Origin of the sequence: Klebsiella sp. Shm-1, assembly GCF_040804525.1 — a bacterium.
Taxonomy (GTDB): Bacteria; Pseudomonadota; Gammaproteobacteria; order Enterobacterales; family Enterobacteriaceae; genus Klebsiella; species Klebsiella pneumoniae.
The window spans coordinates 4204634-4435319 of record NZ_CP161823.1 but is presented as its reverse complement, the minus strand read 5'-3'; the positions used below and the strand labels follow the sequence as shown (position 1 = coordinate 4435319).

The window sequence follows — 230686 nt, the reverse complement described above, 5'->3', positions numbered from 1 at the left end:
TGTCTGGCTCACCCTGCGCGGCCAGTACGGCGCGCGCAGTACGCGCAGCGATCCGCATGATGAAGCCAGCTCGGTGATGTATATCGCCGCGCCGGTGATGGATAAGGGGCGGATTATCGGCGTACTGAGCGTCGGTAAACCCAACCTGGCGATGACGCCGGTCATTAAGCGCAGCGAGCGGCGGATCCTCTGGGCCGGCGGCGCCCTGCTGGGCATTGCGCTGTTGATTGGCGGCGGCGTCGTCTGGTGGATCAATTTCTCTATCGGCAAGCTGGTGCGCTATGCGGACTCGGTGACCGCTGAGCGCCCGCTGCCGCTGCCGGAGGTTGGCAGCAGCGAATTGCGCAAGCTGGCCCAGGCTCTGGAGAGCATGCGGGTAAAGCTCGAAGGTAAGAATGCCATCGAAAACTATGTCTATGACCTGACCCATGAACTGAAAAGCCCGCTGGCGGCCATCCGCGGCGCGGCGGAGATCCTGCGCGAAGGGCCGCCGCCTGAGGTGGCGGCGCGGTTTACTGATAATATCCTCGCGCAAAACACCCGGATGCAACTGCTGGTGGAGCGGCTGCTCCAGCAGGCGAGACTGGAAAGCCGGCTGGAGATAAAGCAGCATCCGGTGTCGATAGATGCGCTATACCAACGGCTGACGGAGGAGCGCAACATCGCTCTGGCGGCGAAAGCTATCACCCTGCGCTGGCGGGAGAGTGGGATGCTGGTCAATGGCGATGGCGAGCTGCTGGCCCAGGCGCTGGGTAATCTGCTCGACAACGCGATTGACTTTACCCCCCAGGGCGGTGAGATCGCCCTGGCTGCGGAGAAGCGAAATGAAGAGGTGCAATTGAGCGTTATCGACAACGGGTGCGGTATTCCGGACTATGCCCTGGAACGAATCTTTGAGCGATTCTATTCGCTGCCGCGCGAAGACGGCCATAAGAGCAGCGGCCTTGGGCTGGCGTTCGTTCGTGAAGTCGCGCGCCTGCATCACGGCGATATCAATCTGCACAATCGGCCCGAAGGCGGCGTGGTCGCCACGCTGCGACTTCACCGTCCCTTCACATAGCTTCAAATTCTCCCCACACAGCCGTCCTATTGTGAGGCCATCACGATAGGGAGAAAGGCTATGTTGAAATCACCGTTATTCTGGAAAATCACCACGTTAATAGGCTGTATTGTGCTGCTATCTTTGCCGTTAATGATGGTCAGGGAGCTTATTAATGAGCGAGCGGATTATCGTAGCGAAGTGGTGGACGCCATTGAGCAAAGCACCAGCGGCTCGCAAAAACTCGCCGGACCGCTGATCGCTATTCCGATAACCGAGACCCTGACCCGCATGGAGAACCAAAAAGAGGTCAACTATCAGCGGAGCTGGGTGTATTACTGGCTGCCGGAGTCGCTGGCGGTCGCCGGCAAACAGACCGTGGAGTCGAGGAGGGTGGGTATCTACAGCGGCCAGGTCTGGCATAACGCCTTGCAGATTAAGGCCTCGTTTGATCCGCTGCGTCTGGCGGCGCTGAGAAAAACGAATATCGTCTTAGGCCAGCCGCGGCTGGTGGTGAGCGTCGGCGATGCCCGCGGCATTGGCGCCATCCATGCCCCGGAGGTCAACGGTAACGTATTAAGCGTGGAGCCGGGGCTGGGGATAAGCGGCGATGGCGCAGGTATTCATATGCCAATGCCTGCGCTGGCGGAGGACAACAAGCCGCTTGAGATTGCCTTTTCACTCGATCTGAACGGGACGGGTGAGTTTTCACTGGTGCCGCTCGGGCGTAACAGCGAGCTGCAGCTGACCAGTAACTGGCCGCATCCCGGTTTTCTCGGCAGCTTCCTGCCAACGCAACGGGAAGTGAGTGCTGCCGGCTATCGCGCCCACTGGCAAAGCAGCTGGTTCGCCAACGATATGGGGAGCTATTTCAAGGATGATATGGAGATCCCGTGGTCGCGACTGCCGGCGTTCAGTGCCGATGTGATGTCCCTTGCCGACCAGTACCAGCTAACCGATCGGGCGACAAAATATGCCATCCTGTTAATCGGGCTGACCTTTATGGCTTTTTTCGTGTTCGAGAGCCTGACCCGTCGTCCCCTGCATCCGATGCAATATCTGCTGGTGGGCTTATCGCTGGTGCTGTTTTACCTGGTGCTGCTGGCGCTCTCAGAGCACATTGGTTTTACCGCCGCCTGGCTGGCGGCCAGCCTGTCTGGCGCGGTGATGAATGGGATCTACCTTCAGGCGGTGCTCAGAGGATGGCGTAACAGCCTGCTGTTTGTCGCCGCGCTACTGCTGCTGGATGGCGTGATGTGGTTTCTGTTGCATTCTGAGGATAGCGCGCTGCTGCTGGGTACCGGGGTGCTGGCGTTGGCGCTGAGCGTCCTGATGTTTTTGACCCGTCGCGTGGACTGGTATGCGTTATCGCTGCCGAAAGGCACAGTGCCTCCGACACCGGCTGCCGATGACGATAAGCTGCGTCTCTGGAAAGAGTGACGGCATAAAAAACGGCGCCCCTGGGGCGCCGTTTTCGCATCATGGCTGCGGAATAAATCGTATTATTCCTGCAGATCGCCACAGAAACGGTAGCCTTCACCGTGAATGGTAGCGATGATTTCCGGAGTATCCGGAGTGGATTCGAAGTGTTTACGAATCCGACGAATGGTCACGTCAACGGTACGGTCATGCGGCTTCAGCTCGCGACCGGTCATTTTCTTCAGCAGCTCGGCACGAGACTGAATTTTGCCCGGGTTTTCGCAGAAATGCAGCATCGCGCGGAATTCACTGCGCGGCAGCTTGTACTGTTCGCCGTTCGGGCTAACCAGGGAACGGCTGTTGATATCGAGTTCCCAGCCGTTGAACTTGTAGCTTTCCACGCTGCGACGCTCTTCGCTCACGGTACCGAGGTTCATGGTACGGGAGAGCAGGTTGCGCGCGCGGATAGTCAGTTCACGCGGGTTAAACGGTTTAGTGATATAGTCGTCAGCGCCGATTTCGAGGCCAAGGATCTTATCCACTTCGTTGTCGCGGCCGGTTAAGAACATCAGCGCGACGTCAGCCTGCTCGCGCAGCTCGCGCGCCAGCAGAAGACCATTTTTACCAGGCAGGTTGATATCCATGATCACCAGGTTGATATCATTTTCAGACAGGATCTGATGCATTTCCGCGCCATCGGTCGCTTCGAATACATCGTAACCTTCTGCTTCGAAAATACTTTTTAACGTGTTGCGTGTTACCAACTCGTCTTCAACGATAAGAATGTGCGGGGTCTGCATGTTTGCTACCTAAATTGCCAACTAAATCGAAACAGGAAGTACCAAAGTCCCTGACCTGCCTGCTGCATGTCGCAAATTAACATGCGCGGCGTAACATGACTAAAGTACGTAATTGCGTTCTTGATGCACTTTCCATCAACGTCAACAACATCATTAGCTTGGTCGTGGGTACTTTCCCTCTGGACCCGACGGTGTCAAAAACGGCTGACATCCTAACCATTTTAACAGCAACATAACAGGCTAAGAGAGGCCGAACACCCAATAAAACTACGCTTCGTTGACATATATCAAGTTCAATTGTAGCACGTTAACAGTCTTGTGAAATCATTGCATCGCCATGCTCTTTATAGTCACAATCTTTACCCGGCTCAACTAGTTGCGTGGATAAATTAATAAATACAGTGAATCCAAAGCCTGAAACGATGCATCAGATGAAATTGCATTGCCCATCATATGGATAAATGGGTTCTGTTAACATACTCCTTGTCACGGCCTCCTGAGAACAGTTTAGATTTTTTTATGGGTAAGAAAACGCAATTTTAGTGATTTTTGTTGCAAATTTGTAAATTTTCACCGCGTAAAATGGGGGGCGCTGCGCCTCGATAACGCCTGAGAGAGAGAAAGAAACCGCAATGCGTTTAACGATTATTTTAGTCGGTCCTGCCCGGGCCGAGAACGTCGGCGCTGCCGCCAGGGCGATGAAAACCATGGGATTTCGCGAACTACGGATCGTCGATAGCGAAGCCCACCTGGCGCCGCCGGCACGCTGGGTGGCGCATGGCTCAGGCGACATCCTCGATGGTATCACCACCTATCCCACCCTTGCCGAGGCGCTGCATGACGTTGATTTTACCGTCGCCACCACCGCCCGCAGCCGCGCGCGTTTTCACTATTACGCCACGCCGCAGCAGCTGTTGCCGCTGCTGGAGGAGAAGGCGCAGTGGATGAACCATACTGCCCTGGTATTTGGTCGTGAGGACGCCGGATTGACCAATGAGGAGCTGGCGTTGGCTGATGTGTTGACCGGTGTGCCGATGGCTGCGGATTATCCGTCGCTGAATCTCGGCCAGTCGGTGATGGTCTACTGTTATCAATTAGCATCGCTAATGCAACAAACGGCGCCCGCCGCCGCTGCGGCAGACCATCATCAGCTGCAGGCCTTACGTACTCGTACCCTGGCGTTACTTTCGCGTTTGGGCGTGGAGGATGATGCCAAACTGGCCGACTGGTTGTCGCAACGGCTGGGCCTGCTGCAGCAGCGCGACACGGCAATGTTGCATCGTTTGCTGCATGATATTGAAAAAAACCTGCCAGAATAAAACTCTGTCATATTTTTTATTTATGGATGTGTATGCTGTTCTATGGGCTGGTTTTCCGCCGATCTGGATGTTTTTTCTCACGGAAGCGGGAAAATACGTAAGCCTGCTGAAATGGGGCAAATTGAGAAATTCATTGACTTAAGACGGCAGATACTTTAACCAATATAGGCAGGACGTACAGACAGATAAAAATACAGAGTACACAACATCCATGAATCGCATCGGCATGATTACCACCATTATCACCACCACCATTACCACAGGTAACGGTGCGGGCTGACGCGTACAGGAAACACAGAAAAAAGCCCGCACCTGAACAGTGCGGGCTTTTTTTTTGACAAGAGATCAAGGGGTAAGAACCATGCGAGTGTTGAAGTTCGGCGGTACATCAGTGGCAAATGCGGAACGGTTTCTGCGGGTTGCCGATATTCTGGAGAGTAATGCCAGGCAGGGGCAGGTAGCGACGGTCCTGTCTGCCCCGGCGAAGATCACTAACCACCTGGTAGCGATGATTGAAAAGACCATTGGCGGCCAGGATGCCCTCCCCAATATTGCCGACGCCGAACGCATTTTTGCCGAACTTCTTCATGGCCTTGCCGACGCCCAGCCCGCTTTCCCGCTTGCCCAGTTAAAAGCCTTCGTGGAGCAGGAATTTGCTCAGATTAAGCATGTTCTGCACGGCATCAGCCTGCTGGGTCAGTGCCCGGACAGCGTCAATGCCGCGCTGATCTGCCGCGGCGAAAAGCTCTCCATCGCCATCATGGCGGGTCTGCTGGAAGCCCGTGGACATAAAGTCAGTGTCATTAACCCGGTCGAAAAACTGCTCGCCGTGGGTCACTATCTGGAATCCACCGTCGATATCGCCGAATCCACCCGCCGCATTGCCGCCAGCCAGATCCCGGCAGACCATATGATCCTGATGGCCGGGTTTACCGCCGGCAATGAGAAAGGCGAGCTGGTGGTGCTGGGACGTAACGGCTCCGACTACTCGGCTGCGGTACTGGCCGCCTGCCTGCGCGCTGACTGCTGCGAAATCTGGACCGATGTCGACGGAGTGTACACCTGCGATCCGCGTCAGGTGCCGGATGCGCGCCTGCTGAAATCGATGTCTTATCAGGAGGCAATGGAGCTCTCCTACTTTGGCGCGAAAGTGCTGCACCCGCGCACCATCGCCCCTATCGCCCAGTTCCAAATCCCATGCCTGATTAAAAATACCGGCAACCCACAGGCGCCGGGAACGCTTATCGGCGCCAGCCGCGACGAGGACGATTTGCCGGTGAAAGGCATCTCTAACCTCAACAACATGGCGATGTTCAACGTCTCCGGGCCGGGGATGAAAGGGATGGTCGGCATGGCGGCCCGCGTCTTCGCCACCATGTCCCGCGCCGGCATCTCGGTGGTGTTGATCACTCAATCTTCTTCGGAGTACAGCATCAGTTTCTGCGTGCCGCAGAGCGACTGCGCACGTGCCAAACGGGCGATGGAAGATGAGTTTTATCTGGAGCTGAAAGAGGGGCTGCTGGAGCCGCTGGCGATTATGGAGCGTCTGGCGATCATCTCCGTGGTGGGCGACGGAATGCGTACCCTGCGCGGTATCTCGGCGAAATTCTTTGCGGCACTGGCCCGCGCCAATATCAATATCGTGGCGATTGCCCAGGGCTCTTCCGAGCGCTCAATTTCGGTAGTGGTCAGCAATGACGACGCCACCACCGGCGTGCGCGTGACCCATCAGATGCTGTTCAACACCGACCAGGTGATTGAAGTGTTTGTCATCGGCGTCGGCGGCGTCGGCGGCGCGCTGCTAGAGCAGATCAAGCGCCAGCAGGGGTGGCTGAAGAACAAACATATCGATCTGCGCGTCTGCGGTGTAGCCAATTCTCAGGCGCTGCTGACCAGCGTGCATGGCCTGAATCTGGAAAACTGGAGTGCGGAACTGGCGGAGGCGAAAGAGCCGTTTAATCTTGGCCGCCTGATCCGCCTGGTGAAAGAGTACCACCTGCTCAATCCGGTGATCGTCGACTGTACCTCCAGCCAGGCGGTCGCCGATCAGTATGCCGACTTCCTGCGCGAAGGTTTCCATGTGGTGACGCCGAACAAAAAGGCCAATACCTCTTCGCTGGATTACTATCACCAGCTGCGCCATGCGGCCAGCAGCTCGCGGCGTAAGTTCCTCTATGACACTAACGTTGGCGCGGGCCTGCCGGTGATTGAGAACCTGCAGAACCTGCTCAACGCCGGCGATGAGCTGCGCCATTTCTCCGGGATCCTGTCCGGCTCCCTGTCGTTTATCTTCGGCAAGCTGGACGAGGGGGTGAGTTTCTCCGCGGCGACGGCGATGGCCCGTGAGATGGGGTATACCGAGCCGGATCCGCGCGACGATTTATCCGGGGTGGATGTGGCGCGTAAACTGCTGATTCTGGCCCGTGAGACCGGGCGTGAACTGGAGCTGGCGGACATTATCGTCGAGTCGGCGCTGCCGCCGGACTTCGACGCCAGCGGCGATGTCGAGACCTTTATGGCCCGCCTGCCGTCGCTGGACGATGGTTTTGCCTCGCGGGTTGCTAAGGCGCGCGATGAAGGTAAAGTCTTGCGCTACGTCGGTAACATCGAAGAGGATGGTACCTGCCGGGTAAAAATAGCCGCGGTTGACGGCAACGATCCGCTGTTCAAAGTTAAGAATGGTGAGAACGCGCTGGCTTTTTATAGCCATTATTATCAGCCATTGCCGCTGGTGCTGCGCGGCTATGGCGCCGGGAACGACGTCACGGCGGCCGGCGTATTCGCCGACCTGCTGCGCACCCTGTCCTGGAAGTTAGGAGTTTAAGATGGTCAAAGTATATGCCCCGGCTTCCAGTGCCAATATGAGCGTCGGGTTTGATGTGTTGGGCGCGGCGGTCACGCCGGTCGATGGCACGCTGCTTGGCGACAACGTCACTGTCGAAGCGGCGGAGCAATTTAGCCTGCAGAATCTTGGACGCTTCGCCAGCAAACTGCCGACGGCGCCGCAGGAGAACATTGTTTACCAGTGCTGGGAAAGCTTTTGCCGGGAGATCGGCAAGACGGTGCCGGTGGCGATGACGCTGGAAAAAAACATGCCGATTGGCTCCGGGCTGGGTTCCAGCGCCTGCTCGGTGGTCGCTGCGCTGGTGGCCATGAACGAGTTCTGCGGCAAGCCGCTGAACGAGACGCGCATGCTGGCGCTGATGGGAGAGATGGAAGGGCGTATCTCCGGCAGCATTCACTACGACAACGTGGCGCCGTGCTATCTTGGCGGCATGCAGTTGATGATCGAAGAGAATGGGATTATCAGTCAGCAGGTGCCCGGGTTTGATGAGTGGCTGTGGGTGCTGGCCTATCCGGGGATTAAAGTCTCTACTGCTGAAGCGCGGGCGATTCTGCCGGCGCAGTATCGCCGCCAGGATTGTATCGCCCATGGTCGCCACCTCGCGGGCTTTATTCACGCCTGCTACACCCGCCAGCCGCAGCTGGCGGCAAAATTGATGAAAGATGTGATTGCCGAACCGTACCGAACCAAACTGCTGCCGGGCTTTAGCGAAGCGCGTCAGGCGGCCATGGAAATGGGCGCCCAGGCTTGCGGCATCTCCGGCTCTGGCCCAACGCTGTTCGCGTTGTGTGATAAACCGGATACCGCACAGCGCGTCGCCGACTGGCTTGGCGCGCACTATCTGCAGAATCAGGAAGGCTTTGTTCATATTTGCCGGCTGGACACGGCGGGCGCACGCGTAGTGGGATAACCAATGAAACTGTATAACTTAAAAGATCATAACGAGCAGGTCAGCTTTGCGCAGGCCGTCACCCAGGGACTTGGCAAGCATCAGGGCCTGTTCTTTCCGCACGATCTGCCGGAATTCAGCCTGACTGAAATTGACGACATGCTGGCGCAGGACTTTGTCACCCGTAGCGCCAAAATTTTATCCGCCTTTATCGGCGATGAGATCCCGCAGGATGTCCTGCAGCAGCGGGTGCGCGCGGCGTTTGCGTTTCCGGCGCCCGTAAGCAAGGTTCAGGAAGATGTCGGCTGTCTGGAGCTGTTCCATGGCCCTACGCTGGCGTTCAAGGATTTCGGCGGCCGCTTTATGGCGCAGATGCTGACCCACATCGCAGGCGATAAGCCGGTCACCATCCTCACCGCGACCTCTGGCGACACCGGGGCGGCGGTGGCGCATGCTTTCTACGGCCTGCCGAACGTCAAGGTAGTGATCCTCTATCCGCGCGGCAAGATCAGTCCCCTGCAGGAGAAGCTGTTCTGTACCCTCGGCGGCAATATTGAAACCGTGGCGATTGATGGCGACTTTGATGCCTGCCAGGCGCTGGTGAAGCAGGCGTTTGACGATGAAGAGCTGAAGGCGACGCTGGGTCTCAACTCGGCTAACTCCATCAACATCAGCCGCCTGCTGGCGCAGATCTGTTACTACTTCGAAGCGGCGGCGCAGCTGCCGCAGGAAGCCCGCAATCAGCTGGTGATTTCCGTGCCGAGCGGCAACTTCGGCGATCTGACCGCCGGTCTGCTGGCCAAGTCGCTGGGGCTGCCGATCAAGCGCTTTATCGCCGCCACCAACGCCAACGACACCGTTCCGCGCTATCTGCAGGGCGGCGAGTGGGCGCCAAAAGCCACCCAGGCGACGCTGTCCAACGCCATGGACGTCAGCCAGCCGAACAACTGGCCGCGCGTTGAAGAGCTGTTCCGCCGTAAAATCTGGCGTCTCAGCGAGCTGGGCTATGCCGCGGTCGATGATGAGACCACCAAAGCAGCGATGCGCGAGCTGAAGGCCATCGGCTACATCTCTGAACCGCATGCGGCGATTGCCTGGCGCGCGCTGCGCGATCAGCTGCAGCCGGGAGAGTACGGCCTGTTCCTCGGCACCGCCCATCCGGCGAAGTTCAAAGAGAGCGTGGAGGAGATCCTGCAGGAGACTCTGCCGCTGCCGAAGGAGCTGGCCGACCGCGCCGACCTGCCGCTGCTGTCTCACAACCTGCCGGCGGATTTCGCCGCGCTGCGTAAGCTGATGATGGGCTAAGCCAGGCAATAATATCGGCAACATGATCGACCAAACCGGGCAGCTATTGCCCGGTTTTTATATTTAACGCACTTTTCCATATCAGTAAAATTTCTCTCCATAAAATTCCCCACACTATTTTATTGTCAGCGCACTGCTTTTATTGCAAACTCTTTTACGGATTGTCCTCTTTGCCGGATAATTCCACTGGATTATCTTTTTTATTTATTATTTCATGCTGCTTATATTTATGCTGCTGATTTTATTATGAAGCAGCTATAGATATCATTTGTTATAGATGCATTGTTAATGCACAAGGTTTTCAAGGAGGAAACATGCGTATTTTATCTCTTTTTTTGGTGGTGTTCGCTTTAACAGGCTGCTCCGGGACAACGATTGGCGGTAATGAAGATAAATTAACGCCAGCCTATCTGAAACAACATCTCATTGTCGGAAAAACCACCAAGGCCGAGGTTCGTCAGTATTTTGGTGCCCCGGATTCTGGTCATACGACGGTGACGGCGTCGGGTAAAGAGAGCTGGTATTATTCAGTAGATAAAGGGATCAACCTGGTCAGCCTCGCGGGTTCCATGATCCCGGTAACCGGGGCATCGCAAGCTGCCGATGCGGTCGATAAGTCCAGCCAAAAAGATTCGAACTCGCTGATGATTTTCTTCGATGAAAAAGGCGTGGTGGAAAACTGGGTGCGTTAAAATAAGTAATAATCTGCTTAATTATATTGAAAAGGGGAATGACTCCCCTTTTTTATTACCGTAACGTGTTACTGCTCGTGGCGTTTAAACACCAGTTCGCCTTTCTCTGAGGCATCCGCATCAAAGAAATAGCCTTCGCTATTAAAAGCTTTGAGCTGCTCCGGCTGGGTTAAGCGGTTTTCAATAATGTAGCGACTCATCAGGCCGCGGGCTTTCTTCGCATAAAAACTGATCACTTTGAATTTGCCGTTCTTCTCATCGAGGAATACCGGCTTGATCAGCTGACCCTGCAATTTTGGCGTTTTCACCGATTTAAAATATTCATCGGAAGCCAGGTTGATGACGATATCGTCGCCCTGGTCGCGCAGCGCCTGATTCAGCTTCTCGGTAATGGTATCCCCCCAGAACTGGTACAGATCTTTGCCGCGCGGATTTTCCAGACGGATCCCCATCTCCAGGCGGTAGGGCTGCATCAGGTCTAACGGGCGCAGCACGCCATACAGCCCGGAGAGCATGCGCAGATGCTGCTGGGCGAAGTCAAAGTCGTCCTCGGTGAGCGTCTCTGCCTGCAGGCCAGTGTAGACATCGCCTTTAAAGGCGAGGATCGCCTGGCGGGCATTTTGCGGCGTAAAGTCAGGGTGCCAGTCGTGGAAGCGGGTGGCGTTTAGATCCGCCAGCTTGTCGCTAATGCTCATCAGCTTGCCGATTTGCGGCGCGGTCAGCTTACGGGCGATGCCGATAAGCTGCTGAGAATACTCGAGGAGTTCGGGCTGGGTATAGCGAGTCGTTGCCAGCGGGCTTTGATAATCGAGCGTTTTAGCAGGTGAAATCAGAATCAGCATATCCAGTCCTTGCAGGTAATTTCGACGAATTTTAACAAAAAAAGTGCATGGTGGGATCGATAGCTGCAATTGCCGCGCTATTCGCGCGGCAATTCATTCCAGGCGCCCGGGGCCAGCTGTTGGTCAATATCCGGGTAACGAGTGGCATCGAAAGTCGGCTGGATACCCAGCCGCCGCTGACGCAGATAATCGCTGGCGATAATCCGCACCGTCGGGGAGAGCAACAGAATGGCCGTCAGGTTGGTCATCGCCATCAGCGCCATGATGATATCCGCGCTCTGCCAGACGACAGGCAGGCTAACCATGGTCCCCAACAGCACCATCAGGACGGTGAGTATTCGCAGCCCCCAGATATAGCGCGGCTTATCCAGGCGCAGGAAGACCAGATTATTTTCCGCGTACACGTAATTGGCTACGATAGAGCTAAAGGCGAACAGCAGCACGATGAGGGCGATGAAACCCGCTCCCCAGCCGCCGACCAGCACGCTCATCGCGTGTTGCAAGTCCTGAATACCGTTGAGCGTATATTCATTGTCGGGCCGCGGCGCCAGCATGACGATAATCGCGCTGGCGGTACAGATCACGATAGTATCGATAAACACGCCAATCATCTGCACGATCCCCTGCGCCGCCGGGTGCGGCGGCCAGGAGGCGGCGGCCGCGGCGGCGTTAGGCGAAGAGCCCATCCCTGCTTCATTGGAGAACATGCCGCGCTGGAAGCCGCTGGTCAGCGCCTGGCTGATGGTGTAGCCCACCGCGCCGGCGGCGGCCTCCTGCCAGCCGAAGGCGCAGCGAAAGATGGTAGCGAAAATCGTCGGCAGGGCGGTGATGTGCCACAGGCCGATGAGCAGGCTGGTGGCGATCCACAACAGCGCCATAAAGGGAACGATCCATTGCATCAGACGCGCCACGCCGCGTAAACCACGGAGGATCGCCAGCAAAACGACAACGGCCAGCACGCCGCCGCTGACCGCCGCCGGCAGATCGAACGCATAGCGCAAGGCATGGGCCACGGAGTTAGCCTGCACGGTATTGAAGATAAAACCATAGGCCAGCAGGAGGAGGATCGAAAACAGGACGCCCATCCAACGCATGCCGAGCCCGCGCGCCATATACCAGGCCGGGCCGCCGCGAAACTGTCCGCGGCTATCGCGTTCTTTATACAGCTGAGCAAGGGAACATTCAGCAAAGCTGCTGGCCATGCCGAGCAGGGCGGAAACCCACATCCAGAATACGGCGCCGGGCCCACCGGCGGCGATCGCCAGCGTCACCCCGGCAAGATTGCCGCTGCCGACCCGGGCGGCAAGGCTGGTACAGAGCGCCTGAAAGGACGTTAAACCACCCGGCTGCGGGTGCAGGCTTTTTTTTAGACTGCGGCCGAATTTGCGCACGTAACGAAACTGAATACCCCGGGTTTGCCAGCTAAACCAGATACCGGCGCCCAGTAGCAGATAAATCATCACTGAGCCCCAGAGTATTTCATTGATAAATGAGAGAAAATCAGGCATTAAACATCCTCTTGTCCATGCCGGTACGCCAGTGTAAGCGTTACCAATTAAGTGACAATCCTTTCGCTTTCAGCAAATTAATCTGCATAGTTTATCACACTCTGCGCTCTTCTCTCGTCGGCGGTTGCGCTGACCCGGCAGCGTGTTATCATCTGGGCAGACCGGTTACATCCCCTTAACTGCTGTTTAAGAGAAATATATCATGACGGATAAATTAACTTCTCTGCGTCAGTACACCACTGTCGTCGCTGACACCGGAGATATTGCGGCAATGAAGCTGTATCAGCCTCAGGATGCCACCACTAACCCTTCCCTGATTCTCGGCGCGGCTCAGATCCCTGAGTACCGTAAGCTGATTGACGACGCTGTCGCCTGGGCTCGTAGCCAGAGCAGCGATCGCGCGCAGCAGATCCTCGATGCTTCCGATAAGCTGGCGGTGAACATCGGTCTCGAAATTCTGAAACTGATCCCGGGCCGTATCTCCACCGAAGTGGACGCACGTCTCTCCTATGACACCGAAGCGTCTATCGCGAAAGCCAAGCGCATCATCAAGCTGTACAACGACGCGGGCATCAGCAACGATCGCATTCTGATCAAACTGGCCTCCACCTGGCAGGGCATTCGCGCCGCTGAACAGCTGGAAAAAGAAGGCATTAACTGTAACCTGACGCTGCTGTTCTCCTTCGCTCAGGCTCGCGCTTGCGCCGAAGCGGGCGTCTTCCTGATTTCGCCGTTCGTTGGCCGTATCCTCGACTGGTACAAAGCCAACACCGACAAGAAAGAGTACGCACCGGCAGAAGATCCGGGCGTAGTTTCCGTCAGCGAAATCTACGAGTATTACAAGCAGCACGGCTATGAAACCGTCGTGATGGGCGCAAGCTTCCGTAACGTTGGCGAAATTCTGGAACTGGCTGGCTGTGACCGCCTGACCATCGCCCCGGCGCTGCTGAAAGAGCTGTCCGAAAGCGAAGGCGCCGTTGAGCGTAAGCTGGTATATACCGGTGAAGTGAAAGCGCGTCCGGAGCGTATTACCGAATCTGAGTTCCTGTGGCAGCATAACCAGGATCCGATGGCGGTAGACAAACTGGCGGAAGGTATCCGTAAGTTTGCGATCGACCAGGAAAAACTGGAAAAAATGATCGACGAACTGCTGTAATCGCGCAGGTGGCCGACGCCCGTCGGCCACATTACACTGTCTGTCCCGCCTCCGGCAGTGTATCATTTCGTTTAACGCCACAGTTTGAACGGAATAACCATGAATACCTTACGAATCGGCTTAGTTTCCATTTCCGATCGCGCCTCCAGCGGCGTCTATCAGGACAAAGGCATCCCGGCACTGGAAGAGTGGCTGGCACGTGCCCTGACCACCCCTTTCGAGCTGCAAACCCGTCTGATTCCGGATGAGCAGGCCATCATTGAGCAAACGCTGTGCGAACTGGTTGACGAAATGGGGTGCCATCTGGTGCTGACCACCGGCGGAACCGGCCCTGCGCGTCGCGATGTGACGCCCGACGCAACGCTGGCGATCGCCGATCGCGAGATGCCGGGCTTCGGCGAGCAAATGCGCCAGGTTAGCCTACACTTTGTGCCGACGGCTATCCTTTCCCGGCAGGTCGGTGTGATCCGCAAGCAGGCGCTGATCCTCAACCTTCCCGGGCAACCGAAAGCAATTCAGGAGACTCTGGAAGGGGTGAAAGATGCTGACGGCAACGTGCTGGTGCACGGTATTTTCGCAAGTGTACCTTATTGTGTACAGTTGCTTGAAGGGCCTTATGTGGAAACCGATGGCCGTGTAGTAGAAGCTTTTCGTCCCAAGAGCGCCAGACGCGAAACTTTATCCTGAATTTGATGCATTTTTGATATAACCTGCATCGCTAATGGTGTGCCGTTTTATTTACGATATAGTGATTTTTACTTTACACACTATAAAACACGCTGCACACCTCAGGATGAAATTGCGTTATGTCATATGTAAACCGACCGCTCAACCGCCAGGATTATAAAACGCTGACGCTGGCCGCCCTGGGCGGCGCGCTGGAGTTTTATGACTTTATCATTTTCGTTTTCTTCGCCGCTGTCGTCGGCGAGCTCTTCTTCCCTGCGGATATTCCCGAATGGCTGCGCCAGGTGCAAACTTTTGGCATTTTCGCCGCCGGTTACCTGGCGCGTCCGCTGGGGGGCATCATCATGGCCCACTTTGGCGATCTGGTGGGGCGCAAGAAAATGTTCACCCTCAGCATCCTGCTGATGGCGCTGCCAACCCTGGCGATCGGTCTGTTACCGACCTATAGCTCGGTAGGTATCATCGCCCCGCTGCTATTGCTGCTGATGCGTATTCTGCAGGGAGCGGCGATCGGCGGTGAAGTTCCAGGCGCCTGGGTGTTTGTCGCTGAGCATGTCCCGGAAAAACGCATTGGTATCGCCTGCGGCACGCTGACGGCCGGCCTGACGGTTGGCATTCTGCTGGGGTCGGTGGTGGCCACGCTTATCAATACCAGTCTGACGCCGCAGGGGATCCACGACGGCGGCTGGCGGATCCCCTTCCTGCTGGGCGGCGTATTTGGTCTGATAGCGATGTATCTGCGCCGCTGGCTGCAGGAGACGCCGATTTTTCTTGAGATGCAGCAGCGCAAAGCGCTGGCGCAGGAGCTGCCGGTAAAAGCGGTGGCGCTCAAGCACCAGAAGGCGGTGGTGATCTCTATGCTGCTGACCTGGCTGCTGTCGGCTGGCGTGGTGGTGGTGATCCTGATGTCGCCGGTCTGGCTGCAGAAGCACTATGGTTTTGCGCCGGCCATTACCCTGCAGGCCAACAGCATCGCCACCATTATGTTGTGCATCGGCTGTCTGCTCGCCGGGCTGGCGGCGGACCGCTTCGGCGCCAGCCGCACTTTTATCGTCGGCAGCCTGCTGCTGGCGGTTGCCAGCTGGGCATTTTACCATCTTGCCGGCGCCAGCCCGCAGCGGCTGTTTCTGCTCTACGGTACGGTGGGGCTTTGCGTCGGCGTGGTGGGGGCGGTGCCCTATGTGATGGTGCGGGCCTTCCCGGCGGAAGTACGCTTCACCGGCATCTCTTTCTCCTACAACCTGTCGTACGCGATCTTTGGCGGCCTGACGCCGATTGCGGTCACCATGCTGATGGGGGTGTCGCCGATGGCGCCGGCCTGGTATGTGCTGGCCCTGTCGCTGATGGGGCTGGGATTAGGTATCTGGCTGCGTCAGGAGCTGACGGCGCCGACGGGGATGCCGGAAGGGGAGCTGCAGCGTTAACGATGGCTAGCTGATGCTGATAATGACCTGCCGCCGCCCTGTGACCGGACGGCGGCGGAAGATTAGCGCGGTTCGCCGATCGGCAGCACGGTGCGGCCGAACTGTTCGTTCAGCACTTCACCCATCGCCAGGTAAATAGCGCTGGCGCCACAAATCAGGCCGACCCAGCCGGCTACCTTCACAATGCCTTCGTTATCGGCCAAATGGCCAATCGCCAGCAGCGCGAACAGTACGGTCAGGCTCAGGAAGACAAACTGCAGCATGCGGGCTGCCTTCAGGGTGCCAAAGAACATAAACAGGGTAAAGACGCCCCACAGGCCGAGGTACATACCGAGGAAGTGCGCGTTTGGTGCGTCTGCCAGGCCCATTTTCGGCATCAGAAGAATCGCCACCAGCGTCAGCCAGAAGCTGCCGTAGGAGGTAAAAGCGGTTAAGCCAAAAGTGTTGCCTTTTTTGTATTCCAGCAGGCCGGCAAAAATTTGCGCAATGCCGCCGTAAAAAATGCCCATCGCCAGGATAGCTACATCGAATGCGAACAGGCCGCTATTCGCCAGGTTAAGCAGAATAGTGGTCATGCCGAAGCCCATAAGGCCCAGCGGTGCCGGATTAGCCAACTTAGTGTTGCCCATAATTCCTCAAAATTATCATTAAAAGGGAAGCATTACCCCGCGACTTGGCGGCGGGGCGCGGCATAATAATGAGGCGCTGAAGGGCTGTCTATGATCTGGCGGGGTATTTTTCACCAATTTCCGCGGTGTCTGACGGCGGCTGGAGCATTTGCCGTAAACAGGCAATATGCAGGACCGCGGGGATGGTGACCCGGTATGCGCTGCCGCTCACCGCTTTTACGCTGTTCAGCGCGGCGCCGAGCGGTCCGCCCAGCCCGGCGCCGCGCACCAGGCCATGACCGATGACGCTCACCGCGGCATGCGTGCGCAGGATGGCGGTTAAGCGTTCGTCCAGCAACAAAGTGACGCCTTCGCTTAGCTTGCGATGCCTCAGCAGATGAGCCATCAGGCTGTCCAGCTCATGGCTCCGGCACTCCACCGCGGCGAGAAACTGCGCTTTTTGCTCCGCGTTCAGTTTATTCCAGCTGTGCTGCAGAAAATGCGCCAGCAACTGCTGCTCGATCTGCGGCGTCGACAGCTGTTTGTCGACCTTCGCTTTCAGTCGTTTACATACATCCAGCAGGATCGCGCGATAAAATTTGCCATGGCGGCGCAGCGTGTTGGCGATGCTATCGCCGCCAAAATGCTGTAGCTCACCGGCGATTAGCTGCCAGTTGCGGCGATAACGCTCCGGGTGCCCCTCCATCGCTAAAAATGTCTCGTTGCGCAGGAGCGTGCTGGAGAGACGGGGTTTGCCATTTTCCCCGTGGGTCAGAATGCGGGTAAAGGCTTCCAGATGCGCCTCGCTGCACTCAGGCAGAAAGGCGAGATCGTCATCCTCCAGGTAATTAATATGCATAACGTTTTCTCTCGGGCAGGGGCGACATTAGTCATCGCCGATAATTTTCAGTGATGCCATATCTGAGGAGTGCACCGTGTGGCCGGAGAAGGCGATCTTCTTCACGCAACGTTTGTTGTCGTTATCGCTATTGATGTTGATCCAGCCGGTGGTGCTGCCCTCTTTGATCCCGGCGGGGACGTTCAGCGTGTGGCTGGCGCCGCGGCTGGCCTTAAAGTAGACCGTCGCCCCGGAGAGTTGTACATCGCCGCGGTCGGCGCTGAGCTGAATGCGTTTGACCACCCGGCAGACGGGGAGCGTCAGCGTCAGGTCGTTGGTTTCATTGCGCGGCATAGCTATCACGCCGAGAATTTTATGGTCGTTAGCGGCCGCCGAGGTGATAAATGACACGCCGAGGATAAGCCCTACGGAAAGCCGGTATAGCGATTTCATTAATTTGTCCCCTGAATAAGCGAAGTGCGATGGCGGGGAAGTTTATCACTGCGAAAACGGGGCTTTTAGCGCGCAAGTATTGCGGGTTATGTCAATGATATTATGAATGTATTTCCTATTTTAATCCGTTTTTTGTATGTATATTTCGCCGTTGTTTTTGCCATGCAACAACCTTGTTCGGCAAGTCATCCGTAACCCTGTGCGAATCCGAGGCAAAAAATTTTTATGCTTGCCCCTTGATGCCGGAGTGGGCGACCCCATCTTGTAGTCAACCGCAGTGAAGAACCTGAAAAAAAATGATGTCTGGGCAGTTGAAACCGCACGTTTCGCCCTTATTACAGGTTCACAACCACATGTTGATCGAATTTTTAGTGGAGACGTTTAGATGGGTAAAATTATTGGTATCGACCTGGGTACTACCAACTCTTGTGTAGCGATTATGGATGGCACTACTGCACGCGTGCTGGAGAACGCCGAAGGCGATCGCACCACGCCTTCTATCATTGCCTATACCCAGGATGGTGAAACTCTGGTTGGTCAGCCGGCTAAACGTCAGGCAGTGACAAACCCGCAAAACACCCTGTTTGCGATTAAACGCCTGATTGGCCGCCGCTTCCAGGACGAAGAAGTTCAGCGTGACGTTTCTATCATGCCATACAAAATTGTTGCCGCAGACAATGGCGACGCATGGCTGGATGTGAAAGGCACCAAAACTGCACCGCCGCAGATCTCTGCTGAAGTGCTGAAGAAAATGAAGAAAACGGCTGAAGATTACCTGGGTGAACCGGTAACTGAAGCGGTTATCACCGTACCGGCTTACTTTAACGATGCGCAGCGTCAGGCAACCAAAGATGCCGGCCGTATCGCCGGTCTGGAAGTTAAACGTATCATCAACGAACCAACCGCGGCCGCGCTGGCTTACGGTCTGGATAAAGAAGTGGGCAACCGTACTATCGCGGTTTACGACCTCGGTGGTGGTACTTTCGATATCTCGATTATCGAAATCGACGAAGTTGATGGCGAAAAAACCTTTGAAGTTCTGGCGACCAACGGTGATACCCACCTGGGCGGCGAAGACTTCGATACTCGTCTGATCAACTACCTCGTTGATGAGTTCAAGAAAGATCAGGGCATTGACCTGCGCAACGACCCGCTGGCCATGCAGCGCCTGAAAGAAGCCGCTGAGAAAGCGAAGATTGAACTGTCTTCTGCTCAGCAGACCGACGTTAACCTGCCGTACATCACTGCAGACGCGACCGGTCCGAAACACATGAACATCAAAGTGACTCGCGCGAAACTGGAAAGCCTGGTAGAAGACCTGGTTAACCGTTCCATCGAGCCGCTGAAAGTCGCTCTGCAGGATGCCGGTCTGTCCGTTTCCGATATCAACGACGTGATCCTCGTTGGTGGTCAGACTCGTATGCCGATGGTGCAGAAGAAAGTGGCCGAGTTCTTTGGTAAAGAACCGCGTAAAGACGTTAACCCGGATGAAGCCGTGGCGATCGGTGCTGCCGTTCAGGGCGGTGTACTGACTGGCGATGTGAAAGACGTTCTGCTGCTCGACGTAACCCCGCTGTCGCTGGGTATCGAAACCATGGGCGGCGTGATGACTGCGCTTATCAGCAAAAACACCACCATCCCGACCAAGCACAGCCAGGTGTTCTCTACCGCTGAAGACAACCAGTCTGCGGTAACCATCCATGTGCTGCAGGGTGAGCGTAAACGCGCGTCTGATAACAAATCTCTGGGTCAGTTCAACCTGGATGGTATTAACCCGGCGCCGCGCGGCATGCCGCAGATCGAAGTGACCTTCGACATCGATGCTGACGGTATCCTGCACGTCTCCGCGAAAGACAAAAACAGCGGTAAAGAGCAGAAGATCACCATCAAAGCGTCTTCCGGTCTGAATGAAGAAGAAATTCAGAAAATGGTTCGCGAAGCAGAAGCTAACGCCGAATCTGACCGTAAGTTCGAAGAGCTGGTACAGACCCGCAACCAGGGCGACCATCTGCTGCACAGCACTCGTAAGCAGGTTGAAGAAGCAGGCGATAAACTGCCGGCTGACGACAAAACTGCCATTGAGTCTGCGCTGACCGCGCTGGAATCTTCTCTGAAAGGCGAAGACAAAGCGGATATCGAAGCGAAAATGCAGGCGCTGGCGCAGGCTTCTCAGAAGCTGATGGAAATTGCTCAGCAGCAGCACGCTCAGCAGCAGGCGGGTTCCGCTGACGCTCAGGCGAGCAACGCGAAAGACGACGATGTTGTCGACGCTGAGTTCGAAGAAGTGAAAGATAAAAAATAATCGCCCTTTGAACGGGTAAAACACTGGCACGGGCGAAGAGGTTTCCTCTCCGCCCGTGCACGCATGTTAAGGGGCTGAAAAACACCGATGGCAAAGCAAGATTACTACGAGATTTTAGGCGTTTCCAAAACAGCGGAAGAGCGTGAAATCAAAAAGGCTTATAAGCGCCTGGCCATGAAATATCACCCGGACCGCAACCAGGGTGATAAAGAGGCTGAAGCCAAATTTAAAGAAATCAAAGAAGCGTATGAAATCCTGACTGATGCCCAGAAGCGTGCGGCCTACGATCAGTACGGCCACGCGGCCTTCGAACAGGGCGGCATGGGCGGCGGCGGCGGTTTTGGCGGCGGTGCCGACTTCAGCGATATCTTTGGCGATGTTTTCGGCGATATCTTTGGCGGCGGACGTGGTCGTCAGCGCGCGGCACGCGGCGCCGATCTCCGTTACAACATGGAGCTGACGCTGGAAGAAGCGGTGCGCGGCGTCACTAAAGAGATCCGTATTCCGACGCTGGAAGAGTGCGACGTCTGCCACGGCAGCGGCGCCAAGGCCGGCAGCAAACCGCAGACCTGTCCGACCTGTCATGGCGCAGGCCAGGTGCAGATGCGCCAGGGCTTTTTTGCGGTACAGCAGACCTGTCCGCACTGCCAGGGACGCGGTACGCTGATTAAAGATCCGTGCAATAAATGTCATGGCCATGGCCGCGTAGAAAAGACCAAAACCCTGTCGGTTAAAATTCCGGCGGGCGTGGATACCGGTGACCGGATCCGTCTGGCGGGCGAAGGCGAGGCCGGCGAACATGGCGCGCCGGCAGGCGATCTGTACGTTCAGGTTCAGGTGAAGCAGCACGCTATCTTTGAGCGTGAAGGCAATAACCTGTACTGCGAAGTTCCGATCAACTTCACCATGGCGGCGCTGGGCGGTGAGATCGAGGTCCCAACGCTCGACGGCCGCGTGAACCTGAAAATTCCAGGTGAAACCCAGACCGGCAAGCTGTTCCGCATGCGTGGAAAAGGCGTGAAATCCGTTCGCGGCGGCGCGCAGGGCGATCTGCTGTGCCGCGTGGTGGTGGAAACGCCGGTGGGGCTGAATGAGAAGCAGAAGCAGCTGCTGAAAGAGCTGCAGGAGAGCTTCGGCGGTCCGACCGGGGAAAACAACAGCCCGCGTTCGAAAAGCTTCTTTGACGGCGTGAAGAAGTTCTTCGACGACCTGACCCGCTAATTCCGCCTTTGTTGATATCCGGCCCGGGCCTTTGCTGCCCGGGCTTTTTTTCGCCTTAGAACTCCCCTTTAACTCGTAAAAAGCGAATATTAGCGCAACTTAAATCTGATTTTTTCGAGTTATCAGTATGTGTATTATGCTTTTATCGAGTTATTCACCAACAGGATGAAAGTAAAAGTGAAACATCTGCAACGATTCTTTAGTAGCGATGCTTCCGGCGGCATTGTCTTAATTATCGCCGCCGCGCTGGCGATGGTGATGGCCAATACCAGCGTGACCAGCGGTCTGTATCACTCCTTCCTTGATACGCCAGTACAGCTGCGTGTGGGCGCGCTGGAGATCAACAAGAACATGCTGTTATGGATCAATGATGCCCTGATGGCGGTGTTCTTTTTGCTGATTGGCCTGGAGGTCAAGCGTGAGCTGATGCAGGGGTCGCTGGCGAGCCGCCGTCAGGCGGTCTTCCCGGTAATCGCCGCGCTGGGCGGGATGATCGTCCCGGCCCTGGTCTACCTGGCCTTTAACGCCCAGGATCCTGTCGCCAGAGAAGGGTGGGCGATCCCGGCGGCGACGGATATTGCCTTTGCCCTCGGCGTGCTGGCGCTGTTAGGTAGCCGGGTCCCGACGGCGCTGAAGATTTTCCTGATGGCGCTGGCGATTATTGATGACCTCGGGGCTATCGTGATTATCGCGCTGTTTTATACCCACGACCTGTCCATGCTCTCGCTGGGCGTGGCGGCGGCGGCGATCGCGGTGCTGGTGGCCCTGAATCTGAGCGGCGTGCGGCGTACCGGGATCTATATTCTGGTTGGCGCGGTGCTGTGGACGGCGGTGCTGAAGTCTGGCGTTCACGCGACCCTTGCCGGGGTGATTGTCGGCTTTATGATCCCGCTCGAGGAAAAGCATGGCAAGTCGCCGGCCAAAGCGCTTGAGCATGTCCTGCACCCGTGGGTGGCGTTTATGATCCTGCCGCTGTTTGCCTTCGCGAACGCGGGGGTCTCACTGCAGGGGGTCACCCTTGCCGGGCTGACGTCGCTCCTGCCGCTGGGCATTATGGCTGGCCTGTTTATCGGTAAGCCGCTGGGGATTAGCCTGTTCTGCTGGCTGGCCCTGAAGCTGAAGTGGGCTTCGCTGCCGGAGGGAACCACCTGCAAGCAAATTATGGCGGTGGGGATCCTGTGCGGGATTGGCTTTACGATGTCGATTTTCATCGCCACCCTGGCCTTTGGCAGCGTGGATCCCGCGTTGATCAACTGGGCCAAGCTTGGCATCCTGATCGGCTCAGTGCTATCAGCGGTCGTCGGCTACCTCATACTGCGTCAGCGCGTGACGGATACTCGCCTCGCGGTATAACCTTTCTGCAGGAGAGCCCGTCAGGCTCTCCTGGACATTATCAGGGAGAGAAGCATGTCACATATTAACTACAATCATCTGTACTACTTCTGGCACGTGTATAAAGAAGGGTCCGTCGTGGGCGCGGCGGAGGCGCTGTTTCTGACGCCGCAGACCATTACCGGGCAGATCAAAGCCCTGGAGGAGCGCCTGCAGGGGAAATTATTTAAGCGAAAGGGAAGGGGGCTTGAGCCGAGCGAGCTGGGGGAGCTGGTTTTTCGCTATGCCGACCGGATGTTTACCCTCAGCCAGGAGATGCTCGACATCGTCAACTATCGCAAAGAGTCGAACCTGCTGTTTGACGTCGGCGTGGCCGATGCGCTCTCGAAACGGCTGGTCAGCGGCGTGCTGGATGCCGCCGTCGTTGAGAGCGAGCAGATTCATCTGCGCTGTTTTGAATCCACTCATGAGCTGCTGCTGGAGCAGCTGAGCCAGCATAAGCTCGACATGATTATCTCTGACTGCCCGATCGACTCGACGCAGCAGGAAGGGCTATTTTCGGTGAAGATCGGCGAGTGCAGCGTCAGCTTCTGGTGCATGAATCCGGCGCGGACGAAGCCGTTCCCGGCCTGCCTCGAAGAGCGGCGGCTGCTGATCCCCGGCCGGCGATCGATGCTGGGACGTAAGCTGCTGAACTGGATTAACGTGCAGGGCCTGAAGGTGGAGATCCTCGGCGAGTTTGACGACGCGGCGCTCATGAAAGCCTTCGGCGCCGCACATAATGCGATATTTGTCGCGCCGACGCTCTACGCGCATGATTTCTACCATGATGAATCGATTGTCGAAATTGGCCGTATGGATAGCGTGATGGAGGAGTATCACGCTATTTTCGCTGAACGAATGATTCAGCACCCGGCGGTACAGCGTATCTGTAATCGCGATTATTCGTCGCTGTTCACCGAACCCCGATAGCCGGAAGGCGTGGGCTGGCGTGGCTCAGATCGCGCCAGCGTGCGCTACCGGGGGAAGATGATAGGCATAAAAAAACCCGCTTTCGCGGGTTTCTTTAACAAAGTTCAGCAAGCAGGCGATTAAGCCAGTTTGTTGATCTGTGCAGTCAGGTTTGCTTTATGACGCGCAGCTTTGTTTTTGTGGATCAGACCTTTAGCAGCCTGACGGTCCACGATCGGTTGCATTTCGTTAAATGCTTTCTGTGCAGCAGCTTTGTCGCCAGCTTCGATAGCTGCGTATACTTTCTTGATGAAAGTACGCATCATAGAGCGACGGCTTGCGTTGTGCTTGCGAGCCTTTTCAGACTGAACGGCGCGCTTCTTAGCTGATTTGATATTAGCCAAGGTCCAACTCCCAAATGTGTTCTATATGGACAATTCAAAGGCCGAGGAATATGCCCGTTTAGCCTTCTTTTGTCAATGGATTTGTGCAAATAAGCGCCGTTTAACACCACAGCGCTTCATTACGTAGTGATGGCGCAAGATTCTACCAGCTTGTTGCAGGCGAATACAGCTTTTCCACCATAAAAATCGCCGGGCGCGGCCAGTTTTCCCGCTTTCTCGCGCTGAGTGAATGAATTCCTGAGAACTTTCGTTGCCGAGGTGCAATCGCTGGTTAACGTTGACAGTTGTACAAGGTATACTCGGACGATTTTCACTGTTTTGAGCCAGACATGAAGCTGATACGCGGCATACATAATCTCAGTCAGGCCCCGCACGGGTGCGTGCTGACCATTGGTAATTTCGACGGCGTGCATCGTGGGCATCAGGCGCTGCTGCAGCGGTTGCGCGAAGAGGGCCGCCAGCGCGGTTTACCGGTCGTGGTGATGATTTTTGAACCCCAGCCGCTGGAGCTCTTTGCCGCTGATAAAGCCCCGGCGCGATTGACCCGCCTGCGTGAAAAGCTGGGCTATCTGGCTGAAAGCGGGGTTGACTATGTATTGTGCGTTCGCTTTGACCGCCGGTTCGCCGCGCTAACCGCGCAGGATTTTATCAGTGAACTGCTGGTGCGTCGCCTGGGCGTGCAGTTCCTCGCCGTTGGTGACGATTTCCGCTTTGGCGCTGGTCGCCAGGGGGATTTCTTGTTATTACAAAAGGCGGGGGCGGAATATGGCTTCGACGTCACCAGCACCCAAACCTTCTGCGAAGGCGGGGTGCGAATCAGCAGCACGGCGGTACGCCAGGCGCTGGCCGATGACGATCTCCTGCTGGCGGAGACGCTGCTCGGCCATCCGTTTAGCATCTCCGGACGCGTCGTGCATGGTGATGAACTAGGCCGAACCATAGGTTTTCCGACGGCGAACTTACCGCTGCGTCGTCAGGTTTCCCCGGTTAAAGGGGTCTATGCGGTAGAAGTGACAGGGCTGGGCGACAAACCGATAGCGGGCGTCGCCAATATTGGCACCCGTCCAACGGTTGCGGGCGTGCGTCAGCAGCTCGAAGTACATCTGTTGGACGTTGTAATGGACCTCTACGGTCGCCATATCAATGTAATACTGCGTAAAAAGATACGTAACGAGCAGCGGTTTGCGTCGCTGGACGAGCTGAAGGCGCAAATCGCACGTGATGAGTTAACGGCCCGCGAATTATTTGGGCTGACCAGCCAGGCCTGAGCCACTGGTGTTTATCAAACCGAAATACGGAACCGAGAATCTGATGAGTGACTATAAATCGACCCTGAATTTGCCGGAAACAGGGTTCCCTATGCGTGGCGACCTCGCCAAACGCGAACCGGGAATGCTGGCGCGTTGGACCGATGATGACCTGTACGGCATCATTCGTGCAGCCAAAAAAGGCAAAAAAACCTTCATTCTGCATGATGGCCCTCCTTATGCGAATGGCAGCATTCATATTGGTCACTCGGTAAACAAGATTCTGAAAGACATTATCGTTAAGTCCAAAGGACTGACGGGCTATGACTCGCCTTACGTTCCGGGCTGGGACTGCCACGGTCTGCCGATCGAGCTGAAAGTGGAGCAGGAATACGGCAAGCCGGGTGAGAAATTTACCGCTGCCGAATTCCGCGCTAAGTGCCGCGAATATGCCGCCGAGCAGATCGATGGCCAGCGTAAAGACTTTATCCGTCTCGGCGTGCTGGGCGACTGGTCGCATCCGTACCTGACCATGGACTTCAAAACCGAAGCCAACATCATCCGCGCGCTGGGCAAAATCATCGGTAATGGCCACCTGCATAAAGGCGCCAAACCGGTGCACTGGTGCGTAGACTGCCGTTCCGCGCTGGCGGAAGCGGAAGTGGAGTATTACGACAAAACCTCTCCGTCTATCGATGTCGCGTTCCACGCGGTAGACAAAGCCGCGGTACTGGCGAAATTCGGCGTAGCCGACGTCAACGGTCCGGTGTCGCTGGTTATCTGGACCACCACGCCGTGGACCCTGCCGGCCAACCGCGCTATCTCTCTGTCTCCTGAGTTCGACTATGCGCTGGTGCAGGTTGACGGCCAGGCGCTGATCCTGGCGAAAGACCTGGTTGAGAGCGTAATGAAGCGCGTTGGCGCGACGGACTACACTATTCTGGCGGCGGTACAAGGTTCTGAGCTTGAGCTGATGCGCTTTAAGCATCCGTTCCTCGATTTCGACGTGCCGGCGATCCTTGGCGACCACGTGACGCTGGATGCCGGTACCGGTGCGGTGCATACCGCTGGCGGCCACGGTCCGGACGACTACACTATCAGCCAGAAATACGGTCTGGAAATCGCCAACCCGGTTGGCCCGGACGGCGCTTACCTGCCTGGCACCTGGCCGTCCCTGGACGGCATTAATGTTTTCAAAGCCAATGACATCATCGTTGAGATGCTGCGTGAGCGTGGCGCGCTGTTACACGTTGAGAAACTGCAGCACAGCTATCCATGCTGCTGGCGCCACAAGTCGCCGATCATCTTCCGTGCCACTCCGCAGTGGTTCGTGAGCATGGATCAGAAAGGCCTGCGCGCGCAGTCGCTGAAAGAGATCAAAGGCGTGCAGTGGATCCCGGACTGGGGCCAGGCGCGTATCGAATCGATGGTCGCTAACCGCCCTGACTGGTGTATCTCCCGTCAGCGCACCTGGGGCGTGCCGATGTCGCTGTTCGTGCATAAAGAAACCCACGAACTGCACCCGCGTACCCTTGAGCTGATGGAAGAAGTGGCAAAACGCGTTGAAGTTGACGGCATCCAGGCGTGGTGGGATCTCGATTCCCGCGACATTCTTGGCGATGACGCCGACAGCTATGAGAAAGTGCCGGATACCCTCGACGTCTGGTTTGACTCCGGGTCGACCCACTCTTCCGTGGTTGACGTGCGTCCGGAATTCGCCGGTCACGCCGCCGATATGTATCTGGAAGGTTCTGACCAGCATCGCGGCTGGTTCATGTCCTCGCTGATGATTTCCACGGCGATGAAAGGCAAAGCGCCATATCGCCAGGTACTGACCCACGGCTTCACCGTCGACGGTCAGGGCCGCAAAATGTCCAAGTCTATCGGCAACACCGTTAGCCCGCAGGACGTGATGAACAAGCTCGGCGCCGATATCCTGCGCCTGTGGGTGGCTTCCACCGACTACACCGGCGAAATGGCGGTCTCTGACGAGATCCTCAAACGCGCCGCCGACAGCTATCGTCGTATCCGTAATACCGCGCGCTTCCTGCTGGCGAACCTTAACGGTTTCGATCCGGCGAAAGACATGGTTAAACCGGAAGAGATGGTGGTGCTGGACCGCTGGGCGGTCGGCTGCGCGCAGGCGGCACAGGAAGATATCCTGAAAGCCTACGAATCCTACGACTTCCATGAAGTGGTGCAGCGCCTGATGCGCTTCTGCTCCATCGAGATGGGCTCGTTCTACCTCGACATCATCAAAGACCGCCAGTACACCGCCAAGGCGGACAGCGTGGCGCGTCGCAGCTGTCAGACCGCGCTGTTCCATATCGTGGAAGCGCTGGTGCGCTGGATGGCGCCGATCATGTCCTTCACCGCAGATGAAATCTGGGGCTATCTGCCGGGCGAGCGTGAGAAATATGTCTTCACCGGCGAGTGGTATGAAGGTCTGTTCGGCCTGGCCGACGACGAAGCGATGAACGACGATTTCTGGGACGAGCTGCTGAAGGTGCGTGGCGAAGTCAACAAGGTGATCGAGCAGGCGCGTGCGGATAAGAAAGTCGGCGGCTCGCTGGAAGCGGCAGTCACGCTGTATGCTGATGCCGATCTGGCGGCTAAGCTCAATGCGCTGGGCGATGAATTGCGATTTGTCCTGTTGACCTCCGGGGCGAACGTCGCAGACTATGCGAGCGCGTCCGCTGATGCGCAGCAAAGCGAACTGCTCAAAGGGTTGAAAGTCGCATTGAATAAAGCTGAAGGTGAGAAATGCCCGCGCTGCTGGCATTACACCACCGATATCGGCAAGGTGGCGGAACACGCGGAAATCTGCGGACGCTGTGTGAGCAACGTCGCCGGTGACGGCGAGCAACGTAAATTCGCCTGATGAGTAAATCGATCTGTTCAACGGGGCTACGCTGGCTGTGGGTGGTCGTAGCCGTGCTGATTATCGATCTGGGCAGCAAATTCCTGATCCTCCAGAACTTCGCTCTGGGGGAGACGGTTCCGCTGTTCCCGTCGCTTAATCTGCATTATGCCCGCAACTATGGCGCGGCCTTTAGCTTTCTCGCCGACAGCGGCGGCTGGCAGCGCTGGTTCTTTTCCGGGATCGCGATCGGCATTTGCGTAGTGCTGACGGTGCTGATGTACCGTTCGAAGGCGACGCAAAAGCTGAACAATATTGCCTACGCGCTGATTATCGGCGGCGCGCTGGGCAACTTGTTCGATCGCCTGTGGCATGGCTTTGTGGTCGATATGATCGACTTCTACGTCGGCGACTGGCATTTTGCCACCTTCAACCTCGCCGATAGCGCGATCTGCATCGGCGCAGCGCTGATTGTGCTGGAAGGCTTCCTGCCGAAACCGACTGTGAAAGAGCAGGCGTAAATCTCAATGCCGGGTGACGTGACGCTTACCCGGCCTACAGAATTTTTGGCCCCCGTAGGCCCGGTAAGCGTAATGCCGCCGGGCACCAGGTGACCTAAACAAGCGAGCAATTTGCATGTCTAAATCCGTACAGAGCAACAGCGCGGTACTGGTGCACTTCACTCTGAAACTGGACGACGGCTCCACTGCCGAGTCCACCCGCAGCAACGGCAAACCGGCGCTGTTTCGCCTCGGCGACACCTCTTTGTCTGAAGGGCTGGAGCAACAGCTTCTCGGTTTGAAAGAGGGGGAGAAAAAGGCCTTTTCGCTGGAGCCTGACGCCGCCTTTGGCGTACCCAGCCCGGACCTGATTCAGTATTTCTCTCGCCGCGAGTTTATCGACGCTGGCGAGCCGGAGATCGGCGCGATTATGCTCTTTACCGCAATGGATGGCAGCGAAATGCCTGGCGTGATCCGCGAAGTGAACGGCGATTCCATCACCGTTGACTTCAACCATCCGCTGGCCGGGCGCACTGTTCATTTTGATATTGAAGTGCTGGAGATCGATCCGGCGCTGGAGGAGTAACATGCAGATCCTGTTGGCTAACCCGCGCGGTTTTTGCGCTGGCGTTGACCGCGCTATCAGCATTGTAGAAAACGCGCTGACGCTGTATGGCGCACCGATCTATGTTCGTCATGAAGTGGTGCACAACCGCTATGTGGTGGATAGCCTGCGCAAGCGTGGCGCCATTTTTATCGAACAGATCAGCGAAGTGCCGGACGGCGCGATCCTGATTTTCTCCGCCCACGGCGTGTCGCAGGCGGTACGCAACGAAGCGAAGAGCCGCGACCTGACGGTGTTCGATGCCACCTGTCCGCTGGTGACCAAAGTCCATATGGAAGTCGCCCGCGCCAGCCGCCGCGGCGAAGAGTCGATTCTGATTGGCCATGCCGGCCATCCGGAAGTCGAAGGCACCATGGGACAGTACAACAACCCGCAAGGGGGGATGTACCTGGTCGAGTCGCCGGAAGACGTGCTGAAGCTGGAAGTGAAAAATGACGCCCGGCTGTCGTTTATGACCCAGACCACGCTCTCCGTCGACGATACCTCGGATGTGATTGACGCCCTGCGCGCGCGTTTTCCGAAAATCGTCGGCCCGCGCAAAGACGACATTTGCTATGCCACCACTAACCGTCAGGAAGCCGTGCGCGCGCTGGCGGAGCAGGCTGACGTAGTGCTGGTGGTCGGGTCGAAAAACTCCTCCAACTCTAACCGCCTCGCCGAGCTGGCGCAGCGGATGGGCAAAGCGGCTTACCTGATTGACGACGCCTCCGATATCCAGGAAGCGTGGGTCAAGGATGCGGCCTGCGTCGGCGTGACGGCGGGCGCGTCGGCGCCGGATATTCTGGTGCAGAACGTCATTACCCGCCTGCAGGAGCTGGGCGGCGGCGAAGCCGTGCCGCTGGAAGGCCGGGAAGAGAATATCGTCTTTGAAGTGCCGAAAGAGCTGCGTGTGGATGTCCGTGAAGTAGAGTAAGTTCTTTCCTCCAGCAGTATGAGAAGATGCCAGACTTAACGTCTGGCATTTTTTTAGGGAGAAACCATGCGCTTACCAATCATTCTTGATACCGATCCGGGCATCGACGATGCCGCCGCCATTGCCGCGGCGCTGTTCGCGCCTGAGCTGGATCTGCAGTTGATGACCACCGTAGCGGGCAATGTCTCGGTGGAGAAGACGACCCGTAACGCGCTGCAATTGCTGCATTTCTGGAATGCCGATGTACCGCTGGCGCAGGGCGCGTCGATGCCGCTGGTGCGTCCGTTGCGCGACGCCGCCTCGGTGCATGGCGAATCCGGCATGGAGGGGTATGACTTTGTTGAGCATCAACGTCAACCGCTGGCGAAGCCGGCCTTCCAGGCGATCCGTGATGCGCTTATGCATGCTGCCGAGCCGATCACCCTGGTGGCGATTGGCCCGCTGACCAATATAGCGCTGCTGCTGACCCAGTACCCGGAATGCGTGTTTAATATTCGCCGGCTGGTGATCATGGGCGGCTCGGCGGGCCGCGGCAACTTCACGCCGAATGCGGAATTCAATATCGCTATCGACCCGGAAGCCGCCGCGAAAGTGTTCCACAGCGGGCTGGAGATTGTGATGTGCGGGCTGGACGTCACCAACCGGGCGCTGCTGGCGGCGGATTATCTGGCGACGCTGCCGACGCTGAACCAGACCGGTAAAATGCTCCATGCGCTGTTTAGCCACTATCGCAGCGGCAGCATGAGCAGTGGTCTGCGCATGCACGACTTGTGCGCTATTGCGTGGCTGGCCCGCCCGGAACTGTTCACTCTCCAGCCGTGCTTTGTGGCGGTGGAGACGCAGGGGACCTGGACCGCCGGCACCACGGTGGTGGATATCGAAGGACGACTGGGCCAGCCGGCGAACGCCCAGGTGGCGCTGGATATCAACGTCGAAGGGTTTCAGCGCTGGGCGGCGGAGGTGATTGCCCTGGCGCCGTGATATATCACTCGATTTTCAAGGAGAGAAGCAATGACCTATGGACAGGCGTATTTGAGCGGCTGGAAAGAGACCTTTAATTTTAGTGGCCGCGCCAGCCGGCAGCAGTTCTGGACGTTTTTTCTCATCAATGTATTGATCGCCGCCGCGCCAGTGGCCGCCTGGAGTCTGGCCACCCTTGTTGACCCTCACTACGGGCTCCTCAGTTTTGTTGTCATACCCTTTGCGGCGCTGTGGCTGCTGTTGATGGCGATCCCCCCTGCTGGCTGTAGGCTGCCGGCGGATGCATGATATCGGCCGCTCCGGGATCTGGTTTGTGTTGGGAGTTATCATTCCGTGGTTTGCAATTATTTCGCTGGCTCTGTGCTGCCTGCGTTCAGCGCCGGCACCATCTCGCTGAGATAATCGATCATCGCCCGCATCCTGGCGGGCATATGCTTATCTCCCGCCCACAGTAGCCACAGGTCGCCGGAGTAGCTGCTGATAAATTCCCACTCGGGCAGCACCAGCACGATGTCGCCGTTCGCCAGCGCCTCACGGGCGGTGAACAGCGGCAGGCTGCCGATCCCTAAATGCTGTCTGACCGCGTCGAGGCGTACGGCGGTATGGTTGGCGGCGTACCGCCCGTAGGTTTGCACCGTTTCTGTTTTGCCTTCCCGACGGAACTTCCAGCGCGCATCGGCGGGCGTTTCGCCAAGGCTAATGCAGCTATGCGCGCGCAGCTCCTGCGGCGTGTACGGCGTACCGTGCTGCTGTAAATAGGCCTCAGTGGCGCAGATAACGTGCCTGATTGGCATCAGCGGTTTGCCGTGCAGGCCGGGGGAGGGGGTATCGGTGATGCGTAGCGCCAGATCAATACCGTCATCGATAAAATCGAGAGGGCGATCTTCCAGCCGCAGGCAGACGTCCACCTGCGGGTAGCGGTGGAAAAACGCCATCATCAGCGGGTGGATCACAAAGCGGCCGACGGCTTTCGGGACGCTGAGCGTCAGCTTTCCCTGGGCGACCGTTTGGCGACTGCCTGCGGAATCCATTGCCTGTCGCGCCGCTTCCAGCATCTGCTGGGCATGCTGATATATCGTTTCCCCGGCATCGCTAAGACGCAGCTTGCGGGTGGTACGCTGCAGCAGTTTGCAGCCCATCTCTCGCTCCAGCCGTGACACGCTGCGGCTAACGGCTGAAGGGGTAATGCCGTTCTGGCGGGCGACGGCGGAGAAGCTGCCCTGGTCGACTATCTGAACGAAAAGAGCGAGGTCGGGCAGGAGGTTCAGATTCATTTGTGCTCCCGGAGCAAGAGTGCATTGGCGGGTGATGGGATTATCGCTGTCGGCATTAATAATATACTGGGCGGACAGAGAGGAGAATCACTATGACTGAACGGGTTTATTACACCAGCGATGCTACCGACGGGCGCGCCCAGATCATCGCCTGCACTGCAGAAGCGGATGGCCGTTACGCCATCGAACTGGATCGGACGCTGTTTCACCCGCAAGGGGGCGGTCAACCGGCGGACCGCGGATGGATTGCCGGGCAGGTGGTTGAGACGGTGGTTGTGCGCGGCGAAAGGGTGCTGCATATTCTGTCGCAACCCCTTCCCCTCGGTGAAGTGGAGATGAAAATTGATGCCTCCGCGAGACAGCTGCATGCTCGTCTGCATTCTGCCGGCCACCTGCTTGGCCTGGCGGGCGAACAGCTTGGCTGGCAACCGGTGAAAGCGCACCACTGGCCCGGCGAAGGGCGGATAACCTTTGCCAGCAGGAATAGCGCCGCGCTGCCGGACGCCAGTGCGCTACTGGCGCTAGTAAAGGCATGGCAGGCGCAGGACTTACCGCGTCAGGTGACGTTCGCTGATGGCATGCGCAAGGTGGGATTCGGCGAGCTGCCAGCCTATCCCTGCGGAGGCACCCACGTCGCCCGTCTGGCGGAGCTGGGCGACATTGTCATTAGTCAGATTAAGATGAAGAAGGGGCAGCTGGTGGTCAGCTACACCCTGGCGTAAGGCTTTCTGCTCTACCGGAAGTATAATGTTTCCATAGCATTTCAATGCTGGTCGGTCGAGTTTGCCAGATTTAGTGCATCTTATTTCTTGAAACCAACAGATGACGAAAACGTCGATTATCGTCTCAGAGAGAGCACCCGCAAAGCACGCATTTCAGCACAATCGTATAGTTTTTACTGATATCGTCCGCCGTTTGTCATAAATTTCTAATTATCGGCGTTTTTGAGTAGCGGCCCGCTGACGGGCTGGTTACTCTGAAAACAATTTACGTAATGTTAACAAAAGAGAATAGCTATGCATGATGCACAAATCCGCGTGGCCATCGCCGGCGCGGGCGGCCGGATGGGACGCCAGTTAATTCAGGCTGCATTGCAGATGGAAGGCGTGGCGCTGGGCGCGGCGCTGGAGCGTGAAGGGTCAAGCCTGGTGGGCAGCGACGCCGGCGAGCTGGCGGGCGCCGGCAAAGCGGGCGTCGCGGTGCAGAGCAGCCTGGCGGCGGTAAAAGATGATTTCGACGTGTTGATCGATTTTACCCGCCCGGAAGGCACGCTGAACCATCTGGCGTTTTGCCGCGAGCACGGCAAAGGGATGGTCATCGGCACCACCGGTTTTGACGACGCTGGCAAACAGGCGATTCGCGATGCCGCGCAGGACATTGCCATTGTCTTCGCCGCTAACTTTAGCGTTGGCGTCAATGTCCTGTTGAAGCTGCTGGAGAAGGCGGCGAAGGTGATGGGCGACTATACCGACATCGAAATTATCGAAGCGCACCACCGGCATAAAGTGGATGCGCCGTCAGGCACCGCGCTGGCGATGGGCGAAGCGATCGCCGGGGCATTGAACAAAGATCTCAAGGACTGCGCGGTCTACAGTCGTGAAGGCTACACTGGCGAACGCGTCCCGGGCACCATCGGCTTCGCGACCGTTCGCGCGGGGGATATTGTCGGGGAGCATACGGCAATGTTTGCCGACATCGGTGAGCGTATTGAAATCACCCATAAAGCGTCCAGCCGCATGACCTTTGCAAATGGCGCCGTTCGTTCAGCGTTATGGCTGAAAGACAAGAAAAATGGCCTGTTTGATATGCGTGATGTGCTGGATCTGAATAGTTTATAACGATTATTACCCATCGTGATGTGGTTATTGCTATCAATAAGTTATTGATGCAAGGGGCAATATTTTGTTGCCCTTTTTTATTTTTGCGAATTATGGTGTGTTTCTTAAGTCTAATGCGTAAAAAATACAATATTAGCGTGTTTTTTAGTGAGTGAAATGTAAATTTTGACCATTTGGTCCACTTTTTTGTCGATCATCGCTCTGTTTTACACTCTTCCACATCCGCAAGCGTTTTCTCAGCCAGGTTTGTTGATCTTTTTGGCGTAAAAATCACGTGTTACGCACCAGTGGCGTAAAATGACATTAAAAATATCCGCTTTAAGTTGACTTTTATCCGACATCTCTCCAGAATGCCGCCGTTTGCCAAAAATCTGCGGGCAACAGATTTGCATTGATTCAGATCGTGTTTATGAATTAATATGCAAATAAAGTGAGTGGATATTCTCTGGAGGATGTTTTGATTAAGTCAGCGCTATTGGTTCTGGAAGACGGAACCCAGTTTCACGGTCGGGCCATCGGGGCAACCGGCACGGCGGTTGGGGAAGTCGTTTTCAATACTTCAATGACCGGTTATCAAGAAATCCTCACTGATCCTTCCTATTCCCGCCAAATCGTCACTCTTACTTATCCTCATATTGGTAATGTCGGCACCAACGCCGCCGATGAAGAATCTTCTCAGGTACATGCGCAGGGTCTGGTTATTCGCGACCTGCCGCTGATTGCCAGCAACTTCCGCAGTACTGAAGACCTCTCTTCTTATCTGAAGCGCCATAACATCGTGGCGATTGCCGATATCGATACCCGCAAGCTGACGCGTCTGCTGCGTGAGAAAGGGGCGCAGAACGGCTGCATCATTGCGGGCGACAGCCCGGATGCCCAGCTGGCGCTGGAAAAAGCGAAAGCGTTTCCGGGCCTGAACGGCATGGACTTGGCGAAGGAAGTGACCACCGCAGAAACCTATAGCTGGACGCAAGGCAGCTGGACCCTGGCGGGCGACCTGCCGGAAGCGAAAGCGGAAAGCGAGCTGCCGTTCCACGTCGTGGCATATGACTTCGGCGCGAAACGCAACATCCTGCGCATGCTGGTTGACCGCGGCTGCCGCCTGACGGTGGTGCCGGCGAAGACCTCCGCCGCGGACGTGCTGGCGCTCAATCCGGACGGTATCTTCCTCTCCAACGGCCCTGGCGACCCGGCGCCGTGCGATTACGCTATCGAGGCGATTGAAAAATTCCTTGAGACCGATATTCCGGTATTCGGCATCTGCCTTGGCCATCAGCTACTGGCGCTGGCGAGCGGTGCCAAGACCATTAAGATGAAGTTCGGCCACCACGGCGGCAACCACCCGGTGAAAGATATTGATAACAACGTGGTGATGATCACTGCCCAGAACCACGGTTTCGCCGTAGATGAGGCGACGCTGCCGGCCAACCTGCGCGTGACCCATAAGTCGCTGTTCGACGGCACCCTGCAGGGGATCCATCGTACCGACAAACCGGCGTTCAGCTTCCAGGGGCACCCTGAAGCGAGCCCGGGGCCGCACGATGCCGCGCCGCTGTTCGACCACTTTATCGAGTTAATTGAGCTCTACCGTCAGTCCGCGAAATAATCAGAACCTGTTTATGTTCTGCTGTGCTCGGGAATACGGCGTTAAAAATTTGTTCAAAATGCTCATTTACGTTTTGTAAACTGCGCTTTCTCACAAATTTTTTCCTTGTCTACCCATCGCTCGCGACGACCATAAACAGGTTCTTCGGAGAAGAAAGCAATGCCAAAACGTACAGACATAAAAAGTATCCTGATTCTGGGCGCGGGCCCGATTGTTATCGGTCAGGCGTGTGAGTTTGACTACTCCGGCGCCCAGGCGTGTAAAGCGCTGCGCGAAGAGGGCTACCGCGTTATCCTGGTGAACTCTAACCCGGCGACCATCATGACCGACCCGGAAATGGCCGATGCCACCTACATCGAGCCGATTCACTGGGAAGTGGTGCGTAAAATCATCGAAAAAGAGCGCCCGGATGCGGTGCTGCCGACCATGGGCGGCCAGACGGCGCTGAACTGCGCGCTCGAGCTGGAGCGTCAGGGGGTCCTGGCTGAATTCGGCGTGACCATGATTGGCGCCACCGCCGATGCGATTGATAAAGCCGAAGACCGTCGCCGTTTCGATATCGCAATGAAAAAAATCGGCCTCGACACCGCGCGCTCTGGTATCGCCCACACGATGGAAGAGGCGCTGGCGGTTGCCGCCGACGTTGGTTTCCCGTGCATCATCCGTCCGTCCTTCACCATGGGCGGCACCGGCGGCGGTATCGCCTATAACCGCGAAGAGTTCGAAGAAATTTGCGAACGCGGCCTGGATCTCTCTCCGACCAACGAACTGCTGATCGATGAATCGCTGATCGGCTGGAAAGAGTACGAGATGGAAGTGGTGCGCGATAAGAACGACAACTGCATCATCGTCTGCTCCATCGAAAACTTCGACGCCATGGGGATCCACACCGGTGACTCCATCACCGTTGCCCCGGCGCAGACCCTGACCGACAAAGAGTACCAGATCATGCGTAACGCCTCGATGGCGGTGCTGCGTGAAATCGGCGTCGAAACCGGCGGCTCTAACGTGCAGTTCGCGGTCAACCCGAAAAACGGTCGCCTGATCGTTATCGAAATGAACCCGCGCGTCTCCCGCTCCTCGGCGCTGGCCTCTAAGGCCACCGGCTTCCCGATTGCTAAAGTGGCAGCCAAGCTGGCGGTAGGTTATACCCTTGACGAGCTGATGAACGACATCACCGGCGGCCGCACCCCGGCTTCCTTTGAACCGTCCATCGACTACGTGGTCACTAAAATCCCACGCTTTAACTTTGAAAAATTCGCCGGCGCCAACGACCGTCTGACCACCCAGATGAAGTCTGTCGGCGAAGTGATGGCGATTGGCCGTACCCAGCAGGAATCCTTGCAGAAAGCGCTGCGCGGTCTGGAAGTGGGCGCTACCGGCTTCGACCCGAAAGTGAGCCTCGACGACCCGGAAGCGCTGACCAAAATCCGCCGCGAGCTGAAAGATGCCGGCGCTGAGCGTATCTGGTATATCGCTGACGCGTTCCGCGCGGGCCTCTCGGTTGACGGCGTCTTCAACCTGACCAACATCGACCGCTGGTTCCTGGTACAGATTGAAGAGCTGGTCCGTCTGGAAGAGAAAGTGGCGGAAGTGGGCATCAACGGCCTCGACGCTGACTTCCTGCGCACCCTGAAGCGTAAAGGCTTTGCCGATGCGCGTCTGGCGAAGCTGGCGGGCGTGCGGGAAGCGGAAATCCGCAAGCTGCGCGACCAGTATGACCTGCACCCGGTCTACAAGCGCGTGGACACCTGCGCTGCGGAATTTGCTACCGATACCGCCTACATGTACTCCACTTATGAAGAAGAGTGTGAGTCCAACCCGTCCGTTGACCGCGATAAAATCATGGTCCTCGGCGGCGGCCCGAACCGTATCGGTCAGGGTATCGAATTCGACTACTGCTGCGTACACGCCTCGCTGGCGCTGCGCGAGGACGGTTACGAGACCATCATGGTCAACTGTAACCCGGAAACCGTCTCTACCGACTACGACACCTCCGACCGTCTGTATTTTGAGCCGGTGACCCTGGAAGACGTGCTGGAAATCGTGCGCATCGAGAAGCCAAAAGGCGTTATCGTCCAGTACGGCGGCCAGACCCCGCTGAAACTGGCTCGTGCCCTGGAAGCTGCCGGCGTGCCGGTTATCGGTACCAGTCCGGACGCTATCGACCGGGCGGAAGACCGTGAGCGCTTCCAGCACGCGGTTGACCGTCTGAAGCTGAAGCAGCCGGCGAACGCCACCGTCACCGCCATTGAGCAGGCGGTAGAGAAAGCGAAAGAGATTGGCTACCCGCTGGTGGTGCGTCCGTCTTATGTGCTCGGCGGCCGGGCGATGGAGATCGTCTATGACGAGCAGGATCTGCGCCGCTACTTCCAGACCGCGGTCAGCGTCTCCAACGACGCGCCGGTGCTGCTGGATCGCTTCCTCGACGATGCGATTGAAGTGGATGTCGATGCCATCTGCGATGGCGAAATGGTGCTGATTGGCGGCATCATGGAGCATATCGAGCAGGCAGGCGTCCACTCCGGCGACTCCGCCTGTTCCCTGCCGGCCTACACCCTGAGCAAAGAGATTCAGGATGTGATGCGCGAGCAGGTGCAGAAGCTGGCCTTCGAGCTGCAGGTTCGCGGCCTGATGAACGTCCAGTTCGCGGTGAAAGATAACGAAGTTTATCTGATTGAGGTCAACCCGCGTGCGGCGCGTACCGTACCGTTCGTCTCCAAAGCCACCGGCGTCCCGCTGGCGAAAGTGGCGGCGCGCGTGATGGCCGGTAAGACGCTGGCGCAGCAGGGCGTGACCAAAGAGATCATCCCGCCGTACTACTCGGTGAAAGAGGTGGTCCTGCCGTTCAATAAATTCCCGGGCGTTGACCCGCTGTTAGGGCCAGAAATGCGCTCCACCGGGGAAGTGATGGGCGTCGGCCGCACCTTTGCCGAAGCGTTCGCCAAAGCGCAGCTGGGCAGCAACTCGACCATGAAGAAACAGGGTCGTGCGCTGCTCTCCGTCCGCGAAGGCGATAAAGAGCGCGTGGTTGACCTGGCGGCGAAGCTGCTGAAGTTTGGCTTCGAGCTGGATGCGACTCACGGTACGGCGATTGTGCTGGGTGAAGCGGGCATTAACCCGCGTCTGGTGAACAAGGTGCATGAAGGTCGTCCGCACATTCAGGACCGCATCAAGAATGGCGAATATACCTACATCATCAACACCACCGCAGGTCGCCAGGCGATTGAAGACTCCAAGCTGATTCGCCGCAGCGCGCTGCAGTACAAAGTGCATTACGACACCACCCTGAACGGCGGCTTTGCCACCGCGATGGCGCTGAACGCTGACGCCACCGAGAAGGTGATTTCGGTTCAGGAAATGCACGCGCAAATCACTAAATAAGCTTCCCGGCCTGGCCGGATAGCAACAATCCTGGGCTGACGACATCGTCAGCCTATTTTTTTTGGCCGCAGCCATCTTCAGAGAGTTCTGCTTTTAACCCCCTGTCGGGTCAGGCTAACTATAGTTAGCACCATAACGATACCTATTGATGAAAAGACAGGAGGATACAATGCGGAACAATATTCTGGTGGCATCCGCACTGGCAGCGACGGCAATCATGTTCGTGGCCGGCTGCTCATCGAATCAGTCGATCAAAACCACCGACGGCAAGACCATTGTCACCAGCGGCAAACCGCAGGTGGATGATGACACCGGCCTTGTCTCATACAAAAATGCCGAAACCGGCCGCGTGGAGCAGATTAACCGCGACCAGGTGAAGTCCATGGACGAGCTGGATAACTAAGGCCTGACGTTAACCCTCAGGGCGCGCGTTGCGTAAGCCATCGCGACATAAATCACAGTTATCATTGTAAGCGGTTCGCTTAACTGTCTACACTCTTGCTGATTACGACAAGAGCAAACGCAGGCCAATCAATGATTCTGATAATTTATGCGCATCCTTATCCGCAGCATTCTCATGCGAATAAGCGAATGCTTGAACAGGCAGGGACGCTTGAAGGCGTAGAGATACGCTCCCTCTATCAACTCTATCCCGACTTTAATATCGATGTCGCCGCCGAGCAGGCGGCGCTGGCCCGTGCCGATCTGGTTATCTGGCAGCATCCTATGCAGTGGTATAGCGTACCGCCGCTGCTCAAGCTGTGGATGGACAAGGTGCTGTCGCACGGCTGGGCCTATGGTCATAACGGTATTGCCCTGCGCGGTAAATCGCTGATGTGGGCGGTGACCACCGGCGGCGGTGAAAGCCACTTCGACATCGGCTCATTCCCCGGTTTTCCGGTGCTGGCGCAGCCGTTGCAGGCAACCGCGCTTTACTGCGGAATGAAATGGCTGCCGCCGTTCGCTATGCACTGCACCTTTATCTGCGATGATGAAACGCTGCAGGCGCAGGCCCGCCGCTATCGTCAACGCTTAATCGACTGGCAGGAGGCACACCAGAATGGATAGCCATACGCTGATACAGGCGTTGATTTACCTCGGTGCCGCGGCGCTGATTGTGCCCATCGCCGTCCGTCTGGGGCTGGGGTCAGTGCTGGGCTATCTGATCGCCGGCTGTATTATCGGCCCGTGGGGGCTGCGGCTGGTGACCGATGCCGAGGCGATTCTGCACTTTGCCGAGATTGGCGTGGTGCTGATGTTGTTCGTCATTGGTCTGGAGCTCGATCCGCAGCGCTTATGGAAGCTGCGCGCCTCGGTGTTTGGCGGCGGCGCACTACAGATGGTGGCCTGCGGGGTGTTGATCGGCCTGTTCTGCATGCTGCTGGGCCTGCGCTGGCAGGTGGCCGAGCTGATTGGTATGACTCTGGCGCTTTCTTCCACAGCCATTGCTATGCAGGCGATGAATGAGCGCAATCTGACGGTGTCGCAGATGGGGCGCAGCGCCTTTGCGGTGCTGCTGTTCCAGGATATCGCCGCGATCCCGCTGGTGGCGATGATCCCGCTGCTGGCGGCCAGCGGCGGCGCCACTTCGCTGATGGCTTTTGCCCTCTCCGCGCTGAAAGTGGCCGCAGCGCTGGCGCTGGTGGTGGTCCTTGGGCGCTATCTGACCCGCCCGCTGCTGCGCTTTGTCGCCCGTTCCGGCCTGCGCGAAGTGTTCAGCGCCGTGGCCCTGTTCCTGGTCTTCGGCTTTGGCTTATTGCTGGAAGAGGTGGGGCTGTCGATGGCGATGGGGGCGTTTCTCGCCGGGGTGCTGCTGGCCAGTTCCGAATATCGTCATGCGCTGGAGAGTGATATTGAGCCGTTTAAAGGACTGCTGTTGGGGCTGTTCTTTATCGGCGTCGGCATGTCGATTGATTTCGGCACCCTGGTCACCCATCCGCTGCGTATTGTGATTTTGCTGGTCGGTTTCCTGGCGATAAAAATGCTGATGCTGTGGCTTATCGCCAGGCCGCTTGGCGTACCGCGCGCCCAGCGCCGCTGGTTTGCGGTGCTGCTGGGGCAGGGGAGTGAGTTCGCGTTTGTGGTGTTTGGCGCCGCGCGGATGGCGGATGTACTGGACGGCGAATGGGCAAAAGCGTTGACCCTGGCGGTGGCCCTGTCGATGGCGGCAACCCCCATTCTGCTGGTGCTGCTGACCCGTCTGGAGAAATCGTCCAGCGGCCAGGCGCGTGATGCTGACGAGATTGACGAAGAGCAGCCGCGGGTGATTGTCGCCGGCTTTGGCCGCTTCGGGCAGATAGCCGGGCGATTGCTGCTCTCGAGCGGGGTGAAGATGGTGATCCTCGATCATGACCCGGACCATGTCGATACCCTGCGCAAATTTGATATGAAGGTTTTCTACGGCGATGCCACCCGGGTCGATCTGCTGGAGTCGGCCGGGGCCGAAAAGGCGGAAGTGCTGATCAATGCCATTGACGATCCGCACGTCAGCCTGGAGCTGGTGGCGAGGGTAAAAGAGCATTTTCCGCATCTGCAGATCATCTCCCGCGCCCGCGATGTCGATCATTACATTCAGCTGCGCCAGGCTGGCGTCGAGGCCCCGGAGCGTGAAACCTTCGAGGCGGCGCTGAAGTCCGGCCGAATGACGCTGGAGGCGCTGGGGCTCGGCGCCTATGAAGCGCGCGAGCGGGCCGATCTGTTCCGTCGATTCAACCTGCAGATGGTCGAAGAGATGGTGGCGATGGCGGAAAACGATGCCGCGTCGCGGGTGGCGGTCTTCAAGCGGACCAGCGATATGCTGACCGGCATCATCAACGAAGATCGTCATCATCTGTCGCTGGTGCAGCGTCATGGCTGGCAGGGTACGGAAGAGGGCAGGCACACCGGGGATATCGCCGATGAGCCGGAAAATAAGCCCTCAGCCTGAGGCTGACCAGTAACATTTTGTTTTCGTTTGGATCCTCTTCTGGCGGCCCACGGTGTGAACGTGGGCTTGCCAGCAAATCAGAAAATTTTCTTATTCTTTACCCTCCGGCCAGTCGACGAAGTTGTACGCTTTCCGTATAGTGGCGACAATTTTTTGCACTCGGGAATGAATGAATGATCAGTCTGATTGCGGCGTTAGCGGTAGATCGCGTCATTGGTATGGAAAACGCCATGCCATGGAACCTGCCTGCCGATCTCGCCTGGTTCAAACGCAACACGTTAAATAAGCCGGTGGTGATGGGGCGTCTGACCTGGGAATCCATTGGGCGCCCATTGCCGGGGCGTAAAAATATCGTGATCAGCAGCAAACCCGGCAGCGACGATCGCGTGCAGTGGGTCTCCTCCGTAGAAGAAGCAATTGCCGCCTGCGGCGATGTGGAAGAGATTATGGTGATCGGCGGCGGCCGGGTGTATGAGCAGTTCCTGCCGAAAGCGCAGAAGCTCTACTTGACCCATATTGATGCGGAAGTGGAAGGCGATACCCATTTCCCGGATTACGATCCGGACGAATGGGAGTCGGTGTTCAGCGAGTTTCATGACGCCGACGCGCAGAACTCCCATAGCTACTGCTTTGAGATCCTCGAACGCCGTTAAGCGGGCAGGATAGCGATAAAAAAACCCCGGTCGCGTCTGGCGTGACCGGGGTTTTCTTTTGCATGAATTGCGCGACGATGGCGCACTCATTATCTCGTCATGTTTCCCGTCGCGGGCTTCGTCTTCTTTCTGAAGCACTCCCCGGAGCGACAAATAGCACATAAACGTAGGTCGGGTAAGGCGTTAGCCGCCACCCGACACAAAAGTGGCTCCGCGCCCGCAGTTCTTGCCCGGCGGCGCTGCGCTTGCGCGGGCCTACGGGACTGCGTCATGTTTCCCGTCGCGGGCTTCGTCTTCCTGGAGCGCTGCCCAAGGCTACAAATGGCAAGGAAATGTAGGTCGGGTAAGGCGTTAGCCGCCACCCGACAAAACGACGCCGCAGGTAGCCCGGATAAGGCGCAACGCGCCGCTATCCGGGAAGAGTCAGGACGCGACGGCTTCGCCTTCGTCGAGGCTTTTCTGCCGGTTCGACGGCTGGGTGAAGTACTGCTTATCTTCCCAGCGCAGGCAGGTGAGTTCCCCGCCCCAGCAGCAGCCGGTATCCAGGGCGTAAATCCCCTCCGGCGTGCCGCGTCCCTCCAGCGAAGCCCAGTGGCCAAAGGCAATACTGTAGGCATTGCTGACCGGGCCGGGAATGGCAAACCACGGCTTCAGCGGCGCCGGGGCGTCCTCGGGTGCTTCCTTCGAATACATATCCAGCTGGCCGTTCGGGAAACAGTAGCGCATGCGGGTAAAGGCGTTAGAGATAAAGCGCAGGCGCGCCAGGCCGCTCAGCTCGTTGCTCCAGTGGTTCGGCATGTCGCCGTACATGGCATCGAGGAAGAAAGGATAGGAGTCGCTGGAGAGCACTGCTTCAACATCGCGCGCGCACTGCTGGGCGGTCTCCAGATCCCACTGCGGCGTAATGCCGGCATGGGCCATCACCAGCTTTTTCTCTTCATCCACCTGCAGCAGCGGCTGGCGACGCAGCCAGTTGAGCAGCTCATCGGCATCCGGCGCTTCCAGCAGTGGTTTCAGACGATCCTTCGGCTTGTTGCGGCTGATACCGGCAAAGACCGCCAGCAGGTGTAAGTCATGGTTGCCCAGCACCAGTCGTACGCTGTCGCCCAGAGATTTGACATAGCGCAGGACCTCCAGCGATCCCGGGCCTCGGGCCACCAGATCGCCGGTCAGCCACAGCGTATCTCTCCGCGGATCGAATTCAACCTGCGCTAATAATGCGATCAGTTCATCGTAGCAACCGTGAACGTCGCCAATAAGGTATGTTGACATTGTTTTAATGAATGAGCGTTGGAACTGCGAGACGGAAAACAGGGATCTCAATACGGAACGGCGCGCCGTCGATATCGATCATCTCATAATGACCCTGCATGGTTCCCAGCGGCGTTTCAATCACTGCGCCGCTGGTATATTGATATTCACCGCCGGCGGGAATATGCGGTTGCTCGCCGACCACCCCTTCACCCTGAACTTCAGTCTCACGACCGTGGCCGTTAGTGATGAGCCAGTAGCGGCCAAGCAGCTGAACCTGACTCCGCCCCAGGTTGCGAATGGTGACGGTGTAAGCGAAGACGTAGCGCTCTTCTTCCGGGGAAGACTGCGATTCGATATAGACGCTCTGTACCTGGACACACACCCGGGGTGAATGAATCATGGTTAGCTCTCCTTCGTTGGCAGATTGTCAGACAGCCAGTTGGCCATCAGGCAGTACTGCGCCACGGAAATATTTTCGGCGCGCATGGCCGGGTCGATGCCCAGCTCGGTCAGCACTTCCACGCTGAACAGATTGCCGAGACTGTTGCGGATAGTCTTGCGGCGCTGGTTGAACGCTTCGGTGGTGATGCGGCTCAGCACCCGGATCTCTTTGACCGGATACGGCATGGTGCTGTGCGGCACCAGGCGTACCACCGCGGAGTCGACCTTAGGCGGCGGGGTAAACGCGCTCGGCGGCACTTCGAGTACCGGGATCACCTGGCAATAATATTGCGCCATCACGCTTAACCGACCATACGCCTTACTGTTCGGTCCGGCAACCAGACGATTCACTACTTCCTTCTGCAGCATAAAGTGCATATCGGCAATGGCATCAGTATAGCTGAACAGATGGAACATCAGCGGGGTCGAGATATTGTACGGCAGGTTGCCGAAGACGCGCAGCGGCTGGCCCATTTTCTCCGCCAGTTCGCCAAAGTTCATGGTCATCGCATCCTGCTGATAGATGGTCAGCTTTGGACCGAGGAACGGATGCGTCTGCAGGCGAGCCGCCAGATCGCGGTCCAGTTCGATGACGGTCAGCTGGTCAAGGCGTTCGCCGACCGGCTCGGTCAGGGCCGCCAGGCCGGGGCCGATTTCAACCATCGCCTGGCCTTTCTGCGGGTTAATCGCCGAGACGATGCTGTCGATCACAAACTGATCGTTGAGGAAGTTCTGCCCGAAGCGTTTACGGGCTAAATGGCCCTGATGGACTCGATTATTCATTGGGTATTAACAATCATTTTGATGGCGAGATTAAGCGCCGTGATAAAACTGCCGACGTCCGCTTTTCCCTGGCCCGCTAATTCCAGTGCGGTGCCGTGGTCGACGGAGGTACGAATAAAAGGTAAACCGAGCGTAATGTTCACGCCGCGGCCAAAGCCCTGGTATTTTAGCACGGGCAGGCCCTGATCGTGGTACATCGCGAGTACCGCATCGGCATGATCAAGATATTTCGGCTGAAAGAGGGTGTCTGCCGGCAGCGGACCGCTGAGGTTCATCCCCTTTGCGCGCATCTCTTCCAGCACCGGAATGATGGTGTCTATCTCTTCTGTTCCCATATGGCCGCCTTCGCCAGCGTGCGGGTTAAGCCCGCAAACCAGCACATGCGGCTGGGCAATGCCAAATTTCGTGCGCAGGTCGTGATCGAGAATGGTGATGATCTCGCGCAGTAGCTCGGGGGTAATCGCTTCGCTGATGGCTTTCAACGGCAGATGGGTGGTGACCAGCGCCACCCGCAGCTCCTCGGTCGCCAACATCATCACCACTTTGCTGGCCTTCGCGCGCTCTTCAAAGAACTCGGTATGACCGGTAAAGGCGATACCGGCGTCGTTGATGTTGCCTTTATGCACCGGGCCGGTCACTAACGCCGCAAACTCGCCGCTAAGGCAGCCGTCGCAGGCGCGCGCCAGCGTCTCCACTACGTAGGCGCCGTTTTGCACATTCAGCACGCCGGGCTCCGCCGGGACGTTTAGCGGCACGTTCAGCAGCGTCAGGGTACCGGCGCGCTGAGGAACAGGAGGTTGCGCGGGATCGTAAGGGAGGAGAGATAAAGGAAGACCGAGCCGCTTGGCTCGGTCAGTTAACAGGGCGCCATCGGCGCAAATCACCAGCTCAGCTGGCCAGTCGCGCTGGGCAAGCTGCACGACCAGGTCAGGGCCAATCCCGGCGGGTTCGCCGGGAGTGATAACAACTTTACGGGTTTCAGGCATCGATATTAGTTGCTCAGAATTTTAACATACGCACTGGCGCGCTGTTCCTGCATCCAGGTTGCCGCTTCTTCAGAGAATTTGCGGTTCATCAGCATGCGGTAAGCACGATCTTTCTGCGCGGCGTCGGTTCTGTCGACCTGACGGCTATCCAGCAGTTCGATCAGATGCCAGCCAAAGGAAGAGTGCACCGGTCCGCTGGTCTGCCCTTTGTTCAGACGCATCAGCGCATCGCGGAACGCCGGGTCAAAGATGTCCGGCGTGGCCCAGCCTAAATCACCGCCCTGGTTTGCCGAACCCGGATCTTCCGAATAGGTTTTCGCCGCTTGAGCAAACGTGATTTTCCCGCTCTTAATCTCGGCTGCGATCTGTTCTAGCTTAGCCTGAGCCTGGGCGTCGTTCATGATCGGCGACGGTTTCAGCAGAATATGACGGGCGTGAACCTCGGTAACGGAGATATTCTGGGTACCACCGCGCAGGTCGTTGACTTTCAGAATGTGGAAACCAACGCCGGAACGAATCGGACCGACGATATCCCCTTTCTTCGCGGTGCTTAACGCCTGAGCGAAAATGCCCGGCAGCTCCTGGATACGGCCCCAGCCCATCTGGCCACCCTTCAGCGCCTGTTGGTCAGCGGAGTAGGTGATCGCCAGTTTGCCGAAGTTGGCGCCGTTGCGCGCCTGCTCAACGATGGAGTTTGCTTGCTCCTGGGCCGCGGCGACTTCATCAGAGGTCGGGTTCTCCGGCAGCGGGATCAGGATGTGGCTCAGGTTGAGCTCGGTGCTGGCGTCGTTCTGGTCGCCGATCTGTTTCGCCAGCGCTTCCACTTCCTGCGGCAGCACGGTGATGCGACGACGCACTTCATTGTTACGCACTTCCGAAATCAGCATCTCTTTACGGATCTGGTTACGGTAGGTGTTGTAGTTGATGCCTTCATAGGCCAGACGGCTGCGCATCTGATCCAAGGTCATATTATTTTGTTTGGCGATGTTGGCGATAGCCTGATCGAGCTGGTCGTCAGAGATCTTCACGCCCATCTTCTGCCCCATCTGTAACACGATCTGGTCCATGATCAGTCTTTCGAGGATTTGATGGCGCAGGGTGGCGTCATCCGGCAGCTGTTGGCCAGCCTGACCAGCATTGAGCTTAACCGATTGCATCAAACCATCGACGTCGCTTTCCAGCACGACGCCATTATTGACGACGGCCGCTACTTTATCGACCACCTGGGGGGCAGCGAAACTGGTATTCGCGATCATGGCGATACCGAGAAGCAGCGTTTTCCAGTTCTTCATACTTTTTCCATTTCGATTAACCGCAAATGCGGATGATGTTGTAAACCAGCCGCATCACAGGGAGCTCTGGTACGGTAAAATGTTCGAGCGCAGCATCTGCTGGGTGCCGAGGCCGTAGTTAGAGCTCAGACCGCGCAATTCGATATTGATTCCGAAGGTGTTATCGTATTTGCTCTCGCCGCCGTTGTCGTTGCTGTTCCAGCCGTTGACTTTACGTTCGTAGCCAAGACGGATGGCGTAGCAGCAGGAGTTATACTGCACACCCAACATCTGGTTTGCTGCTTTCCGGGTATTAGTATCGTAGTAGTAGGCCCCGACCACGGACCAGCGATCGACAATTGGCCAACTGGCGGTCATCCCCACCTGCGAAATACCCTGTTTATATTGTGCCGCGGTGGAATATGACGGCAGCGTGGCCTGAATATATTCCGGGCTGGCGTAACGATAGTTAAGCTGAACTAAGCGGTTCTCATCGCGACGGTATTCAATGGTGCCGTTACCAGTGGCAACGTTATCCAGACGCGTATCGTACTGGATCCCTCCGCGCAGACCCCATTCATCGGCAATGCGCCAGTAGGTATCGCCGGCCCAGACCAGTGAACCCGTGGTATCGTTGTTCTCCCAGTTGATGTTGTCATCACCGGTGCGTGACTCGGTGAAATAGTAGATTTGACCAACGGAAATATTAAAACGTTCCACCGCGGCGGCATCATACACGCGCGAGGTGAGCCCGGTGGTGACCTGATTAGCCGACGCGATGCGGTCCAGACCGCTATAGGTACGGTCGCGGAACAGACCGGTGTAATCCGACTGCAACAGCGTGGAGTCGTAGTTGCCGATTTCACTCTGATCGCGGTACGGCACGTACAGATACTGCACGCGCGGTTCCAGCGTTTGGGTGAATCCCTCCTGCAGGTCGCGTTCAAAGACCATTTTGCCGTCGACTTTAAACTGCGGCATTACGCGGCTGACGGACTCTTTATAGTCAGTGCCGTTGGCGGCATTGTACTTATCGAGGTTGCTCTGCTGGTAGTGAGTCGCCAGCAGCTTGGCTTCGGTATTCAGACTGCCCCAACCGTTGGACAGCGGCAGGTTGATCGTCGGTTCGAAGTGAACGCGGGTCGCTTCCGGCATGTTGTTATTCGAGTTAACAAAATGGGCAACCTGTCCATAGAGATGGGTATCGAACGGACCGACATCATTCTGGTAGTAGTTGACGTCGAGCTGCGGCTCAGCCGAATAGGAGTTGCTCGATTCGCGGTCAAAGACCTGGAACTGTTTGGTCGATACCGTGGCGTCAAAGTTCTGGTTGACGTAACCGGCGCTGAATTTCTGCGTCGCATAGCCATCGGTACTGGAACCATATTTCGAGCTGAAGTCGTTGAAGTAGTCAGGATCGCTGACCTTGGTGTAGTCAGCGTTCAGACGCCATACCTGATCGATAACCCCTGAGTGGTTCCAGTAGAACAGCCAGCGGCGGCTGTTGCTGTCGCTCGAGTGGTCGTCTTCGTAGACTTTATCCGACGGCAGGTAGTCGAATTCAGTTAAGCCGCTGCCGAGCTGGGTCAGATAGCGGAACTCGTTTTCCCACATCACGCCGCCGCGTTTGTTCATATAGTGCGGAGTAATAGTGGCATCGAAGTTTGGCGCGATGTTCCAGTAGTACGGCAGGGAGAATTCCACGCCGTTTTTGGTGCTGTATTTCGCGTTCGGGATCAGGAAGCCTGAACGACGCTTATCGCCCACCGGCAGCTGCAGGTAGGGGCTATAGAAAATCGGCACAGAGCCAAGCTTGAAGCGGGCGTTCCAGATCTCGGCAACCTGCTCTTCGCGATCGTGGATAACTTCGCTGCCGACGACGCTCCAGGTGTCGGAGCCCGGCAGACAGGAGGTAAAGCTGCCGTTTTCGAGAATGGTATAGCGGTTTTCACCGCGCTGTTTCATCAGGTCGGCGGTGCCGCGTCCCTGGCGTCCGACCATTTGATAATCGCCCTGCCAGACGTTGGTATCTTTGGTATTCAGATTCGACCAGGCTTTTGGCCCTTTGAGGATCACCTGGTTATCGTCGTAATGCACGTTGCCCAGCGCGTCCACCGTGCGCACCGGCTGCGCCTGGCCCGCGGCCTGCTGCTGGTGCAGCTGAACTTCGTCGGCGCGGAGGCGACTATTCCCCTGGTTAATATCGACGTTGCCGGTAAAGACGGCGTTGTCCGGGTAGTTGCCCTTCGCATGATCGGCGTTAATCGTCACCGGCAGATCGCCAGGACGACCTTCCACGAGCGGACGATCATAGCTTGGCACGCCAAGCATACATTGCGTTGCGAGATCGGCAGCGAGGCCTTGTTGGCTATACAAGGCGCTGGCAATCATCGTAGCCAGGAGGCTGGGAATACGTTTTTTCATACGTTGTATTTATTGTTCCATCATCTTGTGACAGCGGCTTGCAAACGGTCAGAGCCTAACTTACTCAACATTATCACGCTAGTGTTAATCCTGCCCGTTTCGAGCCCGAGCGTTAGGCACCCTGTTGAATGACGAGTATGATAAAGCAAATTATAGGCTATGTCCCACAATTGACCGAGGCGCGAGTGCCGGGTAACGTGCGGTCATATTCGAGCTTAACGGCGATAAACAGTTGGGGAGTCTATGCAGTATTTGGGTAAAGTGATTGGCGTGGCAGTGGCTTTGCTGATGGGTGGTGGGTTCTGGGGCGTGGTGCTTGGCTTTCTGGTCGGCCATATGTTTGACCGGGCGCGCAGCCGCCGGTTAAATCTCTTCGCCAATCAGCAGGAGCGTCAGTCGCTCTTCTTTTCCACCACCTTCGAAGTGATGGGGCACCTGACCAAATCCAAGGGCCGCGTTACCGAAGCGGATATTCATGTCGCCAATGTGCTAATGGATCGCATGAACCTGCATGGCGCCTCGCGCACCGCGGCGCAGCAGGCGTTTCGCGACGGTAAGGCCGACAACTATCCCCTGCGCGAGAAAATGCGTCAGCTGCGCAGCGTCTGCTTTGGCCGTTTCGATCTGATTCGGATGTTTCTGGAAATTCAGCTGCAGGCGGCGTTCGCTGATGGCGAACTGCATCCTAACGAACGGGAAGTGCTGTTCGTCATTGCCGACGAGCTCGGCATCTCCCGCGCCCAGTTCGATCAATTCCTGCGGATGATGCAGGGCGGCGCCCAGTTTGGCGGCGGTTCGCAGCAGCGCTCTTATGGCCAGCATGGCGGCAACGCCGGCTGGCAGCAGGCGCAGCGTGGGCCGACCCTCGAAGATGCCTGCAATGTGCTGGGAGTAAAACCGACCGACGACGCGGCGACGGTGAAGCGCGCCTATCGCAAGCTGATGAACGAACATCATCCGGACAAGCTGGTAGCGAAAGGTCTGCCGCCGGAGATGATGGAGATGGCCAAACAGAAGGCCCAGGAGATCCAGAAGGCCTGGGAGCTGATCAAAGAGCAGCGCGGCTTCTGACGTTTCCAGCCCCTCCCGTCCGGCGAGGGGTTTTAACTTTTGACCTTAGCGCGGCGATACAGCCGCCGCGGATGGCCAATTTTTCCGTACAGCATCTCCACTTCCAGAAAACCGGTCTCAACGCCGTGCTCCAGATAGCGACGGGCGGTGGTTTTGCTGAGCCCGGCGGCGCTGACCACTTCATCAACGGAAAAACAGTGCGCTTCCCGGTCGCTAAACAGTCCCTGCACCAGCGCCAGCGTTTTCTCTTCAATCCCCTTGCTGCCGCTATCCACGCGATAGTTCTTCGCCTGCAGTTGATAGAGGGAATCGACGTTTTGCTGATCGACGATTTTCCACTCCCGTTGCTGATCGTAGAACTGGATAAAGCGCTCCAGCGACTGGCTCAGCCGCTTCCATGATACCGGCTTAAGGATATAGTCGAAGGCGCCGTTGCGGATGGCCTGGCTGCAGGTTTCCATATCGCTGGCGGCGGTGATAAAGATCACCGAGCATTGGCTGGTCGCCAGCGCCGGGTCGGTCATCAGCGTGACGCCTTTGCCGTCCGGTAAATAGTTATCCAGCAGCACCAGCTGCGGCGGCGTGGCGTGAAGCAGCTGCCGCGCCTGGGCGAGGGAGGCCGCCATGCCTGCCAGCCGCAGTCGCGGGTGTTTTTGCACAAGCTCGGCGTGCAGGCGCGCCAGTTCGCTCTCATCTTCAATGATTAGCACATCGACCAGGTCATGATGCATCGTGGGCCTCCGGTTGCGGACAGGCGTGCGCGTCGGCCGGGATAAATAGGGTGAAGATCGTTCCCCGCGGCGCGTTATCGGCGACTTCGATGGTGCCGCCCGCCTGAGTGACATAATGTTCAATAAGATACAGACCAATGCCGTGATCGCCACGGGTTTTGGTGGTGACGCCGCGTTCAAAAATGCGCTCGCGGATATCGGGGCGGATGCCGACGCCGCGGTCGGCCACTTCGATAATCAACTCCCGGGCGTTGAGCTGGATCAGGACTTCCACCGGCTCATGCGGCAGCTCGGCACGCTGCGTGGCTTCGATGGCGTTATCCAGCAGGTTGCCGATGATGGAGATCAGCTCGGATTCCATCAGCGACGGCAGGGGGCGGTCGATGCGGCAGGCCGGGTCGAAGCTCAGCGCCACGCCTTTTTCGCGGGCGCGGGTGGCTTTGCCGAGCAGCAGACCGCATAGCGTCGGCGAGTGGAAGTGCGAGGAGATAAAGTCCAGTAGCTCCTGAGCATGTTCCGACTGGGCCTGAATATAGCGGATCGCTTCGTCATAATGGCCCATATGCAGCAGGCCGGAGAGGGTAGTCATCCGGTTGAGCTGCTCGTGGCGCATGATGCGCAGATTGTCGACATAGCGCTTCACCTGGCTCAGCTGGGCGGTGAGGGCATTGATTTCATTGCGGTCACGGAATGTGATCACCCAGCCCTGCAGGGTATTCTCCAGCATAATGCGCACCCGACTGGCGAGCACGGTCAACTGGTTGAAGCGGCATAGCTCATCGTGGGTATCGCGTTCGAGCATGTCGCCGCTGGCGAAAAAGGGCTGCGGCGAAATGACGCTGTCGATCGACTGACCGCGCAGCTGGCGGGCGGGCTGGCTGAGCCCCAGCAGGCTGCGGGCGGCATGGTTTATCACCTCAATACGCCGCTGGCGATCGATGACGATCACCCCCTCAAAGATCGACTCCATCATCGCCTTTTGCTGGCGAACCAGCAGGCCAATTTCCCGCGGCTCGAGCGAAAAAATCTGCTTCTTGATACTGCGGGTAAAGTACCAGGAGAAGATAAACAGGGCGATGAGCAGCAGGACGGCGGCGATAAAAATATTGATCACTTTAGTCAGAGTAATGCTGTCGAGATAGCTGGTGAGGTAGCCGACGGAGACAATACCGATCACTCGCCCTGCGTCATCAACGATGGGCGTTTTGCTGCGCTGCGAGACCCCGAGGCCGCCTTTGCGAATGGTGGTGATGGATTTCCCTTCCAGTACCGCCTGGTTGTCGCCGCCGACCAGTCGGGTGCCAACCCACTCCGGATGGACGGAATGAAACAGATGAACTCCCTGACGGTCGCCGATGACGATAAAGCTGGCGTCGCTATGGGCGGCGATTTGCTGCATAAACGCCTGAATCGCCTGTGGGTCGTGCCGGCTGACCTGTTGACGTAAATTCGGCATCAGGGCTATCTCTTCGGCCTGTATTTTGGCCCGGGCGCTCATCTCCTGATAAAGCTGGCGGCTGGCGTCAAAATAATAATAAATGCCCAGCGCGATAAAAAGGACCGAGAAAAAAGCGACCAGAGAAATAAACAGCTTATATTGAAAAGATAATTTCATAGGCCCCGGACGACGTATTAACCATAGCGGCACTCTATCATTTTTCTGTCACGTGACGTAAATGTTAAGGGAAAGTTGTGATCAGCGGCGCAGGCGCGGGCTGCCGCCAGCGGTCGCGGCGGAAATAGGCGGCCGGCGGGAAATAAAAACCATAAAAACCACAGTCATAAATCAGAGATATATCACTCCTGGGCAGTTCAGCGAATAAAAACCATAAAAACCATAGTGACCATTAAAACTTCTTTTTTAATCTGGGAAGCTTCACATTAACGACGCCGCTGTCCCTTTACGCTGAAAATGAATAATAACGACAGGGCTGAATTTATGAGCACCACAGACAATGCATTCTCTGCAACCCTTGAACCGATCGATACGCCGAAAACCACGCTCAAGCAGCGCTGGTGGCATATTATGGATAACTGGAAGGTGGGGATCGTCCCGCTGCCGCTGTTTCTGCTGGCCGGAGGACTGATTGCCCTCGACTGCCTTGGCGGCAAACTGCCGAGCGATATCGTGGTGATGGTGGCCACCCTGGCTTTCTTTGGCTTCGCCTGCGGCGAGTTTGGTAAACGCCTCCCGGTGCTGGGGAAACTCGGTGCGGCGGCGATCTGCGCCACCTTTATTCCTTCCGCGCTGGTCCACTATGGTCTGCTGCCTGACGTGGTTATTGAATCCACGACCAAATTCTATAAATCCACTAACATCCTCTATCTCTATATCTGCTGCATCATTGTCGGCAGCATCATGAGTATGAACCGCACCACGCTGATTCAGGGCTTTCTGAAGATCTTCTTCCCGATGCTGTGCGGCGAAGTGGTCGGCATGCTGGTGGGCATCGGCGTCGGCACGCTGCTGGGCATGGAGCCGTTCCAGGTGTTCTTCTTTATCGTGCTGCCGATTATGGCCGGCGGCGTGGGAGAGGGGGCGATCCCGCTGTCAATGGGTTATGCCGCGCTGATGCATATGGAGCAGGGCGTGGCCCTGGGCCGGGTATTGCCGATGGTGATGCTTGGCAGCCTGACGGCGATCGTCATCTCCGGCTGCCTCAACCAGCTCGGCAAGCGCTTCCCGCATCTGACCGGCGAAGGGCAACTGATGCCGAACCGCAGCCATGAAACCCGCAGCCTCAGCGAGAGCGAAGGCGTGAGCGGTAAGACCGACGTTGGGACCCTCGCCTCCGGCGCGCTGCTGGCGGTACTGCTGTATATGATGGGGATGCTCGGCCACAAACTGATTGGTCTGCCGGCGCCGGTAGGCATGCTGTTCCTCGCGGTACTGTTAAAGCTGGCTAACGTGGTGTCTCCGCGTCTGCAGGAGGGGTCGCAGATGGTGTATAAATTCTTCCGCACCGCGGTCACCTACCCGATCCTCTTTGCCGTCGGCGTGGCGATCACTCCGTGGCAGGAACTGGTAAACGCCTTCACTTTAACCAACCTGCTGGTGATCGTCAGTACCGTCTCCGCGCTGGTGGCGACCGGTTTCCTGGTTGGTAAAAAGATAGGGATGCACCCGATCGATGTGGCGATTGTTTCCTGTTGCCAGAGCGGGCAGGGTGGCACCGGCGATGTGGCGATCCTGACCGCCGGCAACCGCATGAGCCTGATGCCGTTCGCGCAGATCGCTACCCGCATCGGCGGGGCGATAAATGTCTCGCTGGGGTTGCTGTTCCTCAGCCACTATCTGGCGTGATATAACGCTACGCTCAGCGATAAATCTGCTATTTTCCGCTACAGAACGCCGAAAATATCTGCGTTCTGTATCCTAAATGCTCCGCATTTAGCGTTACAATCAGCGCGCGATCGGCTATCGCAACCATCATCATGACAGTCCAGGCGCTGTCGTATTTATCATATGTAGGAGAGGAATTAATGTCAGTGGATACTCCCGCCCAGGCGGGCGTCAGCATCGAGGCATTGCTGGCGGCGAAAGAGCAGCGTGCAGCCCGCCAGGCCGACTGGTTGGCCCATTATCAGCAGCCTGTTATTTCCCTGACCCTGGTGACCCCGGGGGCGGTGAAGGACAGCATTCGCTATCGTAATATGATGGGCGTTGCCCTCCAGGCCTGCGATCAGCTGCTGTGGAAGCACCGCTGGCAAACGCTGGATCGTCAGGTGCTATGGCTGCCGACCGGGCCAGAAGCGCTGTGGTGCGTAGCGCATCCGGCCAGCGAAATCAAAGCGATGTGCAGTACGCTGGAGCAGATCCATCCGCTGGGACGCCTGTGGGATATCGATGTAATCTGTCCGCAGAACGGGCTGGTGGGACGCCAGTCGCTGGGCGAATCGCAGCGCCGCTGCCTGCTGTGCGATGAGCCGGCGCACGCCTGTGCGCGCAGCCGTCGTCACGACACCGATCTCGTCGTCGCCCGCGTTGAGCAGATGATTGACGCGTGGTTCGCCCGCGATTAATCGGGATTGTTTTCTGTATCCTCACTAATCCGAGTTGCACGCAGCCAACCCGCATGCAACTCGAAGTATGAGCGTTAAAAGTCGATCGGCGCGCGAAAGGTCATCGCGTTGCCGTAGGCAGGATGGGTGATGGTGAGCGTCTCGGCGTGCAGCAGCAGGCGCGGGGCCATCGCCAGCGCCTCCGGCGTGGCATAGAAGCGGTCGCCAAGGATCGGATGCCCCAGCGCCAGCATATGCACGCGCAGCTGGTGCGACCGTCCGGTAATCGGCTTCAGGCGCACGCGGGCGGTGTTATCTTCTGCGTACTCCAGCACCTCATATTCGGTTTGCGCCGCTTTGCCGGTTTCATAGCACACCTTCTGCTTTGGCCGGTTCGGCCAGTCGCAAATCAGCGGTAAATCCACGAGGCCTTCCGCCGGCTGCGGATGGCCCCAGACGCGGGCGACGTACTGCTTCTTCGGCTCGCGCTCGCGGAACTGACGCTTCAGTTCACGCTCGGCGGCTTTATTCAGCGCCACCACAATCACGCCGCTGGTGGCCATATCCAGGCGATGCACCGATTCGGCCTGCGGGAAGTCGCGCTGAATGCGCGTCATCACGCTGTCTTTATGCTCCTCAAGACGACCGGGGACGGACAACAAGCCGCTCGGCTTGTTGACCACCATGATGTGCTCATCCTGATACAGGATCACCAGCCAGGGATCCTGCGGCGGATTGTAGTTTTCCATCGCCATGTTCGCGTTCCGTTACTGGTGAGTGACGACGATCAGACGCAGCGCGTCCAGACGCCATCCGGCCTGCGCCAGCGCATCCATCACCTGCTGACGGTTGCTTTCGATCGCCGCCAGTTCGTCGTCACGGATGTTCGGGTTCACCGCCTTCAGCGCTTCCAGACGCGACAGCTCCGCCGTCAGCTTTTCATCGGCTTCGTTACGCGCCGCGTCGATCAGCCCCTGCGCCGCTTTGGCGATCTGCGCTTCACCCTGCTGCAGAATCGCGTGAACGTCCTGCTGCACCGCATTGACCAGCTTGCTACCGGTATGGCGGTTGACCGCGCTCAGCTGGCGGTTGAAGCTTTCGAACTCCACCTGCGCGGCGAGGTTGTTGCCGTTTTTATCCAGCAGCATGCGAACCGGGGTCGCCGGCAGGAAGCGGTTGAGCTGCAGCTGCTTCGGCGCCTGCGCTTCGACGACATAGATCAGCTCCAGCAGCAGGGTGCCGACCGGCAGCGCCTTGTTCTTCAGCAGCGAAATGGTGCTGCTGCCGGTATCGCCGGAAAGGATCAGGTCCAGACCGTTGCGTATCAGCGGGTGTTCCCAGGTAATAAATTGCGCATCTTCACGCGACAGCGCCACGTCACGTTCGAAGGTGATGGTGCAACCGTCTTCCGGCAGGCCCGGGAAATCCGGCACCAGCATATGGTCGGAAGGGGTGAGGACGATCAGGTTTTCACCGCGGTCGTCCTGGTTGATGCCGACGATATCGAACAGGTTCATCGAGAAAGCGATCAGGCTGGTGTCGTCATCCTGCTCTTCGATGCTCTCCGCCAGGGCCTGGGCTTTCTCGCCGCCGTTGGAGTGGATCTCCAGCAGACGGTCGCGGCCCTGCTCCAGCTGCGCCTTCAGGGCATCATGCTGTTGGCGGCAGGATTTGATCAGATCGTCAAAGCCGTCGGTGGATTCCGGCGCCGCAAGATAGTTGATCAGTTCATCGTGCACGCTGTCGTAGACGGTGCGACCGGTCGGGCAGGTATGTTCGAAGGCGTCGAGCCCTTCGTGATACCAGCGCACCAGCACCGACTGCGCGGTTTTTTCCAGGTACGGAACGTGGATCTGGATATCGTGCGCCTGGCCGATACGGTCGAGACGACCGATACGCTGCTCCAGCAGATCCGGGTTAAACGGCAGGTCGAACATCACCAGGTTGCTGGCGAACTGGAAGTTGCGTCCTTCGGAGCCGATCTCGGAGCACAGCAGCACCTGAGCGCCGGTGTCTTCTTCAGCAAACCACGCCGCGGCGCGGTCGCGTTCGATAATCGACATCCCTTCATGGAACACCGCGGCGCGGATGCCTTCGCGCTCGCGCAGCACCTGTTCCAGCTGCAGGGCGGTGGCGGCCTTAGCGCAGATTACCAGCACCTTCTGCGAGCGATGGCTGGTCAGGTAGCCCATCAGCCACTCGACGCGCGGGTCGAAGTTCCACCAGGTACCGGTATCACCTTCAAATTCCTGATAGATCTGCTCCGGATAGAGCATGTCGCGCGCGCGCTCTTCCGCGGTTTTGCGCGCGCCCATAATGCCGGACACTTTGATGGCCGTCTGGTACTGGGTCGGCAGCGGCAGACGAATGGTGTGCAGCTCGCGTTTCGGGAAACCTTTGACGCCGTTACGGGTATTACGGAACAGCACGCGGCTGGTGCCGTGGCGGTCCATCAGCATCGAGATCAGCTCCTGGCGCGCGGCCTGGGCATCTTCGCGATCGCTGTTGGCGGCCTGCAGCAGCGGCTCGATATCCTGCTCGCCGATCAGATCGCCTAGGGTATTGAGTTCGCTATCGCTCAGCTTGTTGCCCGCCAGCAGCAGCGCGACGGCGTCGGCCACCGGACGGTAGTTCTGCTGTTCTTCGACAAACTGTTCAAAATCGTGGAAGCGGTTCGGATCCAACAGACGCAGGCGCGCAAAATGGCTCTCCATTCCCAGCTGTTCCGGCGTCGCGGTGAGCAGCAGGATACCCGGCACGCGCTCAGCCAGCTGTTCAATAGCCTGATATTCACGGCTCGGCGCCTCTTCGCTCCACACCAGGTGGTGCGCTTCGTCGACCACCATCAGGTCCCACTCGGCGTCGCACAGATGCTCCAGGCGCTGCTTGCTGCGACGCACGAAGTCTAAAGAGCAGATCACCAGTTGTTCGGTTTCGAACGGATTGTAGGCATCGTGCTGCGCTTCGGCGTAGCGCTCGTCGTCGAACAGCGAGAAACGCAGGTTGAAACGGCGCAGCATCTCCACCAGCCACTGGTGCTGGAGGGTTTCCGGGACCACGATCAGCACGCGCTCTGCGGCGCCGGAGAGCAGCTGCTGGTGCAGGATCATCCCGGCTTCAATGGTTTTACCTAAGCCCACTTCATCGGCCAGCAGGACGCGCGGCGCGTGACGACGGCCCACATCGTGGGCAATATGCAGCTGGTGCGGGATCAGGCTGGTGCGCTGGCCGCGCAGGCCGCTCCACGGCATGCGGTACTGTTCGCTCTGGAACTTGCGCGCGCGGTAGCGTAGGGCAAAGCGATCCATGCGGTCGATTTGGCCGGCGAACAGGCGGTCCTGCGGTTTGCTGAATACCAGTTTGCTGTCGAGCAGCACTTCACGCAGGGTGACGTTCGCTTCCTGGGTGTCCAGGCGGGTGCCAGTGTAGGACAGCAGCCCGTTCTCTTCATTCACTTTGTCAACGTGGAGCTGCCAGCCTTCATGGCTGGTGATGGTGTCGCCCGGGTTAAACATTACGCGGGTGATCGGGGAATCGTTGCGAGAGTACAGACGGTTTTCGCCGATGGCGGGGAAAAGGAGAGTGACCATGCGCGCATCCAGCGCTACCACCGTCCCTAATCCTAGTTCGCTCTCTGTGTCGCTAATCCAGCGTTGACCAAGTGTAAAAGGCATATATGTTCGGCTCTTTAGTTCTTTAATTGCAGGCAATAGTTGATCATCTCCATGAACAATCGGAGATGCGTCAAAATTGGGGCCAGGAATGGAAAGGGCGCTATATTACTGGATGGCAGAACGTTCGTCACGTTCTCCTCACGCTTCATTTTTAGGCTTTCGTGCCCGTGGAATGGGTGACAAAAAATCAAAATAGCCCCAACTGTCCTGTCACTATTGTAGCAAAGTCATCGTTGACGAAGGGCAGGATCCCTTCCGCCACCGGCTGCAACTGCTTTGTTAAATAGTGATCGTAATCGAGCGGCGACTGCTGGTAATCCACCGGCTCCGGGCCGCTGGTGGTCCAGACGTATTTGATGGTGCCGCGCTGCTGATACTGCTGCGCCCGCCCAAGCTTCAGGTTGTGTTCATCGGCAAGCCGGGCGGCGCGCACGTGCGGCGGTACGTTGCGCTGATACTCCGCCAGCGGCCGGCGCAGGCGTTTGCGATAAACCAGCTGTTCGTCGAGCTCGCCGTTCATCAGCCTGGCGATAGTCTCCCGCACATAATCCTGATACGGCTGGTTGCGGAAGATGCGCAGGTATAACTCTTGTTGAAACTGCTGGGCCAGCGGCGTCCAGTCGGTACGCACCGTTTCCAGCCCCTTAAACACCATGCGCTGGGCATCGCCCTCCTGAATCATCCCGGCATAGCGCTTCTTGCTGCCGGTATCGGCGCCGCGGATCGTCGGCATTAAAAAGCGGCAGAAGTGGGTTTCATACTCCAGCTCCAGGGCGCTGGTAAGCTGGCTTTTGCTAAGCTCCTGCGCCCACCAGGCGTTGACATCGCTGACCAGCTCGCGGCCGATCTCCGCCGCCTGGGCTTCGCTGTGCGGGCGCTTAAGCCAGACGAAGGTGGAGTCGGTATCGCCGTAGATAACGTCATAGCCTTTGGCTTCAATTAACGCTTTAGTCTGGCGCATGATCGCATGGCCGCGCATGGTGATCGACGAGGCGAGACGCGGGTCGAAGAAGCGGCAGGCGCTGGTCCCCAGCACGCCGTAAAAGGCGTTCATAATGATCTTCAGCGCCTGGGAGAGCGGCTTATTGTGCTGGCGTTTGGCTTCATCCCGGCCGTGCCAGATCTGGCTGACAATCCCCGGTAGGCAGTGCTTATCTCGCGAGAAGCGGGCGCCGAGGAAGCCCTCGATACTGTGCTGATCATCGGGTTGCGCCAGCCCTTCAACCAGGCCGACCGGATCGATTAAAAAGGTACGAATAATCGACGGATACAGGCTTTTATAGTCCAGCACCAGCACCGAGTCATACAGGCCGGGGCGGGAGTCCATCACGTAGCCGCCGGGGCTCGCCTGCGGCGGTACGTCGCCGAGATTCGGCGCCACGTAGCCCAGGCGGTGCATGCGCGGGAAATAGAGATGGCTGAAGGCGGCGACCGAGCCGCCGTGGCGGTCGGCGGGCAGACCGTTGACCGTCGCTCGTTCGAGCAAAAACGGCATGATCTCCGTTTTGTGGAAGATCCGCGTCACCAGCTCGCAATCCTGCAGGTTATAGATGGCCAGCGCCGGTTTGTCTTCATGAAAGCGGCGATCGATCTCATCCATCCGATCCCATGGGTTGTCGATGGCTTTGCCTTCTCCCAGCAGCTCGCGGGCCACCGCCTCCAGCGAAAAGGAGGAGAAATTCCAGAACGCCGATTTTAGCGCGTCGATGCCGTCGATAATCAGCCGCCCGTTGGCCTGGGCGAAAAAGACGCCGTTCTTAAAGCCGTGCTCACGCCACTCCAGCTCGCTGTTGCCGCGGCCGAGCCGCAGCGGGATGCGATAGCGTTCGGCGTGCTTTTGCAGAACGCGCAGATCGAACTGCACTACGTTCCAGCCGATCAGCACGTCGGGGTCGTGTTCGGCAAACCAGGCGTTGAGCTTTTCCAGCAGCAGGGGACGGCTGGCGGTGAAGACCAGCTCGAAGTCGACGTCTGGCGGCGTTTCCGGTTCGGGGCCCAGCATGTAGACCACCCGCTGGCCGCAGCCTTCCAGACCGATGCAGTACAGCTCGCCGTGGCGGCTGGTTTCGATATCCAGCGACACCCATTTCAGCGGCGGACGATAGTCAGGGTTCGGCTTCATGCGCGCGTTGACCAGCTGCGAGCCGCGCGTTTCGCCTTCCACCCACACCGGGGCGGTGATAAAGCGCTCCATCAGATAGCGCTCCGGCGGGCGGATATCGCCTTCGTAAACGGTGACGCCGCTGTCGCGGAGCATCTTCTCCAGACGCATCAACTGGCGATGGGCGCGGCAGTAGAGGCCAACAATCGGCTGACGGTGGAAATCTTTCAGGGCCAGCGGGGCGAAGCGGAGCCCTTTCTCCCCCTGCAGCAGCCGTTCAGCCTGCGCCCGCTGCGCTTCGGGAATAAAGGCGACGGACTCCTGCGGCGGGAGGGTGACCTGCAGCGGACCGTCGTCGGTGGCCAGCCAGAAGGAGAGCTCGGTGCCCTGCGGAGTGTCCCGCCAGTGACGGGTGAGTAAAAATCCTGCTCGTGGCTGGGTCACGGGTATTCTCGCCGATAAAAAACCAGGCCTGATTATAGCCTGGTTTCATGAGGGGTGCTGGGGTTTTATACAGGTGTTCGGCGCTAATGTTGCCCCGGATTGCGGCTTGCGCCTTATCCAGGCTACCAGATGGCGCAGAGCCCTGGCCCTGCTAAGCGCAGCGCGAGCAGGGTGATTATTGGCCGTAGTAGGCTTTGGCCCCATGCTTACGCAGATAGTGCTTATCCAGCAGGGTCTGCTGCATAGCCGGCAGCTGCGGCGCCAGCTGGCGGCAGAAAATCCCCATATAGGCGATCTCTTCCAGCACGATGGCGTTATGCACCGCGTCTTCGGCGTTCTTGCCCCAGGCGAACGGGCCGTGGGAATGGACCAGCACGCCGGGCATCTGCGCCGGGTCGATTCCCTGCTGGCGGAAGGTTTCGACAATCACGTTGCCGGTTTCCCACTCATAGTCGCCGTTGATCTCCGCATCGGTCATTAACCTGGTGCAGGGCACCGGGCCATAAAAGTAGTCGGCATGGGTAGTGCCGGTCGCGGGAATAGATTGCCCGGCCTGCGCCCAGATGGTGGCGTGGCGCGAATGGGTATGCACAATGCCGCCCAGCGTCGGGAAAGCCTGATACAGCAGGCGATGGGTCGGGGTATCCGACGAGGGCTTTTTATTACCCTCTACCACTTCGCCGCTCTCCAGACTGACCACCACCATATCGTCGGCGGTCATCACGCGGTAATCCACGCCGGAGGGTTTGATCACGAACACCCCTTTCTCGCGGTCGACGGCGCTGACGTTGCCCCAGGTTAAGGTCACCAGATTATGCTTTGGCAGGGCCAGGTTAGCTTCCAGCACCTGGCGTTTAAGATCTTCTAACATAGTGTGCTCCGAATAGCAGGCGAGTCGGGTATCCCTCACCCCGACCCTCTCCCGGCGGGAGAGGGAGAAAGGCGGCATGGCGCCCGGTCGGTCCCCTCTCCCCAACGGGGAGAGGGGAAGGGTGAGGGGACGGCCTCTTAGCGTTTTGAACCGTAATACACTTCATTCCAGCGCAGCGCGTCCTTGAAGGACGGCAGACGGGTATCGTTGTCGATGACGGTCAGCTCGATATCATGCAGCTCGGCGAACTGGCGCATATCGTCGAGGTTCAGCGCATGGCTGAAGACGGTATGGTGCGCGCCGCCGGCGATGATCCAGGCTTCCGACGCGGTACGCAGATCCGGCTGCGCTTTCCACAGGGCGTTGGCCACCGGCAGCTTCGGCAGATCGTGCGGCGTTGGGACGGTTTCGATGGTATTGACCAGCAGACGGAAGCGGTCTCCCAGGTCGATCAGGCTGGCGACGATCGCCGGGCCGGTTTGAGTATTGAAGATCAGGCGCGCTGGATCCGCTTTGCCGCCGATGCCCAGCGGCTGAACGTCGAGGATCGGTTTCTCGGCGGTGGCGATCGTCGGGCACACTTCCAGCATGTGCGAGCCGAGCACCAGATCGTTACCATTGTCGAAGTGGTAGGTGTAATCCTCCATAAAGGAGGTGCCGCCCTGCAGACCAGTTGACATCACCTTCATGATGCGAAGCAGAGCGGCGGTTTTCCAGTCGCCCTCGCCGGCAAAGCCGTAGCCCTGCTGCATCAGGCGCTGTACGGCGAGACCCGGGAGCTGTTTCAGGCCGTGGAGATCTTCAAAGGTGGTGGTAAAGGCGTGGAAACCGCCCTGTTCGAGGAAGCGTTTCATCCCCAGCTCAATGCGCGCGGCGTCCAGCACGTTCTGGCGCTTCTCGCCGTGAACCTGCGCTGCCGGGGTCAGACGGTAGCTGCTCTCATATTCATCGACCAGGGCGCTGATATCGCCGTCGCTGATGCTGTTCACCACCTGCACCAGATCGCCGACCGCCCAGGTGTTCACCGAGAAGCCAAACTTAATCTGCGCGGCGACTTTATCGCCGTCGGTCACCGCCACTTCGCGCATGTTATCGCCGAAACGGCACACTTTCAGATGACGGGTATCCTGTTTGGAGACCGCCTGACGCATCCAGCCGCCGATACGCTGGTGGGCCTCTTTATCCTGCCAGTGGCCGGTGACCACGCTGTGCTGTTGGCGCATACGGGCGCCGATGAAGCCGAACTCGCGGCCGCCGTGCGCGGTCTGGTTCAGGTTCATAAAGTCCATATCAATGCTGTCCCACGGCAGCGCGGCGTTGTACTGAGTATGGAACTGCAGCAGCGGCTTATTGAGGATGGTCAGGCCGTTGATCCACATTTTTGCCGGCGAGAAGGTATGCAGCCAGACCACTAACCCGGCGCATTTGTCATCGTAGTTGGCGTCGCGGCAGATATGGGTGATCTCGTCCGGGGTGGTGCCCAGCGGCTTAAGGACCAGTTTGCACGGCAGTTTGGCTTCCGCATTCAGGCTGTTCACCATATGTTCGGCATGCTTCGTCACCTGGCGCAGGGCTTCCGGGCCGTACAGATGTTGGCTGCCAATAACGAACCATACTTCATAGTTATCAAAAATCGTCATTTTCGTATCCTTAATGGGTGAGCGCTGCCTGAGATTGCGGGGCTTTTTCCGCCTTTGCAGCCGAAGGGAGATAGTGTTGTTCCGCGCTGACCGACCATTGCTGGTAGCGCTGATAGAGTTGTTCGAAACGCTGTGCCTGCGCCGGACGCGGCTGCAGGGTAGTTTCCACCTGGCTTGCCATCCGCTGTTGGGCGGCAGGAATATCGTCATAGACGCCGGCGGCGACGGCGGCGAAGATAGCCGCCCCCAGCGCGCAGCACTGATCGGAGGCGACAATCTGCAGCGGACGGTTCAGCACGTCGCAGCAGGCCTGCATGATGACCTGGTTTTTCCGCGCGATACCGCCAAGCGCCATGACGTTGTTAACCGGGATCCCCTGCTCGGTGAAGCACTCCATAATGGCGCGAGCGCCGAAGGCGGTGGCGGCGATCAGACCGCCGAACAGCGCCGGCGCGTCGGTGGCCAGGTTAAGGTCGGTGATCACCCCTTTCAGGCGCTGGTTGGCATTCGGCGTGCGGCGGCCGTTGAACCAGTCGAGCACCACCGGCAGATGCTCCAGCGATGGATTGTTGGCCCAGGCTTCGGTGAGCGCCGGCAGTAACTGTTTTTGGCTGGCTTTGATTTGCTCGCGCAACGCCGGCTGCTGCTGAGCCAGCTGCTCCAGCGGCCAGCCGAGAATGCGGCCAAACCAGGCGTAAATATCGCCGAAGGCGGACTGGCCTGCCTCCATGCCGATAAAGTGTGGAACCACGCTGCCGTCGACCTGGCCGCAGATGCCTTTGACCGTGCGCTCGCCGACGCTCTCTTTATCGGCGATCAGAATGTCGCAGGTGGAGGTGCCGATGACTTTCACCAGCGCGTTAGGCTGCGCGCCGGCGCCAACGGCGCCCATGTGGCAGTCGAAGGCGCCGCCGGAGATGGCCACACTCTGCGACAGACCCAGGCGCTGGGCCCACTCTGCGCTCAGCGTGCCGACCGGCACATCGGCCGTCCAGGTATCGGTGAACAGCGGCCAGGCCAGATGCTGGTTGATGATGGGATCAAGCTCATCGAAGAAGCTGGCCGGTGGCAGACCGCCCCAGCTCTCATGCCACAGCGATTTATGTCCGGCGCTGCAGCGGCCGCGGCGCAGATCCTGCGGACGCGTAGTACCGGAGAGCAGGGCGGGCACCCAGTCGCAAAGCTCTACCCACGAGGCGGCTGCCTGGGCGACGGCGCTATCTTCGCGGGTGACGTGAAGGATTTTGGCCCAGAACCATTCGCTGGAGTAGATCCCGCCGATATAGCGCGAGTAATCCTCTTTGCCCGGCTGGTGGCACAGGCGGGTGATCGCCTCGGCTTCCTCGACCGCGGTGTGATCCTTCCACAGGACAAACATGGCGTTAGGGTTGTCAGCGAATTCTTCGCGCAGCGCCAGCACGTTGCCCTCGGCATCGACGGGAGCCGGAGTTGAGCCGGTGCTGTCGACGCCAATGCCCACGACGTCGGCGCGCTGTTCGGCGCTCAGCGAAGCGAGCACGCTTTTCAGCGCCGCTTCCATGGACTCGATGTAATCTCGCGGGTGATGGCGGAAGCGGTTGTTAGCGCCATCGCAATACTGTCCTTCCCGCCAGCGCGGATACCACTCCACGCTGGTCGCCAGCTCTGCGCCGGACGCGCATTCCACCGCCAGAGCGCGGACTGAGTCACTACCAAAGTCGAGGCCAATCGCAATTGCCATCTTGTTACTCCATGCAGAAATCATTCATGCAGCAACAGTAGATATCCCCGGCAAAATCCGTCAGGCCGGATTCGCTAATCTTATGGATTATTTTGCTGTTACCTTGCAAAGTGTGACGCCGTGCAAATATTCGATGTGGACTTTTCTGCCGTATTTATAGACACTTTTGTTACCCGGCATATCACGGTGGAATGCACGCTGCTGGCGCTTTTTTCGCTTGCTGTGCGGGTTTTTCGCCAAATTTCCACCGCCGTCGCAGTCGCGACAGGGCCGAGAGCGATAAAATGATGAATATGGACAATTGGTGCCACTGATACCTTCGGGGAGAACCACGCGTATGGCCGAAACGCAAAACGATCCGCTGCTGCCGGGCTACTCTTTTAACGCTCATCTGGTCACCGGCCTGACGCCGATTGAGGCGCAGGGATACCTGGATTTCTTTATCGACCGCCCGCTGGGTATGAAAGGCTATATTCTCAATCTGACGATCCGCGGCGAGGGGGTGATCAACAACCACGGCGAACAGTTTGTCTGCCGGCCGGGCGATATGCTGCTGTTCCCGCCCGGGGAAATTCATCACTATGGCCGCCATCCCGACGCCAGCGAGTGGTATCACCAGTGGGTCTACTTCCGCCCGCGCGCCTACTGGCACGAGTGGCTCAACTGGCCAACGATTTTTGCCCAGACCGGCTTTTTCCGTCCGGATGAACAGTGGCAGGCGCGCTTTGGCGAGCTGTTCGGCCAGATCGTCGATGCCGGGCAGGGGGCGGGGCGCTATTCCGAACTGCTGGCGATAAACCTGCTGGAACAGCTGCTGCTGCGGCGCATGGAGGCGATCAACGAATCGCTGCATCCGCCGCTGGACAACCGGGTGCGCGACGCCTGCCAGTACATCAGCGACCATCTGGCGGACAGCCATTTTGATATCGCCAGCGTCGCCCAGCACGTCTGCCTGTCGCCCTCGCGTCTGTCGCACCTGTTCCGCCAGCAGCTGGGGGTCAGCGTCCTCGGCTGGCGGGAGGATCAGCGCATCAGCCAGGCCAAACTGTTGCTCAGCACCACGCGGATGCCGATCGCCACCGTTGGGCGCAACGTCGGCTTCGAAGATCAGCTCTATTTTTCCCGCGTGTTTAAAAAATGCACCGGGGCCAGCCCGAGCGAATTCCGCGCGGGTTGTGAATAAAAAGTAAAGAAAGTGAAATGATGACCCGCTTAAATGTCACAGCCAGTAAACTATTAAGACAATTGATGGCTTGACGACGGCGCGATGGCTTCGGAGAATCCGGGCTTCGTTTTTTAACCGGGTACATTATGCAAGCATTGCTCGAACACTTTATTACCCAATCCACGGTCTACTCATTGTTAGCCGTGATGCTGGTGGCCTTTCTCGAGTCGCTGGCGCTGGTGGGGCTTATCTTACCCGGCACGGTGATGATGGCTGGCCTTGGGGCGCTCATCGGCGGCGGCGAAGTTAACTTCTGGCAGGCGTGGCTGGCGGGGATTGTCGGCTGCCTGCTGGGCGACTGGATCTCATTCTGGCTCGGCTGGCGCTTTAAGAAGCCGTTGCACCGCTGGTCGTTTATGAAGAAAAACCGCGCCCTGCTGGAGAAAACCGAGCATGCGCTGCATCAGCACAGCATGATCACCATTCTGATTGGCCGCTTTGTCGGACCGACGCGTCCGCTGGTGCCAATGGTCGCCGGGATGCTCGACCTGCCGGTGGCCAAGTTCGTGCTACCGAATATTATCGGCTGCCTGCTCTGGCCGCCGCTCTATTTCCTTCCGGGCATTCTCGCCGGGGCGGCGATTGATATTCCGGCTGATGAAAACAGCGCCAGCTTTAAATGGCTGCTATTGGGGGCGGCGCTGCTGGCCTGGCTGGCGGGATGGCTGTGCTGGCGGCTGTGGCGGAGCGCGAAAACCTCAGGCGATCGGCTGACCCGCTGGCTGCCGCGCGGCCGACTGCTGTGGCTGTCGCCGCTGATGGTCGCGCTGGCGGCTACAGCGTTAACATTTGTCTTCCGCCATCCGCTGATGCCGGTCTATCTGGCGATCCTGCATAAAGTCATCGCGCGCTGATCCCCATCAAATGCGAGGCGCTGCTGTGGCCGCTTAACAGCTCGGCGGTGGCGCCATCCCAGACAATGCGCCCTTCGGCGACCACCATCGAGCGCGGCGCGATGCGCGCGGCGTCCTCTACGCTGTGGGAGACCATCAGCAGGGTGAGCTGCTGCTGCTCGCAGACATCGGCGACCAGGGACAGCATCTCCTGGCGCAGCGCCGGATCGAGCGCCGAGAAGGGTTCATCCAGCAGCAGCACCGGCTGCTGGCGCACCAGACAGCGGGCCAGCGCCGCGCGCTGCCGCTGACCGCCGGAGAGCTCGCCGGGCAGACGTTCCAGCAGCGCATCAATTCCCATCTGTCCAGCTATCGCCGTGACCTGCGCCTGCTGCTCGCGGTTCAGTTTAAGGCCTGGGTGGATGCCGAGGCTGATATTTTGTCGAATGGTCAGATGGTTAAACAGGTTATTCTCCTGAAACAACATCGAGACCGGACGCTGCGCCGGCGGCGTCGCGTTATGCGCCTCGCCGTTAATCAGCAGGCTGCCGCTGGCGGGCGGCAGAAACCCGGCGATCAGATTCAGCAGGGTGCTCTTTCCGGCGCCGCTGGGGCCGAGCACCGCGATGCGCTCCCCGCGCGCGACGTCGAGGGTGAAGCGCATCGGCAGATGCTGGTATAGCCAGGTCACATCATTGAGTTTTAGCATCACGCCCCGGAAGTTTTTCAATCAGCGTAAACAACAAGAAACAGAGCAGCAGCAGGAGCAGGGCGGTGACGGCCCCGTCCTGGCTGCGGTAGGCGCCTATCTGCTGGTACAGATAGAAAGGCAGGGTGCGGAACGCCTCGTTGCCGAACAGCGCCACCACGCCGAAATCGCCAATCGACAGTACGCAGGCGAAGGCGAGCGCCTGGGCCAGCGGGCGCCGGAGAGCGCGAAGCTCGACCACCCGCAGCCGGGCAAAGCCTTCAATACCCAGCGACTGGCACAGCATGCTGTAGCGGGCGGCAATGTCGCGCATCGGGTTTTCCAGTACTTTCAGCGCATAGGGGATCGCCATCAGGGCATTAGTGAAGATGACGATGCCGTCGGCGGACTCCGGCAGGCCGATAGTGTTATTGAGCAGCAGGAAGAAGCCGGTCGCCAGCACAATTCCCGGCATCGCAAGGATCAGCATGCCGCTCAGCTCCATTGCCTGCCCGGCCAACGGCCGCTGGCGAGAGCGCAGCTCCCGGCTGCTCCATAACAGCATCATCGTCAGGGTCACGCTCAATAGCCCGGCGGCGATGGCGATGCGTAGAGAGGTGCTCAATGCCTGCCAGAGCGCTGGCTGCGCCAGCACGTCCAGCATATTACTGTTGATCCCGTCGACGATGACCGCCAGCAGCGGCGGGAGCAGCAGCAGCAGGGCGGCGCCGATCAGCAACCCGTCGCTCAGGCGGCTATGCAGGCGATCGTCAGGGTCGCGCCAGCCGCGCACATGGCTGACGCCAATGGCGACGGCTTTACTCAGACGCTGGCTAAGCAGCACCAGCCCAAGGCAGCAGAGCATCTGGATCAGCGCCAGCATTGCCGCTCGCGCCGGATCGTAGTCAAAGCTCAGCGCCTGGTAGATAGCCAGCTCGATCGTGGTGGCTTTCGGGCCGCCGCCCAGCGAGAGCACGGTGGCGAAGCTGGCGAAGCAGAGCATAAAAATCAGCGCGGCGACGGCGGGAATGTGCCGGCGCAGCCACGGCCATTCGACGAGGCGGAAGAAGGCATAGCCGCGCATGCCAAGCTGGGCGGCAATTTGCCGCTGCTCGCCGGGAATGTTCTCCAGCGCCTGCAGCAGCAGGCGGGTCGCCATCGGCATATTGAAAAAGACGTGCGCCAGCAGGATGCCCTGCAGACCGTAGGGCGAGAACTCCCATTGCCAGCCGAGCGCGTGAAATAGTGAGGCCAGCCAGCCCTGGCGGCCATAGACGCTGAGGATACCGAACACCGCCACCAGCACCGGCAGGATCAGGGTCATCGCGCACAGGCGCAGCAGCAGCGTACGGCCCGGGAAGCGACGCCGATAAAGCGCGCGGGCGAGAAAGATGGCTGGTCCCACCGAGATCAGCGCTGACAGCGACGCCTGCCAGAAGGAGAAGCGGACCACATGCCACAGGTAGCTATCGCTGAAGACCGATTGCCAGCCCGCGCCGGGGGCGCTAAACCACAGCGCCAGAAACGCCGCCAGCGCGACAGCGCACAGCAGCGTAGCGGCGAACAGGCCCGGCATCAGCCCGCGAAGGTTTAGCGGCTGACGGCGCGTTGCCATGCGCTAATCCAGGTTTGACGCTCGCTGGCGACCTGCTGCGGGGTAAAGGACAGGGTGGTCTGCGGCTTCACCAGGGTATCAAACCCGGCCGGCAGGGTGACCTTGGTCACCGGATACATCCAGTTGCCGGTAGGGATTGCGTTCTGGAAGCCAGGAGATACCATAAATTTGAGGAATTTTTCCGCCAGTTCCGGCTGCTTGCTGGCGGCGGTACGCGCGGCAACTTCGACCTGCAGATAGTGGCCCTCGGCGAAGCTCGCCGCCGCATAGTTGTCTTTCTTCTCTTCAATCATGTGGTAGGCCGGCGAGGTGGTATAGCTCAACACCAGGTCGCTTTCCCCTTTCAGGAACAGACCATAGGCTTCGCTCCAGCCTTTGGTGACGGTAACGGTTTTCGCGGCCAGCTTCTGCCAGGCCTCGGGCGCTTGATCGCCATAGACCTTTTGCATCCACAGCAGCAGGCCCAGTCCCGGGGTGCTGGTACGCGGATCTTCATAGATGACCCGCCATTTTTGCGGGCCCTCGACCAGCTCTTTCAGGCTCTTCGGTGGATTAGCCAGTTTGTTTTTGTCATAGACGAAGGCGAAATAGCCGTAGTCGTAGGGAACAAAGGTGTCATTATCCCAGCCGCCCGGCACGCTGACCGCGCTGGCGGGTACGTTGCTTTTGGCAAACAGTTTACTCTGCGCCGCGGCTTCCAGCAGGTTGTTATCAAGGCCAAGCACGACGTCGGCCTTGCTGTTTTTGCCTTCCATGCGCAGGCGATTCAGTAGCGAAACGCCATCTTCCAGCGCGACGAACTTCAGCTCGCAGCCGCACTCCGCTTCAAAGGCTTTTTTGACCGCCGGGCCGGGGCCCCAGTCGGCAGAGAAGGAGTCATAGGTATAGACGGTAAGAACAGGCTTAGCCAAAGCGGGCATGGCGACCAGCGCCAGCAGCGGGAGTAATTTTTTCAACACTTTGCACCTCAGAAAAAAGGGGTGGCAAAGGATTTTGAGTGAGCCTCAAATCCCTTCGCCGGCGTTATCCGGATCAGGTTCGACGGGTATTTTCTCAGCCCATACGCTTCATCCTTCAAGCCGCATCTGCGTTAGCTTCGCGCGTTCACCCCAGTCACATAGTTATCTATGCTCCAGGGGATTCACCCGCTTGCTGCCTTGATGCAACTTGAATGATATTGCGTATGTTTATTAGCACCCCGTTGAGAACGGCCTTAGTGTAATGATTTTGTCAGATGACGGAAAGCGCTTACGGCTCCGGCGGCGCAAACCATGCGGATTTAAAATCGAACCAGCCGAGGGTATTCATCCTCACGCCGCGCATACTGCGCTGACCCTGAATCATCAGCCAGTGGTGGATCAGCGGCACGATATGTTGCCCGGCCAGCAGCCGCTGGCTCCAGGTGGCCGGATTAAACTCTCCTGCTCGCCAGCGGCAGGCGTCTGCCTGCCAGTCGATGGGAATGCAGCGCTGAATCAGCGGGACTTCGTACAGATAGGCGAAGAGCGAAAATTCGATCGGTAAGGTGAAGTTCACGCTGTTGAGCCAGATATCGCTGACCACCTCGCCGCGATGCCAGGCATCGTACTCCAGCTCCTGGATCTCCAGCTTTACCTGATGCGCCGCCAGCAGGTCGCGCATGATCCCGCCGATCACCCGATGTTCGACGTGATCGCGGTAGTAGGTAAGGGTGACTGTCTCCAGCCCCGCCGGCTTCTCGCAGGCGTGGTTGCTGGCATGATGCCAGCGCGGCAGCAGGCCGTAGGCGGGAAACCAGTTGCCCTGGTAGTGTTCGCCCGCATGGTAGAGCAGGTTGGCGGGCTGAAACAGATAGCTTAGCCAGCGGCGCACCGCGTCGTTGGCCCCCAGCGGGCTTCGCGAGTCGAACAGCAGGTAATAGCAGCCCTCTTCCAGGCGACTCTCTACCGCTTTTTCGCTTTCGGTATTGCCCTGCAGCGTCAGGCCGCCGTTGGGCTCTTCGCTAATCTCCGGCAGCACCCAGACGTTCACCTCATCGATCAGCGCTCGGTAGCCAAAATAGTCCTCAAAGGCATGGATCTTGAGCTGATTCTGGTTGTTACGCACCACGGCATAGGGGCCGGTGCCGACCGGCATGGAGGAAAAGTGGTTCATGGTCTGCCACTCCTGCGGCAGCACCATCGCCGGCACCTGCCCCAGCAGCCAGGGCAGCCAGCGGTCGGGCTGGCGCAGATGAATATCCAGGGTCCAGGCGGTGGGCGATTCGATGCGTTCGATATGTGAATAGAGCGGCAGGGCATTGCTGCGCTGCAGAGAGGCGATCACATCCGCCATCTCCAGCTCACGGCCATGGTGAAAATGGATGCCGGGACGGAGGAAAAAGCGCCAGTGGGTGGGGGTCAGCTGCTGCCAGTGGTGGGCAATATCGGCTTCCAGTTCCCCATTTTCCTCATTTACCCGCGTCAGGGCGCTGAATATTTGCCGGGCAATATGCGTTTCCGAACGCCGCAGCGCGCTACCTGGCAGCAAATTCTTCATCGGACGATAGTAGAGCACGCGCAGGATGTGCCGCCCCTGGCGGAAGCTGCGGCCGAGATGCGAGACCAGCATCTGGCGGACGGCAGCCTTATCGCCGACCAACTGCACCAGCTGATCGATGCGATCCTGCTCAAGGAGATCTTCGGCACGTTGCTGCTGCAGGGCGAGGCCGGTATAGAGAAAGGTTAGCCGCGAACGCTTGCCGCGGCCTGCCTCCGCTTCCCAGGTCAGCCAGCCGCGGGACTCCATCATATTGAGCAGGGTGCGCATATGGCGGCGCGAGCAGCTCAGCATTTCCGCCAGCTCGTTAAGGGTGGTCTCCTGCGACTTGCCGTCGCAGCACTGCCATAGGCGAATGAACTGTTGTTGCAGACGGCCGGAAGACATAAAAGGGGAACTCCTGCGCAAAACTCAGCAATTTATTACTTCCTATATTAAGCCAATAATGAATCCCGATGAAGCGAGGAGGTGAATATGATGAGGTCTACCGCAAAATCGTTCTACCAACGCTACTTTTCTGCGACGCAGGAAGCGTCCTGGCTGGCCCGCCTGATGGCAGGACGACAGCAGGAAATTCTGGGGGAACTGATGCAGTGGGGAGTGACGTCAACGACCTCTGATCATTGACTTGCAGACATCATGTGTGACTGAGTATTGGTGTTATACTCGTCGTTTTTCAAACTGCAGGTGCGCTGTCGATGCTTCCTGGGCCGTATGTTCTGGCTGCGTGATTCGCCTCTACGGGACTCACCTTTTCAGGGCCAGCGCGAGCGCGGCGCAAAATGGTTAACCGTTTTGTCCTGCAGCATGAAATCCATAGAGTATAGAATCACCCGCCAGCAGAAAGCCTCTGCTGGCTTTTTTCGTTTTCTTCGCGTGTGTTAAGGACATTCCATGCTGTGGTTGATGACGATGGGACGACGGCTTAACGGCGTCTATGCCGCCTTTATGCTGGTTGCTTTTATGATGGGCGTGGCGGGCGCGTTGCAGGCGCCGACGTTGAGTTTGTTTCTCAGCCGCGAAGTGGGGGCGCAACCGTTCTGGGTGGGCCTGTTCTATACCGTAAACGCCATCGCCGGGATCCTGGTTAGCCTGTGGCTGGCCAAGCGCTCCGATAGCCGCGGCGACCGGCGGCGGTTGATTATGTTCTGCTGTCTGATGGCGGTGGGTAATGCGCTGCTGTTTGCCTTCAACCGCCACTATCTGACGCTGATCACCTGCGGCGTGATGCTGGCATCCATTGCCAACGCGGCCATGCCGCAGCTCTTCGCGCTGGCGCGGGAGTACGCTGACAGCTCGGCGCGGGAAGTGGTGATGTTCAGCTCGGTCATGCGCGCCCAGCTGTCGCTGGCTTGGGTGATTGGCCCGCCGCTGGCCTTTATGCTGGCGCTCAACTATGGCTTCACCACCATGTTCTCCATTGCGGCGGGCATTTTTGTCATTAGCCTCGCTCTGATTGCCATCAAACTGCCTTCGGTTCCGCGTGTGGAACAGCCCTCGGAGGAGGCGGCGGCGCTAGCGCAGGCCGGCGGCTGGCAGGACAAGAACGTGCGTATGCTGTTTATCGCCTCCACCCTGATGTGGACCTGCAACACCATGTACATCATTGATATGCCGCTGTGGATCAGCAGCGATCTCGGGCTTCCCGACAGCCTGGCCGGGATCCTGATGGGCACTGCCGCCGGGCTGGAGATACCGGCGATGATCCTCGCCGGCTACTACATAAAGCGCTTTGGCAAACGTAAAATGATGGTGGCGGCGGTGGCCGCCGGCGTGCTGTTTTATGCCGGACTGATCCTGTTTCATGGTCGCACGGCGCTGCTGGCTCTGCAGCTGTTCAATGCCATCTTTATCGGCATTATCGCCGGGATAGGCATGCTGTGGTTCCAGGATTTAATGCCGGGACGGGCGGGAGCGGCGACCACCCTGTTCACCAACAGTATTTCCACCGGCGTGATCCTTGCCGGCGTGATGCAGGGGGCGCTGTCCCAGAGCTATGGTCACGCCAGCGTCTACTGGACGATCGCGGCCATTTCGCTGGTGACGCTGTTTTTGACCAGCAAGGTGAAGGATATCTGACTACTCGCCCCGGCATCGCCGGGGCGACCAGGCCTACTTGAGTTCGATACGCTTAATGTCGCCAATGATAAAAATGTAGGCAATCACCCCAATCAGCGCCGTCAGGCCGACGTAGATCAGCGCGTAAAAGAAATTACCCGTGGCGGAAATAATCACACCAATTATCAGTGGTGCGATAATCGAGGCCATATTGGCACAGAAATTAAATATGCCGCCGGTGAGGCCTGCCATATTTTCCGGGGCAATATCCGAAATTAAGGTCCAGCCCAGACCGACCATCCCCTGGCCAAAAAAAGCCACCGACATGATAATAATTACGGTGCTATTGGCGCTTACCCAATTCGCCGCGATAATACAGCTGGACAGCAATAAACCGGAAATTATTGGTAACTTTCGACTGATGTTGACGGAGCCGGTTCGCTTCAACAACCGGTCGGAGATCCAGCCGCCGAAGAGGATGCCAATCGCGGCGGCAAGGAAGGGCCAGGTGGCGAAGAAGCCGACGTGCAGCCATGGAAGATGGCGCTCGTTGGCGAGGTAGCTGGGAAACCACGTCAGGAAAAAGACCAGTGTGGTGTTGCCGGCGAACTGACCCAGGCTGGCGCCGAGGATCTGGCGACAACCCAGCAGGCGTCTGGCGTCACGCCAGTTAAATGGAACGTTCTGGATTTTATTGTTAATGCCGTTTGCGCCGATATACTCCAGCTCCGCTTGATTAGCCGTGCGCGATTCATGCGGTTCATGATAAAAACGCCACCACACTAAAGTAAATAAAATACCTAATCCGCCGGTGAGGAAAAAAAGCGTTCTCCAGCCATGATGTTCGAGAATTAAAAATAACAGCGGCGAGAAAGCGGCCAGTCCTATATATTCACCAACTGTATATGTTGCCGTTGCCCGCGCGCGCTCATGCTGAGGGAACCAGGTGCTGACGATGCGGCTGTTGGCCGGAAAGCAGGGCGCTTCGCTGACGCCGAGTCCCAGGCGCAGAAGCAGCAGGGATTTTAGGCCGAGGGTGAAACTTTGCAGCAGGGTAAACAGTGACCAGAAGAAAATTGACAGGGCATAGGTCAGTTTGTTGCCAAAGCGGTCTAAAAACATCCCGCCGGGGATCTGCGCCAGCGCATAAGTCCAGGCGAAGGCGGAGAAGATGATGTCCATCATCGCCGGATCGATATGGATTTCTTTGCTTAACTGTGGCGCTACAATACCCAGGATGGTACGGTCGAGATAATTGATCATCGTTCCGACGGAAAGTAGCAGCAGAATAACTATCCGTACGCGGCTTCTTTTTTTCGCCCCCGATGTGGAAGTGAGGACTTCCTGAGAGTTTGACATACTCATAGCGAGTTCCTTTAAAGTTTAAAATATTTTTGCATATATTCTAATATGCAAAAATATCTCCAGGAGCTATAGGTAGTATCTATGAATGGCAATGCCTTGTGGCACATTCATGCCCTTCGTCAAATAATATTTGATGTAACGCCGATATTTACCCGTTCATGCGCATTATTGGTGGCTCGCATGGTATATTAGCGTCAGTGCATTTATTCTTATATTATACGGGTAAAAATAATGAACCTAAAGCAACTTTATTATTTTAAACGTCTGTCTGAAACTGAGCATTACACCGAAGCCGCCTCCAGTCTGTGCATCACCCAGCCCTCGCTAAGCCACGCGATATCGGAGCTGGAGAAGGAGTTAGGGGTCGCGCTATTCGCCAGACAGGGGCGGAACGTAAAAATTACCCAAAACGGCAAGCGTTTTTTGCCGTATGTTGAAGATGCGCTGGCCTCGCTGGAGAACGGACGCATGATATTGCAAAAAAATGGCGCTGAGAATAAAGAGAATATTCGCATCGCCTTTATTTACACGATGGGGGAGTATGTTGTTCCACAGTTAATTAATAAATATTCTCTTTCACCTGAATGTCACAATGTGACTTTTTCTTTTACTCAAGGGACATCGCTGACGCTGTTGCAGGAGCTGAAGGCCGGAAAAGTCGATCTGGCGATCTGCTCTTATATTGCCGATGAACCCGATATCGATTTTATTCCGGTGATCCAGCAGGAACTGGTGGTGGTCACGGCAAAGGATCATCCGCTGGCCCGGCTATATGAACATGAAGTCGATCTGGTGGAGACGATTCATTATCCGTATATCTATTTTTCAGAAAATAGCGGCTTACGTCCGTTTATCGATAATGTATTTATGCAGCAAAAGCTGGTGCCGGAGATCGCCTGCTATGTGGATGAGGATACGGCGATGGCCGGGCTGGTGAGTATTGACTACGGGATCGCGATTATGCCGCGCATCACCGCGCTCTCCTATTACAACGTCCATATCCTGAAGATTAAAAACACCATCCCCCCCCGCTATATCTATCTGGCGACCATGAAAGACAAGGGGCTCTCTCCGGCGCTGGAGTCATTTAAAAATGTGGTTATCCACGATAGCCAGAAGATCTGTTAACGGATGGCCCGGATGTGACCTCCGGGCCATCCGGATATCAGGAGAGAATATCCATCACTTCACGCAGCTTAGCGATGGCGATCTGCCCCGGCGCGGAGGCCTGACCAACGGTACCGAAGGTCATCGCCGAACCGAACAAGCGCCCGGTGACCCGGCTAACGCCACCGGATTTGCCCATCGACATGGTGATCAGCGGACGCGTCGCATACTTCTCTTTCATGGTCAGCGTGGCGGCGAGCAAGGTGAGTACGTCCTGCGGCGACTGCGGCATCACCGCGATCTTCGGCAGATCGGCCCCCAGATCCTGCATGCGGCGCAGGCGATAGATAATATCTTCCTGAGCGGGGGTCTTATGGAAATCATGATTACTCATGATCACCTTGACGCCCGCGGCATGCGCATCGTCAACCAGCGCGCGGATCTGCGCTTCATCATTGAACAGTTCGATATCGATAACATCAACCAGTCCACTGCGTGCGGCCTCGCGGTTGAGCGCAAAATAGGCTTCGTCGCTGAGCTCGGTTTCGCCACCTTCTTTCTTACTGCGGAAGGTAAACAGCAGCGGAAGCGCTTTCAGCGCGCCACGGATTTCCGCCAGCGCGGCCATCACCTGGGCCATCTCTCTGACCTGGGCAAAGTGGTCAACGCGCCATTCGATAATATCAGCGCCGGCATCGACCAGGCCATGGGCGTTACCCAGTATCTCATCCAGGGTTTTACCGATCAGCGGTACACAAATGAGGGTTTCCCCTTCCTGAAAGGTGATGTTCTTTACGGTTACTGCATTTGTCATGTAGGTATCCATTATTTTTCGCGTTGTACTTCAGGCGGTGACTGCGGTGCGTGACACTTTTTGCGCCGCCCGAGCCTGCAGTTGACGATAGCCGATGTACAGGGCGATCACAAAGCCGATAACGGCGATCAGAAAATCAAACCACATAATGCTGGCAATACTGATCTGCGAAAGCTTTGCGGTGATCAACGGGATCGTGAAGCTGGCGATACTGCCGGCAGTGTAGAAGATGCCGGTTGCTTTGCCTTTTCCGTTCGGGAAGCTCATCGCCATGATTGTCGCACCCAGCTGCAGCACTCCGCCAGCGGCGGCAAAGCCGATGACAAAAGCAAAGCCGGTCACCATCATCGGCGTCGGGAACAGGCACACCAACAGCAGCGAAATCATCGACAGGCCAGTATAAATAATCATCGCAATGGCCGAGCTAAACACCTCTTTGACGAAGGCGGCAGTTACAAAGACGCAGACCAGCGAGCCGACGGTATAGATGCTAAGCAGTTTAATCGCCGAGGCATAGGGCAGGCCGACGACGAACTGGCCGTACTGCGCCAACCATTGGCTGACCAGATAGAAGGTCGCCATGCCGATATAACCGTACAGGGTGAAGATCACCATATCCAGCTTATTAGCCTGTGGCCGGACGGCTGTTTCCGCCTGTGCCGTAGGGGCTTCCTCTTTTTTCGCTGACTGGCTGTCAGGGAACGGCATTTTAAGCAGATAAATCCCGCTCAGTACAAAGAGCGCTGCCGCAATCACGAACGACCAGCCGAACCACAGATTTGCCCATATCAGGAAGCTGATAATGAACGGCAACAGGAACTGCCCTGCAGAGACGAAGGCTTTGATCAGCACGTTGGCCCGGCTGGCAGAGTGCGGGAAAGATTCCATCAGCGCCGGATAGGTACCGGAGTCGAGGAAGCTGTTCGCCAGGCCCGCCATAATGCCGAACACGTAAGCCAGATAGATATTTTTGGTCAGCAGGATGCCGACGAAAAAGATCAGATAGCTCAGGATCCCAAGATAGATAAAGGGCTTGCGACCGAAGCGATCCGAGAGAAATCCGGTCACGATGGTCGCTAACTTACCAATACCTAACGAAGATATAACGATCGATACGCCGGCTTTGTCTGTTCCCCACTGTTCCTGAAGATGGGCCATGTTGAGGGTGATTAACAGCACCCCCATACCGTGGATCAGGTAGTTGAGATACAGCCCTGCCGCAGTAGGGATGTATTTATTTTTCATCATTCGCCTCTTAGAACAGAATGCTCTTGATGTAATCAACCGGCATCTGTTTGCCCGTCCAGATTTCGAACGCGCGCGCGCCTTGCCACAGCATCATCCCCAGGCCGTTCAGCGTGCGGCAGCCTTTTTTCTCGGCCACTTCCAGCAGGTGGGTTTTGCGCGGGTTGTAGACGACGTCGGAGACGATCAGGTCCGGACGCAGGAAGCTGTCGTCAGGTAGCAGCATCTGGCCTTCGAACGGCTTCATGCCGACCCCGGTGGCATTGGTCAGGATCACGCTGCTGTCAATTTCGGCGCGCAGTTTGTCATGATCGTCGAGATCGAACAGATGGATCTCGCAGTCGGTGTTGTGGCGGATCTTGGCCACGGTTTCTTCTGCGTTGGCGAAGAATTTATCGCGGCGGTTGAAGATGGAGATCGCCTTCACGCCATCCAGTGCTGCCTGGACGCAGAGCGCCGTTGCCGCGCCGCCGGCGCCGAGTACGGTCATCTTCTTGCCGATGATATCGATACCGGCTTCGCTAAGGGCGCGCATGTAGCCGGTGCCATCGGTGATATGTCCGGTCAGTACGCCGTCGTCGTTGACCACGGTATTGACCGCCCCGACCAGCTGTGCCGCCGGCGACAGTTTATCGAGATACTGGCAAATCTCGGTTTTGTTCGGCATAGAGACGTTAAAACCGCGCAGCTTCATCGCCCGGAAGCCCTGCACCACGTCTTTTAGCTCCTGGTTACCGACTTCAAAAGCGAGATAGACGTAGTCCAGCCCGAGATGGGCGAAAGCCTCGTTGTGCATGGTGGGCGACATGCTGTGACGAATCGGGGTGGCGATCAGGCCAATCAGCTCAGTGTGTCCAGTAATACGTTCTGCCATGACAAAAATCCTCAATAAGTTAGAAAGGGAATTCGTTGTGCTTCGCGGCTGCCCAGCGCACCCATGTCTTCCAGTGCATCCAGTACGTTGCGGCCTTCGCGGACGCCATCGATAATGCGTCGCGCCATCACGCTGTCGCCGATGTTCATGATTTTGACGTTATTGGCATTGGCCCAGCGCTCGATCTCGTCGAGACCCGTCCGGTTGGCGCGCATCCCCAGACAGACAAAGCCGTAGTCGAAGGGAATATCGAAGGTTTGCTGTGTATTTTTCACCTGGAAATGGTCGGCAGCGACCGCCATCAGTTGGGTATTCATGTGCTGTTCGACCTGGTGCTCGTCGAGCATGGTCAACATGGCATTTTTGGTAATGATGTCGAGATCGCGGCCGGCGGCGTCCTGCATCTCGATTAGCACCGCCTGTGCGCCGCGAGCGGTAAAGTATTCGATAACGTCAAGGCCAACGGCGCCGGCGCCGACTACGGCGATGCGTTTGCCCTTGATATCGGTAAATTTCGCCAGATTGTCGATCATGCCGGTAATGGAAAAGATCTTGCCGTTCTCGACGTCAATGTTTTCCCGCAAGCCTTCAATGGGCGGCAGCAGCGGCGTTGAGCCGGTGGCGTTGACAATCAGATGCGGACGCAGGGCGGAAACTGAAGCCACGTCGGCCCGCTTGCCGATCTGCAGCATCAGGTTGTCCAGCGAGGCGATACGATTTTTCATAAACTGCGGGAAATCAGCGATGCGTTTTTTCTCCGGCAGGCGGGAGATTTCGCTGGCGAGGCCGCCGACGTGGTTTTTCGCTTCCAGCAGCCAGGTATGGCAACCAACTTCCGCCGCGGTGCAGGCGGCTTCCATCCCGGCGGTGCCGGCGCCGATGACCACCACGTTAGTGTCGCGATTCACGCGCCGCATTTTATAGGCGTCACCGTGAATAATATCCGGGTTAATCGAACAGCGCAGCGGGCGCGAGCGGGCGATGCGATGGTCGGCGCAGCCGATGTTGCAGGAGATACATTTGCGCATCAGACGCTCTTTTCCGCCTTGCACTTTCTGCACCCACTCCGGCTCGGCAATCAGACCGCGGCCAATGGCGATAAGATCGGCATCGCCGCTGGCGAGGATATCTTCGGCTACCTGCGGAGTGCGAATATTGCCGGCGATGACCGTGGGTTTATGGAATTTATCGCGCACCGCGCGGGAGAGATAGCGCTTCCAGCCATCCTCCAGCGACATCTGATCGATTTGCAGATTCAGGTTGTCGTTCTGCGCCGCAGAGACGTTGATGATATCGACCTTCTCCTGGCAGAGCTCAAGAATACGCAGGGAATCTTCGAGGGTATTGCCGCCCTTGAGGAAGTCGTCGGCGCTGATGCGCAGGCTGACCGGAAAACGCGGCCCCACGCAGGCGCGAACCTTATCGACAATCAGACTCAGTATCCGAGTGCGATTTTCGACGCTGCCGCCAAATTCATCAGTGCGCTTATTAAACAGCGGCGATAAAAACTGGCTAATTAAATAGGAGTGACCGGCATGAATTTCGACGCAGTCAAAACCTGCGCGCCGAACGCGCTCCGCGGCGTCACCAAATTTCTCTACCGCATGATAAATTTCCTCATGGGTCATCGGACGCGGAATATTACCGTGCTTCTTCGACGGCGTTGTAGAAGAGGAGAGCGGCGTCTGGCCTTCCAGTCGGTAGGCATAAGCGGAAGCGCCGGCATGATTTAACTGAATGGATACGCAGGCGCCATGTTTATGCAGGGTCTCGGTTAATTTAAACAGCCGTGGAATATATTGATCGTTATCGATGCGCAGTTGGGTGGTGCCGTTGGAGGCGAAGGGGAAATCAATACAAATATTTTCGATGGTGATAAGCCCGGTGCCGCCTTTGGCCCGCAGTTCGTAGTATTCCAGCTGTTCCTGCGACACCTCGCCATTGAGCGTGGCCATATTGGTGCCCATAGGGGGCATAATAATGCGGTTTTTTAACGTCATACCGTTGATGGTCAACGGACTGAAAAGGTGCGGATAGTGGCTCATCTCTTCTCTCCACAGGAGGCCGGGAGGCCGATATGCGGGGCCCAGGCGTGTCCTTAGTTAATATTTCTCTGTGGCAAAAGATAACGAGGGGAAAAATCGAAAAATAATGCTTTTTTTTGTGCATAGCCATAGGGGTTCTCTATGAGATTAACGCTTTCTTCACATTCTTATATTTTTATATTAAACACTCGTGCCTTATTTTTACTTGCAGTGCAGGGAAAATACATAAACAGTGCTGGAGAAGGGGAGGAAAGCGGAATAATTCTTCTTTAGGCGGTAGGGCAGGGTGGCGGTAAGGTCTGACAATCAGCAAATTAAAATTGGTTTTTGTGCGTGAGATCGCAATTTTCTCCGCAATAAAATAAAAAGCCCGATCAAATGACCGGGCCCAAAGGTTAATTCATAAACGCCGGCAGCTTGCGTTCATAGTCGGAGATCGCCGCTTCATGCTGCAGCGTCAGGCCGATGCTATCCAGGCCGTTGAGCATGCAGTGGCGGCGGAAATCGTCGATCTTAAAGCTGTAGGTTTTATCCCCGGCTTTAACCACTTGCGCTTCCAGATCCACTTCAAACGTAATGCCCGGGTTGGCCTGCACCAGCTTGAACAGCTCATCGACCTGCTCGTCGCTCAGGGTCACCGGCAGCAGCTGGTTATTGAAGCTGTTGCCGTAAAAGATATCGGCAAAGCTCGGGGCGATAACGACCTTAAAGCCGTAATCGGTCAGCGCCCACGGCGCGTGCTCGCGCGAGGAGCCGCAGCCGAAGTTTTCCCGCGCCAGCAGTATCGATGCCCCCTGGTACTCAGGAAAATTCAGCACGAACTCCGGGTTCGGCTGTTGACCTTTATCGTCGAGAAAGCGCCAGTCGTTAAACAGATGCGCGCCAAAGCCGGTGCGGGTGACCTTCTGCAAAAATTGCTTAGGGATGATCGCGTCGGTATCGACGTTTGCAGCATCCAGCGGAACCACCAGGCCGGTATGTTGGGTAAATTTCTCTGCCATGATGGTCTCCTTACTTCAGATTACGGATATCGGCGAAATGGCCGGTAACGGCTGCCGCCGCGGCCATTGCCGGGCTCACCAGGTGCGTGCGTCCGCCGCGGCCCTGACGGCCTTCAAAGTTACGGTTGCTGGTTGAGGCACAGCGTTCGCCCGGATTCAGGCGGTCATTATTCATTGCCAGACACATAGAGCAACCAGGTAAGCGCCACTCAAAGCCGGCTTCGATAAAGATCTTATCCAGACCTTCCGCTTCCGCCTGCGCTTTCACCGGACCAGAACCCGGCACCACCAGCGCCTGGACGCCCGGCGCCACTTTACGCCCTTTAGCGATTTCCGCCGCGGCGCGTAAATCTTCGATGCGCGAGTTGGTGCAGGAGCCGATAAACACTTTATCGATAGCGACTTCCGTCAGCGGGATCCCGGATTTCAGCCCCATATAGGCCAGCGCTTTTTCGGCGCTGGCGCGTTCCACCGGATCGCTGAACGACGCTGGATCGGGGATGTTATCCGTCACCGAGATCACCTGGCCCGGGTTGGTGCCCCAGGTCACCTGCGGGGCAATTTCCGCCGCCTGCAGCGTTACCACGGTATCAAACGTCGCGCCGTCGTCGGTTTTCAGGGTTTTCCAGTACGCTACGGCATCGTCAAAATCTTTGCCTTTCGGCGCATGCAGACGGCCGCGTACGTAATTGAAGGTGGTTTCGTCCGGCGCGACCAGGCCCGCTTTGGCGCCCATCTCGATCGCCATGTTGCACAGGGTCATACGCCCTTCCATGCTCAGATCGCGGATCGCTTCGCCGCAGAACTCAACCACATGGCCGGTGCCGCCGGCGCTACCGGTTTTACCAATGATGGCCAGCACGATATCTTTGGCGGTAATGCCCGGCGCCGCTTTGCCCTGGACTTCGATTTTCATGGTCTTCGCGCGGCCCTGTTTCAGGGTCTGGGTCGCCAGCACATGCTCCACTTCGGAGGTGCCGATACCGAACGCCAGCGCACCGAACGCGCCGTGGGTGGCGGTATGGGAGTCACCGCACACGATCGTCATCCCCGGCAGGGTAACCCCTTGTTCCGGGCCCATGACGTGGACGATGCCCTGATACGGGTGGTTCAGGTCGTACAGTTCAACGCCGAACTCTTTACAGTTCTTAATCAGCTCCTGCATCTGAATGCGGGCCATCTCACCGGACGCGTTAATGTCTTTGGTCTGCGTCGAGACGTTATGATCCATGGTAGCGAAGGTTTTACCCGGCTGGCGCACCTGGCGGCCATGGGCGCGCAGACCGTCAAACGCCTGCGGAGAGGTGACTTCGTGCACCAGATGGCGGTCGATATACAGCAGCGGGGTTTCGTTCTGCGCCTCATACACTACGTGCGCATCAAATAATTTTTCGTATAACGTCTTCGCCATGATTACACCCCTTCTGCGACATAGCGGGCAATAATATCGCCCATTTCATCAGTGCTGACCGCCGCCGTGCCGCGCGCTAAGTCGCCGGTTCGAACCCCTTCTTCTAAGGCGCGGTTGATCGCGTTTTCAATGGCGGTCGCCGCTTCGTCAGCGTCGAGGCTGTAGCGCAGCAGCAGAGCCAGGGAGAGGATCTGCGCGATCGGGTTGGCGATATTTTTGCCGGCGATATCCGGTGCGGAACCGCCCGCCGGCTCGTACAGGCCAAAACCTTGTTCATTGAGGCTGGCGGACGGCAGCATACCCATCGAGCCGGTGATCATCGCGCACTCGTCGGAGAGGATGTCGCCAAACAGGTTGGAGCACAGCAGCACGTCGAACTGGGACGGATCTTTAATCAGCTGCATGGTGGCGTTATCGATATACATATGCGCCAGCTCAACGTCCGGATACTCCTTGCCGATCTCGCTGACGATTTCGCGCCACAGGATGGAGGACTGCAGAACGTTGGCCTTATCGATGGAAGTCACTTTGTGACGACGCTTGCGGGCGGATTCAAAAGCGATGCGCGCGATACGCTCGATCTCAAAGCGGTGATACACCTCGGTATCAAAGGCTTTCTCATGCTGACCGCTGCCTTCGCGGCCTTTCGGCTGGCCGAAGTAGATGCCGCCGGTCAGTTCGCGTACGCAGAGAATGTCGAAGCCGTTAGCAGCGATGTCGGCGCGCAGCGGGCAGAACTCTTCCAGCCCCTGATACAGTTTGGCCGGGCGCAGGTTGCTGAACAGTTTAAAGTGTTTACGCAGCGGCAGCAGCGCGCCACGCTCTGGTTGTTCCGCCGGCGGCAGGTGCTCCCATTTCGGACCGCCGACGGAGCCGAACAGGATCGCATCCGCCTGCTCGCATCCGGCGACGGTCGCCTGCGGCAGGGGAGTTCCCTGACGGTCGATGGCCGCCCCGCCAACGTCATACTGGCTGGTGGTAATGTGCATGGCAAAACGTTGGCGCACGGCTTCCAGTACTTTCATCGCCTGGTTCATCACTTCCGGGCCAATGCCATCACCCGGCAAAACGGCAATATGGTAATTCTTCGACATTACACGGTTTCCTTATTGTTCTCTTTATTCTGAGCTTTGCGTTGCAATTCTTTTTCGACTTCGGCGGCGCGCCAGATGTTGTTCAGCACGTGAACCATCGCTTTGGCTGACGACTCTACGATATCCGTTGCCAGACCAACGCCATGGAAGCGGCGGCCATTGTAGTCAACGACGATATCCACCTGGCCCAGGGCGTCTTTGCCGTGGCCTTTCGCGCTTAAGCCATACTTCACTAATTCAATGTTGTAGTCGGTGACGCGATTAATCGCCTGGTAGATAGCATCGACCGGACCGTTGCCGTTGGCGGCTTCGGTTTTGATCTCATCCCCGCAGACCAGTTTGATCGAGGCGGTGGCGATATCGCTGGATCCGGATTGGACGTTGAAGTAATCCAGGCGGAAATGCTCTGGCTCTTCCTGCTGCTTGTTGATAAAGGCCAGCGCTTCCAGATCGTAATCGAAGACCTGGCCTTTTTTGTCCGCCAGCTTCAGGAATGCGTCGTACAGATGATCCAGGTTGTAATCGCTCTCCTGGTAGCCCATCTCTTCCATCCGGTGTTTCACCGCCGCGCGGCCGGAGCGGGAAGTCAGGTTCAGTTGCACCTGGTTCAGGCCGATAGATTCCGGGGTCATGATCTCGTAGTTTTCGCGGTTCTTCAGCACGCCGTCCTGGTGAATGCCGGAGGAGTGGGCGAAGGCGCCGGTGCCGACGATGGCCTTGTTCGCCGGGATCGGCATATTGCAGATCTGGCTGACGGTCTGGCTGGTGCGCCAGATTTCATGATGATTAATGTTGGTGTGCACGTTCATGATGTCTTTGCGCACTTTGATCGCCATGATCACTTCTTCCAGCGCGCAGTTGCCGGCGCGTTCGCCGATACCGTTCATCGCACCTTCTACCTGGCGCGCACCGGCGTGGACCGCGGCGAGGGCGTTACCGACAGCGATGCCCAGATCATCATGGGTGTGGACGGAAATAATTGCTTTGTCGATATTCGGCACGCGATCATACAGGCCGCTGATGATGTTGGCATATTCGAACGGCATGGTATAGCCGACGGTATCCGGGATATTAATGGTGGTGGCGCCGGCGTTGATCGCCGCTTCCACGACGCGAGCCAGATCGGCAATCGGCGTACGGCCGGCGTCTTCACAGGAGAACTCAACGTCGTCAGTGTAGTTGCGTGCCCGCTTCACCATATAGATCGCGCGCTCAATAACCTCATCCAGCGTACTGCGCAGTTTGGTGGCGATATGCATCGGCGAGGTGGCAATAAAGGTATGAATACGGAAAGCCTCGGCCACTTTTAACGATTCCGCCGCCACGTCGATATCTTTCTCAACGCAGCGCGCCAGAGCGCACACGCGGCTGTTTTTAATGGTGCGTGCGATGGTTTGCACCGATTCAAAATCGCCCGGCGAGGATACCGGGAAACCGACTTCCATTACGTCGACCCCCATTCGCTCAAGGGCCAGTGCGATCTGCAGCTTCTCTTTGACACTCAGGCTTGCCTGTAACGCTTGTTCGCCATCACGTAAGGTCGTATCGAAAATAATGACTTGCTGGCTCATGGTTTGGATCCTTAGTCTGTGTCCTGGCGCCTTGTTGACGAGCATAAAAAAACCCGCGCCAAGGCGCGGGTTTTATAGTCTTGCTGGAAGATGACTTAACGCTGAACGTCGCCCAACAGCCTACCGCGCAAATGGCATGCGTTTAGTAGTAGTAGGCTGGTGATACGAGCGGTGCGAATCATTGCGTCAAACTCCAGATGAAATCGTTATGCTTTTAGAGTTACTGGATAGCCGTTTTAAAGTCAACCCCTGGCATGGAAAAAGCGTTTTGGGCTGACTAAATGAATTAGCAAAATGTGCTGATGTAAGCCCCATTTTGCCGAAGATCCTATTTTGGACCGAAGGCGGTTTATCCCCAATTGTTTCATTTGAAAAAGTGCTTTGCATTCAAGGCATCGTCGAACAGGTGTCGCCAATGAAGGGACAAAAAACGGTATCTGGATGAAAATATTAAATTTATTTTTCCTGTGAATGTATTCGAACGCTAGCGGATTATTTTTCAATGATAAGGATTTGTTAATTTTATGGAGGGAAAAATAAAATACTTTATTATTGCTTAAGTTACAGTTAACTCGTGGTGCTGTTTTTATTTTTATGGATTATGGTTACACTTATCATCATTAAGTAATCAGTATGGTTTGAGCGGCTCAATTTTTTGATCAGGACCGTTTCTTCACTGCCACTCATAGCCTTGATATATTCCTAAAAATTTCTTTTGCTATTTTGTAAATGTCATTTGCATGGTAAATGATATTTTCGGCGCTAATTATAGCGGTTTAGTGAAGGGAATTCATCGTGACGGCGGAATTAGATATGTTAATTGAAACTCCAGAATATAAATCAGCCCCCGGACAGGAAGTCGTTAAACCTCAACTACGGATGGTTGATCTCAATCTGCTTACCGTTTTTGATGCGGTTATGCAAGAGCAGAATATTACTCGTGCCGCCCATACGCTCGGCATGTCACAACCCGCGGTGAGCAATGCGGTTTCACGACTGAAAGTGATGTTTAATGACGAGCTTTTTGTGCGCTATGGCCGCGGTATTCAGCCGACGGCGCGCGCCTATCAGCTGTTTGGCTCGGTACGCCAGGCGCTGCAGCTGGTCCAAAACGAATTGCCAGGCTCCGGTTTTGAACCGCTGAGCAGTGAGCGCGTGTTCCATCTGTGCGTCTGCAGCCCGCTGGATAACATCCTGACGTCGGTTATTTTTAATAAAGTTGCAGAGATAGCACCTAATATTCATTTAGTCTTTAAGTCTGCGCTGAATCAAAATACGGAACATCAGCTACGTTATCAGGAAACAGAATTCGTAATCGGTTATGAAGAGTTCCGTCGCCCTGAGTTTGCCTGCGTTCCGTTATTTAAAGACGAAATGGTCCTGGTCGCCAGTCGCAACCATCCGCGTATTTCCGGGCCGATGATGGAGGCGGATATTTATCGCGAGGAGCATGCCGCCGTTGCTCTCGACCGGTATGCCTCATTTAGTTTGCCGTGGTATGACACGGCCGATAAACAAGCGCGTATCGCCTATCAGGGTAATGCGATGGTCAGCGTATTAAACGTAGTATCGCAAACCCAGATGGTGGCCATTGCCCCGCGCTGGCTGGCAGATGAATTTGCTGACAAGCTTGCCCTGCAAATATTACCTTTGCCGTTGAAGGTCAACAGTCGGACCTGCTATCTCTCCTGGCACGAAGCCGCTGGTCGTGATAAAGGCCACCAGTGGATGGAAGAGCTGCTGGTGGACATTTGCAAGCGCTGACCCGACGACGATAGATAGCAAAGGAGCTTCGGCTCCTTTTTTTATATGACATAAATCAAATAAAGCAGAATTTTATTCTGTTTACCTTGCGCGAGGAGTTCGTTGTGTTCGTGAAAAATGGATCTATTCCTGTTATCACCCTTTTTCGCCGAGTATTTACCATTCTCTTTTCTTATCTCTGAAGCAATTCACCATATTTTCCCCTCACCGCTTTCTTTTCTTCTTATTCAAGAAATAAGGCCTCAGCTGCGGCGAATTGCCTGCCTGCTGGCGAGCAGTTATGGTAGTGGCATGCAGTACATTCACCTCAATGCGGAGGACCACTCCTTCGCATCGTGCGAGCGCGCGGAAATTGAGTTCCGCTGTCGTAAAACAATAAGCCTGGAGGCAAACCATGGAGATGTTGTCAGGAGCCGAGATGGTCGTCCAATCGCTTGTCGATCAGGGCGTCAAGCAAGTATTCGGCTATCCCGGAGGCGCAGTCCTCGATATCTATGATGCGTTACATACCCTTGGCGGTATCGATCATGTGCTGGTTCGTCACGAGCAGGCGGCGGTGCATATGGCGGATGGCCTGGCGCGGGCGACCGGGGAGGTCGGCGTGGTGCTGGTGACCTCTGGGCCTGGGGCGACGAACGCCATCACTGGCATTGCGACAGCCTATATGGACTCTATTCCGTTGGTGATCCTCTCGGGGCAGGTAGCCACCTCGCTTATCGGCTACGATGCCTTCCAGGAGTGCGACATGGTGGGGATTTCCCGTCCGGTGGTGAAGCACAGTTTCCTGGTGAAGCAGACCGAAGATATTCCCGGCGTGCTGAAGAAAGCCTTCTGGCTGGCGGCCAGCGGTCGCCCCGGTCCGGTAGTGGTCGATCTGCCGAAGGATATTCTCAATCCGGCGAAGAAGCTGCCTTACGTCTGGCCGGACGCAGTGAGCATGCGCTCGTATAACCCAACCACCAGTGGCCATAAAGGGCAGATTAAACGCGCCCTGCAGACCCTGGTGGCCGCAAGTAAGCCGGTCGTCTACGTCGGCGGCGGGGCGATCAATGCGCATTGCGAACCTCAGCTGCGCGAGCTGGTGGAAAAACTGAAGCTGCCGGTGGCCTCATCCTTGATGGGACTTGGCGCTTTCCCGGCGACACACTCGCAGGCGCTGGGGATGCTGGGGATGCACGGCACCTATGAAGCCAACATGACCATGCACCACTCGGACGTGATTTTTGCCGTCGGCGTTCGCTTTGACGACCGGACCACCAATAACCTGGCCAAGTATTGTCCGAACGCGACGGTACTGCATATTGATATCGATCCGACTTCAATCTCGAAAACCGTGCCGGCAGATGTGCCGATCGTCGGCGATGCCCGGCTGGTGCTGGAGCAGATGCTGGAGCTGCTGGAGCAGGAGGAAGCGCAGCAGCCGCTGGACGACATTCGCGACTGGTGGCAACAGATCGAGCAGTGGCGTGCCCGTCATTGTCTGCGCTACGACGACCAGAGCGATAAAATCAAACCGCAGGCGGTAATTGAAACTATCTGGCGGCTGACCCAGGGCGATGCCTACGTCACTTCCGATGTGGGTCAGCATCAGATGTTCGCCGCCCTGTATTACCCCTTCGATAAACCGCGGCGCTGGATTAACTCCGGTGGTCTCGGCACCATGGGCTTTGGCCTACCGGCTGCGCTGGGGGTCAAAATGGCTCTGCCGGACGAAATGGTGGTCTGCGTGACCGGTGACGGCAGTATCCAGATGAACATTCAGGAACTCTCCACTGCGCTGCAGTATGAGCTGCCGGTCCTGGTGCTTAACCTCAACAACCGCTATCTCGGGATGGTGAAGCAGTGGCAGGATATGCTCTATTCCGGGCGTCACTCGCAGTCCTATATGGAATCGCTACCGGACTTTGTCCGTCTGGCGGAAGCCTATGGCCACGTCGGGATCCGCATCAGCGAGCCGCAGGAGCTGGAGACGAAGCTTGCTGAAGCTCTGGAGCAGGTGCGCCAGCGTCGGCTGGTGTTTGTCGATGTGACCGTCGACGGCAGTGAGCATGTGTACCCCATGCAGATCCGCGGCGGCGGCATGGATGAAATGTGGTTGAGCAAAACGGAGAGGACCTGATTATGCGCCGGATATTATCGGTATTACTGGAAAACGAATCGGGTGCATTGTCCCGCGTTATCGGCCTCTTTTCCCAGCGTGGCTATAATATAGAAAGCCTGACTGTCGCGCCGACGGACGATCCCACTCTCTCCAGAATGACCATTCAGACCGTGGGCGATGAAAAAGCGATTGAGCAGATTGAAAAGCAACTGCACAAGCTGGTGGATGTCCTGCGGGTCAGCGAGCTGGGGCAGGGGGCTCATGTTGAACGCGAAATTATGCTGGTGAAGGTTCAGGCCAGCGGCTATGGCCGTGAAGAAGTGAAGCGCAACACCGAAATCTTCCGCGGACAGATTATCGACGTGACGCCTTCTATCTATACCGTCCAGCTCGCCGGCACCAGCGATAAGCTGGATGCATTTCTGGCCTCGCTGCGCGATGTCGCTCGGATTGTGGAAGTGGCTCGCTCCGGCGTGGTCGGCCTGTCTCGCGGTGATAAAATCATGCGCTAAGGATCGGGAACTGCTGTAAAAATAGCCCGGCAGAGACTGTCGGGCTTTTTTTTTGCGAAATCAGTAGGAACTGTAAGCGAAAGCGGTTGCTGCGCTAACTATTCTGCGCTTAGATGTTATAAAAAGGATTCCATACCTGAATAATGGTTATGTTTGGCACTTCTTACCCAAGGGGCAATTGTGAAACTGGATGAAATCGCCCGGCTGGCCGGTGTTTCAAGAACCACCGCGAGCTATGTGATTAATGGCAAAGCGAAGCAGTACCGCGTAAGCGATAAAACGGTCGAAAAAGTGATGGCTGTGGTGCGAGAGCACAACTATCACCCAAATGCGGTCGCTGCTGGCCTGCGTGCAGGACGCACACGCTCTATCGGTCTGGTGATCCCGGATCTGGAAAACACCAGCTATACCCGGATTGCAAATTATCTCGAACGTCAGGCGCGTCAGCGCGGCTATCAGCTGCTGATTGCCTGCTCGGAGGATCAGCCCGATAACGAGATGCGCTGCATCGAGCATCTGCTGCAGCGCCAGGTGGACGCTATCATTGTCTCTACTTCGCTGCCGCCGGAGCATCCTTTTTATCAGCGCTGGGCTAACGACCCGTTTCCGATTGTCGCCCTCGACCGCGCCCTCGATCGCGAGCACTTCACCAGCGTGGTTGGCGCTGACCAGGATGACGCCGAGATGCTCGCAGCTGAGCTGCGGACGTTTCCTGGCGAAACGGTGCTCTATCTCGGCGCGCTGCCGGAGCTGTCGGTGAGCTTCCTGCGTGAACAGGGCTTCCGTAAAGCCTGGCAGGACGATCCGCGTGAGGTGCATTATCTCTATGCCAACAGCTATGAGCGCGAAGCGGCGGCCCAGCTGTTTGAGAAATGGCTTGAAACCCATCCGATGCCACAGGCGCTGTTTACCACCTCTTTCCCGCTGCTGCAGGGCGTAATGGATGTGACCTTGCGTCGCGAGGGTAAACTGCCCTCCGAGCTGGCGATCGCCACCTTCGGTGATAATGAGCTGCTCGATTTTCTGCAGTGTCCGGTACTGGCCGTGGCCCAGCGTCATCGCGATGTCGCTGAGCGGGTGCTGGAGATCGTCCTCGCCAGCCTCGACGAACCTCGCAAGCCGAAGCCGGGTCTTAGCCGTATTCGCCGTAATCTCTATCGTCGCGGTAGCCTGAATCGCCGCTAAGGGCGCCATATCGCCAGCGCCCAAGTATAAACCTGGCAGGCCTGACCGTAAGCAGGCCGCTGGCGATAAATCAGGCAATTGACGTGCAAAATGCAAAACTGAATATATTTCAGACAAATCCCTAAACTTCTTTACTCGTTATTTTATTTTATTCACTGACCATCGTTTTGTGACTCCAAATGGGGTACAAAAAATGACTGCGCGGACTTTAATTGTATTATTTTGTTACATTCATCAGGTTAATTGCTGAATTAACACTCATTTTGTACGCGCCACGCTTTCTTCCCCGTCATATCCCGCGCCTGGCCAGTCCCTCTGCCAGCAACAGGTACTGTTAACGGCCGGCATAATGGCCTAAAATGCCGCTCGCGTCGCAAACTGACACTTTATATTTTCCCGCCGAAGATATTCTGTTGTTTATAACTGTTACGAGTTTGTTGGTTATTTTCTTACACGTATTCATAACGTTAATTTGCCTCGCCTGTTGATGATTTTTTCATCAGGGCTAATGTCGGCTGTAAATAATGGGTTTTTGAGCTCCGTTGGCATCCGTGCTGGCTTGACAAGCTTTTCCTCCGCTCCGTAAACTCCTTCTGGTGGGAATTTGTGGGGTAAAGTGGCGAAAAGGGGTGAGGCTGGCATGTTCCGTGGAGCAACGTTAGTCAATCTCGACAGCAAAGGCCGCCTGGCCGTGCCAACGCGCTATCGCGAAGGGCTGATCGAGGACGCTGCCGGTCAATTGGTATGCACCATTGACATTCATCACCCGTGCCTGCTGCTTTATCCATTGCCTGAATGGGAAGTCATCGAGCAGAAATTGTCGCGTTTATCGAGCATGAATCCCGTTGAGCGGCGCGTACAGCGTTTGCTTTTGGGTCATGCCAGCGAATGTCAGATGGATAATGCCGGCCGCTTGCTGATTGCGCCGGTGTTACGGCAGCATGCCGGGCTGACAAAAGAAGTGATGCTGGTCGGGCAGTTTAATAAATTTGAACTGTGGGATGAAACGACCTGGTATCAACGGGTCAAGGAAGATATCGACGCTGAGCAGTCCGCGACCGGTGAACTGTCGGAGCGCCTGCAGGATTTGTCCTTATAAAAATGATGGAAAATTATAAACATACTACGGTACTTCTGGATGAAGCCGTCAACGGCCTCAATATTCGTCCAGACGGTATCTATATTGATGGTACTTTTGGCCGCGGCGGTCACTCGCGCCTGATCCTCTCCCGGCTGGGTGCGGAAGGACGCTTGCTGGCTATCGATCGCGACCCGCAGGCGATTGCCGTCGCGCAAACCATCGATGACCCCCGCTTTTCCATCGTACATGGTCCCTTTTCACAACTCGCTGAGTACGTCGGCGAGCGCAATCTTACCGGTAAGATCGACGGCATTCTGCTCGATCTCGGCGTCTCTTCCCCGCAGCTTGACGATGCGGAACGCGGCTTTTCCTTTATGCGTGACGGGCCGCTGGATATGCGCATGGATCCGACGCGCGGTCAGTCCGCGGCCGAATGGCTGCAGACGGCTGAAGAAGACGATATCGCCTGGGTGATTAAAACCTTTGGCGAAGAGCGTTTCGGCAAACGTATCGCCCGCGCGATCGTCGAACGTAATCGCATTCAGCCGATGACCCGCACCAAAGAGCTGGCGGAAGTCATCGCCGCGGCGATGCCGGTAAAAGATAAGCACAAACATCCCGCGACCCGTACCTTCCAGGCGGTGCGCATATGGGTAAACAGTGAACTGGAGGAGATAGAGCAGGCGCTAAAAAGCTCGCTCAGCGTGCTGGCCCCGGGTGGGCGGCTGTCGATCATTAGTTTTCATTCGCTGGAAGATCGCATTGTGAAGCGCTTTATGCGTGAGCAAAGCCGCGGTCCGCAGGTTCCGGCGGGAATACCGATGACCGAAGCGCAGCTCAAAAAACTGGGCGGCCGTGAGTTGCGAGCACTAGGCAAGTTGATGCCGGGCGAAGAAGAGGTGGCAGAGAATCCACGCGCCCGTAGTTCAGTGCTGCGTATCGCAGAGAGGACGAACGCATGATCGGCAGAGTGACAGAGGCCTTAAGCAAGGTTAAAGGGTCGATTGGAAGCAACGAGCGCCATGCTTTGCCTGGCGTGATCGGGGACGACCTTCTGCGGTTTGGGAAACTGCCACTCTGCCTGTTCATTTGCATCATTATTACGGCGATTACCGTGGTCACCACTGCGCATCACACGCGCCTGTTGACCGCGCAGCGTGAACAGCTGGTTCTGGAGCGCGACGCCCTGGATATTGAGTGGCGCAACCTGATCCTCGAAGAGAACGCGCTCGGCGATCACAGTCGGGTTGAGCGGATCGCGACCGAGAAGTTACAGATGCAACACGTCGATCCATCACAAGAAAATATCGTTGTACAGAAATAAGGATTATTGCGACGGATGAAAGCAGCGCCAAAAACGCCTAAAGCAAAACGTCAGGAAGAACAGGCCAACTTTATCAGTTGGCGTTTTGCGTTGCTGTGCGGCTGTATTCTGCTGGCGCTGGCTTTTCTGCTGGGTCGCGTCGCCTGGCTACAGGTGATCAGCCCCGATATGCTGGTGCGCCAGGGCGATATGCGTTCTCTGCGCGTACAGGAAGTGTCCACCGCGCGCGGGATGATTACCGATCGCTCCGGACGTCCGCTGGCGGTCAGCGTGCCGGTGAAGGCTATCTGGGCCGACCCGAAAGAGCTCCATGACGCCGGCGGGGTTACCCTGGATACACGCTGGAAGGCGCTGGCGGATGCCCTCAATATGCCGCTGGATCAGCTGGCGACGCGCATCAATACCAATCCGCGGATGCGGTTTATCTATCTGGCGCGTCAGGTTAACCCTGACATGGCCGATTACATCAAGAAGCTGAAGCTGCCGGGCATTCATCTGCGCGAAGAATCCCGTCGGTACTACCCTTCCGGGGAAGTAACCGCTCACCTCATCGGCTTTACCAACGTCGATAGCCAGGGGATTGAAGGGGTTGAGAAAAGCTTTGATAAATGGCTTACCGGCCAGCCGGGCGAGCGTATCGTACGTAAAGACCGCTATGGCCGGGTAATTGAAGACATCTCTTCTACCGATAGCCAGGCAGCGCACAACCTGGCGCTGAGTATCGACGAACGCCTGCAGGCGCTGGTCTATCGCGAGCTAAACAACGCCGTGGCCTTTAACAAAGCCGAGTCGGGCAGCGCCGTGTTAGTGGATGTTAACACCGGTGAAGTGCTGGCGATGGCCAACAGCCCATCCTATAACCCGAACAACTTCGCCGGTACGGCAAAAGACACCATGCGTAACCGTGCGATTACCGACGTGTTTGAGCCGGGTTCGACGGTGAAACCGATGGTGGTCATGACGGCGCTGCAGCGCGGTATCGTCAACGAAAATACCGTGCTCAATACCGTGCCTTATCGAATTAACGGCCACGAAATCAAAGACGTGGCGCGCTACAGCGAATTGACCCTGACCGGGGTGCTACAGAAGTCGAGTAACGTCGGTGTTTCTAAGCTGGCGTTAGCGATGCCGTCCTCAGCGTTAGTAGATACTTACTCACGTTTTGGGCTTGGAAAGGCGACCAATTTGGGGTTGGTCGGAGAACGCAGTGGCTTATATCCTCAAAAACAACGGTGGTCTGACATAGAGAGGGCCACCTTTTCTTTCGGCTATGGGCTAATGGTAACCCCGTTACAGTTAGCGCGAGTCTACGCAACGATTGGCAGCTATGGCATCTATCGCCCGTTGTCGATTACCAAGGTTGATCCTCCGGTTCCGGGCGAGCGCGTCTTCCCGGAATCACTCGTTCGTACCGTCGTTCATATGATGGAAAGCGTGGCGCTGCCCGGCGGCGGCGGTGTGAAAGCGGCGATCAAAGGCTATCGCATCGCGATTAAAACCGGTACGGCGAAAAAAGTGGGGCCGGATGGCCGCTATATCAACAAATATATTGCTTACACCGCAGGCGTTGCGCCCGCCAGCCATCCGCGCTTCGCGCTGGTGGTGGTGATCAACGACCCGCAGGCAGGTAAATACTACGGTGGCGCCGTTTCCGCGCCGGTCTTCGGTGCCATCATGGGCGGCGTATTGCGCACCATGAACATCGAGCCGGATGCGCTGGCAACGGGCGAAAAAAGTGAATTTGTAATTAATCAAGGCGAGGGAACAGGTGGCAGATCGTAATTTGCGCGACCTACTCGCTCCATGGGTGCCAAACGCACCGGAGCGCATTCTGCGAGAGATGACGCTGGACAGCCGGGTGGCTGCTTCCGGCGATCTCTTTATCGCGGTACAGGGTCATCAGGCGGACGGGCGTCGTTATATCCCGCAGGCGATAGCGCAAGGTGTGGCTGCCATTATTGCTGAAGCGCAGGGCGAAGCTAAAGACGGTGAGATCCGTGAAATGCACGGCGTGCCGGTTATCTACCTGAGCCAGCTTAACGAACGCTTATCGGCGCTGGCCGGGCGTTTTTATCATCAGCCGTCGCAGCAGCTGCGTCTGGTGGGCGTCACCGGCACCAACGGGAAAACCACCACCACTCAGCTGCTGGCGCAGTGGGCAAAGCTGCTCGGCGAAACCAGCGCGGTGATGGGGACCGTCGGTAACGGTCTGCTGGATAAAGTCGTTCCAACTGAAAACACCACCGGTTCCGCGGTGGACGTTCAACATGTGCTCTCCAGTCTGGTCGGGCAGGGGGCTACCTTCGGCGCGATGGAAGTCTCCTCCCACGGTCTGGTACAGCACCGCGTAGCGGCCCTGCAGTTTGCCGCCTCGGTGTTTACCAATCTCAGCCGCGATCATCTCGACTACCATGGCGACATGGAGCACTACGAGGCGGCGAAATGGCTGCTGTACTCCACCCATCATTGCGGTCAGGCCATCGTCAATGCTGACGATGAAGTCGGTCGTCGCTGGCTGGCAAAACTGCCGGACGCGGTGGCGGTATCGATGGAAGATCATATCAACCCGAATTGCCACGGCCGCTGGCTAAAGGCTACTGCGGTGAACTATCACGACAGCGGGGCGACCATCCAGTTTGACTCCAGCTGGGGCAAAGGCGAAATCGAAAGCCGCCTGATGGGCGCATTTAACGTCAGCAACCTGCTGCTGGCGCTGGCCACGCTGCTGGCGCTGGGCTATCCGCTGGCCGATCTGCTGAAGACCGCAGCGCGTTTACAGCCGGTGTGCGGCCGTATGGAAGTGTTCAGCGCGCCGGGTAAACCTGCCGTGGTGGTAGATTATGCCCATACGCCTGACGCGCTGGAAAAAGCGCTGCAGGCGGCACGCCTGCACTGCAGCGGCAAGCTGTGGTGCGTCTTCGGCTGCGGCGGCGACCGCGACAAAGGTAAACGTCCGTTGATGGGCGCTATCGCGGAAGAATTTGCCGACATCGTGGTCGTTACTGACGATAACCCGCGCACCGAAGAGCCGCGGGCGATTATCAACGATATTCTGGCCGGCATGCTCGATGCAGGTCAGGCGAAGGTGATGGAAGGCCGCGCGGAAGCGGTGACCAACGCCGTGATGCAGGCGAAAGAGAACGACGTGGTGCTGGTGGCGGGTAAAGGCCATGAAGATTACCAGATCGTCGGCAACCGCCGTCTGGATTATTCCGACCGCGTGACCGTCGCGCGTCTGCTGGGAGCGGTAGCATGATTCGCTTTACGTTAAGTCAACTTGCCGCGATCGCCCATGGCGAACGGCAGGGTAGCGATGTCGCTATCGACGAGGTGACCACCGATACCCGTAAAGTGACGGCGGGCTGCCTGTTTGTGGCGCTGAAAGGGGAGCGTTTCGACGCCCATGATTTTGCCGAACAGGCGAAAGCGGCGGGCGCCGGCGCGCTGCTGGTGAGTCGTCCGCTGGCCTGCGATCTCCCGCAGGTGATTGTGAACGATACCCGGCAGGCTTTCGGTGAGTTAGCCGCCTGGGTGCGTCAGCAGGTGCCGACTCGCGTCGTCGCCTTGACCGGCTCGTCCGGTAAAACCTCGGTTAAAGAGATGACCGCGGCGATCCTCAGCCAGTGCGGCAACACGCTGTATACCGCCGGCAACCTGAACAACGATATCGGCGTCCCGATGACGCTGCTGCGGCTGACCAAAGAGCATCAGTACGCGGTGATCGAACTCGGCGCCAACCACCAGGGCGAAATCGCCTGGACCGTCAGCCTGACGCGTCCGGAAGCGGCGCTGGTCAACAACCTTGCTGCGGCGCACCTGGAAGGTTTCGGATCGCTGGCGGGCGTGGCGAAGGCGAAGGGCGAAATCTATACCGGTCTGCCGGAAAATGGCATCGCCATCCTCAATGCCGACAATAACGACTGGCTGAACTGGCAGGCGGTGATTGGCGATCGCAAAGTGTGGCGCTTCTCGCCGAACGCGGCGAACAGCGATTTCACGGCGACCAACGTGCAGATCACCAGCCACGGCACCGAATTTACGCTGCAGACCCCAACCGGCAACGTTGACGTACTGCTGCCGCTACCGGGACGCCACAACATCGCTAATGCGCTGGCCGCCACTTCGCTGGCGATGGCGGTAGGCGCCGATTTGGCGGCGGTGAAAGCCGGGCTGGCGCAGCTGCAGGCCGTTCCGGGACGTCTGTTCCCGATCCGGCTGACCGAGAGCCAGCTGCTGCTGGATGATTCCTATAACGCTAACGTTGGTTCGATGACCGCGGCGGTGCAGGTGCTGTCAGAGATGCCCGGCTTTCGCACGATGGTGGTCGGCGATATGGCAGAGCTTGGCGCGGAGAGCGCGGCCTGCCATCGCGAAGTCGGCGAAGCGGCGAAAGCGGCGGGTCTGGATTGCGTCCTCAGCGTCGGCGCCTTGAGCGCGGATATCAGCCGCGCCAGCGGCGTGGGCGAACATTTTAACGATAAAGCCGCCGTGGTGGCTCGCCTGCGCGAGCTGCTGGCGGAGCACAAAATAATGACCATTTTAGTGAAGGGTTCACGTAGTGCCGCCATGGAAGAGGTAGTACGCGCATTACAGGAGACTGGGACATGTTAGTATGGCTGGCCGAACACTTGGTCAAATATTATTCCGGCTTTAACGTCTTTTCTTATCTGACGTTTCGCGCCATCGTCAGCCTGCTGACCGCGCTGTTCATCTCGTTGTGGATGGGCCCGCGCATGATCGCCCGTCTGCAAAAACTCGCCTTTGGCCAGGTCGTACGTAACGACGGCCCGGAGTCTCATTTCAGTAAACGCGGTACTCCGACCATGGGCGGGATCATGATCCTCACCGCGATCACCGTTTCCGTTCTGCTGTGGGCCTATCCATCTAACCCGTACGTCTGGTGCGTACTGACGGTATTAATCGGCTACGGCATCATCGGTTTCGTTGATGATTACCGTAAAGTCGTGCGCAAAGATACCAAAGGCCTGATCGCCCGCTGGAAGTATTTCTGGATGTCGGTGATCGCCCTGGGCGTGGCCTTCGCGCTGTATCTGGCGGGGAAAGATACCCCGGCAACCGAGCTGGTGGTGCCGTTCTTTAAAGACGTAATGCCGCAGCTGGGGCTGTTCTATATCTTGCTGGCCTACTTCGTTATCGTCGGTACCGGCAACGCCGTCAACCTGACCGACGGCCTCGACGGCCTGGCGATTATGCCGACCGTTTTCGTCGCGGCAGGCTTTGCGCTGGTGGCCTGGGCCACCGGTAACATGAATTTCGCCAACTACCTGCATATCCCGTATCTGCGCCACGCCGGCGAGCTGGTGATCGTCTGTACGGCGATTGTCGGGGCGGGGCTGGGCTTCCTGTGGTTCAACACCTACCCGGCGCAAGTCTTTATGGGCGACGTCGGTTCACTGGCGCTCGGCGGCGCATTGGGCATTATCGCCGTGCTGCTGCGTCAGGAGTTCCTGCTGGTGATCATGGGCGGGGTTTTCGTGGTGGAAACGCTGTCGGTTATTCTGCAGGTCGGCTCCTTTAAGCTGCGCGGTCAGCGCATCTTCCGCATGGCGCCGATCCACCACCACTATGAACTGAAAGGCTGGCCGGAGCCGCGCGTTATCGTGCGCTTCTGGATTATTTCGCTGATGCTGGTGCTGATTGGCCTGGCGACGCTGAAGGTACGTTAATCATGGCAGATTATCAGGGTAAAAAAGTCGTCATTATTGGGCTGGGCATGACCGGCCTGTCATGCGTGGACTTTTTCATGGCGCGCGGCGTAACCCCGCGCGTGATGGACACCCGCGTCGCGCCTCCGGGGCTGGATAAATTACCCGAATCGGTCGAATGCCATGTCGGCGGACTCAATGATACCTGGCTGCTGGCGGCGGACCTGATTGTCGCCAGTCCGGGGATTGCGCTGGCCCATCCTTCGCTCAGCGCAGCGGCCGACGCTGGCGTAGAGATCGTTGGCGATATCGAACTGTTCTGCCGCGAAGCGCAGGCGCCGATTATCGCCATTACCGGTTCTAACGGCAAAAGCACTGTTACTACCCTGGTGGGCGAGATGGCGAAAGCCGCTGGAGTTAACGTCGGCGTGGGCGGCAATATCGGCCTGCCGGCGCTGATGCTGCTGGACACCGATCGAGAGCTGTATGTGCTGGAGCTCTCCAGCTTCCAGCTGGAAACCACCTCCAGCCTGCAGGCGGTGGCGGCAACCATCCTCAACGTGACTGAGGACCATATGGACCGCTACCCGCTGGGGCTGCAGCAGTATCGCGCGGCGAAGCTGCGGATTTACGAGAATGCGAAGACCTGCGTGGTGAACGCGGACGATGCGCTCACCATGCCGGTACGCGGGGCGGACGAACGCTGCATTAGCTTTGGCGTCGATGTCGGTGACTACCACCTTAACCGCCAGCAGGGCGAAACCTGGCTGCGCGTTAAAGGTGAGAAAGTCCTCAATGTGAAAGAGATGCCTCTCACCGGTCAGCATAACTACAGCAACGCCCTGGCGGCGCTGGCGCTGGCCGATGCCGCAGGTCTGCCGCGGGCCAGCAGCCTGAAGGCGCTGACCACCTTTACCGGTCTGGCGCACCGTTTCCAGTTGGTGCTGGAACACAACGGCGTACGCTGGATTAACGACTCGAAGGCGACCAACGTTGGCAGCACTGAGGCGGCGCTGAACGGCCTGCAGCTGGACGGCACGCTCTATCTGCTGCTGGGCGGCGACGGCAAGTCCGCTGATTTTACCCCGCTGAAGCGCTACCTCGGCGGCGATCGTATTCGCCTGTACTGCTTTGGTCGCGATGGCGCCGAGCTCGCTGAGCTGCGTCCTGAGGTGGCGGTACAAACTGAGACTATGGAACAGGCGATGCGTCAGATTGCTCCCCTGGTGAAAGCGGGGGACATGGTGCTCCTGTCGCCGGCCTGCGCCAGCCTGGATCAGTTTAAGAACTTTGAACAACGGGGCGAGATGTTTGCCCGTCTGGCGAAGGAGTTAGGTTGATGCGTTTCTCTCTCCCACGCCTGAGAATGCCGCAGCTGAGCCTGCCTCGGCTGAGACTGCCGCGATTGCCGGGGATGTTTATTTTCGCCTGGCTATTCGCTGCGCTGAAAGGCTGGGTGATGGGCTCGCGCCCGAAAGATAACGACAGTCTGGTGATGTATGACCGGATGCTGCTATGGCTGACCTTCGGCCTGGCGGCGATCGGCTTTATTATGGTGACCTCGGCGTCGATGCCGGTCGGACAGCGCCTGGCGAACGATCCTTTCCTCTTCGCCAAGCGTGACGGCCTGTACATTGTGCTGGCCTTCGCGCTGGCGATGATTACGCTACGTCTGCCGATGGATTTCTGGCAGCGCCACAGTACCGCGATGCTGATCGCCTCGATCGTCATGCTGCTGATCGTACTGGTAGTAGGCAGCTCGGTAAACGGCGCATCGCGCTGGATAGCCCTTGGTCCGCTGCGTATTCAGCCGGCGGAGTTCACCAAGCTGTCGCTGTTCTGCTACATCGCCAACTATCTGGTGCGTAAAGCCGACGAAGTGCGTAACAACCTGCGCGGCTTCTTAAAACCGATGGGCGTGATTTTCGTACTGGCCATCCTGCTGCTGGCGCAGCCTGACCTCGGTACCGTGGTGGTCCTGTTCGTCACCACGCTGGCGATGCTGTTTCTCGCCGGCGCGAAGCTGTGGCAGTTCATCGCCATTATCGGCATGGGTATTTCGGCGGTGGTCCTGCTGATCCTCGCCGAACCATACCGTATTCGCCGCGTGACCTCCTTCTGGAACCCGTGGGAAGACCCGTTCGGCAGCGGCTACCAGCTGACCCAGTCGCTGATGGCTTTTGGCCGCGGCGAGATGTGGGGGCAGGGCCTCGGCAACTCGGTGCAAAAACTGGAGTATTTACCGGAAGCGCACACTGACTTTATCTTCGCCATTATCGGCGAAGAACTCGGTTATATCGGTGTGGTACTGGCGCTTTTAATGGTATTCTTCGTCGCTTTCCGCGCCATGTCGATTGGCCGTAAAGCGCTGGAGATCGATCATCGCTTTTCCGGCTTCCTCGCCTGTGCGATTGGTATCTGGTTTAGCTTCCAGGCGTTAGTTAACGTCGGCGCGGCGGCGGGAATGCTGCCGACGAAAGGTCTGACGCTGCCGCTGATCAGTTATGGTGGTTCCAGTCTGTTGATTATGTCGACGGCCATTATGTTGTTGTTGCGAATTGATTATGAAACGCGTCTGGAAAAAGCCCAGGCGTTTACACGGGGTGTGCGATGAGCGGTCAGGAAAAGCGGTTGATGGTGATGGCGGGCGGTACCGGCGGGCATGTGTTCCCGGGACTGGCGGTCGCGCACCATTTAATGGACCAGGGCTGGCAGGTTCGCTGGCTGGGTACCGCCGATCGTATGGAAGCGGATTTAGTGCCGAAAAACGGCATCGAAATTGATTTTATCCGCATCTCCGGCCTGCGTGGCAAAGGTATCAAAGCGCAGCTACTGGCGCCGGTGCGTATCTTTAACGCCTGGCGTCAGGCGCGGGCGATCATGAAGCGTTTCCAGCCGGACGTGGTGCTGGGTATGGGCGGCTATGTTTCCGGGCCTGGCGGTCTGGCGGCGTGGTCGCTGGGGATCCCGGTGGTCCTCCACGAGCAAAACGGCATTGCCGGCCTGACTAACAAGTGGCTGGCGAAGATTGCGAAGAAAGTGATGCAGGCGTTTCCCGGCGCGTTCCCGCATGCGGACGTTGTTGGGAACCCGGTGCGCACCGATGTACTGGCGCTGCCGCTGCCAGGTCAGCGTCTGGTTGGCCGTCAGGGGCCGATTCGCGTGCTGGTGGTCGGTGGCTCTCAGGGCGCGCGCGTCCTGAACCAGACGATGCCGCAGGTGGCGGCGAAGCTCGGCGCTACGGTGACCATCTGGCATCAAAGCGGCAAAGGCGGCCAGCAAACCGTGCAGCAGGCCTATGCCGCCGCCGGACAGCCGCAGCATAAAGTGACGGAATTTATTGATGACATGGCCGCGGCGTATGCCTGGGCAGATGTTGTGGTTTGCCGTTCCGGCGCGCTGACGGTTAGCGAAATCGCGGCCGCAGGTTTACCAGCGCTGTTTGTCCCGTTCCAGCACAAAGATCGTCAGCAGTACTGGAATGCGCTGCCGCTTGAGAAAGCCGGCGCGGCGAAAATTCTTGAACAGCCTGAGTTCACGGTAGAAGCGGTTGCCTCTACCCTGGCGAGCTGGGATCGGGAAACCTTGCTGGATATGGCGGAACGAGCGCGTGGCGCTTCGATTCCGGACGCTACCGAGCGGGTAGCAGAAGAGGTCAGCGCCGTAGCTTTGGCGCGCTAATTGCGGTGATTTTCACCGCCCGAATACAGAAGTTGATGGCGTAAAGAATGAATACACAAGATTTGGCAAAACTGCGTTCCATAGTGCCCGAGATGCGTCGCGTTCGGCACATTCACTTTGTCGGCATCGGCGGTGCCGGTATGGGCGGTATTGCCGAAGTGTTGGCTAACGAAGGTTACCAGATCAGCGGCTCCGACCTGGCGCCGAATCCGGTGACCCAGCAGCTGTCGCAGCTTGGCGCCACCATTTATTTCAACCATCGCCCGGAAAACGTGCGTGATGCCAGCGTGGTTGTCGTTTCCAGCGCGATTTCGGCAGATAACCCGGAAATCGTTGCCGCGCATGAGGCGCGTATCCCGGTGATCCGTCGTGCCGAAATGCTGGCGGAGCTGATGCGCTTTCGCCACGGGATCGCCATTGCCGGGACCCACGGCAAAACCACCACCACCGCGATGGTATCCAGCATTTACGCCGAGGCCGGGCTGGACCCGACCTTTGTCAACGGCGGGCTGGTAAAAGCGGCGGGCGTACATGCCCGCCTTGGCCATAGCCGTTACCTGATCGCGGAAGCGGATGAGAGCGACGCGTCGTTTCTGCATCTGCAGCCGATGGTGGCCATTGTCACCAACATCGAAGCCGATCACATGGATACCTACCATGGCGACTTCGAGAATCTGAAGCAGACCTTTATCAACTTCCTGCACAACCTGCCGTTCTACGGACGCGCGGTGATGTGCGTGGACGATCCGGTGATCCGGGAACTGTTGCCGCGCGTTGGCCGGCAGATCACCACCTACGGTTTTAGCGACGACGCCGACGTACGCGTCGAGGACTATCGTCAGGTTGGGGCGCAGGGGCATTTCCGCCTGGTGCGCCAGGATAAAGCGATCCTGCAGGTGACGCTCAATGCCCCGGGACGCCATAACGCGCTGAACGCGGCGGCGGCCGTCGCCGTGGCGACGGAAGAGGGGATTGACGATCGGGCTATTCTGCGCGCACTGGAGAGCTTCCAGGGAACAGGACGCCGCTTTGATTTTCTTGGCGAGTTTCCGCTGGCCGAAGTCAACGGCAAACCGGGCAGCGCGATGCTGATCGATGATTACGGTCACCACCCGACGGAAGTGGACGCCACCATTAAAGCAGCGCGCGCCGGCTGGCCGGATAAAAACCTGGTGATGGTATTCCAGCCGCACCGTTATACCCGTACCCGCGATCTGTATGATGATTTTGCCAACGTGCTGACCCAGGTGGATGCCCTGCTGATGCTGGACGTCTATCCGGCGGGCGAAGCGCCGATCCCGGGCGCCGACAGCCGCTCGCTGTGCCGTACCATTCGCGGTCGCGGGAAAGTGGATCCGATCCTGGTGCCCGATTCGGCCCAGGCCGCGGAGATGCTGGCGTCAGTCCTGACCGGCAACGATTTAGTACTGGTGCAGGGCGCCGGTAACATCGGTAAAATCGCCCGCCACCTGGCTGAAATCAAACTGATCCCGCAAAAAACGGAGGAGGAGCGCCATGGCTGATAAAATCGCGGTGCTTTTCGGTGGAACCTCCGCTGAACGTGAAGTGTCGCTGAATTCAGGTGCGGCGGTGCTGGCCGGGCTGCGTGAAGGCGGGGTGGACGCCCATCCGGTCGACCCGCGCGATGTTGATATTACCCAGCTAAAAAAGCAGGGCTTTAAGAAAGCGTTTATTGCCCTCCACGGCCGCGGCGGGGAAGATGGCACTCTGCAGGGGCTGCTGGAGTTAATCCAGCTGCCTTATACCGGCAGCGGCGTGATGGCTTCGGCGATTTCAATGGATAAACTGCGCAGCAAGTGGCTGTGGCAGGGTGCCGGATTACCGGTCGCGCCGTGGGTGGCGCTGACCCGCGCCCAGTTTGCCGCCGGGCTGTCTACTGACGTCGAACAGCAAATTGCGGCGCTGGGTCTGCCGGTCATCATCAAGCCGAGCCGTGAAGGCTCCAGCGTCGGGATGTCGAAAGTCAGCGAAAGTTGTGATTTAGCAAGTGCATTGGCATTGGCTTTTCAGCATGATGATGAAGTTTTGGTCGAAAAATGGCTCAGTGGACCGGAATTTACCGTCGCCATAGTCGGTGAAGAAATTTTACCGTCAATACGTATCCAGGCCGCGGGAACCTTCTATGATTATGAGGCGAAATATCTCTCTGATGAGACGCAATATTTCTGCCCAGGATTTGAAGATCCCGCGCGTGAGTCAGCTATTCAGAACCTGGTGCTTAAAGCCTGGAATGTTCTGGGTTGCAAAGGCTGGGGCCGTATTGACGTGATGCTGGACAGCGATGGCCAGTTTTATCTGCTGGAAGCGAATACTTCCCCGGGCATGACCAGCCATAGCCTTGTGCCAATGGCGGCGCGTCAGGCAGGAATGAGCTTCTCCCAGCTTGTTGTACGAATTCTGGACCTGGCGGGGTGATATGTCGCAGGCTGCGCTGAATACGCGGAACCATGAAGAAGAGGCTTCTTCTTCGCGTCGGAGTAATGGAACGCGGCTGGCAGGGATCGTTTTCCTGCTGGCGGTGCTGTTTACCGTGCTGGTCAGCGGGTGGATGGTTCTTGGCTGGATGGAAGATGCGCAGCGCTTACCGCTGTCGAAGATGGTGGTGACCGGCGAGCGCCACTATACGCGCAACGATGACATCCGTCAGGCGATCCTGGCGCTGGGTTCGCCGGGTACCTTTATGACTCAGGATGTGAACATCATCCAGAGCCAGATTGAACGTCTGCCGTGGATTAAGCAGGCGAGTGTCCGAAAGCAGTGGCCCGATGAATTGAAGATTCATCTGGTTGAATATGTGCCGATTGCGCGCTGGAATGATCAACATATGGTGGATGCAGAAGGAAATGCCTTCAGCGTGCCGGCGGATCGCACCAGCAAACAGAATTTACCGATGTTATACGGCCCCGAAGGCAGCGAGAACGAAGTGCTGCAGGGGTATCGTGACATGGGGCAGGTGCTGGCAAAGGATAAATTCACGTTGAAAGTGGCGGCGATGACCGCCCGTCGCTCCTGGCAGTTGACGCTTAATAATGACATCAAGCTCAACCTTGGCCGTGGCGATACCATGAAACGGCTTCAGCGCTTTATGGAACTCTACCCGGTTCTTCAGCAGCAGGCGCAGACCGACGGCAAACGGATTAGCTACGTTGATTTGCGTTATGACTCGGGTGCGGCAGTGGGCTGGGTACCTGCTCCCGCAGAGGAAACTAATCAACAACAGAATCAGGCACAGGCAGAACAACAATGATCAAGGCGACGGACAGAAAACTGGTAGTTGGACTGGAGATTGGCACCGCCAAGGTGGCCGCTTTAGTAGGGGAAGTTCTGCCCGACGGCATGATCAATATCATCGGCGTGGGCAGTTGCCCATCGCGTGGTATGGATAAAGGCGGTGTGAACGACCTCGAGTCGGTGGTGAAATGCGTACAGCGCGCCATCGACCAGGCCGAACTGATGGCGGATTGCCAGATTTCATCAGTTTATTTGGCACTTTCGGGTAAACATATAAGCTGTCAGAATGAAATCGGGATGGTACCGATTTCGGAAGAAGAAGTGACGCAGGACGACGTCGAGAACGTGGTCCACACCGCGAAGTCGGTTCGCGTTCGCGATGAACATCGTGTCCTGCACGTGATTCCGCAGGAATATGCTATCGACTACCAGGAAGGGATTAAAAACCCGGTAGGGCTGTCCGGCGTGCGTATGCAGGCGAAGGTGCATCTGATCACCTGCCATAACGATATGGCAAAAAACATTGTTAAAGCAGTGGAACGTTGTGGTCTGAAAGTTGACCAACTTATTTTCGCCGGGTTAGCGGCCAGTTATTCGGTATTAACAGAAGACGAACGTGAGCTGGGCGTCTGCGTTGTGGATATCGGCGGTGGTACAATGGATATCGCCGTCTACACCGGCGGCGCATTGCGTCACACCAAAGTGATCCCGTATGCCGGTAACGTGGTGACCAGCGATATCGCCTATGCCTTCGGTACGCCGCCGAGCGATGCCGAAGCCATCAAGGTTCGTCACGGATGCGCATTGGGTTCCATCGTCGGTAAAGACGAAAACGTCGAAGTACCGAGCGTTGGTGGACGTCCTCCGCGTAGCCTGCAGCGTCAGACGTTGGCAGAGGTGATTGAACCGCGCTATACCGAGCTGCTTAACCTGGTCAATGAAGAGATCCTGCAGCTGCAGGAACAGCTCCGCCAGCAGGGTGTTAAACATCATCTGGCGGCGGGGATTGTGTTAACCGGCGGCGCGGCGCAAATTGAAGGTCTGGCGGCCTGTGCGCAGCGCGTGTTCCATACTCAGGTGCGCATTGGCGCGCCGCTGAACATCACCGGTTTAACCGACTATGCCCAGGAGCCGTATTATTCAACGGCGGTGGGGCTGCTGCACTACGGAAAAGAGTCACATCTCAGTGGTGAAGCGGAAGTAGAAAAACGCGTGACGGCCTCAGTGGGCTCGTGGATTAAGCGACTCAACAGCTGGCTGCGAAAAGAGTTTTAATTTTTTAAGAGAACGCAGACAATTAGCGTTCTCAGGCGACAGGCACAAGACGGAGAGAAACTATGTTTGAACCTATGGAACTGACCAACGACGCGGTGATTAAAGTCATCGGCGTCGGTGGCGGCGGCGGTAACGCCGTTGAACACATGGTGCGCGAGCGCATTGAGGGTGTTGAATTCTTCGCGGTAAATACCGATGCGCAGGCGCTGCGTAAGACGGCGGTTGGCCAGACTATCCAGATCGGTAGCGGTATTACCAAAGGTCTGGGCGCGGGCGCGAACCCGGAAGTCGGCCGTAACGCGGCTGATGAAGACCGTGAAGCGCTGCGCGCAGCCCTTGATGGCGCAGACATGGTGTTCATCGCGGCAGGCATGGGCGGCGGTACCGGTACCGGCGCGGCGCCCGTAGTCGCGGAAGTGGCGAAGGATCTGGGGATCCTCACCGTTGCGGTGGTCACTAAGCCGTTTAATTTTGAAGGTAAGAAGCGCATGGCGTTCGCTGAGCAGGGGATCACCGAGCTGTCCAAGCACGTTGACTCACTGATCACCATCCCGAACGACAAGCTGCTGAAGGTCCTGGGTCGTGGAATTTCCCTGCTCGACGCATTCGGCGCGGCAAACGACGTCCTGAAAGGCGCGGTGCAGGGTATCGCCGAACTGATCACCCGTCCGGGTCTGATGAACGTCGACTTCGCGGACGTCCGTACCGTGATGTCTGAAATGGGCTACGCGATGATGGGTTCCGGGGTGGCGAGCGGTGAAGACCGTGCGGAAGAAGCGGCTGAAATGGCTATCTCTTCTCCGCTGCTGGAAGATATCGACCTGTCAGGCGCGCGCGGCGTGCTGGTCAACATTACTGCGGGCTTCGACCTGCGTCTGGACGAGTTCGAAACTGTGGGTAACACCATCCGTGCTTTTGCCTCGGATAATGCGACCGTGGTTATCGGTACCTCTCTGGACCCGGATATGAACGACGAGCTGCGCGTGACCGTAGTGGCGACCGGTATTGGCATGGATAAGCGTCCGGAAATCACCCTGGTAACCAACAAGCAGGTTCAGCAGCCGGTGATGGATCGTTACCAGCAGCATGGTATGTCGCCGCTGACGCAAGAGCAGAAGCCGGCAGCCAAAGTGGTGAACGACAATACGCCGCAAACCGCGAAAGAGCCGGATTATCTGGATATCCCAGCCTTCCTGCGTAAGCAAGCCGATTAAGAATCGACTGGAAGTTGGGCATCTGCGCTCTTTGTGCTAAACTGGCCTCCCGATAGTGGTGTACACTTCGGTTGGATAGGTAAATTGGCGAGATTATACGATGATCAAACAAAGGACTCTTAAACGTATCGTTCAGGCGACTGGCGTCGGTTTGCATACCGGCAAGAAAGTCACTCTGACGTTACGCCCTGCGCCGGCAAATACCGGGGTCATCTATCGTCGCACCGACTTGAATCCACCGGTAGATTTTCCGGCTGATGCCAAATCTGTGCGTGATACCATGCTCTGTACTTGCCTGGTTAATGAGCATGACGTGCGGATTTCTACGGTTGAACACCTGAACGCCGCATTGGCTGGCCTGGGTATCGACAACATTATTGTTGAAGTCGATGCGCCGGAAATCCCGATTATGGACGGCAGTGCGGCTCCGTTCGTTTATCTGTTGCTGGACGCCGGCATTGATGAACTGAACTGCGCCAAGAAATTTGTACGTATCAAAGAGACGGTTCGCGTTGAAGATGGCGACAAATGGGCTGAATTCAAACCGTACAATGGTTTTTCGCTGGACTTCACCATCGATTTTAACCATCCAGCGATTGATGCCAGCACCCAGCGCTATACGCTGAACTTCTCGGCCGATGCGTTCATGCGTCAGATTAGCCGTGCGCGTACCTTCGGTTTTATGCGCGATATCGAATATCTGCAGTCCCGCGGCCTGTGCCTGGGCGGCAGCTTCGATTGTGCCATCGTTGTTGACGATTATCGCGTACTGAACGAAGACGGTCTGCGCTTTGAAGACGAATTTGTTCGCCACAAAATGCTGGATGCGATCGGTGACCTGTTTATGTGTGGTCACAACATTATCGGCGCATTCACGGCGTACAAATCGGGTCACGCGTTGAACAACAAACTGCTGCAGGCGGTTCTGGCAAAACAGGAAGCCTGGGAGTATGTGACCTTCGAAGACGACGCAAAACTGCCAATGGCGTTCCGCGCACCGTCGATGGTTCTGGCGTAAGCCTGACCATTCAGTAAATTCGACTGGTAACCTGGTACTCTCTCCGACCAGGGAGCCAGTCGTTTTTCTTTTATAGCACCCTCCAGTTATTTTCGCTGCGATCCCTGGATAATAATTAGCGTGCGTTCGCTGCTTTATTAAGCGTTTTCGCCGGGCAATCGCCTTCATTCATGCTGCCTCAGGCCGGTATTAATGTTAGTATTTGAGCGCAAAATTATTTCTCAGGATTGCTTTACCCCGTGGACATCAGGTTGTCCTGCGAAAAACATCAATAAAGAGACAGCCTGAACGACGACGGGTCTAGCAAAGAAAGGTAATGAACGTGAGTGGATTGCTGACGCGCTGGCGACAGTTTGGCAGACGGTATTTTTGGCCGCATCTCCTGTTGGGGATGGTCGCGGCCAGCCTCGGCCTGCCTGCGCTAAGCAACGGTCACGAGACCGCGGCGCCAGCGAAGGCGACCGCCAGCAATCACAATCCGAGCAAGGTTAATTTCTCTCAGCTGGCGCTTCTGGAGACGAATCGCCGGCCCAGCTTTACCGTCGACTACTGGCATCAGCACGCCATTCGCACCGTTATTCGTCATCTCTCCTTCGCCATGGCGCCGCAGGCGCTGCCGGTGGCGGAAGAAACTTCCCCGCTGCAGGCTCAGCATCTGGCGCTGCTCGACACCCTCAGCGCGCTGCTGACGCAGGACAGCACGCCGCCGGTAGTGATCCGCCAGGCGGGTTACATCCCTTCTTCATATTCTGCCTTCCGCGTCAGCGCCTGGATAAGCCAGGTGGCGGGGATCCGCGCAGGGCCTCAACGTCTCAGCTGAAAATAACCACGGACCATCCTATTTTTTGTGACTCCGCACCGCGGGGCGTTTGAGATTTTATTATGCTTATCAAAATGTTAACCAAGGTTTTCGGCAGCCGTAACGACCGTACGCTGCGTCGTATGCGCAAAGTCGTCAATATCATCAACGGCATGGAACCGGCGATGGAAAAACTCTCTGATGACGAGCTGAAAGCGAAAACCGCTGAATTCCGCGCGCGCCTGGAAAAAGGCGAAACGCTGGAAAGCCTGATCCCTGAAGCTTTCGCCGTCGTTCGCGAAGCCAGTAAGCGCGTATTCGGCATGCGCCACTTCGACGTCCAGCTGCTGGGCGGTATGGTGCTTAACGATCGCTGCATCGCCGAGATGCGTACCGGTGAAGGTAAAACCCTGACCGCGACCCTGCCGGCGTACCTCAACGCGCTAACCGGCAAAGGCGTTCACGTAGTGACCGTCAACGACTATCTGGCCCAGCGTGACGCCGAAAATAACCGCCCGCTGTTTGAATTCCTGGGCATGACAGTTGGCATCAACATGTCCGGCCTGCCGGCGCCGGCGAAGCGTGAAGCTTACGCTGCCGATATCACCTATGGCACCAACAACGAATACGGCTTCGACTACCTGCGCGACAACATGGCCTTCAGCCCGGAAGAGCGCGTTCAGCGTAAACTGCACTATGCGCTGGTGGATGAGGTGGACTCCATCCTGATCGATGAGGCGCGTACGCCGCTGATCATTTCCGGCCCGGCGGAAGACAGCTCTGAAATGTACCGCAAGGTAAACAAAATCATCCCGCATCTGATCCGCCAGGAAAAAGAGGATTCGGATACTTTCACTGGCGAAGGCCACTTCTCGGTGGATGAAAAAGCGCGTCAGGTTAACCTGACCGAACGTGGTCTGGTGCTGATTGAAGAGCTGCTGGTACAGGAAGGCATTATGGATGAAGGTGAGTCCCTGTACTCTCCAACCAACATTATGCTGATGCACCACGTTACCGCCGCGCTGCGCGCCCATGCGCTGTTCACCCGCGACGTTGACTACATTGTCAAAGATGGCGAAGTTATCATCGTCGATGAGCACACTGGCCGTACGATGCAGGGCCGCCGCTGGTCCGATGGTCTGCACCAGGCCGTTGAGGCCAAAGAGGGCGTGGAGATCCAAAACGAGAACCAGACTCTGGCCTCTATCACCTTCCAGAACTACTTCCGTCTGTACGAGAAGCTGGCGGGGATGACCGGTACAGCCGATACCGAAGCCTTTGAATTCAGCTCTATCTATAAGCTGGATACCGTGGTTGTACCGACCAACCGTCCGATGATCCGTAAAGACATGGCGGATCTGGTCTATATGACCGAAGCGGAAAAAATTCAGGCAATTATCGAAGATATCAAAACTCGTACCGCTGCCGGTCAGCCGGTGCTGGTGGGGACTATCTCGATCGAAAAATCTGAAGTGGTTTCCCGCGAACTGACTAAAGCCGGCATCAAGCACAACGTCCTGAACGCCAAATTCCACGCCAGCGAGGCGGATATCGTCGCCCAGGCGGGCTACCCTTCCGCGGTGACCATCGCCACCAACATGGCGGGTCGTGGTACCGATATTATGCTCGGCGGTAGCTGGCAGGCGGAAGTCGCTGCGCTGGAAAACCCAACGCCAGAGCAGATTGAGAAAATCAAAGCCGACTGGCAGGTACGCCACGATGCGGTACTGGCCGCAGGCGGTCTGCACATCATCGGTACCGAGCGTCATGAATCTCGCCGTATCGATAACCAGCTGCGCGGCCGTGCTGGTCGTCAGGGGGATGCCGGTTCTTCCCGCTTCTACCTGTCAATGGAAGATGCCCTGATGCGTATCTTCGCCTCCGATCGCGTGTCTGGCATGATGCGTAAACTGGGAATGAAACCAGGTGAGGCGATTGAGCACCCGTGGGTCACCAAGGCGATCGCCAACGCCCAGCGTAAAGTGGAAAGCCGTAACTTCGATATCCGTAAGCAGCTGCTGGAATATGATGATGTGGCCAACGACCAGCGCCGGGCGATCTACACCCAGCGTAACGAGCTGCTGGACGTGTCTGACGTCAGCGAAACCATCAACAGCATCCGCGAAGACGTCTTTAAGGCGACGATCGATGCCCATATTCCGCCGCAGTCGCTGGAGGAGATGTGGGATATCGAAGGTCTGCAGGAGCGTCTGAAAAACGACTTCGACCTCGACCTGCCAATCAAAGAGTGGCTGGATAAAGAGCCGGAGCTGCATGAAGAGACCCTGCGCGAACGTATTCTGCAGAGCGCGGTAGAAACCTACCAGCGTAAAGAAGAAGTGGTCGGCGCCGAGATGATGCGCCACTTCGAGAAAGGCGTGATGCTGCAGACTCTGGATTCGCTGTGGAAAGAGCACCTGGCGGCGATGGATTACCTGCGCCAGGGTATCCACCTGCGCGGCTATGCGCAGAAAGATCCGAAGCAGGAGTACAAGCGCGAATCGTTCTCAATGTTTGCCGCGATGCTGGAGTCACTGAAGTATGAAGTGATCAGCACCCTGAGCAAAGTCCAGGTGCGGATGCCGGAAGAAGTCGAGGCGATGGAACAGCAGCGTCGTGAAGAGGCCGAGCGCCTGGCGCAGATGCAGCAGCTCAGCCATCAGAGCGATGATGAAGCCGCAGCCCAGGATCTGGCGGCGCAAACCGGCGAACGTAAAGTGGGCCGTAACGATCCGTGCCCGTGCGGCTCCGGCAAAAAGTACAAACAGTGCCACGGCCGTCTGAGCTAAGGTCTGATAAAACAAACAAAGGCGCAGAGTTCTGCGCCTTTTTTATGGAGCGCATTCAATGAAAAAACTGCAAATCGCCGTCGGGATAATTCGCAATCCGCAAGGCGAAATCTTTATTACCCAGCGCGCCGCCGATGCCCATATGGCGAATAAGCTGGAGTTCCCGGGCGGGAAGATTGAATCTGATGAGACGCCTGAGCAGGCGCTAATCCGCGAACTGCAGGAGGAAGTTGGGATTACGGTCACCACCTCTTCGCTCTTTGATAAGCTGGAGTATCAGTTCCCCGATCGCCATATTACGCTGTGGTTTTTCCTCGTGGAAAGTTGGCAAGGCGAGCCGTGGGGTAAAGAAGGGCAGCCGGGTCGGTGGATGGCGGGACCAACGTTGGATCCGGCGGCGTTTCCTCCGGCGAATGAACCGGTTATCAGCAAACTTATCGCCCAGGGCTGAGCCCCGGGTCGCGAGGCTAACCCGCCAGGCGCCGGGTTAGCTTGCCATCAAATCAGGGTTGCTGCTCGCTCCAGTCATCGCTATCGGAGAGATCCCCCGCGCTGGGGATGCGCTTCTCTTCCGCAGCCCATTCTCCCAGATCGATCAGTTGGCAGCGCTTGCTACAGAACGGACGAAACGGACTCTGCTCGCCCCACACCACAGTTTTGCCGCAGGTCGGGCAGTTGACGATAGTCTCTTCTGACATGTTATCTCCTTAACAGCAGGCCAGTTCAAAATCAAAGCGCTCCGGCACGATCCCATATTCACTGTCCAGCGCCAGGAAACGGATGGCGAAACGGCTCTTATGGCCGGAAATTTGCGGATAAAGCTGGTGAGCCAGATCGAGACGCAGGCGCAGCAGATCGGCATCTTCGCCATTATCCTGATAAAAGCCGTTGAGGCTGGTCTGTTTGCGGAACAGCGCGGAGTTGCGGATAAGATCGAGGATCAGGCTCAGGGACTGGACCAGCGGATCGAGGCTGGCAAGCCAGCTGGCTACCTGCTCGTCGCGATGCGCCTGTGGCATATGGAGCCAGATATGCAGGGTCGGTAAATCGAAGCTGCAGCAGCCGCCAGGAATACTCAGGCGCTGACGCACCAGCGCAATCAGGCGATCTTCACGCAGAAACTGACCAATGCGCGGCGCGGCCATCAGGGTGCTGGAGGACTGCTTCAACTGGTGGCGCAGCTCGTTTATGCGCTCCTGATCGACGCCCGGCACTTCTGCCCATGACTGGAGCTTACGCTGCTGGCGTTCCAGCTCTTTAACCAGGTCAGTGCGCACCTCGCCGCGCTCCAGGACATCCAGCAGATCGCCGGCGTTACGGAAAAAATGGAGCGCATCGGCATGGCTGGCAATCTGCGGATGGAAAGCCATCTGCTGGATCAGAAATTCGATGCGCAGCCAGGTGCGCATTTTCTCATTAAGAGGATGTTCAAACAGAACGGGGGTATGCATTACGAGTTTTCCTGTGAGGCGGCCTGCGATGCCAGCGTTAAATACTTTTCGTGCAGGCGGGCAACATCCGATGCCACTGCATCCGGCGTGCCAGTGTTTTCAATAACATCGTCCGCGACGGCCAGGCGCTGCTGGCGCGTGGCCTGGGCGGCAAGAATATGTTCAGCATGTTCGCGGCTGACCTTATCGCGCATCATGGTGCGTTCGATTTGCGTCTCTTTCGGCACATCGACGACCAGTACGCGATCGGCCTGGCCGGACAGGCGGTTTTCGACCAGCAAAGGTACGACCCAGAGGAGATAAGGGGAGGTGGCGGCCTGCATCTGGCGGCGCGTTTCCTGCTGAATCAGCGGGTGCAACAGCGCATTGAGCCAGGCTTTTTCCTCCACGTGAGCAAAAATTTTTTCCCGCAGCAGGCGGCGGTTCAGCGTGCCGTCGGGGGCAATCATCTGTGGTCCAAAGTGGCCGACAATGGCCTGGAGCGCCGGGGTACCGGGCTCGACCACCTGACGGGCGATAACATCGGCATCGATAACCTTAACCCCAAGCTGCGCGAAGGCGTCGGCGACCGTACTTTTACCGCTGCCGATCCCGCCTGTTAACGCGACTGTGTACCCCATATCTTCTGACCCTGAAACGGATTGCTCGTATTTTTTGCAGGCAGACAGCGATGACTGGCAGCGCGCCGGGGAGGCGACAGTGAGCATGTCGTGAGGGCCCCGCGCCAACCGGGATCGCCGTCCGCTATACTGTTTGTTTTAATCAAGCAAATCAAATGGTTAAAAACAATACTCCGGCAGGGGAAGGCATAGGCGCCTTTTTCTCCATTCACCAGGTAAATTTATACGATTGTAGCGTAAAAAAAGTGAAAATCGCAGTCTTGCGCGGGCCTGATTCGCGCGTATGATAACGTCACTGGAGTTGTGCTCTCACATTCATGCCATTAACCCCAGGAATTCGCACATGCGTATTGAAGAAGATCTGAAGCTTGGTTTCAAAGACGTTCTTATCCGCCCGAAACGCTCTACCCTCAAAAGCCGTTCTGATGTTGAGCTGGAACGTGAATTCACCTTTAAACATTCAGGCCTGACCTGGTCCGGCGTGCCGATTATTGCGGCTAACATGGATACCGTCGGCACCTTCAGCATGGCTAAAGCGCTGGCCACTTTTGGTATTCTGACCGCGGTACATAAGCACTACACCGCTGAAGAATGGCTGGCGTTTACCCAGGGCGCATCCGCAGACGTACTCAAGCATGTGATGGTTTCCACCGGCACGTCCGATGCGGATTTCGAAAAAACCCAGCAGATCCTCTCTCAGAACCCACAGCTGAATTTTGTGTGTATCGACGTCGCCAACGGCTACTCCGAGCACTTTGTACAGTTCGTGGCGAAGGCGCGCGAAGCCTGGCCGCAAAAAACTATCATCGCCGGGAACGTGGTCACCGGTGAAATGTGCGAAGAGCTGATCCTCTCCGGCGCCGATATCGTCAAAGTTGGCATCGGCCCGGGATCCGTCTGCACCACCCGCGTTAAGACCGGGGTCGGCTATCCGCAGCTCTCCGCCGTGATTGAGTGTGCCGATGCGGCGCACGGCCTTGGCGGCCAGATCATCAGCGACGGCGGTTGCACCATGCCGGGCGATGTGGCGAAAGCCTTCGGCGGCGGCGCTGATTTCGTGATGCTTGGCGGCATGCTGGCGGGCCATGAAGAGAGCGGCGGAACCATCGTTGAAGAGAACGGAGAGAAATTCATGCTGTTCTACGGCATGAGCTCCGAGTCGGCGATGACCCGCCATGTGGGCGGTGTCGCGAAATACCGCGCGGCGGAAGGCAAAACCGTTAAGCTGCCTTTGCGTGGACCAGTGGAGAATACCGCACGTGATATTCTCGGCGGTCTGCGTTCTGCCTGCACCTACGTTGGCGCCTCGCGTCTGAAAGAGCTGACCAAGCGTACGACCTTTATCCGCGTTCAGGAACAAGAGAACCGGGTATTCAATAGCCTGTAATCGGCTGCACTGGCGCCTGCGCGGCGCCAGTGTTTCTCATCCTCCCGCCCCGCCAATGGCATCGCCCAGGTGAAAAACGGGCAAATACATTGCCACCACCAGAATCCCGACCAGCGAGCCGGTTATCACCAGCATCATGGGTTCAAGATGCGCAGCCAGACTATCGGCTCGCTGATAGGTTTGCTCGCGATGGTGATGCGCCAGGTTTTCCAGCATCTGATCCAGCGCTCCCGCGCTTTCCCCCGTGCGGATGAGCTGCAGGCACAGCGGTGTAAAACCGCCGCAGCGGCTTAACGCCTGCCAAATCGGCTCCCCCTGAACGATCAGCGCGCGGGCCTGCGCCAGACGCTGGCGCCATAGCGGGCACGACAGGGACTCTTCAACGCTTTGCAGCCCCTGCAGAAAGCTAATACCGGCGCTTTGGGTTAACGCCAGGATGGTGAAGATCAGGCTCAGCTGTTGTCCGCCGATCAGGGAGCCAATGAGAGGGAGCGCGTTAAGCAACCGCTGGCGGCGCAGCAACCAGTCGCTGCGCCGCCGGATCAGCTGGTTGAGCAGCAGCGGGCTCAGCAGCGAGGCCAGCAGCAGCGGCCAGCCGCGACTTAGCATGTCGCCTGCCGCAACGACCATCCGCGTCAATAGCGGTAGCGGCGTACTGAACGTCTGGTAGATGGCGGTGAACTCGGGCAGGACAAAATAGAGCATCCCCAGCACCACCAACAGCGCCAGAGAGAGCACGATCAGCGGGTAGCGCAGCGCTTTTTTGACTTTGCTGGCGAGCCGCTGCTGCTTCTGCTGCTGATTCGCCAACTGCAGGCAGCAGATATCGAGCTTGCCCGTCAGTTCGCCGGTGCTAATCATCGCCAGATATAGTGGCGGAAAAGCCTGGGGCCACTGCGCCAGCGCGGCAGAGAACGCCACGCCCTGGGCCAGCTCGCGGCCTAGCGCCTCAAGCAGCGCCTGCCACTGGGCATGCGACTGCTGCTGCGCCAGCAGCGATAACCCTTCCGCCAGCGGCAGGCCGGCCTGCAGCAGGGTCGCCAGCTGGCGGATCGTTTCGCAACTGTAGCGCGGGTGCCAGAGGCTCTGCTTCACCGCACAGCGGCGTACGGCCAGCGGTATAACTCGCTGCTGTTGGAGGTGCTGCAGGACCTCCAGACGCTTGGTTTGCCATAGCATCCCCTGACAAGGGGCGCCCTGCACATCGATACCGCGCCAGCGCCAGAGACGCTTAGTCGCCATGGGGGATCCCCAGCACCCGCACCACCTCTTCGAGGCTGGTCAATCCTTGTTCGATAGCCTGACAGCCGCTTTCAAAAAGCGTCATCATCCCTGCGGCTCGCGCTAGAGATTCAATCTCAATGGCGTTAAGTCCCTGGACTATCCCCTGGCGTAGCCCGGGGGTAACAGGCAGCACTTCGAACAGCGCCAGCCGGCCGTAATATCCGTGGTAACAATGTTCGCAGCCCGCTGCCTGCCAGCGTGGCAGCGGGCGGGGCCACAGGCTGTGCGGCAGGTCGGCGGCGCTGCCGGCATTACGCCGACAGTGGGGACACAGCTTGCGGACCAGACGCTGGGCGATGACCAGCGAGAGCGCAGAGGAAATCATCCAGCGGGCGATGCCCATTTGCTGCAGGCGGGTCAGGGTTTCGCTGGTGGAATTGGTGTGCAGGGTGGAGAGCACCAGATGACCGGTCTGGGCGGCTTTGAGCGCGATTTCAGCGGTCTCGGCATCGCGGATCTCGCCCACCATGACAATATCCGGATCCTGGCGTAACAGGGCGCGCAGCACACTGTGAAAAGTGAGTCCGGCGCGGGGATTGATTTGCGTCTGGTTCATCCCGGCGATGGGGATCTCCAGTGGATCCTCCACGCTACAGATATTCACTTGCTCACGGTTTCTGGCCTGCAGAGCGCTGTAGAGGGTCACCGTTTTCCCGCTTCCGGTTGGGCCGGTGACCAGCAGCAGACCCTGCGGCTGGTTCAGCGCCTGGCGAAAGGCCGCCAGCTGGGAGGATGAGAGTCCGAGTGCTTCCAGATCCAGCGCCTGGTCAACCTGATGCAGAAGGCGCAGGACAATCTTTTCGCCATAGCGGCAGGGCAGAGTGGCGATGCGAAAAGAGAGCGGTCGTCCCGCAAGATTCAGCGCGAACTGGCCATCCTGCGGTAAACGGTGCTCGGCGATATCGAGACTGGCCAGGACCTTGAGTCGCGCGATAACCGGTGCGGCCAGTTCGGGAGCCAGCAACGGTAGGGCGTGAAGGACGCCATCGACCCGCAGGCGGATGCGTAAGTGCGTTTCCGTGGGCTCGATATGAATATCAGACGCCCGCTGACGCAGGGCCTGTTCGAGGATCTGGTTGACCCGTTCGGCGATATTTTCCGGCCCGTCGTTCTGCGCCAGTTGCGCCTGCTTTTCCTGGGCCTGCAGACGCTTATCCATCTGCTCCTGGCTCCAGCATTCAATGTCGATCCGCTTTTGCGTCGCGAAGCGTAGCGCCTCCATCAACTCCGCCGGCGGGGTATTAACCACCGCAATAGAGATTGTCTGTTCATCGCTATGCAGCAGCATGGCGTGGTAGCGACGGCAGAGAGGGATCAGCTGTTCTGTTTTCATGCATTCGCCCTCACTTCACCCGGAAAACGTCTTCGCAAGCCTGCTGAAGCGCGCTATTGCCGGTGATGGTGCAGACGCGCTGCCAGCCGGTGACGCCCTCGGCATTGTCCCAGGTCGGCGTCAGGGTGACCCCCAGTCCGTTCAGACTCTCCTGACCGGTGAGGGTGACGACCCCTTTGGCCACGCTCATGGCGGAGAGGTAGCGCGTGGTTGTCGGCGAGGGAATGCCGTTGCTGCCGCCGTCGCATGGCGTTAGGCCGCCATGATCGAGCGCGCAAAGTTCGATGGCTGTCCGGTAAGGGACAAAGGTCTGCAGCAGGTCGGTGAGGGCGGCTTTACGCAGGTAGTTCTGGTAGGCCGGGATGCCGATGGCGCTAAGAATGGCGATGATTCCGATAACCACCATCAGTTCAATCAGGGTAAAACCTCGTTGTTTATCCATAAGTCGCTCCTTGTTGTGACAGGAGCACTGTGAAGGGATTGAGGGGCGCAGGCGAGGGGGCGAAAACGATCCGGGAAAGCGGGTTCCAGGGTTTTTATCTGGATTTCATGGTGAGCACGGGCGACTGCGAGGCGGGCCGCAAATTCAGGCCTTCACGCCCGGAAGCGTGAAGGCCTGTTGCTCAGCGGAAGCGCATCGACAGGTCGAGCGCCTGTACATGTTTGGTCAGGGCGCCGACGGAAATATAGTCGACGCCGGTATCGGCGAATTCGCGGATGGTGTCAAAGGTAACGTTGCCGGAGACCTCCAGCGCCGCCTGGCCTGCGGTAATTTTCACCGCCTCGCGCATCAGGTCGGTGGTGAAGTTATCGAGCATAATGATATCGGCCCCGGCTTTTAACGCCTGCTCCAGTTCATCCAGGGTTTCCACTTCCACTTCTACCGGCACATCAGGATGCAGCCAGAACGCCTTTTCCACTGCCTGACGGATCGATCCGGAGGCGATAATGTGGTTTTCTTTAATCAGGAACGCGTCGAACAGGCCCAGTCGATGGTTGGCGCCGCCGCCGCAGAGTACCGCGTATTTCAGCGCGGTACGCAGCCCTGGCAGCGTTTTGCGCGTATCCAGCAGTTGGGTTTTGGTGCCGGCGAGCAGGTCGACATAGCGACGGACGACGCTGGCGACGCCGGAGAGGGTTTGCACAAAGTTCAGCGCCGTGCGTTCGCCGGTGAGCAGAATACGCGACGGGCCTTCCAATTCGAACAGCGGCTGGTCGGCTTTGACCGCATCGCCGTCGGCCACGTGCCAGGTGATATTCACGTCGTCACCGGCGAGCTGAATAAAGACCTCTTCCACCCAGCGTTTGCCACAGAAGACGCCATCTTCACGAGTAATGACCACCGCATGGGAGCGTGCATCCTGCGGCAATAATTGCGCGCTAATATCGTTGTTGGCGTCGACTTCGCCGCCCAGATCTTCCCGCAGGGAGTGTGCGACAGCATCGGTAATATCGAGATTAATACGTTCCAGCAGCACGTCACGGCGGCGGTCGGGGTTGTAACGACGAGGCGACATGATAAAGCTCCAGATAGATAAGATTCAGAAGTGGGAAACATGCTAACCTGAACGACGTTTCAGTACCATACACACTTCATCCTTTGGGCCGGCGTGTGGCCCGGAAGCATGAGTTCGCGAAAGGAGATCCCGCATGCAGTTGAACGAGGGGTGGTTGGTCGGCGCGCGTCGGGTTCCCTCGCCGCACCATGACTGCCGTCCGGATGAAGAGACCCCTTCCTTACTGGTGGTGCATAACATTAGCCTGCCACCGGGGGAATTTGGTGGTCCGTGGATTGATGCGCTGTTCACTGGTACCCTGGATCCGCACGCGCATCCTTTCTTTGCCGAGATTGCTCATCTGCGCGTTTCGGCGCATTGTCTGATTCGCCGTGATGGCGAAATCGTGCAGTATGTGCCTTTCGATAAGCGGGCGTGGCATGCGGGCGTCTCCTGTTATCAGGGACGCGAACGCTGCAATGACTTTTCCATCGGCATAGAGCTGGAAGGCACCGATACTCTGGCGTATACCGACGCGCAGTACCGGCAGCTGGCGGCGGTGACGGATCTGCTGATCGCGCTTTATCCGGCTATCGCCGAAAACATTGCGGGCCACAGCGATATCGCGCCCGTGCGGAAAACCGATCCAGGACCGGCCTTTGACTGGATAAAATACCGTGCGCTGCTCAGCGCCCCGTCAGAAAAGGAGACCTCATGACGCTGTTTACGACGCTGTTGGTGCTTATCGCCGAACGGCTGTTTAAGCTGGGCGAACACTGGCAGCTTGATCATCGGCTGGAGGTGGTGTTTCGCCGGATAAAACATTTCTCGTTACCGGGCACGCTGCTGATGACGCTGGTGGCCGTCGCGGTCGTGTATATCATTCAGCGTCTGCTGCAGGGGCAGCTGTTTAACATACCGCTGCTGGTGTTCTGGATTTTACTGGGCCTGCTATGCATTGGCGCCGGCAAAGTTCGGCTGCACTACCATGCCTATCTGAAAGCGGCGTCGCGCAATGACAGTCGCGCCTGCGATGCCATGGCCAGCGAGCTGACGCTGATTCACGGCGTGCCGCCGGGCTGTGATGAGCGTGAGTACCTTAGCGAACTGCAAAATGCGCTGCTGTGGATTAACTATCGATACTATCTGGCGCCGCTTTTCTGGTTTGTCGTGGGGGGCGCCTGGGGCCCGCTGACGCTTATCGCCTACAGCGTACTGCGCGCCTGGCAGACATGGCTGGCGCGCTACCAGACGCCGCACCACCGGTTGCAGTCCGGGATCGATGGTATCCTGCATATTGTGGACTGGCTGCCGGTGCGTCTGGTGGGGGTGGTCTATGCCCTGGTGGGCCATGGTGAAAAAGCGCTCCCGGCGTGGTTTGCTTCGCTGGGCGACCGCCATTCGTCGCAGTATCAGGTGTTGACCCGCCTGGCGCAGTATTCCCTGGCCCGTGAGCCGCACGTGGATAAAGTAGCGACGCCGAAGGCTGCGGTATCGATGGCTAAGAAGACTTCGCTGGTGGTAGTGGTGATTATGGCGTTGCTGACGATTTACGGTACCCTGGTTTAACGGCCTGAGCCCGCGCGCTGCCTGCCACGATGTACGTACCTGCGGGGCTTTTGTTGCCTGATGGCGCTGCGCTTATCCGGCCTGGCGAGTCACCCGCAGGCTCACGTCACGTAGGCCCGGCAAGCAACAGCGCCGCCGGGCGATATATCAGACGCCGTGCTGGTCATGTTGCCGGGTGGCGGCTTCGCCTGACCCGGCCTGGAGAACCCGCGCCAGCGGGTAACATTCCGAACCGCTACAGCGTATCCGCCGGTGGAATACCGAAGTCGGGCATCCCGTCTTCCCGCCAGCTGACCAGCTTTAACCGCGTATGGCGATTGGGATCATACAGCGGGTCGCCTTCTATCTCGGTGTAATTCCGCGCGTGATACACCAGCACATCTTCCCCTTCCGGCGTTTGGGTAAAACTATTATGACCTGGGCCATACTGGCGGTTTTCATAGCTGGTGCGGAACACCGGCTGCGGAGCTTTATGCCAGTTTGCCGGCTGCAGCGGATCGGCCTGCCGGTCGATCCATAACAACCCCATGCAGTAGTTTTCATCGGTGGCGCTGGCGGAATAGCTGATAAATAGCTTATCGCCATGCATCAGTACCGCAGGCCCTTCGTTGACCTTAAATCCCCGGCACTCCCAGTCGAACTCCGGCTTGCTCAGCATGACCGGCTCGCCTTTTAACGTCCACGGGTTAGCCATTTCGGCGAGATACAGGTTTGAGTTGCCTTCGATATGCGGGGATTTTTGCGCCCACAGATACCAGCGTTTCCCCTGATGGGTAAAAGTGGTGGCATCGAGGGCGAAGGTATCGAAAGGCGTGACCACCTGGCCTTTTTCCTGCCAGCGGCCGGTCAGCGGATCGCTGTCAGCGCACTCGAGAACGAACATGCGATGCTGGAACATCCCCAGCGCATCCAGATCGTGGGTATGGGTGGCGGCAAAATAGATATACCACTTACCGTCTATTTCATGCAGCTCCGGCGCCCAAATCAGCTGGCTCATCGGCCCGCTTTGCGGCGCGCGCCAAACCACGACCGGCTCAGCATCGCGTAATCCTTCAAGGGTTACCGCGCGCCGGATCTCCAGCCGGTCGTATTCCGGCACCGAGGCAATAAAGTAGTAGTGGCTAAGATGGCGCAGGATAAAGGGGTCTGCACGCTGTTCAATAAAGGGGTTTGGCCAGTTGTTCATCAGGCTTTCCTTACGTGTTCACTGGTTTTCAGTTCCTGGTATTCGTTCAGCTCGCTGTAGTTGCTGCGGCGCTTCTCCAGATCGCTCTGAATCTGGCGCATCAGGGTACGGTCAACCTTCAGCAGGCGCACCACGCCGGCGGTGATCAGATAGCCGACGCCGGGAATGACTGAGAATAGCAGCACGATACCGTTCAGCGCGGAGGCGCTTTGCGCTTTCGCGCCGGCGTCGTAGCCGTACCATGACAGCAGGAAACCGACCATTGCCCCGGCGACCGCCAGGCCGACCTTGAGGAAGAACAGATTACCGGAGAAGCTGATACCGGTGATGCGCTTGCCGGTTTTCCATTCGCCGTAGTCGTCAACGTCGGACATTAGCGACCAGTGTAGCGGGGAAGGGATTTGATGCAGAATGTTGAGCAGGAAGTAGAGCACCATAATCAGCGTGGTGGCGTGTGGATTAAAGAAATAGAAGGCGCAGGAGAACACGGCCAGCACGATATTGGTCCAGAAGAAAACCTGCAGTTTGCACCAGCGGTCGGTCAGGACTTTCGCCAGCATGCTGCCAATCATCATCCCAACTACGCCGAGGCTGATAAACAGGGTGGCAAAATGGGTGCTTTGTCCCATCACCCAGGTGACGTAGTACATGGTGGCGGCCATGCGGATAAAGCCCGGACAGACGTTGCACAGCGTGAGCAGCAGGATGCGCACCCACTGGTCATTTTTCCAGACGTCTTTCAGATCTTTTTTCAGTTCGTCATTCGTCTGCACCGCCGGGCGGATACGTTCGCGCACGGTGGCGAAGCAGAACAGGAACATACACATACCGATAAAGGCCAGCACGGTCATCGCCATCTGGTAGCCCTTCGCTTTATCGGCGCCGCCGAACCAGTCGGCCATTGGCAGCAGCGTCAATGACAGCAGGAGCGTGGCGATACCCACCATGACGAAACGATAAGACTGGCAGGCAACACGCTCTTTCGGATCGGCGGTCATCACCGTTCCCAGCGAGCAGTAGGGAATATTAATCGCGGTATAGGTAATCGACAGCAGAAAGTAGGTCACAAACGCATAGATGACTTTGCTATTGTAGGTCCACTCAGGAGTGGTGAACATCAGGACGCTGAACAGGGCGTAGGGGAAGGCGATCCACAGCAGCCATGGACGAAAGCGACCATATTTACTACGGGTGCGGTCGGCAAGAGCGCCCATGATAGGGTCGGTTACCGCATCGATGACTCGCACCGAGAGCAGAAGTACGCCGACCAGCGCCGGCGCCAGTCCGAATATATCAGTGTAAAAATAGTTCACAAACAGCATGATGGCGCCAAAGATAATATTGCATCCGGCATCACCCATCCCGTAACCAATCTTTTCTCTTATTGAAAGCGTGTTCTCTGCCATGTGCGGTCTCTCCGTTGCAGTATGGAGAGAATTATTGGCTGCGGTTGGCAGAAATACGTTGCAGGAACTCGTTGACGATATGGATAAATAAGCTATGGAGGGGAAAGTGTGAAGCAGATAACAATGCTCTGCGCCCATTATTCAGGGGAGGGCGCAGAGCAAAGTGAAGTATTGATGAGATGTATTATTGTGCTTTTATGGTGGCGGCGGCTTTCTCTTTAAACAGGTAGCCCACGCCCAGCACCGCAATCCATACCGGGATCAGCCAGACGGAAATCGCCATCCCCGGGGTCATCAGCATAATCACCAGCACCGCCGCCATAAACAGCAGGCACAGCCAGTTGCCCAGCGGATAGAAGAGGGCCGGAAAACGCGTGACCACGCCCTGCTGCTTTTTGGCACGACGGAATTTCATATGCGCGAGGCTGATCATCGCCCAGTTGATGACCAGGGCCGAGACCACCAGCGCCATCAGCAGACCGAAAGCAGATTCAGGCGCCAGGTAGTTGATCAGCACGCACAGCGCAGTGACCAGGGCCGAGACGAGAATGGTATTCACCGGCACGCCGCGTTTGTCGACGCTGAGCAGCGCTTTTGGCGCGTTGCCCTGCTGAGCAAGGCCGAACAGCATACGGCTGTTGCAGTACACGCAGCTGTTATAAACCGACAGCGCTGCCGTCAGCACCACCACGTTCAGAGCATTTGCCACCAGCGTATCGCCAAGTTCATGGAAGATCAGGACGAACGGACTGGTGTCCGCGGTGACGCGGGTCCACGGCAGCAGGGAGAGCAGCACCGCCAGCGAACCAACATAGAAGATCAGAATACGGTAAATAACCTGATTGGTGGCTTTAGGAATGCTTTGCTCCGGATTATCCGCTTCCGCGGCGGTGATCCCCACCAGCTCCAGGCCGCCAAAGGAGAACATGATGATCGCCATCATCATCACCAGCCCGTAAAAGCCGTGCGGCAGGAAGCCCCCCTGGTCCCACAGGTTACGTACCGTCGCCTGCGGGCCGCCGTTGCCGCTGAACAGCAGCCAGCCGCCGAACAAAATCATCGCCACTACGGCGACCACTTTGATAATCGCGAACCAGAATTCCATTTCACCGAACACTTTGACATTGGTCAGGTTAATGGCGTTGATGGCGATGAAGAAGACCGCCGCCGAGGCCCAGGTAGGGATTTCCGGCCACCAGAACTGGATATATTTGCCAACGGCGGTCAGTTCCGCCATGGCCACCAGGACATACAGTACCCAGTAGTTCCAGCCGGAGGCGAAGCCGGCAAAACCGCCCCAGTATTTGTAAGCAAAGTGGCTAAATGAGCCGGCCACCGGCTCTTCCACCACCATTTCGCCCAGCTGACGCATGATCAGGAAAGCGATAAAACCGGCGATAGCGTAACCAAGAATGATACCCGGGCCGGCGGACTGAATGACGGACGCGCTCCCCAGAAACAGGCCGGTGCCGATAGCCCCGCCCAGCGCGATGAGCTGAATGTGACGGTTTTTCAGGCCGCGCTTCAGCCGATCGCCGTGCTGTTGACCTTCCATATGAAACCTCGTGTGTGGTTATTTTTTGTGTACGTCATCCGTCAGGTTGCTGCTTCACTGCTGTCCCTGCCTGAAAGCATAGCTAGCGAAAATTTGGGCGAAGTGGCCCACTTTTTACCTGAGTGATGGCGCGCACATATTGTTGTGTTTGTGTATTCAGGAACTTCCGTTTCTGTATTGTTTTGTTTACGGAAGGCTGTGTGGTAATTCCGAAAAAGGCCTTTCGTCTCCGGCAGAATAGTGGTAAGCGCGTTTGAATGCACCTGCTTTATGAAGGGATGATGACGATGTGTCTAAAAAGACATCAATAGTCACAATCTGTCGTATTTTGATGCATGCTGCTTTGTCATTATTTATTCACTGTAAATGACTCTATATTCATTTATTGCAGCGTTGAATCGGTTCAGAAAGCGTAATTTTTCGTTTCTATAAAGTTAAGGCTACCTCTTTGTGAGTAAACGTAACATTTGTGCAAGGTTACATTTCTGAAATGTTATTTCTGTAAGGTTGTTAAAATGTCCCGGGTTTACTGATTTCAATCAAAACCTGTATGGACAGAAGGTGAATACTTTGTTACTTTAGCGCTACGAACTTTAAATTGGTAAGACCAATTGACTCCGGGCTAATGGCAGAGACAGGGAATATGGCCTACAGCAAAATCCGCCAACCAAAATTATCCGATGTGATAGAGCAGCAGCTGGAGTTTCTGATTCTTGAGGGGACCTTGCGCCCCGGTGAAAAACTCCCGCCAGAACGCGAACTGGCTAAACAGTTCGACGTTTCCCGCCCCTCGCTGCGTGAGGCGATTCAACGCCTCGAAGCCAAGGGCTTGTTGCTTCGTCGTCAGGGAGGTGGAACGTTTGTTCAGAGCCGCCTGTGGCAGAGCTTCAGCGATCCGCTGGTTGAGCTGCTGTCCGATCACCCTGAATCCCAATTCGATCTGCTTGAGACCCGTCACGCGCTGGAAGGCATCGCGGCCTATTACGCGGCGCTGCGCAGCAATGATGAGGATCGCGACCGTATCCGTGAGCTGCATCAGGCTATTGAACGCGCTCAGCAGTCGGGCGATTTGGACGCTGAGTCCGGCGCCGTCGTCCAGTATCAAATCGCCGTCACCGAGGCGGCACACAATGTGGTGTTGCTTCATCTGCTAAGGTGTATGGAGCCGATGTTGGCGCAAAACGTGCGTCAGAACTTTGAATTGCTGTATGCCCGGCGGGAAATGCTCCCGTTGGTCAGCAACCATCGCACTCGCATTTTCGAGGCGATAATGGCCGGGGAGCCGGAGCAGGCGCGTGAAGCGTCGCACCGTCACCTGGCGTTCATTGAGGAAATTTTGCTGGATCGTAGTCGTGAGCAGAGCCGTCGAGAGCGCTCACTGCGTCGTTTACAGCAACGAAAGGACGAGAACTCTGGTTCTTAAGCGCCATTTTTAGAGCGCGGCAACTAAACGCAGAACCTGTCTTATTGAATTTTTGGTTGTTCCAGCGTGAAGAACGAAGAGTTCAATGGGACAGGTTCCAGATTAATCAACGATTAGATAGATAAGGAATACCCCCATGTCAGAACGTTTACACAATGACGTGGATCCGATCGAAACTCGCGACTGGCTACAGGCGATCGAATCGGTCATCCGTGAAGAAGGTGTTGAGCGCGCTCAGTATCTGATTGACCAACTCCTTTCTGAAGCCCGTAAAGGCGGAGTGAAGGTTGCTGCAGGCGCTTCCGCCGGCAACTACGTCAACACTATTGCCGTTGAAGATGAGCCGGAATACCCGGGCAATCTGGATCTGGAACGTCGCATTCGTTCTGCGATTCGCTGGAACGCCATCATGACCGTTCTGCGCGCGTCGAAAAAAGATCTCGAACTGGGCGGCCACATGGCGTCCTATCAGTCTTCCGCGACCTTCTACGAAGTCTGCTTCAACCACTTCTTCCGTGCGCGCACTGAGAAAGATGGCGGCGATCTGGTGTACTTCCAGGGTCACATCTCTCCGGGCGTATATGCACGTGCGTTCCTGGAAGGCCGTCTGACCGAAGAGCAGATGGACAACTTCCGCCAGGAAGTTCACGGCAAGGGTCTGTCCTCTTATCCGCACCCGAAACTGATGCCGGAATTCTGGCAGTTCCCGACCGTATCCATGGGTCTGGGGCCGTTGGGCGCTATCTATCAGGCCAAATTCCTGAAATATCTGGAACACCGCGGTCTGAAAGACACCTCCGAACAAACCGTTTACGCCTTCCTGGGCGACGGCGAGATGGATGAGCCGGAATCAAAAGGCGCTATCACCATCGCCACCCGTGAAAAACTGGACAACCTGGTCTTCGTCATCAACTGCAACCTGCAGCGTCTGGACGGCCCGGTCACCGGTAACGGCAAAATCATTAACGAACTGGAAGGCATCTTCGGTGGTGCTGGCTGGAACGTTATCAAGGTTATCTGGGGCGGCCGTTGGGATGAGCTGCTGCGTAAAGACACCAGCGGTAAGCTGATTCAGCTGATGAACGAAACCGTTGACGGCGACTACCAGACCTTCAAATCCAAAGACGGCGCTTACGTTCGTGAGCACTTCTTCGGCAAATATCCGGAAACCGCTGCCCTGGTCGCTGACTGGACTGACGAGCAGATCTGGGCTCTGAACCGCGGTGGTCACGATCCGAAGAAAGTCTACGCTGCATTGAAGAAAGCGCAGGAGACCAAAGGTCAGCCGACCGTGATCCTGGCGCATACCATTAAAGGTTATGGTATGGGCGATACCGCTGAAGGTAAGAACATCGCGCACCAGGTTAAGAAAATGAACATGGACGGTGTTCGCTACGTCCGCGATCGTTTCAATGTGCCGGTGGCGGATGCCGATCTCGAAAAACTGCCGTACGTAACCTTCCCGGAAGGTTCCGAAGAGCACACTTACCTGCACGCTCAGCGTCAGAAGCTGAACGGCTATCTGCCGACTCGTCAGCCGAAGTTCACTGAGAAACTCGAGCTGCCGACCCTGGCCGACTTCAGCGCGCTGCTGGAAGAGCAAAACAAAGAAATCTCTACCACTATCGCTTTCGTTCGCGCCCTGAACGTGATGCTGAAGAACAAGTCGATCAAAGATCGTCTGGTGCCGATCATCGCCGACGAAGCGCGTACCTTCGGTATGGAAGGTCTGTTCCGTCAGATCGGTATTTACAGCCCGAACGGCCAGCAGTATACCCCGCAGGACCGTGAGCAGGTTGCTTACTACAAAGAAGACGAGAAAGGCCAGATTCTGCAGGAAGGGATCAACGAGCTGGGCGCAGGCGCATCCTGGCTGGCTGCTGCGACCTCTTACAGCACCAACAACCTGCCGATGATCCCGTTCTACATCTACTACTCGATGTTCGGCTTCCAGCGTATCGGCGATCTGTGCTGGGCGGCTGGCGATCAGCAGGCTCGCGGCTTCCTGATTGGCGGGACTTCCGGTCGTACTACCCTGAACGGCGAAGGTCTGCAGCACGAAGATGGTCATAGCCACATTCAGTCGCTGACTATCCCGAACTGTATCTCTTACGACCCGGCGTACGCCTATGAAGTGGCTGTCATCATGCATGATGGTCTGGTCCGTATGTACGGCGAAGCGCAAGAGAACGTTTACTACTACATCACTACGCTGAACGAAAACTACCACATGCCGGCCATGCCGGAAGGCGCCGAGGAAGGTATCCGTAAAGGTATCTACAAACTCGAAACCATCGAAGGTAGCAAAGGTAAAGTTCAGCTGCTGGGCTCCGGTTCTATCCTGCGTCACGTGCGTGAAGCAGCGCAGATCCTGGCGAAAGACTACGGCGTGGGTTCCGACGTGTATAGCGTTACCTCCTTCACCGAACTGGCGCGTGATGGCCAGGATTGCGAACGCTGGAACATGCTGCACCCGCTGGAAACCCCGCGCGTGCCGTATATCGCTCAGGTAATGAACGACGCTCCGGCAGTGGCATCCACTGACTATATGAAACTGTTCGCTGAGCAGGTTCGTACTTACGTACCGGCTGATGATTACCGCGTACTGGGTACCGATGGCTTCGGTCGTTCCGACAGCCGTGAAAACCTGCGTCACCACTTCGAAGTCGATGCTTCCTATGTGGTCGTAGCAGCGCTGGGCGAACTGGCTAAACGTGGTGAAATCGATAAGAAAGTGGTGGCTGACGCTATCGCGAAATTCGACATCGATGCAGATAAAGTTAACCCGCGTCTGGCGTAAGAGGTAAAAGAATAATGGCTATCGAAATCAAAGTACCGGACATCGGGGCTGATGAAGTTGAAATCACCGAGATCCTGGTCAAAGTTGGCGACAAAGTAGAAGCTGAACAGTCGCTGATCACCGTAGAAGGCGACAAAGCCTCTATGGAAGTCCCGTCTCCGCAGGCTGGCGTCGTGAAAGAGATTAAAGTCTCCGTCGGCGACAAAACCGAGACTGGCAAACTGATTATGATTTTCGATTCCGCCGAAGGTGCAGCCGCCGCTGCACCTGCGCAGGAAGAGAAGAAAGAAGCCGCTCCGGCCGCCGCTGCTCCAGCGGCTGCCGCGGCAGCGAAAGAAGTTCACGTCCCGGATATCGGCGGCGATGAAGTCGAAGTCACTGAGATCATGGTTAAAGTGGGCGACACCATCGCCGCTGAGCAATCCCTGATCACCGTAGAAGGCGATAAAGCCTCTATGGAAGTTCCGGCGCCGTTCGCCGGTACCGTCAAAGAGATCAAAATCAATACCGGCGATAAAGTTTCCACCGGCTCCCTGATTATGATCTTCGAAGTGGCGGGCGCTGCGCCTGCAGCCGCTCCGGCACAGGCTGCCGCGCCGGCTGCTGCGGCTCCGGCTGCCGCAGCAGGCGTGAAAGATGTTAACGTCCCGGACATCGGCGGCGACGAAGTTGAAGTCACCGAAGTGATGGTTAAAGTCGGCGATAAAGTCGCGGCGGAACAGTCCCTGATCACCGTAGAGGGCGACAAAGCCTCTATGGAAGTTCCGGCGCCGTTCGCGGGTACCGTTAAAGAGATCAAAATCAGCACCGGCGATAAAGTCAAAACCGGTTCCCTGATCATGGTCTTCGAAGTGGAAGGCGCTGCGCCTGCCGCCGCTCCGGCTCAGGCTGCTGCCCCGGCACCAGCTGCTGCCCCGGCTCAGGCCGCTAAGCCTGCCGCTGCGCCGGCTGCGAAAGCAGAAGGTAAAAGCGAATTCGCTGAAAACGATGCCTACGTTCACGCGACCCCGCTGATTCGCCGCCTGGCGCGCGAGTTCGGTGTTAACCTGGCGAAAGTGAAAGGCACCGGCCGTAAAGGTCGTATCCTGCGCGAAGACGTTCAGGCCTACGTGAAAGACGCGGTTAAACGCGCTGAATCCGCACCGGCGGCTGCCGCTGGCGGCGGTATCCCGGGCATGCTGCCGTGGCCGAAGGTTGACTTCAGCAAGTTTGGCGAAGTCGAAGAAGTGGAGCTGGGTCGTATCCAGAAAATCTCTGGCGCCAACCTGAGCCGTAACTGGGTGATGATTCCGCACGTTACCCACTTCGACAAAACCGATATCACCGATCTGGAAGCGTTCCGCAAGCAGCAGAATGCCGAAGCTGAGAAGCGTAAACTGGACGTGAAATTCACTCCAGTGGTCTTCATCATGAAAGCGGTTGCCGCTGCGCTTGAGCAGATGCCGCGCTTCAACAGCTCGCTCTCCGAAGATGGTCAGCGCCTGACGTTGAAGAAATACATCAACATCGGTGTGGCGGTGGATACCCCGAACGGTCTGGTGGTTCCGGTCTTCAAAGACGTGAACAAGAAGAGCATCACCGAGCTGTCTCGTGAATTGACCACCATCTCGAAGAAAGCGCGCGATGGAAAACTGACGGCTGGCGAAATGCAGGGCGGTTGCTTCACCATCTCCAGCATCGGCGGCCTGGGTACCACCCACTTCGCGCCGATTGTTAACGCGCCGGAAGTGGCCATCCTCGGCGTGTCTAAGTCCGCGATGGAGCCGGTATGGAATGGTAAAGAGTTTGTGCCGCGCCTGATGCTGCCGATCTCTCTGTCCTTCGACCACCGCGTCATCGACGGTGCTGATGGTGCCCGCTTCATTACCATCATTAACAACACCCTGAGCGACATTCGCCGCCTGGTGATGTAATCGAAAAAGCCGGCCTGACGGCCGGCTTTTTTCTGATAACCTCAGGCTGTTGGGGATTATCAGCAACAAAGGACAAAATCGTTTGCCGTTTGTTGTTTAAAAATTGTTAACAATTTTGTAAAATACACGCGGATAGAACGTCCCGGTGGACTTGGGCGTAAGAATAATAGCGTCAGACCCGCCGGATATAAATTACAGAGGTCATGATGAGTACTGAAATCAAAACTCAGGTCGTGGTACTTGGGGCAGGCCCCGCAGGTTACTCTGCAGCCTTCCGTTGCGCTGATTTAGGTCTGGAAACCGTCATCGTAGAACGTTACAGCACCCTCGGTGGTGTTTGTCTGAACGTGGGTTGTATCCCTTCTAAAGCGCTGCTGCACGTGGCAAAAGTTATCGAAGAAGCGAAAGCGCTGGCCGAACACGGCATCGTTTTCGGCGAACCGAAAACTGACATTGACAAGATCCGCACCTGGAAAGAAAAAGTCATCACTCAGCTGACCGGTGGTCTGGCTGGCATGGCCAAAGGTCGTAAAGTGAAGGTGGTTAACGGTCTGGGTAAATTTACCGGCGCTAACACCCTGGAAGTGGAAGGCGAAAACGGCAAAACCGTGATCAACTTCGACAACGCTATCATCGCGGCGGGTTCCCGTCCGATTCAGCTGCCGTTTATCCCGCATGAAGATCCGCGCGTATGGGACTCCACCGACGCGCTGGAACTGAAATCTGTACCGAAACGCATGCTGGTGATGGGCGGCGGTATCATCGGTCTGGAAATGGGTACCGTATACCATGCGCTGGGTTCAGAGATTGACGTGGTGGAAATGTTCGACCAGGTTATCCCGGCTGCCGACAAAGACGTGGTGAAAGTCTTCACCAAACGCATCAGCAAGAAATTTAACCTGATGCTGGAAACCAAAGTGACTGCCGTTGAAGCGAAAGAAGACGGTATTTACGTTTCCATGGAAGGTAAAAAAGCACCGGCGGAAGCGCAGCGTTACGACGCAGTGCTGGTCGCTATCGGCCGCGTACCGAATGGTAAAAACCTCGATGCAGGTAAAGCGGGCGTGGAAGTTGACGATCGCGGCTTCATCCGCGTTGACAAACAAATGCGCACCAACGTGCCGCACATCTTTGCTATCGGCGATATCGTCGGTCAGCCGATGCTGGCGCACAAAGGTGTCCATGAAGGCCACGTTGCCGCAGAAGTTATCTCCGGTCTGAAACACTACTTCGATCCGAAAGTGATCCCATCCATCGCCTACACTGAACCAGAAGTGGCATGGGTCGGTCTGACCGAGAAAGAAGCGAAAGAGAAAGGCATCAGCTACGAAACCGCCACCTTCCCGTGGGCTGCTTCCGGCCGTGCTATCGCTTCTGACTGCGCAGATGGTATGACCAAACTGATCTTCGACAAAGAGACCCACCGTGTTATCGGCGGCGCGATTGTCGGCACCAACGGCGGCGAGCTGCTGGGTGAGATCGGCCTGGCTATCGAGATGGGCTGTGACGCTGAAGACATCGCCCTGACCATCCACGCTCACCCGACTCTGCACGAGTCCGTTGGCCTGGCGGCGGAAGTGTTCGAAGGCAGCATCACCGACCTGCCAAACGCCAAAGCGAAGAAAAAGTAACTTTTTCTTTCAGGAAAAAAGCATAAGCGGCTCCGGGAGCCGCTTTTTTTATGCCTGATGTTTAGAACTATGTCACTGTTCATAAACCGCTACACCTCATACATACTTTGAAAATAGTCACTCAGTAAACTTATAGGTAGTTAATTATATCGATGAGGTGTGAGATGAAACGCTTTTTAACCACAGCGCTGGTCGCTGCAACGTTTTTTACCGGTGTGGCTTGCGCCGCTGACGCCAACATTCCCTGGGCGGACAACAGCGGCGGTACGGAAACGACCCACATTGCGGCGATGGGCCAGGATCTGAATGCCCAGCATCAGCAGGTGACGAAGACCAATGAAGGGGTATGGGCGGCGAATTCCGGTAGCATCAGCGCTGACGAAGCGGCATTATCCAGCACAAAACCAGCCTTTGCCGGCGATCCTTCTCTGATGCCTCACCAGGGCTAAGTGAATGAAAACGCCCGGTTGCGTGAGTGCAACCGGGCGTTTTTTTTAAGGTTCTGCCACTTGCCAGCCGGCGTCAGCGTCGGGGGTAAAACGCGTTATCTCCTGTGCCTTTGCGGCGCTCTCTTCACCGAGATTGGCCTGATAGACCCTATCCTGCTGATCGATCATAAAGCTCATCACGCCGGTTTCACCCCAGGCTATCGGCCAGGCCAGCAAGGCGATGCTCTGGTCATCGCGACCGGCGATAATTCGAAAGCGATAGCCATGGTAGCCGCTACCGGGCACCGTCGGGCTAAAGGCCGGACCGAGCGGGCTTGGCGCTTCGCCCGGCGAAGTTGGCCAGTACAAGCCATCTTTTTTGCCTTCGCTACTGATGATTTTCTGCGCCCAGCGGTGGTTCAGATGATAATAATCCTGCTGGGCATCAACATAGGCATGCATGGCGGCGATCGCCGACAGCTCATTGCGGCCGATGGCGCGGGTGAGGATCTCCTCTTCGCCAGCGGCCATATCAAAGCGCCATCCCTCAGACGCTTTTACGATAGGCACGGGCAGACGCCATGCCTCGCTACCGACATCGAGCCAGGCTTTGTCACCCTGCTGGATGATGACATGTTTCACCTGCCAGTCGCGTTGAAAGCGATCGACGGCGGCAGGGTCGATCCCGTCCGTGGGTAAAAACTGCTGCCAGTTATCGCCGAGTACTTCGCTCAGCGCGGCTTCATTAGGCTGGCTGATCGCTTCGGCCAGCGCAGTTGCGGCCTGTTCCGGCGTGGCAAACTGCTGTTGGGCGAAGGCGGCAAGCGGCGACAGCATTAACGTAAACAGGGCAACGGATAATGGGTTTCTCATTCTGCTCATCCTTAGCGGCGACGCAGTTCATGGTGTTCGGAAAGACGTTCTCTGGCGCCCTCGCGTAACTCGCGGTTTACGCCGGAAAACTGGCGGCTCTGCAGTCCTCGTTCCTGCTGCGCTTGCCAGGAGGGGGCGCGGCTTTCGTTGCCGCTAAGGGCGTTGGCGCGCAGATGGCTGAGCGTCTGCTGACGCTGGGCTGGCGTGGCGGACTGGAACTGCTGCCGGCGCTGCTGCTGCTGAGGTGTGCGGTTCTGCTCGTGGCTCCTGGCGGCTTCTCGACGCTGCTGTTGCTGCGGCGTGGGGTTTTTCAGCTGCGTTTTTGCCGCCTCGCGACGCTGCTGTTGGGTCGGCGTACTGTCGTAACCGCGGTAATTACTGCGTTGGGTGGCTTGCTTCAGCTGCGCCGAGGCCGCCTGACGCTGAGCGTCGCGTGAGGCGTTGTTTGCCGCCAGGTTGCCCGCTGTGGCCGTCGGTACGTTATGCTGCAGCTGGGTCATCGCTGCCTGGCGCTGCGCTTCGCGATCGACTGGCGCATGTTGGGTCGCGCTCAGTCCGCCGGAAACGTTGGTCTGATGGAAGCGCTGAGCTACCGTATTATCGGGATACGGTGTGTGTCCGCGATAGGCAGGATTGTGCTGCCAGTTAACGTGGTTTCCCGGCAGGTTTTCTCCTGTTATGTGATTGAAATTATTTACATTAATATTGATGTTATCGCCATTATGCGAGTAATCGCCGTGGTGGTAGTCGTCATCGTGATGGTGATGGTCATCATCATCCCAGTCGATACTGCTGAACAGCGCCCAGGTGGTGGCCACGCCGAGGCTGTACCCGAAGCCTTTGACGAAGCTATCGGTAAACTGCTCCCCGGGAGGGGGCGGCAGATAGACCGGCGGATAGGCGCTGTTCGGCCAGGTACCATAGACGGTGGAGGGGTTATAGCTGGGAACATAGACCACCTGTGGATTGGTCGGCTCTATTTTAATGACCTGCGTGGGCGCAGGCGCCGCTGTGTGGGCGGTTGCGGTTGCTGCCGTGCTGTTGCTGGCTGAAACCGGTGCGGCAGGGGTGACAATCACTTTCTGCTGCGGTGTGGATTTCAGCGTCCCGGTTTGTTGGGCAATGGCGCGCAGGCGCTGCACTGAATCCATCACATCATGCGGCTGGGCCAAAAACGCATTGCCAAGATTTTCCACCCAGGGCGGATTCTCGCCCATCATCGCCAGCAGGGCAGGGAAAGCGACAAGAGATTTGACGCTAGGGTCCCACGGCTGGCTGGCAACCGCCTGCACGGCCGCATCCCCTTTCATCGCGGGGTTATCCTGGGACCACTGGACCGCCTGCAGGACGTTGTCGGGATAAGTGGAGGCCATCAACACCTGCGACAGCAGACTGTCCGGGTAGAGCGCGATAGGGGCGACCCATTGATCAATTTGCGCCTGGGTGTAAGTGGCGGCCACCGGCTGTGTCGTCGACGCTGCGGGCGCTGGCGCTTGCTGCGCAGGCGGTTCAGCGATCGTCGCTGGGGTTCGGCTTTGCACATAGAGTGTTCCTGCCGCCGCGAGTAAGCCAGCGCTACAGAGCAGGGCGATAATATGGGGTTTGAACGGCAGTGACATGGAAACTCCTGACCCAAAAAGTAACCCATCTCGCTAAAGTATCTGCGAAAACGGCGCGTTTGCTGAGTATAAGTAAGCGGTATGGCTTTTTATTGATTATTGTTGGGATCGGCCCGTGGCGTTGTACGCGGAAAGGAATTTTTGTCGCGGGATTTGAACAGAAAGCCTGCAATATCCTGCCCTTAACGATTCAGCTAAATTTTAATGTTGCTTTTTTGTAAACAGATTAACACCTTTCAAAAATCCTGCTATGCTGCCGACGCGGTATCGGGCATTTACCCTACAAACTGCTGTCTCACAGGAGCGTGAAGAAAATCGCCCAGCCACTAAATCCTTCAAGATGCGTCACGCGGCAAGCTAAGCCAGGACAGAGGCAGATTGATTGAAGACGTGTAGGCCGCATTATGACAATGAGAGCGAGGAGAACCGTCGTGCTAGAAGAATACCGTAAGCACGTAGCTGAGCGTGCCGCCATGGGGATTGTTGCCAAACCCTTAGATGCAACCCAAATGGCCGCGCTGGTAGAACTGCTGAAAAACCCGCCTGCGGGCGAAGAAGAATTCCTGTTAGACCTGCTGATTAACCGTGTACCGCCGGGCGTCGACGAAGCCGCCTATGTTAAAGCTGGATTCCTTGCCGCGATCGCCAAAGGCGAAGCGACCTCCCCCCTGGTTACCCCTGAAAAAGCCGTTGAACTGCTGGGCACCATGCAGGGCGGTTACAATATCCATCCGCTGATCGATGCGCTGGACGACGCGAAACTGGCGCCGATTGCCGCGAAAGCGCTCTCCCATACCCTGCTGATGTTCGATAACTTCTACGACGTGGAAGAGAAAGCCAAAGCGGGTAACGAGCATGCTAAACAGGTTATGCAATCCTGGGCTGACGCCGAGTGGTTCCTGAACCGTCCGCAGCTGGCAGAGAAAATCACTGTTACCGTCTTCAAGGTCACCGGCGAAACGAACACCGATGATCTCTCTCCGGCGCCGGATGCGTGGTCGCGCCCGGATATCCCGCTGCATGCGCTGGCAATGCTCAAAAACCCCCGCGAAGGCATTGAGCCGGATCAGCCGGGCGTGGTTGGCCCAATCAAACAGATCGAAGCCCTGCAGCAGAAAGGCTACCCGCTGGCCTACGTCGGCGACGTGGTCGGGACCGGTTCTTCACGTAAATCCGCCACCAACTCGGTGCTGTGGTTTATGGGCGACGATATCCCGAACGTGCCGAACAAGCGCGGCGGCGGCCTGTGTCTGGGCGGTAAAATCGCGCCAATTTTCTTCAACACCATGGAAGATGCGGGCGCGCTGCCTATCGAAGTTGATGTGTCTAACCTGAACATGGGCGACGTAATCGACGTTTACCCGTTCAAAGGCGAAGTGCGTAACCACGAGACCAACGAACTGCTGGCCAGCTTCGAGCTGAAAACCGATGTGCTGATCGACGAAGTGCGGGCCGGCGGCCGTATTCCGCTGATCATCGGTCGCGGTCTGACCACCAAAGCGCGTGAAGCGCTGGGCCTGCCGCACAGCGATGTCTTCCGTCAGGCGAAAGACGTGGCGGAAAGCACCCGCGGCTTCTCGCTGGCGCAGAAAATGGTTGGCCGCGCCTGCGGCGTTGCCGGTATCCGTCCGGGCGCTTATTGCGAACCGAAAATGACCTCCGTCGGTTCTCAGGACACCACCGGTCCAATGACCCGTGATGAGCTGAAAGACCTGGCGTGCCTGGGCTTCTCTGCAGACCTGGTGATGCAGTCCTTCTGCCACACCGCGGCCTACCCGAAGCCGGTTGACGTTACCACGCACCACACTCTGCCGGACTTCATCATGAACCGCGGCGGTGTTTCTCTGCGTCCGGGCGATGGCGTGATTCACTCCTGGCTGAACCGCATGCTGCTGCCGGATACCGTGGGTACCGGCGGTGACTCCCACACCCGTTTCCCAATCGGCATCTCCTTCCCGGCAGGCTCTGGTCTGGTGGCCTTCGCCGCCGCGACCGGCGTGATGCCGCTGGATATGCCGGAATCGGTGCTGGTGCGTTTCAAAGGTAAAATGCAGCCGGGGATCACCCTGCGTGACCTGGTCCACGCCATCCCGCTGTACGCCATCAAGCAGGGCCTGCTGACCGTGGAGAAGAAAGGTAAGAAAAACATCTTCTCTGGTCGCATCCTCGAGATCGAAGGTCTGCCGGATCTGAAAGTCGAGCAGGCGTTCGAGTTGACCGATGCCTCGGCGGAGCGTTCTGCCGCCGGCTGCACCATCAAGCTGAATAAAGAGCCGATCGTTGAGTATCTGAACTCCAACATCGTTCTGCTGAAGTGGATGATCGCCGAAGGCTACGGCGACCGCCGTACCCTGGAGCGTCGTATCCAGGGCATGGAAAAATGGCTGGCGGATCCGCAGCTGCTGGAAGCCGATGCTGACGCGGAATACGCGGCAGTGATCGACATCGATCTGGCGGATATTAAAGAGCCGATTCTGTGCGCGCCGAACGATCCGGACGATGCCCGCCTGCTGTCTGATGTGCAGGGCGAGAAGATCGACGAAGTGTTCATCGGCTCCTGCATGACCAACATCGGCCACTTCCGTGCCGCCGGTAAGCTGCTGGACAGCCACAAAGGCCAACTGCCGACTCGCCTGTGGGTGGCGCCGCCAACCCGTATGGATGCCGCGCAGCTGACCGAAGAAGGCTACTATAGCGTGTTTGGTAAGAGCGGGGCGCGTATCGAAATCCCTGGCTGTTCCCTGTGTATGGGTAACCAGGCGCGCGTGGCCGACGGCGCGACGGTGGTTTCCACCTCTACCCGTAACTTCCCGAACCGTTTAGGTACCGGCGCTAACGTCTATCTGGCCTCTGCCGAACTGGCAGCGGTGGCTTCGCTGCTCGGCAAACTGCCGACGCCGGAAGAGTACCAGACCTTCGTGGCGCAGGTGGATAAGACGGCGGAAGATACCTACCGTTATCTGAACTTCAACCAGCTGGATCAGTACACTGAAAAAGCTGACGGCGTGATCTTCCAGACCGCGGTGTAAACCATTCGGTCAGCCCGGCTGACCGTTTGGCGATAAACTCTCCAATGCCCGGTGAACATTGCATCACCGGGCATTTTTATTTCCAAACCTCCCGCCCGCTACGCTTTTTTTCTTTCTGTCTGCTGCGATAATTACTGCATGGGTACAGTGCAGCGGTGACGCATTGCCCTTGCAGAGGAAAAGGCTATGGATTACGAATTTCTGCGCGATATTACCGGAGTGGTAAAGGTGCGAATGTCGATGGATCACGAGGCGATCGGCCACTGGTTCAACGAGGAGGTGAAAGGCAATCTTGCTCTGCTGGACGAAGTGGAGCAGGCTGCGCGCACCGTGAAGGGCAGCGAGCGTTCCTGGCAGCGTGCCGGGCATGAATATACGCTGTGGCTGGATGGCGAAGAGGTGATGATCCGCGCCAATCAGCTGGAGTTTTCCGGCGACGAAATCGAGGAGGGGATGAGCTACTACGACGAAGAAAGTCTCTCTCTGTGCGGTGTTGAGGATTTCCTGCAGGTGGTCGCCGCCTATCGTGAGTTTATGCAGCAGCGTTAATGACGCCTTTTATGTCGGGTGGCGCAGAACCGTAGCCCTGCAAAGTGTAGCGTGAGCAGGGGAAATCCCGGGAGCGGCTAGCGCCTGACCCGGTCTACCAGGCGGCGCAGAACTACAGGCCCGGCAAGCAAAAGCGCCGCCGGGCATTTCATAGATTACACGGCAGGAATATTGCGGCCGTAGTAAATCTCGCGCATCTCTTTCCATAGCAGGTCGGTAATGACCTTGCGCTCTTCGGCAGTCAACTCTTCCGGTCGGGTATGGAACATATAGTGCTTAAGGTCGAACTCCTTGAGCAACATTTTGGTATGGAAGATATTTTCCTGATAAACGTTGACGTCGACCATGTCATACAACGACTTCATATCGTCGGACATAAAGTTCTGAATCGAATTGATTTCATGATCGATAAAATGCTTCATCCCATTGATATCGCGGGTAAAGCCGCGCACGCGGTAGTCAATGGTCACAATGTCCGATTCCAGCTGGTGAATCAGATAGTTCAGCGCTTTAAGCGGGGAAATGACGCCGCACGTTGAAACTTCGATATCGGCGCGGAAGGTGCACAGGCCGCCCTCCGGATGGCTCTCCGGGTAGGTATGCACGCAGATATGGCTCTTATCGAGATGGGCGACCACGGTTTCCGGTAGCGGGCCAGGATGTTCGGTCTGGTCAATCAGCTTGGGATCGACAGGCTCTTCGCTGACCAGAATGGTCACGCTGGCGCCCTGGGGTTCATAATCCTGACGGGCGATATTCAGGATATTGGCGCCAATAATAGAACAGGTTTCTGTCAGGATCTCCGTCAGGCGATTGGCATTATAGAGTTCGTCGATATAGGCGATGTAGCCGTCGCGCTCTTCTGCCGTTTTGGCGTAACAGATATCGTAGATACAAAAACTCAGGCTTTTGGTCAGGTTGTTAAAGCCGTGCAGCTTCAATTTTTTCAATTTAGTTCACCCCCTTATTTCGCGTCACGGTGCGGACAGAGCATCATGCAGATATTGTGGTAAGGCGAAGGCCGCCGTATGGATTGCCGGATTGTAGTAACGGCAGGTCAGGTTGGCTTTGTGAAAGCGCGCCTGAATGATTTCGCTGGAGAGATGGCGCAGCGCCTCATTGTCGCTCGCCCAGGCAAAGGTCATGATCCCGCCGTAATAGGTTGGAATTGTCGCCTGGTAGAAGCTGACGTCGCGAAAATAGTGGCTTAGCTTGCGATGGCTGCCTACCGCTTCATCCTGTTGCAGGAAGCAGACGCCATTCTGGGCAACAAAGATCCCACCCGGGTTCAGGCAGCGTTTGCAGCCTTCATAAAAAGCCGAGGTGAACAGGCTTTCTCCCGGGCCGATAGGGTCGGTACAGTCCGAAATGATCACGTCAAACGTTTGCGTCGTCTGATTAACAAAATTGACGCCATCATCAATCACCAGCGTAAAGCGCGGATCGTCATAGGCGCCGGCGTTATGGTTCGGCAGGTACTGGCGGCAGAATGAAACTACCCCGGCGTCGATTTCCACCATGGTGATGGTTTCGATGCTACGGTGACGAGAGACTTCGCGCAGCATCGCGCCATCGCCGCCGCCAATGATTAACACATGCTTCGCGTTGCCGTGAGCCAGCAGCGGCACATGGGTCATCATTTCGTGATAGATGAACTCGTCGCGTTCGGTGGTTTGTACGACGCCATCCAGCGCCATCACCCGGCCAAAGGCGCGGTTATCAAAGATGATCAGATCCTGATGATCGGTTTTTTCGTGGTACAGCACGTTATCAACGCTAAAATACTGACCAAAATGGTCATGCAGCGTTTCATGCCACAGTGGATTATCGGCCACGATAAGGCTCCTCCTTCGTTAACATCTGTTACACCCGTAAAACGAGTGCAACATCATAGACAACTATAGATGAGGATGCACGGCGGTTATTGCAGCAATGAGGCAGGAATAACAGCCACCGCCCCGGAAGGGCGGTGGAGAGGATGAGGCTATTTTGCCGGCTCGGGTTGGCTATCTACTATCCGCACGGAATAAACCATGGTGGCGCCTGGCGGGATTTTTGGCGGTAATCCTTTACTGCCATAGGCCTTTTCAGGCGGGACGACGAGCGTCACAGAGCCGTGGTTCTGTAGACGCTTCAGCGGTTCGCGAAACACCGGGGGATAGGCATCCAGCTTTTGCGTAAGCGCCTGATCTTTCGCTTCCATATCGTTGATCACCGTCCCGTCCGTCAGCATCTCTTTGATCACCACGGTAACCAGGTCGTTACCGCTTATTTTTCCTTTACCCGGGTAATCGACGCGGCTGTAGACGCCCTCTTTAAAGACCACATCTTTTTTGCGCGCAAACGCCTGCTGATATTTCTTGCCGGCACTGATGTTTTTCTGCTCTATTTTATTCAGGTTCTGATAAACCTGCTGCGACACATCAAACAGCGCTTTGTTACGTTCCTGCTCTCCGAGACGAAGCTGGCCGCGAAAGGCATCTTCGATGCCCTGCAGCACCAGGCCTGCGTCGACGGTAACTCCCTGAGTGCGACGGGTGGTAAGGACGTTGAGCGCCTCGCTTCCCATCGAGGCGCCGATCGCATAAGCCTGCTGTTCTCCCGATGCGCTGAGTTTGGCGGCGGCGCTCTCGCCGCTGCGCGTTTTGGACTGTACAGAAAGCTGCGTTCTCAGCAGTTCGATTTCATCTTCTTTCATCCGTAGCTGGGCGTTGTCTTTATCCGCCTGCAGGCGATAGGCTGCCACTATGGCCGCCATCTCTGGTGGCTCATTTTTTGGCGCAGCGGCGTCGTTAGCGGGGCTATGCGGCGCTTTATCCGCGGCGGCCAGCCGGGTGGACAGCGATTGTTTATCGGCGTTAAGGGCTTTGACCTGATCGAGGGCAGCCTGCTGCGTCTTTTCCGCAGCGGCGAGGCGAATAGTCAGCGACTGCTTATCGGCGTTAAGGGCTTTAACCTGCTCGAGGACGGCCTGTTTCTCTTTTTCCGCGGCGGCCAGCCGGGTCGCCAGCGGCTGTTTGTCAGCGTTAAGCGCTTTAGCCTGGTCAAGAGCGGCCTGCTGCGCCTTCTCCGCAGCGGCGAGACGAATAGTCAGCGACTGCTTATCGGCGTTAAGGGCTTTAACCTGCTCGAGGACGGCCTGTTTCTCTTTTTCCGCGGCGGCCAGCCGGGTCGCCAGCGGCTGTTTGTCAGCGTTAAGCGCTTTAGCCTGGTCAAGAGCGGCCTGCTGCGCCTTCTCCGCAGCGGCGAGGCGAATAGTCAGCGACTGTTTATCGGCGTTAAGGGCCTTAACCTGCTCGAGGACGGCCTGTTTCTCTTTTTCCGCGGCGGCCAGCCGGGTCGTCAGCGGCTGTTTGTCAGCGTTAAGCGCTTTGACCTGCTCAAGAGCGGCCTGTTTCTCTTTTTCCGTTGCGGCCAGTTGGGTCATTAGCGCGTGTTTATCTTTATTAAGCGTGGTAAAGCTGGCGCTGAGGCGTTTATTTTCAGCTTCGGCTTGCTGAATCTGCGTCGTTAATTGCTGGATCTGCTGACGCGCCGCGGCCTGGCTTTGCTGTAGATTATTATTCTGCACAACGCCTGCTTTTTTTATTAATGCCTCTTTTTCTGCAGTAGCGGCGCTTAAGGCGACCTGTAATTCATTAATTCTCTTATTCAACGCCGCTTGCTCATTCGCTCCGGCAGTATCCGTTTGCGGCGTAGCGGCAAGCTGTTTTTTTAATTGCTGTATAAGCTTATCTTTTTGTGCAATCGCCGCCTGCTGGCTGGCGATTCTTTTTTGTAATTGTGAGGTGTTGGTACCGGTTTTTTTATTATCTGCGCTCTGGCGGCTTTCTTGTGTTTGTTTTGCGCTTGCGGCGTCGTTTTTTTCTTGCGCCTGAGATTGCTGGGTTTGCTGTTGGGCGTAATCAAGAAAGGCCGGCGCGGCGCCGGCGGTGAAGGGGGTTGAAAGCGCCAGCGCAGCGACGAGCATCAGCAGGGGCGCGTTGAGGGTCAGCGTGGCGGCTCTGTTCATGGCTGTTTGCTTTCACCACGCTGTACCAGGCTATCGATCAGCGTTTTCTGGATATCGGCGCACAGTTTGATGGATTTAAACTGATACATGGAGTCAATGCCAAGCCGGGTAGGATCCGCCACTTTCTCGCGCACGCTATTGTATTGTGACGCCGCGCGCACTAAAGCGTTAAAGTCATTGCTGAGTTTAGTGGCTTGCTGTGGGTTAACCTCTTTTAGCGAATCCAGCGCCTGGCGACAGGATTCAATGCGCGCTTGTTCGCTGGCCGCCCGCTCCTGCTCTGCCTGCTGCTGTGACGTCAGCGGCGTGGCGATCGGTTTAACCGGCTGGCGGGAAGAGGTATTGCTACAGCCGGCTACTAACAGCGCGGCGAGTGGGATAACACGAAGAGTCAGCGAGATATTCACAATTTCAGTCCATGAAGTAGGTATATTTTTACCGGATTCTAGAAGGGTGCTTTTTATTTTGCAATATATGAATAATGATATTTTATTAGTTTTTAGTCATTCTTCATTATTATGAGTTTACTTTATTTGGCAAATTGATAGGTTCGCAATTAAATAAGGTTTGTTTATATACAATAATAAATATAAATATTTAAAGGGGGAAATTGAAATGCTAAAGGCGCGGAGCGTTGCCGCCCGCGCAGGGAATTATTTAACGTAAGCCAGCAGGCTGAGCGAATCGCGGGCCAGCGCTTTACATTTTTTCGCCGTCGGAATGTTAATGCCGCTAAGATCGCGATAGCTGTCTTCGCCAAGCGCTTTCATGTTGTAGCTGTCATAGTTGCTCAGGTCCCACTGGTTCTGTTGGGCAAAGAACACCAGCGCGCGACGGATCTGCGTGTTGGGCAGGTTCTGGTAGCCACAGTCGTTTTTCAGAAACACAAAAACCGCGGTTAAATCAGCCATATCTTCCGCTTCGGATTCGCTGAGCGCGTAGCTGTTGGCGGAGAGAGCAAGCAGGCTGCCGAGTACCATTGTTCTGAAAAGCGTCTTCATTTTTTCTACCATTAGATCACCGACGCTTCAAATTAGCATACTTCTTTACACAGCGCCGATCTTTATTCTTACTCTTCTGCTTGACCTTCCCGTTACGGTAGGGTTTAAGCTCAAATATTCGCCCGCAGAATAAAAGGATGTGAATATGCAACGTCGAGACTTCCTCAAACTGACCGCCGCGGTCGGCATGGCCAGCGCATTGCCGTTATGGAGCCGGGCGGTCTTTGCCGCCAGTCGCCCGGCTCTGCCGATACCGTCGCTGTTAGCCGCCGATGCGCGCAACCGCATCGCGCTCAGGATCCAGGCGGGCAAAACGCGGTTTGGCGCCCTGAATGCCACTACCTGGGGCTACAACGGGTCGCTGCTGGGCCCTGCGCTGCAGCTCACGCAGGGGAAGACCGTCACGGTGGATATTACTAACCAGCTGGCGGAAGAGACCACGCTGCACTGGCATGGTCTGGAGGTACCGGGCGAGGTCGACGGGGGGCCACAGGGGGTTATCGCGCCGGGTGCCACCCGCACGGTAAGCTTCACGCCAACGCAGCGGGCGGCGACCTGCTGGTTTCATCCGCATCAGCATGGAAGCACCGGCCGGCAGGTGGCGATGGGCCTGGCCGGCCTGGTGCTGATCGAGGATGAAGAGAGCGGGCGCCTGCTGCTGCCTAAGCAGTGGGGAATCGATGATGTGCCGGTGATCGTCCAGGATAAGAAGTTCACCGCCGCCGGCGAGATCGACTATCAGCTGGATGTGATGAGCGCCGCCGTCGGCTGGTTTGGCGATACGCTACTGACCAATGGGGCCCTCTATCCCGAACATGCCGCGCCGCGCGGCTGGCTGCGCCTGCGCTTGCTGAACGGCTGTAATGCCCGTTCCCTCAATTTTGCCACCAGCGATAAGCGCCCGCTGTACGTAGTGGCCAGCGATGGCGGTCTGTTGGCCGAGCCGGTCAAGGTCGATGAATTGCCGGTCTTGATGGGGGAACGCTTTGAGGTGCTGGTGGACACCAGCGACGGTAAACCTTTCGATCTGGTGACCCTGCCGGTGAGCCAGATGGGCATGGCGATTGCGCCTTTTGATAAACCACAGCCGGTACTGCGCGTCCAGCCGCTGGTCATTCCCGCCTCCGGCAAGCTGCTGGATACTCTGGCCGCTCTCCCGGCGTTACCGTCCCTGACGGGGCTGACGCAGCGTCAGCTCCAGCTGTCGATGGATCCGATGCTCGACCGGATGGGCATGCAGGCGCTGATGGAGAAGTATGGCGACCAGGCGATGGCCGGAATGGATCACGGCATGATGGGGCATGGCGACATGAGCGACATGGGGAATATGCATCACGGCGACATGAGCATGAACCACGGAACCGGCATGGAGCATGGCATGTCGTCAGGCAAGGGCTTTGATTTCCATAACGCCAACCGCATCAACGGCAAAGCCTTCGACATGAATGAGCCGATGTTTGCCGCCGCCAGAGGCCAGTATGAGCGCTGGGTGATTTCTGGTAAGGGCGACATGATGTTGCATCCGTTCCATATCCACGGCACCCAGTTCCGTATCCTCAGCGAAAACGGCAAGCCGCCAGCGGCGCATCGTCGCGGCTGGAAAGACACCGTTCGTGTGGAAGGGGACGTGAGTGAAGTATTAGTGAAGTTTGATCATCCGGCGCCGAAGGAGTTTGCCTATATGGCACACTGCCACCTGCTGGAACATGAAGACACCGGGATGATGTTGGGGTTCACGGTTTAAGTCTCTGCGACCTGCTGCCATCCCCTACGGGAAGAAGGACGGAACACCAAAAAAAACGGCAACTTTCGTTGCCGTTTTGCGTTTTATTTGGCGTCATCCGGGAGCGCATAGGCGACAATATAATCGCCCATTTTGGTACCGAACGAGCCGTGACCGCCGGCAGAGATGACAACATACTGTTTGCCATTCACTTCGTAGGTCATCGGAGTCGCCTGACCGCCGGCTGGCAGACGGGCTTCCCACAGCTTCTCGCCGTTGCTCATATTGTACGCGCGCAGGTAGTTATCTGCAGTCGCGCCGATGAACAGGACGTTACCGGCCGTGGAGATCGGACCGCCCAGCATCGGCATCCCCATGGTAAACGGCAGTTTAACCGGCATCGGGAACGGCAGGCTGTCCTGCGGAGTACCGATACGTTTTTTCCATACCACTTCGTTGGTTTTCAGATCCAGGGCGGAGATATACCCCCAGGCCGGCTGTTTGCACGGCAGGCCGAACGGCGACAGGAACGGGTTCAGCGTTACGCCGTACGGGACGCCGTACTGCGGCTGCACGCCGGACTCGGTACCAGAGCCTTTCGCATCTTTCGGCGGCTCCATCGGATTGCCTGGCCCGCGCGGGATCAGTTTTGAGACGAAAGGCAGCGCCATCGGGTTGGCGATAGCCACCTGACGGTTCGGATCGACGGAGATACCGCCCCATTCAAACATCCCCAGGTTACCCGGGAACACCAGCGTGCCCTGCTCAGACGGCGGGGTGAAGATACCTTCATAGCGCAGCTGGTGGAAGATCACGCGGCACACCAGCTGGTCGAACATAGTGGCGCCCCACATGTCCGCGCCGGTCAGATCTTTCTTCGGACGGAAGCTCAGATCGGAGAAGGGCTGGGTTTTGGTAACGTAATCACCTTTGGCAGCGCCCTGCGGTACTGGTTTTTCCGGCGCCGGGACCACCAGCTCGCCGTTACGACGATCCAGCACGAAGATGTTGCCGGTTTTCGCTGGGGCATAGATGACCGGTACGGTTTTGCCGTTGACCTCAATATCAGCCAGCGTCGGCTGGGAAGGCATGTCCATATCCCACAGATCGTGATGGACGGTCTGATAGCTCCAGGCCAGCTTACCGGTGGTGGCGTTCAGTGCCACAATCGAGCTGGCATAACGCTCTTGCTCCGGCGTACGGTTGCCGCCCCAGATGTCCGGAGTGGTCACGCCCATCGGCAGATAGACCAGACCCAGCTTAGCGTCGTAGGCGGCAGGCGCCCATGAGTTCGGCGAGTTGAGCGTGAAGTGATGTTCATCGCTCGGGATGGCGTTCGGATCTTTCGCACCCGGATCGAAGGCCCACAGCAGTTTACCGGTATTCACATCAAAGCCGCGGATCACGCCTGACGGCTCGCGGGTAGAGAAGTTATCGGTGACCGCGCCGGCAATCACGATGGTTTTATCGGTGATGATCGGCGGTGAAGTGGGTTCATACATGCCCGGCGTGGTGACCGGCATGTTGGTCTGCAGATTGAGAATACCTTTATTAGCAAAGGTTTCGCACAGCTTACCGTTGTCGGCGTTTACCGCGAACAGGCGACCATCGTTCACCGGCAGGATAATGCGGCGCGGACAGTCGGCGACGACGTCGGCAGGGGCGTTATCCGCTTTCGCTTCGTGATAAGAAACACCGCGGCAGGTGACGTGCTGGAACGACGGATCGGCGTTCAGCTGCGGGTCAAAATGCCACTTCTCTTTACCGGTGGCGGCGTCCAGCGCAAACAGGCGCTGGTGAGCGGTACACAGGAAGAGCGTATCGCCGACTTTAATCGGCGTCACTTCGTTAGTGATTTCACCCGGATCGTTCGGCTGTTTCAGGTCGCCGGTGCGGAACACCCAGGCTTCCTTCAGGTTCTTCACATTATCGGCGTTAATCTGCTTCAGCGGGGAGAAGCGCTGGCCTTCCTGGTTACGGCCATAGGCCGGCCAGTCGCCGTCGGCGACGGTGGAAATCGGTGCGGCCGGCGTAGCGTCGGCGCTCAGGGTGCCGTTGACTTCCTGCGGGTCGTTAAAACCAGCCCAGGTCAGCATGCCGCCGCTGATCAGCAGGGCGACGACCAGCGCGCCAACGGCGCCAGCGGAAGGCACCGGCAGACGACGCCAGACAAAGGGCAGGATCAGCCAGATGCCAAAGAAGACGAGGATATCGCTACGCGGCGTCAACGCCCAGAAGTCGAAACCAACTTCCCAGACGCCCCAGATCATGGTCGCCAGCAGCAGCGCGGCGTACAGCCACAGCGCAGCGCGCTTGCCGCGGAACAGCATTACGGTCACGCCCAGCATCACCAGCCCGGCGATAGGGTAGTACCAAGAGCCGCCAAGCACGACCAGCCATGCCCCGCCGATTAATAGATAGAGGCCGCAGAACGCTGCAAATAGCGCAGTCAGCGTCACCAGGAGCCTTGATTGTTGAGACTTTGTTTCAGCCATAAAAAGTTACTCATGTGTTTGTTAAATTTTTTAACTGCAATTAATTATAGGATTTAACAAGTGTGATCGGAATCACAAATATGGCTTTATTAATCCCTGCACCGAAGATTTCTTTTTGCTGGTATACTGGATGGCTTGCCGGTCATCGTCGGGGCGAAAGCAGCGGCTTTGATGATTTATATTTAGAATCAAATGGTTAGTATTATGAAACATACTGTAGAAGTGATGATCCCGGAATCCGAGATCAAAGCGCGTATCGCGGAACTGGGTCGTCAAATCAACGAACATTATCAGAACAGCGGCAGCGAAATGGTGCTGGTGGGGCTGCTGCGCGGCTCGTTTATGTTCATGGCCGACCTGTGCCGTGAAGTGCAGGTGCCGCATGAAGTCGATTTTATGACCGCCTCCAGCTACGGCAGCGGCATGTCCACCACTCGTGATGTGAAAATCCTTAAAGATCTGGATGAAGACATCCGTGGTAAAGACGTTCTGATCGTGGAAGACATCATCGACTCCGGCAATACCCTGTCTAAAGTTCGCGAAATCCTCAGCCTGCGCGAGCCGAAATCGCTGGCCATTTGTACGCTACTTGATAAACCCAGCCGCCGCGAAGTGAACGTCCCGGTTGAATACGTCGGTTTCGCGATTCCGGATGAGTTCGTGGTGGGCTACGGTATCGACTATGCTCAGCGCTACCGCCATCTGCCGTATATCGGCAAAGTCACCCTGCTGGACGAGTAAGGGGATATCCCACTCTGGACAGCGCGCGCCGCGCTCTCCAGGGTGGCGAAGTCTGAAGGCTATCTGTGGTTGATGTGCTTGATCTTGAGGTTGGAGATCCCGTGGCGATAGCGCTGTTCGAGGGTTTCCCTGCTCACAGCGGTGACATCCAGATCGCGCAGCAGTCCGTCGTGAATCCCGTAAGCCCAGCCGTGGATGGTCACCTTCTGTCCGCGCTTCCACGCGGATTGCATAATCGTCGAATGTCCCAGATTGTACACCTGTTCCATCACGTTCAGTTCACAAAGGGTATCCAGACGGCGCTCCTCTGGCATTTCACCGAGCAGCGAGCTGTGCTTAAACCAGATATCGCGGATATGCAGCAGCCAGTTGTCGATAAGCCCCAGCTCCGGGTTCTCCACCGCCGCCTGCACGCCGCCGCAGCCGTAGTGGCCGCAGATAATAATGTGCTCGACTTCCAGGACATCGACGGCATACTGCACCACCGACAGACAATTGAGATCGGTGTGGATCACCAGGTTCGCTACGTTACGATGCACGAACAGTTCGCCAGGCTCCAGGCCGGTGAGTCGCTCAGCGGGAACGCGGCTGTCCGAACAGCCTATCCACAGGAAGCGCGGTTTCTGCGTCTGCGACAGTTTCTCAAAAAAGCCGGGGTCCTCTTCCACCAGCATTTTTGACCATAGTGCATTGTTGCTGATGAGTGTATCTATATCATTCATGGACGTTATCGGCCTGTAACCAAGTAAGTGCGTTGCGCTAATATAGGGTAAGCTCACCTTTTTTAAAACCATCTTAACCCGTGATACTTCAGGCTGCAGATGCGTTGGCGGCGTCAGCGCCGGTCCAGCGCAAACGTGAGTCAGGCGGGTTAATGACGTGTCACGACACGAGAAGAGATATTTAATGACCATTGCTCTGGAATTAAAACAGCTCAAAAAAACCTATCCCGGCGGGGTTCAGGCGCTGCGGGGGATCGACCTGCAGGTCGAAGCGGGGGATTTTTATGCCCTGCTGGGCCCGAACGGGGCCGGAAAATCCACGACCATCGGCATCATCAGCTCGCTGGTGAACAAAACCTCTGGTCAGGTCAATGTCTTTGGCTACGATCTGGAGAAAGACGTCGTCAATGCCAAGCGCCAGCTTGGCCTGGTGCCGCAGGAGTTTAACTTCAACCCGTTCGAAACCGTGCAGCAGATCGTCGTTAACCAGGCGGGCTACTACGGCGTTGAGCGTAAAGAAGCCCTTTCCCGCAGTGAAAAGTATTTAAAACAGCTCGACCTGTGGGAAAAACGCAACGAACGCGCGAGGATGCTCTCCGGCGGGATGAAGCGCCGTCTGATGATCGCCCGCGCGTTGATGCATGAGCCGAAGCTGCTGATCCTCGACGAACCGACCGCCGGCGTCGATATTGAACTGCGTCGCTCGATGTGGGGCTTTCTCAAGGATCTCAACGATCGCGGAACCACCATTATCCTGACCACCCACTATCTCGAAGAGGCCGAAATGCTATGTCGCAACATCGGCATCATCCAGCACGGCGAGCTGGTGGAAAACACCTCGATGAAAGCGCTGCTGTCGAAGCTGAAGTCAGAGACCTTTATTCTTGACCTCGCGCCAAAAAGCCCGGTGCCGAAGCTCGAAGGCTACCAGTACCAGCTGGTCGATACCTCGACGCTGGAAGTGGAGGTTCTGCGTGAGCAGGGAATTAACAGCGTCTTCGCGCAGCTGAGCGCCCAGGGGGTGCAGGTACTGAGTATGCGTAACAAAGCTAACCGTCTGGAAGAGCTGTTTGTCACGCTGGTGCATGAGCGAAAAGGAGAATCAGCATGATGCAGCTTTATTGGGTCGCGCTGAAAAGCATCTGGACCAAAGAGATCCACCGTTTTATGCGCATCTGGGTACAGACGCTGGTGCCGCCGGTGATCACCATGACCCTGTATTTCGTGATCTTTGGCAACCTGATCGGCTCGCGCATTGGTGAGATGCATGGTTTTACCTATATGCAGTTTATCGTCCCAGGCCTGATCATGATGGCGGTGATCACTAATGCTTACGCCAACGTCGCCTCATCCTTCTTCAGCGCCAAGTTTCAGCGCAATATTGAAGAGCTGCTGGTGGCGCCAGTGCCGACGCATGTGATTATCGCCGGCTACGTGGGCGGCGGGGTAGCGCGAGGACTGTGCGTAGGTATCCTGGTGACCGCGGTGTCGCTATTCTTTGTGCCGTTCCAGGTTCACTCCTGGCTGTTTGTCGCCCTGACGCTGCTCCTCACCGCGGTGCTGTTCTCGCTGGCCGGGCTGCTGAACGCAGTGTTTGCCAAGACCTTCGATGACATTAGCCTGATCCCGACCTTTGTGCTGACGCCGCTGACCTATCTCGGCGGGGTGTTCTACTCGCTGACCCTGCTGCCGCCGTTCTGGCAGGGGCTGTCGCATCTGAACCCCATCGTCTACATGATCAGCGGTTTTCGCTTCGGCTTCCTCGGTATCAACGACGTCCCGCTGGCGACCACCTTCGCCGTGCTGGTGGTGTTCATTGTCGCCTTCTATCTGCTGTGCTGGTCGTTAATTCAGCGCGGTCGCGGCCTGCGTAGCTGATACTCATCATGGTTAGCGCTTCCTGAAGTAAATATGCGAAGCGCTAACCGCTTATCTTTGACTCCCATCACCGATACGTCATCTTCACCTTGCTACATTATTCGCTGGCTAAGGAGGGAAGCATGCTCGGATGGGTCATTACCTGTCACGATGAGCTGGCGCAGGAGATGCTGGATCGTCTTGAACAAAAGTTTGGTCCGCTGGCCCAGTGCCGGGCGGTCAATTACTGGCGCAATCTCAGCAGCAATATGTTGAGCCGGATGATGTGCGATGCGCTGCATGCCACCGACTCCGGGGACGGGGTCATTTTTCTCACTGACAAAACCGGTGCGGCGCCTTATCGGGCCGCGGCGCTGATGAGCCACAAACATACCCACTGCGAAGTGATCTCCGGCGTCAGCTATCCACTCCTTGAGCGAATGTATCTCCTGCGAGGCACGTTAAGCAGCGTGGCGTTTCGCCAGGCGATCGTCAGCGCGGGCGGGCCGATGGTGAGCAGCCTGTGGCATCAGCAGCAGAAGAACCCCCCGTTCCGGTTGCGCCATGATGCCTGGGGAAATTAAGCAGCGGGACAGATACCGCTTTTGTTACAATAACCGCCGTTGATGGTATAACGGTTTGATGCGTATGCTTGCCCGATTTTTGACCCTGCTTCTTTTCCTGACCTCACTCAGCGCCTCCGCCAGCCTGCTTAGCCAGCAGGGCAAGGCTGTGCGCTATATGCAAACCACCGAAGACGCGGTCATCTGGGCGCAGGTGGGAAACCATGTGGTCAGCGTCGGCAATGTTCGTGCCGGGCAGATCCTCGCAGTCGTCCCGACGGCGGCTGACTACTATGAGTTTCGTTTCGGCTTTGGCACCGGGTTTATTGATAAAGGGCATCTCGAGCCGGTGCAGGGCAAGCAGCGGGTGGAGGACCGTTTGGGGGATCTTAATAAACCGCTGAGTAACCAAAATTTACTCACCTGGAAAGATACACCGCTCTATGACGCTCCCTCGGTAAGCAGCGCGCCGTTCGGCACGCTGGCCAACAATCTGCGCTATCCGATCCTCAGCAAGCTGAAGGACCGGCTCAATCAGACCTGGTTTCAGATCCGCATTGGCGACCGGCTGGCGTGGGTCAGTAGTCTGGACGCGCAGGAGGATCACGGTATTCCCGTGCTGACCTATCACCATATTCTGCGCGATGAAGAGAACACCCGTTTTCGTCATACGTCGACCACCACCTCGGTTCGCGCCTTCACGAATCAGATGACCTGGCTGCGCGATCAGGGCTATACCACGCTGACCCTGTATCAGCTGGAAGGCTATGTGCGTAATAAAATCAATCTCCCGGCGCGGGCGGTGGCGATCACTTTCGATGATGGCTTGAAATCGGTGAACCGCTACGCCTATCCGGTGCTGAAACAGTACGGTTTCCATGCCACCGCGTTTATTATCTCCTCGCGTATTAAGCGCCATCCGCAGAAGTGGGATCCGAAATCCCTGCAGTTTATGAGCATTTCCGAGCTACGCCAGATCCAGGACGTCTTTGATATTCAGTCGCATACTCACTTCTTGCATCGGGTTGACGCCGGCCGGCGGCCGATTTTATTCAGTCGCAATTACCATAATATTCTGTTTGATTTCGCCCGCTCGCGCCGGGCGCTGAGCCAGTTTAATCCGCACGTTCTCTACCTTTCCTATCCCTTCGGCGGCTATAACGCTACGGCGGTGCAGGCGGCGAATGACGCCGGGTTTCATATGGCGGTAACGACGGTGCGTGGGAAGGTGAAGCCGGGGGACAATCCGTTTCTGTTAAAGCGGTTATATATCTTACGCACGGATTCGCTGGAGACGATGTCGCGGCTGATCAGTAACCAGCCGCAGGGGTAATACCGACGCTGCGCCTGAGCGCAGCGTCGCGGCCATCAGGCGACCTGTACCGGAATAGCTTTTGCCTGGCGCTTCATTTCGTTGTCGCCTTCGAAGTAGGCGATGTTAGGCTGCCAGCTGCGCGCCTCTTCGTCCGACATGGTAACGAAGCTGGCGATGATCAAAATATCGCCGACGCTGGCGCAGTGCGCGGCGGCGCCGTTAACGGAGATGATCCGGGAGCCCCGCTCGGCGGCAATGGCGTAGGTGGAGAAACGGTTGCCGTTGGTGACGTTCCAGAGGTGAATAGTTTCATTCTCCAGAATACCGGCCGCATCCAGGAAGTCCTGGTCAATGGCGCAAGAACCTTCATAGTGCAGGTCCGCCTGCGTGACTTTTACGCGGTGGAGCTTGCCCTGCAGCATATTACGCATCATAACTTCTACCCTTCAACCTTAATGTAGCAGAGCGGACACGGCGCCCGCCCTGAGAAAAGCCCGGGCAGTATTGCCCGATTTTTACCCGCTGTCTACTGAGCGAGCGTGACGATCCGGTTGTCGATCAGGCGGGCCTGCCCCAGCCAGGCGGCCATCAGGATCACCGCGCGCTGGCTGGCATCGGTCAGCTCAAGCAGGGTGTCGGCATCGCGGATCTGAATGTCGTCGGCGCGGAAGCCTTTCTCATTCAGCTCTTGTTCAGCGATAGCGATGATCTCATCGAGCTGCCGATCGCCGGCGGCCAGCTTTTCCGCCACCGCGCTCAGCACTTTATACAGACCAGGCGCGATTTTGCGCTGGTCGGCGGTCAGGTAGCCGTTACGCGAACTCAGCGCCAGGCCATCTTTCGCGCGGACGATCGGCACGCCGATGATCTCAATGTCGTAGCCCATGTCGGCGACCATCTTGCGGATCAGCGCCAACTGCTGGAAGTCTTTCTCGCCGAAGCAGGCGACGTCTGGTTGAACAAGGTTGAACAGCTTACTGACGATGGTCGACACGCCGCGGAAATGGCCCGGGCGGCTGGCGCCTTCGAGCATGGTGGATAATCCCGGAACGTCGACGTAGGTCTGGCCTTCAGTACCCTGGGGGTACACTTCCGCCGGCGTCGGCGCGAAGACAAAGTCGACATGACGTTTGTTCAGCTTTTCGCAATCATCCTGTAAGGTGCGCGGGTAGCGCGCCAGGTCGTCGACGCGGTCAAACTGCATCGGATTGACGAAAATACTGACCACCACCACGTCCGCACTGGCTTTGGCTTCATCAACCAGCTTCATATGACCATCATGCAGGTTGCCCATCGTCGGGACCAACGAGATACGCTTACCTTCCTGACGCAGACGGCGGATATGCTGCCGCAGCAGCAGTACGGATTCAATAATCAGCACAACAAGACTCCTTAATGGAAACTGTGTTCTTCGCCCGGATAGACTCCGGATTCGACTTCGGCAATATACTGCCGCACCGCGGCGCGGATGTCGCCCGCTTCGGCAAGGAAATTCTTGGCAAATTTAGGAATGTGGCCGCCGGTAATGCCGAAAGCGTCATGCATCACGAGGATTTGCCCGTCGGTGACGTTGCCCGCGCCGATGCCGATCACTGGAATGGTCAGAGCGTCGGTGATGCGCTTCGCCAGTTCAACCGGCACGCACTCCAGGACCAACAGCTGCGCACCCGCCGCCTCCAGCGCTAACGCGTCTTCAAACAGGGTCTGCGCCGCATCGCCGCGACCCTGCACTTTATACCCACCGAATACGTTCACCGACTGCGGCGTCAGGCCAAGATGGCCGCAAACCGGCACCGCGCGCTCCGCCAGCATCCTCACGGTGTCGGCCAGCCAGGCGCCGCCCTCGAGTTTGACCATATTGGCGCCAGCGCGCATCACGATGGCGGCATTTGCAAAGGTCTGCTCGGGGGTGGCATAGGCCATGAACGGCAGGTCGGCAAGCAGCAGGCTGTTTGGCGCGCCGCGGCGGACGGCGCGGGTGTGATAGGCGATATCTTCCACGGTAACCGGCAGGGTGGAGTCGTGACCCTGCACCGTCATTCCCAGCGAGTCGCCTACCAGCAGCACATTTATGCCTTCATCGGCGAACAGTTTCGCGAAGCTGTGATCGTAGGCGGTAATGGTGGCAAAGCGCTTCTTTTCCTGTTTGCATTTCTGCAGCAGGGCAATGGTGGTCGGTTTCATAACATTTCCTGATGATGAAAGTCATATTAACCGGCATTCTAACAGCAGCATTCAGAGGGGCAATGATTTTGGGCAACCGATTACGACGATCGCCGCAAATGCTAAAAAAGGGAGAGGGGATTACCAGCTGGCGGGCTTTGCCGCGCCGAGATTATCCAGCACGGCGCGCAGCGCCAGGCCGTCAGGAAAGTGAAGGTCCGGGGCGATCTCGAACAGCGGCCAGAGCATAAAGCCGCGGTTTTTCATATCGTAGTGCGGAACGGTCAGGCGCTCGCTGTTAATGACAGCATCGCCAAACAGCATGATATCGAGGTCCAGCGTGCGCGGCCCCCAGCGTTCGGCTTTGCGCACTCGCCCCTGCTGCAGTTCGATGCGCTGAGTATGATCGAGCAGCGTCTCGGGGGGCAGGGCGGTTTCCAGCGCAACGGCGGCGTTGAGATAGTCCGGCTGATCCTGCGGGCCCAGCGGCGGCGTGCGGTAGAACGAAGAGACGGCGACCACGCGGCTGTGCGGAATTTCGCCCAGGGCGCGGATAGCCGCCTGCACCTGCTCCAGTGGAGAAGCAAGGTTGCTGCCAAGAGCGATATAGACCAGAGTCATGCGCTACCCTGGCGCGGCGCGCGCTTGCGCGGACGACGGTGACGACGGCGCGGCGCAGGATCGTCCCCGAGGTCGTTGAGCATATCTTTTTGCGCCGGCGGCGCGGCGACCTGGAATTCGCCCCACCATTTGGTCAGGCGCTGCAGTTCGTGGTTGTTCTCGGCGCCGGCGCGTAGCTCCAGCAGGTCATAGGCGGCGCGGAATTTCGGATGCTCCATCAGCTTCCAGGCGCGTTTGCCCTGACGACGGGACATGCGCAGCTGCAGCTGCCAGATATCACGAATAAGGGTGGTGATGCGCTTAGGGATCGCCAGCGTACGGCAGGCTTCGTCCAGCACATCGTTCATCGCCAGGGCGAAGGCGTCGTAGTACGCCAGGCCGCTCTCCTGAGCGATTTTTTGCGCCGTCTCCAGCAGCGGATACCAGAACATCACCGCGAAGAGGAAGGCCGGATTGACGCGCATATCGTTATGAATGCGGGTATCGGTATTCTTCAGCACCTGGCTGATGATCCGCTCCATCGGACTGTCGCCGCGCTCGGTAAAGTAGCGGGTGATGGTCGGGAACAGCGGCTGGAACAGGCTGTATTCCCGCAGCAGCATGTAGGTCTGGTAGCCATACCCGGCCTGCAGCAGCTTGAGCACTTCTTCGAACAGACGCGCCGGCGGCACATCGTGGAGCAGGGCGGCCAGGCGCGGCAGCGGTTCAGCCGTTTCCGGGCTGATGGTCATATTGAGCTTGGCTGCAAAGCGCACCGCGCGCAGCATGCGCACTGGATCCTCGCGATAGCGGGTTTCCGGATTGCCGATCAGACGGATCACGCCGTCCTGCAGATCCTTCATGCCGCCGACGTAGTCGCGAACGGTAAAATCCGCCACGCTGTAATAGAGGCTGTTGATAGTGAAGTCGCGACGCTGGGCATCCTCCTCGATCGAGCCGAAGATGTTATCGCGCAGCAGCATGCCGTTCTGGCCCCGCTGGGAGGTGACGCGATCGGTGGTATGCCCTTCGTGATGGCCACGGAAGGTGGCGACCTCAATGATTTCCGGCCCGAACATCACATGCGCCAGGCGGAAACGTCGCCCAACCAGACGGCAGTTGCGGAACAGCTTGCGTACCTGATCCGGCGTGGCGTTGGTGGTAACGTCAAAATCTTTTGGCTTTTTGCCAAGCAGCAGGTCGCGGACGCCGCCGCCGACCAGCCAGGATTCGTAGCCCGCCTTGTTGAGGCGGTACATGACCTTGAGGGCGTTTTCACTGATATCTTTGCGGGAAATAGCATGCTGCTCACGCGGGATCACCGTCATAGGCGTTGGTTCGACGGCGGCTTCTGCCTCGCGCTCCTCACGGCTTAGCACCTTACGGCAAAAATTAGCGACTCGGGTAAAAATGGTGCACCTCGTAGTGTCAGACGGACTTCAGATCAACTGTACAGTGTAAAAATAGCGGCTAATCATAGCTCAGCGGGAGCCATTTGAGAATGCTCGATTTTCGCCGGCTGCCAGTTGGCGACGGCCTGGGCGAGTAAATCATCGATGCTCAGGGCCTGCCACTCCTCGGGGATCGCCTGATTCAGAAAGCGGAGCGCCCGGACGATTTCGGGGCGCGGATCGCCTTCCGGCAGCGCCGGCGCGTGGTTTTGTTTAGAGAGTTTATTGCCGTCGCCATTGAGAGCCAGCGGCAGATGGAGGTAATCCGGCGCCTGCCAGCCAAAATGCTGATACAGCGAAATCTGCCGCACCGTCGGCTCAATCAGGTCTGCGCCGCGGACAATCTCGGTGATCCCCTGAAAGTGGTCGTCGACCACCACCGCCAGGTTGTAGGCGAACAGCCCGTCGCGACGGTGGATAATAAAATCCTCACGCGCCAGCGGCTCATTGGCGATGAGCGTGCCGCGCAGACGGTCGCTAAACTGCAGCACCGGACGGGTTTGGCGCAGGCGCAGCGCGGCGTTTTCCGCCCCCAACCCGAGATCGCGGCAGTGGCCGTCGTAGATCCCGCCCACGGCGTGGATCCGCGCGCGGGTGCAAGTGCAGTAATAGCTCAGCCCTTGCTCGCCCAGCCACGTCAGCGCCTCGCGGTAGGCTTCGTGCCGTTGCGACTGCCACAGCACGTCGCCATCCCAGTGCAGACCGTAGTGGTCAAGCTGGCGCAGGATGGTATCGGCGGCGCCGGGGACTTCGCGCGGCGGGTCGATATCTTCAATACGAACACGCCAGATGCCCTGGTTCGCGCGGGCTTGCAGGTAGCTGCCGAGCGCGGCGATCAGAGAGCCGAAGTGGAGTTCGCCGGAGGGGGAGGGGGCGAAGCGCCCTATATAGCGTGAGTCAGTCATGGTACGGACAACAGAACCAGGCGGGAGAGACTCCCGCCAGAGAGTGAGGCAGCAGGGGATTAGCCCGCCATCTGTTTTTCGCGAATTTCCGCCAGGGTTTTGCAGTCAATGCACAGATCCGCTGTCGGACGCGCTTCCAGACGGCGAATGCCGATCTCCACGCCGCAGGATTCGCAGTAGCCGAAGTCTTCGTCTTCAACTTTTTTCAGCGTTTTCTCGATCTTTTTGATCAGTTTACGTTCGCGGTCGCGGTTACGCAGTTCCAGGCTGAACTCTTCTTCCTGGGCGGCACGGTCTACCGGGTCCGGGAAGTTAGCTGCTTCATCCTGCATGTGCGATACGGTGCGATCCACTTCATCCCTGAGTTGATTACGCCATGCTTCAAGAATACGCTTGAAGTGCGCCAGCTGGGCTTCGTTCATATACTCTTCGCCCGGTTTCTCTTGGTACGGCTCCACCCCAGCGATGGCGAGAATACTCAGGGACGATGTTTTACGGTTTTGCCCTTCTTGCATGTTGCTTCTCCTTAACACGCACTATCGATCCCCATGTGGGGGAAAATCAGGCCGCTATAAATAGCAGATGCTTTTCCGGATAGCAATTATCTAAACGTTACACTTGACAACCCTGTGAAGAAAAGCGTATTCGCGCTTGCGACCCGAACACTATTTAGCCACTTATTTACCGGGGTTTAACACCACGGCGATCGGCTTATTCAGAGTCATCCTCGTCGTAGAAAGTTCCGCTTTCCAGGCGAGAATTTCCACCCCCTTGTCCTGGGCTTCTGTTAACAGCTGTGCGTATCTGGCATCAATATGATGCGCGGGAGAAAAACGGTCAATTGCCGAATGCAGGACGGCAAATAAAATCACCGCGCGGTCGCCATTTGCCGCGACGGCCATCAGTTCCCGCAGATGCTTCTGACCGCGCGTGGTCACCGCATCGGGAAAATAACCGTATTCTTTCTCCGCCAACGTAACCGATTTCACTTCAATATAGCAGTTTTGTCGGTCATCTGCCTGTAACATAATATCGATACGGCTATTCTCTTCGCCATATTTCACTTCGCTTTTCAGCTGGTTATAGCCTGAAAGTTCAGGAATTATTCCGGCGGAAATCGCCTCTTTCGCCAAAGAATTCGCGCGCAGCGTATTGACGCAAATAACTGCGCCCTGCTGGGTTTCAGTTAATTCCCAGGTGTGGGCATATTTGCGCTTCGCATTGTCTGAGGTGGAATACCAGACGGTGTCGCCCGGGGCGGCGCAGCCGGTCATCGCCCCGGTATTCGGGCAGTGGAGCGTCAGCTCGCGGCCATCGGGGGTGACCACGTCAGCAAGAAATCGTTTGTAACGTTTAAGCAAAATGGCGGGCTGCAACGGCGGATCAAACTGCATCAACTTTCCTTATCAAACGGATAACGTTCCAGCGCAGTGTAGCGCGTGCGCCCCCGGCTAAAGCTGGACTCATAGAGCACGAACTCGTTCACCGGAAATGTCCAGCGAAAGCCGGGGGCCGGGATCGGCACCGCCCGGCGAGCATCGCGCCACAGGGTAATATGCGGGTGAAACGGCTGCGGGCTCTGATAGCAGCCGCTGCGCGCCGCCTGAGCGCGCAACATGCTGGCGAGCTGCAGCAGGCCGCGCGGCGGCTGGCGGGTTCCGAGCCATACCACTCGCGAACGTAGCCACTGTCCGGCATCGTCCAGCGTCAGGGTAAAGCCCGGCTGGCGCAGCCGGCCAGCGAGAGCGGCCAGCGCCCGCTGTTTTTCCGCGCTCACCTCGCCGAGAAACGCCAGCGTCAGATGAAGATTATCCGCCGCGACGGGCCTGCCGGCATCTTCGGGGAAGTGCGTTGCCCGCCACTGGACAATTTGCTTCTGGACGGCAGACGGCAGTTCAAGCGCAAAAAACAGCCTTTTCGGCTCAGACATGATAGAGACTCGGTAATGAATTAGGGGGATGCTACAATGCGAACCCCTGAATGTTAACCCCCGGAGCCTTTTGTGTCCTCATTGCCGGTTGCCGCTGTCCTTCCAGAACTGTTATCCGCCCTGCAGCATGCGCCGCAGGTTTTGCTCAACGCGCCGACCGGCGCCGGGAAGTCGACCTGGCTGCCGCTGCAGATCCTCGCCGAGGGCAACATCGCGGGACGCATTATCCTGCTCGAGCCGAGGCGCCTGGCGGCGCGTAATGTCGCGCAGCGGCTGGCTGAACTGCTTGGCGAAAAGCCGGGGGAGACCGTGGGTTTCCGCATGCGCGCCGAAACCTGCGTCGGACCGCAGACCCGCCTGGAGGTGGTTACGGAGGGGATCCTGACGCGCATGATCCAGCGCGATCCGGAGCTGACGGGCGTGGGGCTGGTGATCCTCGATGAGTTTCACGAGCGCAGCCTGCAGGCGGATCTGGCCCTGGCCCTGCTGCTGGACGTCCAGCAGGGGTTACGTGACGATCTCAAGCTGCTGATCATGTCGGCGACCCTCGATAACGATCGCCTGCAGCGTCTGCTGCCGGAGGCGCCGGTGGTGGTCTCGGAGGGGCGCGCTTATCCGGTGGAGCGTCGCTTTAGCCCGCTCTCCGCGCACCAGCGTTTTGATGAGGCGGTGGCGGTAGCGGCGGCGGAGCTCCTGCGGCATGAACAGGGATCGATGCTGCTGTTTCTGCCGGGCGTCGGCGAGATCCAGCGCGTTCAGGAACAGCTGACGGAGCGCGTGGCGGAGGATGTCATTCTCTGCCCGCTGTATGGCGCGTTGCCCTTAAGCGAACAGCGCAAAGCGATCCTCCCGGCGCCGGCCGGGAAGCGCAAAGTGGTGCTGGCCACCAATATTGCCGAGACCAGTTTGACCATCGAGGGGATCCGCCTGGTGGTCGACAGCGCCCAGGAGCGGGTCGCCCGCTTTGACCCGCGCACCGGCCTGACCCGGCTGGTGACGCAGCGCATCAGCCAGGCATCGATGACGCAGCGTGCCGGACGCGCCGGTCGTCTCTCCCCGGGGATCTGCCTGCATTTGCTCGGCAAAGAACAGGCGGAACGGGCGGCGGCGCAGAGCGAGCCGGAGATCCTGCACAGCGATCTGTCGGCGCTGTTGCTGGAGCTGCTGCAGTGGGGCTGCCACGTTCCGGCCGCGCTGGCCTGGCTGGATCAGCCGCCCGCGGTCAATCTGGCCGCCGCGCGCCGCCTGCTGGAGGCGCTGTCGGCGCTGGACGGCGAGCGGCTGTCGGCGTTTGGCCGCAAAATGGCAGCGCTTGGCAACGAGCCGCGGCTGGCGGCGATGCTGGCCGCCGCACAGACCGATGACGAGGCGGTGACAGCGGCAAAGCTGGCGGCGATCCTCGAGGAGCCGCCGCGCGGCGGACTGGTGGATTTGGGGGCCGTCTTTTCCCGTCAGCAGGCCAACTGGCAGCAGCGATCGCAGCAGCTGATGAAGCGCCTGGCCCGCCGCGGCGGCCAGCCCGATGCCGGGCTAATGGCGGGGCTGCTGGCGTCGGCCTTCGCCGATCGCATCGCCCGCCGCCGCGGTCAGGAGGGGCGCTACCAGCTGGCGAACGGCATGGGCGCGATGCTGGACGCCGACGACGCGCTGGGCCGTAATGAATGGCTTATCGCTCCGCTGCTGCTGCAGGGCAGCGCTTCGCCGGATGCCCGCATGCTGTTGGCTCTGCCAGTGGAAATCGGCGAGCTGATCGCCGCCCGCCCTGAACTGGCGAAAAGTTCCGACACGGTGGAGTGGGATGAAGCGCAGGGGACGCTGAAAGCCTGGCGGCGGACGGTGATCGGCCAGTTGGTGATCAAGACCCAGCCGCTGGCGAAGCCCTCTGAGGCAGAGCTGCATCAGGCGATGCTCAACGGTATTCGTGAGAAAGGCCTCGGGGTGCTCAACTGGACGCCAGAGGCTGAGCAGCTGCGCCTGCGGCTGCACTGTGCGGCGCAGTGGCTGCCGGAAGAGGCATGGCCCGCAGTGGATGACGCTTCGCTGCTGGCCTCGCTGGAGACATGGCTGCTGCCGCAGATGAACGGCGTTCATTCCCTGCGGGCGCTGAAGGCGCTGGATCTGCGTCAGGCGCTACAGGACTGGCTGCCATGGCCGCTGCGCCAGAAGCTGGATCGTGAGCTGCCGACGCACTATACCGTGCCGACCGGCAGCCGCCTGGCGATCCGATACCATGCGGAGAACCCGCCAGCGCTGGCGGTGCGTATGCAGGAGATGTTCGGCGAGGCCACGACGCCGGTGATCGCCGAGGGACGGGTGCCGCTGGTGCTGGAGCTGCTGTCGCCTGCCCAGCGTCCGCTGCAGATCACCCGCGATCTGAGCGCCTTCTGGCAAGGGAGCTACCGCGAGGTGCAGAAAGAGATGAAGGGACGCTATCCGAAGCACGTCTGGCCGGACGATCCGGCCAACGCCGCCCCGACCCGCCGCAGCAAAAAATACTCGTAGCCGCCGCTGCCGGGCGGCATCCTGCCCGGCCAGTCGGTTCGCAAACGCTAGACCATCTGCTGCCAGAGAAAAATACTCCCGCCGGCCAGCGCCAGCCAGGGGCCGAAGGCCAGCGGCTGCTGCAGCGACTGCCGGGTCCACAGGCGTTGCAGCAGGGTCCACACCAGCCCGCTGGCCGAAGCGAGCAACAGCACCTGCGGCAGAACCTGCCAGCCGCACCAGGCGCCCAGCGCCGCCAGCAGCTTAAAATCGCCATAGCCCAGCGCCTCTTTCCCGGTCAGCAGGCGGAACAGCCAGTAGACCGACCACAGCGCCAGATAACCGGCCATCGCCCCGGCGACCGCATCCGGCAGGGCAATGTACACCTCGTTAAGATTGAACAGCAGCCCGGCCCACAGCAGGGGCAGAGTCAGGCGATCGGGCAGCAGCTGGGTCCGGGCGTCAATCCGCGCCAGTATCAGCAGGAACGAGAGCAGCACCAGGCCGCCCGCCAGCGGCAGGCCCGGCGCCAGCAAAGCTCCGGCGAGGATAAACAGCAGGCCGGTGGCCAGCTCGGTCAGCGGATAGCTCCACGCGATGGGCGCCTGACAGCAGCGGGCGCGACGGCCCAGCCAGAGGAAACTGAGCAGCGGGATATTGTCCCGCCAGGCGATCGGCTGGCGGCACTGCGGGCAGGAAGAGCCCGGGGTGCTGAGGGTTATCCGCTCGTCGTCCGCGGTCTGGGTCAACATGCGCGGCAGACGATAGATCACCACATTGTAAAAGCTGCCCAGCGCCAGGCCGAACAGCAGTAGAAAGCCATACCAGACAAAGGGAAAGTGCAGCGATAACGCGGCTAGTGTCGTCATTTTTGCTCCTGTGGTAACCATTTTCCCTGCAGCTGCCACGGCGTCGGGCCCGGGGCGTTATTCGCTGTCGGGCGCGTGACCAGCAGCGCCAGCAGCGGCGGCATCCCCTGCCGGGGCTGTAGCGTGCCGCGAAACAGATAGCGGCCATCGGGCGACAGAGTCCCCTGGCCGCTGAGGCTCAGCTGATGAGAGTCCTGACGGAGAGTCAGCGCCACGGCGCCGTCCACCGTACAGCGGAAGGTGCCATTAACCTGGGCCAGCTCCAGGCTGCCGACCGGAGAGTGCAGTCGGGCCTGCCGCCACTGCGCGCCTCCGGCGATGATATGCCGGCAGCGTCCGTCGCTGAACCGCCCTTCGGTCAGGCTGAAGGTGACCTCCCCCGCGGCCTTGACGGGCATAGTCGACATCAACCAGCGGCTGAGCAGGCTGGCGGGGGCGGTGAGCCGCCCCTCCTGTAGGCGCAGATCGCGAAGGCCCCACAGCCGGGCCTGACCCATCACGCCGCGGGGATCGCTGAGAGAGACCTGCCAGCCCGCCAGGGTCAGCGACCACGCCAGTCGTTCAAGCCGTTCCCCATGCCAGTAGACCGGTTGCGCCGCGCCGCGCCAGACGCTGCCGCTAAACTGCCCCACCTGTACGCCGGGCGGCAGCATGGGGGCCAGCAGGCGCGCCGGAGCCGTGGCGGTGAGCCACAACAGATAGAGGACCAGCAGCAGTCCGCCCGCGATCCAGTTAGCCTTCATCGTCGCGCTCCAGCAGCAGATGGTTGACCGTGACCCAGCCGGGTCGCGACGGCTGCCCGGTCACGGACAGCGAGATCGCGTTGACGCCGCGCATCGCCGGAGCGTCCAGCCAGTCGATCAGCGCCTGGAAAGCGCAGGGCTGAAGGGTGATCTGCAGACGTTTTTCCTGCGGCTGCAGGCGGATGACCGTCAGTCCGTGGCTCGCCGCCTCGCGCATCACCAGCGCGGTGAGCGCCTCTTTTGCCGCCGGCGCGGGCTGCTGGCTGAGCTGCTGCAGGCGCGGAGCCTGCTCCGTCATCCAGCGCAGGCTGGCCTGCTCTTTCACCAGGGTTTGCCGCCACTGCGCCTCGCGGGCTCGCCAGGGCTGCCACAGCCCATACCAGAAGGCGCATGCCGCCAGCAGCCCTGTCAGACCAAGCAACAGGCGCTGCTCCGACGGCGTGCGCTGCCGCCACCAGATAAGCAGATTAGCCATCGTTTTCCTCCAGCGTCAGTTGTCCCTCAATGCCATCCGGTTTCGTGATCATGTCGCCCGGCCGGACGCGAAACCGCGGCTGCGCCCGCTGGGTAAACTGCTCCAGCGCCCGGGAAGAGACCGCGGCGATATCCAGCTGCAGACGATTGCCCGCGGCATCCCAGCTCAGCGCTCGCAGACGGATCCCCGGCGTTTCGCTGAGGATGTTTTGCAAGGCGCTGAGGCGGTCGACGAGGGGGGCATGCTGCGCCTGACGGGTGAGGGTTTGCAGGTGCTGCTGCATCTGCAGTCGTGGGTTAATCACCTTTTTCTCCGTCGGAAACCAGCGGTGATAGAAGGCCCGGCTGGCCTGTTGCGCCGCCTCGGCCTGACGCGCCAGATCGCGATGGTCCAGCACGCTGTTTGCCCCTGCCAGTAACGCCAGAGCCAGCGCGGCATACCGCGCCGGACGCCAGCTCGCCTGCGCAGACCGCCGCCGGACGGCGAACTCCCCCTGCAGCAGACTGAGTTTCTGCGCTGCCGGATGGCGTGCGGCAAGGGTCAGCAATGTCTGCGCAGGCTGCTCCCGCCAGACGCCCGGTGCCGCGGGCGGCGGCGAATAGCTGTCGATGACGTGCTCTTCCGCCTCGCTCTGCAGCAGCTCCGTCAGCCAGACGTTTTCCGCCGCCATGCCGCCCCACGGCTGGTGGCGGATCAGCCACTGCTCGTCCACCTGCACCGCGCTCCACGCCGGCGGTTGCCAGGGCAGGGCCAGCACGTCGGGCGTCAACGCCAGGGGCTGTAAGGAGAGCGATTCGCAGCGCGCCAGCCAGTCGCGCATTTTTTGCCGCTGTACGGCGACGATCTCGCACTGGGCCTGCTGGCGGTGGAGCAGAGCAAAATGGGTGGCTTCCACATCGTCTGCCAGCTGCTCTTCCAGCAGAAACGGGGCCACCTGCAGCGGCGGTTTACGCAGGCCCGCCGGTAGGGTGAGCGAGTGAAACGCGCAGTCGCTGGCCGGGATCAGCACCCAGGCCGGGTACTGCTCAGCCAGCGCCGGGAAAGGGCTGGCGTCGTCAGTCGGCCACCGGCCGCTGGCCTCGTGGTGCGGCTCGCCGGGGGCGAAGAGTTGCCAGTGCAGCGGCGCCTGCGCGGCGGCGAGGCGCACGATCAGCATGGCCTGGGGAGAAGCATTAATCTTGTTCATCGACCACCATAGAGAGTCCATATCGCCGCTGGACGACGGTAAACGTGCGCCCCGATTGTTGCAGGACGCTGTGCAGCTGAAAGCGGAGATTGCCGGTCACCACGGTAAAAGCGGCGATAAAGCGTGCGCTGTGCACCGTCAGCCAGGGACGGGCAAGCGTGGTATCGGTTTTCTGCAGCGTCGGCTGCGCGAGAAAGGCGGCGACGCTGCTCCACCCGGTTCGCGGGCGGTTGTGCAGCAGCTGTTGCGCCTCCTGCAGCGTCAGATCGCCGGGAAAGAGGGCCACCAGCAGGGCGGCCTGGGAGGGGCGCAGGGTGTTGACATTGACCTGCAGCGCGTCATCCGGCTGGACGCAGACGAAGGGGAGCAGGCGCTGATAGAGCGCGGCGTCCATCCCGGCCAGCAGGCGCAACTCGCTGACATCCTGCATCGGCTGGTTGGCGGCGAGATAGCCCGGGGTTTGCGCCATATAGACCTCGTCCTCCGCCCCGTTCAGCCGCGGCTGGCCGTCGCTGTCCGTCCAGTCGCCAAGGGCGGCGGCGATCTGGCTGGCGCGCAGCGGCGGCTCGCCGAGCAGCGCCAGCAGCCGAACGAAGACGTTGGTCGGGTAGGGCGTTCCGTCGCCAGCCTCATCCGCGCGATGGTCAATAGCATTGAGGTTGAAGCAGGCGTGCCCGTCGCGGATCGTGGCGCGGATTTCGCCATCGTCGAGGGTAAAGCGGCGCCCCTCCTGCGCCCAGGTTTGCGCCAGGTTCGTTTGACTGGGCGAGTCCAGCGCATCGCGTTGCAGCAGCGCGGCGGCCATGTTTTCCGCCGCCAGGGCGTACCATCTGGCCTGCAAATTATCGAGGGTCACGGCGGTATGCTGATACATGACCGCGGTGCGCTCGGTCATGGCGCTGGCGAGGATCATCATCAGGGCGAGGATGAACAGCACCATCAGGAGCGCGACGCCGCGTTGCCGATTTATCACTGGCCGCCTCCCGGGGTGAGTAAAAACAGGCGGGTTATCTCCCCGCTGTTCGCCAGCGTCAGGGTGATCTCCAGCCCCTGCGGCAGCCTCTGCGGGCGGTCCCAGGTTTCCTGCCAGCGCCCGTCGGCGTAAAACCGCAGGCGAAACGCCGTGACCTCGCGCAGCAGCACCCGGACCGTCGGCTGGCTGCCGGTCAGCGGATCCTGCTGATCGAAGCTCAGACGCTCAAGCCGCTGCTGGCGCAGACGGTAGCTGACGTTCTGGATCTCCGAGCGCGGGAGGATCCCCAGCGGGTTTGGCCAGCCGCTGCGGCTGAAGGCCAGTCCCCAGTCGTCGCTCTGCAACTGGAAACGTCCGGCGAAGAAAAACGTGTCGCTGTTTCTGGCGCGACGGGGAATGATGTGGGTGACATCGTCGGCTATCTGGCGAAAGGCGCGCTGGAGGGCCGCGATCTGCTGGCTTTTCTCGCGGGTCAGGCCATCGGCGCGGATGACGTTCTGCAGCACCATCACGGCGGCGGCGCTGAGGACGGCGAGAATAGCCAGCGCCAGCAGCGTTTCAATCAGGGTGAAACCGCGCATCCTGGTTATCATGGCGGCGTCACCCAGGTGCGCAGGGTGGCCAGCGGCGCGGGATCGCTTTTTTGCCGCCGGACCTCCACGTCCAGCGCCCGCAGCTGCGGCAGCGCGGTTTCCACTCCCTGCCAGCGGACAAACCAGCGCGTCCCGGCGGCCTCCACGGTGGTTTCAGACCAGCTGAGGGCAGGCCAGCGTTTCTCCAGCCGCAGCTGCACCAGCTGGTTATCCGCCAGCCAGCTGGCGAGGATTTTCTCTTCCATACGCCCGAGCTGGCGCGTTTGCTGCAGGGTGGACTGCATCACCGCCAGGCCGGCGAGGGCGAAAATCACCAGCGCGACCATCACTTCGATAAGCGTCATTCCGGCTTCACGCTTCATGGCTGCTCCCGCGCCGCCAGCGGCTGGCTGTCGCCCTGGGCGTCGACGTTGATGCCCGTCGCGGCGTCAATCCGCAGCTGAAACGGCGTGACTTCACCGCCGGGAAAAATAAGCACGTCGGGCTGCTCGCCCGGCGTCCACGCCTGGCCGTCGGGAAAGCGCAGCGTCAGCCTGGCCCGCGGGAGGGTTTCCGCCGTGGTGACGCGTCCGGCCTGCAGCGGCAGCCACTGCGCGTTGCCCCACCGGTCGTCAGCCGCCGCCGGGGCGCTATCGTCGGCAGGCTGCAGGCGCATAAACTGCCAGCGCTCAGGGTGGATGATAATGCCGAAGAGCTGACCGGTTTGCTGCCCGCGCTCGCGGACAAAATCCAGTTGCGCCTGAAAGCGCGCCAGGATCTGTGTGGCCTCCTGGGTGCGGGCGGAGGGAAACGCCAGCAGCACCATGCTGGCGCTGACGCCGATCAGCAGCAGGACCAGCATCATCTCCAGGAGGGTGAAACCGCGCTGAGACACTATTTCTTCCCGAGGGTCCAGTTGCCGATATCGTCATTGGTGTCGGGCATCCCGTCCGGGCCGACGCTGAAGACGTCGATGGCGCCATGCTGACCCGGGCTTAACAGCTGATACTCATTCCCCCACGGGTCCTGCGGCAGACGGCGGATATAGCCGCCTTCCGGGTAGTTGCGGGCGTGCGGCTCGGCGGCCGGAGCGGTCACCAGCGCCTGCAGTCCCTGTTCGGTGTTGGGGTAGCGGCTATTGTCGAGTTTATACATGTCCAGCGCTCCCTCGAGCGCCACCAGATCGCTGACGACTTTCTGGCGGTCCGCTTTCTCCTTGTTGCCCATCAGGTTAGGCACCACCAGGCTGGCGAGAATGCCGAGAATGACGATCACCACCATAATTTCCAGTAACGTGAAACCGCGTTGCCGTTGCATAGTTTTCTCCATTAATACAGTTACATACTCATAAGGGTGTTCAGTTGCAGGATCGGCTGCAGGATGGCCAGCACGATAAACAGCACCATGCCGGCCATGGTGACCACCAGCAGAGGCTCAAACAGGCTGAGGGCCATCTGGATCTGCGCGCTCAGCTCCCGGTCCTGGTTCTCCGCCGCGCGCTCCAGCATGGCGGTCAGTTCTCCGCTCTGTTCGCCGCTGGCGATCATGTAGCGCATCATCGGCGGAAACAGGGCGGTGGATTCCAGCGCCCGATGCAGACTGACGCCTTCGCGTACGGATTCGCTGGCCGCCGCCAGCTGGCTGCGCGCCCAGGCGTTGCTGAGGACGTCGGCGCTGATGCGCATCGACAGCAGCAGCGGCACCGCGCTGGCATTGAGAATGCTTAAGGTGCGGGCGTAGCGCGCGCTGTTGACGCTGCGGGCCACGCGGCCGATGACCGGCAGGCGCAGCAGCGCCCGGTCCCAGGCGAGCCGCCGGGCGGGCTGGCGCAGCAGATAGCGCAGCGCCAGCAGCGCCAGTAACGACAGCAGCGCCAGCCAGGGGCCCGCGCTGCGCACGATGTCGCTCAGGCTCATTAGCAGCCGGGTAGAGAAGGGCAGGGCCTGTTTAAGATGGACAAACTGCTCAACGACTTTCGGCACCACGGTGGAGAGCAGAATGGCGATCACGCTGATAGCGACCAGCGTCAGTACGATGGGGTAGATCATCGCCTGCAGCAGGCGGGCGCGGAGCTGCTGGCGCTGCTCGGTATAGTCAGCAAGCCGGTTCAGTACGCCGTCGAGATGGCCGGAGGTTTCGCCGGCCGCCACCATGGCGCAGAACAGCCCGTCGAAGCAGGCGGGATAGCCGCGCATCGCCTCCGCCAGCGAGTGGCCTTCGAGCACTTTGCTGCGCACCCCGGCCATTAACGTTCTTAGCGACGGCTTTTCGCACTGCTGGGCGACGGCATCGAGCGCCTTTTCCAGCGGGATCCCGGCGGCAACCAGAGTCGCCAGCTGGCGGGTGAGCAGGGCTAAATCACCGGCGCTGGTACGCCGGGTAAGGGATCCGCCGGCCCACAGTCGCCGCGCCGGGTCGGCAGTTGTCACTTCCAGCGCCAGCCAGCCCTTGTCCCGCAGCAGCTGGCGGGCGTGGCGGGCGGAGTCGGCCTGCTGAAGGCCGCGGCGGGTTTTGCCCTGCGCGTCCAGCGCCTGATAGCGAAACAGGGCCATCTTAGACGCTTTCCGTCGTTTGCTGTTCGGTGACCCGCATCACCTCCTCCCAGCTGGTGATCCCCGCCAGCGCTTTGTCGCGTCCGGCATGGCGCAGGGTTTGCCAGGCTGGCCCCAGCTGCTGGATCAGGGTGATCTCGTTCTCGCCGCGGTGGATGGCGGCGCGCACGCGGTCGTCAACCAGCAGCAGTTCATGGATCCCGGTGCGTCCGCGATAGCCGATGAAATTACACTCCGGACAGCCTTTGGGCTGCCACAGCCGCGCGCCGACCGGGACCGCCATCTGCCGGGCGGTGTTGGCATCCGCCTGCCAGGGCTGACGGCAGTGCGGGCAGAGTTGGCGCACCAGCCGCTGCGACATCACCGCCAGCAGCGAGGTGGAGAGTAAAAAAGGCTCCACGCCCATATCCTGTAGACGGGAAATGGCGCCCAGCGCGCTGTTGGTGTGCAGGGTCGACAGCACCAGGTGCCCGGTCAGCGAGGCCTGAACGGCGATCTGGGCGGTTTCGCCATCGCGGATTTCGCCCACCAGCACTACGTCCGGATCCTGGCGCAGGATGGCGCGCAGGCCGCGGGCGAAGGTCATCTCGACTTTGGCGTTGACCTGGGTCTGGCCTATGCCCTCCAGCTCATACTCCACCGGATCTTCAATGGTCATGATGTTGCGCTCCCGGGCGTCGAGGCGGCTGAGGGCGGCGTAGAGCGTCGTGCTTTTCCCGGAGCCGGTCGGACCGGTGACCAGGATGATGCCGTGCGGGCGGGCGATCAGCGCATCGACCCGATCGAGCAGGGCGGGCGGCATGCCCAGCGTCAGCAGATCCAGGTTGACGCTGTTTTTGTCCAGCAGACGCAGGACGACGCGTTCGCCGTGGCTGGAGGGCAGGGTGGAGACGCGCACGTCGATTGCTCGCCCGCCGATGCGCAGCGCCATGCGGCCATCCTGAGGGACCCGCTTTTCGGCAATGTCCAGGCTGGCCATCACCTTGATGCGCGAAATTAACAGGGCGGCCAGCCGCCGCTGCGGGCGCAGAATTTCGCGCAGCACGCCGTCGACGCGAAAGCGGATCTGCAGATGGCGCTCGTAGGTTTCGATATGAATATCCGAGGCTTTCTCTTTGATGGCCTCGGTGAGCATGGCGTTGATCAGGCGGATGATCGGCGCGTCGTCCTCGCTGTCGAGCAGATCGTCGGTGTCCGGCAGCTCTTCGGCGAGGGTATAGAGGTCGAGCTCGTTGCCGATGTCGGCCATCATGCGGTGCGCCTCCGCCGAATCACGCTGATAGCTGAGCACCAGCACTTTCTCGAACGCGTCCGGCGCCAGACGGCTGACGCGCATCGGCCCGTCCGCCAGGCGGCGCGCTTCCAGCAGCGCCCGGGCGGCGGTATCGGGGCGGCACAGCGCTTCGCAGCGTTCACCGTCGCTGAGCAGCACAAGATGGTGCGCGCGGGCCCAGGCGAAGGGCAACAGCGGACGGCGTTCGGCGGCTGGCGTCATGGGCGGCCTCCGAGATTGAAGGCGTCAATGGCGGCGCTGACCTGGCGGAAAGCCTGGGTCTCCTGCTGCGGATAGATATGCAGCAGGTCGTTGCTGAGCGACGCTTCGCTGCTTTCTTTACCCCGCTGTTTAGTTTGCGCATTGTTGAAGGCGGTGTACTGGCCGGAAGAAGCCTGGCGGTACTCATCGCGATCGCGAATGATGGTCGGGCGGATAAACAGCATCAGGTTGCGTTTCGACACTTTCTTGCTGTCGGAGCGGAACAGGGCGCCGATCACCGGGATATCCCCGAGCAGCGGCACTTTGTCAGCGGTATCGGTGACGGTTTTATCCAGCAGCCCGCCAACCACCACCGTTTCGCCGCTGCCGACCAGCACGGCGTTATTCACCGTCCGGGTATTGAAGGTCGCCCCGAGATCGCTGCTGGTGCTGGAGGCCGAGTCGGCAACGCTCGATACCTCCTGCTCAATCTCCAGCAGCACCGCATCGCCTTCGTTAATCTGCGGTTTCACCTTCAGTTTAATGCCGACGGTTTTGCGCTCGACGGTATTGAAGATGTTGTCGCCTGAGGTGGTTTGCGAGCCGGTTAATACCGGAACTTCCTGGCCGACGTTAAAAGTGGCTTGCATGTTATCGAGGGTGACGATGCTGGGGGTGGCCAGAATATCGTTCTTGGTACTGCTGGAGAGGGCGGTGAGCAGCATCGCCCAGTTCCCCTGATAGAAGCCGGCGGCGATACCGTTAAACGAGCCGAGGGCGCTGGCCAGCGAGCTGCTGATGGTACCGTCTTTGTTGTACTGGTTGGCGCCGGCGATAGCCGTCGATATCGGCAAACCGCTGTTGGTGAACTGCGTCATGCCGGCGTTTTTGTTTGCCCACTGGATACCGAGATTAAGGCCATCGGCATCCTGCACTTCGGCAATAATCGCCTCCACCAGCACCTGCGGGCGGCGGATATCGAGCTGGGCGATCACCCGCTCAAGATCGTTCATCACGTCTGGCGCCGCGGTGACGATCAGGGCGTTGGTCTGGCCGTGGGCTTTGATAATAATATTTTTGTCGATCGCGGCCACTGGCCTGGCGCTTTGCTTGTCGCTCTGCAGCGAGCTGCTGATCCCGGTCAGAACTTCCACCAGATCGGCGGCTTTGGCGTACTTCAGGTAGATCACTTTGGTGTTACCCTGTACCGCCTGCTGGCGGTCGAGCTGTTTGATCATGGCGATAATGCGCTGGCGCGAGTTTGGTTCGCCGCTCACCAGTACCGCGTTGGTGCGCTCATCGGCCACCACGTTCGCCACCATCGAGCCCGGCAGCGCCGACTTGCTGGTATCTTTATTAAGCTCGGTAACCAGTTTGACTACTTCCGCGGCGGAGGCCCAGGAAAGGGGCACGGTCACCACGCTGCGATCCCCGGCGTTGTCGACGCGCTCGACAATGGTCAGCAGGCGTTTGATAACCGCCGCGCGGCCGGTCATCAGCAGTACGTTGGAGGGCTCATAATGGACCACGCTGCCGGCGCCAGCGTTATCGTTCAGCTGGCGGAGCAGCGGGGCGAGATCGCGGGCGGCGACGTTGGTCAGGGGCACCACCCGGGTGACCACTTCATCGCCTTCGCCCGGCGCGGCCGCGCTGGCGACCGGCACGGCCGAGGTCTTGGCGTCTTTGGCGCGGACCACTTTTAGCACGCCGTTATTCATATTGATCACGGCGAAGCCATATACATCCAGCACGCTGAGGAAGAATTGATAATATTGTTCTTCATTGAGCATATCGTAACTGCGCACGGTGATAGTACCGCGTACGCTGGGATCGATAATCACCGTTTTATTCAGGTTTTTGCTGACGGTATTGATAAATTCCTGGATATCGGTGCCTTTAAAACTGGCGGAAAATTCCTCCGCGGCGGCCGGAGAAAATAGCAGCGGGGTTAATATCAGCAGCGCAGGCAGCATTTTTCGCAGGCGTTTCATGGTTGGCAATTATTCATCCCCCAGCGCGAAAGCAATATCGTGTCGTTGGCCTTCCCGCTCAACGGTTAGCGTTATTTCGGTCATGTCGGCCAGATTTTGCAGCGCCTGTTGCGCTTGCTCCTGGTCGCGTAAATCGATGCCGTTTAAGGCAATCGCCAAATCATTTGCCTGCAGGCCGGACTGGCGAAACAGCGAGGCGTCTTTGCCTGGGTTCAGCCGATAACCCAGCAGTTTGTCGCCGCTGAGTACCGGCGAAATAGATAAATAAGTGAGGATATTTTGCGGCTGTTCGCGGAGTCGCTTCACGAGGGGCGGGTTGCCCGCGGCGGTGGGCGGCGGCGACGGCGCGCGACTGTCGTTAAATAATAAAATGGCCTCTTTGCGCCCCTGATAGTTGACGATGATCCGGTCAGGCAGAATGGCGGCGATCCGCGCATCATACCCTGGGAGAGGATCGCCCGTGCTAAGGCTAACCTGCTGATTTCCCTTTTCGATAATAGCGATGGAGCGCGCCGGGTTGCTGCTGGCGAGTAGCCCGGCCAGGCGTAGCTTCAGGCTGGAAACCGGCACCTGATTGAGACTGGCAGCATCCGTTGGCGTGGGGCTAATTTTCACCGCCAGGCCAAACAGGGTAAATGCGGGCCGCACATTTTTTAATTCCGGATCTGCCGGCGGAGGCATGGTTAACGGTAGGGCGGAAATATCCTCAGGACTCACAGGGAATACCACGCGCCAGGTTAATTTCGCCAGCTGTGGGATAGCGGTTATTAATATGATGAGCGTCACAATTTGTGGTAATAATTTAATTATCCCTTTATTTATATTTGTTAACCTCATCACAGAAACTGGCATTTTAATTCCTTTGCTAATTTATTTTTCTGCACGTTGGCGTAATACCCTACCGAAACAGGTAGGTGATTATTGGCTTTTGAATTATTTATTGCCGGAGAGTGGCGATAAGCGTGGCGAATCATAATCAGTTTGCGGTTTCGGGTCGTCATTCCCTTTATTGATTTACTCCCCCGGCTTCCTACGCCCCCCGCTCATTTGTGGGGGATGATTGCGCCTGGGAAAGCAAAAATATCTAATTAGCGCGCTGTAAAGATATTCATCCTTTCTTACCTTTTATAATTTAATAAGCATATTAGGGACTATCGAATGCTCAGATATACCTGTCATGCCCTATTTCTTGGATCGTTAGTATTATTGAGTGGCTGTGATAACAGCTCTTCCTCTTCTACCTCTGGCTCACCGGGTTCACCAGGCAATCCTGGCAACCCAGGCACTCCCGGCACGCCCGACCCGCAGGATGTCGTCGTCCGCTTACCGGACGTTGCCGTCCCAGGCGAAGCGGTGCAGGCTTCCGCCAGGCAAGCTGTCATTCATCTCGTCGATATCGCCGGCATCACCAGCAGCACGCCGGCCGACTATGCGACGAAAAACCTCTATTTATGGAACAACGAAACCTGTGACGCGCTGAGCGCGCCGGTGGCGGACTGGAATGATGTCAGCACCACCCCGACCGGCAGCGACAAATATGGCCCTTATTGGGTGATCCCGCTGACTAAAGAGAGCGGATGCATCAACGTTATCGTCCGCGATGGCACCAATAAGCTTATCGACAGCGACCTGCGCGTCTCTTTCAGTGATTTCACCGATCGGACGGTATCGGTCATCGCCGGCAACAGCGCGGTCTATGACTCCCGCGCCGACGCCTTCCGCGCCGCCTTTGGCGTGGCGCTGGCCGATGCGCACTGGGTCGATAAGACTACTCTGCTGTGGCCGGGTGGGGAAAATAAACCCATTGTGCGCCTCTATTACAGCCACAGCAGTAAGGTGGCCGCCGACAGTAACGGCGAATTTAGCGATAAATATGTCAAGCTGACCCCCACCACCGTCAGCCAGCAGGTAAGCATGCGCTTCCCGCATCTCGCCAGCTATCCAGCCTTTAAACTGCCGGATGATGTTAACGTCGATGAATTGCTGCAGGGCGAGACGGTGGCGATAGCCGCGGAAAGCGATGGGATCCTGAGCTCAGCCACCCAGGTGCAGACCGCCGGCGTGCTGGACGATACCTATGCCGCCGCCGCCGAGGCGCTGAGCTATGGCGCCCAGCTAACCGATAGCGGCGTGACCTTCCGCGTCTGGGCGCCCACGGCGCAGCAGGTCGAGCTGGTGATCTATAGCGCGGACAAGAAAGTGATAGCCAGTCACCCGATGACCCGCGATAGCGCCTCCGGCGCCTGGTCCTGGCAGGGGGGAAGCGACCTGAAGGGCGCCTTCTACCGCTACGCGATGACGGTCTACCACCCGCAGTCGCGTAAAGTCGAGCAGTACGAAGTGACCGATCCCTACGCCCACAGTTTGTCGACCAACTCGGAGTACAGCCAGGTGGTCGATCTCAACGACAGCGCGCTGAAGCCGGAAGGCTGGGACGGGCTGACGATGCCGCACGCGCAGAAAACCAAAGCCGATCTGGCGAAAATGACGATTCACGAATCGCATATTCGCGATCTCTCCGCCTGGGATCAAACCGTGCCTGCGGAGCTGCGCGGTAAGTATCTGGCGCTCACCGCCCAGGAAAGCAATATGGTCCAGCATCTGAAACAGCTGTCGGCCTCGGGCGTGACCCATATTGAGCTGCTGCCGGTCTTCGATCTGGCGACGGTCAATGAGTTCAGCGACAAGGTCGCCGATATTCAGCAGCCGTTCAGCCGCCTGTGCGAGGTCAATAGCGCGGTGAAGAGCAGCGAGTTCGCGGGCTATTGCGACAGCGGTTCGACGGTCGAAGAGGTGCTGACCCAGCTGAAGCAGAACGACAGCAAGGATAACCCGCAGGTGCAGGCGTTGAATACGCTGGTGGCGCAGACCGACTCCTATAACTGGGGCTACGATCCGTTCCACTACACGGTACCGGAAGGATCCTACGCCACCGATCCGGAAGGCACGGCGCGTATTAAAGAGTTCCGCACCATGATTCAGGCGATCAAGCAGGATCTGGGAATGAACGTCATTATGGACGTGGTGTACAACCACACCAACGCCGCCGGCCCGACCGATCGCACCTCGGTACTGGATAAGATCGTCCCCTGGTACTACCAGCGTCTGAACGAAACCACCGGCAGCGTGGAATCGGCTACCTGTTGCTCCGACTCGGCGCCAGAGCACCGGATGTTCGCCAAGCTTATCGCCGATTCACTGGCGGTATGGACCACCGATTATAAGATCGATGGCTTCCGCTTCGACCTGATGGGCTACCACCCGAAAGCGCAGATCCTCTCGGCCTGGGAACGCATTAAAGCGCTGAACCCGGATATCTACTTCTTTGGCGAAGGCTGGGATTCCAACCAGAGCGATCGCTTTGAAATTGCCTCGCAAATCAATCTCAAAGGCACCGGGATCGGCACGTTCTCCGATCGTCTGCGCGACGCCGTGCGCGGCGGCGGGCCGTTCGACTCCGGTGACGCATTACGCCAGAACCAGGGCGTGGGCAGCGGGGCCGGCGTTCTGCCGAATGAGCTGACCACCCTGACCGACGATCAGGCGCGTCACCTCGCCGATCTGACCCGTCTCGGCATGGCCGGTAACCTTGCGGACTTTGTGCTGATCGACAAAGACGGCGCGGTGAAGAGAGGCAGCGAGATTGACTATAACGGCGCGCCAGGCGGCTATGCGGCTGATCCGACGGAGGTCGTGAACTATGTGTCAAAACACGATAACCAGACGCTGTGGGACATGATCAGCTATAAAGCCGCTCAGGAGGCGGATCTCGATACCCGCGTCCGGATGCAGGCGGTGTCGCTGGCGACGGTGATGCTCGGCCAGGGGATCGCCTTTGACCAGCAGGGCTCGGAGCTGCTGCGCTCTAAATCCTTTACCCGCGATTCGTATGATTCCGGCGACTGGTTTAACCGCGTGGACTACTCCCTGCAGGACAACAACTACAACGTCGGTATGCCGCGCAGCAGCGATGATGGCAGCAACTATGACATCATCGCCCGGGTGAAAGACGCGGTGGCTACTCCGGGTGAAACGGAGCTCAAGCAGATGACCGCGTTTTATCAGGAGCTGACCGCGCTGCGTAAATCGTCTCCGCTGTTTACCCTCGGCGACGGCGCGACGGTGATGAAGCGCGTGGACTTCCGCAATACTGGCGCCGATCAGCAGACGGGTCTGCTGGTGATGACCATCGATGACGGGATGCAGGCTGGCGCCAGTCTGGACAGCGGTGTCGACGGCATCGTGGTGGCGATCAACGCCGCGCCGGAAAGCCGGACGCTGCAGGACTTCGCCGGCACATCGCTCCAGCTGAGCGCTATTCAGCAGGCGGCGGGCGACCGGTCGCTGGCGAGCGGCGTGCAGGTTGCCGCTGACGGTTCGGTCACGCTGCCGGCCTGGTCGGTTGCCGTTCTCGAGTTGCCGCAGGGCGAGTCGCAGGGCGCTGGCCTGCCGGTGAGCAGTAAATAACATAACGTAGGGCGCCCGTAAGGGCGCCTCTGGCTGATGACAAACCTGTTTCGTTATTGTGCTCGCCTTTCTGTCGGGTGGCGGCTTTCGCCTTACCCGGCCTACGAAAGATTACAATATCAAACAGTTATGCAGTTATCTGTAGGCCCGCGCAAGCGTAGCGCCGCCGGGCAATTCCTGAAGATTGCACTTTGTCAGCAGTCTGGGGCATCCGTAAGGGCGCCTTCTCGTTATCGTGAGGGAACAGGAGACGGTTGTGATTGTTCGTGATGACAGTGAAAGAGGCATCCCGCCGCTGGTGACGCATCAGCCGCCGTCCTCGATGGATGATGCGCCGGTGATCCGCGGACGGATGGTGCAGATCCCCGGCTGGATTATCCCGCTGTACGCCGGATTATTTATCGCGCTCGGCTGGTTTGGCGGCGAGCAGTGGCGTCACCCGGCACCGCCGCAAACGCTGCCCTTGCCGGTGGCGCATGCGGCGCTTCTGCCGTTAACCGCTGCCGGAGAGGCCGCGCCAAAGACGCCGCCGCCGGCGGCAAAAGCCAGCGCGCCCGCGGCGCCGGAAGTGGACAGCGATACGCTGCCGCCTCTGCGCTACAGCGCCCATGTCTATGCCTCGCTACCGGAAAAGCGCAGCATTGTGTTAAACGGCAAAGCGTGGACGGAGGGCGATTCACCCCTGCCCAATCTGGTGGTGGAGCAGATCCAGCAGGATGTGACGATCTTCAGCTTCAACGGCACGACCTTTACCCTCGCGGCGCTGGAGGACTGGCCGGGCGGAAAAATTGACGAGGAGCCGAAAGAGGAATAAAAGCGCGCACAATAACCGGCGCGCTGAGGATATTTCGCTTAGTCGCTGCGCAAGCTGGCAATAAATGGCGCGAGCTGACGATTAAATTGACTGCACTGTGTGGCTTCCGGGGTGCTGTCCTGTAATAGCTGTTGGTAAAGCCGGTCGCTATTTGGGCTTAACGTCGCCACGTCAATATTTCCCCATCCGCGCGCTTTACCGACATTCACCGCTGCCCGATATATCGTTTCATCAGCGGGGAGATCGCTACGATTACATTTATTCTTGAGATAGCGCGTCCCGGCCGCCACGGACGAGAGCTGCTCGAGCTGCGCCTGGCTGCTGATAGCCGGGCTGAGCGTTGAGGCGGGTTTTTGTTGGCAGCCAGAGAGAAGGGCTACCATGCAAAGCGGAAATATAAGCGGAATACGCATCATAGAGTAATCAAAATAATGAATCACTGGCCGCTAGTTTAACAAATATTTACCTGGTGTCATCATAAAATATTATTCTGCATAAATGTTAACAGGCTCTCATTTTTATCAACGGAAAGGCGCTTAATCGACTTTACTTTTATCAATAATAAACGTTGGCGCTGGGAAAATATATTTTCATCCGCGGATGATGCCACTGCGCTGACCGGCAGGAAGCGCGCCGTTTTTTATGTTATTAAAAAACATACTCTTTCCCATCTTGTTACGTGCGCAGGAGGTAAAATGCTGGTTAAGAATGTCGCATTTTAGTGCTATCCTGTATGCCCTGAACATTACGTGCTATGTTCTGACTTATTCTGCCGATGATGCGTTTAACACAATGATTTTATGGTGAATTTTTATTGTTAGTATCATGTAACATGAAGCAAACCAACCCTCTGAAAGGCTGGCGGCGCGTCCTGCCTGCCAGCAGGTTGTCGTCCGAAGGATAAGCAGCCTGGACGTTAATTTGAGAGATTTCTTCTTCCTCTGAACAGGGGAAGTATTGAGAATCAGGCCTTTGCGCCTGAACGTTGCGGAGAAAAAGCATGGCGGGAGATGACCGCGAGCCTATCGGACGTAAGGGAAGACCTTCACGTCCGACTAAACAGAAAGTCACCCGTCGCCGGGTCCGGGAAGAGGACTACGACGACGAGTATGATGACGATGATTATGAGGATGAGAAACCGGTGCCGAGAAAAGCCAAAGGCAAAGGTGGCAAGCCTCGTCGGAAGCGCAGCTGGCTGTGGCTGCTGGTCAAGCTGGGGATTGTCTTCGCGGTGCTGATTGCCGCCTATGGCGTCTACCTCGACCAGAAAATCCGCAGCCGCATTGACGGTAAAGTCTGGGAGCTGCCGGCCGCGGTCTATGGCCGGATGGTCAACCTTGAGCCGGACATGCAGATCAGCAAAAACGAGATGGTGCGTCTGCTCAACGCCACGCAGTATCGCCAGGTCAGCGCGATGACGCGCCCCGGCGAATATACCGTGCAGGCTAACAGCATCGAGATGATCCGTCGTCCGTTCGATTTCCCGGACAGTAAGGAAGGGCAGGTGCGCGCGCGTCTTACCTTCGACGGCGACCATCTTGAGACCATCGAGAATATGGATAATAACCGCCAGTTCGGTTTCTTCCGCCTCGATCCGCGTCTTATCACCATGCTGCAGTCGCCGAACGGCGAGCAGCGCCTGTTCGTGAAGCGCAGCGGCTTCCCCGATCTGCTGGTGGATACCCTGCTGGCGACCGAAGACCGCCACTTCTATGAGCACGATGGGATCAGTCTCTACTCCATCGGCCGCGCGGTGCTGGCGAACCTGACGGCAGGCCGAACGGTGCAGGGGGCGAGTACCCTGACCCAACAGCTGGTGAAAAACCTGTTCCTCTCCAGCGAACGCTCCTACTGGCGTAAAGCCAACGAAGCGTATATGGCGCTGATCGTCGACGCCCGCTACAGCAAGGATCGCATCCTTGAGCTGTATATGAACGAGGTGTACCTCGGCCAGAGCGGCGATAACGAAATTCGCGGCTTCCCGCTGGCCAGCCTGTATTACTTCGGCCGTCCGGTGGAAGAGCTGAGCCTCGACCAGCAGGCGCTGCTGGTGGGGATGGTGAAAGGGGCGTCGGTCTATAACCCGTGGCGTAACCCGAAACTGGCCCTTGAACGACGCAATCTGGTGCTGCGTCTGCTGCAGCAGCAGCAGGTTATCGACCAGGAGCTGTACGACATGCTCAGCGCCCGTCCGCTGGGCGTGCAGCCGCGCGGCGGGGTGATTTCACCGCAGCCGGCGTTTATGCAGATGGTTCGTCAGGAACTGCAGGCGAAGCTGGGCGATAAAGTGAAAGATCTCTCCGGCGTGAAGATCTTCACCACTTTCGACTCGGTGGCGCAGGATGCGGCGGAAAAAGCGGCCTCGGAAGGGATCCCGGTTCTGAAGAAACAGCGTAAGCTGGCGGACCTGGAAACCGCCATGGTGGTGGTTGACCGCTTCACCGGCGAAGTGCGGGCGATGGTCGGCGGCGCGGAGCCGCAGTTCGCCGGTTATAACCGCGCGATGCAGGCCCGCCGATCGATTGGTTCTCTGGCCAAGCCGGCGACCTACCTGACCGCGCTGAGCCAGCCGAATCAGTATCGCCTGAATACCTGGATCGCCGATGCGCCGGTGACGATTCGCCTTTCCAACGGTCAGACGTGGTCCCCGCAGAACGACGATCGTCGTTTCAGCGGTCAGGTGATGCTGGTGGATGCCCTGACTCGCTCGATGAACGTCCCGACGGTTAACCTCGGGATGGCGCTGGGCTTGCCGGCGGTAGTCGATACCTGGACTAAACTGGGGGCGCCGAAGAATCAGCTCAACGCGGTGCCGTCGATGCTGCTTGGCGCGCTGAACCTGACGCCGATTGAAGTGGCCCAGGCCTTCCAGACCATCGCCAGCGGTGGGAACCGTGCGCCGCTTTCCGCGCTGCGGTCAGTGATTGCCGAAGATGGCACTGTGCTCTACCAGAGCTATCCGCAGGCGGAGCGCGCGGTGCCTGCCCAGGCGGCCTACATGACGCTGTGGACTATGCAGCAGGTGGTGCAGCGCGGTACGGGGCGTCAGCTGGGGGCAAAGTATCCGGGCCTGCATCTGGCGGGGAAAACCGGGACCACCAACAATAACGTCGATACCTGGTTCGCCGGCATCGACGGTAGTCAGGTGACCATCACCTGGGTGGGTCGCGACAATAACCAGCCGACCAAACTGTACGGCGCCAGCGGCGCGATGTCGATTTACCAGCGCTATCTGGCGAACCAGACGCCAACGCCGCTGGTGCTGACGGTGCCGGAAGACGTGGTTGATATGGGCGTGGACAGCAACGGCAACTTCGTCTGCAGCGGCGGTATGCGTTCGCTGCCGGTCTGGACCACGCAGCCGGATGCGCTGTGCCGTCAGGGCGAAATGATGCAACAGCAGCAGTTGCAGCAACAGGAAGCGAAAAATCCGTTTAATCAGTCCGGGCAGCAACCGCCGCCGCAGCAGCAACAGCAGCAACAGCCGCCGAAGCAGCAGGAAAAGAGCGACGGCGTCGCGGGCTGGATCAAGGATATGTTCGGCAGTAACTGATTTTGACCGCACGACCAGACCCCTTAATACGAAAGTATTAAGGGGTTTTTTTATGCCTGTAAAAAAGTTAACGGCTCTTTAACTCCATAATAACTATCTGGTTATTAATTCAGCCTTCGACCGGCGGCGACAGGCATATCGCTTGCCTTGCCTTCGACGTTTCGCCTATTATATCGCCCGTCATAATAATAATTCTCGTTTACGTTATCATTCACTTTCATCAGAGATATACCCATGGCGCGTCCAAAAACTGCTCAGCCAAATCACTCGCTGCGTAAAGTCGCAGCTGTAGTAGCCACGGCGGTTAGCGGCATGTCTGTCTACGCACAGGCAGCAGAACAACCGAAGCAAGAAGAAACCATCACCGTCGTTGCCGCCCCGGCCGCCCAGGAAAGCGCCTGGGGACCGGCGCCGACTATCGCGGCAAAACGCTCCGCCACGGCGACCAAAACCGATACCCCGATTGAAAAAACGCCGCAGTCTGTGTCGGTGGTGACGCGCCAGGAGATGGAGATGCGCCAGCCGACGACGGTAAAAGAGGCGCTCTCCTATACGCCAAGCGTCTTCTCCACTCGCGGCAGTTCGACCACCTATGACGTGGTCACCATTCGCGGCTTCACCACCTCGACGACCGTCAACACCAACCAGTATCTGGACGGCATGAAGCTGCAGGGGAATAACTACTCTGAAGTCTCCATGGATCCTTACTTCCTCGAGCGTGTGGAAGTGATGCGCGGGCCAACCTCGGTGCTGTACGGCAACAGCAACCCGGGCGGTATCGTCAGCATGGTCAGCAAGCGCCCGACTACCGAGCCGCTGAAAGAAGTGCAGTTTAAGATGGGCACCGACAATCTGTGGCAGACCGGGTTTGACTTTAGCGACGCCATTGATGATGCCGGCGTTTGGTCGTATCGCCTGACCGGCCTTGGCCGCAGTCAGGATGCCCAGCAGCAGATGGCGAAATCGACTCGCTACGCGGTGGCGCCCTCCTTTAGCTGGCGTCCGGACGATAAAACCGACTTCACCTTCCTGAGCAACTTCCAGAATGACCCGGATGCGGGCTACTACGGCTGGCTGCCGCGCGAAGGCACCGTGGTGCCGTATTACGACGCCAACGGTAAGGCGCACAAGCTGCCGACCGATTTCAACGAAGGCGAGTCCGATAATAAAATCTCCCGCCGCCAGAAGATGGTGGGCTACAGCTTCTCCCATCAGTTCGATGACACCTTTACCGTGCGGCAGAACCTGCGCTATGCCGATGTGCATACGCTCTATCGTTCCGTATACGGCAACGGCTATGTCGCGCCGGGCTACATGAATCGCGCCTACGTGCGCTCCGACGAGCACCTGAACACCTTCACCGTCGATACCCAGCTGCAGTCTGATTTCGCCACCGGCGCGGTCAGCCATACGCTGCTGACCGGCGTGGACTACTCGCGGATGCGTAACGATGTGGATGCCGACTACGGGACGGCGGATCCTATCAGCATGAGCAATCCGCAGTACGGCAATCCGAATATTCAGGTCACCTTCCCGTACGCGGTCCTCAACCGGATGGAGCAGACCGGCCTGTACGCGCAGGATCAGATGGAGTGGGATAAATGGGTGATGACCCTGGGCGGCCGTTACGATTACGCCACGACCTCAACGTTAACCCGCGCCACCAACAGCCTGGCGGAGAATCACGACCAGCAGTTCAGCTGGCGCGGCGGCATCAACTACCTGTTCGATAACGGCATCTCTCCGTACTTCAGCTACAGCGAATCGTTTGAACCGGTATCGGGTTCCAACAGCCGCGGCCAGCCGTTCGATCCGTCGCGCGGTAAGCAGTATGAAGCCGGCGTGAAATACGTGCCGAAAGATATGCCGGTGGTGGTCACCGCGGCGGTCTATCAGCTGACCAAAGACAAGAACCTGACGGCTGATCCGGCTAACCAGGCGTTCAGCATCCAGACCGGCGAGATCCGCTCCCGCGGCCTTGAGCTGGAGGCGAAGGCGGCGGTGAACGCCAATATTAACGTCACCGCAGCCTACAGCTACACCGATGCGGAGTACACTCACGATACGGTGTTCAACGGCAAACGTCCGGCGGAAGTGCCGCGTAACATGGCCTCCCTGTGGGCGGATTATACCTTCCACGAAACCGCGCTGAGCGGTCTGACGATTGGGACCGGGGCGCGCTATATCGGTTCAACGGTCAGCTACTACAAAAATGACACCAGCACCGGTAAGAAAAATGATGCCTTTAGTGTGGCCGGTTATGCGCTGATGGATGCGACGGTGAAATACGATCTGGCGCGCTTTGGCCTGCCGGGATCGTCGGTCGGCGTCAACGTCAACAACCTGTTCGACCGCGAATATGTCTCCAGTTGCTACAGCGAATACGCCTGCTACTGGGGCGCCGGACGTCAGGTCGTCGCCACCGCCACCTTCCGTTTCTAACCACCTACGGGCGCGGTTCGCCGCGCCCTCTATCAGGTTATCGCTATGCAGGAACAGACTCCGCACGCAGAAACCACCTTCGCGCTGGATCGCGTCACTTTCCGTGTGCCTGGCCGCACATTGCTCCATCCGCTCTCGCTCACCTTCCCGACCGGAAAAGTCACAGGCCTGATCGGCCATAATGGCTCCGGCAAATCGACGTTACTGAAAATGCTTGGCCGTCATCAGCCGCCCTCCGCAGGCGAAGTGCTGCTGGACGGGCAGCCGCTGGAGAGCTGGGGCAGCAAAGCCTTTGCCCGCAAAGTGGCCTATCTGCCGCAGCAGCTGCCGCCGGCCGAAGGTATGACGGTGCGCGAGCTGGTGGCGATCGGCCGCTATCCATGGCACGGCGCGCTGGGTCGCTTTGGCGCAGCGGACCGTGAGAAAGTAGAAGAGGCGATTGCGCTGGTGGGGCTGAAGCCGCTCGCTCATCGTCTGGTGGACAGCCTCTCCGGCGGTGAACGCCAGCGGGCGTGGATCGCCATGCTGGTGGCGCAGGACAGTCGCTGCCTGCTGCTCGATGAACCCACCTCGGCGCTGGATATTGCTCATCAAGTCGATGTTCTGGCGCTGGTGCATCGTCTCAGCCAGCAGCGCGGCCTGACGGTGATCGCCGTCCTGCACGATATTAATATGGCGGCCCGCTATTGCGACTATCTGGTGGCCCTGCGCGGCGGAGAAATGATTGCTCAGGGGACGCCGGCGGAACTGATGCGCAGCGACACTCTGGAACAGATCTATGGCATCCCGATGGGGATCCTGCCACACCCGGCCGGTGCGGCGCCGGTAAGCTTTGTCTATTGATGATGAACCCAACTCTGATAACCCGACGCCGCCTGCTGATCGCGATGGCGCTCTCGCCGCTGCTGTGGCAGATGCGCGGCGCGCAGGCGGCCGACGTCGACCCGCAGCGCGTGGTCGCCCTGGAGTGGCTGCCCGCGGAGCTGCTGCTGGCGCTCGGCGTGACGCCCTATGGCGTGGCCGATATTCCCAACTATCGCTTGTGGGTGAACGAACCCGCGCTGCCCGACTCGGTGATCGATGTTGGTCTGCGTACCGAACCCAACCTTGAACTGCTGACGCAGATGAAACCGTCGTTTATCGTCTGGTCGGCGGGCTACGGCCCGTCGCCGGAGAAGCTGGCGCGTATCGCGCCCGGCCGCGGTTTCACCTTCAGCGACGGCAAACGGCCGCTGGCGATGGCCCAGCGTTCGCTACTGGAAATGGCCGATCTGCTGGGCAAAACGCAGCAGGCGAAGCGCCATCTGGCGGAGTTCGACGCGCTGATGGAGAGCCTGCGTCCGCGTTTTGCCGGGCGCGGCGATCGTCCGCTGCTGATGATCTCTCTGCTCGATCCCCGGCACGTGCTGGTGTTTGGCGAAAACTGCCTGTTCCAGGAGGTGCTTGATCGCTTTGGTATTAAAAACGCCTGGCACGGCGAAGCGGCATTCTGGGGAAGCGTTAGCGTTGGCATCGACAGGCTGGCGGCATTTAACGAAGCCGATGTCATCTGTTTCGACCATGGCAATGAGCGAGATATGGCTCAACTGCTGGCGACGCCGCTATGGCAGGCGATGCCCTTCGTGCGCGCGGGCCGCTTCCAGCGCGTTCCGGCGGTTTGGTTCTACGGCGCGACGCTGTCAGCGATGCATTTTGCCCGCGTGCTGGCTGATGCCCAGGGGAGTCCGGCATGAATACGCGTCTCTCGCCGTTAGCTATTATCCTGCTGGCCGGGCTGCTGGGCGTCGCCTTCGCGCTGAGCATCGTCAACCTCAATGTCGCCTTGCCCTATGCGCAGTGGCGGCAGGCGCTGTGGCAGCCGGATGTCGATGATATCGCCCAAATGCTGTTTCATTACAGTTTGTTACCGAGACTGGCTGTTGCGCTGCTGGTGGGCGCCGGGCTGGGACTGGTTGGCGTCCTGTTCCAGCAGGTGCTGCGTAATCCGCTGGCGGAACCGACCACCCTTGGCGTCGCCACCGGCGCGCAGCTGGGGATAACGGTCACCACGTTATGGGCTATTCCCGGCGTGCTGGCGTCGCAATTCGCCGCGCTGGCCGGGGCCTGTCTGGTGGGCGCGCTGGTGTTTGGCGTCTCGTGGGGCAAGCGCCTGTCGCCGGTAACGCTGATCCTGGCGGGGCTGGTGGTCAGCCTTTACTGTGGCGCGCTTAACCAGCTGATGGTGATTTTCCATCACGACCAGCTGCAAAGCATGTTCCTGTGGAGCACCGGGACGCTGACGCAGACCGACTGGAGCGTAGCGCAGCGCCTGTGGCCGCAGCTGCTTGGCGGGGCAATACTCACCTTGCTGCTGCTGCGGCCGCTGACCCTGATGGGGCTCGATGACGGGGTGGCGCGTAACCTCGGGCTGGCGCTGTCCCTGGCGCGCCTCGGCGCCCTGACGCTGGCGATCGTCATCAGCGCGCTGCTGGTGAACGCGGTAGGGATTATCGGCTTTATCGGCCTGTTCGCGCCGCTGCTGGCGAAAATGCTTGGCGCCCGTCGGCTGCTGGCGCGGCTGCTGCTGGCGGCGCTGATCGGCGCGCTGCTCCTGTGGCTTTCCGATCAGGTGATCCTCTGGCTGAGCCGGGTATGGCGGGAAGTCTCCACCGGCTCGGTCACCGCCCTGATTGGCGCGCCGCTGCTGCTGTGGCTGCTGCCGCGGTTGCGCAGCATCAGCGCCCCGGTGATGAACGGCGGCGATAATGTGCAGCCTGAGCGCTATCATGTGCAATGGTTTGTTCTCGCAGGCGTCGCGTTGCTGCTGCTGGCGGTGAGCGTGGCGCTGGCCTTTGGTCGCGATGCCCACGGCTGGCTGTGGGCCCACGGCGATCTGCTGGAGCAACTCCTGCCCTGGCGCTGGCCGCGGGTGCTGTCGGCGCTGTTCGCCGGGGTCATGCTGGCGGTCGCCGGCTGTATTATCCAGCGCCTGACCGGCAACCCGATGGCCAGCCCGGAAGTGCTGGGCATCAGCTCCGGCGCGGCTTTTGGCGTGGTGCTGATGCTGTTCTTCGTGCCTGGCGACGCCTTTGGCTGGCTGCTGCCGGCCGGCAGCCTTGGCGCGGCGGCCACCTTGCTGATCATTATGCTCGCCGCCGGGCGCGGCGGCTTCTCGCCGCATCGGATGCTGCTGGCGGGGATGGCGCTGAGCACCGCCTTCACTATGCTGCTGATGATGCTGCAGGCCAGCGGCGATCCGCGTATGGCGCAGATCCTGACGTGGATTTCGGGGTCGACATATAGCGCGACGCCGGAGAGGGTGGTGCGTAGCGGCGCGGTAATGCTGGCGCTGCTGGCGCTGGCGCCGCTCTGTCGTCGCTGGTTAACCATCCTGCCGCTGGGCGGGGAGGCGGCGCGAGCGGTGGGCATGGCGCTGACGTCATCGCGGATTGTTCTGCTGCTGCTGGCGGCCTGCCTGACGGCGGCGGCGACGCTGACCATCGGCCCGCTGAGCTTTGTCGGGCTGATGGCGCCGCATATCGCGCGGATGATGGGCTTCCGGCGAACCCTACCGCATATGGTGATTTCAGGGCTGACTGGCGGGCTGCTGCTGGTCTTCGCCGACTGGTGCGGACGGATGATGATGTTCCCGTATCAGATCCCGGCGGGGCTACTGTCGACCTTTATCGGCGCGCCTTACTTTATTTATTTGCTGAGAAAGCAGAGTCGCTAACGGTCCTGGATGGCTTCAACATCCCCGGTGGCGCTATCGCTTACCGGGGCTACAGCGCTGTGCGATTTGGTAGCCCGGATAAGGCGCAATGCGCCTCCTCCGGGAAAATCCCTGCGCCACCAGGCATTCAAGCACCTTACAGCTTGGCAAATACCCGGCGCGCGGCGTCGATGGTGTTGTCGATATCTTCTTCGCTGTGGGCCACGGACATAAAGCCGGCCTCAAACGCTGACGGCGCCAGGTACACGCCTTCCTCCAGCATCAGATGGAAGAAGCGCTTGAAGCGTTCAACGTCGCACTTCACCACGTCCTGATAGCAGGTGACGGTTTCGGCATCGGTAAAGAAGATGCCGAACATGCCGCCGACGTTATTGACCACCAGCGGGATCCCGGCGTCACGCGCCGCGTCCAGCAGGCCTTGCGCCAGCTGGTTAGTCAGTTCAGTCAGGGTTTCATGGACCCCCGGCTGCGCCACTTCGTTCAGGCAGGCGAAGCCAGCCGCCATGGCGATCGGGTTGCCGGAGAGGGTGCCCGCCTGATAGACCGGACCGGTGGGCGCCAGAGCGTCCATTACCTCACGGCGGCCGCCGAAGGCGCCTACCGGCATCCCGCCGCCGATGATTTTCCCCAGACAGGTCAGATCCGGCTCCACGCCGTAGTAAGCCTGAGCGCCTGCCAGCGCCACGCGGAAGCCGGTCATCACTTCGTCGATAATCAGCAGGGCGCCAAATTCGTCGCACAGGGCGCGCAGGCCCGGCAGGAATTCCGGCTGCGGCGGAATGCAGTTCATATTTCCGGCCACCGGCTCGACGATGATGCAGGCGATCTCCTGCGGATACTGCTCGAACGCCGCGCGCACCGAGGCGAGGTCGTTATAAGTGCAGGTCAGGGTATGTTTGGCGAAATCGGCCGGGACGCCCGGCGAGTTCGGCTGGCCGAGGGTCAACGCGCCGGAACCGGCTTTCACCAGCAGGCAGTCGGCATGGCCGTGGTAGCAGCCTTCGAACTTAATGATTTTGTCGCGTCCGGTGAAGCCGCGCGCCAGGCGAATGGCGCTCATGGTGGCTTCGGTACCGGAGTTCACCATCCGCACCATATCCATGGTCGGCACCAGCTCGGTCACCAGGGCCGCCATTTTCACTTCCATTTCGGTCGGCGCGCCAAAGCTCAGGCCGCGGGATGCCGCCTCGATCACCGCATTGCGGATAGCCGGGTGGTTGTGGCCCAGCACCATCGGACCCCAGGAACCGACATAATCGATATAGGCTTTCCCATCCACGTCATAGAGGTAAGCGCCATCCGCGCGTTCGATAAACAGCGGTGTGCCGCCGACGCCGGTGAAAGCGCGCACCGGCGAGTTAACGCCGCCGGGGATCAGTTCGCGCGCAGCGTGGTACAGATTTTCAGATTTGCTCATGGCCAGGGTCCTGGTTCGTGAAAAATGTTTTATCGGCTATTCTAAGTTATTCCAGGATGGTTATGAAAGTTTTGCCCAATTGAAACAATGTGCCGCAAGGGCATTTTTTTGACGACGCAGCGCGCCGGGACGGCTAAAATGCCGCTCTCTTCATTTGTATTACCAATAATTGATAACGGCATGAAAGCAGAAACTCCCTCTTTTGAAGCACATCAGTTTGTGCGGGTGCGTCGCGGCGATGCGGTGCGCCGTCTGATTCAACGCGATAAAACGCCGCTGGCGGTGCTGTTTATGGCGGCAGTGGTCGGCACGCTGGCGGGGCTGGTGGGCGTCGCCTTTGAAAAGAGCGTGAACTGGGTGCAGAACCAGCGGATCGGCGCGCTGGCGCAGGTGGCGGACCACTGGTATCTGGTCTGGCCGCTGGCGTTTATCCTGTCGGCGCTGCTGGCGATGGTCGGCTATTTTCTGGTGCGTCGTTTTGCGCCGGAGGCCGGCGGCTCCGGGATTCCGGAAATTGAGGGCGCGCTGGAGGAGCTGCGGCCGGTGCGCTGGTGGCGCGTGCTGCCGGTGAAATTCGTTGGCGGCATGGGGACCCTTGGCGCCGGGATGGTGCTGGGTCGTGAAGGACCGATGGTACAGCTTGGCGGCAACATTGGGCGCATGGTGCTGGACGTTTTCCGCATGCGCAGTCCGGAAGCGCGGCATACGCTGTTGGCGACCGGTGCGGCGTCGGGGCTTTCGGCGGCCTTTAATGCGCCGCTGGCCGGTATTCTGTTTATCATCGAAGAGATGCGCCCGCAGTTCCGCTACAATCTGATCTCCATTAAAGCGGTGTTTACCGGCGTGATCATGTCGAGCATTGTGTTTCGCATTTTCAACGGCGAAGCGGCGATCATTGAGGTGGGTAAACTAAGCAACGCCCCGGTAAATACCCTATGGCTGTATCTGGTGCTGGGCATGCTGTTTGGCTGCTTTGGCCCGCTGTTTAATTTTCTGGTGCTGCGCACTCAGGATCTGTTCCAGCGCATCCACGGCGGCAACATCAAAAAATGGGTGTTTATTGGCGGATTAATCGGCGGGCTCTGCGGTCTGCTGGGGCTGATGCAGCCCTCCGCGGTGGGCGGTGGCTTTAACTTGATCCCTATCGCCGCTGCCGGTAACTTCTCCGTCGGACTGCTGCTGTTTATCTTTATTGCCCGCGTGGTGACCACGCTGATCTGCTTCTCTTCCGGCGCGCCAGGGGGCATTTTCGCGCCTATGTTGGCGCTCGGCACGCTGCTGGGCACGGCGTTGGGCATGGCGGCTATTCCGCTGTTTCCGGCCTACCATCTCGATGCCGGCACCTTCGCGATTGCCGGTATGGGGGCGCTGCTCGCCGCCTCGGTGCGTGCGCCGCTGACCGGGATCGTGCTGGTGCTGGAGATGACCGATAACTATCAGCTCATTTTGCCAATGATTATTACCTGCCTTGGCGCAACACTACTGGCGCAATTCCTCGGCGGTAAGCCTTTGTATTCGACCATTCTGCAGCGTACTCTGGCGAAGCAGGAAGCCGAGCAGGCGGCAAAAGCGCAGCAGGCTCCCCGGGAGAATACTTGAACGATTTACCAGGGTATTAGATAATGGCTCAAAAGGTCCGGTTATTCTTTAACCGGCCGGAAGTATCAATGGGAGCAGAAAATGAGTGATGACGTAGCGTTGCCGCTGGAGTTTACCGAAGCCGCAGCCAATAAAGTAAAACACCTGATTGCGGATGAAGATAATCCGAACCTGAAACTGCGCGTGTATATCACCGGCGGCGGTTGCAGCGGTTTCCAGTATGGCTTCACCTTTGACGATCAGGTGAACGAAGGGGATATGACCATTGAGAAACAGGGCGTCGGCCTGGTGGTTGACCCGATGAGCCTGCAGTATCTGGTCGGCGGCTCGGTCGACTATACCGAAGGGCTGGAAGGTTCGCGCTTTATCGTGACCAATCCGAACGCGAAAAGCACCTGCGGCTGCGGCTCCTCGTTCAGCGTTTAAAGCGAGTTCTCCCCCAGCGGGAGGGAGCAAACCCTAAAAACGGTAACCTTAAGGTTACCGTTTTGCTTTTATTACCGACCGTTATCGTCCAGGGCAAACGTCGGCAGCTTCAGATGCCAGCGAATAGCCGCCAGACGAATTACCAGGGTGACCACCATCCCCATCATTGCCGAATTCTCCAGCGGGAGATGAAAGGTGTCGTGTGCCGTGGCGTGGACAATACCGCCGACGATACAGGCGGTGGCGTAGATTTCGGTACGCAGAATCATAGGAATTTCCCGCGCCAGCACGTCGCGAATAATCCCGCCGCCGACGCCGGTCACCACCCCCATACACACCGCGACCAGCGGGCCGCTGCCAGCGAGAAAAGCTTTATTGACGCCAATGCCGACAAACACCGCCAGACCGACGGCATCAAGAACGGGCAGGATCCATTTCGGCAGCCGGCGAGGCTGGCGGACCAGCAGGATGGTCAGCATGCTGGTGACCATCGCCACCACCAGATCGGTGGGATCTTTGACCCAGAATACCGGGCCATTCGCCAGCGCCATGTCGCGGATGGTCCCGCCGCCTACCGCCGTCACTACCCCTAACACCAGCACGCCGAATGGGTCCATACGCAGTTTTCCGGCCAGCAGTACGCCGGAGATCGCGAAGACAGCTGTGCCAATAATATCCAGCCAATAGACAAGCATCGTTGATTCCCACTGAACATCCGGTGTGCCGGATGATTATTTTACCTGGTCAAGCGCCGCACAAAGTTGTTTGGCGGCGAGGATAATACGTGGGCCGGCGCGTTCAAACCAGTCGCTGTGTAACGCAATCAACGAAATGGTGAGCTGATGTTGCCAAAAGCGCTGCGCTTCGGCAATGCGGCTGGCATCCCCGGTGACCACGATCGCCTGCGGCTGGCGGGCCAGCACCTGTTCGCGGCTCACCTGCGGCCAGGGAACGCGGCTGGTGGCGAAGATATTCTCGCCGCCGCAAAGCCTTAGCACCTGATCCTGAATCGAACCGGGGCCGCTGGTGAACAGCGGTGCGGAGCCGAACTGCAGGAAGACGCGTTTCTTCGGCGCGTTGGCATAGCGCGCTTTCAACGCATCGTATTCCTGCTGCATCGCCTGCGCCGCCTGCTGTGCTTTTTCCGGCTGCGGGCTCCACTGCGCCAGCTCACGCAGGGTAGCGATGATCTCTTGTATGGTCGAGGTCTGTACCCACAGGACGTGAATACCCAGAGACTGCAGCTGGTTAACCTGGCGTTCGGCATTGCCCCCGCGCCAGGCCAGCACCACGTCTGGCTTGAGCGCCACGATGCGTTCCAGGTTCATTCCCTGCCAGCTGGCAACCTGTTCGATCGTTTTGGCCTGCGAAGGATAATCGGAATAGCTGCTGACGCCGACCGGCGTGATCCCGGCGGCAAAGGCCAGTTCGGTATTGGCGGGGGAGAGGGTGATCACCCGCGGCGCGGCCAGCAGCCACGCCGGGGCGAGTAACAGCAGCGCGGCAAGCGCGAAGGATAGCGACTTAGCCACGTGCCAGGTTCTGTACCAGATTCTCCACCATCAGGGTGGACTGCCTGGCGGCGACCGCAAGGAACTCCTCAAAGCTGAGGTGGGACTGCTGGTCGGCCACGTCGGAAATAGCGCGAACTACCACGAAGGGAACCTTAAAGTTATGGCAGACGTGGGCGATGGCGGTCGCTTCCATTTCCACGGCGATCGCCTGCGGGAAATTATGGCGGATCTTCGCCAGACCGACAGAGCCGTTAATGAAGGCATCCCCGCTAACGATAAGGCCGCGAACGGCGTTGAGATCTAACGCTTTAATGCAGCTCTCTGCGGCGGCCACCAGTTTTTCATCCGCCTTAAAACCCGCCGGGCAGCCAGGGAGCTGGCCGTATTCATAGCCGAAGGCGGTGACGTCGGCGTCGTGGTAGCGCGCTTCATCGGAGACGACGATATCGCCGACCTTCAGCGTCGACGCCAGGCCGCCGGCAGAACCGGTATTAATGATCACGTCAGGCTGGCAGCGCTCCAGCAGCAGGGTCGCGCCCATCGCCGCCGCTACTTTTCCGATACCAGACTTCAGCAGAGCGACGTCAACGCCGTGAAGTTGGCCGGTATAGATTTCGCTTCCGCCAATGGTGATGGTCTGGCGGTTTTCGATTTTGTCGCGCAGAAGGGTAACTTCCTCTTCCATAGCGCCAATAATGCCAATTTTCATAGATTTACTCGCGATGTGTCAGGTTTAGTTGCATAGTCTATCATGCGCTTAAGGGGAAGCGTATTGCTCGCGCGGGAGAGGCTATGGCAAAGATTGATTTTCGCAACAAGATAAACTGGCGTCGACGCTTCCGTTCGCCGCCGCGGGTGGAGACGGAGCGCGACATCCTGCGGATCTTTGAAAGCGATCGGGGACGGATCGTCAACTCGCCGGCAATCCGCCGCCTGCAGCAAAAAACTCAGGTCTTCCCGCTCGAGCGCAACGCGGCGGTGCGCACTCGCCTGACCCACTCGCTGGAGGTGCAGCAGGTGGGGCGCTATATCGCCAAAGAGGTGCTGAGCCGGCTGAAAGAGCTGAGGCTGCTGGAAGAGTATGGCCTGGAAGAGCTGACCGGGCCATTCGAGAGCGTGGTGGAGATGGCCTGCCTGATGCACGATATCGGCAATCCCCCGTTTGGCCATTTTGGCGAAGCGGCGATTAACGACTGGTTCCGTCAGCGCCTGGCGCCCGGCGATGCGCTCGGGCAGCCGCTGACCGACGATCGCTGCGAAGTGCAGGCCTTACGCCTGCATGACGGAGAGACATCGCTTAATGCGCTGCGCCGTAAAGTGCGCCAGGATCTCTGCAGCTTTGAGGGCAACGCGCAGGGCATTCGTCTGGTCCATACGCTAATGCGTATGAACCTGACCTGGGCGCAGGTGGGATGTATCCTGAAATATACTCGTCCGGCGTGGTGGTCTGAGGAGACGCCGGCCAGCCACAGTTATTTAATGAAGAAACCTGGCTATTATTTAGCCGAAGAAGAGTATGTCGCGCGTTTGCGTAAAGAACTGGATCTCGCGCCTTACAATCGGTTTCCATTAACCTGGATTATGGAGGCTGCGGATGACATCTCATATTGCGTCGCGGATCTCGAGGACGCGGTGGAAAAACGTATTTTTAGCGCAGAACAGCTCTATCAGCATCTTTACGACGCCTGGGGCAGTCATGAAAAAGGCTCGTTATTTTCGCAGGTAGTAGAAAATGCCTGGGAGAAATCGCGAGCCAATTATCTGAAGCAGAGCGCGGAAGATCAGTTTTTTATGTATTTGCGGGTGAATACGCTGAATAAGCTGGTGCCCTACGCGGCGCGCCGATTTATTGACAACCTGCCGGCAATCTTCACGGGGGACTTTAATCATGCGTTGCTGGAGGACGACAGCGATTGCAGTCAGCTACTGGAGCTCTATAAAAATGTGGCGATGAAACAGGTCTTTAGCCATCCGGATGTTGAGCAGCTGGAATTGCAGGGCTACCGGGTGATCAGCGGCCTGTTGGATATCTATCAGCCGCTGCTGAAATTATCGCTGGAGGATTTCAGCGAATTAGTAGCGCAGGAGCGGGTACGACGTTTACCCATTGCCTCCCGGCTGTATCAGAAACTTTCGACCCGTCACCGGCTGGCCTATGTTGAAGCGGTAAATAAACTGGTGCGTACGGCGCCCGAATTTGCGCTGATGGAATACTATTATCGCTGCCGTCTGATTCAGGACTATATCAGCGGGATGACGGATTTGTATGCGTGGGATGAATATCGGCGACTCATGGCGGTGGAATAGGCTGGAGTTTTGTAAAGATGGACAATAAATTTTTACTTTTTCCAGAAACTTAATTCCGGAACTTAGCGTTATAAAATGACTCTGATAGTCACGTACACAGCAACTTTCGTTACCTGATATTGAGATTGAAACTGATGAAAAAAACCACGTTAGCAATGAGTGCACTGGCTCTGAGTTTAGGTCTGGCGTTGTCCCCGCTCTCTGCGAGCGCGGCAGAAACGGCATCTTCGGCCACTAATGCACAGCAGATGCCAAGCCTGGCCCCGATGCTGGAGAAGGTGATGCCGTCGGTGGTGAGCATTAACGTTGAAGGTAGCACCACCGTTAATACCCCACGGATGCCACGTAACTTCCAGCAGTTCTTTGGCGATAATTCGCCGTTCTGCCAGGATGGTTCTCCTTTCCAGAGTTCGCCGTTTTGCCAGGGCGGCGGACAGGGCGGTCAGCCTGACGGCGGCCAGCAGCAGAAATTTATGGCGCTGGGCTCCGGCGTCATCATTGATGCCGCCAAAGGGTATGTGGTGACCAACAACCACGTCGTGGACAACGCCACCACGATTAAGGTTCAGCTGAGCGATGGCCGTAAGTTTGATGCCAAAGTCGTCGGCAAAGATCCGCGCTCTGATATCGCGCTGATTCAGATTCAGGAGCCAAAAAACCTGACGGCGATTAAGCTTGCCGACTCCGATGCGCTGCGCGTCGGTGATTACACCGTGGCTATCGGCAACCCGTTCGGTCTGGGCGAAACCGTGACCTCCGGGATTGTCTCCGCGCTGGGCCGTAGCGGCCTCAACGTGGAAAACTACGAAAACTTTATCCAGACCGATGCGGCGATTAACCGCGGGAACTCCGGCGGTGCGCTGGTGAACCTCAACGGCGAGCTGATCGGTATCAACACCGCCATTCTGGCGCCGGACGGCGGCAACATCGGTATCGGTTTTGCTATCCCGAGCAACATGGTGAAAAACCTGACCGAGCAGATGGTGAAATATGGCCAGGTGAAACGCGGTGAGCTCGGCATTATGGGCACCGAACTGAACTCTGAGCTGGCGAAAGCGATGAAAGTCGATGCCCAGCGCGGGGCCTTCGTCAGCCAGGTAATGCCAGGTTCGGCGGCCGCGAAAGCGGGCATTAAAGCCGGCGATGTCATCACCTCCCTCAACGGGAAAGCGATCAGCAGCTTCGCCGCGCTGCGTGCCCAGGTCGGCACCATGCCTATCGGCAGCAAAGTTGAGCTTGGTCTGCTGCGCGACGGCAAACCGGTGACCGTGACCGTCGAACTGCAGCAGAGCAACCAGACCCAGGTTGACTCCAGCACCATCTTCAACGGGATTGAAGGGGCGGAAATGAGCAATAAGGGTCAGGATAAGGGCGTGGTGGTCAATAATGTGAAAGCCGGTACCCCGGCGGCACAGATTGGCCTCAAGAAAGGCGACGTCATCGTCGGGGCGAATCAGCAGCCGGTGAAAAACATCGCCGATCTGCGGAAAATCTTCGACGCCAAACCGTCCGTACTGGCGCTGAACATTCAGCGCGGCGACGCCTCTATCTATCTGCTGTTGCAGTAACCGCCAGCACTCGCTTCCCAGCCCCTTCCCTCGCCGAGGGCAGGGGCTTTTTTCGTTCTGTGACCGCCCCCACAACTCCACATATCTCACCCCGGCTTAGTGCAAATGCACAATGCAGCGCGACGATGACTCTTTTATGCTGGTGCCCAGCAAAGGGGAGGACTACATGGCTGGCTGGCATCTTGATACCAAAATGGCGCAGGATATTGTGGCGCGGACCATGCGCATCATCGATACCAATATCAACGTGATGGATGCCCGCGGGCGGATCATCGGCAGCGGCGATCGGGAAAGGATTGGTGAATTGCACGAAGGCGCGCTGCTGGTCCTCTCCCAGGGGCGGGTGGTGGATATCGACGACGCGGTCGCTCGCCATCTGCACGGGGTTCGCCAGGGGATTAACCTGCCGCTGCGCCTGGAGGGGGAGATCGTCGGGGTGATCGGCCTGACCGGCGAGCCGGAGTCGCTGCGAAAATATGGCGAGCTGGTGTGCATGACAGCAGAGATGATGCTGGAGCAGTCGCGGCTGATGCATCTCCTGGCCCAGGACAGCCGTCTGCGCGAAGAGCTGGTGATGAACCTGATTCAGGCGGAAGAGCATACCCCGGCGCTGAATGAATGGGCTCAGCGTTTAGGCATCGATCTCAATCAGCCGCGCGTGGTGGCGATGATTGAGGTAGACAGCGGTCAGCTCGGCGTGGACAGCGCGATGGCGGAACTGCAACAGTTACAGAACGCGCTGACTACCCCCGATCGCAATAATCTGGTGGCCATTGTCTCGCTCACGGAAATGGTGGTGCTGAAACCGGCGCTGAACAGCTTTGGCCGCTGGGACGCTGACGATCACGTCCGGCGCGTCGAGCAGCTTATCGCCAGGATGAAAGAGAATGGCCAGCTGCGCTTTCGCGTGGCGCTGGGCAACTTCTTCACCGGCCCAGGAAGTATCGCCCGCTCTTACCGTACCGCACGGACGACGATGATGGTTGGCAAGCAGCGGATGCCGGAGAGCCGCAGTTATTTCTATCAGGATCTAATGCTGCCGGTGCTGCTCGACAGCCTGCGCGGCGGCTGGCAGGCCAATGAGCTGGCCCGTCCGCTGGCGCGTTTGAAGGCCATGGACAACAACGGGCTGCTGCGGCGGACGCTGCAGGCGTGGTTTCGCCATAACGTGCAGCCGCTGGCGACGTCAAAGGCGCTGTTTATTCATCGCAATACGCTGGAGTACCGGTTGAACCGTATCTCGGAGCTGACCGGCCTGGATCTCGGTAGCTTTGACGACAGGCTGCTGCTGTATATCGCGCTGCAGCTGGACGAACAACGCTAAGACGTGGAGGCAAAAAAATGCCGGGTAGCGACGCGCCATACCCGGCCTGGACGATGCATGCTGTCTGGAGTGGATAGAGACCACCAGCCCGGCCAGGCAACGCGCCGCCGGGATGCTCTTACTTACGGGTGAGCTTTTCCAGATCGGCTTCGATTTCGCTGATCTTATTGGTGACCACGCTTTCCAGATGGCGTAAATCGTCGAGGATTTTACGCTTGAGATCGATTTCAGTGCGATCGCGCTGGCAGATCTGATCTAACTCGTCGATAACGTAGCGCAGATTGGGGCTGATCTCCTGGACCTCTTTGTAGCCCTGGCCGACGCCGTCGGCGACGACGGTTTTGCGCTGACGCGGATATTTGAACTTCACGCTCTTGGCGAAGAATTCGCCTTTGTCTTTCTGAAAATAGATTTTCAGAATGTCGTTGTTAGCTTCCTGCCGCAGGCTATAGCGATCGATCTCATCAGGGTTGGTAATGCCAAGACTTTTCAGATTATCGTACATAACGGTACCTTTGATAGCATCATAACCATTGAATAATTAACGAAAAAATCCATTTTCGCCAGCATCAAATATAAAAAAAGCGGGATATCTCCCGCTTTTTATTTGCTTTAGTCGATGGTGCGCAGCAGCTCGTTAATGCCGACCTTGCCGCGGGTTTTGGCATCGACTTTCTTCACAATCACCGCGCAGTACAGGCTGTATTTACCATCTTTCGACGGCAGGTTGCCTGAGACCACCACCGAGCCAGCCGGTACGCGGCCGTAGAAGACTTCGCCGGTTTCGCGATCGTAGATTTTGGTGCTCTGACCGAGGTAAACGCCCATGGAGATGACGGAGCCTTCTTCGACAATCACCCCTTCAACCACTTCAGAGCGCGCGCCGATGAAGCAGTTATCTTCGATGATGGTCGGGTTCGCCTGCAGCGGCTCCAGTACGCCACCGATGCCGACACCGCCGGACAGATGCACGTTTTTACCGATCTGTGCGCAGGAGCCGACGGTGGCCCAGGTATCAACCATGGTGCCTTCGTCAACGTAGGCGCCGATGTTAACGTAGGACGGCATCAGCACAGTGTTGCGGGCGATGAACGCGCCCTGGCGCACGGCGGCCGGCGGCACCACGCGGAAACCTTCTTTCTGAAAACGCGCTTCGTCGTAGTCAGCGAATTTCATCGGCACTTTATCGAAGTAGCGGCTTTCCGCACCATCGATAACCTGGTTATCGTTAATACGGAAAGAGAGCAGTACCGCCTTCTTCAGCCACTGATGCGTTACCCACTGACCGTCGATCTTCTCAGCGACGCGCAGCGCGCCGGAATCAAGAAGGGCGATAACCTGGTTAACCGCTTCGCGGGTCACGGTATCCACATTAGCCGGCGTAATGTCGGCGCGACGCTCGAAAGCGGACTCAATAACGTTCTGTAACTGCTGCATTGTTTCTTTCCATTCACTAAAAAAAATACGTCACCCTTTATCGTTTGGATTGAGGGCCGCTGTCAACCGTTGTTGCACTTCTTGTTGCAGCTCATTATTAAGGGCACGCCGGTCGGCGGTGGCGATTATAAATAAATCTTCTACTCGCTCACCAATTGTCGTAATTCGCGCCCCGTGAAGCGATATCCCGAGGTCGGCGAACACCTGCCCGACGCGGGCGAGCAGCCCGGGCTGGTCGAGCGCTATCAGCTCCAGAAACGATTTTCGGTCGGTATGGGTCGGCAGGAAATTCACCTCGGTGTCCACGGAAAAATGGCGTAGCTTTGCCGCCTGACGACGCGGGGCCGGAGGCTGCCAGCTGCGCTGAGTGATGGTCTGCTCCAGCCCCTGGCGGATCGCCTCGTGGCGGTCGGCGGAAAGGGGGCTGCCGTCGGGCTCAAGGACGATAAAGGTATCCATCGCCATACCGTCGCGGGTGGTGAAGATCTGCGCGTCGTGGACGCTAAGGTTGCGACGGTCAAGTTCGCCACACACCGCGGCGAACAGGTAAGGGCGATCCGGGCTCCAGATAAAAATCTCCGTACCGCCGCGGGTGGCCTGCGAGCTCAGCAGGATCATCGGTTTATTCAGATCGTGGCGCAGCAGGTTGCGGGCGTGCCAGGCGAGCTGCGTCGGCGTATGTCGCACGAAATAGTTGGCGCGGCAGCGGTTCCAGATCTGATGCAGCGCCTCTTCATTAATATTGTCCATCCGCAGCAGGGCCAGCGCCTGCAGCTGATGGTGACGCACTCGTTCGCGCATGTCTGGGGTGCTTTGCATGCCGCGACGCAGCTGCTTCTCGGTGGCGAAATAGAGTTCACGCAGCAGGCTCTGCTTCCAGCTGTTCCATAAGGTTTCGTTGGTGGCGCAGATATCGGCGACGGTCAGACATACCAGATAGCGCAGACGATTTTCTGTTTGCACCTCCTCGGCGAACTGCTTAATCACCTCCGGATCCTGAATATCGCGCCGCTGGGCGGTGACCGACATCAGCAGGTGGTGACGCACCAGCCAGGCGACCAGCTGCGTTTCGCGCGAGTTCAGCCCGTGCAGCTCGGCAAACTTCAGCACATCCTGCGCGCCGAGGATCGAGTGGTCGCCGCCGCGCCCTTTGGCGATGTCGTGGAACAGGGCGGCAATTAAGATCAGCTCCGGGTGCGTTAAGCGCGGCCACAGCTCCACGCACAGCGGGTGGCGGCTGCGGGTTTCTTCTTTGGCAAAGCTTTCCAGCTTGAGCATCACCCGGACGGTGTGTTCATCGACGGTGTAGGCGTGAAACAGGTCGAACTGCATCTGGCCGACGATATGCGACCACTGCGGCATATAGGCCCACAGTACGCTGTGGCGATGCATCGGCAGCAGCCCGCGACTTACCGCCCCCTGATGGCGCAGCATACTAAGAAAGAGCGTGCGCGCCTCCGGGATATAGCACAGCGGCTGGGTGAGATGACGGCGGGCGTGGCGCAGATGGCGCAACGTCGTTGAGTAGATGCCGGTGATGGTGCTGTTGCGCACCATGATATAAAACATGCGCAGAATGGCCTGCGGTTCGCGAATAAACAGCGTGTCGTCACGCAGATCGATAAGGGTGCCGCGCAGCTGGAAATCATCATCGATCGGGCGTGGTTTTTCATCCTCGGTCAGGGCGAGGATAGCCTCCTCAAACAGCTGAAGCAGCATCTGATTCAGCTCGCTCACCCGGCGGGTAACGCGGAAGAAGTCCTTCATCATATGCTCAATCGGCTGGTTGCCGTCGCCTTCATAGCCTAGCCGGCGGGCCACGCTGAGCTGGCGGTCGAAAAGCAGACGGTTGTCATAGCGCGTGAGTTCGAGATGCAGCGCGAAACGGATGCGCCACAGCTGATGCAGACACTCATTGAGTTCATTGCGCTCGGCTTCGGTCAGAAAGCCGAAGCCGACCATCTCATCCATTGAGGTGGCGCCGAAATGGCGGCGAGCCACCCACTGTAGCGTATGGATATCGCGCAAGCCGCCGGGGCTGCTTTTCACGTCCGGCTCGAGGTTATAGCTGGTGCCATGATAGCGCTGATGACGGACGTTCTGCTCTTCGACCTTGGCGGCGAAGAACTTTTCCGATGGCCAGAAGCCGTCGCTAAAAATATGTTTTTGCAGTTCAAGGAACAGCGCGACGTCGCCGATCAGCAGGCGCGATTCGATTAAGTTGGTGGCAACGGTCAGATCCGAGAGACCTTCCAGCAGGCACTCTTCGAGGGTGCGTACGCTGTGGCCTACCTCCAGCTTGACGTCCCACAGCAGGGTGAGCAGTTCGCCGACTTTTTGCGCCTGGTCGTCCGGCAGTTTTTTACGACTGAGGATCAGCAGATCGACGTCTGAGAGCGGGTGCAGTTCGCCACGGCCATAGCCGCCGACGGCGACCAGCGCCAGGTCGCTGACGGATTCAAAACCGCAGGCGATCCATAATCGCTGCAGCAACTGGTCGATAAATTCGGTGCGCGCCGCGATGAGCTGCTCCGCGACGATGCCGGAGTCAAACGCCTCGCCCAGCCAGTGCTGGAAGGTATCGATGTGCGCCTTGATTGCGGCACAGTTCAGATCGCCCTGGGGCCAACTCACCGGGTGTTCCGGCGGGACGGGCAGGAGAGGGGAGGCTGTGTCAGGTAATGAGTTGCTCATCGCGTCACCATAAGAAAAAACTATCTAATAAAAAAGCCGGCGGGCGCCGGCTTTTCATCATTCATCGTGCGAGATTATCGCCGGGATGGTGTCATCCTTGCGTAGCGTCAGAATTTCGCAGCCGTTGTCTGTCACCACAATAGTATGCTCGTACTGCGCAGACAAGCTCCGGTCTTTGGTTTTCACCGTCCAGCCGTCTTTCATGCTGCGGATCTCTTTTTTACCGGCGTTGACCATCGGCTCGATGGTGAAGGTCATGCCTGGTTTGAGTACGACGTTGGTCTCCGGCGAATCGTAGTGCAGTACCTGAGGCTCTTCATGGAAGCCGCGGCCGATGCCGTGGCCACAGTACTCACGCACCACGGAGAAACCTTCGGCTTCCACAAATTTCTGGATCGCCGCGCCGATGGTGCGCAGGTTGATGCCTGGCTTCACCATTCTCAGCGCCAGGTACAGGCTTTCCTGAGTGATGCGGCACAGGCGCTCGCCGAGAATCGTCGGTTTGCCGACGATAAACATTTTGGAGGTATCGCCATGGAAATCATCTTTAATGACGGTCACGTCGATATTCACGATATCGCCATCTTTCAGCAGCTTGCCGTCATCAGGGATACCGTGACAGACCACTTCATTGACCGAAATGCAGACGGATTTCGGATAGCCGTGATAGCCGAGGCAGGCGGAAATGGCCTTCTGCTCGTTAACGATATAGTCGTTACAGATGCGGTCCAGTTCGCCGGTGCTGACGCCCGGTTTGACGTAGGGTTCGATCATTTCCAGCACTTCGGCGGCCAGGCGGCCGGCAACGCGCATTTTTTCGATGTCTTCAGATGTCTTAATAGAGATAGCCATGGAGTATGTCCAGCAGTGTCGATATTTTCGACAATAATAGAGTAAGTCCTGTCAATGGTAACAGTCCGGGCAGGCTGGTGCCAAACTGAGAATCATTAACAGCACGCGACGTCAACAAGAGTTGGTGTCTGGATGGATTTTGTGGTATAAAGCGCGCCGGACTTCCGTTCCATCTCAGATACACAAGGATGGACGTAAGCGACATAGCTCACTTTGTGTAATAACACACACGTATCGGCACATATTCCGGGGTGCCCTTTGGGGTCGGTAATATGGGATACGTGGAGGCATAACCCCAATTTAATCTATAGAGGTTTTAAACATGGCAACTGTTTCCATGCGCGACATGCTCAAGGCTGGTGTTCACTTCGGTCACCAGACCCGTTACTGGAACCCGAAAATGAAGCCTTTCATCTTCGGCGCGCGTAACAAAGTTCACATCATCAACCTTGAGAAAACCGTACCGATGTTCAACGAAGCTCTGGCTGAACTGAACAAGATCGCTGCTCGTAAAGGTAAAATCCTTTTCGTTGGTACTAAGCGCGCTGCAAGCGAAGCGGTAAAAGACGCTGCTCTGAGCTGCGATCAGTTCTTCGTGAACCATCGCTGGCTGGGCGGTATGCTGACTAACTGGAAAACCGTTCGTCAGTCCATCAAACGTCTGAAAGACCTGGAAACTCAGTCCCAGGACGGTACTTTCGACAAGCTGACCAAGAAAGAAGCGCTGATGCGCACTCGTGAGCTGGACAAGCTGGAAAACAGCCTGGGCGGTATCAAAGATATGGGCGGCCTGCCGGACGCACTGTTCGTTATCGACGCTGACCACGAGCACATCGCTATCAAAGAAGCAAACAACCTGGGCATCCCGGTATTTGCTATCGTTGATACCAACTCTGATCCGGACGGCGTAGACTTCGTTATCCCGGGTAACGACGATGCAATCCGCGCAGTAAGCCTGTACCTGGGCGCTGTTGCTGCTACCGTTCGTGAAGGTCGCTCTCAGGACCTGGCTTCTCAGGCGGAAGAAAGCTTCGTAGAAGCTGAATAATAAGGTTTAAGCCCTTATTAGTACCGTGTATGAATAGGGGCCCATTATCGGCCCCTTTTTTCAATTTACGCTGTTTGGCCGTTGGCCGGGCAGTATCCACATCTCCCGAGGATTTTAGAATGGCTGAAATTACCGCTTCCCTGGTAAAAGAGCTGCGCGAACGTACTGGCGCAGGCATGATGGATTGCAAAAAAGCGCTGACTGAAGCGAATGGCGACATCGAGCTGGCAATCGAAAACATGCGTAAATCCGGCGCGATCAAAGCGGCGAAGAAAGCAGGCAACGTGGCTGCTGACGGCGTGATCAAAACCAAAATCGAAGGCAACTACGGTTACATTCTGGAAGTTAACTGCCAGACTGACTTCGTTGCTAAAGATGGTGGTTTCCAGGCATTTGCCGACAAAGTACTGGACGCCGCTGTTGCAGGTAAAATCTCCGACGTTGAAGTTCTGAAAGCGCAGTTCGAAGAAGAACGTGTTGCGCTGGTTGCTAAAATCGGCGAGAACATCAACATCCGTCGTATCGCTGTTCTGGAAGGCGACGTTCTGGGCAGCTACCAGCACGGTGCGCGTATCGGCGTTCTGGTTGCCGCTAAAGGCGCTGACGAAGAGCTGGTTAAGCAGCTGGCAATGCACGTTGCTGCAAGCAAGCCGGAATTCGTTAAGCCGGAAGACGTGTCTGCTGAAGTGGTAGAGAAAGAGTACCAGGTTCAGCTGGACATCGCGATGCAGTCCGGTAAGCCGAAAGAAATCGCAGAGAAAATGGTTGAAGGCCGCATGAAGAAATTCACCGGCGAAGTTTCTCTGACTGGTCAGCCTTTCGTTATGGAGCCGAGCAAATCTGTTGGCCAGCTGCTGAAAGAGCACAACGCTGACGTGACTGGCTTCATCCGCTTTGAAGTGGGCGAAGGCATTGAGAAAGTTGAGACTGACTTTGCAGCAGAAGTTGCTGCGATGTCCAAGCAGTCTTAATTTTTAAAAAAAGGAGCCGCCTGAGGGCGGCTTCTTTTTGCGCCCATTTTGTAAATTCAGCCAACTGCTTATAGTGGCCGCGCTGAAATGCGACATACAATGTCGCCGGAATTATCACATCTCATTCGTTGACAGTCTCAGGAAAGAAACATGGCTACCAATGCAAAACCCGTCTACAAACGTATTCTGCTGAAATTAAGTGGCGAAGCGCTGCAGGGCTCAGAAGGCTTCGGTATTGATGCAAGCATACTTGACCGCATGGCTCAGGAGATCAAAGAGCTGGTTGAGCTGGGTATTCAGGTTGGCGTAGTAATTGGTGGCGGTAACCTGTTCCGTGGTGCTGGTCTGGCGAAAGCGGGTATGAACCGCGTTGTGGGCGACCACATGGGCATGCTGGCAACGGTCATGAACGGCCTCGCAATGCGTGATGCGCTCCACCGCGCCTATGTGAACGCTCGTCTGATGTCCGCCATTCCGCTGAACGGCGTATGCGACAACTACAGCTGGGCAGAGGCGATCAGCCTGCTGCGCAACAACCGCGTAGTGATCCTCTCCGCTGGTACCGGCAACCCGTTCTTTACCACCGATTCCGCAGCCTGCCTGCGCGGTATCGAAATTGAAGCCGATGTGGTGCTGAAAGCCACCAAGGTTGACGGCGTATTCACCGCTGACCCGGCAAAAGATCCTTCTGCCACCATGTACGATCAGCTGACCTACAGCGAAGTTCTGGAAAAAGAGCTGAAAGTCATGGATCTGGCGGCCTTCACCCTGGCGCGTGACCATAAATTACCGATTCGCGTCTTCAACATGAACAAACCTGGCGCCCTGCGTCGCGTGGTGATGGGCGAAAAAGAAGGCACATTGATCACGGAATAATTCCCGTCAGCGCCAAATCCGGGTAATATTCCGCTTTACTTTCGCGGGGATATTGCCCGGTGATTTTCATTAAATCTGACTATACTTAGCTCATTTTCCGACGGGTGCCCCGTCTGGTCTGACTGAGACAAGCTTTCAAGGATTCGTAACGTGATTAGCGATATCAGAAAAGATGCTGAAATCCGCATGGAAAAATGCGTCGAAGCATTCAAAAACCAAATCAGCAAAATTCGCACGGGTCGTGCTTCTCCGAGCCTGCTGGACGGGATTGTTGTTGAATACTACGGTACTCCGACCCCGCTGCGCCAGCTGGCCAGCGTCACCGTCGAAGACTCCCGTACCCTGAAAATCAACGTCTTTGACCGTTCTATGTCCGCGGCCGTTGAAAAAGCGATCATGGCCTCCGACCTCGGTCTGAACCCAAGCTCTGCCGGCAGCGATATTCGTGTTCCGCTGCCGCCGCTGACCGAAGAGCGTCGTAAAGACCTGACCAAGATCGTGCGTGGTGAAGCCGAGCAGGCGCGCGTTGCCGTGCGTAACGTTCGCCGTGATGCCAACGATAAAGTCAAAGCGCTGCTGAAAGAAAAAGAGATCAGCGAAGATGACGATCGCCGTTCTCAGGACGACGTGCAGAAAATGACTGACGCCGCCATCAAAAAAGTTGACGCGGCGCTGGCAGACAAAGAAGCGGAACTGATGCAGTTCTAATGCTCTGCCCTTACTCAGGCCAGACAGGCTCTGGCCTGAGTAAAATCTGAAACGCCGTACAGAAGACTGTACGCTCAATTCTCGGGATTGCGTTGCGACCGCTGGCCTTGTAGCCTTTAGCGCTTAGTTGAAGGCCTAATGCCGCCGCCTTATCCCCGATAGTTGCTGCGTAGGGGCTTGCTGGCGGCGTTTTGCTTTTTATTCTGTTTCCACTCTTCTGGACGTCTCATGAAGCAATTAACCGTTCTCGGTTCGACCGGCTCCATAGGCTGTAGCACGCTGGACGTGGTGCGCCATAACCCTGGTCGCTTTTCCGTCGCCGCGCTGGTCGCGGGGAAAAACGTTGACCGTATGGTTGAACAATGCCTGGAATTTACCCCCCGTTACGCGGTGATGGACGATGCGCAAAGCGCTGAGCGGTTGCGCACCCGTCTGCATGAGCATGGCTGTCGCACCGAGGTGCTAAGCGGCCAGCAGGCGGCGGCCGAGGTCGCGGCGCTGGATGAGGTCGATCAGGTCATGGCGGCAATCGTCGGCGCGGCGGGACTGGTGCCGACGCTGGCGGCGATCCGCGCCGGGAAAACGGTATTGTTAGCGAATAAAGAATCGCTGGTGACCTGCGGTCGCTTATTCATGGAGGCGGTGCAACAGTCGGGGGCGCGATTGCTACCGGTCGATAGCGAGCATAACGCTATTTTTCAGAGTATGCCGGAGACAATTCAGCAGCATCTGGGATACGCTGATCTTGCCCGGAACGGCGTCTCGTCTATCCTGCTGACCGGCTCCGGTGGGCCTTTCCGCGAGACGGCCGTGGCTGAACTGGCGGCGATGACCCCGGATCAGGCCTGCCGTCATCCCAACTGGTCGATGGGGCGCAAGATCTCCGTCGATTCGGCCACGATGATGAACAAAGGCCTGGAATATATTGAAGCGCGCTGGCTGTTTAACGCCTCGGCCCAGCAGATGGAAGTGCTGATCCATCCGCAGTCGGTGATTCACTCGATGGTTCGCTATCAGGATGGCAGCGTGCTGGCCCAGCTTGGGGAGCCGGATATGCGCACGCCGATCGCCCATACCATGGGCTGGCCGCAGCGACTGAATTCCGGCGTTAAACCGCTGGACTTCTGTCAGTTGAGCAATCTGAGCTTCTCCGCGCCGGACTATACGCGATATCCGTGCCTGAAGCTGGCGATGGACGCATTTGACGTCGGCCAGGCCGCGACCACGACGCTGAATGCGGCTAATGAAGAGTCGGTTGCCGCGTTTCTGCATGGCGATATCCGCTTTACCGATATTGCGGCGGTTAACCTGGCGGTGCTGGATAAGATGGACCTGCAGGAGCCGCAAAGCATTGATGATGTTCTGGTTATCGACGCCGAGGCGCGCGCAATCGCTCACCAGCAGCTGCAGCGGTTGGTTGCGCAGGCGTAACGCGGTGATATTTGTGGGCGCAAGGCTTCGGTGATATAGTCTGCGCCACCCGATCGTTGCATTTTGTTGTTAAAGATTACGGTGGCCGTGACAAAACACGGCTTTTTTGCGTAAAGCTTTTGGTTGTTCTCTGCGATTGGCTGCAGCCCCGGCACCGGATAAAAATGCGTATCCAGCGCGGCCCGGTGGCCTCTGTTTGGTGGCTAGTTAATCCTTATTATGGACTTAAAACGCGTGATGTTGTCTGCTAATCAAACTGTCAGCGAAATATCGCCCACCCATGGCTGCCGTCATGTCGCCATTATTATGGATGGCAACGGCCGTTGGGCGAAACGGCAAGGTAAAATTCGCGCTTTCGGGCATAAGGCCGGTGCGAAATCCGTGCGTCGCGCGGTCTCCTTCGCGGCGAATAATGGGATTGAGGCGTTAACGTTATACGCGTTCAGCAGCGAAAACTGGAACCGTCCGGCTCAGGAAGTCAGTGCGCTGATGGAACTGTTCGTCTGGGCGCTGGATAGCGAAGTCAAAAGCCTGCACCGACACAATGTGCGTCTGCGGATTATTGGCGACACCACGCGCTTCAATGCGCGCCTGCAGGAGCGGATCCGCAAAGCGGAAGCGCTAACCGCAAACAATACCGGCTTAACGCTGAATATTGCAGCCAATTACGGCGGTCGCTGGGATATTACCCAGGGCGTTCGTTTGCTGGCGAAACAGGTACAGGACGGGACGCTGCTGCCTGAGCAGATCACGGAAGACATGCTGAGTCAGCAGGTCTGCATGCATGAACTGGCTCCCGTTGATTTAGTTATTAGGACCGGGGGAGAGCACCGAATAAGTAACTTTCTGATTTGGCAAATTGCCTATGCCGAACTTTACTTTACGGATGTTCTTTGGCCCGATTTTGCTGAACAGGACTTTGAAGGTGCACTCCATGCCTTTGTTAATCGAGAGCGTCGTTTCGGCGGCACTGAGCCGGGTGGCAGTCATGCCTGATGGGGGTCACTTTTGCTGAAGTATCGCCTGATATCTGCTTTCGTCTTAATCCCCATCGTCATTGCGGCATTGTTTTTATTGCCGCCGATGGGCTTTGCTATCGTCACCCTGGTGGTCTGTATGCTCGCCGCCTGGGAGTGGGGACAACTGAGCGGTTTTACCTCGACGTCGCAGCGGGTTTGGCTGGCGGTGCTGTGCGGCCTTCTGCTGGCGGCGATGCTTTTTCTGCTGCCTGAATACCACTATGACGTTCATCAACCGATGGTTGAAGGGTCGCTATGGGCCTCTTTTGCCTGGTGGATCGTCGCGTTACTGCTGGTGCTCTCATACCCGGCGTCGGCGGCATTCTGGCGCCACTCTAAGGTGCTGCGCCTCATCTTCGGCATTCTGACCATCGTCCCGTTTTTCTGGGGCATGCTGGCGCTGCGCGCCTGGCACTATGCCGATAACCACTATAGCGGCGCGCTGTGGCTGCTGTACGTCATGATCCTGGTGTGGGGCGCGGACTCTGGCGCCTATATGTTTGGTAAAATGTTTGGCAAGCACAAGCTGGCGCCGAAGGTCTCACCGGGTAAAACCTGGCAGGGCTTTTTTGGCGGTTTGCTGACCGCGGCAGTGATTTCCTGGGCCTACGGCGTGTGGGCCCATCTTGACGTCACGCCGACGGTGCTGCTGGTCTGTTCGGTGGTGGCGGCCCTGGCTTCGGTGCTGGGCGACCTGACGGAAAGTATGTTTAAGCGCGAGGCCGGCATTAAGGATAGCGGGCACTTGATTCCCGGACATGGTGGTATTCTCGATCGTATCGACAGCCTGACGGCGGCGGTACCGGTCTTCGCCTGTCTGCTACTGTTGGTCTTCAGGACGATTTGACGGAAGGTTATATGCTGAGCGTGCTCTGGAATCTGGCGGCTTTTATCATTGCGCTTGGCGTACTGATTACGGTGCATGAGTTTGGCCATTTTTGGGTGGCGCGCCGCTGCGGTATCCGGGTTGAGCGTTTTTCTATCGGCTTCGGCAAAGCGCTGTGGCGGCGGATGGATAAGCAGGGCACAGAGTTCGTCATCGCCCTGATCCCACTGGGCGGCTACGTCAAGATGCTGGATGAGCGTGTTGAAGCGGTGGCGCCGGAGATGCGTCACTACGCCTTCAACAATAAAACCGTCGGTCAGCGTGCGGCGGTGATTGCCGCCGGCCCCATCGCTAACTTCATTTTCGCTATCTTTGCTTACTGGCTGGTCTTTATCATCGGCGTTCCCGGCGTGCGGCCGGTGGTGGGTGAAATAACGCCCAATTCGGTTGCCGCGCAAGCACAAATTGCAAAAGGAACGGAACTTAAAGCGATAGATGGTATCGAAACGCCTGATTGGGATGCGGTGCGTCTGCAGCTGGTGGCCAAAATCGGCAACCCGCAAACAATAGTTACCGTCGCCCCTTTCGGGACCAATCAGCGCCAGGATAAAATCGTCGATCTGCGGCACTGGTCGTTTGAGCCAGACAAGCAAGATCCCGTGACCTCTCTGGGGATCCAGCCGCGCAGCGCGCAGATTGATACGGTGCTGGCTGAGGTTCAGGCGGGATCGGCAGCCCAGAAAGCGGGTTTGCAAGCGGGCGACCGGATCGTTAAAGTCGATGGTCAACCGTTAACGCAGTGGATGACGTTTGTTAATCTGGTGCGCGATAATCCGGGCAAAGCGCTGGCGCTGGAGATTGAACGGCAGGGGAGTGCGCTGCCGTTAACCCTGACGCCGGATGCGAAAACGGTGAAAGGTAAGGCGGAAGGGTTCGCAGGGGTGGTGCCAAAGGTCATCCCGCTGCCTGAAGAATACAAGACAGTACGTCAGTACGGACCGTTTGCCGCCATCGCTGAAGCCACGGATAAAACCTGGCAGCTGATGTCGCTGACGGTCAGGATGCTGGGTAAATTGATAACCGGTGATGTCAAACTGAACAACCTCAGTGGGCCGATCTCTATCGCTCAGGGGGCTGGAATGTCAGCGGAGTTTGGGTTGATTTATTATCTGATGTTCCTGGCGCTGATTAGCGTGAACCTCGGAATCATCAACCTGTTCCCTCTACCCGTACTGGATGGGGGACATCTGCTGTTTTTAGCGATTGAAAAGCTGAAGGGCGGGCCGGTATCCGAGCGAGTTCAAGACTTTAGTTATCGCATTGGCTCAATACTGCTGGTGCTGTTAATGGGGCTTGCACTTTTCAATGATTTCTCTCGGTTATAAGAGAGTTTGTTAGGAAGAACGCATAATAACGATGGCGATGAAAAAGTTGCTCATAGCGTCGCTGCTGTTTAGCAGCGCGACTGTATACGGTGCTGAAGGGTTCGTGGTGAAGGACATTCATTTCGAAGGCTTGCAGCGTGTCGCTGTTGGTGCGGCCCTCCTCAGTATGCCAGTGCGTCCTGGCGATACGGTGACCGACGATGATATCAGTAACACTATTCGCGCGCTGTTTGCCACTGGCAACTTCGAGGACGTCCGCGTCCTGCGCGATGGTGATACCCTGCTGGTGCAGGTGAAAGAGCGTCCGACGATCGCCAGCATCACCTTCTCCGGCAACAAGTCGGTGAAAGATGACATGCTTAAGCAGAACCTTGAAGCCTCTGGCGTTCGGGTGGGCGAGTCGCTTGACCGCACGACCATCGCGGACATCGAGAAGGGGCTCGAAGACTTCTACTACAGCGTCGGTAAATACAGCGCCAGCGTCAAAGCAGTGGTTACCCCGCTGCCGCGTAACCGTGTCGACCTGAAGCTGGTATTCCAGGAAGGCGTCTCTGCAAAAATTCAGCAGATCAACATCGTCGGCAACCATGCGTTTTCGACTGATGAGTTGATCTCCCACTTCCAGCTGCGCGATGAAGTGCCGTGGTGGAACGTGGTCGGCGACCGTAAATACCAGAAGCAGAAGCTGGCGGGCGACCTTGAAACCCTGCGCAGCTACTACCTGGATCGCGGCTATGCCCGTTTCAACATCGATTCTACCCAGGTGAGCCTGACGCCGGATAAGAAAGGGATCTACATCACCGTCAACATCACCGAAGGCGATCAGTACAAGTTTTCCGGGGTGCAGGTGACGGGCAACCTTGCCGGCCATTCCGCGGAAATCGAAGCGCTGACCAAAGTCGAGCCGGGTGAACTGTACAACGGCGCGAAAGTGACCAAGATGGAAAACGACATCAAGAAACTGTTGGGTCGTTATGGTTACGCCTATCCGCGCGTGCAGTCGCAGCCGGAAATCAATGACAGCGATAAGACCGTTAAGCTGCACGTTAACGTCGACGCGGGCAATCGCTATTACGTGCGTAAAATTCGCTTCGAAGGCAACGACACCTCCAAAGACGCGGTTCTGCGCCGTGAAATGCGCCAGATGGAAGGTGCATGGCTGGGCAGCGACCTCGTCGATCAGGGTAAAGACCGTCTCAACCGTTTAGGCTTCTTCGAAACGGTAGATACCGATACCCAGCGCGTGCCGGGCAGCCCGGACCAGGTCGACGTTGTCTACAAGGTGAAAGAACGTAACACCGGTAGCTTCAACTTTGGTATCGGCTACGGCACCGAGAGCGGCGTCAGCTTCCAGGCAGGCGTTCAGCAGGATAACTGGTTAGGTACCGGTTACGCTGTCGGGATCAACGGTACCAAAAACGACTACCAGACCTATACCGAGCTGTCGGTGACCAACCCGTATTTCACCGTAGACGGTGTAAGCCTCGGCGGTCGTGTCTTCTATAATGACTTTGATGCGAACGATGCGGATCTGTCTGACTATACCAACAAAAGCTATGGTACAGACATTACGCTGGGCTTCCCGGTCAACGAATACAACACGCTGCGCGCCGGCGTCGGTTATGTGCATAACTCCCTGTCCAATATGCAGCCGCAGGTGGCAATGTGGCGTTACCTTAACTCGATGGGCCAGTATCCGGACAACACCAACGACCGGAACTCGTTCAGTGCGAATGACTTCACCTTCAACTACGGTTGGACCTATAACAAGCTTGACCGCGGCTTCTTCCCAACGGAAGGTTCGCGCGTCAACCTGAACGGTAAGGTGACCATTCCGGGCTCAGACAACGAGTACTACAAAGCGACGCTGGATACCGCGACCTACGTGCCGATCGACAACGATCATCAGTGGGTAGTACTGGGTCGTACGCGCTTTGGTTATGGCGATGGTATCGGCGGCAAAGAGATGCCGTTCTATGAGAACTTCTATGCCGGTGGTTCCAGCACCGTGCGTGGCTTCCAGTCGAACACCATTGGTCCGAAGGCGGTGTACTTCCCGTCGAGCAGCCGTCATGATGGCGATAGCGGTTATACCAATGACTGTAAGAGCACCGAATCCGCACCGTGTAAATCCGATGATGCGGTTGGCGGTAACGCGATGGCGGTGGCCAGCCTTGAGCTGATTACCCCGACGCCGTTTATTAGTGACAAATATGCGAACTCGGTCCGGACTTCCGTCTTCTGGGATATGGGTACCGTATGGGATACTCACTGGGATTCGAGCGCGTACGCGGGTTATCCGGATTACAGCGATCCGAGCAACATCCGTATGTCTGCGGGTATTGCCGTGCAGTGGATGTCGCCGTTGGGGCCGTTGGTCTTCTCCTACGCCCAACCGTTCAAAAAGTACGATGGAGACAAAGCCGAACAGTTCCAGTTTAACATTGGTAAAACCTGGTAATTGTTGGCGGCAACGGAATGCAAGTGCAGTATAGCGCTGACCGTAGGCGATAACGCGTTTATCGCCTCGCCACGCAAATAACGGTACCCCTGGGTACTCATGGGATGGTAAGGAGTTTATTGTGAAAAAGTGGTTATTAGCTGCAGGTCTGGGTTTGGCAATGGTAACTTCCGCTCAGGCGGCAGATAAAATTGCCCTGGTGAACATGAACAGCCTGTTCCAACAGGTTGCCCAGAAAACTGGCGTTTCCAACACGCTGGAAAACGAGTTCAAAGGCCGCGCTAGCGAACTGCAGCGTATGGAAGGCGACCTGCAGTCCAAAATGCAGCGTCTGCAGTCCATGAAGCCGGGCGCCGATCGTACCAAACTGGAAAAAGACGTGATGGCACAGCGCCAGACCTTCTCCCAGAAAGCGCAGGCGTTTGAACAGGATCGCGCACGTCGTTCCAACGAAGAGCGTGGCAAACTGGTTACCCGTATCCAGACTGCCGTACAGAGCGTAGCGAAAGATCAGAGCATCGATCTGGTGGTTGACGCGAATGCCGTTGCATATAACAGCAGCGATGTAAAAGACATCACCGCTGATGTGCTGAAACAGGTTAAATAAGTAATGCCTTCAATTCGACTGGCTGATCTCGCGCAGCAGTTGGATGCAGAATTACACGGTGATGGCGATATCGTCATCACCGGCGTTGCGTCCATGCAGAGCGCGAAAACGGGCCAAATCACTTTCATGGTCAACCCTAAGTACCGTGAGCACCTGGCCGCTTGCCAGGCTTCTGCCGTTGTGATGACGCAGGATGATTTACCTTTTGCCCATAGCGCCGCGCTGGTAGTGCGTAACCCCTACCTGACCTACGCGCGCATGGCTCAAATTCTTGATACCACGCCGCAGCCGGCTCAGGATATCGCGCCGAGCGCGGTCATCGATCCGTCGGCGAAGCTGGGTAGTAACGTTGCCATCGGCGCCAACGCGGTTATCGAATCCGGCGTAGTGCTGGGCGATAACGTAGTTATCGGCGCAGGCTGCTTCGTTGGGAAAAATACGAAAATAGGCGCCGGCTCGCGTTTGTGGGCTAATGTGACCGTTTACCATGAGATTGAGATCGGCGAGAATTGCCTGATTCAGTCCAGCACGGTGATTGGCGCGGATGGCTTCGGCTACGCTAACGATCGCGGTAACTGGGTAAAGATCCCGCAGCTGGGTCGCGTCATTATTGGCGATCGCGTGGAGATTGGCGCCTGCACCACGATTGACCGTGGTGCGCTGGACGATACCGTGATTGGCAACGGGGTTATCATTGATAACCAGTGCCAGATTGCGCATAACGTGGTGATTGGCGACAATACCGCGGTCGCTGGCGGCGTTATCATGGCGGGCAGCCTGAAAATTGGCCGCTACTGTATGATTGGCGGCGCCAGCGTGATTAACGGCCATATGGAAATCTGCGATAAGGTCACCGTCACGGGGATGGGGATGGTGATGCGTCCTATCAGCGAACCTGGCGTATATTCCTCCGGTATTCCGCTGCAGCCGAACAAGGCGTGGCGTAAAACCGCTGCGCTGGTGATGAATATTGACGAGATGAGCAAGCGCCTGAAAGCGATTGAGCGCAAGGTTAATCAACAAGACTAATTCATCATTTGGTCACATGACATTTCCGGCCTGTTGCATTCGCTAAAAGATTGCCGCAGGCCGTGTTATTATTGCCTTTTAGTACATTTAGACAGGAAGAGTATTTTGACTACTGACACTCATACTCTGCACATTGAAGAGATTCTGGAACTTCTGCCTCACCGTTACCCGTTCCTGCTGGTAGACCGCGTGCTGGATTTTGAAGAAGGTCGTTTTCTGCGCGCAGTAAAAAATGTTTCTGTAAACGAGCCGTTTTTCCAGGGGCACTTCCCTGGTAAGCCGATTTTGCCGGGCGTCCTGATTCTGGAAGCAATGGCGCAAGCCACCGGGATTCTGGCGTTCAAAAGCGTCGGAAAACTGGAACCAGGCGAGCTTTACTACTTCGCGGGTATCGATGAAGCACGCTTCAAACGCCCGGTAGTACCAGGCGATCAGATGATTATGGAAGTCACTTTCGAGAAAACCCGCCGCGGCCTGACCCGTTTCAAAGGCGTTGCGCTGGTTGACGGTAAAGTGGTTTGCGAAGCGACGATGATGTGTGCGCGTAGCCGGGAGGCCTGATACGTGATTGATAAAACCGCTTTTGTTCATCCTACCGCCATTGTAGAAGAAGGCGCCGTGATTGGCGCTAACGTCCACATTGGTCCGTTTTGTATTGTTGGCGCTAACGTCGAAATCGGCGAAGGCACCGTGCTGAAGTCTCACGTTGTCGTTAACGGCCACACCAAAATCGGCCGTGACAATGAGATCTATCAGTTCGCTTCCATCGGCGAAGTTAACCAGGATCTGAAATATGCTGGCGAACCGACCCGGGTGGAAATTGGCGATCGCAACCGCATTCGCGAAAGCGTCACCATTCATCGCGGCACAGTACAGGGCGGTGGATTAACAAAGGTGGGCAACGATAACCTGCTGATGATCAACGCCCACGTGGCGCACGATTGTACGCTTGGCGATCGCTGCATTCTGGCCAATAACGCGACGCTCGCGGGCCATGTTTCGCTGGATGATTATGTCATTATCGGCGGCATGACGGCGGTGCATCAGTTCTGCGTCATTGGCTCACACGTTATGGTTGGCGGCTGCTCCGGCGTGGCGCAGGACGTTCCGCCGTTCGTAATTGCCCAGGGCAACCATGCGACGCCGTTCGGCGTTAACATCGAAGGGCTGAAACGCCGCGGCTTCAGCCGGGAAGCAATCACCGCGATCCGCAACGCGTATAAGCTGCTGTACCGCAGCGGCAAAACGCTGGAAGAAGCCAAGCCGGAAATCGCCGAACTGGCTGCTCAGCATCCTGAGGTTCAGCTGTTTGTCGATTTCTTCGCTCGTTCTACCCGCGGCTTGATTCGTTAATGGCTGAACAGCGTCCCCTGACGATTGCCCTGGTCGCCGGAGAAACCTCCGGCGATATTCTAGGCGCTGGTCTCATCCGCGCGCTTAAAGCACGCATCCCGAATGCGCGCTTTGTCGGCGTGGCGGGGCCGCTAATGCAGGCGGAAGGGTGCGAAGCCTGGTATGAAATGGAAGAGCTGGCGGTGATGGGCATTGTTGAAGTGCTCGGTCGCCTGCGTCGCTTACTCCATATTCGCGCCGATTTGACCCGCCGCTTCGGCGAGCTGCGTCCCGATGTCTTCGTCGGCATCGACGCCCCTGACTTTAATATCACCCTCGAAGGAAATCTGAAAAAGCAGGGCATCAAAACCATTCACTACGTCAGCCCGTCGGTCTGGGCCTGGCGACAAAAACGCGTTTTCAAAATCGGCAGATCCACCGATCTGGTGCTGGCCTTTCTGCCTTTCGAAAAAGCGTTTTATGACAAATTTAACGTCCCCTGCCGCTTTATTGGCCATACCATGGCGGATGCGATGCCGCTGGATCCTGACAAAGGCGCTGCGCGCGACCGGTTAGGGATCCCGCACAGCGTGCGCTGCCTCGCTCTGCTACCCGGCAGCCGCGGCGCGGAAGTCGAAATGCTTAGCGCCGACTTCCTGAAAACCGCGCAGCTTCTGCGCGCCACCTATCCCGATCTGCAGGTGGTGGTGCCGCTGGTTAATGCTAAACGGCGGGAGCAGTTTGAGCGTATTAAAGCTGAGACGGCGCCGGATATGATCGTGCATATGCTGGACGGTCAGGCGCGCGATGCGATGATCGCCAGCGACGCCGCGCTGCTGGCCTCCGGGACGGCAGCGCTGGAGTGTATGCTGGCGAAATGCCCGATGGTGGTTGGCTACCGGATGAAGCCGTTCACCTTCTGGCTGGCGAAGCGGTTGGTAAAAACCGACTATGTCTCGTTACCGAACCTGCTGGCCGGTCGCGAACTGGTTAAAGAGCTGCTGCAGGATGAGTGCGAGCCCCAGGCGCTGGCAGCCGCTCTGCAGCCGCTGCTGGCCGATGGCAAAACCAGCCATGAGATGCATGAGACGTTCCGCGCCCTGCATCAGCAGATCCGCTGCAACGCCGATGAGCAGGCGGCGGACGCCGTACTGGAGTTAGCAAAACAATGATGGAGTTCGTCTATCCGCATACCCATCTGGTTGCCGGCGTCGATGAGGTCGGGCGTGGCCCCCTGGTTGGCGCGGTGGTGACCGCGGCGGTGATCCTCGATCCGGCGAAGCCGATTGTGGGTCTGAATGATTCCAAAAAACTCAGCGAGAAGCGTCGTCTGGCGCTGTTCGATGAGATTAAAGAGAAAGCGCTGTGCTGGAGCCTGGGGCGCGCCGAGCCGCACGAAATCGACGAGCTGAATATTCTGCATGCCACTATGCTGGCGATGCAGCGCGCCGTCGCCGGCCTGAGCATTGTTCCTGAGTTTGTCCTGATCGATGGCAACCGCTGTCCGTCGCTACCGATGCCCTCCCAGGCGGTGGTGAAAGGCGACAGCCGGGTGGCAGAAATCAGCGCAGCGTCTATTCTGGCAAAAGTCACTCGTGACGCCGAAATGGCCACGCTGGACCTCGCATTTCCCCACTACGGATTTGCCCAGCATAAAGGCTATCCCACCGCTGTTCACCTGCAGAAGCTGCAGGAACACGGCGCAACAGAGCATCACCGGCGCAGTTTTGGCCCGGTGAAGCGTGCCCTGGGCCTGGCGTCCAACTAAGTCACCGGGATCTAAAGATGGCTGAACCACGTTTCGTACACCTGCGGGTGCACAGCGACTATTCCATGATCGATGGGCTGGCAAAGACCGGGCCGCTGGTGAAGAAGGCGGCCTCGCTTGGCATGCCAGCGCTGGCGATCACCGATTTCACCAACCTCTGCGGACTGGTGAAGTTCTACGGGACGGGACACGGCGCGGGGATTAAGCCGATCGTCGGCGCCGACTTTCACGTGCAGTGCGACCTGCTCGGCGACGAATTTACCGAGCTGACCGTGCTGGCGGCGAACAATACCGGCTACCAGAACCTGACCCTGTTGATTTCCCGCGCCTATCAGCGCGGCTACGGCGCCCTGGGGCCGTGGATCGATCGCGACTGGCTGGTGGAACATCAGGAAGGGCTGATTCTGCTCTCCGGCGGCCGGAAAGGTGACGTCGGCGTCAGCCTGATCCGCGGCAATATGCCGCTGGTTGAACAGTGCGTCGCCTTCTACGAAGAGCATTTCCCGGACCGCTATTTTCTGGAGCTGATCCGTACCGGTCGACAGGATGAAGAGGCCTATCTCCACGCCGCCGTGGCGCTGGCGGAAGCGCGCGGTCTGCCGGTGGTGGCGACCAACGATGTCCGCTTCCTTGAAACCGGCGACTTCGACGCCCACGAAATCCGCGTCGCCATTCACGACGGCTTCACGCTCGACGATCCGAAACGGCCGCGTAACTACTCCCCGCAGCAATATATGCGCAGTGAGGAGGAGATGTGCGAGCTGTTCGCCGACATCCCGGAAGCGCTGGCAAACAGCGTAGAAATCGCCAAGCGCTGCAACGTCACCGTGCGGCTTGGCGAATATTTCCTGCCGCAGTTCCCGACCGGCGATATGACCACGGAAGATTTCCTGGTCATGAAATCGAAAGAGGGTCTGGAAGAGCGGCTGGAATTCCTCTTCCCGGATCCTGCCGTCCGTGCTGAAAAGCGCCCGGAGTATGACCAGCGTCTGGATATTGAACTCCAGGTTATCAACCAGATGGGGTTCCCGGGCTACTTCCTGATTGTGATGGAGTTTATCCAGTGGTCGAAGGATAACGGCGTGCCGGTTGGCCCGGGACGCGGTTCCGGCGCCGGTTCGCTGGTGGCCTACGCGCTGAAGATCACCGATCTTGACCCGCTGGAGTTCGACCTGCTGTTCGAACGTTTCCTTAACCCGGAACGTGTCTCGATGCCCGACTTCGACGTCGACTTCTGCATGGAGAAACGCGACCAGGTTATCGAGCACGTGGCGGATATGTACGGCCGCGACGCGGTATCGCAGATCATCACCTTCGGTACCATGGCGGCGAAAGCGGTCATCCGCGATGTCGGTCGCGTGCTGGGTCACCCGTACGGATTTGTCGATCGTATCTCCAAGCTGGTGCCGCCCGATCCGGGCATGACGCTGGCGAAAGCCTTCGAGGCCGAGCCGCAGCTGCCGGAGATCTACGAGGCGGACGAAGAAGTGAAAGCGCTGATCGACATGGCGCGTAAGCTGGAAGGGGTGACGCGAAACGCCGGTAAACATGCCGGTGGGGTAGTTATCGCTCCAACCAAAATCACCGATTTCGCGCCACTGTATTGCGATGAGCAGGGGCTGCATCCGGTTACCCAGTTTGATAAGAACGACGTGGAATACGCCGGGCTGGTGAAATTCGACTTCCTCGGTCTGCGTACGCTCACTATCATTAACTGGGCGCTGGAGATGATCAACAAGCGCCGTGAGAAGAACGGCGAAGGGCCGCTGGATATCGCCGCCATCCCGCTGGATGACAAGAAAAGCTTCGACATGCTGCAGCGCTCGGAAACCACCGCGGTCTTCCAGCTTGAATCGCGCGGCATGAAAGATCTGATTAAACGCCTGCAGCCGGACTGCTTCGAAGATATGATCGCGCTGGTGGCTCTGTTCCGCCCGGGCCCGCTGCAGTCGGGGATGGTAGATAACTTTATCGACCGTAAGCATGGCCGCGAGGAGATCTCTTATCCGGACGTGCAGTGGCAGCATGAAAGCCTGAAACCGGTGCTGGAGCCAACCTACGGCATCATCCTGTATCAGGAACAGGTCATGCAGATTGCCCAGGTGCTGTCCGGATACACCCTCGGCGGCGCGGACATGCTGCGTCGTGCGATGGGTAAGAAAAAGCCGGAGGAGATGGCCAAGCAGCGTTCTATCTTTGAGGATGGGGCGAAGAAAAACGGCATTGACGGCGAACTGGCGATGAAAATCTTCGACCTGGTGGAGAAATTCGCCGGTTACGGATTTAACAAATCGCACTCCGCCGCCTACGCGTTGGTCTCCTACCAGACGCTGTGGCTTAAGGCGCACTACCCGGCCGAGTTTATGGCGGCGGTGATGACCGCCGATATGGACAACACCGAGAAAGTGGTTGGCCTGGTGGATGAGTGCTGGCGAATGGGGCTAAAAATCCTGCCCCCGGATATTAACTCCGGCCTGTACCATTTCCACGTCAACGACGATGGCGAGATCGTCTACGGCATTGGCGCCATCAAGGGCGTCGGCGAAGGACCGATCGAAGCGATTATTGAGGCGCGCAACAATGGCGGCTATTTCCGCGAGCTGTTCGATCTCTGCGCGCGAACCGATATTAAAAAGCTCAACCGTCGGGTGCTGGAAAAGCTGATTATGTCCGGGGCGTTCGATCGTCTCGGCCCACATCGCGCGGCGCTGATGAATTCGCTGGGCGATGCGTTGAAAGCCGCTGACCAGCACGCGAAAGCCGAGGCCATCGGCCAGGCTGATATGTTCGGCGTGCTGGCGGAAGAGCCCGAGCAAATTGAGCAATCCTACGCCAGCTGCCAGCCATGGCCTGAGCAGGTGGTGCTGGATGGTGAAAGGGAGACCCTGGGGCTATACCTCACCGGACACCCGATTAACCAGTATCTGAAGGAGATTGAGCGCTACGTCGGCGGCGTGAGGCTCAAAGACATGCATCCGACCGAACGTGGGAAAGTCACCACGGCGGCGGGGCTGGTGATTGCGGCGCGGGTAATGGTCACCAAGCGCGGCAATCGTATCGGCATCTGTACCCTGGATGACCGTTCCGGGCGGCTGGAAGTGATGTTATTCACCGACGCGCTGGATAAATATCAGCAGTTGCTGGAAAAAGACCGCATACTTATCGTCAGCGGACAGGTCAGCTTTGATGACTTTAGCGGGGGGCTTAAAATGACCGCCCGTGAAGTCATGGACATTGACGAAGCCCGGGAAAAATATGCTCGCGGGCTTGCTATCTCGCTGACGGACAGGCAAATTGATGACCAGCTTTTAAACCGACTCCGTCAGTCTCTGGAACCCCACCGTTCGGGAACCATTCCAGTGCACCTCTATTATCAGAGGGCGGATGCACGCGCGCGGTTGCGTTTCGGCGCAACATGGCGCGTCTCTCCGAGCGATCGTTTACTTAACGATCTGCGGGGCCTTATCGGCTCGGAGCAGGTGGAACTGGAGTTTGACTAATACAGGAATACTATGAGTCTGAATTTCCTAGATTTTGAACAGCCGATTGCAGAGCTGGAAGCGAAAATCGATTCCCTGACTGCGGTAAGCCGTCAGGATGAGAAACTGGATATTAACATCGACGAAGAAGTGCATCGTCTGCGTGAGAAAAGCGTAGAGCTGACGCGCAAAATCTTCGCCGATCTCGGTGCATGGCAGGTTGCGCAACTGGCGCGCCACCCGCGCCGTCCTTACACCCTGGATTATGTCCGCCTGGCGTTCGACGAATTTGACGAACTGGCCGGTGACCGTGCCTTCGCTGACGATAAAGCGATTGTCGGCGGTATCGCGCGTCTTGACGGTCGTCCGGTGATGATCATCGGCCACCAGAAAGGTCGTGAAACCAAAGAGAAAATTCGCCGCAACTTTGGGATGCCGGCGCCGGAAGGCTACCGCAAAGCGCTACGCCTGATGGAGATGGCTGAGCGGTTTAAAATGCCGATCATCACCTTTATCGACACCCCGGGCGCCTACCCGGGCGTCGGCGCGGAAGAGCGTGGCCAGTCGGAAGCGATCGCCCGCAACCTGCGTGAGATGTCGCGTCTGAGCGTGCCGGTTATCTGCACCGTAATCGGTGAAGGCGGCTCCGGCGGCGCGCTGGCGATCGGCGTGGGCGACAAGGTCAACATGCTCCAGTACAGCACCTATTCGGTCATTTCGCCGGAAGGCTGCGCCTCCATTCTGTGGAAGAGCGCGGATAAAGCGCCGCTGGCTGCGGAAGCGATGGGCATTATCGCCCCGCGTCTGAAAGAGCTGAAGCTGATCGATTCTATCGTTCCGGAACCGCTGGGCGGCGCTCACCGCAACCCGGAAGCGATGGCGGCAAGCCTGAAGGCGCAGCTGCTGGCAGACCTGGCAGACCTCGATCTGCTCAGCGAAGAAGAGCTGCTGAACCGCCGTTATCAGCGTCTGATGAGCTACGGTTACGCTTAACTTTTTCGTCAGGACTTAACACTAAGGGCCGGATTTTCCGGCCCTTTTTTTATGTGCGATGCGCTCGGGGGATTGCTATGATGCTTGACTTAGGTGAATACCAGGAGGAAAGCGTGAATATCATCGCCATCATGGGGCCTCACGGCGTCTACCACAAAGACGAGCCGATCAAAGAACTGGAAGCGGCGCTGCAGCGCCAGGGCTTCCAGACCATCTGGCCGCAAAACAGCGCCGACCTGCTGCAGTTTATCGAGCACAACCCGCGCATCTGCGGGGTGATCTTCGACTGGGATGAATACAGCGTCGATCTGTGCAGCGATATCAATCAGCTCAATGAATACCTTCCTCTGTACGCCTTTATTAACGCCCACTCGACGATGGATGTCAGCAGTCAGGATTTGCGCATGACGCTGTGGTTCTTCGAATATGCGCTGGGACTCTCCGAAGAGATCGCCACCCGCATTGGGCAGTACACCCGCGAGTACCTGGAGAATATCACTCCGCCGTTTACCCGCGCGCTGTTCAACTATGTCCAGGAGGGAAAATATACCTTCTGTACGCCGGGTCATATGGGCGGCAGCGCCTATCAGAAAAGCCCGGTGGGCTGCCTGTTCTATGATTTTTTTGGCGGGAATACGCTGAAGGCGGATGTCTCGATTTCGGTAACCGAGCTGGGCTCCCTGCTGGATCATACCGGCCCGCACCTGGAGGCGGAGGAGTATATCGCGCGCGCCTTTGGCGCCGAGCAAAGCTATATGGTGACCAACGGCACCTCGACGTCCAATAAAATTGTCGGCATGTACTCGGCGCCCGCCGGCAGCACCCTGCTGATTGACCGTAACTGTCACAAATCGCTGGCCCACCTGCTGATGATGAGCGATGTGGTTCCCCTGTGGCTGAAGCCGACCCGCAACGCGCTGGGGATCCTCGGCGGTATCCCCCGGCGCGAATTTACCCGCGACAGCATTCAGCAGAAAGTGCGCGACACGGGCGGGGCGCAGTGGCCCGTGCATGCGGTGATCACCAACTCCACCTACGATGGTCTGCTCTATAACACCACCTGGCTTAAGGAGACGCTCGATGTCCCGTCGATCCATTTCGATTCCGCCTGGGTGCCCTATACCCATTTCCATCCGATATATCAGGGGAAAAGCGGTATGAGCGGGGAGCGGATCCCCGGGAAAGTCATCTTCGAGACGCAGTCGACGCATAAGATGCTGGCCGCGCTGTCGCAGGCCTCGCTGATCCACATTAAAGGCAACTATGATGAAGAGACCTTTAACGAAGCCTTTATGATGCATACCTCTACGTCGCCGAGCTACCCCATCGTCGCGTCGATTGAGACCGCGGCGGCGATGCTGCGCGGCAACTCCGGTAAACGTCTGATCCAGCGCTCCATTGAGCGGGCGCTGGACTTCCGCAAAGAGGTGCAGCGACTGCGCGAGGAGTCGGACGGCTGGTTCTTTGATATCTGGCAGCCGGAAGCCGTGGATAAAGCCGAGTGCTGGCCGGTAGCGCCGGGTGAGGACTGGCACGGTTTCAAAGATGCCGATGCGGATCATATGTATCTCGATCCGGTGAAGGTCACCATTCTGACGCCGGGCATGGACGAGCAGGGGAATATGGATGAAGAGGGGATCCCGGCGGCGCTGGTGGCGAAGTTCCTCGACGAGCGGGGCGTGGTGGTAGAGAAAACAGGCCCCTACAATCTGCTGTTCCTGTTCAGTATCGGCATCGATAAAACCCGGGCGATGGGGCTGCTGCGCGGCCTGACCGAGTTTAAACGCGCCTACGATCTCAATCTGCGGGTGAAAAATATGCTGCCGGATCTGTACGCCGAAGATCCCGACTTCTACCGCAACATGCGGATCCAGGATCTGGCGCAGGGGATCCACCGCTTGATCCGTCAGCATCAGCTGCCGCAGCTGATGCTCAGCGCCTTTGACGTCCTGCCGGAAATGAAAATGACGCCGCATCACGCCTGGCAGCGCCAGATCAAGGGGGAGGTGGAAACTATTGAACTGGAGAACCTGGTGGGGCGGATTTCGGCCAACATGATCCTCCCTTATCCGCCGGGGGTTCCGCTGCTGATGCCGGGAGAGATGATCACCGAGGAAAGCCGGGCGGTGCTCGATTTTCTGCTGATGCTTTGCTCTATCGGCCGTCATTACCCGGGCTTTGAGACCGATATTCACGGCGCCAAGCGCGATGAGGACGGTGTGTATCGGGTACGAGTCTTAAAAAATGACGAAAGGCTTGCGCGTTAACGGCGCGCACGAGTAACGTGGCTGGCTTAACAGAAGGAGTTTAACCATGCTGGGTTTGAAACGGGTTCACCATATTGCCATCATTGCGACCGACTACGCCCGCAGTAAAGCGTTCTATTGCGATATTCTGGGGTTTACGCTGCAAAGTGAGTTTTATCGCGCCGAGCGCGATTCCTGGAAAGGCGATCTGGCGCTCAACGGCGAGTATGTAATTGAGTTGTTCTCGTTCCCGTTTCCGCCAGCCCGCCCCAGTCGTCCGGAAGCCTGCGGGCTGCGTCATCTGGCCTTTAGCGTGGATGACATCGACGCCGCGGTAGCCCATCTCACCGCGCATGGCGTGGAGTGCGAAGCGATTCGTGTCGATCCCTTTACCGGTAAACGCTTTACCTTCTTTAGCGATCCGGACGACCTGCCGCTGGAAATATATCAGCAGTAAATCTTGCCAGCGCGACCCTGGCCCGGTAACGTGCCGGGCCATCACTTCTCGGTATGTTCGTGGATATGACGGCTGATATTGCGCATACGCTTCATCCCCATCGCCAGCTGCTGGTGGCCTTCAGCGGCGGTCTGGACTCGACGGTTCTTCTGCATCAGCTGGTGCTGCTACGGGAACAGGATCCCTCGCTGACGCTGCGG

199 protein-coding genes, 2 pseudogenes, 1 riboswitch and 1 other annotated feature (2 of these 203 cut by a window edge) are annotated in these 230686 nt (G+C 57.8%); of the genes and pseudogenes, 112 read left to right on the top strand and 89 right to left on the bottom strand.

Annotation, left to right across the window (positions count from 1 at the left end; all coding sequences use genetic code 11):
• Both creC and creD read left to right on the top strand, forming a co-directional pair.
• Positions 1 to 1060 carry the 3' portion of a two-component system sensor histidine kinase CreC gene (gene creC, locus AB1E37_RS21685; RefSeq protein ID WP_002887823.1) on the top strand. It extends 365 nt beyond the left edge of the window, so the window shows 1060 of its 1425 coding nt (coding positions 366-1425); its start codon lies beyond the left edge, outside the window; it ends in the stop codon at positions 1058 to 1060.
• A gap of 60 nt (positions 1061 to 1120) precedes the next feature.
• Positions 1121 to 2479 (top strand): cell envelope integrity protein CreD, encoded by a 1359-nt coding sequence (gene creD, locus AB1E37_RS21680; protein ID WP_012737378.1) that lies wholly within the window; start codon positions 1121 to 1123, stop codon positions 2477 to 2479.
• Positions 2480 to 2541: 62 nt separating this feature from the next.
• On the opposite strand, the gene arcA is transcribed toward creD, so the two are convergent.
• Complete coding sequence (arcA, locus tag AB1E37_RS21675) at positions 2542 to 3258, bottom strand: two-component system response regulator ArcA (protein WP_002887843.1); 717 nt, start codon at positions 3256 to 3258, stop codon at positions 2542 to 2544.
• Between the two features lie 95 nt (positions 3259 to 3353).
• Between arcA and yjjY the strand changes: the two genes are divergently transcribed.
• The 7 genes from yjjY (at position 3354) to AB1E37_RS21640 (ending at position 10308) form a co-directional block, all read left to right on the top strand.
• On the top strand, positions 3354 to 3494 hold the full coding sequence (yjjY, locus tag AB1E37_RS21670; RefSeq protein WP_004146984.1) for a protein YjjY: 141 nt from the start codon (positions 3354 to 3356) through the stop codon (positions 3492 to 3494).
• Positions 3495 to 3890: 396 nt separating this feature from the next.
• The gene (locus AB1E37_RS21665; RefSeq protein ID WP_002887846.1) at positions 3891 to 4577 is read left to right on the top strand and encodes a tRNA/rRNA methyltransferase; all 687 of its coding nucleotides are present in this window, start codon (positions 3891 to 3893) and stop codon (positions 4575 to 4577) included.
• A 211-nt stretch (positions 4578 to 4788) separates the two neighbouring features.
• Positions 4789 to 4857 (top strand): thr operon leader peptide, encoded by a 69-nt coding sequence (gene thrL / locus AB1E37_RS21660; RefSeq protein WP_004222578.1) that lies wholly within the window; start codon positions 4789 to 4791, stop codon positions 4855 to 4857.
• Positions 4796 to 4913 (top strand) — a sequence feature (Thr leader region). Its footprint overlaps the gene before it by 62 nt.
• 25 nt (positions 4914 to 4938) lie before the next feature.
• Positions 4939 to 7401: a bifunctional aspartate kinase/homoserine dehydrogenase I gene (gene thrA / locus AB1E37_RS21655; protein WP_032448252.1), complete on the top strand. Its 2463-nt coding sequence runs from the start codon at positions 4939 to 4941 to the stop codon at positions 7399 to 7401.
• Position 7402: 1 nt separating this feature from the next.
• Entirely contained in the window at positions 7403 to 8332 is a 930-nt protein-coding gene (thrB, locus tag AB1E37_RS21650) for a homoserine kinase (protein WP_002887853.1), read from the top strand.
• A gap of 3 nt (positions 8333 to 8335) precedes the next feature.
• A complete protein-coding gene (thrC, locus tag AB1E37_RS21645) occupies positions 8336 to 9616 on the top strand; it encodes a threonine synthase (RefSeq protein WP_002887863.1) in 1281 nt (426 codons plus the stop codon).
• 314 nt (positions 9617 to 9930) lie between these two features.
• The gene (locus AB1E37_RS21640) at positions 9931 to 10308 is read left to right on the top strand and encodes a hypothetical protein (RefSeq protein WP_002887866.1); all 378 of its coding nucleotides are present in this window, start codon (positions 9931 to 9933) and stop codon (positions 10306 to 10308) included.
• 68 nt (positions 10309 to 10376) lie between these two features.
• On the opposite strand, the gene yaaA is transcribed toward AB1E37_RS21640, so the two are convergent.
• Together yaaA and AB1E37_RS21630 are read right to left on the bottom strand one after the other, a co-directional pair.
• Complete coding sequence (gene yaaA, locus AB1E37_RS21635) at positions 10377 to 11150, bottom strand: peroxide stress protein YaaA (RefSeq protein WP_004178561.1); 774 nt, start codon at positions 11148 to 11150, stop codon at positions 10377 to 10379.
• 77 nt (positions 11151 to 11227) lie between these two features.
• Entirely contained in the window at positions 11228 to 12658 is a 1431-nt protein-coding gene (locus AB1E37_RS21630) for a sodium:alanine symporter family protein (RefSeq protein ID WP_002887871.1), read from the bottom strand.
• Positions 12659 to 12860: 202 nt separating this feature from the next.
• Between AB1E37_RS21630 and tal the strand changes: the two genes are divergently transcribed.
• The 3 genes from tal (at position 12861) to AB1E37_RS21615 (ending at position 15925) form a co-directional block, all read left to right on the top strand.
• Entirely contained in the window at positions 12861 to 13814 is a 954-nt protein-coding gene (tal, locus tag AB1E37_RS21625; protein ID WP_002887897.1) for a transaldolase, read from the top strand.
• A gap of 99 nt (positions 13815 to 13913) precedes the next feature.
• The gene (gene mog, locus AB1E37_RS21620) at positions 13914 to 14501 is read left to right on the top strand and encodes a molybdopterin adenylyltransferase (protein WP_002887898.1); all 588 of its coding nucleotides are present in this window, start codon (positions 13914 to 13916) and stop codon (positions 14499 to 14501) included.
• A gap of 119 nt (positions 14502 to 14620) precedes the next feature.
• Entirely contained in the window at positions 14621 to 15925 is a 1305-nt protein-coding gene (locus tag AB1E37_RS21615) for an MFS transporter (RefSeq protein ID WP_002887901.1), read from the top strand.
• Between the two features lie 62 nt (positions 15926 to 15987).
• Here the strand turns inward: AB1E37_RS21615 and satP are convergent, their stop codons facing one another.
• The 3 genes from satP to AB1E37_RS21600 form a co-directional block, all read right to left on the bottom strand.
• On the bottom strand, positions 15988 to 16554 hold the full coding sequence (gene satP / locus AB1E37_RS21610; RefSeq protein WP_002887905.1) for an acetate uptake transporter: 567 nt from the start codon (positions 16552 to 16554) through the stop codon (positions 15988 to 15990).
• A gap of 88 nt (positions 16555 to 16642) precedes the next feature.
• Complete coding sequence (msyB, locus tag AB1E37_RS21605; protein WP_004146011.1) at positions 16643 to 17392, bottom strand: acidic protein MsyB; 750 nt, start codon at positions 17390 to 17392, stop codon at positions 16643 to 16645.
• Positions 17393 to 17419: 27 nt separating this feature from the next.
• Positions 17420 to 17824 carry a DUF2541 family protein gene (locus AB1E37_RS21600; protein ID WP_002887909.1) on the bottom strand — a complete coding sequence of 135 codons (405 nt, stop codon included), beginning with the start codon at positions 17822 to 17824 and terminating at the stop codon, positions 17420 to 17422.
• A gap of 385 nt (positions 17825 to 18209) precedes the next feature.
• Here AB1E37_RS21600 and dnaK point away from each other — a divergent pair, with 385 nt between their 5' ends.
• From dnaK to nhaR, 4 genes are all read left to right on the top strand, one after another.
• Positions 18210 to 20126, top strand: a complete 1917-nt coding sequence (dnaK, locus tag AB1E37_RS21595) for a molecular chaperone DnaK (protein WP_004146997.1) — start codon at positions 18210 to 18212, stop codon at positions 20124 to 20126.
• Positions 20127 to 20213: 87 nt separating this feature from the next.
• Positions 20214 to 21347 (top strand): molecular chaperone DnaJ, encoded by a 1134-nt coding sequence (dnaJ, locus tag AB1E37_RS21590; RefSeq protein ID WP_002887955.1) that lies wholly within the window; start codon positions 20214 to 20216, stop codon positions 21345 to 21347.
• A 177-nt stretch (positions 21348 to 21524) separates the two neighbouring features.
• Complete coding sequence (nhaA, locus tag AB1E37_RS21585) at positions 21525 to 22700, top strand: Na+/H+ antiporter NhaA (protein ID WP_032448254.1); 1176 nt, start codon at positions 21525 to 21527, stop codon at positions 22698 to 22700.
• Positions 22701 to 22754: 54 nt separating this feature from the next.
• Positions 22755 to 23651, top strand: a complete 897-nt coding sequence (gene nhaR, locus AB1E37_RS21580; RefSeq protein ID WP_367776860.1) for a transcriptional activator NhaR — start codon at positions 22755 to 22757, stop codon at positions 23649 to 23651.
• Between the two features lie 119 nt (positions 23652 to 23770).
• On the opposite strand, the gene rpsT is transcribed toward nhaR, so the two are convergent.
• Positions 23771 to 24034: a 30S ribosomal protein S20 gene (gene rpsT, locus AB1E37_RS21575; RefSeq protein WP_002887965.1), complete on the bottom strand. Its 264-nt coding sequence runs from the start codon at positions 24032 to 24034 to the stop codon at positions 23771 to 23773.
• 329 nt (positions 24035 to 24363) lie between these two features.
• Here rpsT and ribF point away from each other — a divergent pair, with 329 nt between their 5' ends.
• From ribF to AB1E37_RS21540, 7 genes and pseudogenes are all read left to right on the top strand, one after another.
• The gene (gene ribF / locus AB1E37_RS21570; RefSeq protein WP_002887969.1) at positions 24364 to 25302 is read left to right on the top strand and encodes a bifunctional riboflavin kinase/FAD synthetase; all 939 of its coding nucleotides are present in this window, start codon (positions 24364 to 24366) and stop codon (positions 25300 to 25302) included.
• Positions 25303 to 25345: 43 nt separating this feature from the next.
• A complete protein-coding gene (ileS, locus tag AB1E37_RS21565; protein ID WP_032441041.1) occupies positions 25346 to 28162 on the top strand; it encodes an isoleucine--tRNA ligase in 2817 nt (938 codons plus the stop codon).
• Positions 28162 to 28662 (top strand): signal peptidase II, encoded by a 501-nt coding sequence (gene lspA / locus AB1E37_RS21560; protein WP_002887973.1) that lies wholly within the window; start codon positions 28162 to 28164, stop codon positions 28660 to 28662. Before ileS ends, lspA begins: the two co-directional genes overlap by 1 nt.
• A 115-nt stretch (positions 28663 to 28777) precedes the next feature.
• Complete coding sequence (gene fkpB, locus AB1E37_RS21555; RefSeq protein ID WP_002887976.1) at positions 28778 to 29227, top strand: FKBP-type peptidyl-prolyl cis-trans isomerase; 450 nt, start codon at positions 28778 to 28780, stop codon at positions 29225 to 29227.
• Position 29228: 1 nt separating this feature from the next.
• On the top strand, positions 29229 to 30179 hold the full coding sequence (ispH, locus tag AB1E37_RS21550; RefSeq protein ID WP_002887979.1) for a 4-hydroxy-3-methylbut-2-enyl diphosphate reductase: 951 nt from the start codon (positions 29229 to 29231) through the stop codon (positions 30177 to 30179).
• Between the two features lie 66 nt (positions 30180 to 30245).
• Positions 30246 to 31160, top strand: a complete 915-nt coding sequence (rihC, locus tag AB1E37_RS21545) for a ribonucleoside hydrolase RihC (protein WP_004146006.1) — start codon at positions 30246 to 30248, stop codon at positions 31158 to 31160.
• Positions 31161 to 31190: 30 nt separating this feature from the next.
• A pseudogene (locus tag AB1E37_RS21540) lies at positions 31191 to 31557 on the top strand (DUF805 domain-containing protein).
• Here the strand turns inward: AB1E37_RS21540 and AB1E37_RS21535 are convergent.
• Positions 31505 to 32434 (bottom strand): LysR family transcriptional regulator, encoded by a 930-nt coding sequence (locus AB1E37_RS21535; protein ID WP_032448256.1) that lies wholly within the window; start codon positions 32432 to 32434, stop codon positions 31505 to 31507. The pseudogene AB1E37_RS21540 and the gene AB1E37_RS21535 overlap by 53 nt on opposite strands.
• Before the next feature lie 92 nt (positions 32435 to 32526).
• On the opposite strand from AB1E37_RS21535, the gene AB1E37_RS21530 reads away from it, so the two are divergent.
• The 8 genes from AB1E37_RS21530 to folA all read left to right on the top strand — a co-directional run bounded on the left by AB1E37_RS21530 (position 32527) and on the right by folA (position 42841).
• Entirely contained in the window at positions 32527 to 33156 is a 630-nt protein-coding gene (locus AB1E37_RS21530) for a hypothetical protein (RefSeq protein WP_002887990.1), read from the top strand.
• Positions 33157 to 33450: 294 nt separating this feature from the next.
• On the top strand, positions 33451 to 34272 hold the full coding sequence (gene dapB / locus AB1E37_RS21525) for a 4-hydroxy-tetrahydrodipicolinate reductase (protein WP_004177440.1): 822 nt from the start codon (positions 33451 to 33453) through the stop codon (positions 34270 to 34272).
• A 457-nt stretch (positions 34273 to 34729) separates the two neighbouring features.
• Positions 34730 to 35878 carry a glutamine-hydrolyzing carbamoyl-phosphate synthase small subunit gene (gene carA, locus AB1E37_RS21520; protein WP_004177433.1) on the top strand — a complete coding sequence of 383 codons (1149 nt, stop codon included), beginning with the start codon at positions 34730 to 34732 and terminating at the stop codon, positions 35876 to 35878.
• Between the two features lie 159 nt (positions 35879 to 36037).
• Complete coding sequence (gene carB / locus AB1E37_RS21515) at positions 36038 to 39262, top strand: carbamoyl-phosphate synthase large subunit (RefSeq protein WP_002888056.1); 3225 nt, start codon at positions 36038 to 36040, stop codon at positions 39260 to 39262.
• Positions 39263 to 39431: 169 nt separating this feature from the next.
• A complete protein-coding gene (locus tag AB1E37_RS21510) occupies positions 39432 to 39665 on the top strand; it encodes a YgdI/YgdR family lipoprotein (protein ID WP_002888059.1) in 234 nt (77 codons plus the stop codon).
• Positions 39666 to 39796: 131 nt separating this feature from the next.
• Positions 39797 to 40330, top strand: coding sequence for a glutathione-regulated potassium-efflux system oxidoreductase KefF (kefF, locus tag AB1E37_RS21505; RefSeq protein ID WP_002888068.1), 534 nt, complete (start codon positions 39797 to 39799; stop codon positions 40328 to 40330).
• Positions 40323 to 42188 (top strand): glutathione-regulated potassium-efflux system protein KefC, encoded by a 1866-nt coding sequence (gene kefC / locus AB1E37_RS21500; protein ID WP_009309220.1) that lies wholly within the window; start codon positions 40323 to 40325, stop codon positions 42186 to 42188. Before kefF ends, kefC begins: the two co-directional genes overlap by 8 nt.
• 173 nt (positions 42189 to 42361) lie before the next feature.
• A complete protein-coding gene (gene folA / locus AB1E37_RS21495; protein WP_002888320.1) occupies positions 42362 to 42841 on the top strand; it encodes a type 3 dihydrofolate reductase in 480 nt (159 codons plus the stop codon).
• A gap of 423 nt (positions 42842 to 43264) precedes the next feature.
• Here the strand turns inward: folA and apaH are convergent, their stop codons facing one another.
• From apaH to lptD, 6 genes are read right to left on the bottom strand one after another with little or no spacing between them, the layout of a single operon-like run.
• On the bottom strand, positions 43265 to 44113 hold the full coding sequence (gene apaH / locus AB1E37_RS21490; protein WP_002888321.1) for a bis(5'-nucleosyl)-tetraphosphatase (symmetrical) ApaH: 849 nt from the start codon (positions 44111 to 44113) through the stop codon (positions 43265 to 43267).
• A 4-nt stretch (positions 44114 to 44117) separates the two neighbouring features.
• Positions 44118 to 44495 (bottom strand): Co2+/Mg2+ efflux protein ApaG, encoded by a 378-nt coding sequence (gene apaG, locus AB1E37_RS21485; RefSeq protein ID WP_002888323.1) that lies wholly within the window; start codon positions 44493 to 44495, stop codon positions 44118 to 44120.
• Positions 44496 to 44497: 2 nt separating this feature from the next.
• A complete protein-coding gene (gene rsmA, locus AB1E37_RS21480; protein ID WP_002888324.1) occupies positions 44498 to 45319 on the bottom strand; it encodes a 16S rRNA (adenine(1518)-N(6)/adenine(1519)-N(6))-dimethyltransferase RsmA in 822 nt (273 codons plus the stop codon).
• Positions 45316 to 46305 (bottom strand): 4-hydroxythreonine-4-phosphate dehydrogenase PdxA, encoded by a 990-nt coding sequence (gene pdxA / locus AB1E37_RS21475; RefSeq protein ID WP_009485687.1) that lies wholly within the window; start codon positions 46303 to 46305, stop codon positions 45316 to 45318. The genes rsmA and pdxA overlap by 4 nt, the downstream gene beginning before the upstream one ends.
• Before the next feature lie 5 nt (positions 46306 to 46310).
• Positions 46311 to 47597, bottom strand: a complete 1287-nt coding sequence (gene surA, locus AB1E37_RS21470) for a peptidylprolyl isomerase SurA (protein ID WP_002888329.1) — start codon at positions 47595 to 47597, stop codon at positions 46311 to 46313.
• A 54-nt stretch (positions 47598 to 47651) separates the two neighbouring features.
• Positions 47652 to 50000: an LPS assembly protein LptD gene (gene lptD / locus AB1E37_RS21465; protein WP_004147026.1), complete on the bottom strand. Its 2349-nt coding sequence runs from the start codon at positions 49998 to 50000 to the stop codon at positions 47652 to 47654.
• Positions 50001 to 50243: 243 nt separating this feature from the next.
• Here lptD and djlA point away from each other — a divergent pair, with 243 nt between their 5' ends.
• On the top strand, positions 50244 to 51071 hold the full coding sequence (djlA, locus tag AB1E37_RS21460; RefSeq protein WP_002888332.1) for a co-chaperone DjlA: 828 nt from the start codon (positions 50244 to 50246) through the stop codon (positions 51069 to 51071).
• 32 nt (positions 51072 to 51103) lie between these two features.
• On the opposite strand, the gene AB1E37_RS21455 is transcribed toward djlA, so the two are convergent.
• Positions 51104 to 51802, bottom strand: coding sequence for a response regulator (locus AB1E37_RS21455; protein ID WP_002888337.1), 699 nt, complete (start codon positions 51800 to 51802; stop codon positions 51104 to 51106).
• Positions 51792 to 53417, bottom strand: coding sequence for a sensor histidine kinase (locus tag AB1E37_RS21450; protein WP_004222643.1), 1626 nt, complete (start codon positions 53415 to 53417; stop codon positions 51792 to 51794). The genes AB1E37_RS21455 and AB1E37_RS21450 overlap by 11 nt, the downstream gene beginning before the upstream one ends.
• Before the next feature lie 324 nt (positions 53418 to 53741).
• On the opposite strand from AB1E37_RS21450, the gene AB1E37_RS21445 reads away from it, so the two are divergent.
• The gene (locus AB1E37_RS21445; RefSeq protein WP_002888345.1) at positions 53742 to 55106 is read left to right on the top strand and encodes a 2-hydroxycarboxylate transporter family protein; all 1365 of its coding nucleotides are present in this window, start codon (positions 53742 to 53744) and stop codon (positions 55104 to 55106) included.
• Positions 55107 to 55285: 179 nt separating this feature from the next.
• Positions 55286 to 55825 (top strand): citrate lyase holo-[acyl-carrier protein] synthase, encoded by a 540-nt coding sequence (gene citX, locus AB1E37_RS21440; protein WP_004222645.1) that lies wholly within the window; start codon positions 55286 to 55288, stop codon positions 55823 to 55825.
• A 74-nt stretch (positions 55826 to 55899) separates the two neighbouring features.
• Here the strand turns inward: citX and rluA are convergent, their stop codons facing one another.
• The 6 genes from rluA to araB form a co-directional block, all read right to left on the bottom strand.
• Positions 55900 to 56559, bottom strand: coding sequence for a bifunctional tRNA pseudouridine(32) synthase/23S rRNA pseudouridine(746) synthase RluA (gene rluA / locus AB1E37_RS21435; RefSeq protein ID WP_002888348.1), 660 nt, complete (start codon positions 56557 to 56559; stop codon positions 55900 to 55902).
• Positions 56560 to 56571: 12 nt separating this feature from the next.
• Complete coding sequence (gene rapA / locus AB1E37_RS21430) at positions 56572 to 59478, bottom strand: RNA polymerase-associated protein RapA (RefSeq protein WP_004178574.1); 2907 nt, start codon at positions 59476 to 59478, stop codon at positions 56572 to 56574.
• Between the two features lie 187 nt (positions 59479 to 59665).
• Positions 59666 to 62023: a DNA polymerase II gene (gene polB / locus AB1E37_RS21425; protein ID WP_020317174.1), complete on the bottom strand. Its 2358-nt coding sequence runs from the start codon at positions 62021 to 62023 to the stop codon at positions 59666 to 59668.
• A gap of 175 nt (positions 62024 to 62198) precedes the next feature.
• Positions 62199 to 62894, bottom strand: coding sequence for an L-ribulose-5-phosphate 4-epimerase (gene araD / locus AB1E37_RS21420; protein ID WP_002888353.1), 696 nt, complete (start codon positions 62892 to 62894; stop codon positions 62199 to 62201).
• Between the two features lie 137 nt (positions 62895 to 63031).
• Positions 63032 to 64534 (bottom strand): L-arabinose isomerase, encoded by a 1503-nt coding sequence (gene araA, locus AB1E37_RS21415; RefSeq protein ID WP_032448261.1) that lies wholly within the window; start codon positions 64532 to 64534, stop codon positions 63032 to 63034.
• A 10-nt stretch (positions 64535 to 64544) separates the two neighbouring features.
• Positions 64545 to 66254, bottom strand: coding sequence for a ribulokinase (gene araB / locus AB1E37_RS21410; protein ID WP_011977646.1), 1710 nt, complete (start codon positions 66252 to 66254; stop codon positions 64545 to 64547).
• Between the two features lie 337 nt (positions 66255 to 66591).
• Here araB and araC point away from each other — a divergent pair, with 337 nt between their 5' ends.
• Together araC and AB1E37_RS21400 are read left to right on the top strand one after the other, a co-directional pair.
• Positions 66592 to 67437: an arabinose operon transcriptional regulator AraC gene (araC, locus tag AB1E37_RS21405; protein ID WP_004145972.1), complete on the top strand. Its 846-nt coding sequence runs from the start codon at positions 66592 to 66594 to the stop codon at positions 67435 to 67437.
• Between the two features lie 128 nt (positions 67438 to 67565).
• Positions 67566 to 68333 carry a DedA family protein gene (locus AB1E37_RS21400; protein WP_002888373.1) on the top strand — a complete coding sequence of 256 codons (768 nt, stop codon included), beginning with the start codon at positions 67566 to 67568 and terminating at the stop codon, positions 68331 to 68333.
• On the opposite strand, the gene thiQ is transcribed toward AB1E37_RS21400, so the two are convergent.
• The 4 genes from thiQ to sgrR all read right to left on the bottom strand — a co-directional run bounded on the left by thiQ (position 68320) and on the right by sgrR (position 73519).
• Complete coding sequence (thiQ, locus tag AB1E37_RS21395) at positions 68320 to 69021, bottom strand: thiamine ABC transporter ATP-binding protein ThiQ (RefSeq protein ID WP_004178579.1); 702 nt, start codon at positions 69019 to 69021, stop codon at positions 68320 to 68322. The genes AB1E37_RS21400 and thiQ overlap by 14 nt on opposite strands.
• Entirely contained in the window at positions 69005 to 70615 is a 1611-nt protein-coding gene (thiP, locus tag AB1E37_RS21390; protein ID WP_032448264.1) for a thiamine/thiamine pyrophosphate ABC transporter permease ThiP, read from the bottom strand. The genes thiQ and thiP overlap by 17 nt, the downstream gene beginning before the upstream one ends.
• Positions 70591 to 71574: a thiamine ABC transporter substrate binding subunit gene (gene thiB, locus AB1E37_RS21385; RefSeq protein WP_004178584.1), complete on the bottom strand. Its 984-nt coding sequence runs from the start codon at positions 71572 to 71574 to the stop codon at positions 70591 to 70593. Before thiB ends, thiP begins: the two co-directional genes overlap by 25 nt.
• A gap of 32 nt (positions 71575 to 71606) precedes the next feature.
• Positions 71607 to 71826: riboswitch (TPP riboswitch) on the bottom strand.
• Positions 71827 to 71863: 37 nt separating this feature from the next.
• Entirely contained in the window at positions 71864 to 73519 is a 1656-nt protein-coding gene (gene sgrR / locus AB1E37_RS21380; RefSeq protein WP_004145968.1) for an HTH-type transcriptional regulator SgrR, read from the bottom strand.
• Positions 73520 to 73606: 87 nt separating this feature from the next.
• Here sgrR and sgrT point away from each other — a divergent pair, with 87 nt between their 5' ends.
• Complete coding sequence (gene sgrT / locus AB1E37_RS21375; RefSeq protein ID WP_002888448.1) at positions 73607 to 73759, top strand: glucose uptake inhibitor SgrT; 153 nt, start codon at positions 73607 to 73609, stop codon at positions 73757 to 73759.
• A gap of 267 nt (positions 73760 to 74026) precedes the next feature.
• Positions 74027 to 75211, top strand: coding sequence for a sugar efflux transporter (locus tag AB1E37_RS21370; RefSeq protein ID WP_032448265.1), 1185 nt, complete (start codon positions 74027 to 74029; stop codon positions 75209 to 75211).
• A gap of 33 nt (positions 75212 to 75244) precedes the next feature.
• On the opposite strand, the gene AB1E37_RS21365 is transcribed toward AB1E37_RS21370, so the two are convergent.
• Positions 75245 to 76555: an MFS transporter gene (locus AB1E37_RS21365; protein WP_032448266.1), complete on the bottom strand. Its 1311-nt coding sequence runs from the start codon at positions 76553 to 76555 to the stop codon at positions 75245 to 75247.
• 231 nt (positions 76556 to 76786) lie between these two features.
• Here AB1E37_RS21365 and AB1E37_RS21360 point away from each other — a divergent pair, with 231 nt between their 5' ends.
• Entirely contained in the window at positions 76787 to 77683 is an 897-nt protein-coding gene (locus AB1E37_RS21360; protein WP_002888455.1) for a LysR family transcriptional regulator, read from the top strand.
• 37 nt (positions 77684 to 77720) lie between these two features.
• Here AB1E37_RS21360 and aroD read toward each other — a convergent pair whose 3' ends face one another.
• The 9 genes from aroD to leuL all read right to left on the bottom strand — a co-directional run bounded on the left by aroD (position 77721) and on the right by leuL (position 87899).
• On the bottom strand, positions 77721 to 78476 hold the full coding sequence (gene aroD, locus AB1E37_RS21355) for a type I 3-dehydroquinate dehydratase (protein WP_004177420.1): 756 nt from the start codon (positions 78474 to 78476) through the stop codon (positions 77721 to 77723).
• A 30-nt stretch (positions 78477 to 78506) separates the two neighbouring features.
• On the bottom strand, positions 78507 to 79721 hold the full coding sequence (locus AB1E37_RS21350; RefSeq protein WP_032448267.1) for an MFS transporter: 1215 nt from the start codon (positions 79719 to 79721) through the stop codon (positions 78507 to 78509).
• Positions 79722 to 79731: 10 nt separating this feature from the next.
• On the bottom strand, positions 79732 to 80595 hold the full coding sequence (locus tag AB1E37_RS21345) for a shikimate dehydrogenase (protein WP_002888460.1): 864 nt from the start codon (positions 80593 to 80595) through the stop codon (positions 79732 to 79734).
• A gap of 11 nt (positions 80596 to 80606) precedes the next feature.
• Positions 80607 to 82640 (bottom strand): FAD-dependent oxidoreductase, encoded by a 2034-nt coding sequence (locus tag AB1E37_RS21340; protein ID WP_004147052.1) that lies wholly within the window; start codon positions 82638 to 82640, stop codon positions 80607 to 80609.
• Positions 82641 to 83035: 395 nt separating this feature from the next.
• Entirely contained in the window at positions 83036 to 83641 is a 606-nt protein-coding gene (gene leuD, locus AB1E37_RS21335) for a 3-isopropylmalate dehydratase small subunit (RefSeq protein ID WP_002888481.1), read from the bottom strand.
• A gap of 10 nt (positions 83642 to 83651) precedes the next feature.
• Positions 83652 to 85052: a 3-isopropylmalate dehydratase large subunit gene (leuC, locus tag AB1E37_RS21330; RefSeq protein ID WP_004177417.1), complete on the bottom strand. Its 1401-nt coding sequence runs from the start codon at positions 85050 to 85052 to the stop codon at positions 83652 to 83654.
• 2 nt (positions 85053 to 85054) lie between these two features.
• The gene (gene leuB / locus AB1E37_RS21325) at positions 85055 to 86146 is read right to left on the bottom strand and encodes a 3-isopropylmalate dehydrogenase (RefSeq protein WP_002888487.1); all 1092 of its coding nucleotides are present in this window, start codon (positions 86144 to 86146) and stop codon (positions 85055 to 85057) included.
• Complete coding sequence (gene leuA, locus AB1E37_RS21320) at positions 86146 to 87717, bottom strand: 2-isopropylmalate synthase (protein ID WP_004178594.1); 1572 nt, start codon at positions 87715 to 87717, stop codon at positions 86146 to 86148. Before leuA ends, leuB begins: the two co-directional genes overlap by 1 nt.
• A gap of 95 nt (positions 87718 to 87812) precedes the next feature.
• Positions 87813 to 87899 (bottom strand): leu operon leader peptide, encoded by an 87-nt coding sequence (leuL, locus tag AB1E37_RS21315; RefSeq protein ID WP_004222662.1) that lies wholly within the window; start codon positions 87897 to 87899, stop codon positions 87813 to 87815.
• Between the two features lie 613 nt (positions 87900 to 88512).
• Here leuL and leuO point away from each other — a divergent pair.
• From leuO to mutT, 23 genes are all read left to right on the top strand, one after another.
• Entirely contained in the window at positions 88513 to 89481 is a 969-nt protein-coding gene (gene leuO, locus AB1E37_RS21310; protein ID WP_004192013.1) for a transcriptional regulator LeuO, read from the top strand.
• 394 nt (positions 89482 to 89875) lie between these two features.
• Complete coding sequence (gene ilvI / locus AB1E37_RS21305; RefSeq protein ID WP_002888534.1) at positions 89876 to 91600, top strand: acetolactate synthase 3 large subunit; 1725 nt, start codon at positions 89876 to 89878, stop codon at positions 91598 to 91600.
• Positions 91601 to 91602: 2 nt separating this feature from the next.
• Positions 91603 to 92094 carry an acetolactate synthase small subunit gene (ilvN, locus tag AB1E37_RS21300; protein ID WP_002888536.1) on the top strand — a complete coding sequence of 164 codons (492 nt, stop codon included), beginning with the start codon at positions 91603 to 91605 and terminating at the stop codon, positions 92092 to 92094.
• Between the two features lie 180 nt (positions 92095 to 92274).
• Positions 92275 to 93279 (top strand): catabolite repressor/activator, encoded by a 1005-nt coding sequence (cra, locus tag AB1E37_RS21295; protein ID WP_004145952.1) that lies wholly within the window; start codon positions 92275 to 92277, stop codon positions 93277 to 93279.
• Positions 93280 to 93919: 640 nt separating this feature from the next.
• Positions 93920 to 94378 carry a division/cell wall cluster transcriptional repressor MraZ gene (gene mraZ / locus AB1E37_RS21290; RefSeq protein ID WP_002888541.1) on the top strand — a complete coding sequence of 153 codons (459 nt, stop codon included), beginning with the start codon at positions 93920 to 93922 and terminating at the stop codon, positions 94376 to 94378.
• 2 nt (positions 94379 to 94380) lie between these two features.
• The gene (rsmH, locus tag AB1E37_RS21285; protein WP_002888547.1) at positions 94381 to 95322 is read left to right on the top strand and encodes a 16S rRNA (cytosine(1402)-N(4))-methyltransferase RsmH; all 942 of its coding nucleotides are present in this window, start codon (positions 94381 to 94383) and stop codon (positions 95320 to 95322) included.
• Entirely contained in the window at positions 95319 to 95684 is a 366-nt protein-coding gene (gene ftsL, locus AB1E37_RS21280; RefSeq protein WP_002888550.1) for a cell division protein FtsL, read from the top strand. The genes rsmH and ftsL overlap by 4 nt, the downstream gene beginning before the upstream one ends.
• A 15-nt stretch (positions 95685 to 95699) precedes the next feature.
• Positions 95700 to 97466 (top strand): peptidoglycan glycosyltransferase FtsI, encoded by a 1767-nt coding sequence (locus tag AB1E37_RS21275; protein ID WP_002888559.1) that lies wholly within the window; start codon positions 95700 to 95702, stop codon positions 97464 to 97466.
• Positions 97453 to 98940: a UDP-N-acetylmuramoyl-L-alanyl-D-glutamate--2,6-diaminopimelate ligase gene (murE, locus tag AB1E37_RS21270; RefSeq protein ID WP_004182923.1), complete on the top strand. Its 1488-nt coding sequence runs from the start codon at positions 97453 to 97455 to the stop codon at positions 98938 to 98940. Before AB1E37_RS21275 ends, murE begins: the two co-directional genes overlap by 14 nt.
• Entirely contained in the window at positions 98937 to 100295 is a 1359-nt protein-coding gene (gene murF, locus AB1E37_RS21265) for a UDP-N-acetylmuramoyl-tripeptide--D-alanyl-D-alanine ligase (protein WP_004177411.1), read from the top strand. Before murE ends, murF begins: the two co-directional genes overlap by 4 nt.
• On the top strand, positions 100289 to 101371 hold the full coding sequence (mraY, locus tag AB1E37_RS21260; protein WP_002888562.1) for a phospho-N-acetylmuramoyl-pentapeptide-transferase: 1083 nt from the start codon (positions 100289 to 100291) through the stop codon (positions 101369 to 101371). The genes murF and mraY overlap by 7 nt, the downstream gene beginning before the upstream one ends.
• A 2-nt stretch (positions 101372 to 101373) precedes the next feature.
• Positions 101374 to 102690, top strand: coding sequence for a UDP-N-acetylmuramoyl-L-alanine--D-glutamate ligase (murD, locus tag AB1E37_RS21255; protein ID WP_004147075.1), 1317 nt, complete (start codon positions 101374 to 101376; stop codon positions 102688 to 102690).
• Positions 102690 to 103964 carry a cell division protein FtsW gene (gene ftsW, locus AB1E37_RS21250; RefSeq protein ID WP_002888565.1) on the top strand — a complete coding sequence of 425 codons (1275 nt, stop codon included), beginning with the start codon at positions 102690 to 102692 and terminating at the stop codon, positions 103962 to 103964. Before murD ends, ftsW begins: the two co-directional genes overlap by 1 nt.
• Complete coding sequence (murG, locus tag AB1E37_RS21245) at positions 103961 to 105031, top strand: undecaprenyldiphospho-muramoylpentapeptide beta-N-acetylglucosaminyltransferase (RefSeq protein ID WP_002888566.1); 1071 nt, start codon at positions 103961 to 103963, stop codon at positions 105029 to 105031. The genes ftsW and murG overlap by 4 nt, the downstream gene beginning before the upstream one ends.
• Positions 105032 to 105078: 47 nt before the next feature.
• Positions 105079 to 106554, top strand: a complete 1476-nt coding sequence (murC, locus tag AB1E37_RS21240; RefSeq protein WP_004145947.1) for a UDP-N-acetylmuramate--L-alanine ligase — start codon at positions 105079 to 105081, stop codon at positions 106552 to 106554.
• On the top strand, positions 106547 to 107467 hold the full coding sequence (locus AB1E37_RS21235; protein ID WP_002888623.1) for a D-alanine--D-alanine ligase: 921 nt from the start codon (positions 106547 to 106549) through the stop codon (positions 107465 to 107467). The genes murC and AB1E37_RS21235 overlap by 8 nt, the downstream gene beginning before the upstream one ends.
• A gap of 1 nt (position 107468) precedes the next feature.
• A complete protein-coding gene (gene ftsQ / locus AB1E37_RS21230; RefSeq protein ID WP_002888624.1) occupies positions 107469 to 108299 on the top strand; it encodes a cell division protein FtsQ in 831 nt (276 codons plus the stop codon).
• Positions 108296 to 109558: a cell division protein FtsA gene (gene ftsA, locus AB1E37_RS21225; RefSeq protein ID WP_002888625.1), complete on the top strand. Its 1263-nt coding sequence runs from the start codon at positions 108296 to 108298 to the stop codon at positions 109556 to 109558. The genes ftsQ and ftsA overlap by 4 nt, the downstream gene beginning before the upstream one ends.
• A 62-nt stretch (positions 109559 to 109620) precedes the next feature.
• The gene (ftsZ, locus tag AB1E37_RS21220; protein ID WP_002888628.1) at positions 109621 to 110772 is read left to right on the top strand and encodes a cell division protein FtsZ; all 1152 of its coding nucleotides are present in this window, start codon (positions 109621 to 109623) and stop codon (positions 110770 to 110772) included.
• Positions 110773 to 110872: 100 nt separating this feature from the next.
• On the top strand, positions 110873 to 111790 hold the full coding sequence (gene lpxC / locus AB1E37_RS21215; protein WP_002888632.1) for a UDP-3-O-acyl-N-acetylglucosamine deacetylase: 918 nt from the start codon (positions 110873 to 110875) through the stop codon (positions 111788 to 111790).
• 322 nt (positions 111791 to 112112) lie between these two features.
• Positions 112113 to 112610, top strand: a complete 498-nt coding sequence (gene secM / locus AB1E37_RS21210) for a secA translation cis-regulator SecM (RefSeq protein ID WP_002888635.1) — start codon at positions 112113 to 112115, stop codon at positions 112608 to 112610.
• A gap of 62 nt (positions 112611 to 112672) precedes the next feature.
• A complete protein-coding gene (gene secA / locus AB1E37_RS21205) occupies positions 112673 to 115378 on the top strand; it encodes a preprotein translocase subunit SecA (protein ID WP_002888638.1) in 2706 nt (901 codons plus the stop codon).
• Between the two features lie 58 nt (positions 115379 to 115436).
• Complete coding sequence (gene mutT / locus AB1E37_RS21200; RefSeq protein WP_004145942.1) at positions 115437 to 115829, top strand: 8-oxo-dGTP diphosphatase MutT; 393 nt, start codon at positions 115437 to 115439, stop codon at positions 115827 to 115829.
• 52 nt (positions 115830 to 115881) lie between these two features.
• Here the strand turns inward: mutT and yacG are convergent, their stop codons facing one another.
• The 3 genes from yacG to coaE are packed head-to-tail and all read right to left on the bottom strand — an operon-like array spanning position 115882 to position 117449.
• Complete coding sequence (gene yacG / locus AB1E37_RS21195) at positions 115882 to 116076, bottom strand: DNA gyrase inhibitor YacG (protein WP_002888644.1); 195 nt, start codon at positions 116074 to 116076, stop codon at positions 115882 to 115884.
• 9 nt (positions 116077 to 116085) lie between these two features.
• Positions 116086 to 116829: a cell division protein ZapD gene (zapD, locus tag AB1E37_RS21190; protein ID WP_002888645.1), complete on the bottom strand. Its 744-nt coding sequence runs from the start codon at positions 116827 to 116829 to the stop codon at positions 116086 to 116088.
• Complete coding sequence (gene coaE / locus AB1E37_RS21185) at positions 116829 to 117449, bottom strand: dephospho-CoA kinase (protein ID WP_004222669.1); 621 nt, start codon at positions 117447 to 117449, stop codon at positions 116829 to 116831. The genes zapD and coaE overlap by 1 nt, the downstream gene beginning before the upstream one ends.
• A 343-nt stretch (positions 117450 to 117792) precedes the next feature.
• Between coaE and AB1E37_RS21180 the strand changes: the two genes are divergently transcribed.
• On the top strand, positions 117793 to 118836 hold the full coding sequence (locus tag AB1E37_RS21180) for a GMP reductase (RefSeq protein WP_004145938.1): 1044 nt from the start codon (positions 117793 to 117795) through the stop codon (positions 118834 to 118836).
• Positions 118837 to 118872: 36 nt separating this feature from the next.
• On the opposite strand, the gene hofC is transcribed toward AB1E37_RS21180, so the two are convergent.
• The 4 genes from hofC to nadC form a co-directional block, all read right to left on the bottom strand.
• Positions 118873 to 120078 (bottom strand): protein transport protein HofC, encoded by a 1206-nt coding sequence (gene hofC / locus AB1E37_RS21175; RefSeq protein WP_004222670.1) that lies wholly within the window; start codon positions 120076 to 120078, stop codon positions 118873 to 118875.
• On the bottom strand, positions 120068 to 121453 hold the full coding sequence (gspE, locus tag AB1E37_RS21170; RefSeq protein ID WP_004145935.1) for a type II secretion system protein GspE: 1386 nt from the start codon (positions 121451 to 121453) through the stop codon (positions 120068 to 120070). The genes hofC and gspE (AB1E37_RS21170) overlap by 11 nt, the downstream gene beginning before the upstream one ends.
• A gap of 10 nt (positions 121454 to 121463) precedes the next feature.
• A complete protein-coding gene (ppdD, locus tag AB1E37_RS21165; protein WP_002888683.1) occupies positions 121464 to 121895 on the bottom strand; it encodes a prepilin peptidase-dependent pilin in 432 nt (143 codons plus the stop codon).
• 181 nt (positions 121896 to 122076) lie between these two features.
• Positions 122077 to 122970, bottom strand: a complete 894-nt coding sequence (gene nadC / locus AB1E37_RS21160; protein ID WP_002888684.1) for a carboxylating nicotinate-nucleotide diphosphorylase — start codon at positions 122968 to 122970, stop codon at positions 122077 to 122079.
• 133 nt (positions 122971 to 123103) lie between these two features.
• Between nadC and ampD the strand changes: the two genes are divergently transcribed.
• Positions 123104 to 123667 (top strand): 1,6-anhydro-N-acetylmuramyl-L-alanine amidase AmpD, encoded by a 564-nt coding sequence (gene ampD, locus AB1E37_RS21155; protein ID WP_002888692.1) that lies wholly within the window; start codon positions 123104 to 123106, stop codon positions 123665 to 123667.
• Positions 123664 to 124518, top strand: a complete 855-nt coding sequence (gene ampE, locus AB1E37_RS21150; RefSeq protein ID WP_002888694.1) for a beta-lactamase regulator AmpE — start codon at positions 123664 to 123666, stop codon at positions 124516 to 124518. Before ampD ends, ampE begins: the two co-directional genes overlap by 4 nt.
• A 235-nt stretch (positions 124519 to 124753) precedes the next feature.
• On the opposite strand, the gene AB1E37_RS21145 is transcribed toward ampE, so the two are convergent.
• The 3 genes from AB1E37_RS21145 to aroP all read right to left on the bottom strand — a co-directional run bounded on the left by AB1E37_RS21145 (position 124754) and on the right by aroP (position 128665).
• Positions 124754 to 125704 carry a family 43 glycosylhydrolase gene (locus AB1E37_RS21145; RefSeq protein WP_004177405.1) on the bottom strand — a complete coding sequence of 317 codons (951 nt, stop codon included), beginning with the start codon at positions 125702 to 125704 and terminating at the stop codon, positions 124754 to 124756.
• The gene (locus AB1E37_RS21140) at positions 125704 to 127110 is read right to left on the bottom strand and encodes a glycoside-pentoside-hexuronide (GPH):cation symporter (RefSeq protein WP_004145929.1); all 1407 of its coding nucleotides are present in this window, start codon (positions 127108 to 127110) and stop codon (positions 125704 to 125706) included. The genes AB1E37_RS21145 and AB1E37_RS21140 overlap by 1 nt, the downstream gene beginning before the upstream one ends.
• A 184-nt stretch (positions 127111 to 127294) precedes the next feature.
• Positions 127295 to 128665, bottom strand: coding sequence for an aromatic amino acid transporter AroP (gene aroP, locus AB1E37_RS21135; protein WP_004147090.1), 1371 nt, complete (start codon positions 128663 to 128665; stop codon positions 127295 to 127297).
• Between the two features lie 643 nt (positions 128666 to 129308).
• On the opposite strand from aroP, the gene pdhR reads away from it, so the two are divergent.
• From pdhR to AB1E37_RS21110, 5 genes are all read left to right on the top strand, one after another.
• Positions 129309 to 130088 (top strand): pyruvate dehydrogenase complex transcriptional repressor PdhR, encoded by a 780-nt coding sequence (pdhR, locus tag AB1E37_RS21130; RefSeq protein ID WP_002888699.1) that lies wholly within the window; start codon positions 129309 to 129311, stop codon positions 130086 to 130088.
• A 136-nt stretch (positions 130089 to 130224) separates the two neighbouring features.
• Positions 130225 to 132888 carry a pyruvate dehydrogenase (acetyl-transferring), homodimeric type gene (aceE, locus tag AB1E37_RS21125; protein WP_117116836.1) on the top strand — a complete coding sequence of 888 codons (2664 nt, stop codon included), beginning with the start codon at positions 130225 to 130227 and terminating at the stop codon, positions 132886 to 132888.
• A gap of 14 nt (positions 132889 to 132902) precedes the next feature.
• Entirely contained in the window at positions 132903 to 134801 is a 1899-nt protein-coding gene (gene aceF, locus AB1E37_RS21120; RefSeq protein ID WP_004147092.1) for a pyruvate dehydrogenase complex dihydrolipoyllysine-residue acetyltransferase, read from the top strand.
• A gap of 206 nt (positions 134802 to 135007) precedes the next feature.
• The gene (gene lpdA / locus AB1E37_RS21115) at positions 135008 to 136432 is read left to right on the top strand and encodes a dihydrolipoyl dehydrogenase (RefSeq protein WP_002888731.1); all 1425 of its coding nucleotides are present in this window, start codon (positions 135008 to 135010) and stop codon (positions 136430 to 136432) included.
• A gap of 164 nt (positions 136433 to 136596) precedes the next feature.
• Positions 136597 to 136881: a hypothetical protein gene (locus tag AB1E37_RS21110; RefSeq protein WP_002888732.1), complete on the top strand. Its 285-nt coding sequence runs from the start codon at positions 136597 to 136599 to the stop codon at positions 136879 to 136881.
• 45 nt (positions 136882 to 136926) lie between these two features.
• Here AB1E37_RS21110 and AB1E37_RS21105 read toward each other — a convergent pair whose 3' ends face one another.
• Both AB1E37_RS21105 and AB1E37_RS21100 read right to left on the bottom strand, forming a co-directional pair.
• Positions 136927 to 137733, bottom strand: coding sequence for a DUF2950 family protein (locus tag AB1E37_RS21105; RefSeq protein ID WP_004222672.1), 807 nt, complete (start codon positions 137731 to 137733; stop codon positions 136927 to 136929).
• Between the two features lie 11 nt (positions 137734 to 137744).
• Positions 137745 to 139352 (bottom strand): DUF3300 domain-containing protein, encoded by a 1608-nt coding sequence (locus AB1E37_RS21100; RefSeq protein ID WP_004222675.1) that lies wholly within the window; start codon positions 139350 to 139352, stop codon positions 137745 to 137747.
• Positions 139353 to 139783: 431 nt separating this feature from the next.
• Here AB1E37_RS21100 and acnB point away from each other — a divergent pair, with 431 nt between their 5' ends.
• Together acnB and yacL are read left to right on the top strand one after the other, a co-directional pair.
• Positions 139784 to 142381 carry a bifunctional aconitate hydratase 2/2-methylisocitrate dehydratase gene (acnB, locus tag AB1E37_RS21095; protein ID WP_002888735.1) on the top strand — a complete coding sequence of 866 codons (2598 nt, stop codon included), beginning with the start codon at positions 139784 to 139786 and terminating at the stop codon, positions 142379 to 142381.
• A gap of 186 nt (positions 142382 to 142567) precedes the next feature.
• Positions 142568 to 142930 carry a protein YacL gene (gene yacL / locus AB1E37_RS21090; RefSeq protein ID WP_002888737.1) on the top strand — a complete coding sequence of 121 codons (363 nt, stop codon included), beginning with the start codon at positions 142568 to 142570 and terminating at the stop codon, positions 142928 to 142930.
• 155 nt (positions 142931 to 143085) lie between these two features.
• On the opposite strand, the gene speD is transcribed toward yacL, so the two are convergent.
• From speD to AB1E37_RS21060, 6 genes and pseudogenes are all read right to left on the bottom strand, one after another.
• A complete protein-coding gene (gene speD / locus AB1E37_RS21085) occupies positions 143086 to 143880 on the bottom strand; it encodes an adenosylmethionine decarboxylase (protein WP_002888739.1) in 795 nt (264 codons plus the stop codon).
• A 24-nt stretch (positions 143881 to 143904) separates the two neighbouring features.
• Positions 143905 to 144765, bottom strand: coding sequence for a polyamine aminopropyltransferase (gene speE, locus AB1E37_RS21080; RefSeq protein ID WP_004222677.1), 861 nt, complete (start codon positions 144763 to 144765; stop codon positions 143905 to 143907).
• Between the two features lie 149 nt (positions 144766 to 144914).
• Complete coding sequence (locus AB1E37_RS21075) at positions 144915 to 146108, bottom strand: FKBP-type peptidyl-prolyl cis-trans isomerase (protein ID WP_072071870.1); 1194 nt, start codon at positions 146106 to 146108, stop codon at positions 144915 to 144917.
• A 9-nt stretch (positions 146109 to 146117) separates the two neighbouring features.
• A pseudogene (locus tag AB1E37_RS21070) lies at positions 146118 to 146357 on the bottom strand (peptidylprolyl isomerase); the annotation flags it as partial.
• A gap of 581 nt (positions 146358 to 146938) precedes the next feature.
• Entirely contained in the window at positions 146939 to 147349 is a 411-nt protein-coding gene (locus tag AB1E37_RS21065; protein WP_004145917.1) for a hypothetical protein, read from the bottom strand.
• A 246-nt stretch (positions 147350 to 147595) separates the two neighbouring features.
• Complete coding sequence (locus AB1E37_RS21060; protein WP_002888808.1) at positions 147596 to 147943, bottom strand: YacC family pilotin-like protein; 348 nt, start codon at positions 147941 to 147943, stop codon at positions 147596 to 147598.
• A 145-nt stretch (positions 147944 to 148088) separates the two neighbouring features.
• Between AB1E37_RS21060 and cueO the strand changes: the two genes are divergently transcribed.
• A complete protein-coding gene (gene cueO, locus AB1E37_RS21055) occupies positions 148089 to 149687 on the top strand; it encodes a multicopper oxidase CueO (protein ID WP_004222681.1) in 1599 nt (532 codons plus the stop codon).
• A gap of 83 nt (positions 149688 to 149770) precedes the next feature.
• On the opposite strand, the gene AB1E37_RS21050 is transcribed toward cueO, so the two are convergent.
• The gene (locus AB1E37_RS21050; RefSeq protein ID WP_032448270.1) at positions 149771 to 152161 is read right to left on the bottom strand and encodes a glucose/quinate/shikimate family membrane-bound PQQ-dependent dehydrogenase; all 2391 of its coding nucleotides are present in this window, start codon (positions 152159 to 152161) and stop codon (positions 149771 to 149773) included.
• Positions 152162 to 152241: 80 nt separating this feature from the next.
• Here AB1E37_RS21050 and AB1E37_RS21045 point away from each other — a divergent pair, with 80 nt between their 5' ends.
• Positions 152242 to 152361 carry a hypothetical protein gene (locus tag AB1E37_RS21045; RefSeq protein ID WP_012542835.1) on the top strand — a complete coding sequence of 40 codons (120 nt, stop codon included), beginning with the start codon at positions 152242 to 152244 and terminating at the stop codon, positions 152359 to 152361.
• A 4-nt stretch (positions 152362 to 152365) separates the two neighbouring features.
• Positions 152366 to 152902 carry a hypoxanthine phosphoribosyltransferase gene (gene hpt, locus AB1E37_RS21040; RefSeq protein WP_002888819.1) on the top strand — a complete coding sequence of 179 codons (537 nt, stop codon included), beginning with the start codon at positions 152366 to 152368 and terminating at the stop codon, positions 152900 to 152902.
• A gap of 59 nt (positions 152903 to 152961) precedes the next feature.
• Here the strand turns inward: hpt and can are convergent, their stop codons facing one another.
• The gene (can, locus tag AB1E37_RS21035) at positions 152962 to 153624 is read right to left on the bottom strand and encodes a carbonate dehydratase (protein WP_002888821.1); all 663 of its coding nucleotides are present in this window, start codon (positions 153622 to 153624) and stop codon (positions 152962 to 152964) included.
• A 184-nt stretch (positions 153625 to 153808) separates the two neighbouring features.
• On the opposite strand from can, the gene AB1E37_RS21030 reads away from it, so the two are divergent.
• The 4 genes from AB1E37_RS21030 (at position 153809) to AB1E37_RS21015 (ending at position 157377) form a co-directional block, all read left to right on the top strand.
• A complete protein-coding gene (locus tag AB1E37_RS21030; protein ID WP_002888823.1) occupies positions 153809 to 154735 on the top strand; it encodes an ABC transporter ATP-binding protein in 927 nt (308 codons plus the stop codon).
• Complete coding sequence (locus tag AB1E37_RS21025) at positions 154732 to 155502, top strand: ABC transporter permease (RefSeq protein ID WP_002888827.1); 771 nt, start codon at positions 154732 to 154734, stop codon at positions 155500 to 155502. Before AB1E37_RS21030 ends, AB1E37_RS21025 begins: the two co-directional genes overlap by 4 nt.
• Positions 155503 to 155624: 122 nt before the next feature.
• Complete coding sequence (locus tag AB1E37_RS21020) at positions 155625 to 156065, top strand: PTS sugar transporter subunit IIA (protein WP_004177394.1); 441 nt, start codon at positions 155625 to 155627, stop codon at positions 156063 to 156065.
• A 58-nt stretch (positions 156066 to 156123) separates the two neighbouring features.
• Positions 156124 to 157377: a polysaccharide deacetylase family protein gene (locus AB1E37_RS21015; protein WP_004145907.1), complete on the top strand. Its 1254-nt coding sequence runs from the start codon at positions 156124 to 156126 to the stop codon at positions 157375 to 157377.
• 35 nt (positions 157378 to 157412) lie between these two features.
• Here the strand turns inward: AB1E37_RS21015 and panD are convergent, their stop codons facing one another.
• From panD to thpR, 9 genes are all read right to left on the bottom strand, one after another.
• Positions 157413 to 157793, bottom strand: coding sequence for an aspartate 1-decarboxylase (panD, locus tag AB1E37_RS21010; protein WP_002888834.1), 381 nt, complete (start codon positions 157791 to 157793; stop codon positions 157413 to 157415).
• Between the two features lie 92 nt (positions 157794 to 157885).
• A complete protein-coding gene (panC, locus tag AB1E37_RS21005) occupies positions 157886 to 158740 on the bottom strand; it encodes a pantoate--beta-alanine ligase (RefSeq protein WP_004222687.1) in 855 nt (284 codons plus the stop codon).
• Between the two features lie 11 nt (positions 158741 to 158751).
• Positions 158752 to 159543 carry a 3-methyl-2-oxobutanoate hydroxymethyltransferase gene (gene panB, locus AB1E37_RS21000; RefSeq protein WP_002888841.1) on the bottom strand — a complete coding sequence of 264 codons (792 nt, stop codon included), beginning with the start codon at positions 159541 to 159543 and terminating at the stop codon, positions 158752 to 158754.
• A 120-nt stretch (positions 159544 to 159663) separates the two neighbouring features.
• A complete protein-coding gene (gene folK, locus AB1E37_RS20995; RefSeq protein ID WP_004178602.1) occupies positions 159664 to 160143 on the bottom strand; it encodes a 2-amino-4-hydroxy-6-hydroxymethyldihydropteridine diphosphokinase in 480 nt (159 codons plus the stop codon).
• Positions 160140 to 161534, bottom strand: a complete 1395-nt coding sequence (gene pcnB, locus AB1E37_RS20990) for a polynucleotide adenylyltransferase PcnB (RefSeq protein ID WP_071526609.1) — start codon at positions 161532 to 161534, stop codon at positions 160140 to 160142. Before pcnB ends, folK begins: the two co-directional genes overlap by 4 nt.
• Before the next feature lie 62 nt (positions 161535 to 161596).
• The gene (gene gluQRS / locus AB1E37_RS20985; protein ID WP_004145903.1) at positions 161597 to 162478 is read right to left on the bottom strand and encodes a tRNA glutamyl-Q(34) synthetase GluQRS; all 882 of its coding nucleotides are present in this window, start codon (positions 162476 to 162478) and stop codon (positions 161597 to 161599) included.
• Between the two features lie 59 nt (positions 162479 to 162537).
• Entirely contained in the window at positions 162538 to 162993 is a 456-nt protein-coding gene (dksA, locus tag AB1E37_RS20980; protein ID WP_002888845.1) for an RNA polymerase-binding protein DksA, read from the bottom strand.
• Positions 162994 to 163155: 162 nt separating this feature from the next.
• The gene (sfsA, locus tag AB1E37_RS20975) at positions 163156 to 163872 is read right to left on the bottom strand and encodes a DNA/RNA nuclease SfsA (protein WP_002888848.1); all 717 of its coding nucleotides are present in this window, start codon (positions 163870 to 163872) and stop codon (positions 163156 to 163158) included.
• A complete protein-coding gene (gene thpR / locus AB1E37_RS20970; protein WP_004145901.1) occupies positions 163872 to 164408 on the bottom strand; it encodes an RNA 2',3'-cyclic phosphodiesterase in 537 nt (178 codons plus the stop codon). The genes sfsA and thpR overlap by 1 nt, the downstream gene beginning before the upstream one ends.
• Before the next feature lie 72 nt (positions 164409 to 164480).
• Here thpR and hrpB point away from each other — a divergent pair, with 72 nt between their 5' ends.
• Entirely contained in the window at positions 164481 to 166910 is a 2430-nt protein-coding gene (gene hrpB / locus AB1E37_RS20965; RefSeq protein WP_032448271.1) for an ATP-dependent helicase HrpB, read from the top strand.
• Between the two features lie 47 nt (positions 166911 to 166957).
• Here hrpB and AB1E37_RS20960 read toward each other — a convergent pair whose 3' ends face one another.
• The 14 genes from AB1E37_RS20960 to AB1E37_RS20895 are packed head-to-tail and all read right to left on the bottom strand — an operon-like array spanning position 166958 to position 178698.
• A complete protein-coding gene (locus AB1E37_RS20960; RefSeq protein WP_002888947.1) occupies positions 166958 to 167758 on the bottom strand; it encodes an A24 family peptidase in 801 nt (266 codons plus the stop codon).
• Positions 167755 to 168501, bottom strand: a complete 747-nt coding sequence (locus tag AB1E37_RS20955) for a type II secretion system protein N (RefSeq protein WP_004145897.1) — start codon at positions 168499 to 168501, stop codon at positions 167755 to 167757. Before AB1E37_RS20955 ends, AB1E37_RS20960 begins: the two co-directional genes overlap by 4 nt.
• Positions 168491 to 168976: a type II secretion system protein M gene (locus AB1E37_RS20950; protein ID WP_117116837.1), complete on the bottom strand. Its 486-nt coding sequence runs from the start codon at positions 168974 to 168976 to the stop codon at positions 168491 to 168493. The genes AB1E37_RS20955 and AB1E37_RS20950 overlap by 11 nt, the downstream gene beginning before the upstream one ends.
• Entirely contained in the window at positions 168969 to 170162 is a 1194-nt protein-coding gene (gene gspL, locus AB1E37_RS20945) for a type II secretion system protein GspL (RefSeq protein WP_004191957.1), read from the bottom strand. Before gspL ends, AB1E37_RS20950 begins: the two co-directional genes overlap by 8 nt.
• Complete coding sequence (gene gspK, locus AB1E37_RS20940; protein ID WP_004222697.1) at positions 170149 to 171135, bottom strand: type II secretion system minor pseudopilin GspK; 987 nt, start codon at positions 171133 to 171135, stop codon at positions 170149 to 170151. Before gspK ends, gspL begins: the two co-directional genes overlap by 14 nt.
• Complete coding sequence (gspJ, locus tag AB1E37_RS20935; RefSeq protein ID WP_004222700.1) at positions 171132 to 171728, bottom strand: type II secretion system minor pseudopilin GspJ; 597 nt, start codon at positions 171726 to 171728, stop codon at positions 171132 to 171134. Before gspJ ends, gspK begins: the two co-directional genes overlap by 4 nt.
• The gene (gspI, locus tag AB1E37_RS20930; protein WP_002889025.1) at positions 171725 to 172090 is read right to left on the bottom strand and encodes a type II secretion system minor pseudopilin GspI; all 366 of its coding nucleotides are present in this window, start codon (positions 172088 to 172090) and stop codon (positions 171725 to 171727) included. The genes gspJ and gspI overlap by 4 nt, the downstream gene beginning before the upstream one ends.
• Positions 172087 to 172602 carry a type II secretion system minor pseudopilin GspH gene (gene gspH, locus AB1E37_RS20925; protein WP_004191951.1) on the bottom strand — a complete coding sequence of 172 codons (516 nt, stop codon included), beginning with the start codon at positions 172600 to 172602 and terminating at the stop codon, positions 172087 to 172089. Before gspH ends, gspI begins: the two co-directional genes overlap by 4 nt.
• On the bottom strand, positions 172602 to 173024 hold the full coding sequence (gene gspG / locus AB1E37_RS20920; RefSeq protein WP_002889054.1) for a type II secretion system major pseudopilin GspG: 423 nt from the start codon (positions 173022 to 173024) through the stop codon (positions 172602 to 172604). The genes gspH and gspG overlap by 1 nt, the downstream gene beginning before the upstream one ends.
• A gap of 20 nt (positions 173025 to 173044) precedes the next feature.
• Complete coding sequence (gene gspF, locus AB1E37_RS20915; RefSeq protein WP_004177382.1) at positions 173045 to 174259, bottom strand: type II secretion system inner membrane protein GspF; 1215 nt, start codon at positions 174257 to 174259, stop codon at positions 173045 to 173047.
• 1 nt (position 174260) lies between these two features.
• The gene (gene gspE, locus AB1E37_RS20910; protein ID WP_004177380.1) at positions 174261 to 175754 is read right to left on the bottom strand and encodes a type II secretion system ATPase GspE; all 1494 of its coding nucleotides are present in this window, start codon (positions 175752 to 175754) and stop codon (positions 174261 to 174263) included.
• Positions 175751 to 177724, bottom strand: a complete 1974-nt coding sequence (gene pulD, locus AB1E37_RS20905) for a GspD family T2SS secretin variant PulD (RefSeq protein WP_004194880.1) — start codon at positions 177722 to 177724, stop codon at positions 175751 to 175753. Before pulD ends, gspE (AB1E37_RS20910) begins: the two co-directional genes overlap by 4 nt.
• Positions 177725 to 177733: 9 nt before the next feature.
• A complete protein-coding gene (gene gspC / locus AB1E37_RS20900; protein ID WP_012737418.1) occupies positions 177734 to 178576 on the bottom strand; it encodes a type II secretion system protein GspC in 843 nt (280 codons plus the stop codon).
• On the bottom strand, positions 178561 to 178698 hold the full coding sequence (locus tag AB1E37_RS20895; RefSeq protein WP_004219434.1) for a hypothetical protein: 138 nt from the start codon (positions 178696 to 178698) through the stop codon (positions 178561 to 178563). The genes gspC and AB1E37_RS20895 overlap by 16 nt, the downstream gene beginning before the upstream one ends.
• Before the next feature lie 184 nt (positions 178699 to 178882).
• Here AB1E37_RS20895 and pulA point away from each other — a divergent pair, with 184 nt between their 5' ends.
• Entirely contained in the window at positions 178883 to 182191 is a 3309-nt protein-coding gene (gene pulA / locus AB1E37_RS20890; RefSeq protein ID WP_032448272.1) for a pullulanase-type alpha-1,6-glucosidase, read from the top strand.
• Positions 182192 to 182447: 256 nt separating this feature from the next.
• Complete coding sequence (gene gspB, locus AB1E37_RS20885) at positions 182448 to 183005, top strand: type II secretion system assembly factor GspB (protein ID WP_004151934.1); 558 nt, start codon at positions 182448 to 182450, stop codon at positions 183003 to 183005.
• Between the two features lie 38 nt (positions 183006 to 183043).
• Here the strand turns inward: gspB and gspS are convergent, their stop codons facing one another.
• Positions 183044 to 183418, bottom strand: coding sequence for a type II secretion system pilot lipoprotein GspS (gene gspS / locus AB1E37_RS20880; RefSeq protein WP_032409075.1), 375 nt, complete (start codon positions 183416 to 183418; stop codon positions 183044 to 183046).
• 62 nt (positions 183419 to 183480) lie between these two features.
• Positions 183481 to 183615, bottom strand: a complete 135-nt coding sequence (locus tag AB1E37_RS20875; RefSeq protein WP_004147125.1) for a hypothetical protein — start codon at positions 183613 to 183615, stop codon at positions 183481 to 183483.
• A gap of 390 nt (positions 183616 to 184005) precedes the next feature.
• On the opposite strand from AB1E37_RS20875, the gene mrcB reads away from it, so the two are divergent.
• From mrcB to fhuB, 5 genes are all read left to right on the top strand, one after another.
• Positions 184006 to 186558 (top strand): bifunctional glycosyl transferase/transpeptidase, encoded by a 2553-nt coding sequence (gene mrcB / locus AB1E37_RS20870; RefSeq protein ID WP_002889208.1) that lies wholly within the window; start codon positions 184006 to 184008, stop codon positions 186556 to 186558.
• A 234-nt stretch (positions 186559 to 186792) separates the two neighbouring features.
• Positions 186793 to 189000, top strand: a complete 2208-nt coding sequence (fhuA, locus tag AB1E37_RS20865; protein ID WP_032448273.1) for a ferrichrome porin FhuA — start codon at positions 186793 to 186795, stop codon at positions 188998 to 189000.
• A 45-nt stretch (positions 189001 to 189045) separates the two neighbouring features.
• Entirely contained in the window at positions 189046 to 189843 is a 798-nt protein-coding gene (gene fhuC, locus AB1E37_RS20860) for a Fe3+-hydroxamate ABC transporter ATP-binding protein FhuC (protein ID WP_002889212.1), read from the top strand.
• Complete coding sequence (fhuD, locus tag AB1E37_RS20855) at positions 189843 to 190733, top strand: Fe(3+)-hydroxamate ABC transporter substrate-binding protein FhuD (RefSeq protein WP_004147133.1); 891 nt, start codon at positions 189843 to 189845, stop codon at positions 190731 to 190733. Before fhuC ends, fhuD begins: the two co-directional genes overlap by 1 nt.
• The gene (fhuB, locus tag AB1E37_RS20850; RefSeq protein WP_004147134.1) at positions 190730 to 192712 is read left to right on the top strand and encodes a Fe(3+)-hydroxamate ABC transporter permease FhuB; all 1983 of its coding nucleotides are present in this window, start codon (positions 190730 to 190732) and stop codon (positions 192710 to 192712) included. Before fhuD ends, fhuB begins: the two co-directional genes overlap by 4 nt.
• A 136-nt stretch (positions 192713 to 192848) precedes the next feature.
• Here fhuB and hemL read toward each other — a convergent pair whose 3' ends face one another.
• Positions 192849 to 194129 carry a glutamate-1-semialdehyde 2,1-aminomutase gene (hemL, locus tag AB1E37_RS20845; RefSeq protein WP_002889272.1) on the bottom strand — a complete coding sequence of 427 codons (1281 nt, stop codon included), beginning with the start codon at positions 194127 to 194129 and terminating at the stop codon, positions 192849 to 192851.
• A gap of 180 nt (positions 194130 to 194309) precedes the next feature.
• Here hemL and clcA point away from each other — a divergent pair, with 180 nt between their 5' ends.
• Both clcA and erpA read left to right on the top strand, forming a co-directional pair.
• Positions 194310 to 195728 carry a H(+)/Cl(-) exchange transporter ClcA gene (gene clcA, locus AB1E37_RS20840; RefSeq protein WP_032448274.1) on the top strand — a complete coding sequence of 473 codons (1419 nt, stop codon included), beginning with the start codon at positions 194310 to 194312 and terminating at the stop codon, positions 195726 to 195728.
• 81 nt (positions 195729 to 195809) lie between these two features.
• Positions 195810 to 196154, top strand: a complete 345-nt coding sequence (erpA, locus tag AB1E37_RS20835) for an iron-sulfur cluster insertion protein ErpA (protein ID WP_002889275.1) — start codon at positions 195810 to 195812, stop codon at positions 196152 to 196154.
• Positions 196155 to 196225: 71 nt separating this feature from the next.
• On the opposite strand, the gene AB1E37_RS20830 is transcribed toward erpA, so the two are convergent.
• Genes AB1E37_RS20830 through mtnN form a run of 3 tightly spaced genes read right to left on the bottom strand, consistent with a single transcriptional unit; the run spans position 196226 to position 198377 of the window.
• Positions 196226 to 196849, bottom strand: coding sequence for a TRIC cation channel family protein (locus AB1E37_RS20830; protein WP_002889277.1), 624 nt, complete (start codon positions 196847 to 196849; stop codon positions 196226 to 196228).
• 36 nt (positions 196850 to 196885) lie between these two features.
• Positions 196886 to 197686 (bottom strand): vitamin B12 ABC transporter substrate-binding protein BtuF, encoded by an 801-nt coding sequence (gene btuF, locus AB1E37_RS20825; RefSeq protein ID WP_004222722.1) that lies wholly within the window; start codon positions 197684 to 197686, stop codon positions 196886 to 196888.
• Entirely contained in the window at positions 197679 to 198377 is a 699-nt protein-coding gene (gene mtnN / locus AB1E37_RS20820; protein WP_002889282.1) for a 5'-methylthioadenosine/S-adenosylhomocysteine nucleosidase, read from the bottom strand. Before mtnN ends, btuF begins: the two co-directional genes overlap by 8 nt.
• Positions 198378 to 198460: 83 nt before the next feature.
• On the opposite strand from mtnN, the gene dgt reads away from it, so the two are divergent.
• The 3 genes from dgt (at position 198461) to cdaR (ending at position 202867) form a co-directional block, all read left to right on the top strand.
• Entirely contained in the window at positions 198461 to 199975 is a 1515-nt protein-coding gene (dgt, locus tag AB1E37_RS20815; RefSeq protein WP_004222730.1) for a dGTPase, read from the top strand.
• 134 nt (positions 199976 to 200109) lie between these two features.
• Positions 200110 to 201543 (top strand): serine endoprotease DegP, encoded by a 1434-nt coding sequence (gene degP / locus AB1E37_RS20810; protein ID WP_004177363.1) that lies wholly within the window; start codon positions 200110 to 200112, stop codon positions 201541 to 201543.
• Positions 201544 to 201709: 166 nt separating this feature from the next.
• Positions 201710 to 202867, top strand: coding sequence for a DNA-binding transcriptional regulator CdaR (gene cdaR / locus AB1E37_RS20805; RefSeq protein WP_002889289.1), 1158 nt, complete (start codon positions 201710 to 201712; stop codon positions 202865 to 202867).
• Positions 202868 to 202985: 118 nt separating this feature from the next.
• On the opposite strand, the gene AB1E37_RS20800 is transcribed toward cdaR, so the two are convergent.
• The 4 genes from AB1E37_RS20800 to map form a co-directional block, all read right to left on the bottom strand.
• Positions 202986 to 203372: a DUF3461 family protein gene (locus tag AB1E37_RS20800; RefSeq protein ID WP_002889292.1), complete on the bottom strand. Its 387-nt coding sequence runs from the start codon at positions 203370 to 203372 to the stop codon at positions 202986 to 202988.
• Between the two features lie 107 nt (positions 203373 to 203479).
• Complete coding sequence (gene dapD, locus AB1E37_RS20795) at positions 203480 to 204304, bottom strand: 2,3,4,5-tetrahydropyridine-2,6-dicarboxylate N-succinyltransferase (RefSeq protein ID WP_002889295.1); 825 nt, start codon at positions 204302 to 204304, stop codon at positions 203480 to 203482.
• Between the two features lie 30 nt (positions 204305 to 204334).
• Entirely contained in the window at positions 204335 to 206998 is a 2664-nt protein-coding gene (glnD, locus tag AB1E37_RS20790) for a bifunctional uridylyltransferase/uridylyl-removing protein GlnD (protein WP_004151931.1), read from the bottom strand.
• A gap of 57 nt (positions 206999 to 207055) precedes the next feature.
• Positions 207056 to 207850, bottom strand: coding sequence for a type I methionyl aminopeptidase (map, locus tag AB1E37_RS20785; RefSeq protein WP_002889297.1), 795 nt, complete (start codon positions 207848 to 207850; stop codon positions 207056 to 207058).
• A 322-nt stretch (positions 207851 to 208172) separates the two neighbouring features.
• On the opposite strand from map, the gene rpsB reads away from it, so the two are divergent.
• From rpsB to tilS, 20 genes are all read left to right on the top strand, one after another.
• Positions 208173 to 208898 carry a 30S ribosomal protein S2 gene (gene rpsB / locus AB1E37_RS20780; protein WP_002889299.1) on the top strand — a complete coding sequence of 242 codons (726 nt, stop codon included), beginning with the start codon at positions 208173 to 208175 and terminating at the stop codon, positions 208896 to 208898.
• Between the two features lie 119 nt (positions 208899 to 209017).
• Positions 209018 to 209869, top strand: a complete 852-nt coding sequence (gene tsf / locus AB1E37_RS20775; protein ID WP_004151930.1) for a translation elongation factor Ts — start codon at positions 209018 to 209020, stop codon at positions 209867 to 209869.
• Between the two features lie 150 nt (positions 209870 to 210019).
• A complete protein-coding gene (gene pyrH / locus AB1E37_RS20770) occupies positions 210020 to 210745 on the top strand; it encodes a UMP kinase (RefSeq protein ID WP_002889306.1) in 726 nt (241 codons plus the stop codon).
• 150 nt (positions 210746 to 210895) lie between these two features.
• A complete protein-coding gene (frr, locus tag AB1E37_RS20765) occupies positions 210896 to 211453 on the top strand; it encodes a ribosome recycling factor (RefSeq protein ID WP_002889308.1) in 558 nt (185 codons plus the stop codon).
• A gap of 228 nt (positions 211454 to 211681) precedes the next feature.
• Positions 211682 to 212884, top strand: a complete 1203-nt coding sequence (gene ispC / locus AB1E37_RS20760) for a 1-deoxy-D-xylulose-5-phosphate reductoisomerase (protein WP_004178642.1) — start codon at positions 211682 to 211684, stop codon at positions 212882 to 212884.
• A gap of 237 nt (positions 212885 to 213121) precedes the next feature.
• A complete protein-coding gene (ispU, locus tag AB1E37_RS20755; protein ID WP_002889316.1) occupies positions 213122 to 213880 on the top strand; it encodes a (2E,6E)-farnesyl-diphosphate-specific ditrans,polycis-undecaprenyl-diphosphate synthase in 759 nt (252 codons plus the stop codon).
• Positions 213881 to 213892: 12 nt separating this feature from the next.
• On the top strand, positions 213893 to 214750 hold the full coding sequence (cdsA, locus tag AB1E37_RS20750) for a phosphatidate cytidylyltransferase (protein ID WP_002889318.1): 858 nt from the start codon (positions 213893 to 213895) through the stop codon (positions 214748 to 214750).
• Between the two features lie 11 nt (positions 214751 to 214761).
• Positions 214762 to 216114, top strand: coding sequence for a sigma E protease regulator RseP (gene rseP, locus AB1E37_RS20745; protein WP_004177358.1), 1353 nt, complete (start codon positions 214762 to 214764; stop codon positions 216112 to 216114).
• Between the two features lie 31 nt (positions 216115 to 216145).
• Entirely contained in the window at positions 216146 to 218575 is a 2430-nt protein-coding gene (gene bamA / locus AB1E37_RS20740; protein ID WP_004177357.1) for an outer membrane protein assembly factor BamA, read from the top strand.
• A 121-nt stretch (positions 218576 to 218696) separates the two neighbouring features.
• Entirely contained in the window at positions 218697 to 219182 is a 486-nt protein-coding gene (skp, locus tag AB1E37_RS20735; RefSeq protein ID WP_002889325.1) for a molecular chaperone Skp, read from the top strand.
• Between the two features lie 3 nt (positions 219183 to 219185).
• Positions 219186 to 220211, top strand: coding sequence for a UDP-3-O-(3-hydroxymyristoyl)glucosamine N-acyltransferase (gene lpxD, locus AB1E37_RS20730; protein ID WP_002889327.1), 1026 nt, complete (start codon positions 219186 to 219188; stop codon positions 220209 to 220211).
• Between the two features lie 105 nt (positions 220212 to 220316).
• On the top strand, positions 220317 to 220772 hold the full coding sequence (gene fabZ / locus AB1E37_RS20725) for a 3-hydroxyacyl-ACP dehydratase FabZ (RefSeq protein WP_004145858.1): 456 nt from the start codon (positions 220317 to 220319) through the stop codon (positions 220770 to 220772).
• A gap of 3 nt (positions 220773 to 220775) precedes the next feature.
• Positions 220776 to 221564, top strand: coding sequence for an acyl-ACP--UDP-N-acetylglucosamine O-acyltransferase (gene lpxA, locus AB1E37_RS20720; protein ID WP_002889371.1), 789 nt, complete (start codon positions 220776 to 220778; stop codon positions 221562 to 221564).
• A complete protein-coding gene (lpxB, locus tag AB1E37_RS20715) occupies positions 221564 to 222715 on the top strand; it encodes a lipid-A-disaccharide synthase (RefSeq protein ID WP_002889374.1) in 1152 nt (383 codons plus the stop codon). Before lpxA ends, lpxB begins: the two co-directional genes overlap by 1 nt.
• Positions 222712 to 223311, top strand: a complete 600-nt coding sequence (gene rnhB / locus AB1E37_RS20710) for a ribonuclease HII (RefSeq protein WP_002889376.1) — start codon at positions 222712 to 222714, stop codon at positions 223309 to 223311. The genes lpxB and rnhB overlap by 4 nt, the downstream gene beginning before the upstream one ends.
• 17 nt (positions 223312 to 223328) lie before the next feature.
• Positions 223329 to 226811: a DNA polymerase III subunit alpha gene (gene dnaE / locus AB1E37_RS20705; protein WP_004222758.1), complete on the top strand. Its 3483-nt coding sequence runs from the start codon at positions 223329 to 223331 to the stop codon at positions 226809 to 226811.
• Positions 226812 to 226823: 12 nt separating this feature from the next.
• The gene (accA, locus tag AB1E37_RS20700) at positions 226824 to 227783 is read left to right on the top strand and encodes an acetyl-CoA carboxylase carboxyl transferase subunit alpha (RefSeq protein ID WP_004145855.1); all 960 of its coding nucleotides are present in this window, start codon (positions 226824 to 226826) and stop codon (positions 227781 to 227783) included.
• 113 nt (positions 227784 to 227896) lie between these two features.
• Positions 227897 to 230050: a lysine decarboxylase LdcC gene (locus AB1E37_RS20695; RefSeq protein ID WP_002889384.1), complete on the top strand. Its 2154-nt coding sequence runs from the start codon at positions 227897 to 227899 to the stop codon at positions 230048 to 230050.
• A 46-nt stretch (positions 230051 to 230096) separates the two neighbouring features.
• Positions 230097 to 230486, top strand: a complete 390-nt coding sequence (locus AB1E37_RS20690) for a VOC family protein (protein ID WP_002889387.1) — start codon at positions 230097 to 230099, stop codon at positions 230484 to 230486.
• A 53-nt stretch (positions 230487 to 230539) separates the two neighbouring features.
• Positions 230540 to 230686, top strand: partial view of a tRNA lysidine(34) synthetase TilS gene (gene tilS, locus AB1E37_RS20685; protein WP_004177351.1) — the 5' end (the start) only. 1167 nt of this gene lie beyond the right edge of the window; only the first 147 of its 1314 coding nucleotides appear in the window; the start codon lies at positions 230540 to 230542; its stop codon lies beyond the right edge, outside the window.

Coding starts and splice junctions, on each gene's coding strand:
- creD (WP_012737378.1), top strand. CDS start 1,121: ATGTTGAAATCACCGTTATTCTGGAAAATCACCACGTTAATAGGCTGT.
- arcA (WP_002887843.1), bottom strand. CDS start 3,258: ATGCAGACCCCGCACATTCTTATCGTTGAAGACGAGTTGGTAACACGC.
- yjjY (WP_004146984.1), top strand. CDS start 3,354: ATGACTAAAGTACGTAATTGCGTTCTTGATGCACTTTCCATCAACGTC.
- AB1E37_RS21665 (WP_002887846.1), top strand. CDS start 3,891: ATGCGTTTAACGATTATTTTAGTCGGTCCTGCCCGGGCCGAGAACGTC.
- thrA (WP_032448252.1), top strand. CDS start 4,939: ATGCGAGTGTTGAAGTTCGGCGGTACATCAGTGGCAAATGCGGAACGG.
- thrB (WP_002887853.1), top strand. CDS start 7,403: ATGGTCAAAGTATATGCCCCGGCTTCCAGTGCCAATATGAGCGTCGGG.
- thrC (WP_002887863.1), top strand. CDS start 8,336: ATGAAACTGTATAACTTAAAAGATCATAACGAGCAGGTCAGCTTTGCG.
- AB1E37_RS21640 (WP_002887866.1), top strand. CDS start 9,931: ATGCGTATTTTATCTCTTTTTTTGGTGGTGTTCGCTTTAACAGGCTGC.
- yaaA (WP_004178561.1), bottom strand. CDS start 11,150: ATGCTGATTCTGATTTCACCTGCTAAAACGCTCGATTATCAAAGCCCG.
- AB1E37_RS21630 (WP_002887871.1), bottom strand. CDS start 12,658: ATGCCTGATTTTCTCTCATTTATCAATGAAATACTCTGGGGCTCAGTG.
- tal (WP_002887897.1), top strand. CDS start 12,861: ATGACGGATAAATTAACTTCTCTGCGTCAGTACACCACTGTCGTCGCT.
- mog (WP_002887898.1), top strand. CDS start 13,914: ATGAATACCTTACGAATCGGCTTAGTTTCCATTTCCGATCGCGCCTCC.
- AB1E37_RS21615 (WP_002887901.1), top strand. CDS start 14,621: ATGTCATATGTAAACCGACCGCTCAACCGCCAGGATTATAAAACGCTG.
- satP (WP_002887905.1), bottom strand. CDS start 16,554: ATGGGCAACACTAAGTTGGCTAATCCGGCACCGCTGGGCCTTATGGGC.
- msyB (WP_004146011.1), bottom strand. CDS start 17,392: ATGCATATTAATTACCTGGAGGATGACGATCTCGCCTTTCTGCCTGAG.
- AB1E37_RS21600 (WP_002887909.1), bottom strand. CDS start 17,824: ATGAAATCGCTATACCGGCTTTCCGTAGGGCTTATCCTCGGCGTGTCA.
- dnaK (WP_004146997.1), top strand. CDS start 18,210: ATGGGTAAAATTATTGGTATCGACCTGGGTACTACCAACTCTTGTGTA.
- dnaJ (WP_002887955.1), top strand. CDS start 20,214: ATGGCAAAGCAAGATTACTACGAGATTTTAGGCGTTTCCAAAACAGCG.
- nhaR (WP_367776860.1), top strand. CDS start 22,755: ATGTCACATATTAACTACAATCATCTGTACTACTTCTGGCACGTGTAT.
- ribF (WP_002887969.1), top strand. CDS start 24,364: ATGAAGCTGATACGCGGCATACATAATCTCAGTCAGGCCCCGCACGGG.
- ileS (WP_032441041.1), top strand. CDS start 25,346: ATGAGTGACTATAAATCGACCCTGAATTTGCCGGAAACAGGGTTCCCT.
- lspA (WP_002887973.1), top strand. CDS start 28,162: ATGAGTAAATCGATCTGTTCAACGGGGCTACGCTGGCTGTGGGTGGTC.
- fkpB (WP_002887976.1), top strand. CDS start 28,778: ATGTCTAAATCCGTACAGAGCAACAGCGCGGTACTGGTGCACTTCACT.
- ispH (WP_002887979.1), top strand. CDS start 29,229: ATGCAGATCCTGTTGGCTAACCCGCGCGGTTTTTGCGCTGGCGTTGAC.
- rihC (WP_004146006.1), top strand. CDS start 30,246: ATGCGCTTACCAATCATTCTTGATACCGATCCGGGCATCGACGATGCC.
- AB1E37_RS21535 (WP_032448256.1), bottom strand. CDS start 32,434: ATGAATCTGAACCTCCTGCCCGACCTCGCTCTTTTCGTTCAGATAGTC.
- AB1E37_RS21530 (WP_002887990.1), top strand. CDS start 32,527: ATGACTGAACGGGTTTATTACACCAGCGATGCTACCGACGGGCGCGCC.
- dapB (WP_004177440.1), top strand. CDS start 33,451: ATGCATGATGCACAAATCCGCGTGGCCATCGCCGGCGCGGGCGGCCGG.
- carB (WP_002888056.1), top strand. CDS start 36,038: ATGCCAAAACGTACAGACATAAAAAGTATCCTGATTCTGGGCGCGGGC.
- AB1E37_RS21510 (WP_002888059.1), top strand. CDS start 39,432: ATGCGGAACAATATTCTGGTGGCATCCGCACTGGCAGCGACGGCAATC.
- kefF (WP_002888068.1), top strand. CDS start 39,797: ATGATTCTGATAATTTATGCGCATCCTTATCCGCAGCATTCTCATGCG.
- kefC (WP_009309220.1), top strand. CDS start 40,323: ATGGATAGCCATACGCTGATACAGGCGTTGATTTACCTCGGTGCCGCG.
- folA (WP_002888320.1), top strand. CDS start 42,362: ATGATCAGTCTGATTGCGGCGTTAGCGGTAGATCGCGTCATTGGTATG.
- apaH (WP_002888321.1), bottom strand. CDS start 44,113: ATGTCAACATACCTTATTGGCGACGTTCACGGTTGCTACGATGAACTG.
- apaG (WP_002888323.1), bottom strand. CDS start 44,495: ATGATTCATTCACCCCGGGTGTGTGTCCAGGTACAGAGCGTCTATATC.
- rsmA (WP_002888324.1), bottom strand. CDS start 45,319: ATGAATAATCGAGTCCATCAGGGCCATTTAGCCCGTAAACGCTTCGGG.
- pdxA (WP_009485687.1), bottom strand. CDS start 46,305: ATGCCTGAAACCCGTAAAGTTGTTATCACTCCCGGCGAACCCGCCGGG.
- surA (WP_002888329.1), bottom strand. CDS start 47,597: ATGAAGAACTGGAAAACGCTGCTTCTCGGTATCGCCATGATCGCGAAT.
- lptD (WP_004147026.1), bottom strand. CDS start 50,000: ATGAAAAAACGTATTCCCAGCCTCCTGGCTACGATGATTGCCAGCGCC.
- djlA (WP_002888332.1), top strand. CDS start 50,244: ATGCAGTATTTGGGTAAAGTGATTGGCGTGGCAGTGGCTTTGCTGATG.
- AB1E37_RS21455 (WP_002888337.1), bottom strand. CDS start 51,802: ATGCATCATGACCTGGTCGATGTGCTAATCATTGAAGATGAGAGCGAA.
- AB1E37_RS21450 (WP_004222643.1), bottom strand. CDS start 53,417: ATGAAATTATCTTTTCAATATAAGCTGTTTATTTCTCTGGTCGCTTTT.
- AB1E37_RS21445 (WP_002888345.1), top strand. CDS start 53,742: ATGAGCACCACAGACAATGCATTCTCTGCAACCCTTGAACCGATCGAT.
- citX (WP_004222645.1), top strand. CDS start 55,286: ATGTCAGTGGATACTCCCGCCCAGGCGGGCGTCAGCATCGAGGCATTG.
- rluA (WP_002888348.1), bottom strand. CDS start 56,559: ATGGCGATGGAAAACTACAATCCGCCGCAGGATCCCTGGCTGGTGATC.
- rapA (WP_004178574.1), bottom strand. CDS start 59,478: ATGCCTTTTACACTTGGTCAACGCTGGATTAGCGACACAGAGAGCGAA.
- araD (WP_002888353.1), bottom strand. CDS start 62,894: ATGTTAGAAGATCTTAAACGCCAGGTGCTGGAAGCTAACCTGGCCCTG.
- araA (WP_032448261.1), bottom strand. CDS start 64,534: ATGACGATTTTTGATAACTATGAAGTATGGTTCGTTATTGGCAGCCAA.
- araB (WP_011977646.1), bottom strand. CDS start 66,254: ATGGCAATTGCGATTGGCCTCGACTTTGGTAGTGACTCAGTCCGCGCT.
- araC (WP_004145972.1), top strand. CDS start 66,592: ATGGCCGAAACGCAAAACGATCCGCTGCTGCCGGGCTACTCTTTTAAC.
- AB1E37_RS21400 (WP_002888373.1), top strand. CDS start 67,566: ATGCAAGCATTGCTCGAACACTTTATTACCCAATCCACGGTCTACTCA.
- thiQ (WP_004178579.1), bottom strand. CDS start 69,021: ATGCTAAAACTCAATGATGTGACCTGGCTATACCAGCATCTGCCGATG.
- thiP (WP_032448264.1), bottom strand. CDS start 70,615: ATGGCAACGCGCCGTCAGCCGCTAAACCTTCGCGGGCTGATGCCGGGC.
- sgrR (WP_004145968.1), bottom strand. CDS start 73,519: ATGTCTTCCGGCCGTCTGCAACAACAGTTCATTCGCCTATGGCAGTGC.
- sgrT (WP_002888448.1), top strand. CDS start 73,607: ATGATGAGGTCTACCGCAAAATCGTTCTACCAACGCTACTTTTCTGCG.
- AB1E37_RS21370 (WP_032448265.1), top strand. CDS start 74,027: ATGCTGTGGTTGATGACGATGGGACGACGGCTTAACGGCGTCTATGCC.
- AB1E37_RS21365 (WP_032448266.1), bottom strand. CDS start 76,555: ATGAGTATGTCAAACTCTCAGGAAGTCCTCACTTCCACATCGGGGGCG.
- AB1E37_RS21360 (WP_002888455.1), top strand. CDS start 76,787: ATGAACCTAAAGCAACTTTATTATTTTAAACGTCTGTCTGAAACTGAG.
- aroD (WP_004177420.1), bottom strand. CDS start 78,476: ATGACAAATGCAGTAACCGTAAAGAACATCACCTTTCAGGAAGGGGAA.
- AB1E37_RS21350 (WP_032448267.1), bottom strand. CDS start 79,721: ATGAAAAATAAATACATCCCTACTGCGGCAGGGCTGTATCTCAACTAC.
- AB1E37_RS21345 (WP_002888460.1), bottom strand. CDS start 80,595: ATGGCAGAACGTATTACTGGACACACTGAGCTGATTGGCCTGATCGCC.
- AB1E37_RS21340 (WP_004147052.1), bottom strand. CDS start 82,640: ATGAGCCACTATCCGCACCTTTTCAGTCCGTTGACCATCAACGGTATG.
- leuD (WP_002888481.1), bottom strand. CDS start 83,641: ATGGCAGAGAAATTTACCCAACATACCGGCCTGGTGGTTCCGCTGGAT.
- leuC (WP_004177417.1), bottom strand. CDS start 85,052: ATGGCGAAGACGTTATACGAAAAATTATTTGATGCGCACGTAGTGTAT.
- leuB (WP_002888487.1), bottom strand. CDS start 86,146: ATGTCGAAGAATTACCATATTGCCGTTTTGCCGGGTGATGGCATTGGC.
- leuA (WP_004178594.1), bottom strand. CDS start 87,717: ATGAGCCAGCAAGTCATTATTTTCGATACGACCTTACGTGATGGCGAA.
- leuL (WP_004222662.1), bottom strand. CDS start 87,899: ATGATTCGCACCGCTCGTATCACCAGCCTACTACTACTAAACGCATGC.
- ilvI (WP_002888534.1), top strand. CDS start 89,876: ATGGAGATGTTGTCAGGAGCCGAGATGGTCGTCCAATCGCTTGTCGAT.
- ilvN (WP_002888536.1), top strand. CDS start 91,603: ATGCGCCGGATATTATCGGTATTACTGGAAAACGAATCGGGTGCATTG.
- mraZ (WP_002888541.1), top strand. CDS start 93,920: ATGTTCCGTGGAGCAACGTTAGTCAATCTCGACAGCAAAGGCCGCCTG.
- rsmH (WP_002888547.1), top strand. CDS start 94,381: ATGATGGAAAATTATAAACATACTACGGTACTTCTGGATGAAGCCGTC.
- ftsL (WP_002888550.1), top strand. CDS start 95,319: ATGATCGGCAGAGTGACAGAGGCCTTAAGCAAGGTTAAAGGGTCGATT.
- AB1E37_RS21275 (WP_002888559.1), top strand. CDS start 95,700: ATGAAAGCAGCGCCAAAAACGCCTAAAGCAAAACGTCAGGAAGAACAG.
- murF (WP_004177411.1), top strand. CDS start 98,937: ATGATTCGCTTTACGTTAAGTCAACTTGCCGCGATCGCCCATGGCGAA.
- mraY (WP_002888562.1), top strand. CDS start 100,289: ATGTTAGTATGGCTGGCCGAACACTTGGTCAAATATTATTCCGGCTTT.
- murD (WP_004147075.1), top strand. CDS start 101,374: ATGGCAGATTATCAGGGTAAAAAAGTCGTCATTATTGGGCTGGGCATG.
- ftsW (WP_002888565.1), top strand. CDS start 102,690: ATGCGTTTCTCTCTCCCACGCCTGAGAATGCCGCAGCTGAGCCTGCCT.
- murG (WP_002888566.1), top strand. CDS start 103,961: ATGAGCGGTCAGGAAAAGCGGTTGATGGTGATGGCGGGCGGTACCGGC.
- murC (WP_004145947.1), top strand. CDS start 105,079: ATGAATACACAAGATTTGGCAAAACTGCGTTCCATAGTGCCCGAGATG.
- AB1E37_RS21235 (WP_002888623.1), top strand. CDS start 106,547: ATGGCTGATAAAATCGCGGTGCTTTTCGGTGGAACCTCCGCTGAACGT.
- ftsQ (WP_002888624.1), top strand. CDS start 107,469: ATGTCGCAGGCTGCGCTGAATACGCGGAACCATGAAGAAGAGGCTTCT.
- ftsA (WP_002888625.1), top strand. CDS start 108,296: ATGATCAAGGCGACGGACAGAAAACTGGTAGTTGGACTGGAGATTGGC.
- ftsZ (WP_002888628.1), top strand. CDS start 109,621: ATGTTTGAACCTATGGAACTGACCAACGACGCGGTGATTAAAGTCATC.
- lpxC (WP_002888632.1), top strand. CDS start 110,873: ATGATCAAACAAAGGACTCTTAAACGTATCGTTCAGGCGACTGGCGTC.
- secA (WP_002888638.1), top strand. CDS start 112,673: ATGCTTATCAAAATGTTAACCAAGGTTTTCGGCAGCCGTAACGACCGT.
- mutT (WP_004145942.1), top strand. CDS start 115,437: ATGAAAAAACTGCAAATCGCCGTCGGGATAATTCGCAATCCGCAAGGC.
- yacG (WP_002888644.1), bottom strand. CDS start 116,076: ATGTCAGAAGAGACTATCGTCAACTGCCCGACCTGCGGCAAAACTGTG.
- zapD (WP_002888645.1), bottom strand. CDS start 116,829: ATGCATACCCCCGTTCTGTTTGAACATCCTCTTAATGAGAAAATGCGC.
- coaE (WP_004222669.1), bottom strand. CDS start 117,449: ATGGGGTACACAGTCGCGTTAACAGGCGGGATCGGCAGCGGTAAAAGT.
- AB1E37_RS21180 (WP_004145938.1), top strand. CDS start 117,793: ATGCGTATTGAAGAAGATCTGAAGCTTGGTTTCAAAGACGTTCTTATC.
- hofC (WP_004222670.1), bottom strand. CDS start 120,078: ATGGCGACTAAGCGTCTCTGGCGCTGGCGCGGTATCGATGTGCAGGGC.
- gspE (WP_004145935.1), bottom strand. CDS start 121,453: ATGAAAACAGAACAGCTGATCCCTCTCTGCCGTCGCTACCACGCCATG.
- ppdD (WP_002888683.1), bottom strand. CDS start 121,895: ATGGATAAACAACGAGGTTTTACCCTGATTGAACTGATGGTGGTTATC.
- nadC (WP_002888684.1), bottom strand. CDS start 122,970: ATGTCGCCTCGTCGTTACAACCCCGACCGCCGCCGTGACGTGCTGCTG.
- ampD (WP_002888692.1), top strand. CDS start 123,104: ATGCAGTTGAACGAGGGGTGGTTGGTCGGCGCGCGTCGGGTTCCCTCG.
- ampE (WP_002888694.1), top strand. CDS start 123,664: ATGACGCTGTTTACGACGCTGTTGGTGCTTATCGCCGAACGGCTGTTT.
- AB1E37_RS21145 (WP_004177405.1), bottom strand. CDS start 125,704: ATGAACAACTGGCCAAACCCCTTTATTGAACAGCGTGCAGACCCCTTT.
- AB1E37_RS21140 (WP_004145929.1), bottom strand. CDS start 127,110: ATGGCAGAGAACACGCTTTCAATAAGAGAAAAGATTGGTTACGGGATG.
- aroP (WP_004147090.1), bottom strand. CDS start 128,665: ATGGAAGGTCAACAGCACGGCGATCGGCTGAAGCGCGGCCTGAAAAAC.
- pdhR (WP_002888699.1), top strand. CDS start 129,309: ATGGCCTACAGCAAAATCCGCCAACCAAAATTATCCGATGTGATAGAG.
- aceE (WP_117116836.1), top strand. CDS start 130,225: ATGTCAGAACGTTTACACAATGACGTGGATCCGATCGAAACTCGCGAC.
- aceF (WP_004147092.1), top strand. CDS start 132,903: ATGGCTATCGAAATCAAAGTACCGGACATCGGGGCTGATGAAGTTGAA.
- lpdA (WP_002888731.1), top strand. CDS start 135,008: ATGAGTACTGAAATCAAAACTCAGGTCGTGGTACTTGGGGCAGGCCCC.
- AB1E37_RS21110 (WP_002888732.1), top strand. CDS start 136,597: ATGAAACGCTTTTTAACCACAGCGCTGGTCGCTGCAACGTTTTTTACC.
- AB1E37_RS21105 (WP_004222672.1), bottom strand. CDS start 137,733: ATGAGAAACCCATTATCCGTTGCCCTGTTTACGTTAATGCTGTCGCCG.
- AB1E37_RS21100 (WP_004222675.1), bottom strand. CDS start 139,352: ATGTCACTGCCGTTCAAACCCCATATTATCGCCCTGCTCTGTAGCGCT.
- yacL (WP_002888737.1), top strand. CDS start 142,568: ATGGATTACGAATTTCTGCGCGATATTACCGGAGTGGTAAAGGTGCGA.
- AB1E37_RS21060 (WP_002888808.1), bottom strand. CDS start 147,943: ATGAAGACGCTTTTCAGAACAATGGTACTCGGCAGCCTGCTTGCTCTC.
- cueO (WP_004222681.1), top strand. CDS start 148,089: ATGCAACGTCGAGACTTCCTCAAACTGACCGCCGCGGTCGGCATGGCC.
- AB1E37_RS21050 (WP_032448270.1), bottom strand. CDS start 152,161: ATGGCTGAAACAAAGTCTCAACAATCAAGGCTCCTGGTGACGCTGACT.
- AB1E37_RS21045 (WP_012542835.1), top strand. CDS start 152,242: ATGGCTTTATTAATCCCTGCACCGAAGATTTCTTTTTGCTGGTATACT.
- hpt (WP_002888819.1), top strand. CDS start 152,366: ATGAAACATACTGTAGAAGTGATGATCCCGGAATCCGAGATCAAAGCG.
- can (WP_002888821.1), bottom strand. CDS start 153,624: ATGAATGATATAGATACACTCATCAGCAACAATGCACTATGGTCAAAA.
- AB1E37_RS21030 (WP_002888823.1), top strand. CDS start 153,809: ATGACCATTGCTCTGGAATTAAAACAGCTCAAAAAAACCTATCCCGGC.
- AB1E37_RS21025 (WP_002888827.1), top strand. CDS start 154,732: ATGATGCAGCTTTATTGGGTCGCGCTGAAAAGCATCTGGACCAAAGAG.
- AB1E37_RS21020 (WP_004177394.1), top strand. CDS start 155,625: ATGCTCGGATGGGTCATTACCTGTCACGATGAGCTGGCGCAGGAGATG.
- AB1E37_RS21015 (WP_004145907.1), top strand. CDS start 156,124: ATGCGTATGCTTGCCCGATTTTTGACCCTGCTTCTTTTCCTGACCTCA.
- panD (WP_002888834.1), bottom strand. CDS start 157,793: ATGATGCGTAATATGCTGCAGGGCAAGCTCCACCGCGTAAAAGTCACG.
- panB (WP_002888841.1), bottom strand. CDS start 159,543: ATGAAACCGACCACCATTGCCCTGCTGCAGAAATGCAAACAGGAAAAG.
- folK (WP_004178602.1), bottom strand. CDS start 160,143: ATGACTCTGGTCTATATCGCTCTTGGCAGCAACCTTGCTTCTCCACTG.
- gluQRS (WP_004145903.1), bottom strand. CDS start 162,478: ATGACTGACTCACGCTATATAGGGCGCTTCGCCCCCTCCCCCTCCGGC.
- dksA (WP_002888845.1), bottom strand. CDS start 162,993: ATGCAAGAAGGGCAAAACCGTAAAACATCGTCCCTGAGTATTCTCGCC.
- sfsA (WP_002888848.1), bottom strand. CDS start 163,872: ATGCAGTTTGATCCGCCGTTGCAGCCCGCCATTTTGCTTAAACGTTAC.
- thpR (WP_004145901.1), bottom strand. CDS start 164,408: ATGTCTGAGCCGAAAAGGCTGTTTTTTGCGCTTGAACTGCCGTCTGCC.
- AB1E37_RS20960 (WP_002888947.1), bottom strand. CDS start 167,758: ATGACGACACTAGCCGCGTTATCGCTGCACTTTCCCTTTGTCTGGTAT.
- AB1E37_RS20955 (WP_004145897.1), bottom strand. CDS start 168,501: ATGAAGGCTAACTGGATCGCGGGCGGACTGCTGCTGGTCCTCTATCTG.
- AB1E37_RS20950 (WP_117116837.1), bottom strand. CDS start 168,976: ATGGCTAATCTGCTTATCTGGTGGCGGCAGCGCACGCCGTCGGAGCAG.
- gspL (WP_004191957.1), bottom strand. CDS start 170,162: ATGAACAAGATTAATGCTTCTCCCCAGGCCATGCTGATCGTGCGCCTC.
- gspJ (WP_004222700.1), bottom strand. CDS start 171,728: ATGATAACCAGGATGCGCGGTTTCACCCTGATTGAAACGCTGCTGGCG.
- gspI (WP_002889025.1), bottom strand. CDS start 172,090: ATGAAGCGTGAAGCCGGAATGACGCTTATCGAAGTGATGGTCGCGCTG.
- gspG (WP_002889054.1), bottom strand. CDS start 173,024: ATGCAACGGCAACGCGGTTTCACGTTACTGGAAATTATGGTGGTGATC.
- gspF (WP_004177382.1), bottom strand. CDS start 174,259: ATGGCCCTGTTTCGCTATCAGGCGCTGGACGCGCAGGGCAAAACCCGC.
- gspE (WP_004177380.1), bottom strand. CDS start 175,754: ATGACGCCAGCCGCCGAACGCCGTCCGCTGTTGCCCTTCGCCTGGGCC.
- pulD (WP_004194880.1), bottom strand. CDS start 177,724: ATGAAACGCCTGCGAAAAATGCTGCCTGCGCTGCTGATATTAACCCCG.
- gspC (WP_012737418.1), bottom strand. CDS start 178,576: ATGCCAGTTTCTGTGATGAGGTTAACAAATATAAATAAAGGGATAATT.
- AB1E37_RS20895 (WP_004219434.1), bottom strand. CDS start 178,698: ATGATTCGCCACGCTTATCGCCACTCTCCGGCAATAAATAATTCAAAA.
- pulA (WP_032448272.1), top strand. CDS start 178,883: ATGCTCAGATATACCTGTCATGCCCTATTTCTTGGATCGTTAGTATTA.
- gspS (WP_032409075.1), bottom strand. CDS start 183,418: ATGCGTATTCCGCTTATATTTCCGCTTTGCATGGTAGCCCTTCTCTCT.
- mrcB (WP_002889208.1), top strand. CDS start 184,006: ATGGCGGGAGATGACCGCGAGCCTATCGGACGTAAGGGAAGACCTTCA.
- fhuA (WP_032448273.1), top strand. CDS start 186,793: ATGGCGCGTCCAAAAACTGCTCAGCCAAATCACTCGCTGCGTAAAGTC.
- fhuC (WP_002889212.1), top strand. CDS start 189,046: ATGCAGGAACAGACTCCGCACGCAGAAACCACCTTCGCGCTGGATCGC.
- fhuD (WP_004147133.1), top strand. CDS start 189,843: ATGATGAACCCAACTCTGATAACCCGACGCCGCCTGCTGATCGCGATG.
- fhuB (WP_004147134.1), top strand. CDS start 190,730: ATGAATACGCGTCTCTCGCCGTTAGCTATTATCCTGCTGGCCGGGCTG.
- hemL (WP_002889272.1), bottom strand. CDS start 194,129: ATGAGCAAATCTGAAAATCTGTACCACGCTGCGCGCGAACTGATCCCC.
- clcA (WP_032448274.1), top strand. CDS start 194,310: ATGAAAGCAGAAACTCCCTCTTTTGAAGCACATCAGTTTGTGCGGGTG.
- erpA (WP_002889275.1), top strand. CDS start 195,810: ATGAGTGATGACGTAGCGTTGCCGCTGGAGTTTACCGAAGCCGCAGCC.
- AB1E37_RS20830 (WP_002889277.1), bottom strand. CDS start 196,849: ATGCTTGTCTATTGGCTGGATATTATTGGCACAGCTGTCTTCGCGATC.
- mtnN (WP_002889282.1), bottom strand. CDS start 198,377: ATGAAAATTGGCATTATTGGCGCTATGGAAGAGGAAGTTACCCTTCTG.
- dgt (WP_004222730.1), top strand. CDS start 198,461: ATGGCAAAGATTGATTTTCGCAACAAGATAAACTGGCGTCGACGCTTC.
- degP (WP_004177363.1), top strand. CDS start 200,110: ATGAAAAAAACCACGTTAGCAATGAGTGCACTGGCTCTGAGTTTAGGT.
- cdaR (WP_002889289.1), top strand. CDS start 201,710: ATGGCTGGCTGGCATCTTGATACCAAAATGGCGCAGGATATTGTGGCG.
- AB1E37_RS20800 (WP_002889292.1), bottom strand. CDS start 203,372: ATGTACGATAATCTGAAAAGTCTTGGCATTACCAACCCTGATGAGATC.
- dapD (WP_002889295.1), bottom strand. CDS start 204,304: ATGCAGCAGTTACAGAACGTTATTGAGTCCGCTTTCGAGCGTCGCGCC.
- glnD (WP_004151931.1), bottom strand. CDS start 206,998: ATGAGCAACTCATTACCTGACACAGCCTCCCCTCTCCTGCCCGTCCCG.
- map (WP_002889297.1), bottom strand. CDS start 207,850: ATGGCTATCTCTATTAAGACATCTGAAGACATCGAAAAAATGCGCGTT.
- rpsB (WP_002889299.1), top strand. CDS start 208,173: ATGGCAACTGTTTCCATGCGCGACATGCTCAAGGCTGGTGTTCACTTC.
- tsf (WP_004151930.1), top strand. CDS start 209,018: ATGGCTGAAATTACCGCTTCCCTGGTAAAAGAGCTGCGCGAACGTACT.
- pyrH (WP_002889306.1), top strand. CDS start 210,020: ATGGCTACCAATGCAAAACCCGTCTACAAACGTATTCTGCTGAAATTA.
- ispC (WP_004178642.1), top strand. CDS start 211,682: ATGAAGCAATTAACCGTTCTCGGTTCGACCGGCTCCATAGGCTGTAGC.
- ispU (WP_002889316.1), top strand. CDS start 213,122: ATGTTGTCTGCTAATCAAACTGTCAGCGAAATATCGCCCACCCATGGC.
- rseP (WP_004177358.1), top strand. CDS start 214,762: ATGCTGAGCGTGCTCTGGAATCTGGCGGCTTTTATCATTGCGCTTGGC.
- bamA (WP_004177357.1), top strand. CDS start 216,146: ATGGCGATGAAAAAGTTGCTCATAGCGTCGCTGCTGTTTAGCAGCGCG.
- lpxD (WP_002889327.1), top strand. CDS start 219,186: ATGCCTTCAATTCGACTGGCTGATCTCGCGCAGCAGTTGGATGCAGAA.
- lpxB (WP_002889374.1), top strand. CDS start 221,564: ATGGCTGAACAGCGTCCCCTGACGATTGCCCTGGTCGCCGGAGAAACC.
- rnhB (WP_002889376.1), top strand. CDS start 222,712: ATGATGGAGTTCGTCTATCCGCATACCCATCTGGTTGCCGGCGTCGAT.
- dnaE (WP_004222758.1), top strand. CDS start 223,329: ATGGCTGAACCACGTTTCGTACACCTGCGGGTGCACAGCGACTATTCC.
- accA (WP_004145855.1), top strand. CDS start 226,824: ATGAGTCTGAATTTCCTAGATTTTGAACAGCCGATTGCAGAGCTGGAA.
- AB1E37_RS20690 (WP_002889387.1), top strand. CDS start 230,097: ATGCTGGGTTTGAAACGGGTTCACCATATTGCCATCATTGCGACCGAC.